We start from the raw sequence: 227,598 nt of genomic DNA on the forward strand, positions 1-227,598 counted from the left end.
GCATGAAATTGCTGATTGTTGAAGACGAGCACAAGGTGGTGGACTACCTGCGCTCCGGTTTGACAGAGCAGGGCTGGGTCGTCGACGTCGCGCTCGACGGCGAGGAAGGCATGCATCTGGCCACCGAATTCGATTACGACGTGATCGTTCTCGACGTGATGCTGCCCAAACGCGACGGCTTCAGCGTGCTGAAGGCGCTGCGTATGCGCAAGTCCACGCCGGTCATCATGCTCACCGCGCGCGATCACGTGAACGACCGCGTGCGTGGCCTGCGCGAAGGCGCGGACGACTATCTCACCAAACCCTTTTCGTTCCTCGAGCTGGTCGAGCGGCTGCATGCTCTCGCGCGCCGCACCCGCTCGCAGGAGTCGACGCTGATTTCCGTCGGCGATCTGTTCGTCGATCTGATCGGCCGGCGCGCGACCCGCGACGGCGTGCGGCTCGACCTGACCGCGAAAGAATTTCAGTTGCTCAGCGTGCTGGCGCGCCGGCAAGGCGACATTCTGTCGAAGACGGCCATTACCGAACTGGTCTGGGACGTCAATTTCGACAGCCATACCAACGTGGTCGAGACCGCGATCAAACGATTGCGCGCCAAGCTCGACGGCCCGTTCCCCTCCAAACTGCTGCACACCGTGCGCGGCATGGGTTACGTGCTCGAAGTGCGGGAAGAGGCGGAGCAATCATGAACCGCTCGATAGCCCGGCGCCTCGCGTTGATGTTCGCGTTCGTCGCGCTATTCGTGTTCACGCTGGTCGGCACGGGGCTCTTTCTCGTGCTGCGCACGCAGCTCGAACACCATCTGCGCGAGTCGCTCGACGACCGCACGCAGATCGCGCGCATCATCGTGTATCACGCCGTGACGCCGGAAAAATGGCGCATGGCGCGCGAAAAGCTCACCGACATGACGCCGCACGATGGCAGCACCGTGTATGCGGTGTCGAGTCCCGATCCGTATTTCCATTACGGCACACCGGTCGACGGTTCGGTGGTCACGAGCTGGGCGGGCGGCTATGCGCGCGTGACGCCGGCCGGCGGCGGCCAGGACATGCTGACCTCCACGGCCACGATTCCAGCCTATGGCGCGCGTCCGGCAGTGCAATTGCAGGTGGCCGCGAGCTATTCGCCCAATGTGCGCACCATGCGCGTGTTCGGCTTCGCGCTTGCCGCGCTGTCGGCGCTGGGCAGCCTCGGCGTCCTGTTGCTCAGCTATTCGGTCACGCGGCTCGGCCTCGCGCCGCTCACGCGCCTCACGCGCGACGCTTCCGCGGTGAGCCCGAACAACCGCTCGCAGCGTCTGAATACCGCCTCGTTGCCGCTTGAACTGAACGACTTGGCCAACTCCTTCAACGGTGCGTTGGAGCGGCTTGACGGCGCGTATGGCCGCCTCGAATCGTTCAATGCCGACGTGGCCCATGAACTGCGCACGCCGGTGACGATTCTGATCGGCCAGACGGAGGTGGCGTTGACACGCAATCGCTCGGTCGACGATCTGCGCCATACGTTGCAATCGAATCTCGAAGAATTCGAGCGCATGCGGGCGATCATCAACGACATGCTGTTCCTCGCCCGCGCGGATCAGGGCGAGCGCGCGACGGGCCTCATCGACGTGTCACTGGCTGCGGAAGTCGCGCATACGCTGGAGTTTCTGGAGATACCGCTCGAAGAAGCGCGGGTGCATGCGCAATTGCGCGGCGACGCCATGGCGCGGGTGAACCGCTCGCTGTTCGGCCGCGCCTGCACGAATCTGTTGATGAACGCCATCCAGCACTGCGAGCCGGGCGCCGAGATCAGCGTGACGATCGTGAGCGATCGGGATCAGGTGCGCGTCGCGGTGGCCAACCCCGGCGAGCCGATCGCGCCGGACGTGCTCGAACATCTGTTCGACCGCTTCTATCGCGCCGAGGTCTCGCGCACGAACAGCCGCGAAAACCACGGGCTGGGTCTGGCGATCGTGAAAGCGATTGCGGAGATGCATAGCGGCACCGTGTCGGCGCAAAGCGCGCACGGCATTAACATCTTTGCGTTCTCGGTTGCGGCGGTCTCGCCGCTCGAAGCCGGCGTGCCGGCGGCGCGCTCGAACACGAGCGCGGCGGCCGAGGGAACCGGTTATTCGTCGCTGGTGAAGGGCAAGTCGGCCTGAACCGGCAGACGCCGCGGCGGTGTCAGCGCGTTGGCCGGCGTCAACGCACTGACGCGCACGCCGAGGAGCCGCAGCTTGCGGTTCAATTCCACTCTGCGCAGGCATTCGGTCGCCGCGCGCCGGATCTCGGCGGCGTCGGCGGTCGGCACGTCCAGCGTCAGATCGCGCGTGACCGTGCGGAAATCGTCGTAACGCAATTTGATGCCCACGGTCCGTCCCACGTAGCCCTTGCGCACCAGATCTTCCGCCACCCGCACGCACAAGCCGGTAAATGAACTCGATAGCGCGGGCCGGTCGTGACGCGGATGCAGATCGCGCTCGAAAGTCGTCTCGCGGCTCATCGACTTGGGCTCCGATTCGACGACCACCGGCCGCTCGTCGTGGCCTTGCGCGACCTGCATGAGCCACGCCGAATAGCTGCGCCCGAAGTGGTCCTGCAAGAGCCCCGCGTCCGCCGCCGCCAGATCGCCGACGGTGGCGAGACCGAGCGCGGTCAGCTTCTCCGCGGCCTTAGGTCCGATGCCGTTGACCTTGCGCACCGGCAGCGGCCAGACGCGCAAGGGAATGTCAGCGGGCGTGAGGATGGTGAGGCCGTCGGGTTTGTCGAGTTCGGAGCCGATCTTCGCGAGCAGCTTGTTCGGCGCCACGCAAATGGAGCAGGTGAGGCCGGTGGCCTGATTGACCGCCTGCTTGATGCGCGCGGCGATCTCGCGCGGCTCGCCCGGCAGTTCGGTCAGATCGATATAGATTTCGTCGATGCCGCGATCTTCGATGCGCTCGGTGAACGTGGAGACCGCCGCCTTGAACAGGCGCGAATAGTGGCGATAGGAGTCGAAGTCGGTGGGCAGCAGGATCGCATCCGGCGCGAGCACGGCGGCCTTCATCATGCCCATGGCGGAGAACACGCCGAGCGCGCGCGCTTCGTAAGTGGAGGTGGTCACCACGCCGCGGCCCGCGTAATCGCGCAGCTTCGCGAAGCGGCGGGTGCCGTCTTCGAGCGTTTGCGGCACGCCGTTGCGGCCGCCGCCGATCACCACCGCCTGGCCTCGTAGTTCCGGATAGCGCAAAAGCTCGACGGACGCGTAGAACGCGTCCATGTCGAGGTGCGCGATGCGGCGGCTTGCAGAACTCATGGGATGGCAAAAAACGGCTGACGACGACGGTCAAACCGTAATAGTACCTTGCTCCGCCGCCGTCAGGACCGCTCAGAAGCGGTAGCTCACCCCGGACACGGCCGTTGAAACCGCCAATGCGTCGACGCTGGTTTCCGCTAACAGCACGAGCGTGGTGAAAGACGCGCCGACGCCCGGCATCACGGTGACATCGAATCGGCAGACGGGGACTTACACGGAAAGCGCGGACACGTTCGGCTCGCCGGTGAGCGGCTGAGCGAAGAAACGGGCTGGCGTGGAGAGTTGGGAGCGGGTTGCGGCAACGGAAGTCGAGGGACTGGTTGCCGCAACCGCCTGATGCAAACCCGGGAGTCCGGGCGGCAGGCAATTACTGCTTGATGCCTTCGGCCTGAATGTGCAGCGTGGTCTGCATCTTGAAGCCGTAGGTCTTGCCGAAGTCGACGCCGAAGTCGTCGCGATTGAACGTCGCGGTCGATTCCGTGCCGCACACTTCACGCTTGAGCATCGGGTTCATGATGCACTTGAACGATTCGATCTTCAGATTGACGGGCTTGGTGATGCCGTGCATCGTCAGCGTGCCGATCACTTCCACCGGCTTGTCGCCGTCGAAGCGGATCTGCGTGCCCTTGTAGGTCGCAGTCGGGTACTTCGCGGCGTCGAAGAACTTGTCCGTGACCAGTTCCGCGTCGAGCTTGTCGTTGCCGATATCCACCGAGCTCATGTCGATCGTCACGTCGACCGTGCCGGTCTTCGCCGCGCGATCCAGCACCACGGTGCCGCTGCTCTTCTTGAACTTGCCGCGCCAGATGGACAGGCCGCCGAAGTGATCGGTTTCGAAGCTCGGGTAGGTGTGCGTCGGGTCGAGCTGATACGTATCGGCTGCCATCGCGTTGAACGACAGTGCAGTGGCCAGCGCGCCTGCGGCGAGCAAAAGTTGTTTCTTCAAGTTGTTCTCCAGGTTTCAGAAAGTGCTGTGACGCTTCGTGTCGAGTTATTTCTTCGAAGCGACGATGTGAAATTTGATGACGACTTCATCGGCGACCACCGACGTGTCTTTCCATTCGCCAGTACCGACGTCGAATTGCGAGCGCTTGATCGGCAACGCGCCGTCGAAGGTTTGCGTGGCGCCCTGGCTGGCAATGGTGACGGGCACCACGACGGTTTGCGACTTGCCCTTGATGGTGAGCTTGCCGGTGATCTTGTACTGGTTGCCGCCGGCCGGCGCGATCGCGCTGGAGACGAAGGTTGCGGCCGGGAAGGTGGCGCTGTCGAACCATTCCTTGCCTTGGGCCTGCTTGTTGTAGTCGTCGGCGCCGAGGTCGTAGCTGCCGGTGTCGATCGACACATTGGCGCTGCCCGCGGTGGGCTTGGCCGGATCGAAATTCAGTTGCGCCGAGAATTTCCTGAACTTGCCGTCTACAGGCACGTTCATCTGTTTTGTGGTGGCAATTACGCTGCTCTTGCCCGTGTCGACATCGGCATGCGCGAGGCTTGCGCCCAGCAGCGAAAAGGCCGTGATGCCGGCGAGCGTCACGCGTTGAACGGAGTGGTAAAAGTTTGCTTTCATGGTGGTACGCATCCTATCGAACCCGCGTGCGTTGATTGCGCACCGCTGGGAATTAGATTGCCAACAAGCCGTAGCCAATCGCCGGCTGTCCGCCGCTGTCTGCTGCTGTGTGGCTATCGTCTGCCGTTACTTGAGGAACGGAATCATTCGGGCCAGCAATCCGTCGCGATCGACGAATTGATGCTTGAGCGCCGCCGCCACATGCATCGCCACCAGCGCGAGCAAGGTGTAATTGAGCAGCACGTGGACCGTGCGCAGACTTGCCTTGAGCGCCTGATCCGGGCCGATGAAGGTAGGCAGCGGCACGATGCCGAGATACACCACCTGAATGCCGGCGGCGGAACTATAGAAGTAGCCGGACAGCGGAATCGCCAGCATCAGCACGTACAGCACGCCGTGCACCAGATGCGCGGCGGCCTTCTGCCATGCGGGCGTGGCGCTGTCGAGCGCCGGCGCGCGGTGGGTGGCGCGCCACAGCACGCGGGCCACGGCGAGCACAAATACGGTTACGCCGATCCACTTGTGCCAGGAGAAATACTTCAGCTTGGTCGGCGTGAAGCCGGGGATATCGGTCATGATCCAGCCGATATAGAAGCCGCAGATGATCAACGCCGCGATCAGCCAGTGCAAGGCAATGGCGGCGCCGTGGTAGCGGTCTGAACGGACGGGGCTGGATTTCATTCTTTAACGTTCGTGGGTTGTCGGGTATTGCAAGTGAATGCGAATGGTAGGGATGCCAATGAAAACTGAATAGCCGGGGGGAAAGGAACAGATTGTTGTATCCGTGACGCTAATGTCGCTGGAATAAAGCGGCGCGGCGGCCGTAATGGGCCGGTAGGTCCTCCACTGTGTTAATTTGCCGGCTGAACCGCCAGGAGAGTCGAGACCGATGAACAGGATTGAAAACAACAACATTGCGCTAGGCGCGGATTTTCTGCGCCACGAGGTGGCACCCGCGGCGCCTGCCGCGGCCGGGGTGGAAGGCTACATGGAGCACGACGCGGCTGTCTACCGCACGTTGCTCGAATCGACCAAAGCGATTCCGTGGAAGATCGATTGGGCGACTATGGAGTTCGCCTATATCGGCCCGCAGATCGAAGCCCTGCTGGGCTGGGCGCCCTCGAGCTGGAAAACCGTGCAGGACTGGGCCGCGCGCATGCATCCCGAAGACCGCGAGAAGGTGGTCGAATTCTGCGTCGCCCAATCTCAGGCGGGCACCGATCACGAAGCGGACTATCGCGCGTTGACGAGCCGGGGCGAATACGTCTGGCTGCGCGACGTGGTGCATGTGGTGCGCGACGCGCGCGGCGAGGTGGAGTCGCTGGTCGGCTTCATGTTCGATATCAGCGAGCGCAAGAAGACCGAGGAGAAACTGGCCGCCCTGCAACGGGAACTCGAGGCGCTCTCGTTCGTGGACGGCCTGACGGGCGTCGGCAATCGCCGCGCGTTCGACGCGCGCCTGCAGCGCGAATGGAGCGCGGCGTTGCGTCATGCGGCGCCGCTCTCGTTGATCATGGTCGATATCGACTTCTTCAAGTCCTACAACGACTACTACGGACACGTGCAGGGCGACGAGTGCCTGAAGCGGGTCGCCGGCGTGTTGAGCAGCGCGGTGCGGCCGGGCGACTTTGTCGGCCGCTTCGGCGGGGAAGAGTTCGTGCTGATCCTGCCGAACACCGGCGCCGACGCCGCCCGCCAGGTGGCCGAGCGTTGCCGCGACCGTATTGCAACCGAAGAGATCGCGCACGAGCGCTCGCCGTTCCGCCAGACGGTGACCGCCAGCTTCGGCGTCGGCACCACGATTCCGGTCGAGGCGGCCGATCCGGTAGCCTTCGTCAATCTGGTGGATACACAGTTGTACTGCGCCAAAGATAACGGCCGCGATTGCATTGCGGCGGTGAACCGCGTGGGATGAAGCGAACGCAACGGCACGGCCATAGGCGCGCAACTTGCTATATCAGCGCCTGCGACCACCGCAACATGGGCGAGTTCGCCCGGCCATGCCGGACATCGCGCTCGCGCGTCATCAATCATCCTGGGCTCACTTCGTGAATTCCATTTTCCTGTCTTGGGGTATCGCCGCCGCCGCCACGGCGGGCGTCATCACGCGGCCGTTCAAATGGCCCGAAGCCGTGTGGGCCGTCGCCGGCGCGCTGCTGCTGGTCTCGCTCGGTCTGTTGCCGGTCCATCTGGCGCTCGAGGCGATCGGCAAGGGCACCGACGTCTATCTGTTCCTCTTCGGCATGATGCTGCTGTCGGAAGTGGGGCGCCGGGAAGGCCTGTTCGACTGGGTCGCCGTGCTCGCGGTCAACCATGCCCAAGGTTCGCCGCGCAAGCTCTTTCTGCTCGTCTACCTGGTCGGCGTGGTGATCACCGCGTTTCTCTCGAACGACGCCACCGCCGTCGTGCTCACGCCGGCCGTGTTCGCCGCAGCCAAAAAGGCGAAGACGCATCCGCTGCCCTTGCTGTTCGTCTGCGCGTTCATCGCCAATGCGGCGAGCTTCGTGCTGCCGATCTCGAATCCGGCCAACATCGTGCTGTACGGCAATCACACGCCCGCACTCGGCGCCTGGCTGATGCGCTTCACGCTGCCCTCGCTGCTATCGATCGTCGCGACCTACGTGATGTTGCGCTGGACCCAGCGTGACGCGCTCGCCGGCGCCTGCGAGGCGAATCTGGAGCCGGTCGAGCTCTCGTCGAGCGGCAAGGTGGCGCTCGCGGGCATCGCGGTGACGGCCGTCGCGCTGCTGACGGTCTCCGCATTCGATGTTCCGCTCGGCATGCCGACCGCGATACTCGGCGCGCTGACCGCGCTGGTCGTGCTGATTCTGGAGCGCAAGTCGCCGCTGCCGATGATCCGCGAAATCTCGTGGAGCGTGCTGCCGCTGGTGGCCGCGCTGTTCGTGCTCGTCGAAATGCTCGATCACACCGGCGTGATCACGGCGGCGGCTCAACTGACGCAGCGCGCCGCGCAACATCACGAACTGGCCACGGCGGGCTGGGCAGGCAGCGTCATCGCGATCGGCAGCAATCTGATGAACAACTTGCCGGCGGGTCTGATCGCCAGTTCGACCGTGATGCAGGCGCATAGCCCGGAGCGTGTGATCGACGCGCTGCTGATCGGCGTCGACCTCGGCCCGAACCTGTCCATCACCGGCTCACTCGCAACGATCCTGTGGCTCAACGCGATTCGCCGCGAGGGCGAAGACGTGAGCTTCATGAAGTTTTTGAAGGTGGGCGCGCTTGTTATGGTGCCGGCACTCGTGCTGGCGCTCGGCGCGCGGATCCTGACTGGTTGACGGCGTGAATCGAGCGTCGAGGGCGGCGGTGGCTTCCGGGCCGCCCGGTTACCACCGCGTACCGGTGGGACGCAGCGACGCTTCGTCCGCTTCGTTCAGCGAGCGCAGCGTCTCCTCGAGCCGCGCGATACGCTCGCGCTGTGTCGGCATCAACGTCGGCCTGGGCAAATTTCGCAGGCGATTGTGCCAATAGGACAACGGAATGCGATCGTTGCTGGAGATCATCCCGAACACACGTTCGAGGTGGGCGATCTCCTTGTCGAGTTCCTGGTAGTTCATCTGATGTTTCCCCAAAGGGTGGTGGCCCGGCCGACATATGTCCGCAAGCCACTCGCGAGTCCAATGGTTGGACAGCTATGTCCCACGAATGGACATGCGCCACGTGACAAGCGACATTTAGCCAACGATGTTCCGCACCCGCTGGAACGGAACCGCATCGCATTTGGCCTTCCTCTAGAACCGTGAAACCCACCGCTTTATTCCAAGGGTCCGTTCGGAGTTTTGCAACACGGACTCGCGCTCCGCATCGCGTCGCCGGACATGCTTCAGGACAACGGGAATTCGCCAGGCGTTCTCCCCAACAGCATGTCCTATGCTGGTTCAGCGGCTTTTGTTGTAACCAGCACATCGGCTGACAAGACGCTGAGCGCGCCTAACGCGGCATCATCATGACGGGCTGGGCGTAGGTCACCGCGGGGGCGGGCACGATCGCGTAGTTGGTTGGCGCGGGTACGACGACGGTGGTGTACAGGGGAACGGGCTTCGGCGCCGTCACCGTTGCCGCGACCGGAACGGCCACGGGAAGGGGAACCGGCGGGGGCGCCACCACATACACGGGATTGACCGGCACGGAGTAGTAGACCGGGCGCGGCGGCGGTGCGTAGATCACGGCGGCGGGCATATAGACGACCACGCGGGCGAACGCCGTCGACGAACAGGCGAGGCCGATGGCGGTGACAGTTGAGGCGCAAACGAGGCGAATAGTCAATTGGTACTCCTGATGCGTTGAGCGGTGCGATGCGTCTTCGGGTGAAGAGGCGGGCCGGCTGGCTCGGGTGACGTGAGAGATCAGCCGTTGCGACGAGGCGCTGATGGCGCCGGCAGACGAAAGATACGCAAAGCGCCGTGAAAACGGCATCGCAAACTCATTTCATTCCATGTCACGCCGAGGCGGTGTTGCGGCGTGCGTGTGTGTATGGAGCGCATGCTGCATTTGCGGTGGCGGCAAGCGTGGCGGCTTGTGACGCGGTCACGCAAGCCATGACATAAGTCGACATGATTCTGAAGTTGCCTTCAGGCGACGCTTCCCCAAGAATTCGGCCTGTCATCGAAACGGATCGCGGCAAAACAGCAGGCGACGCTCAATGGCTCAATCGAAGGAGTCAGTCATGAAGAAGTTGATCGCTATCGTGTTGCTGTGCTGCGCATCCACCGTCACGTTCGCTCAAGCCGCGCCTCAAGGCGGCGACTCGCAGCGCATGGAGCGCATGGTGCAGCAGTTGCAATCGCGCTTTGCGAATGCCAATGCCACGCACGACGGCAAGCTCACCAAGGACCAGGCCGCCGCGGGCATGCCGATGGTCGCCAAGCATTTCGATGAGATCGATACGCAGAAGGCGGGCTACATCACCCTGCCGCAGATCGAGGCATTCATGCAGCAACGCGGGGCAACGCACTGAAGCGCGCGGGCATCGGCGGGACCATGAGGCCGTGGCGCGGCGCGGTGTGCCGCCGGCGCGCGAGCCATCCTGCCGAACCATCAGCCGTCCTCTGAAACCAATAAAAACGCGCGATGAATCCTGCCACGTCCCGCCATCTGCACGTCGCCGGCGCATTGTTCAGCGTATCGATCAGTGCGGCGCTCAGCGGTTGCGCGAGCGTCGGCAAGCCGGCCGCGGGCATCGCCATTTATCAGTTACCCGAAGCGAATGCGCTCGAAGCCGGCATCGTGGTGGACGACGCGATCGTGACGTTCGAGCAGAAAGCCGCGCGCATTCTGCCCGCGGGTATCGGCTATGAATGGACCGCGAGGTCGTATCAGGAGAAGTGCCAGCGCGCACAGTTCGCTCGGGATTGCGGTATTTTCGGGGATGCTCGCTTCCACCTGCATCGCCGTGCCGTTCATTCCGTCGTTCTACGTGCTGTTGCAGCGCCTCTCCGAGCGGCATGCGGCGCGGAAAACGTCGCCCGACGCCTAGCCTGAACCGAGGAGCCTTCGCATGGATCGCCCCGCCAAAATCATCGTGCTCGACGACGAAGTCGAACTGCGCAACATGCTGCAGCGCTTTCTGCGCGGGCACGGCTTCGACGTGCGCGTCGCCGAGGACGGCAAGCGTCTGGACCGCTACCTGGAGCGCGAACCATTCGATCTGCTGGTGCTCGATCTGATGATCGGCGAAGAGGACGGTCTCGCCATCTGCGCCCGCTTGCGCGAGCAGGGGCAGACCTTGCCGATCCTGATGCTGACCGCGAAGGGCGATCCGCTCGACCGGGTGGTCGGCCTCGAAACCGGCGCCGACGACTATCTCGCCAAACCGTTCCTGCCGCGTGAACTGGTGGCGCGCATCAACGCGCTGCTGCGCCGCCAGAAGATCGCCTCGGGGGAAGTCACCGTGACGTCGCAAAGCGTGCGCTTCGGCGATTTTTCGCTCGATGTCGCCAAGCAGCAGCTCTCGCGCATGGGCGAGTTGCTGGATATTCACTCGGCGCAGATGCTGCTGCTGGTCGCACTCGCGTCGTCGCCGAACCGGCCGGTGAGCCGCGACAATCTGCTCGCGCGCGCGCGGGGCCGCGAGCACGATGCGCTCGATCGCAGCATCGACGTGCAGGTGCTGCGGCTGCGGCAGATCGTCGAGGACGATCCGTCCAAGCCGCGCTTCATCAAGACCGTGTGGGGCGTGGGCTACATGCTGGTCGCGGACGTCGACTCATGACGCGCCCGCTGCTGCACAGGTTGCTGCCGAGAACGCTGCTGGCGCGCAATATCGCGCTGCTGATCGCGCTCGTGATGCTGAGCCAGGTGTGTTCGCTCGCCGTGTTGCTGCACTATGTGCAGCGGCCGCGGGTCGAGCGCGCGGCGGCCGTGTTCGCCACTTATGTGACCACACTCGACAATCTGCTCGCGGCCACGCCGCCCAACACGCGTCGAGAATTGACGACGCGCCTCGACATGCGCGCACAGGTTCCAGACGAAGCCGTCGCCGAGCCGCCGCCGAGTTTCATGGGCGCGTATCGCGTCTATCAGCGCCGCATCTTTCTCCAGAGCCTGCGCGCGCACCTGCCCGCCGACATGCCGACGCGTTGGCAATTGGTGGGCGGCCAGCGCCTGTGGATCCGTATGCACGCGCCGGCCGACGCTCCGCAAACGCCGTACTGGATCGCCCTGCCGATTCCCGAAGACGCGCAGGGCAACGGACTCGACGCCGCGATCGTGCTCTCGCTCGGGCTTGGCGCGCTGGCGGCATTGACCGGTTATGTGATCCAGCGCCACCTCAACCGGCCGCTTCAGGAATTGACGCGGGCGGCGCGCCGCGTGAGCGCCGGCGAAACGCCCGCGCCGCTGCCGACAGACGGCCCCACGGAAATCGCCGCGGTGAGCGGCGCCTTCAATCAGATGACGCAGGCGTTGCAGCAAGCCGAGGCGACGCGCGCGCTGATGCTCGCCGGCATCTCGCATGACATCCGCACGCCGCTCACCAAGCTGCGCCTTTCGATGGCCATGGCGATGCCCAGCGGCAGCGACAGCAGCTTCGTGGTCGCCGCCGAATCGTATCTGGATCAGATCGAAACGATCTTGCAGCAGTTCATGGATTACGCGGGCAGCGGCGAGCGCGAGCAGCCGGAGCCCGGCGATCTGAACGCCTTGGTCGAACGGCTCGCGGGGGATTTCGCGGGGCTGGGTCACGAGTTCGATCTGTCGCTCGCGACTTTGCCCGCAGTGCCGTACCGGCCGATCAGCATGATGCGGCTGCTGATGAACCTGATGCAAAACGCGATCGTATACGGCGGAACCGGACTGGCGGTGCGAAGCTGGGCGGCGGGCGAGGCGGTGTATGTGGCGGTCGGCGATCGCGGCAAAGGTCTTTCAGCGCAGGAACTGGAGCAACTGAAGGCGCCGTTTCAGCGTGGCCGCAATGCGCGTTCGCATAGCGGCGGCACCGGCTTGGGACTGGCGATCGTCGAGCGGATCGCGCGGCTGCATGGCGGCAGTCTGGAGTTTCATGCGCGCGAGGGCGGCGGCCTGGAGGTGTGGGTGGTGTTGCCCCTTAGCGCCCCGACGCGCTAAAAGTGGCCGTTGCGAGGCGTCGTTGCGCTGCTGCGCGTTCTTCGCTCACTTCCGGTCGAACCATGCATCCAGCCCGACCCGGAACGCCACGCCCGCGATCACCGGCACGGTCAACATGAGGATGATGCCGAAGTTCGGAATCTCGTCGCCGTACGTAATCGGACCGTAAAGCACGACGGTCGCCACGATCGCGAAGACCACGATGCCGACGGCCACCATCAGAAGATTGCGCGCGGCGATGGGCATCACCTTGCGCGGAGCCTTGTCCGGCGTGGCGCTGGCAGCGGGGACTTTGTCGGGTTGGACGGGCATGATGGTTCTCGTGACGAAAGGAAGCTGCGTGAGGAGCACCGGTGAACCGAACTCCACGGAAGGCGCACGATGGGCATCATACCAGGGCGCCTGCGTGCCGCGCATTTCACGCCGCGCCGACCACCAATCCCGCGGCCACGATCACCAGCACGAGTGCGGCGATCGCGCTGAACCGGTAATCCCGTTGATGCAGGAACACGCCTAACATCAATATAAGCCGCATTACCGGCAGCAGGATAAAAAGCGCGATGCCGATAGTCACGACAGGCATCCCGGCCGATGCCGGATGACTGGCGCCGGGGGTCCGCATGGCGGCCAGGGCGATGGCGAGGCCGAGCGCGATCGTGCCCGTCGCGATCCACGTGCCGTAATGTAGCAGCGCCGCCAGCCAGTGTTCGAGCCGCGCGCCGGCCCGCGCGATGCGGCTCATGCCGACGCTCCGAACAGGTGAACGCCGAAGGCTTCGAGCAGCATCTGCACGGCAAGCGCCGCGAGCACCGCGACGAACAACGCGCGCAGCCGGTCGTTGGAGACGCGCATGAGCACGCGCGCGCCGAGCAGCGCGCCGGCCACCGAGCCCAAGGCCACCGGACCGGCGATCGCGGTCACGATCTCGCCCCTCAGGAAGTACGCGCCGGCGCTGGCCGCCGCCGTCACGCCGATCATGAAGTTGGAGGTCGCCGACGAGACCTTGATCGGCAGCCGCAGCGCGGTATCCATCGCGGGAATCTTGAGCACGCCGCTGCCGATGCCGAGCAGCGCCGAAATCAGACCCGCGCCGTACATCAGCGACAGGCCCAGCGGCACGCGCTGCACACGGTACGCGACGTCGCGTCCGAGCGCGCGGTCCGGATAGCTCGAATCCAGCCGCAACGAGGCGCCCCACGAGTTGGCGCGGGGCGTGCCGGCGGTTGCGGCGGCGCTTGCCGGATCGATACGCCGTGCGAGCATTTGCTGCGCCGACAACAGCAGGATCACGGCGAAAATGAAGTACAGCGCGGGCACGGGAATCAGCCCGCTCAGCAGCACGCCCGACAGCGCGCCGAGCGTGGTCGCCGTTTCCAGCACGAGCGCGAGCCGGACGTTGGTCAGGCGTTCGCGCAGGAAGGGCGCGGCGCCGCCGCACGAACAGGCGATCACCGAGACGATGCTGGCACCGATCGCGACGTGGATATCGACGTGGCCGAACATGGTCAGGACCGGCACGATGAAAACGCCGCTCGCCATGCCGAGCATGCCGCCCAGCGCGCTCGCGCCGAGCGACACCGCGAACAGCCATAACGTGTAGTGCAGATCCATCGCCGCCGCGCCCGTCATTGGCCGCGCGGCTTGCGCCGCGCGAGGCGGGTCACGAACTGGATCTGGTCGCCGCGGTAGTAGAGCTTTTCGTAGTCGACGGGACGGTTGCCGTCGCCATACGAGGTGCGCTCGATGAGAAAGATCGGGCTGCCGGGCGCGATGTCGAGCGCTCGAGCGACGGCTTTGTCGGCGGCGATCGCTTCGAGGCGGTACTCCGCCTCGATCAGCGGCATGCCGTACTTTTGCTCGAGCAGCGTAAAGATCGGCTCGGCCTCCAGATCGTCTTGCATGATCTTTTCGCCGATGTCTTGCGGCAGCCAGGTTTCGTCGAACGAGAGCGGGGTGCCGTCGGCGATGCGCACGCGCCGGATGTGCACGACCGGCGTGCCGGGTGCGAGCGACAGCTTGCCGGCCACCGCTTCGCTGGCCTTTTCGATCTGTTTGCCGACCAGCCGGGCGGTCGGATGACGGCCGTGCGCGCGCATGTCCTCGACGAAGCCGCTCAGTTCGGTGAGCGGCTGGGTCAGGCGCGGCTGCGTGACGAAAGTGCCTTTGCCACGGCGGATTTCGATCAGGCCGCGCGCGATCAGGTTCTGCACCGTCTTTTGCAGGGTGGTGCGGCTGATGTTGAAGCTGGTGAGCAGGCTGGCTTCGTTGGGTAGCTGGGTGCCCGGCGGATAGGTGCCGTCGGCGATGCGTGCGGCGAGGGTCGCTTCGACTTGCGCGTAGAGAGGGAGCTGGTTGCTGCGGTCCGTGGTCATGCAAGACATCATGACGTCATGATGTCTTGGTGTCAAGGGCCGGTTTTGAGCGGCGGCGTCAGTGCCTGGCGGCGATCGTCATGAGGTCAAGGCTGAAGGGATTCGATCGGGAAGATACTGACGCGCCTCGCGTGGGCGGCGAAACGATCATTGGAGTGTTCAGCGCGATTGCTACGGGAAATCATTTCCCAGAATCTCCATCAACGTCCGCGCATTCCGCTGCCCCTGATCCTCGAAGCAATTATTGAAAATGACATGCGTGCGTCCTGCCCGTCTCGCGATCGCGCGGATCGGGACGGCCAGTTCCGTCAGTTCCGCTTCGTTGTAGTCATAGTCGAAGCGATCCGCGGCGCTCGCGGCGCCTGTCGCGCTCCACGTCTGCGTGTTGCGCCCATGCAGACGCACCATCGCGAGTTCCGGATTCGTCGCCTCCCACACGGTATGCACGCGGTTGCTCACGTCCGGCGGCGCATCGACGATCACATGCACGATGCCGCGCTCGCGCAGAAACTCGAGCGACCAGGCCGCATGCTCGTCATCGAACCACGACTGATTGCGAAATTCCGCCGCCATCATGTAGCCCGCCATGCGCGCCCGGCATTCCTCGACCAGCGCGAGGCCATCCGGCGCGCGCGTGATCCACGGTGCAAACTGGAACAGCACGGCGCCGAGTCGTCCGCTCACGCGCAGCGGTTCGAGCGCTTCCAGATAGCGCCGCCACAGTTCATCGCGGATGTCGTCGGGCATGTCGCGGTAGTAGACGTTCTTCTTGCGCGGGCCGGTGATGCCTTCCGGCAGCGCCATTGCGATGTCTCTCGGCAGCGCGTCGGGCGAAGTCTGATGTCCGGTGAAGAGACGAAACGCCTTGAAGTTGAAGGTGAAGCCTTCGGGCGTGCGCTCAAACCACAATTGCGCATTGCTCGCCGATGGCATTGCGTAGTAAGCCGAATCGACTTCGACCAGCGGGAACTGCGATGCATAAAAACGCAGACGTGCTTCAGCGCTGCTGCTGCCGCGCGGATAAAAGCGCTTGCAGGCAATCAGCGTCTTGTCGGTCCAGCCCGCGGTGCCGCAGCGAATGTCCATCGGCGAAGTCGGTTGAATGCGTGGCGTGCGCCGGCTAGGACGCTTCTTCGGTGTGATCGATCCAGTCCGCGAGTTCGCGCCGCAGCTCCGCGATATCGAGCGGTTTGCCGAGCAGCCGCGCGCCGGGAATGGCGTCGCCGATCTGCGCGCTCTTGCCGTAGCCCGACACCAGCAGCACGCGGATACCCGGCTGCTGGCGCAGCATGGCGCGCGCGAGGCTGTCGCCGGACATGCCCGGCAACGTGAGATCAGTAAACAGGATGTCGAAGTGTTGCGCGGGCACGAGCGGCAGCGCTTCTTCGGCGCTCGCGACCGCGGTGCAATCGAGGCCCAGGGCGTTCAGCAGGTCACTGAATGCTTCGCGTGAATCCGCGTCGTCTTCGACCAGCAGCACGCGAGCCGGCGTGCCGGGCGAGCGCGCCGTCCCCCACGGGGCCTTCCTTTGGGATGCAGCCTCGGTAGCGCAATGCTGGCTTTCCTGCCTGGACTCTCTGCCTGGGTCGTACACGGCGGGCGGCACGCAGGCGGCGATCTGTCCATCGGCGACGGACACGGACAAGGACACGCCGGCAGGCGTGGCCGCGCCGGCACGCAACACGCCCCGCACCTTGCGGGCAAGATCGTCGCGCCGGTACGGCTTCGAGAGCAGCGTGATGCCGGCGTCGAGTTTGCCGTGGTGGACGATTTCATCGCGCGTGTAGCCGGAAGTGAAGAGCGTCGGCACCGCGGGCGAGCGCGCCGCGGCACGTTGCGCGAGCTCCACGCTTTTCACCTTGCCGGGCATGACCACGTCCGTGAACAGCAGATCGATCGGCACATCGCTGTCGATGAACTCGATCGCCGCGTCGCCGCTCGACGCGGTCAGCACTTTGTAGCCGAGCTGCGCGAGCATTTCGACGGCGGTCAGGCGCACGTCGGCATCGTCTTCGACGACCAGAACCGTTTCGCCGCCGCCGCTCGGCGCCGCGGTCTCGTCGACGGCTTCCGAGGTTTCGGCTTCGCAGCTGCGCGGGAAAAACAGCGAGACGGTGGTGCCGCGTCCTACTTCGCTGTCGATCAACGTGTGACCGCCGCTTTGCCTGACGAAGCCGAACACCATGCTCAGGCCGAGGCCGGTGCCGTGGCCGTCGGGCTTGGTGGTGAAGAACGGTTCGAACACGCGTTGCAGGATTTCGGGCGGCATGCCGGCGCCGGTGTCGGTGACGGAAAACACCACGTATTCGCCCGGAGAGAGTTCCGGTTTGCCTCGGCAGAACGCGGCATCCAGCACTCGGTTGGCCGCGCGCACGGTGAGCGTGCCGTCCGCCTGCATCGCGTCGCGCGCGTTGATCGCGAGATTGAGCAGCGCGTTTTCCAGTTGATTGCGATCCACCTGCACGTTCCACAGATCGTCGCTCAGGACCGTATCGATCCGGACCGTTTCGCCGAGCGCGCGATGCAGCATTTCGCTCATGCCGCGGAGCAGGCGGCGCGGGTTCAGCACGGTCGGCGAGAGCGGCTGGCGCCGTGCGAAGGCGAGCAGATGCGCAGCCAGTTTCGCGCCGCGTTTGACGGCGTCCGTCGCGGCGGACAGGCGGCGCAGCGTGGCCGGGTGCCCGCCGGCGTCGGCGGCAAGCATTTGCAGGTTGCCGTTGATCACCTGCAGCACGTTATTGAAGTCGTGCGCGACGCCGCCCGTGAGGCTGCCGATCGCTTCCATCTTCTGCGCCTGGCGCAATTGCTCCTCGGCCAGCGCGCGTGCCGCGACTGCGTCGGCGACGCGCTGTTCGAGGGTCTCGGTCAACTGGCGCAGCGACTGTTCGGCGATCTTGCGTTCGTGAATGTCGATCAGCACGCCGGGAAAGCGTGTCGGTTCGCCATGCTCGTCGAATTCGCACTGGCCGTTTGCCTGCACCCACATATAGTCGCCATCGGGCCGGCGGATTCGAAACTCGGCGCGAAACGGCTCGCCCGAGCGGATCGCCTCGGCGGTCAGTTGATCGTTGAGCGCCTGATCGTCCGGATGAAGCATCTGGATGGCTGCATCGCGCTCGACGCCCTTTGCGGCTTCTTCCTGCAGAAAGGAAAAGGTGCGCGCGAAACGTTCGTCGCCGCTGACCTTGCCCGTGTGCACATCCAGCACCCATGTACCGAGCACCGTGCCGGTATTGAGCGCGAGTTGCAGCCGTTCGTTGGTCTCGTGCAGTTCGGCCTCGGCGCGCTGCCGCCAGCGTTCGGTGAGCACGCGCGCGGTGGTTTCGACGACCACCGCCAGCACGCCGGCCGGCGCGCCGCTGTCGTCGGCGACCGGGCTGTAGTAGAGATCCATCCACACGTCTTCGGGTTTGCCGTCGCGCAGCAGCACCAGTTCCTTGTCGCGATACGACAGCGTGCCGCCCGCGAGACAGGTGGCCATGACATGCCGGTTGAAGTCGGCGACTTCCGGCCAGCCGTGTTCGACAGGACAGCCGAGCAGATAGGGATGGCGTCCGCCCGCGAAGATCGCGTAGGCGTCGTTGTAGATCATGTAGCCGGGCTTGCCCCACAGCAGCACCAGCGGCACCGGCGAGGCGAGCAGCAACTGGACCGTGGCGGTCAGACTGCGCGGCCAGTTTTCAATGGCGCCGAGGCCGGTGGCGGCCCAGTCGAATGCGCTGATGCGCTGCGCCATCTCCCCGCGCCAGCCGGGGCAGCCGTGGTCTTGTGCCGGAAATGGCATGCTGCGCTCCACAGAGGTCACGTCGATGAAAGTGTCCCCACTCTGCCGGCGCGCGTGACGCGCTTGCACTCTCAGCAGGAGGCGGGATGAATCTTCTGCTGTGCACCGCACGCCGGCGGATAGCTGACACGCGGTTGCGACAATTGTAGGCCACAACGCCGGGCCGGTGACCCGTCACGTATGGGTTATGGGGTTTAGCCGAAGCCTGTCCACAACCGGGTTCGCAAGAATTACCTGGACGAAGAACCGAGTGCCCCGGATAGCGGAAAGAAGCTCACAGGTAGGCATTTCATGCGGAAGATGCCGGCGTGATTCCGGTCGCTGCGTGCCGCTTACAGACTGCATTCATCACGCGGGCGCGAATCCTGCTGCCGCCATTTGTTCGCCTGCGCCGACCGGCGCACTGTGGGCCTGGACGCCACGCAGAATTTGAACGTCGATAAAAGCGGACCGCACAATGAGCAAGAAAAACATCACACGAAACAAGCTGCCTAAAGCGGATGCGCGCCAGGCGTTGTTGATCACGCGCCGCAACGCCAGAATGGCGCGCTCGGCACACGCTTATGTACGCGGCAACACCAGCAAGTTCTACGAATGGCTCGATGGCATCGAAGGCCATGCTTTGCCGGAGGGTCCCGCGATCTGGATTTGCGGCGATTGCCATACCGGTAATCTCGGACCCGTTGCCGACGCGCAAGGGCGCGTCGAAATCCAGATTCGCGATCTCGATCAAACGGTGATCGGCAATCCGGCCCACGACCTGATTCGCCTCGGCCTCTCATTGGCGACCGCCGCGCGCGGCTCGGACTTGCCGGGCGTGACGACGGTACGCATGATGGAAGCGATCGCGGATGGTTACGAGCGCGCCTTCGACGAAGCCGCGGGCGACGCCGACATCCACGCGGAAAAGCCCGAGGCGGTGCGAGTGGTGATGAGGGAAGCGGTGCGCCGTTCATGGCGTCATCTGGCGGAGGAGCGCATCGAGGATCTCGATCCGACCATTCCGCTCGGCCCGCGTTTCTGGCCGCTCGCCAAGAGCGAGCGGCGCGAGATCGGGACGTTGTTCGAGAAAGGCTCATTGGCGCGGCTCGCCACCGTGCTGCGCGGCACCGGCGACGAGGCCGACGTGGAAGTGCTCGACGCCGCCTACTGGGTGAAAGGCTGCAGTTCGCTCGGCAGGTTGCGCTATGCGGTGCTGCTCGACATCGACGGCGCGGCGGTGGAGGGCGACGACTTGTGCCTGATCGATATCAAGGAAGCGGCGCAAGCGGCCGCGCCGCGCTATCCCGGCGTGCGCATGCCGCGCGATAACGCGGAGCGGGTGGTGGAGGGCGCGCGGCATCTGTCTCCCTCGCTTGGCGAGCGGATGCGCTCGGCGCGTCTGGCGGAGCGCGCCGTCGTGATTCGTGAAGTGCTGCCGCAGGACATGAAGTTGACCATCGAGCAGTTCACCCGCGACGAAGCGATGAAGGTAGCGCGTTTTCTGGCGATGGTGGTCGGCAAGGCGCACGCACGGCAAATGGATAGCGCCGAGCGCAAGGGCTGGCTCACCGAGCTACGCAGAAACCGCTCGAAGACGCTCGATGCGCCGGGGTGGCTGTGGACGGGTATCGTCGAATTGGTGAGCAGCCATGCTGCCGGCTATCTGGAGCATTGCCGGCGATATGCGACCGGTCGCGATGACGGCTGATGCGGTGTGCTCGCGGCGGCGGCAGCCTGAAGCGGGCCGCGCCGTCGTGAGACACGCAAAGGTCAATTCGACAACGACAGATACGGCGAAACAAGCGGCGTAGGCGGGAACGGCTGCAACCCGGTCTGCTTGCTGAAGCTATACCGCACATAGACCGCCGCGAGATACTCGCGATATTCATAAGCATTGCCGAGCGAAGCCGTCGCCCCGAACGCCAGTTGCGGCGCGAGTTGATATTCGCCCACTGCGCTGAGCGAATACGACACGCCGGTCTTGCTTTGGCTCGGATACTGCGCGTTGCTCTGCACGCTCGTACCGAACTGCGCTGCGTTTTCTACCGCCGAACTCTGCCGGTTGGATCCGTCATTGAGCGGGAAATAATTCGACGCATCCTGGCGGTAGTGCTGCACTCCGATCGATCCCTTCACGTCGTACGTGAACGCGCCATTACGTCCTGTCCATTCGATCGGCAAGTTCAGAATGACGTATTCCTGCGGGCTGAAGTAGCCCCCCTGGCCATACGTGAAGTACGACAGATTCTTGTTGTAGCCCATCACCGTCGTATTCACGCCGATCGTAAAGGTCTGATCGGCATCTTTCAGCAGGCGCGTGTAGACGCCACCCCCTCCCTTGACGGCGACATTGCCCTGCACGTTATCGCCCTTGTAGTACTGAACCGCCCCGTTCACATACAGGCCGCTCGTGCCGTCGTCCCATGCGAGGCTGGCAAGGCCGCCGGTCGATGTGATGCCACCCCATTCGAGGCCGGAACCGGCATCGTGCGCACCGGCGTAAGACAGCAGGCTGTCGGTCACCGCGCGGCGCGCGACGGCCAGCGAATACGACACTTTGTCGGTAATGCCGCCGTTGTATTGCGCGCCGCCCACGATGTTGGTCTCGCGGAAGCCGATCGGCGTCACGCCGATATCGCCGCTGATGCTGCGGCCTTCGTAGCCGACCGACAGGCCCACGCCGCTCGCCGTCTGGTTGCCGTAGGTGTTGTTGCCGGCCTTGGCAGCCGCGGTGGACGTGTCGTTCGAGAGGCCGGCGCCGAATCGCGCGAGCGTCGAGACATTGCCGGCGGCCGTGCCGGCATCGAGGGTGACAGGCGTCGCCGTCACGACGACGTGGCCGTTGCCCGCCCGGATGCGCCCCTGGATCGGCGCTTCGATGTCGGTGAGGTTGGACAGGCCGTCCTCGCCGCTGCGGTTACGGAACACGATCCCGCCCGAGATGCTGCTCGACTGCTCGCGGTTGACCTGCGCCAACTCTTCGGCCACGCCGAGCGTTTGCGTGTTCGCCACGTTCGACGGTGCGTAAGTGTTGCCGTTGCCGTTCGCGCCGGGTTGTGCCGGGTAGTACGGCTGGGCGTAACCGGTGGGCGGTTGCGGAATGTACGGCTGCTGCTGCGCGTAAGCCTGCTGCGGCGGATACGGCTGGTAAGGCTGTTGCTGTTGCGCCGGATAGGGTTGATAGGGTTGCTGCGCGTAGCCCTGCTGCTGCGGATACGCCTGCTGCCCGTAATAAGGCTGCTGTTGCTGCGGATACCCTTGCTGTTGTCCATACGGCTGCTGCGCGTAAGCCGGCGCATTGCGGCTATTCTTCGACGCGCTTTGTTTCTTGCTGGTCGAGCGCTTCGAACTCGTGCTCGCGCCCGGTGCGCCATACGGTTGCGCTTGCATTGAACCGGCATTGGCCTGCGCTTCGCGCGCGGCCGGCGACATCGGCCAGGGCGTGGCCGCATAACCATCCTGCGCGCCGTATTGCGCTTGCTGCGGATAAGGCGCCTGCTGCGGATAAGGCGCCTGCTGCGGATAAGCCGGGTTGTACTGCGGAGCCTGCTGCATCGGCGGCATCTGCGCCTGCTGTTGCATCGGCGGCTGTCCTTGCCCCGGATAAGGCTGCAATGGCGCGCCCGACTGGCTCGACCCGTAAGTCTCCTGGCCGTAGCCACCCGAGTCGGCGCCACGGCGCGGCGCGTTGTACGGCAGGGCGGCGGGCGCCGGGCTCGGCGCATAAGGCTGCGCCGGCGCGTTATAAGGCGCGACGTAAGGCGCGGGTTGCGTAGGCGGCGGATAGTTCGGCACGGTCTGTGTCGGCAAGGAAGACTGCGAATACGGAAGCGCTGCGCGCGCGGCGTTATAGCCGCCGGCATTGTCGGCGTCGGTCGGCGTGACGGTGGCGGTTTTGCCTTCGAACGGATTGGTGCCCGGCAGCGGCGTCGCGCCGATCCGGCGCATCGCCACTTCCCAGCCGCGCGGCACGTTGCTCGCCGGGCTGCGCGGGACGTTGGCCATCAGCGGCGTGTTGGCGGCGACCAGCGAGCGTTGCAGATAAGTCGACGCGAGCGACAGCTTGCCTTCCGCGCGATACATGCGGCCGACCGTCGCCAGCAAGCCGGGATCGCCGGGCGCCGCGTTCAAGGCCTGCTTCGCGAGCGTTTCGGCATAACTGAACTGCTTCGCGCCGGCCGCGGCGGAGATCGTTGCCTGCAACAGGTTCAGATCGTCGGGCTTGCGTTGCAGCGCGACGCGATAGCTGGCTAGCGCGTTGCGATCGTCGCCGGCGCTCGAATAGAGGCGGCCGAGCGCGGCCTGCAGATCGGGATTGTCGGGCATCGCCGCGAGCCACGGCGCGATCACGTCGTAGGCGCTGGCGAGGTCGCCGCGCTGACGCACCGCATCGCACTGCTTGATGACGATGCCGAGGTTCAGGTTGCCGAAGTCGGTGCGTTGCTGCGGCGTCAATTGCATCGACGCGAGTCGGCGCATCACCATGCCGAGTTCGGTTTCCTGCTGCGTGGCGGACAGAATGCCCGCGTATTGCAGCAGCAGATCGGTGTTGCCGGGCGCCGCGTTCATGGCGGCGCGCACGAGTCCGAGCGCGCGGTTCGGGTCGCCGGCCTGGCTGTAAGCGGCGGCGATCACGCCGATCAGTTCGGGGCTGTTGCCCGCGACCGGCTCGGCGGCACGCAGCGTGGCGAGTGCCTGTTGCGTCTGCCCGTTGCGCGCCATGCGCGTGGCGAGATCGGCTTGCTGATGCACCCACAAGCGGTGCTGCAAGGTCGCCATCGCATCGGTGCGCTGCGCGACCGGAATGCGGTCGAGTTGCGCGAGACCCGCGGACCAGTCCTGCGTTTCCGCCGACAGCAACGCACTCGCGTACAGCGCGTCGGTCATGTCGGGATGCGCGGCGAGCAGGCCGTCCATCATGCTGCGCGCGTTGGCGACCGCGCCCTGGCGCACGTAGATGCGCGCGAGGTCGAGACGCAGCCACGGATCGTCGGGCGTGTTCAGCAGCGCGTCTTCGAAGAGACTGCGCGCGCTGCCGAGATCGCCGCGCGCTTCGGCCGCACGCGCTTGCGCGGCCTGCGCTTCGCCACGCAGACGGTTGATGCCGCCGGCCTTCGACTGCTGTTCGGTGTTGAGTTGATTGGCGAACTGCAGAGCCTCGTCGCCGCGCCCTTGCGCGGCAAGTGCGCCGACCAGCCCGCGCACCGCGTCGGGGTTGTCGGCCTGGCGGCGCAGCGCCATCCGGTAAGCCTGTTCGGCGCCGCTCGGGTCGCCGTTGGCGAGCAGCATTTCGCCGAGCAGCACCTGCGCGGTGACGTCGGACGGATTGAGCGCGATCGCGCGTTCGAACAGCGACTTCGCCTTCGCGAATTCGCCGTTGCTGCGCGCGCCGATCGCGTCGCTCGTGTAGGTCCAGTAGGTCGCGCTGTCGAGCGCGGTTTTCCAGCGCGCCGGATTGCCGTTGCGCGACGCGCGTTCCAGATAGTTGCGGGCTTCGGCGAAATGCTCCTGCTTCAATGCGGCGATGCCCATGCCGCCGAGCGCATCGGTGTCGTTCGGGTTAGCGGTCAGCACCGAGGAAAACTTCGCGCGCGCCGTCGCCACGTCGTTGCGATCGAGCGCGGCGAAACCGTCGGCGATCGTGCGGCCGCGCGCGTCGACGGCGGCGTTTTCCTGCGAGCGGGCGCGGGCCGTGCTGTCTTGCTGCACCATCGAATCGAAGCGTGCCTTGACGGCGGCGTCGTCGGTGGCGGTTTGCAGATAGGCCTGATAGAGCGGGGCGTCGGAGGGCCGCGCGTCGAGCCACAACAGCGCCTGACGCCAGCTCTTTTTCGCCGACGCGGCGACCGTGCTGTCGCCCGCCAGTTTCTGCAACCGCGCGATGCCGTCGCGGCGCGTCACGTCGCGATAGGTCAGATGCTGCGCGTAGGCGAGGGCGTAACGCGGATCGTCGGGGTTGTCGCGCGCGAGTTGTTCGAGACCGCGGCGCGCCTGATCCCAGCCTTGCGGCGTGGCCGAGAGCGCCTGGTAGTATTCGAGTTGCAATTCGGGGGTGGCCGGTTTGCCGCTCAGCGCGCGCTGGTATTCCTGCACCGCGCTCGCGCTTTGACCGCTTTGCGCGAGCCGCCGCGCGTCGTTCACGGTCTGGTCGCGCAGGCTCGATTCGCCGAGGCGCCGGCCGAGTTCATCCAGATTCGGATAGTTCGGCGCGACCGCTTTCAGGCGCGCCAGATATTGCTGCGCGCCGGCGCCGTCCTTGCGGTCGGCGAGCACCATGCCCATGCCGAACAGCGCGTCGGGCTGCTTGGGATCGATGCGCAGCACCTTCTGCCACGCCTGCTCGGCGAGGTCGCCGCGCTGATGCGATTGCCAGTACTTGCCCTGATCGATCAGCACGTTCAAAGGATCTTTCGACGCCTGCGCCAGCGCGTCCGGCGAAACCGTCGCCACGCAACAGACCGCCGTGAGGCTCAGCGCGAGGCGCAATGACAACGCGAGGGCGCTCAGTCGCATGCGTTTCTCCAACTCGGCACGAGACGTCCGGCTTCGTCGAAACGATAGCGGCCGTCGATGAAACCCGTGCCGAACAAGCCCAGCACACGATCGTAGTAAACCGGTTCGCGGCCCGGCACGCTGGTGTCGAGCGCGGCGAGATGCGTGCGCGCGAGGCCGAGGCCGCGCTCGTCGCCGAGCGCCTTGAAGTACGGCGCGAGCGCGCCCCAGTAGCTGAGCGGTCCTTCGCCGCTGGCCGTGCCGGTGGTCGATGAAACCTTCTCCGGCGGAAAGCCGGTTTGCGCGACGCGGGCGCGCATGCCGCCGAGCGCCGCGAGCCACGGCTTGGCGAGCGGATCGGCGGGCGAGGCGAGGCCAGCCCACAGATAGACGCGGATCGCGTCGTAGCTGCCGGTGTCGCCGTTCTTCGGATCGACCACGAACTGGCCGTTTTGCCAGGCTGCCCAGTCAGGCGCAAAGCCTTGCGGCGCGGTGGTTTTGATGAGCTTGTAGGCGCTGTCGGCGAGCTTGCCCCACGGGCCGTTCGGCATTTCGTGCGCAAGCGAGCGCAGCACGGGCAGCGGCAGATAGCTCGGATTCAGACGCGTCACTCCGCCGGTTTTGAAGCCTTGCGGTCCGGGCAGCAGCATCGGCCCGACGCCCGGCAAGGTGGTCATTTCCTGACGCGCTATCTGTGTGGCGAGTGCTTCGCCCAGCTGCGTGTAGCCGGTTTCATGCCACAGGCGGCCGGCTTGCAGCAGATCGTAGGCGATCCACAAGTCGGAGTCGGAAGCGGAATTCGGATCGAGCACGCCGTACGAGCCGTCCGCTTTTCTGCCCCATTGCCACGACGGCAGCCGCATGTTTTGCGCGTCGAACTGATTGCCCGCGAGGTTGGTACGGGTCCAGCCGAGCAGCCGGTCGAAAGTCGCGCGGTCGTTCGCGACCAGCGCGAAGAAGAGCGCGTACGACTGGCCTTCTGAGGTGGTTTGCTGCGTCGGCGTGGAATAGTCGATCACGCGGCCGTCGGCCTGCACGAAGCGCTCGACGAACGCGCGATAGCCGCTCCAGTCGCCGCAGGCGCCGGGTGCGGCGGTGGTCTGCGCCACCTTGACGAGATTGGCGAAACTCGCGGACGCCGCCAGCCCGAGCGTCAGCGCCACGCCGATTTTCTTGTTGATTCGAACCCGCATATCAGTCCTATTAGTCCTTCAGGCGGCGCGCGGCGATCGAGCGCAGCGTCCGGTAGAACAGGCCCGCGATGATCAGCGCGGCGAGCACGCCGCCCAGCATCAACAGCAGCGGATGCGACGACAGCGCCCAGCGCAGATACTCCTGCGGCGACAGATGGCCGACGTAATACGCCTCGCCATTCGAAGTGATGGTCACGGTGCGACCGTGGATCACGGCCATCGCGCCTTGAATCTGCGGCAGCACGTCCGAGTCGAGCAGCGCCGCGGACAGATCGGCGTCCGACTGGCCGGCCGCGCTCACCAGCGCGACGGCGCTGCGGTTCTTCTGCAGCGGCGATTCGAAGCCGGTCAGAAGCGCGTCGCCGTTCGAACTCACGAGAGTCAGATCGGCGCGTGCGGGCGTGCGCTCGACGCCGCGTTCGCCATGCCACCAGTCTTCGAGCTTGAAGACGATGTCGGTGAGCTGGAAGGTGCGCGAGTCGCCGTCGCTGGAGAACGGCATCGACTTCGCCCAGCGCTGCAACAACGGCTGCTTGCCCGGCGCGCCGAAGATCAGCAGGTCCTTGTTGGCGAACTTGTCGGCGTCGTCGGCGGTGCCGACCGTGACGCCCGTGACCGGATAACCGGTGGAGGTGCCCATGCGGCCCATGGTCAGCAGATACAGGCTGTAGTCGCTCGAATCGGCGTCGTTCGGCAGGATCACGGCGGTCTCGGAGAGGTCCGCCATGCGCGTGAACGGGAAGCCGCTATTGGCGAACGCGGCCAGATCGGGCAGCGCCATGTAGTGGGGGAACGACGAGAGGTCGATGGTCGAGTTCGGATCGATCGCGCCGACCACGTTGTCGAGCAGACGCCCGTGACATTCGCCGGTATTCGGAATGTCGTAGTAGAAGTGCAGGCGCACCTGCGCGCGCGGCGTCAGCAGCAGCGGCGGAATATGCAGGGTGCGGCGCGCTTCGGCGGTCTTGTCCGGCAGCACGGTGGCGAAGTAATGGCTCAGCTCGAACACGGAAGCGGACTCGGCCGGAATCGGCAGCGCCTGCACGAAGCCGTTGTTCACGCTCACGTTGAGCGACGAACGATCGCGCAGCGGGCGCACCGTGTAGCGGTAGCGCAGATCGATCGGCGCGCCCTTGGTGTGCCACATGAACAGATCGGGCGGCACGCGCAGATTCACACGCACGGCGTCGGCGTCGTAACCGGACACGGTCAGATCGCGCGGATCGGCGAGTTCGCCGAAGCGCACCGGACGGTTGGTGGGCAGCCAGTTCGGCGCGTCGTACGGCGCGCGCGGCGCGAGTTCGTTCAACTGCGTGATGGTCGCGCTTTGACCCGTCAAGGTGTTCTGGCCGATGCCGAGCGACTTGGCGGCAGTTTTCAGTTCGGCTTCGGTGCGCCCGAGCACGAGCAGCAGCTTGCCGCGCGCCGGCGCCTCGCGATCGACCACCGCGATGGTCGGGCCGGAGATCGCCGGAATGTTGATGCCGGCCGGACGTTGATCGGAAGTCGCGAAGACGACCGCATTGCCCGACAGCGGCGCGTTGTCCAGTTGCGCCGGAAACAGCGCGCCGCGATAACCGGCGAGCGCGCCGAACCACGAGGCCACGATGCCGGCCGCTTCGAGCGTGGCATTGCCCGGCTTTTGCGGGAACACGAACGGCAGCTCCAGCCGGCGCACGTCGCGGCGGTCGAAGAACGGTTGCGGCAGTGCGGCCAGATCAGGCTTGCTGGCGAGCGACGCATACGTGAGGTCGAGCGAGCTCGCATTGCTGACGGTGGCCCACAGCGAAGAGTTCGCCGGGTCTTCGCAACTGGTCGTGTAATGGCCGATCAACTGCACATTCAGATGGTTGAACTCGGTGATGAAGCGCGGATCGATCGAGACGTCGCGCGCCACCAGCATGCCGGCCTGTTCGTGCGGCACGGGCAGGGTGGCGGCGACTTCGCCGTTCACCAGCACCTTGAGCTGCGAGATGTTCGCGAGCAGCGCGGGCGAGTAGCTATACACCAGATGCAGGACCGCTCCGGTCACCACTTCGTCGCCGCGCACGGAAAACGCTACGCCGTTCTGGCCGTCGGTGCCGCGCAATTGCAGCGGATCGAGCGCGCCGAGATCAGCGAACGTCAGCGTTTGACGGCGGCCGCCCGGCACGAGGGTGCCCGGCTCGGCGGTGGTCGGCGTCCTGATGCCCAACGCTTTCACCGACGACGCGGCGAGCGCCGGCGTCGGCGTCGCCAGTTGCGGTTGCGCCATCGCGTTCGGATCGTAGGGCACGGCCGGACTCGGCGCGCTCACGCTGCCGACGCCGGTCGCGGCCGGAGCGGCAGGCGTGCTCTGAACGGCACCCGCCGCGCTTGAACCGCCGCCGGCCGCCGCCACGACTTCAGCCGCCGACGCCAGCGGCGCGGCTAGCGCCGTCTGCAAAGCGAGCCAGCACGCGAGGCCGCGCACCAGCCGTTGCGAGCCGGGGCGTGCCACGCGGCGCATCTGCAATCCGGTCCCGCTGCGCTCGTGATTCGAGCGTTCGATGTTGCCCTTCGCCATCCAGTTGCGCATAGATCAGTCTTTCGTTTTTAGCTTCTTGACGTCCATTGGACGGCTTTTCATCGAACTGCGAAGGTCGGCATAGAGATGCTCGAACAGCCCCGCGATGCCACGCGCGCCGACCGTCAGCACATGCGACAGGCCGCGCAGGGGCGTGTCCTGCTGCCGTCCTTCCGCCCAGCCGGTCCAGGCGTCGGCGCGTGCAAAGGTAGTCTTGACGAACTCGTACTCCTGCTCGCGCGTCATCGCCGAGAAGCGCAGGCCCACGCGGCCTGGCGCGGTGAAGCCGACGGTCGCGGGGAACGCGTATTCCTCGTCGCCGCGAAAGAGGGAGACGGTTACGCGTTCGTGCATCGGCACCTGGATCGCGGCGGGCAGCGCCACGCCGACGCCGCCTTCCGAGTAGTCGATGGTTTCGCAGGCGAGCGTGCGGCCGGTCGAGAACTTCAGCATCACGGGCATCTGCATCGCCACGCGGTGCACCGCGCGAATCTGCCGGCGCTCGCTCGCGGCGGCCACGCTCGCGCCGAGAATCAGCATGTTGTACGTGGTCCAGCCGAGGTTGAGGATCGTGGTCTGCACCACGCTGCGCACATGCCAGTTGAAGTAGATGTGCACGACGCCCACGCAGAAGCCGATCAGGTTCAGCAACAGCAGGAACAGATAGGGCCGCGAGATTGCCCAGTCGAAATAGTTCTTCTCGATCTGGCCGCCCTTGGCCGTCACGTTGAACTTGCCGAGCTTCGGGTTGATCAGCGCGAGCAGCGTCGGCGCGGTGATGTACGAGGCCAGCACCGATTCATACACTTCGGCCCAGAACGAATGGCGGAACGAACGCTGCATGCGCGAGTTGGTGATGCTCGCGTGCATCATGTGCGGCAGCGCGTAGATCGCGATCGTGCTGGCGGCGGCTTCGATCACGTGCGCGCCGAAGAACAGATACGACAGCGGCGCGGTCAGGAACACCAGACGCGGGATGCCGTAGAAGAAGTGCATCATCGCGTTCAGATAGCACAGGCGCTGGCCGATTTTCAGGCCCTTGCCGGTGAGCGGATTGTCGATCCGGAAAATCTGCGTCATGCCGCGTGCCCAGCGAATCCGCTGGCCGATGTGGCCGGAGAGACTTTCCGTGGCCAGCCCCGCGGCTTGCGGAATAGCCAGATACGCGGTGGTGTAGCCTAGACGGTGCAGCTTGAGCGCGGTGTGTGCGTCTTCGGTCACAGTCTCGACCGCGATGCCGCCGATCTCCTCGACCATGGTCCGGCGCAGCAACGCGCACGAGCCGCAGAAGAACGTGGCGTTCCACAGATCGTTGCCGTCCTGCACGAGGCCGTAGAACAGTTCGCCTTCGTTCGGCACCTTGCGGAAGGTGCCGAGATTGCGCTCGAATGGGTCCGCGGAAAAGAAATGGTGCGGCGTTTGCAGCATCGACAGCAGCTTGTCGCGCAGGAACCAGCCGAGGCCGATCTGCAGGAACGAGCGGGTCGGAATGTGATCGCAGTCGAAGATGGCGAGGTATTCGCCGCTGGTGATCTTCAGCGCTTCGTTGATGTTGCCGGCCTTGGCGTGGCGATTGTGCGTGCGGATCGTCCAGTTGACGCCGACCTCTTCGCAGAACGCCTTGAACTCGGGGCGGCGGCCGTCGTCGAGCACGTGGATCGAGATCTTCTCGGCCGGATAGTCGAGCGCGAGCGCGGCGTAGATGGTCGGCTTCACCACCGAGAGCGGCTCGTTGTAGGTCGGAATGAACACGTCGACGGTCGGCCATTGGTCGCGCGAGGCGGGCAGCGGCATCGGCGTGCGCTTGAGCGGCCAGGCGGTCTGGAAGTAGCCGAGCAGCAGCACGATGGTCGAATAGACTTCGGCGGCCACCAGCAGCAGGCCCCAGCCGGCGTCGAGCGGATGTTCCCAGTACGTGGTCGCGGTCAGCCGCCAGTACATATAGCGGCCCGAGGTCACCACCGACAGCATGATCATCACCATCGTCGCGTACCGGCCTTGCAGGCGGCGGAACATCAGCGCGGTCACGAAGCAGCAGGTCGCGAACGTCAACTGTTCGTAGAAGGCGAGCGGCACGGTGAACACGAAGTACAGCATCACCAGCGCGAACAGCGTGACGAGTCCGGTGACGATGCGGCTGTTCCAGAAACGCGCGTCGACGAAGCGTTCGAGCCGCGAAGGCTCGGCGGGCTCGAGACCCGGCGATGGAGTCGTGCTCATGCGACGTTCCTCGGCGAGACGGCGATCGCGTCGAGCGCCGCCAGCAGCCACGCGCCACATGATTTGAAATCGGCGGCCGCCTGGCTGAGTGGATCGTAGTGAATCAGCGTGGTGTCGCACGCGAGCGCTTCGCTCACGCCTTCGTCGAGATGGATCACGCCCGGGAACAGCTTCGCGCCGAGCATCTGGCGCAGCACCTTGAGGACGTCCTTGGTCAGTTGGCGCGACTGGTCGATCTGGTTGATCACATAGCCTTCGCCGCCGAACTCCGCGCGCGGCGCCGCGTAGGTTTCGATCAGCCGCTCCATCTGCGGAATCGCGGCGTACGACGCGGCGTCCGCGAGCACGACGTTCAGCGTGAAGGTGGCCGCGCACAAGGCGGTGCGGACATAGGCGGACGAACCCGGCGGCGTGTCGATGATCACGATGTCGGATGCATCGAGGCGCAGGTTCTGCAACGACTGCGCGAGCCAGCGCGGCTCCTGGTCGATATGCGCTTCGAAGCGGCGGCGGTCGTCTTCGAGCAACGCGCCGTACGGCAGCACGGTCACGCCGTCGACGCCGTCGAACATCACCGATTGCCACGGGTCGCCCGTCAGCGTGGCGCGCGACAAACCGTCGATGCTGTCGAGCGGCACGCCGAAGTGCAGACGCAGCGCGTTCTGCGGGTCGAGGTCGAGCGCGATCACGCGCCGGCCGCCGGCGGCCAGCACGGAAGCGAGATTGGCGGCGAGGGTGGTCTTGCCGACCCCGCCTTTGGCGGACACCACCGCGATGACTTTCATGAGCGACGAGGGCCGTTGATCAGCCACGAGTTGGAGGTGGCGGGCGTGGCGGCGCGCGCGGCGCCGGCCGGTGCTGCGGTGGGTTGAGCGGGTGTGCCGCGCAGGCGGTCGAAGACCGCTTGCAACGGCGCGGATTCACCACGGGTCGCGGCCGCTTGCGGCGGCGGAGGTGCGGATGCGGGTTCCGGCGCGAAGAGCTTGCCGAGGATCGAAGCGGGTTGCGTTGGCGCGGCGGGTGCGGTTGGTGCAATCGGCGCAGGCGTGGTCGTGGTGGTGTAAGCACGCGCCGGCGCCGGAGTTTGAGTCCAACTCGGCGCGGTGGACGAAACCGTTTGCATCACTGGCGGCCGTAAAGGAATGGCGGCGGCCTGGACGGCTTGAGGCGCGGAAGCGACCGGCGCAGTCTGAGCCGGAGCAACAGCCGGCGCGGCTTGTGCGGCCACCGGCGCGACGCCTTCCACTCGGGCGGCGCCGACTGCCGCTTGCGACGTAGCGTCATCTTTCGATTCGAGCTCGCCAAAGCGCGACGCGCCTTTCGGCGCGGTCGCCGGCGCGGCCACGGCAACCGGCGGAATGTCTCGCCGATGCGAACGGGTGAACAGCGGCGCTTTCGCGCGCGTCACGGAGGCCGCATCTTTTGGCGTGGTGTCCTGACGATCGACGGCGACCGGCGCCTCGACCGTGAGCGGCTGAGGCTTGGCCTCGCGACGCTGCCCGATTGCGGGAATCGTCGGCTGGGTCAGATCGAGCGTCACTAGTAGCGGCCAGCGGGTGCGCGCCGAACGCGCTTCGTTTTCGCGGCCGATTTCCTGGTACGCGCTGGCGTCACCGCCAAAATGATCGAAAAGTTTTTCGATGTCGCTCGATGAGCTCATAGTGCCGCCGTCTTGTTCATGCCTACCCTTGCCCCGATCCCGACTTGCGTTCGCGGCCCTGAAACGCTGGTCCTGCCTGTTCCGCTACTTCACTGCTACTTCACGCGCACCGGTCTGGCGCGTTTCTCTACGGCTCATTGCTACTGTGTCCATTCACAAACGCGGCCCACCAATCCAGGCCACATGTTCATCAACGTGCGGCATTCAAACAGGATGACGTCCCAGACGGAACTCGATTGCGGTGTCCTCGCTGTACCCACTCGTTTGCGCGACCGACAAGCCTTGCGCGCCCAACGCGCTCAACCAGGTCTGATACACGCCTTCGAGAAACGCCGGCGTCCATGCAAGCGCCGTGCCGCCGAATGCCTGCAACGGCGCGCAGTAGTGAACGATGCGCAGTGATTCGGGTTCGTCCGCCAATTCGACGTAGCCCCAATCCATCTCATGCCAATACAGGTTCAAGGTTCGCGCGAGTTCGGCGGTGGAGTCGCAGGCGGGCAGCGGATGCGCCGCCGCAAACCGGCTGCCGACGCGATGCATCAATTGGCGCAATTCGTCGCGGCCTATCTGCGCTTCGAATTCGGTGGCCAAGGCGGTCAGCATGCCGCGCCACTGCGGCGAGATTTGGCGTTCCAGCAGGTAATCGAGAATTGGGACCATGTTTTCCGGGGAATGGCCGTTGCTTCAGCCGCATAAAAAGTCGGAGGCCCACGGCCGGATGCAAGGAAAAAGTGTTGCGGGAAATCGCGTATTGCACGCGGCCTAGGTTAGTTTTACCGGGTTGTCTAGTCTGTCCACCACACTTCGAAGCAGTCTACTTAAGACATTAACTTTTAGCCACTTTCCATTCGTCTGTCTATACGCGCAATCGATTGCGATGGATGATTTTCGATTAAGTAATTTTTGCTGCTTGATTCGCCGGTTGGCTTATCCAGCGTGGATGTCCGGTAAGAATGCTTCGGTCGTGACTCTATTAACGGCGCGTTTCCGCAGTTGATTTAACGCCTTCGTTTCGTGATAAATGCAACGCTTGGCGATTGCACGCAAGCAACGGGATCACTGCCCGTCGGTAAGTCTTTCTAAATCTTTCGCGGTTCTTGCGTGCCCATTTTTTGCCCGAGCCGCTAAGCTTGCGAACTTGCAGCGGGTTGCACACAGAAAAAGCACGTGCGTACGTGGCGCATGTTCACGATGCCGTTTGATTCAATTCACTTCAATGCTCAATCCACTCAGTATTCTTCTGGTCACCGTGTTGTCGAGCGCCATGGCGATGGCCGTGCTCGGCTCGTTGTGGCGTGCGGCGATTCCCGGCGTCGGTTACTGGATCTCGGCCAACGCGATCGCGATCGTCGCGCTGCTCGCTTTCGCCTTGCAAGGCCATGCGTCGCGCTGGCTGACTTTTGTGGCGTCCAACGTGTTGCTGGCGGCTTCGCTGCTGCTGGTGGTCGAAGGTTGTTTGCGCTTTCTGGGGCGCCGCGCGCGACCGTGGCCGGCTTACGCCGGACTCGTCGTCGTCCTGTTCGGCATCTCGTACTGGACCTTCGCCGCGCCGAACTTCAACGCGCGCGTCGCACTGGTGTCGGCATTTCATGCGGGCCTCTACGCCGCGCTTGCCGTGATCATGCTGCGCGGCCGTCCTGCGAACCGGCCGCGCTACAGCTACTACTTCCTCGCGGTGGCAGGCGTCCTGCTATGTGCCGGGCATACTTCGCGCGGGCTCATGTACGGCTTCGGTTTGCTGACGCAGACCGGGCTCCTGCAAGTGTCGCCGTCCAACATCGTATTTCTTGCGCTCGGCATTCTTGCGCCGCCCTGTCTTTCGATCGGCGTGGTGATGCTGGCACACGACCGCCTCGCCGAACGGCTCGAACGGCTCGCCAATGTCGACGACCTGACCGGCGCACTGTCGCGCCGCGCGTTTCTCGCGATCGGCGACGCGCTGCTGAACGCGTCGCTGCGGACCCGCTCGCCGGTGGCACTGGCGATCATCGACATCGACTCGTTCAAGGCGGTCAACGACAACTTCGGCCACGCCGCCGGCGACCAGGTGCTGAACCACTTCGCCACGTTCGTCGCCCGCAACCTGCGGGTCGGCGATGTGTTCGGCCGGCTGGGCGGCGAGGAATTCGGCGTGCTATGCCCGGCCACCGGCACCGCCGAAGCGGTGAAACTGCTCGACCGCCTGCGGGCCCGGCTCGCCGGGGCCGCGCCGGACGAGTTGCCGCGTGGGCTGCGCTACACCTTCAGCGTCGGCGTGGACCAGTTGCGGCGCGATGAATCGCTCGCTCAACTGATGGCGCGCGCGGACGGCGCGCTGTATGCCGCCAAGGCGTCGGGTCGCAATCGCGTGATGGCGGCGTAGGGCGGAGGGGCCGGGAACGACAATCTTCGTTCTATTTGTGTGGAAGGCATAAATATTTATCAGACATTTGCCGATATCCATTGGCAGAGTGACCGGAACCAGCCTGATACCTATCAATATGCTTTCCAGCTCAACGCAGCACCCGTCCGACACCGGTTTGCGCGATCGCTTCCACCGGCGCTCGCTCGAACATCAGCGTCCGCTGTCCACCATGACCATGGCGTTCACCGTGGTCGCGTTCCTGTGCTTCATCGGGGCGCGCAATCTCGTCGACGGCCCGGCCGCGCCGCTCGCCTACCGGCTCGCGTGCGCGCTGCTGCTCGGCTTGCTCGTGCTGGCGATTCCGCGCACAAAGTCGACGTGGACCTTCGGCTTCATCGGCGTCGCTTACTCGCAGGTGCTGCTGGTGGGACTCGCGGTGAACATCGCCGGTGTCGCGCAGCCGCTGCTGTGGACGCTGCCCGCCATGGTCGTGATCCCGATCTGCGCCGCGCCACTGTGGCTCACGCCCGCCCACTTCATCACCGGCAGCGTGCTCTTCTATACGACGGCGTTCGCGCTGCTGTTCGGCGCGCCGCTGCCGCATGACGTCGATACCGTCGTGTGGATGTGGATCGCGGCGATCGGCGTGCCGACTTCCGCGGTGTTTCATTTCGGCTTCTACCGGTTTCGCCGCAACCACTTTCTGCTGGAGAGCCAGCTCGCGCAACTCGCCGCGACCGACCCGCTGACCGGCCTGCAAAACCGCCGTGCGTTCGTCAAGCAGGCCGAGCGCCGCCTCGACACCGTCACGCCGGATACGCGGATCAGCGCGATCTTTCTCGACATCGACAACTTCAAATCCTTGAACGACCGCTTCGGCCATGCGATTGGCGACCACGCGCTCTACCAGGTCGCCCAGGTGCTGATGGAAGAGATTTCGGCGGACGACAGCGTGAGCCGGATCGGCGGCGAGGAATTCGCGCTGCTGCTGCGCGACAGCCTCACGGGCGCGCTTCATGTGGCCGAACGGCTGCGCCATGCGATTGCCGCGATCGAGCGGCCGGACGGCCGTCTGACCGCGAGCTTCGGCGTGGCGGAGCACCGCAGCGGCGAAAACATCATGGTGTTGCTCGATCGCGCCGACGAGGCTTTGCTGCGCGCCAAGCACTCGGGCAGAAACCGGGTGTGCGCCGAGCGCGCGCTGCCGCGCGAAGCGCTGCAACTGCTGGCCGACGACGGATCCGACGAGAGCGGGGCGGCAGTGCGGCGGCATCGCTGGGAGGAGTACTACCTCACGTCGCATTTCCAGCCGCTCTACAGTTTGTCGCATCAGAAGCAGGTGGGCTTCGAGGCCTTGCTGCGCGGCGAACAGGACGACGGCACGCTGGTGCCGCCCGCGGTGCTGTTCGCGCCCAGGCCTTCGAGCGACGAAGGCGCGCTCGACCGCGCGAGTCACGTCGTGCATCTGGCCCACGCGCGCAAGTCGCTGCCGGACGACGCGTGGCTCTTCCTCAACATTCTGCCGGCCACGTTCATTGCCGAAGGCTACGCCGATCAACTGGCGAAGATCGTGCGGGCCGTGGGGCTCGAACCTGAACGCGTGATTCTGGAGATTCTCGAATCGCACGGCGGCAGCGTCGACGACATGTCGCGGGCGGCGGCGCTGTACCGCAAGCACGGCTTCCTGATCGCCGTCGACGATTTCGGCGCCGGCCAGTCGAATCTCGACCGCCTGTTCAGGATTCGCCCGGACCTCGTCAAGCTCGACGGCGAACTGATTCGCGCGACGGGCCACGGCACCGAGCAGCCGATTCTGCCCAAGCTCGTTTCGCTGCTGCACCTCGCGGGGATGCTGGTGGTCGTGGAAGGCGTGGAGACCACGGAGGAACTGATTCTCGCGGTGGAATCGAATGTGGATTTCGCGCAGGGCTATCTTCTCGGGCGGCCGGCTAAGGAGATCGCGCCGCCGGAGTCGGTGCATCGGCGTATCGACGAAGCTTTCGATGTGATCGCCCAAGGGCGGGCGCATCAGTACGCGTTGTTCGAAACCGAAGTGGAGCCTTACCGGGTCGCCTTGCGGCTCGCTGCCGATGCGTTGCTGGCCGGCGTGGCCATGGAAGAGGCGTTCGCTTCGCTGGCGAGGTTCGAGCGCTGCATCAGCTGTTTCATCCTCGACGACTCGGGCAGGCAGATCGGTCATGAGGTGCAGGGGCCGGCCTGGAGCACGGACGGGGCGTCGCTGCAACCCGTGGCGAATCCGCGCGACGCGCGCTGGGATCATCGGCCGTATTTCCGCAATGCGGTGTTGTTGCCGGGCGTGGCGGTGTCGAGTAATCCCTATCTGTCGCTGGCCAGCGGCAGGCCGTGTATCGCCGTGACGCTGGCGCTGCAGTTCGCCGCCGAGCGATCCGTGATCGGCGTGGAACTGGACTGGTCGGCGTCGGGCTTGCCGTGGCCCGCGGGGGAATAGGGCGTTTCCCGCGCCGCGGCCCCGCGTGTTTCCGCTGAACGGATTCCTTCAATACCCGCCCTTTGGCGACGCCGCCAGCGCTGCGGTCGTTTTATACGACCCCGCCAGATCCGCCGCCGCGCGGCTCAGCAAACCCGTGTCCGTGCCGACCGCCACGAAGGTCGCGCCCGCTTCGAGATAGTCGGCGGCAATCGCGGGATCGGGCGCGAGGACGCCCGCCGCTTTGCCCGCGCGCCGCACGGTCTGGATGCCGTTGCGAATCGCTTCGCGTACAGTGGGATGGCCGGGTTTGCCCAGCAGTCCCATCGACGCGCTCAGGTCCGACGGACCGAAAAACACGCCGTCGACGCCATCGACCGCCGCGATCGCCGGCAGATTTTCCATGCCCTGCACGGTCTCGACCTGCACCAGCACGCACAACTCGTTTGCCGCCGTGGTCAGGTAATCCGGTATCCGGCTCCAGCGCGACGCGCGCGCCAACGCACTGCCCACGCCGCGAATGCCTTGCGGCGGATAACGCGTGGCTGCAACCGCGTCGGCGGCCTGTTCGGCGGTGTCGATCATCGGCAGCAACAGGGTCTGTGCGCCGATGTCGAGCAATTGCTTGATCGACGCGCTGTCGCTGCGCACCGGACGCACCACCGGATGCGATGCATACGCGGCCACCGCCTGCAATTGGGCGAGCGTGCTGCGCACGTCGTTCGGCGCGTGCTCGTTGTCGATCAGCAGCCAGTCGAAACCGGCGGTGGCCAGCAGTTCAGTCACGTAGGCGTCGGCGAGCGCGGCCCACAGGCCGAATTGCGGTTTGCCTTCGGCGAGTGCGCGCTTGAATGTGTTTTGCGGTAGAGACATGTCGTGTCGACTCGAATGAGCTCAGATGAAATTCAAACCGATGCCGCCCAACGGACCGTAGTCGACGTGGAAGGTGTCGCCTGCGCGCGCGGGGATCGGACTGGTGAAGGAGCCGCTCAGGATCACGTCGTTCGCGTTGAGCGTTTCATCGTATTGGGCGATCTTGTTGGCGAGCCAGGCCACGCCCGTGGCCGGATGATTCAGCACCGCGGCCGCGAGGCCGCTTTCTTCGACCGCGCCGTTCTTGTAGAGCAACGCGCCGACCCAGCGCAAGTCGACATCCAGCGGACGCACGGGACGTCCGCCCAGCACGATGCCCGCATTCGCCGCGAAGTCCGAGATCGTGTCGTAGACCTTGCGCGGCGCCCTGGTTTCGCGGTCGAACTGTTCGATGCGCGCGTCGATGATTTCCACCGCCGGGCTCACGTAAGCGGTTGCGTCCAGCACGTCGAACAGCGTAACGCCGGAGCCCTTCAAGGGTTTGCTCAACACGAACGCCAGTTCGACTTCCACGCGCGGTGCAATGAAGCGGTCCGCGCGAATATCCTGGCCGTTTTCGATGAACATGCTGTCGAGCAGAGGCGCGTAGTCGGGTTCGTCGATCTGCGACGAACGCTGCATCGCGCGCGAGGTGAGGCCGATTTTGCGGCCCTTGATCACGTGGCCTTCGGCGAGCTTGAGCTTGACCCATTCGCGTTGAATCGCGTAGCCGTCCTGCACGGTCATCTGCGGATACGCGGCGGAGAAGTGGCGCAGTTGCGTGCGTGTTTTCTCCGCGTGGTCGAGTTGTGCCGCGAGGTCTCGGATAGTCTGTTCGTCTAGCATGATGGATTCTCTCAGTGCCGCTACTCAGCCTTCAGGCGCGCGTGCAAGTTGTTATGTTTCCAGGTACCGGCTTCGCTGAATTCATTGATCTCCAGCGACAACGCCAGGCCCTTCTGTGCGAATTCGGTGGCGAAGTGCTGCTTGATCAGCGCGAATAGCGCGTCGCCGGTGGCCTTTTTCGCGGCCTCGGAACGGCCTGCGCCGATCTTCAGATTCGCATGCAGGAACGCGGCGTCGGCGCGTCCGTCGGCGATGCAGTACTGTTCGCAGCGCAACGCGCGCACGCGGATGCCGCCGAGCGGATAGACGCGCTGTTCGTTCTCGCGTTGCGCGTCGAGGCACCGCGCGAGCGCGTGGCACAGTTGACCGATACTTTCTTTGCCGGCGAGATTGGCGCTGTATTCGAGTGTCAGATGCGGCACAGTGATCTCCTTCCTTGGAACTCAGGCGGGCAGGGGCGTAACGGGGAAGATCGCGTTGATCTGGCCAGTGCCCGAACTGCCGAAGTAGGGCGTGACGACTTCCACCTTGCCGTCGTAACGATCCCAGCCGAGCGCGCCGAGCAGCATCGCAGTGTCGTGCATGCCGCCTTCGCCCCAGCACTTTTCGTTATAGAGCGGCAGCATCTCGCAGAAGGTTTTCCAGTCGCCGGCTTCCCACATTTCGACCACCCTGCGGTCCATCTGCTCGAGAAACGGACTCCATACCTTGTGCATGAACTGCTCGGCCGTGCCGTTGTTGGCGAAGTGGTGGCTGAGCGACCCGCTTGCCAGAATCGCCACGGTGCCGTCGTAGCGCTCTTCAATGGCCTTGCGCACCGCGAGGCCGAAGCGCGCGCTGGTGTCGAGGTCGTGCCACATGCACCAGCCCGCGACCGAGACGGTTTTGAACTGCTGATCGCCATTCATGTAGCGCATCGGCACGAGCGTACCGTATTCGAGTTCGAGCGTGGTCTCGCTGTGCGCGCGGCTTTTCACGCCCATTTCGTTGGCGACTTCCGCGATCAGGTTGCCGAGGCCGACATTGCCCGGATACGCGTACGGCATGTTCTTGATGAAATGCGGCAGTTCGTTGCTCGTATAGACGCCTTCGAAATTCGGCGCGCAATTGATGTGGTATTCGCTGTTCACGAGCCAATGCACGTCGAACACAACGATCGTATCGACGCCCAGCTCGCGGCAACGCCGGCCGATTTCATGATGGCCGTCGATTGCCGGTTGTCGGCAGCCTTTATGCGGACCGTCGAGTTCGGACAGATATAACGACGGCACGTGTGTGACTTTTGCTGCCAATGCGAGTTTGCCCATCGCGGCCTCCAAGTCTGCTGCCGCGCGGCGCATGAGGCGCTCGCGCTGAAAACACACCGGCGCTTCATGCGCCGGCACCGATGGTTCAAACGCCCCAGCGCGGAATGTGATGTGAGCCTAGCGACACGCAAACATTCTTCGGTTCGAGGAACACTTCATAGCTCCATGTGCCGCCTTCACGGCCCACGCCCGATGCCTTGGTGCCACCGAACGGCTGGCGCAGATCGCGGACGTTCTGGCTGTTGACGAAACACATGCCGGCTTCGACGGCTGCGGCAACGCGCAATGCGCGGCCGCTGCTCTCGGTCCAGATGTAGCTCGACAGGCCGTAGGAGATATCGTTGGCGAGTTTGATCGCGTCGGCTTCATCGTCGAACGGAATCAGGCAGGCGACCGGGCCGAAGATCTCTTCCTGCGCGATGCGCATGCGGTTGTCGACATCGACGAACACGGTGGGCTGCACGAAGTTGCCTTTGCGCATGGCGTCGGGCAGCTCCGGCATGTCGAGCCCGCCGCACGCGAGCGTCGCGCCTTCTTTCGGGCCAAGTTCGATGTAGCTGCGCACCTTCGCCAGATGGCCCTGACTGATCATGGGGCCGACAATGGTGCTGTCGGACAGCGGATCGCCCACGCTCAACCGCTTTGCACGCTCGATGAAACGCTCGGCAAAGCGCGCGTAAATAGAGCGTTGCACGAGAATGCGCGAACCCGCCGTGCAGCGTTCGCCGTTGTTCGAGAAGATCATGAACACGGCGGCGTCGAGCGCGCGCTCGAAATCGGCGTCGTCGAAAATGACGAAGGGCGACTTGCCGCCGAGTTCCATCGAGAACTTCTTGAGCCCCGCGGTTTGCACGATGCGGTTGCCGGTCGCCGTCGATCCGGTGAACGACACGGCATGCACGTCCGGATGCGCGACCAGCGGTTCACCGGTGTCCTTGCCGAAGCCGTGCACCACGTTCAGCACGCCGGCCGGAATGCCCGCTTCGAGCGCGAGGTTGCCGAGCATCGCGGCCGTGAGCGGCGAGAGTTCGCTCATCTTCAGCACCGCGGTGTTGCCGAACGCGAGACAGGGCGCGACTTTCCAGGTGGCCGTCATGAACGGCACGTTCCACGGCGAGATCAGCGCGCACACGCCGACCGGATGGAACAGCGTGTAGTTCAGATGCGTATCGGTGGGATACGTATGGCCGTCGACGCGCGTGCACATCTCGGCGAAGTAGCTGAAGTTGTCGGCGGCGCGCGGTACGAGCTGCTTGCGTGTCTGCGAGATCGTCTGGCCGGTGTCCTTCGTTTCGGTCTCCGAGATCTCCGGCACGTTCTTCGCGATCAGTTCGCCGAGCTTGCGCACCAGCTTCGCGCGTTCCGCGGCGGGCTTGCCGGCCCAGGCGGGAAACGCGTCTTTGGCGGCGCGCACGGCGGCGTCGACTTCTTTCTCGCCGCCTCGCGCGACTTCGGCTAGCACTTCCTGGGTGGCCGGATTGACGGTTTCGAAGTAGTCTTTCGCCGCGCCAGCCTTGCCGTTGATCAGATGTTCGATTCGCATTGCCTTGTCCTTTCTCTTTTTCGATCCCATGACCGCAGTCGAGCCGGAGTTAGTGCTTCAGCACTTACTCCGGTCCCATGCACCGCACCCCGATCAGGCGCGCTTGAAGTCCGCGTCGGATGCAATCGTATTGACGAGACGGCCCAGGCCGTCGATTTCGCAGATCACTTCGTCTCCCGCGTTGACGTTGGCGACGCCTTCCGGCGTGCCGGTCAGGATCACGTCGCCGGGCGCGAGCGTCATGAAGCTGCTCAGGTATTCGATCAACGCCGGGATGTCCGTGACGAGGTCGCGCGTGTTGCCGTGTTGCTGACGCGTGCCGTTCACGAACGTGCGCAATTCGAGTTGCGTGACGTCTTCGATATCGGCGGCGTCGACGAACCAGGGGCCGAGCACCGTGCCGCCGTCGCGATTCTTCACGCGCAGGTTCGGACGGTAGTAGTTTTCGAGGTAGTCGCGGATCGCATAGTCGTTGGCGATCATGTAGCCCGCCACGTATTGCATGGCGTTTTCGCGCTTCACGTTTTTCGCGGTTTGGCCGATCACCACCGCCAATTCGCACTCGTAGTGCATGAAGGTGACGTCGGCGGGGCGGCGCGTCACGCCGCGATGACCGACCACCGTGCCCGGTCCCTTGAGCAACACGAGCGGCTCTTCCTGCTTGTTGAACTGCAATTCCTTTGCATGCTCAGCGTAGTTCAGGCCGAGTGCGAAGATCGTGCCGACTTCGATCGGCGCGAGCCACACCACTTCATCCTCGCGACGCACGCGGCCATCCGCGAGGCGCACGCCATCGGCGTCGGGATACGCTTCGTGAATCGCGCCGGCATACGCAACACGGCCGCGCATCATGGCTGTTCTCCTTCTTGTTCTTCGGCACCGACGAACGACACCGTGAGCGGCGGCATCGCGCCGATCGACAGCGTGGCCGTGTCGCCGATATGCGCAACAGGCGAACCGTGCGGTACGCCAAGCGTGATGACGTCGCCCGCGCTAAGCGTCATGAAATCGGTCACGTCCGCGAGCAGTTGCGCCACGTTGCGCACCGACGACGCGGTGCTCGCCGTGAACGCCTCCCGTGACCCGAGTTGAACCCGGATCGCCAGATTGTCCGGCGTCGCGACATGACGCGCCGCAACCACCGCCGGTCCGACGACGCAGAAACCGTCACGCGCCCGGAACCGCACCGATGGCCGGTACACGCTCGCATGCGGCACGCTGAGATCGGCGATCAGCGTATAGCCGGCGATGTAGTCGAACGCCTGCGCCACGCTAACCCGTGTTGCAGTGCGGCCGATCACGATGCCGAGCGACGCGCCGACTTCCACGCCCAACGCATCGTCCGGCACGACGACCCGGGAGCGATGCCCGGCGAGCGTATTGCGCGGCTTCAGATAGAGCACCGGCGCTTTCGGCGGCGCTTTATATGGCGCGGCGTGCACCGCGTCGCCCAGCGCTTCGAGCGCGGCGCGGTCGTTCAGCAAGGTTCCATAGACAGCGCCGCCAACCGGCGCGCGGCAGGCCGTGCCGCGTGCGAGCAGCGCGGCCGCGGTGCGCGCATCCACGTCGCGTGGCAACGCTTCGCCTTCGGGATGCAGCAGATGATCGGCTAGTGCAAACATAAATTAGCTGTCTCTCGGCAAAAACACTAACATGTTAGTAGTATTGCGCTTGATATCATCCATGGTCAATAGCCTGTCGGCTGATCGCGGGTTTTCCCTTAAGCTTCGACGGCTGCTTTTTAATCATCTTCCAACATGTCCGCCTCCGCCTCGACCCGAGTTTTGCACCGCAACCTGCCGATGTTGTTGCTGCGCGCCAGAGAAAAAATGATGGAGCGGTTTCGTCCGTTGATTACCGCACATGGATTGACCGAACAGCAGTGGCGCGTGATTCGCGCGCTCAACGAGCACGGTCCGATGGAGCCGCGCCACATTTCCGATATCTGCACGATTTCGAGCCCGAGCATGGCCGGCGTGCTCGCGCGCATGGAGAGCATGGAACTGGTGACCAAGGAGCGTTTCGCCGAAGATCAGCGCCGCGTGCTGGTGTCGCTGACCGATACGAGCGTGGAATTGGTGCGCGTGATTTCGAAGGATCTCGAAGCGCACTACCGCGAACTGGAGCGCAAGGTGGGACCGGAGATCGTCGAGCGCGTGTATCGCGCGGTCGACGATCTGCTGGCGGGTCTGGAGGAAGAGGACGAGTGATGTAGCGGTTCAGATGCTCGCTTCACCAGCCCTGAAAGCGCCGCCACTCCACACTGTTGCCGTCCGGCGCCACCGCGTGATACTCGGGAAACTGCGCGCCGGTGGCGCACGCGTGATTTGGCAGAATGCGCAGTTTCATGCCGATCGGGAAGCGCTGCGTGACATCGTCGGCGGCGTCCGCGTTTTCAACTATCGGCGACAGAATGCCGTGCTCCTGGTTGGCGCCGCTGACCACGTACCCGGGCAGCGGCGTGCCGTTCAGCAAACACGGCTGGCCGTAGCCGAAATCGTGCGACTGCTTCGACGTGCCGCGATCCCGGCTCATCGCCATCCAGCCCGCGTCGAGAATCGCCCAGCCCTTGTCCGCCTGATGACCGATCACGGTGGCGAGCACGCTGAGCGCGATGTCGTCGAGCGCGCACACGCCGATGTTGTGCATGACGAGGTCGAACAGCACGTAGACACCGGCGCGCACTTCCGTGACACCCTCTAACTGCGTGGCGGCGAGGGCAGTGGGCGTCGAGCCGACGCTGACCGCCGGGCATGCAATGCCGGCTTCGCGCAACCGCTGCGCCGCGCGCACGCAGCCCGCGCGTTCCTGCTCAGCGAGCGCGGCGAGCGCTTCCGGCGTATCGAGCTCGTAGCTCGAACCGGCATGGGTCATCACGCCGCCCACCTTGACGCCGTTCTCATGCAGAATCCGGCCCACTTCGAGCAGCGTGTCCTGTTCGGGTGTGATACCTGAGCGGTGCCCGTCCGTATCCACTTCGATCCACACTTCGAAGGTTTCGCCGTGCTGATCGCCGTATGCGGCGATGGCCGAGGCGGCGGTCGGATTGTCCACCACAATCTTCAGATTGCAGCCCTGGCGGCGCAGCGCGAGCGCTCTCGGCAGCTTCGACGGGGCCATGCTGACGGCGTAAAGAATGTCGTCGACACCGGCGGCGAAGAACGCCTCCGCTTCCTTCAACGTGGACACCGTGACGCCGCGCGCGCCGGCGGCGATCTGCGCGCGGACCACGTCGATGCACTTGGTGGTCTTCACGTGCGGACGAAACGCGACGCCGAGCGTGTTCATATGCCCTTGCATTCGCGCGATGTTCCTTTGCATCCGTGCGATGTCGATCAACGCGGCTGGGGTTTCAATCTGGTCGAGTTTCATGCTTTCACCGGGAAATGGAGTCATGCGGAGTCATGCTGGTTCGTGCCGAAGCGAGCGAGCCACGGAACGAGCGAATCGAGCGTCGGCGATTGGATCTCGGGCGGCTGTGCGCCGCTTACGAGCGGCAGGCCGACGCGGTTGTGCCAATACGTCCGCAAGCCGACGGCGGCGGTGCCGAACATGTCGTAGCTGGAGCCGGCCACGAACGCGGCTTCATGGGCACGGACGCCGAGTTTTTCGAGCGCGAGGCGGTACGGCAGCGGGTCCGGTTTATATACGCCGGCTTCTTCGGCGGTGACGATCGCGTCCCAGCGGACCGGCAAGAGCTGGGCCGCCTGTGTGCCGAGACGCGTGGAGCAGTTGGTCACGACCGCCAGCTTGCAATGCGGCGCGAGCGTTTGCAACGCGTCGACGGCGCCGCTCCACGGCGTGAGCGTCAGCCAGTCTGCTTCGAGCGCGAGCGCGGCGGATTCGGGCAGGCCGACTTGTGCGGCGGCTTCGCGCACCAGTTGTTCATACGCAATGTATGAGCCGCAGCCGTAGGTCAGCCGCAGATAGGCGGCGCGCCATGCACGGCCCGCCTGTTCGGAACCGGCCGCGCGATTCCATGAGGTCCACGAGTCGAGCAGGGCGGTCAGGAGGTCGAACAGGACCGCTTTGGGATAGGCGGCAGGCACAGAGGCACGAGTCATGATTGATTTGACCAGCAACGGACGGTGAGCTGATTATAAAGTTTCATCAGCGGCGCGGCGTTCAGATGGCTTAACTCTTAGATTCAGTCAGAATGAATGATCCAGCTTACGTCTTCCTGCAAGCGGATTTCGACACTTATCTCCGCCAGGGCGGCTGCGGCCTGAACCTGCTTTGCAGATACTGCATGAAATGACGGGTGCGCGCCGGCAGGCCCGCGCGTTGATGCGTGAGCGCCATGACGTCGGCATCGGGCGCTTTCCATCCCGAAAGCAAGCGCACGAGCTTGCCCTTCGCGAGATCGTCGGCCACGTCCCATTCGGAGCGCAGGATCACGCCGCGCCCTTCGCATGCCCACTGGCGGATCACATCGCCATCGTTGCAGCTCAAATGAGCAGACACGCGCACGCTGCGGCGCGTGCGGCCTTTGCTGAACTGCCATAGCGAGACATCTTCGTTGTTCTCGCGCAATACGATGCAGGGCAGCTTGCTCAATTCATCCGGAGAATCCGGCATGCCCACTCGCTTGATCAGCGCGGGCGCCGCGCAGACGAAACGCGCATTCGGTGCAATCGTGTAGCCGATCAGATTCGACACCGGCAACTCGCCGATATGCACGACGATATCGAAGCGGTCCATCGTCTCGGTCAGAGGCTTGTCGGAGAGCGTAAGCGCGACGTCGACATCCGGATTCCGCTGCTGGAAATCGGCAATCGCGGGCGCGAGGTGCCGCCGCCCGAACCCCAGCGGCGCATTGATTTTGAGCGTGCCGACGAGTCCGCCGCGACGCATCTGCAGGTCTTCGAACAGCGCGTCGAACTGCTGGACGAGGTCGGCGCCGCGTTCGCACAGCAGCGTGCCTTCTTCCGTGAATTGCAGGCGGCGCGCCGTGCGGTTCACCAGTTGCGCGCCCAGTTTCTTTTCCAGTTGCTGAAGTCGCTGCGTGACCGCCGAGGGCGACAAGCCCAGCTTTCGCGCCGCGGCGATCAGGCTGCCGCTTTCGCGCAGCGTCAACAGGAAGCGGATATCGGCCGAATCGTTCATGTGAGCGACGTTTGAGTTCGGAAGTCTGGCAGCTTAAAGCGTTTGGATGCGCGATTCCAGTTCAGTCTGGCACGCGCGCCGACGAATGCGGTGCGGCTTGCAAGGTAAAGTGATGCTTCTGTCATGCACGCGGCGGCGTGAGCCGCTAAAGTATGCGTTTGCGCCGCTTACCTGTTGCTTTCATTTGAAGAGAAGTCCACATGCCGTTGTCCATTGAGCCGTCGAATGGCCCGTCAACCGATGCCGTGCGGAACACCGCCTTGAAACAGGCGGTGTTTCTGCACACGGGCTGGCGTAGCGCGGGAACGTGGGTCTGGTCGCGTCTGCGCGAACTCGACAGCGTGACCGGCTTTTATGAGCCGCTCAGCAACGTGCTCGCGGACCTGAGCCTGGCCGATGTGTCGGCGTCGCGTCCCACGCTGACATCGGGCCATCCGCCGCTTGACGCGCCGTATTTCCACGAATATCGCCCGTTTCTGCGCGAGGGCGCTCGCGGTGTGGACGGATATCGCAGGGGTTTCAGTCTCGATCGTTTCGCCAGCGTGCCTGATGCGGAATTTCCGGCATTGCAGGCCTATCTACGCATCCTGTGCGAGCGCACCACCGAACAGGGCAGCGTGCCGGTCTTCAAGTTTTGCCGCTCGTCCGGCCGGCTGCCGTGGCTGAAGCAGGTTTTTCCGCAGGCCATGCATGTGGGCGTGTTGCGAAATCCGGCCTCGCAGTTCGCATCGGGGTGGCTGCTCAGTCAACAATGGAGCAATCCGTTTTTCGTGGCCGCGCCGTTTCGTGTGCTCGGGCTGAATCAATCGGACCCGCTAGTCAGGCAGGCCATCGAGATCTGCGGCGTGAGCTTGCCGCCCGCGGCGCCCACTTCGGACGACACTTATGCAATGGCGTGCGAGCACTATGCGCGCACCGCGGAAGGCAATAACGCGTATCGGGCATTCGTCGCGCTGTGGATTCTGTGCGCGTTGCGCATGGCGGACGGTGTCGATCTGCTGATCGATATGGACCGGATTGGAACCTCGCGCGACTACGCGGCGGATCTGCGCGCGGGGTTCGACGCGCAGAGCGGCTTGTCGCCCGATTTCAGCAGCGCGCGCGATCTGGTGGAGGAGACGCGTCGCGGCGCGGCGCGCATGAGCGGAATCGACGGACGGGCGATGCGCACCGTGCATTCCGCCGTGCTCAAATTCCTCAAGGCGCAGGGCGCCGCCGACGCCGCCTTTGTCGAAGTGATCCGCGAGAAGATGGTGCTGGCCAACGAGCTGACTGATGCATGGCGCTGATGGAGCATTCGCCGCGCACGGTGAACGACTCCGGGCGCGGCGACGCGAGATCACCGTTATTTAAGCGGCCGTCGCCGATACAGCCGCTCGCAGCCCCAGCAGATAACTCTCGACGCCAAAGCCGCAAATCTGCCCTTTGACGACTTCGGCAAACACGGAAACATGCCGGAACGCTTCGCGCGCGTGGATGTTCGACATGTGAATTTCCACCACCGGCACCGTCAAGATCGCCAGCGCATCGCGAATGCCGTAGCTGTAATGCGTCCATGCTCCGGCGTTGATCATGACGCCGTCGGCATTGTCCGTGAAAGCCTGGTGGATGCGTTCGCACATGGCGGCTTCGCTGTTGGTCTGAAAGCTCTCGACCTGCACGCCCAGTTCCTTGCCCAATGCCTGCAGGCTGCTGTCGATTTCGGCGAGCGTCACGGTGCCGTATTGCGCGGGGTCGCGCTTGCCGAACATATTGTGGTTGATGCCGTGAAGCATCACGAACGTTTTCATGGGGCGTTCCTGGAGTAATGGATTCAGTAAAGGCGATGCGATATCAATGCGCTGCTGCGACCGCGGGCGTCGTGCTGACCACGGAACCGGCATTGGCCGCTTCCACGATTGCCTCGGTGATGCGCAGATTCTGCAGGCCGTCGCGGGCGCTCACGAGCGGTTTCACCTCTTGTCGAATGACGCGCACGAAATGTTCGAGCTGAAGCTTGAGCGGATCGTCGCGAGTCATCTCGGCAACGCCGACCGCGAACGGCTTCCACCACGAACGGTCCTCGGCCTTGCCATAGGTTTTCAGGCGCATGGTGGGCACGGCGAGCGAACCGAAGGTGCCCGCGATGACATAGCAGTCTTCGTCCGGATACGACGGATAAGCCTTGTTTTCCTGCGACGTCTGCTCCCAGCTACGAGCACTCGCAGCCGTGTCCGACAGCATGAAGCTGCCGAGCGCGCCGCTCGCGAAGCGCAGGTTGATCGCCACCGTGTCTTCGACCGGAAAACCGCGTGTGGCGTGCGACGAAAACGCCTGCACGGCCACGATATCGCCGCACAGCATGCGCAGGTTGTGCACCTCGTGAATCATGTTCAGCAGGATCGGCCCGCCGCCCGGCTCGCGCCGCCAGGGGGCGTCGGCGTAGTACTCATCCGGTTTGAAAAAGACCGCGCTGCCCATCACCGCGACCAGTTTGCCGAGCCGGCCTTCGTCGATCAGCTGCTTCGCGCGGGCCATGATCGGACTGTGCGCGCGGTGATGCCCGATCAGCAACGGCACGCCGCAGCGCTCGGCTTCGGCGACCAGTGATTCCGCTTCATCGACCGTGGATGCGATCGGCTTTTCGAGCAGCGTCGGCACGCCGGCCGCGAGACAGGTCAGCGCGTGCTCCACATGCAACTGGTTCGGCGTCGCCAGAATCACCCCGTCCGGGCGGTCCCGTTCGAGCAGTTCGTCGAGCGTCCGGTAAAGCGGCACGCTGGTCTGGGTAGCGATCGCCTGTGCCGCCGGCGACGGGTCGACGATCGCCGACAACGAGCACGTGCCGCTCTGCCGCGCGACAGCCATGTGAGCGCGGCCGATGTAGCCCGCGCCGGCCACGGCGATCCGGGTCCTGTTCATGGATCGATTCCTTCGAAGTTCGAGCGAAATGGATTACGCGAGAGCTTTCTTCGTTTCAGCCATGCTCTCGGCCCGCATGCGCTCGTAGCTGACCTTGTCGATCGGCACGGCATTGGGTTCACCCAGATCGCTCAGCCTGATGCGGTAGTTCTCGCGTGCGCTCCATGCGGTCACCGCGGCAACGATGGTGATGGCGAACGTGATCGTGCCGATGATGAGTGGCACATTGGTCGATCCGGGCGGCGCGACATAGGCGAACAGCGCAGGCAGCAAAGCGGTGATCGTCGTGCCGATGTTCTGGCCGATGGCCATCGCGGAGACCCGTGAACGGGTCGGGAACAGTTCCGGATAGAAGCTCGGGAAAATCGCGTTATACCCTTGGTAGACGACGCCCCACATGAGGATCGACATCACCATGGCGAGCGGGACGTTGCGGATGCTGATCGCGTACAGGTAGCCGAACGAAAGCAGACCCGCGCCAAGCGCGCCGACGACGATGGGCAGGCGCCGGCCGATCCGGTCGGAAAGATTGCCCACATAGGGAATCACCAGCACGGCGACGATATTGCCGATTACCGGAATCCACAGATAGACGCTCTTGGAAAAGCCGATGCCGTATGACGCCTGCACCGCATAGGCCGCGCCGAAGATGGTGGCGACGACCGGGATCACGTTCATCAACGAGCAGAGAATCACGCGCACCATATCGGGCCAGTTGTAGCGGAAGGCTTCGACAATCGGCGACTTGGGCACGTTGCCGCTCGCGTCTTCCTTGGCGAACGCCGGTGTTTCGTGGACTTCGCGGCGAATGTAGTAGCCGGCGATCAGCACCACGGCACTCAACAGGAACGGGATGCGCCAGCCCCACGAATTGAATGAGCTCTCTTCCATGAAGTAGGCGAGTGGCAGGAACACGGCGGCGGCGAGAATCTGGCCCGCCTGCACCCCTTGCAGCGTGAAACTGGCGTAATAGCCGCGCCGCCCGAATGGCGCGTGTTCGAGAATCATCGAACTCGCGCCCGAGATTTCACCGGCCACGGCGAAACCCTGAATCAGGCGCAGCACCACCAGCAGGGCGGGCGCGAGCAGCCCGGCGCTGTGATAGGTAGGCAGAAAGGCGACTGCCATCGTCGAGAAGCCCATCAGGAACATGCAGACGAGTAGAACGTTCTTGCGGCCGTGGGTGTCGCCCCAATGCCCGAGCACCACCGCGCCGATAGGCCGCGCGACGTAACCCACGCCGTAGGTGGCGAGCGAAGCCACGATGGCGATCTTCGGATTGCCCGAGGGAAAGAACAACTGTGGAAAGATAAGGGCCGCTGCCTGAGCGTAGATAAAGAAGTCGTAGTACTCGAGTGCCGAGCCGATCCAGCCGCTGGCGGTTGCCTTGCGAGCCTGCGAGCGGCGTTCGTGGCCGCCTGCCGATGTATTCGTTTCCATGTTGTCTCCTGAACAGAAATGTTTGGATCAGCTTCTACGGCTGATTCATTGGCGTCCTGAAAGCAAAACTATGCAAGCCAGGACTTACCGGGACGCGGCCTGTTTCGGGATGCTCGATCGCTGCTGTGCAGCGCACCAATCGAACGGCGGTACAGGGTTAACCAGTGCCTGGGGTGTCCCGAGTATTTCATCCGACCGGCATGGCTTGCCCGATCGGCTCGTTAAGGCTAGGGTAATGTGGTTCTGCACGGACACAATGCGGCCAAATGGAAAATCAGAATGCGCTCACAGCCAGCAATGAGTCTTTCCTGCGCGATCTGCAGCTGTTCTGCAACATCGCGCGCCGGGGTAGCTTCGTGGCTGCATCGACGGAAATGGGCTTGTCACCCTCGCATGTCAGCAAGCGGGTTGCCATGCTGGAAGCCAGTCTCGGCGTGAAGCTCTTTCAGCGCACCACGCGCCGGGTCAGTGTGACGAGCGACGGCGAAGCCGCTTTGCAGTGGGCGCAGAAAATACTCGACGACGTGCAGGGCATGGCCGATGCGTTCGCCGATCGCCGCACCGAGTTGCGCGGCTTGCTGCGCATCAGCACGAGCCTGCGGCTCGGCCGCAAGCATGTATCGCCGATTCTGGCCTTGCTGCGCCAGCGTCATCCGAATCTCGAGATCTGGCTGGAATTGCTGGACCGGCGCGCCGATCTCGTCGGCGAGAACTTCGATATCGACATTCGCGTGGGCGAAGTGCATGAGCCGCACCTGATCGCGCACAAGATAGTGGAGAGCACGCGAATACTCTGCGCGTCGCCGGACTATCTGGAACGGCGGGGCACGCCGCTCGAACTGGCCGAACTGACCCAGCACGATTGCCTGCTGTTTCGCGGACGCGACGACCGCTTCGGCGTCTGGCGCCTGAGCGGTCCGAACGGCGAAAAGAGCGTGAAGGTGACGGGCACCGTTGCGTCCAATCTCAGCGATATCGTCGTGCAGTGGGCCAAGGACGGCTACGGCGTGGTGATGGTGTCGATCTGGGACGTGGCCGAGAGCCTGCGCGCCGGCGAACTGGTGCGCGTGCTGCCTGACTACATGCAGTCCGCCGACGTGTGGGCCGTGACGGCGGAGCGTTTGTCGTCGTCGGCGAAGATCCAGGTGTGCATCGAATTTCTCCGGGAACAGTTGACGAGCGGGCCGTACGCGCTCGTGACACGCGGCGTGGGCGGGTTTTGACCGAGCCACGCCGCGACGCGCGCCGACGCCTGAGCGGGGTTCGCGGTCCAATACAGTTGTCACGCAAAAAACAATACAGTGAGGCGCGGTTTTATTTCGCTGTATCGGGAATATGGCCGGCGCCGTCGATACAGTTGGCAAGTCTCGATGGAGCCTGCCGACGAGCGGATCGCCGCTCTGGCGCTGTGCGACGTAGCCCGATTTTTTGCCTATGGCCCGGTGGTGACGCGCCGCGGTTTATCCCGAACGCGAGGTAAGGACATGAATGCAGTGAACGAACAAGCGAAGCTGTCGGTGCAGCAGTTGGGCCACTACATTGGCGGCGCGCCGGCCGCGCCGACCAGCGGCCGCTTCAAGGACGTGTTCAATCCCGCCACCGGCAAGGTGACCGGCTCGGTGGCGCTGGCGTCGGTCGAGGAAGTGGACGCGGCGGTGCAGGCCGCCAAGGCCGCCTTTCCCGCCTGGAGCGAAACCGCGCCGATCAAGCGCGCGCGCATTCTGTTCAAGTTCAAGGAGCTACTGAACAAGCATCACGACGAACTTGCGATGCTGATCACGCGCGAACACGGCAAGGTGTTCACGGACGCGCAAGGCGAAGTGGTGCGCGGCATCGAAGTGGTTGAGTTCGCGTGCGGCATTCCGAACCTGCTGAAGACCGATTTCACCGACCAGATCGGCGGCGGCATCGACAACTGGAATCTGCGGCAGGCGCTGGGCGTGGTTGCGGGCATCACGCCGTTCAACTTCCCGGTCATGGTGCCGATGTGGATGTTCCCGGTCGCGCTCGCCTGCGGCAACACGTTCGTGCTGAAGCCGTCGGAGCGTGACCCGTCGGCGTCGCTGCGGATTGCCGAATTGCTGAAGGAAGCCGGACTGCCGGACGGCGTGTTCAACGTCGTCAACGGCGACAAGGTGGCCGTGGATGCGCTGATCGATCACCCGGATGTCGCGGCGCTGTCGTTCGTGGGCTCGACGCCGATCGCCGAATACATTCATACGGAAGCGTCGAAGCGCGGCAAGCGCGTGCAGGCGCTCGGCGGCGCGAAGAATCATCTGGTGGTGATGCCGGACGCCGATCTGGATCAGGCGGTCGACGCACTGATCGGCGCGGCCTACGGTTCGGCGGGCGAGCGCTGCATGGCGATCTCGGTCGCGGTGGCGGTCGGCAACGTGGCCGACAAGCTGATCGAGAAGCTGGTGCCGCGCGTCAAATCGCTCGTGATCAAGAACGGTGAACATCTCGACGCGGAAATGGGTCCGTTGGTTACCGCCGAACATAAGGCCAAGGTGGCCGGTTATATCGCGTCGGGCGAGGCCGAGGGCGCGAAGTTGGTCGTCGACGGCCGCGCGCATCCGGTGGCGGGCGAAGACGGCTTCTTTATCGGTGGCACGCTGTTCGACAATGTCGGCACGGACATGAAGATCTACAAGGAAGAGATCTTCGGCCCGGTGCTGGCGGTAGTGCGGGTGCCCGATTTCGCGAGCGCCGTGGCGCTGATCAACGCGCACGAGTTCGGTAACGGCGTGTCGCTCTTCACGTCGGACGGCGGTGTGGCGCGCGCGTTCGGCCGGCAGATTCAGGTGGGCATGGTTGGCATCAACGTGCCGATTCCGGTGCCGATGGCATGGCATTCGTTCGGCGGCTGGAAGCGCTCGCTGTTCGGCGACCATCACGCTTACGGCGAAGAGGGTGTGCGCTTCTACACGCGCTACAAGAGCATCATGCAGCGCTGGCCGGACAGCATCGGCAAGGGGGCTGAATTCACGATGCCGGTGGCGAAGTAAGTTATCGGCGGGTTGGTTGTCATTCAGAAAGCCGCGCCTGATTCAGGCGCGGCTTTTTTGCGTGAGGGAGCGGCAACGCCCCTTAAACGCCCGAAGACGAATCTTCCTCCGCTTCGCTCAAGACAGCGTTTTGCAAGGCAATAGCGGCGCTGACGTATGCGGGCCCCTGACGCGGATCGTCGACGCTATAGCGCAGACGTCTGCCGTCCATATACACGCGGAACTGGCGGTATTTCACCAGGTAGAGCAAGCCGACGACCGCCGCCGCGAATCCCGAAGCCGCGCCTACGCCGAGCGCCCAGCGCGGGCCGAAACGGTCCGCGACCCAACCGACGACCGGCGCGCCGAGCGGCGTGCCGCCCAACGCAATCGCCAGCAGAATCGCGATCACCCGGCCGCGCATGACGGGGTCGGTGGTGAGTTGAACGAGACTGTTGGTGGACGTCGTGAAGGTTTGCGTCGACACGCCGATTACCATGAGTGCAATGCCGAACAGCACGGAAGTCGGCATTAACGAAGCCACGGTGCAGCCCACGCCGAACACGCTCGCCGCGCCGAGCAACAGCGCCATGCGCGGTTTGGCCCGACGCGCGGCGAGCAGCGCGCCGGTCACGGAGCCGATCGCCATGGTCGAGCTCAACACGCCGTATTCGCTCGCACCCGCATGGAATGCGGTGACCGACATCGTCGAGATGAAGATCGGGAAGTTCAGGCCGAATGTGCCGATCAGGAACAGCATCAACAGCGCGGCCTTCAGGTCGGGCCGCGTCCACACATACTTGAAGCCTTCCATGAAACTGCCGCGTGAGCGCACCGCGCGGGGCTTCAGATGCAGTTCATTCAACCGCAGCATGCGCAGCGAACCAAGCACGGCGACAAAAGACAGCCCGTTGATGAGAAACACCCAGCCGGTGCCCACCGACGCGATCAGCAGTCCCGCGACCGCCGGCCCGATCATGCGCGCGGCGTTGAACGAGGTGGAATTCAGGCCGACCGCGTTCGACAGATCGTCCTCGCCGACCAGATCCGATACGAAGGTCTGGCGTGCCGGCGAGTCGAACGCGGTGACGCAGCCGAGCAGTCCCGCGAACACATAGACGTGCCACAACTGCACGAGCCCGGTGACGGTGAGAATGCCGAGGCCCAGTGCGCAAGTACCCATGGCTGCCTGCGTGGCGAACAGCAGTTTGCGACGGTCGAAGTGATCGGCCGCATAACCGGTGAGCGGCAACAGCAGCATTTGCGGGCCGAACTGGAGCGACATGACGATCCCCACGGAGGTCGCATTGTGACGCGTGAGTTCCGTGAGAACGAGCCAGTCCTGCGCCGTGCGCTGCATCCACGTACCGATGTTGGAGACGATCGCGCCGCTCGCCCAGACCCGGTAATTGAAATTGCGCAGCGAACGGAACGTGCCTTTCACCGGGCTGTTTCCATGTGCGGGGTTAGGCCGGCGCGCAGACTTCCAGCTGTGATCGAACCCGGCATCATGCGCGCGAGCGCTCGAGCAACTCGAGGACTTCCTGGGTCGTGCCGGTTTCGCCGAGACGCGGAAAGATGCGCGTGATGCTGTTGGTGTGAGCGTCCGCATTGAGATCGGTCATGGCGTCGACGACGAGCGTGACGTTAAAGCCGAGTTCGTTGGCGTAGCGCGCGGTGGATTCGACACCGATGCTGGTGGCCACGCCTACGAGCACCACTTGCGTAACGTCTTGCTCGCGCAGATAGGCTTCGAGATCGGTGTTCGTGAACGCGCCCCAGGTGCGCTTGGTGACCCGATGATCCGACGGCTGCGCGTTGAGTTCAGGCACGAGGTCCGCGAAACCGGCCGGAAAGTCGCCGGCATGGCGCGCCTGTTCCGCGCGGCCCGGCGCGCCGCCGGTCACGTTGACGAGCACCACGGGCAGGCCGTGGCGGCGAAACGCGTCGGCGATGGCGGCCGAGCGCTTGACGACGTCGCCAGTGGGATGCGCGGTGGGCAGCGCGACAATGCCTTGTTGCAAATCGACGACGATGAGTGCGGTCTTTGCGTCGAGCGTAGTGAATGCCATGAATTGCTCCTGAGAGTTACGAGTCGATGAGGCGTTTGAGTAAGTCGACGCCGGTAGCGAGTTGTCGTTGCTCGGCCGCCGAGAAGCGCGTCTGGATGGTGCGAAACAGCCAGTCTTCGCGCGCCGCGCGGCTTGCCTTGATCTTCTTGCGAAAGGCGGGTGTGAGGGAGAGGACCGTTTGCCGCCCGTCGTTCGGATCGGGCGCGCCGCTGACGAGGCCGGCGGCTTTCAGAACCGAAAGCGTTTCGCCCATGGATTGCGGACGCATGCCGTGAGCACGCGCGAGCGCGGTGACCGTTGCCGGACCTTCGCGCTCCAGCAAGCCGAGGACCTGCACCTGTGAAGGAGTGAAATCGCCCAGATGCGACTCTTCGCGCAAGCGGCGGCGCAGTTTGCCGACCAGCACGCGCAGGTCTTCCGCGATGGCGTGCAGGGTTTCGGTATCGGCCGGTAAATCGCTCTTGCTCATGCCATGACAGATGTGAAGGTTACCTGCGAAGGTTACCTTCGTATCTGGTTGAAGTCAAGGTGAGGGGGGCGTGGGGAGAATGAAAGGAGGGCGAGGCGTGCGCCGTCGGAGGCGGTATCAGGCTGCAAAGTCAGTTGTGCTCTTTGCGAAGACACGTTCGTATCTGGCGTCCGCATCGACCGAGTCATGTGCGAAGGGGCAGTGTTATGTATCTCGTCCTTGCTTTCTCGATTTGTTTAACTATAGTGTTAAATATCAACCGCCAGGTTTACAAAAGGAGACAATCATGAGCGAGCCGCTGCATCGTCCTTCGCTGGGATCCGCGGTGTACTACAAAGACCCGTTTGCAGCGCTCGACTGGCTCGAGCGGGCGTTCGGTTTCGAGCGCCAGATGGTCATCACGGACAACGACGGCCAGTTAGGCCACTCGGAAATGCGTTTCGGCGACAGCTACCTGATGGTCTGCCGCGAATGGTCGGAAAACGCGGCCAGTCCGGCGTCGATCGGCGGCAAGAACACGCAGTCGGTGCACGTGCAATTGCGTGACGGCATCGACGAGCATTGCGCCCGCGCGCGTGCCGCGGGCGCCGTGATTACGCGCGAACCGGAGGATCAGTTTTACGGCGACCGTGTCTACGCCGCCCGCGATCCGGAAGGGCACGTGTGGAGCTTCGGCCAGACGGTTCGCACCGTGTCGCGCGAGGAAGCCGAGCGCGTCAGCGGTCTGAAGATCGAAGGATGGGTGTAACGCATGGCCCTGCCTGCGAGCGCCTCGCTCGACCGCACGCTGGCCGCGCTAGCCGATCCGAACCGGCGGCAGGTGGTCGATCTGCTCAGCCGTCAGCCGATGCGCGCCGGCGAACTCGCGCAAGCCACCGGCCTGTCGCCTCAAGCGATGAGCCGGCACTTGCGTGTGCTGCGCTCGAGCCAGTTGATCGAAGAGTCGCATGACGGTGTCGATGCGCGCGTGCGCCTTTACGTGCTGCGCTCGACGCCGATGGCCGAGTTAAAGGCGTGGCTCGAACAGACCGAGGCCATGTGGGCCGGGCAATTGCTGTCGTTCAAAGCGCATCTGGAGGCACAGGGATGAGTTCGCGCGTGCAGGTGTCGTTGCGCGTGGCCGCCTCGCCGCAACGCGCGTTCGACGTTTTCACGCGCGAGATCGGCGCATGGTGGCGGCCCAATCAGCTCTTTCAGTTCACGCCGCAGAGCGCCGGCGTGTTGTCGTTCGAACCTGCTGAGCAAGCGGGCGGTCAGGGGCGCCTGATCGAGACGCAGGCGGACGGCAGCGTCTTCGAGATTGGCCGCATCACGGTCTGGGAGCCGGGCGAGCGCCTCGCGTTCGGCTGGCGTCAGGCCAGTTTCAGCGACGCGCAGCACACGCACGTCGAGGTTCGTTTCGAAGCGGTGGGCGCCGAAACACGAGTGACCGTTGAACATCGCGGCTGGGATACCGTGCCGCAAGAGCATGTGGCGCGCCATCACTTTCCCGATCGCGTGTTTCTGCTGCGGCACGGCGAATGGTGGCAAGCGTTACTGGCTTCACTGCGAACGGCTGTACAGGCGTCCGGACCGACTGGCTGAGCGCTCGGGCGTTCCAGCGACGCAAAGCCTCAGCGCGTGGCGATCGCGGCCGCGACGCCCGCCATCACCGTCGCGCTGGCGCGGTTGGCGATCTTCACGGCGCGCCGCGTGGTGAGCAGCTTGCGCGCTCGCGTGGCGAGCAGCGCCCAGCCGAAGTCGACGGCCATCAGCACGATCAGCATGGTGAGCGTGAGTTCGAACCACGCGACGGTGCCGATGCGCGACACGTCGATGATGGTCGGCAACAGCGCGAGGTAGAACATCATGATCTTCGGATTGCCGAGCGTGACGAGCAGACCCGCCACGAACATGCGCCACGGCGAGCGGGCGCTCGGCAATTCGCTGCCTTGCACATCGGCCGGCGCGCGCCACATCTTCCAGGCGAGAAACAGCAGATACGCCACGCCGATGAATTTGAGCACCACGAACACCATGCCGAAGCTGCGCGCAATCACTGCAAGTCCGGCCACCGCGCAGGTGAGCCAGAGCGCCTCGCCGATCCACATGGCGGCGAGAAAGGGCAGCACGTCGCGAAAGCCGTTGGTCAGCACGCGCGCGACCAACGCGGCGATACTCGGTCCCGGCGTGCCGGCCGCGACGATCAGCGCGAGGGCGAAAACGAGCAAGGCGGTTAGCGTCATGACGATCTCCACGAATTTCAGTGCGCGCGCAAGCGCCGGTTGACGAAGCGCCACACTCCGCTCACGAGCAGCGAGCCGACGCCGAGCGCGACGCCCAGCAGCACGATCGAACTCATATGATCGCGTACCAGCGGCACATTGCCGAACAGATAGCCGGCCGCCACCAGCGATACGATCCACAGCGCCGCGCCCGCCGTGACGAACGACACGAAACGCGCGAACGTCATGCGAGAAACGCCCGCGACGAACGGCGCGAAGGTACGCACCACCGCAATGAACGGTGACAGCAGGAAGGTCAGTCCGCCGCGTGCTTCGTAAAACGCATGCGCCTTGCGCAGCGCGTTCTTGTCGAGCCAGCGATAGTCGGCGGTATAGACTTTCTCGCCGATCGCGCGCCCGATCGCATAGTCGACGATGCTGCCCGCCACCGTCGCGGCGAACAGCACCGGAACCACGAGCCAGACGTTCAGCGCGCCGGTGGCCGCGAGACCGCCGCAAATGAAGATCAGCGGATCGCCGGGCAGGAAGAATAGCGGCAGGAAGCCAATTTCGACGAACACGACGAGAAACAGCATCGCGTAGACGGCGGTGCCGTATTGCACGATCAGGCCGCTCAGGTGCTGGTCGAAGTGCAGGGCGACCTGCAGCACATGCATCAGATCCATCTTGGGTCGAAGGGAAATTCAGATCTTCAGGAGTTTAGTCCCGCAGCGGCGCGCTGACTTGTCTATTTCTCGGAGGTGATGTCAATATCGGTGCGTGTCGTCGAGAATAACCACCACTACACACCTGCGAAAACGCCCATGCAACACGCCACCGCTGTCACCTTCCGCTTTGCCGGGCCGCACGATGCGAACGCCATCCGCACGATCGAATTCGAAGCGGGGCAGCGCTTCCTCAGCGTCGATATGGCGGGCATCGCGGATGCGCCGCCGATGGACCTGGAGCTCGTCGAGCGCAAGATCGCGGCGCGGGAGATCATCGTTGCCGTGGCTGCCGATGCGACGTGTGCCGGTTTCGTGATGTTCGAGCCGCAGCCCACGCGCATCTACGTGCAGGAACTCGATGTGCTCACCTCGCACACGGGGCAGCGCATCGGCGCGGCGCTGATCGAGCAGGTCGCGCAAATTGCGCGCGCGCAACGACTCACGCAACTGATTCTGTCGACGTTTCGCGAGGTGCCGTGGAATGCGCCGTATTATCGGCGGCTCGGGTTTCGCGATATCGAAGAAGCCGAACTCGACGCGGCATTGATCGCGCGGCGCGACGCGCATATCGCGCGAGGACTCGACGAATCGAAGAGGGTGTTCATGCGGCGTGATCTTGCGTGATATGCGTGTTTTTTTCAGCCATAAAAAACGCGGCGGGTGTGACCGGGACATATCGTTCATGTCACACCCGCCGCGCGGTTTTTAGCGTACTGCCGTGCATGTGCCGCTTTGACTCAGCGGCTTAACCTCCGTCGACCCCACGCATAGCTTCGCTTTTTTACAGCTTGCTGCAAGGCTTATTCCACGGTTTCCAGCGTCGGATAATCGATGTAGCCAGTTTCGCCGCGTGCATAGTACGTTGCCGGGTTCGGCTTGTTCAACGGCGCATTGGTGGCGAAGCGGCGCACCAGATCCGGATTCGCGATGAACAGTTGACCCCACGCCACCGCGTCCGCTTCACCCGCGTCGAGCACCTGTTGCGCGGTTTCCTTGGTGAACTTTTCGTTCGCGATGTACGGGCCGCCGAAGGCTTTCTTCAATTGCGGGCCGAGACGGTCGTCGCCGAGCGCTTCACGTGCGGCGATGAACGCGATCTTGCGCTTGCCGAGCTCGCGGGCCACATAGCCGAAGGTGCCCGCCGGATCGGAATCGCCCATGGCGTGCGCATCGCGACGCGGCGCGAGGTGCACGCCGACACGGTTCGCGCCCCACACGCCGATACAGGCGTCGGTGACTTCGAGCAGCAGACGCGCGCGGTTTTCGATCGGGCCGCCGTAGGCGTCGGTACGCTTGTTGGTGCTGTCCTGCAGAAACTGGTCGAGCAGATAGCCGTTCGCGCCGTGCACTTCAACGCCGTCGAAACCGGCTGCCTTCGCGTTTGCCGCGCCTTTGCGGAAGGCTTCCACCACGCCGGCGATTTCATCGAGTTCCAGGGCGCGCGGCGTCACGTAGGGACGCTCCGGACGCACCAGGCTCACGTGGCCTTGTGCCGCGATCGCGCTCGGCGCGACCGGCAGTTCGCCGTTCAGGAACAGCGGGTCTGAAATACGGCCGACGTGCCACAGTTGCAGAAAAATCTTGCCGCCGGCGGCGTGCACGGCGCTCGTGACGAGTTTCCATCCTTCGACCTGCTCCTGCGACCAGATGCCCGGCGTCTCGGCATAACCCACGCCCTGCGGCGTGACAGACGTCGCTTCGCTGATGATCAGGCCGGCGCTCGCGCGTTCAGCGTAGTACTTTGCCATCAGCGCATTCGGCACGCGGATTTCTTCGGCGCGTTGGCGCGTGAGCGGCGCCATGATGATGCGGTTCGGCAGCGTGATGTCACCAATTTGCAGCGGATCGAAAAGAGTCGGCATATGAGTTCACCTTTGGCCGAGGGCGCGCGGCCCGAGCCGAAAAAAAACTGCTTGATGAAAGAAGCGCGGCACTGCGAATAACAGCGCCTAGAACTGCGTGTTCATGTGCTCGAGGAACGCCTGGATGACGGCCTCGTTGCGTTTGAAAAACACCCATTGACCCACCCGCTTCGACGTGACGAGGCCCGCGCACTGCAAAGCCGCGAGGTGGGCCGACACGGTGGACTGCGACAAGCCGCAGTGTTCGTTGATCTTGCCCGCGCACACGCCGTAATCGAGCGGCAGTTCCTGGTCGCCGAAATGCGCGTATGGCTCGCGCAGCCAGCCAAGAATCTCCCGGCGAACAGGATTGGCAAGCGCTTTGTGAATCGCGTCGATGTCGAGCGTCATTGGGTGGGTTTCAGGGTCATCAACAACAGCCAGTTGGGGGCGCCGGTTGGCGCCCCCACGACTGCATCGCTACAGGACGAATCATATATCGGATTTCGACGATATGCACGAAGGCACTACTGGCGATGGGGGTGATAGGTGTGGACGCCCGACAAGGCCCTACTTTTCGACGTACCCCCGATCAGATGAGATGCCACATCGACCCACTATCGCAGACCGGTCGCGGGAAGCGCAACCCGCTTCAGCGCGGCCATCGGGCCGAGCCGCTCGATCACTTGCATCTGCGCCGCGTCGCGCACGAAGAGCGATCCGGCGAATCCCAATGCGTTGATTGATACGCCCTCGACACGCTCTTCCGACCTCGGTACGAGCAACATCCATCGGCGTGTAACGAGCAGGTTGTACGGCGCCGACTGACGAAGTTCACCGTCGGATTCGACCGGTCGGACGCCGGCGGCTTCGAGCAGTGCACGGTAGCAGGAGAGGACCGACTGCGCCGCAGCCACGGAGATCGCGGCGCCGGGTTCGAGGTGCGCGAACGCATGCCGGAATGGCAGCCCTGGTACGCATTGCGGCAGACCATCGGCAAGCGTGGTTGCGAGAACGGGCTCGATGGGGACCGGCGGTTCAGAGTCGCCGAGCGGCAGCGGCATGATTTGCAGATGCTTGTGCGCCTGACTCGCGCCCGCGGCAGCGCCTGCATTGTAGAAACCGATGCCGTCGAACTCCGCCATGCAGGCAATCAGCGACTCGAAGTCGGCCAGGTTGAGGAGCGCGTCCTGCGGTTCGAAATCACGGGTAACGATCAGCAGATGATTGTCGATGACATTGAAACTTGTTGAGCAAAGCCAGATGCGTGTCGGAGATATCTGCGACAAAGAGATCCGGCTCGTAGGGAAGGAATGGATTCCTGGATGGACGTTCTCCGCCATGAAGCTTTTGCGTTTCGCGGCGCTGCTGCTCCTTGCGGTTCAGGCTCGAGACCTGCCGCACGATAAAACGGATGCCGCCGCTTTCAATCACCGCCTGGAAGGTTTCGATCTGTTGCAGCGCGCCGCAGCGCAGCGCGTGCGCGGTCTGGCGCAGCATGGCAGGGCCACAGGGTTCCCGGTTGAAGGCGTCGATTTTCCATGGCTCGTTGGGAAGACACGTTCGTCATTGGGCACGCTCATCGATTGCCGCTAAAGCTTGTAACCGATCGTGCGCAACAGATCCTTGCGCCATTGCACGTCTTCCTCGCTTTCGACGCCGAGCGGCGAGAATCCATCAATCACGCCGACGATGCCACGGCCCTGGTCCGTTTCCGCGATCAACACCTCGACGGGATTCGCTGTCGCACAGAAGATCCGGCATACCTCGGGCACCGCCTTGATCGCGTTCAGCACGTTGACCGGAAAAAAACCGTCTCCGAGAAAAACAAAGAAGCTGTGGCCCGCGGCGACGCTCATCGCGTTTTTGCAAGCCATCTCGACCAGGCTTTCCTCGGTGCCGGAGCGGCGCACGAGGCGCTTGCCTGATGCCTCGCAGAACGCCAGGCCAAACTTGATGCCGGGCACGGTGCCAACCATTGCCTCGTGAATATCCTCGACGGATTTGATGAAATGGGTTTGCCCGAGGATGAAGTTAGTCGTTTCGGGCTTGACGATTGTGACGGCGGACAATTGCATATCGGACCTCGCTCCGTTGCGACAGCACACTGGTAAAGACGCGCAGACGACCGGCAATTGTGACTTCAGAGATTTGCGCCAGCCAGTCCACCGCTTTAGCCCATCTTCTAGGCTAGTACTAACCGCCCTTCAGCGGAAGCACAGTTCGCCGATGAGGTCTCGCCAGCCCGCTGTTTTCTCGTTACCAGCCGGCATTCATGTCTGGCGCGGTCCTTTGACAGCCTCTTTCAATCATTCGGGTACATGCGTTGACCTAGAGCCCGCCGTAACCTCATCGGTCAAGGGACAGTTCTGAACTTTGCGTGCCGACGGCAATATGTAATGGCGGAACTGCTCACGCAGCTTCAGCTTGTGCAACTTCCCGGTTGCGGTGTGGGGCAGCTCGTCGACGAAGACGACATCGTCGGGAATCCACCACTTGGCGACCTTGCCTTCGTAGAATCCACGCAGCTCGTCCTGGGTCACATCGCTATTGGGACGCTTGACGACCACCAGCAGCGGCCGCTCTGTCCATTTGGGATGCGTGCAGGCAATACACGCCGCTTCCGCCACCGCGGGATGCGCGACTGCCACGTTCTCGATGTCGATCGAAACTGATCCACTCGCAGCCGGACTTGATCAGGTCTTTGCTGCGATCGGTGATGCGCATGAAGCCGTCGCGATCGATCGTCGCGACGTCACCCGTCGCAAACCAGCCATCGACGAGCGGCGACGTATCGTGGCGGAAATAACGGTCGATCACCCACGGTCCGCGCACATGCAGATCGCCGAACGCGACGCCGTCCCACGGCAATTCGCGCCCGCCGTCACCGACGATCTTCATGTCGACGCCATAGATCACATGCCCTTGCTTCTCGAGCAGCCTGCGCTGCTCGTCGGGCGAGCGCTGCATCTGCTCCCAGTTGAGTCTTGCGAGCGTGCCGAGCGGCGACATCTCCGTCATGCCCCAGCCATGGATGGCCTCGACGCCATAGTCGTCCCTGAACATCCTGAGCATCGCGGGCGGGCACGCCGAGCCGCCGATTATCGTGCGCTCCAGCGACGAGAAGCGCACGCCCGCTTCGCGCACGTAGTTGAGCAGCCCGAGCCACACGGTCGGCACGCCCGCCGAACACGTGACGCGCTCGGCTTCCATCAGCTCGTAGAGCGACTTGCCGTCGAGGTCCTTGCCGGGGAACACGAGCTTCGCGCCGGTCAACGGCGCGCCGTGCGGAATGCCCCACGCGTTCACATGGAACATCGGTACGACAGGCAGCACGGAATCGCGCGCGGACAAGCCCATCGCGTCGGGAAGCGACGCGCCTAGCGCATGCAGCACCGTGGAACGATGCGAATACAGCGCGCCCTTCGGATTGCCTGTCGTGCCCGACGTGTAGCAAAGATTCGAGGCGCTTCGCTCGTCGACGAGCGGCCAGTCGAATTGACCGTCCATCTCGGTGAGCAACGCTTCGTAGCACGATGCGTCCGTCGACATGCGCGGCCTATGCGCCTCGTCCGTCATCGCAATCCAGCCGCGCACGTTCGGACATTGCGGCGCAAGCATATCGACGAGCGGCGCGAACGTGAGGTCGAATAGCACATAGCTGTCGTCGGCGTGATTGACGATATAGGCGATCTGCTCGGGAAAAAGCCGCGGATTGATCGTGTGGCAGACGGCGCCGAAGCCTGTCGTGCCGTAGTACGTTTCCAGATGCCGGTAGCCGTTCCATGCGAGCGTGCCGATTCGGTCACCTGCTTCGACGCCAAGCGCGATGAGCGCCTGCGCGAGTTGCTTTGCGCGCCGCTCGCAATCGCGATATGTATAGCGATGCACGTCGCCCTCGACGCGCTTCGACACGATCTCCGTTGTGCCGAAGTAGCGTGACGCATGCGCCAGCAACGAAGAAACCGTCAGCGGCACATCCATCATCTGTCCATGCAGCGGTGTCGTCATAGCCGCGTCTCCCTGCTGTTCTCAACGCTTCGCTTTGGCACTCGAAGGCTGACTCTTCGTGCTCGAATTGACCGGCTGATGCTTCTATTGGCCTCTGACTTAATCCACGCAGCAATCGCGTTCAGTGATTCAAGATAGGCTAGCCCTGGACCTGTTGCAAATGGCTAACGAGAATATTGCCAGCCTCGATGGCGCCTTCCGGGACGAAGTCCCTTATTCGGCTAATTAACGATACGGCCTTGGAGGGCGCTCTTGTCGCAACCGGGTCCTGCGCCTAATGTTTAGAAGCAGGCACGGGACAAGGGAAGGGATCGTATGCGCTGCACAAACTGCGGATTCGAGAATCCCGCTGGGGCCAGCTTCTGTGAAGCATGCCGTGCCATGCTGGCACGCACGTGTCCGCGCTGTGGACAAGAGGCGGGGTCTTCCGCGAAGTTCTGCAGCGAGTGCGGCGCGCCGCTGACTGATGGGCCCGCGGGGGCGTCCGCGCAGTCCCGGTCCGTTTCAGAGCCGTCCCCGGCGCCTGTCCATTACACGCCACACCACCTTGCCGAGCGCATCCGCGCCGAGCAGGCGGCCATGGAAGCCCGGGGCGAAATCGCTGGCGAGCGCAAGACCGTCACGGCGCTATTTGCCGACATGGCGGGGTCCACGGCGCTGGTTCACGACCTGGACCCGGAAGAAGCCCAGCGCCTGATCGAGCCCGTCGTCGCGCTGATGATGGACGCTGTTCACTACTACGAGGGCTATGTCGCCAAATCGCTGGGCGACGGCATCCTGGCGTTGTTCGGCGCGCCCATCGCCCACGAGGACCATCCGCAGCGCGCGCTGTATGCGGCGCTGCGGATGCAGCATGCGATGCGCCGCCACGGGGACCGGATTCGTCTGGAAAAAGGTATCCCGCTGCAAATTCGCGTCGGCATCCACACCGGTGAGGTCGTCGTGCGTTCGATCCGCACGGACGACCTGCACACCGATTACGATCCGGTCGGCCACACGATTCACATCGCGTCCCGGATGGAAGGGATCGCCGCCCCCTCGTCGATTCTGGTGAGCGAGAGCACATACAAACTCGCCACGGGCTATTTTGAATTCAAGGCGCTGGGGGCCACCCAGGTCAAAGGCGTCCCCGAGCCGCTCGTCGTGTATGAGGTATTGGGTCCCGGCGCGTTGCGCACGCGCCTGCAACTGTCGGCATATCGCGGCCTTGCCCGATTCGTGGGCCGGCAACTCGAACTGGACCACTTGCATGCGGCGCTGGAGGAGGTAAAAGGGGGGCGCGGACGGGTCGTCGCAGTGGCAGGCGAGGCCGGGGTCGGCAAGTCGCGCCTGTTCCATGAGTTCAAGGAGCGCTCTCAGGGCAACCGTGTGTTGCTGGAGACGTTTTCGGTTTCGCACGGCAAGGCCTTCGCCTATTTGCCGCTCATCGAGCTATTGAAGAACTATTTCCAGATCACCGCCCGCGACGACGAGCGGCAGTGTCGGGAAAAGATCATGGGCAAGGCGCTGACCCTCGAGCGAAGCTTCGAGGATCTCGTGCCCTACCTTCTCTACCTGCTAGGCATCGGCGAGCGAGGATCGGCGCTCGCGGAAATGGATCCGCAGATCCGGCGTGACCGGACCATTGACGCGATCATCGAGCTTCTCACGCGGGAGAGCCGCGACCAGCCGATCGAGTTGTTGTTCGAGGATCTGCAATGGCTGGACCGCGAGACCGAAGCATTTCTCTTGAGCCTCATCGACCGCGTGGCGAATTCACGGATCCTGCTGCTGGTGAACTACCGGCCAGAGTATCAGCCTGTCTGGGAGCGCGTGGGCCATTGCAGCCAGTTGCGACTCGAACCGCTTGGTCCGGCGGAGGCCCAGGGATTGCTCTCCGCGCTGCTTGGAGACGATCCCACCCTCGTAGCGCTCAAACAGCTGATCCTGGAGAAGACGGAGGGCAATCCCTTCTTCATGGAGGAAGTCGTCCAGACGCTGGTCGAAGAGAAAGCGCTGCTGGGCGAGCCCGGCCGTTTCCGGATCGAGCACACCCCGGCTGCGCTGCATATTCCGACCACCGTGCAAGGTGTGCTGGCCGCTCGCATCGACCGGCTCCCTGTCGCGGAGAAGGACTTGCTGCAGGCGCTTGCCGTCGTCGGCAAGGAGTTTTCATTCAGTCTGGTCCAGCGCATCTGCGAGGGGCCGGGCGCCCCGACCGATGACGCGTTGCGGGAGCTGCTGGCTCGGCTGGAGGCCGCGGAATTCATTTACGAGCGTCCCGCGTTTCCGGAGGTCGAGTATTCGTTCAAGCACGCGCTGACCCAGGAAGTCGCCGGCCGCTCGCTGCTGACTGAGCGCCGTAGCGCCCTGCATGAGCGTGCGGCGCAGGCCATCGAGGCGCTGTTCTCCACCCGTATCGCGGACTACTGGAGCGAATTGGCGCATCACTACAGGCTGAGCGGCAATGTCCCGAAGGCCGTGGAATACCTGCACCGCACCGGGCAACAGGCACTCGAGCATTCCGCCCATCTGGACGCGATGCGTCATCTCGGCGCGGCGCGGGAGTTACTCGAGCATTTGCCTGACACGGCCGAGCGCGCTCAGCAGGAACTGACGCTGCTGCTCTCGCTGGGGCCCGCCTTGGTGGCCGTCCGCGGCTATGGCGCGCCGGAGGTCGTGGCGGCGTACACGCGCGCGCTGACGTTGTGCGAACGGATCGGCGAGACATCGAAGATCTTCCCGGTGCAACTGGGACTGAGGACTTATTACCAGCTGCGCGCGGAGTACCGTACCGCGAACGAACTGGGAGAGCGGCTGCTGCGCATGGGACGGCAGATCGGGAAACCGGCCTTGCTGGTGGAGGCGCATCTGGCGCTCGGGTCAAGCCTGTTTTTCCAGGGCGATCTCGAAGCTGCCCGCGTCCACCAGGAACAAGCGCTGGTTTTCTATTTCCAGGAAAGGCACGAAGAGCAGGTCTACGACCACGTGATCGATCCGGGCGTGCGCGCCCTGAACTTTATGGCCTGGACCCTGTGGCATCAGGGATACCCCGATCAGTCGAGCAAACGGAGTCAGGAGGGGCTTGCACTGGCCCGGAAATATAGCGGCGGCTCGAGCCTCGCGCTGACATTGGCCTACACGGCGCAACTGCATCAGTTTCGCGGTGATGCGACGCTGACCCGCAAGTACGCGGAGGCCGTCGTGTCGCTCGCGGCCGAGCAGGGGATGTCGTTCTGGCTCGCGTGGGGAACGATTCTGCGCGGCAGGGTGCTGTGCCAGCAGGGAAGCCTCCAGGAGGGAATTGCGCAGATGCGCGAGGGAATGGCCGGCTACCGGGCGACCGGGGCCGAAATGGGGTACTCGTACTTTTTGGCGCTGCTCGCCGACAGCTACCGGCAAGCGGGCGAGCCGGATGCGGGCCTCGGGGCGATCGCCGAAGCGATGGCGATGGTGAGCCGTTCAGGCGAGCACTGCTACGAGGCGGAGTTGCATCGGATCAAGGGGCATCTGCTGCTCGGTGCGTCGGGCGCTCGCATCGGCGATGCCACCCGCGCGGAAGACGCCGAGGACTGCTTTCATCAGGCGATCGCAGTGGCCCGCCGTCAGGGCGCCAGGTCGTTCGAATTGCGGGCCGCATCGAGCCTCGCCCGTTTGTGGCAATGCCAGGGCAAAACGGCGGACGCGCGCCAGGCGTTGTCCGAGGTGTACGGCAACCTGGCAGAAGGCTTTGACACCGCCGACATGCGAGAGGCGAAAGCCTTGCTCGATGCGTTGGCGTTGTGCGAGGGGTGAACGATCGATGATACGTGGCGCCGACTGGCGTGTGATTGACCGGCGCACCGCGCCGGGCGAGTGCTACCGAATCCGCAGTGACCCAGGAGACGGGAAATGACGACGAAGAATACAAGACGTCGCGGCGATGACGAGCACAAGCCGGTCGCGCTGGCTTTGCAAGGTGGCGGGATGCACGGTGCGTTCACGTGGGGCGTGCTCGACCGGCTGCTCGAGGACGGCAGGCTCGCGATTGAAGGGGTGAGTGCGACCAGCGCCGGCTCGATGAATGCCGCGGTGCTCGCGTACGGGCTGCTGAAAGGGGGCGGGGACGGCGCACGGCAGGCGCTCCACGATTTCTGGTACGCCGTGGCGCAATCGGCCGAGCGTTACAACCCGTTGCGCTGGATGCCGTGGCTGAAAGGGACGCACAGCTTCGGGTTCGATCATTCGCCGTTATATGCGTTCGCCGATATGGCGCTGCGGATTTTCTCGCCCTACCAGTTCAATCCGAACAATCTCAATCCGCTGCGCGAGGTGCTCGACAGTCAGGTCGACTTCACCGCGTTGCGAAAACAATGTCCCATCCACCTGTATCTGTGCGCGACCAACGTCGAGACTGGGAAAATACGCCTCTTCACGGGCGAGGATATCTGCGCGGACGCCGTGCTTGCATCCGCGTGCGTGCCGACGCTGTTCCAGGCGATCGCCATCGATGGTGAACACTACTGGGACGGCGGCTACATGGGAAATCCAGCCATCTACCCGTTGATTTACCACTGCAATACGCGCGATGTCGTGATCGTCCACATCAACCCGCTCGTTCGCCGGGGCGTGCCGATTACGGCTGCCGACATTCTCAACCGCATCAGCGAAATCAGCTTCAATTCGTCGCTGATGCGTGAGATGCGCGCGATCGCCTTCGTCACAGATCTGATTCAGCATGGCAAAGTGGATGGTAACGAGATGAAGGAGATGCTGATCCATTCCATTCGATCCGACGAGGCAATGTGTGCGCTCAGCGTGTCCAGCAAGTACAACGCCGATTGGGATTTCCTTTGTGGACTGCGCGATAACGGGCGGCGCGAGGCCGATGCGTGGCTCACGCATCACTACCGGAACGTTGGGCAACGCTCGAGTATCGACATTCGCGAGGAGTTTCTTTGAGCATTGCGAGTCGATCGCCGCACAGCAACGAGGTCGCGATAGGCACGGCACCGGACGCTCACGCGTCGGCGCATGGTGCAAAGGGGCGGGAATGAGTCAGACGCAGGCGCGCTTCATCGCATTGTGGTCACGCAGCGGCGGCTTGCGCGGCGAGGCCGCCTATGCTGAGCTGGCGCAGCTATATGCCGAACCGGCGCGCTATTACCACACGCTGCGTCATATCCGCCGGTGCTTGCGCGATCTCGACCTGGCGCGTAGCGCGATTCCTCATCCCGATGTTGTGGAGCTTGCGCTGTGGTGTCACGACGTGATCTACGTTCCCGGCGCGCGGGACAACGAGCAACGCAGCGCGGACTGGTTCCGGCAATGGGCAGATGACCGTATCGCTGCGGGCGGGCGTATCTGCGAAATGATCCTGGCGACGAAGCATACGCGTGTGCCGGCCGGATTGGACGACCGCTTTGCCTGCGATATCGACCTCGCGGTGCTGGGTGCTCGACGCAATCGTTTTCGCGAGGACGGGGTGCGCCTGAGAGCGGAACGTCCCGACCTCGACGAGCGCGCCTACGACATGCACGAACGGACGATTCTGGGCAAGCTGCTGGCACGTCCGCGCATTTACTACACCGATTTTTTTCATGCCCGCTGCGAAACGAGCGCGCGGAGCAATCTGATATGGAGGCTTGGCCTGCCAGTGCCGCGATGACCGTGAGGTGGCGTCCGTCAACAGTCTTTGCGGTCAAAGCGCGGACGGTGTGTCTTTCATATCGCCTTCGGCCCACTCCCGAACTGCATTCGCAAATAATCGAAGTGCTGTTGGTGGGTGGCGATTCGCCGGGTAGTAAAGGCAGAGCCCAGGAAATGATGGGCTCCACTCAGTGAGCAACTGGACGAGGCGCCCCGACTGTACGTGCTCGGCTGCAATGTAATCCGGAATCCACGCAATACCTATCCCGTTGAGCGCTGCCTCGATCATGAGGTTGAGGTTGCCGAGCGTCATCGGACCATCGACATCGATGCTCGCGCTCTTTCCGCGACGTTCGAGATCCCATCGATACAGGGCGCCGCTCTCGAAACGAAAGCGGATGCATCGATGTTGCGCAAGATCATGGGGCGCCTGAGGCGCGGGATGTTGCCGTAAATAGTCCGGCGATGCCACGGCCGCGAACCGCATATCGTCTCCGAAGCGCACGGCGATCATGTCGCGTGGAACGTCTTGCAGCACGCGAATGCCCGCGTCGAATCCATCGGCAACGATATCGACCAACCGCGTATCAACGACGATTTCGATATGTATGTCCGGATATCGCGTCAGGAAGCCTGGCAAGACGCCGCGCACGAGCGGTTTTGCCGCGGATTCAGACGCGCTGATGCGGATCACGCCCGACGGACGGTCGCGCGTGGAAGCCGCTTCGCTCACAGCGCTTTGCAGATCGGCGAGGGCGGGACCTACGCGCCGCAGCAACCGCTCTCCTGCCTCGGTGAGCGCGACCGAACGCGTCGTCCGGTTGAACATTCGCACGCCCAGACGCGCTTCGAACGCACGCATGGCATGGCTGAGCGCCGACGGCGACACGCCCAGGTTACGCGCGGCCGCACTGAAGCTGCGCTGATGCGCGATCTCCACGAAGATCGTCAGATCCGAAAGACCAGCTTTCTGCATAGTTGAGAGATGTTCATAAGCCCATGCAATTGTAGGCCGATTGTTGAGTCCATCACAGCAGACTAAGCTTCATCTTTCACATTCCATTTGGCGATCCGAAGGAGATAGAGCAATGCAGAAGCGCAAGCTTGGTAACGGTGGACTCGAGGTGTCGGCGCTCGGTCTAGGTTGCATGGGTCTCAGCTTTGGTTACGGGCCGGCCGTCGGGAGAGCCGACGGCATCGCGCTCATCCGTTCGGCGTTTGAGGCGGGCGTGACCTTTTTCGATACGGCAGAGTGCTACGGCCCGTTCGTCAATGAGGAACTGGTGGGCGAAGCGGTTGCGCCGTTTCGTGACCAGATCGTGATCGCGACGAAGTTCGGGTTCCAGGACGGCGATTCGAAGAATCCGTCCGACTGCCGTCCCGAACGCATCCGCGCGGTCGCGGAGGCGTCGTTGAAGCGGCTCAAGACCGATCGTATCGATCTCTTCTACCAGCATCGCGTCGATCCAAACGTTCCGATCGAAGATGTCGCGGGAACCGTGAAGGACCTCATTCGGGAAGGCAAGGTCAAGCACTTTGGTTTGTCGGAGGCGGGCGCTCAGACGATCCGCCGTGCTCATGCCGTGCAACCGGTCGCCGCGCTGCAAAGCGAGTACTCGTTGTGGTGGCGCGAGCCGGAGCAGTCCGTGCTCCCAACGCTCGATGAGCTCGGTATCGGCTTCGTTCCTTTTAGCCCGCTCGGCAAGGGGTTCCTGACCGGCGCGATCAACCCGGGTACCGAGTTCGCCTCGAACGATTTTCGTAACGTCGTGCCGCGGTTTTCCGAAGCGAATCGCAAGGCGAATGCGGCGCTCGTCGACTTGCTCGGTGAGATAGCGGCCGGAAACGGCGTGACGCGCGCGCAAATTGCACTTGCCTGGCTGCTTGCACAAAAGCCAGGGATCGTGCCGATTCCGGGCACCACGAAGCTGCATCGGTTGAAAGAGAACGTGGGGGCCGCAGCTGTGGAGTTGTCGGCGGGCAATCTCGCGGCGATCGAATCAGCGTTACAGCATGTTCAAATTGCCGGAGAGCGCTATCCGGCGCATATGCAGCAACGTATTGATCGCTAACGCAAATCAATCGAACAGGTGACGAGGACCCGATATGCAGCAAGTGACTCTGAGCAATGGCGTTGACATGCCTATCCTTGGCTTCGGCGTCTATCGGATACGCGACCACGATGAATGCGAGCGTTGCGTGATCGACGCGATCAACGCGATCAGCGCGCTGCAGTCCGCGTCCGCACCATGCGGGCACCTATTGGCGCACAATGATCAACCCACGGGTGCCTGCACTGCAGGTGTGAAGGTTCGCATCACTCGCCAGCGTATGGTCGGAAGATCGCCCGACACAGTGACGCGGACATAGCAGCCGGAGTAACGTCCGGCCGCCCGTGGCCACCTCGTCGCTCGCGAGGATCGGCAGGAGCATGGCGACGACAGCCCGGAGCGCGTCCAGGTTTTGCTGACGGATGGACCGGCCGGGCTACATTTCGACTCGGTGCCGCTACGATCGAGATAAAAGACGCAGGCCTGGGGAGCGTGAATTCCGGTTGCAGAACGCCCGCTTCAAGGTCAACGTACCCGATGCGATGGCGGCCGCCTTGCACGAAGGCATGGGCATCGGTGCGCTGCCGACGTTGACGATAAGATCGGCGTTCAAGTCCGGCTCGTTGATTAGAGTGCTGCCCGACTATCATCTTCAGCTTCTGAATATTTACGCGGTCTATGCATCGCGCCAGTACCTCGACGCGAAGATCAGAACATGGATTGATTTCTTGCGGGAGTCGATCGCACAAGCGTTAAGCGCCGACGAGGCTGCATTCGGAACCACGCCCGTCAAGTTATCCTGAAGAACGGCGCCGTACGGGGCCGTCATTGAGGAGGGAAAGCGGAGAGTACGATCGAGCCGAGTTCATCGAGTATCTCGACATACGGACGCGGCGTAACCCGCGGGTTGAGCGCAACATGATTGACGCCCGCGTCGCGCGCCTGCTCGAGGAACTCTCTCAACGCACGGCTGCCTATGGCGAACCCACCGCGAATTCGTGTGAACGGATGATCGGGCTTCGGATGCAAATAAAGGAAACCACCAAAGGCGAGTGGTTTGAATGCAGTCGTGTTGGCGGTGGACTGTGTGAGGCTGCGCCATTCTTCTGCAAAGCTGCGCAACTCGGATGGATCCGGTACGAACCCGAGGTAACCATCCATGTTCTCGGCGATCCACTGCAACGTTTGCTGCGAGCGGCCGACGGCAATGGCGGGCGTGCGGCCATACGGCGGCTTGGGAAGCATATCCAGCGCACCCAGCGATCGTCCGAAGCGCGCCGACGCGAATTGCGGGAACGCGCTTTCGCTGACATTCCGATAAACACCGTAGGCGTCTCTGAACCGTTCGCCGCGCGTCTCGAAGTCGATGCCGAACGCGGGATACTCCGACGGCCGGTCACCACTCGACATGCCGATCACAACGCGTCCGCCCGTTAGTTGATCGAGCGAGTTGACCTGTTTCGCCAACAGCAGCGGCTCGCGCATCGGCAGCACGATGCCGGTCGTGCCGAGCGTGATATTGCGCGTTGCGGCGGCGAGGTGCGCGATATAGATCAGCGGCTCGAAAATCTGCCCGGTGTCGCCATAAGCGGGATCGAAGAACGGGATGTCGCGTGCCCATAACGCCGCGACGCCCAGGCTCTCCGCGCGTTGCGCCATCGAAATGTGGTCGCGCATCGTAGGATGCGGCATGCCGGGGTGCGTTTCCAACGGCAGAATCAGCCCGACAGTGAGTTCGCGCGGCTGGAATACGCGGCTGTATCCCGGATGCAATTCGAGTCGAATCGTGGTCGCGGTTGCGGTTGCGTCGGTGTGGGCAGGGGTGACGGACATATCCATGGCGGTTCCTCAGAGCGTGATGGGAGAGTACGCACTTTCTCGTCGGGGAAAAACGCAGCCATGCAAACAACACTTGATACACGGAGTCATCAACCGTGTTCATAAGACCTTTTCCATCTGGGCGATGAATGCGCGAATGACGACCTCGTTCGCACCGCGGCGTGAGAGACCGTGGCGTACGGAAAACAGCCGATACGTCTTCCCGGAAGCATTTATTCCATCGAGGCAAAACTGTTGTTCGGCGAGGGGTCGTGCCAAACAGCCACCGTGACTTCTATAGTTCGCTTGGACCGCATGCCGGATTTATCAGCCAACCTGTACCAAGGCTCTATGTGCGCACTACTGCCCTTTATCGATCTGTTCAAACGGTGCCATGGCGGCGCCGCACGGTGTAATCATGAAACGTTTTAGTCTGATCGCGTCACTCTGTGTTGCGTCGCTCATGTCGCCGGCAATTCAGGCGCAAGAACCGCCGCCGTCCGGCTACCACTACAGCTTGCCCCTCGACGTCGCTCTCGACGCGGCGAAAGAAGCGATACGCGTGTGTGAAACGAAGCATTACTGGGTGACCGCCACGGTGCTCGATATGGATGGCGTGCCGCAAGTGGTACTGCGCGGAGACAGGAGCACGGTACACACCGCTGAATCGAGCATGCGTAAAGCGTTCACCGTCGTGACCATAGGGCCGGAATTCGGCTTTGACCGGTCGAGTGGCTTTTTCGAATTGATGAAGACGAGTCCGTACGCACCGCAACTCGCGACCGTGCACAACGTCATGGCGTTGCCGGGTGCGGTAGCGTTCAAGGTGAACGGAGAGATAGTGGGCGCGCTCGGTATCGGCGGCGCACCCGGCGGCGACAAGGACGAAGTGTGCGCTGCGGCGGGCGTAGCGAAAGTCGCGGACCGCTTGCCGCACTGAGCCGTCGAGTCTCACTAAAAGTCCGCGATGCATGCCGGGTCGGCAAGAAGATCATCGGGCGAGATCTTGGTAACAGTACGCGCTCAGGCGGCCGCAACTCGTGGATCGAAGTCGAACTCGAGCCGAATTCCGCCCGGTTCGAAAATCATCGTGTGCCGCTTTGGGCCGGCACCCAAGGATTCGGGTGCAAATTGAACTTCGACACCAGGCCATTTGGACACCTTCGAGAACACGTCGTCGAGCGCTGCTTCACTGCCGACGCGCAGGGCCAGGTGGTGCAGGCCTACGTTCGTTTTGCGGTCGAATTCCACGCGGCCCGCTTGATTCTGCACTTCCCACAGCGTCAGCATCACGTGCCCGTCAGACACGAATGCAGCCGGATAGTCCGGCTTCTCGCCAATTTGCGTCCATCCCAAACAATTGATGAAAAAGTCGCGAGTGAGATTCAGATCACGAACGGTCAAGCCGATGTGATCGATGCCAAGCGTCAGCGGTTTCGCAGTCATTTCGAGCCTCCGGGTTGTGGTGATGATGCTACCGCAGAAAAGCAATGTCGATCGATGGCGCGCGGGGCGGCGCGATCAGATCGCAATGGATGTAGTCGGGACGCTCAGTCGTGCATGGCGAGCCAGTCGATGCGTGCATTCACGCGCACCCGGTAAACGATGTCTTGATTGATCTGGGGTTAACCCCGACAACGTTGAAGCATAGACTTCATTCACCGCTTCAAACAACTGATTCTGTCGCAGGCAGGTCCAACATTTATCGAGGTGTTTGTCATGAAATCATTTATCCGTGGAGTCCTTATTGCCGGCGCTCTTGTGATTCCCGCTGCGTCGTTCGCTCAATCGACGGAGCACACGACACGTGCGCAGGTCCGCGCAGAACTCGTGCAACTGGAGAGTGTGGGTTATCACGTCGGCGACGGTGATCCGACGCACTATCCTGATGCAATCCAGGCCGCCGAAGCGAAGGTGGCGGCGCGCAATGCATCGACGAGCAACTACGGTGGCGCATCGAGCAGCACATCCCAGTCGAGTGGTGGTGTGTCGGCTGCGGACTGGAATGCAATGTATAGCCGCTGAGCGGTGATGGTGTCTCTTCTGGTACCAGGACGCGGCCATGACGGCCACCCGTCCTGGTTTGCGCTGATGCCCATCCATAGAGTCCGACGCGGACTCAAACAACGAATACAAGAACTCTTGGCCGGCGGCAATAACTCGATTACTCTTTTCATTGCAATCGCGTAGGCGGTCATAGCGCCGCGTCATTGCCCTGCGCACCGGTGACTGTCGGGCAACCGATGGCGGCGCCCATCAGCATTGGAGGAGAAGCCGCGATGAGCAACGAGTCAGGGCCGGAAGGCGGTACGCCTTCCCCTCAGCCTTCCGCGGATGGAAGCCGTATCGACGACGCATTCGCCGATGACCCGGCCGTGCGCGATCACCCGCGTTACCAACAGATGTTTCCGGTGCTCACCGGTGCGGAAGTCGACAAGGTGCGCCGCTTCGGCAGCTTGTCCCGTTACGTCAAAGGCGAATTGCTCTACCGTGCGGGAAGTCTCTGCCCCGGAATGTTCGTCCTGCTGTCGGGCAAAGTTCGGATAGTCGGCCGCGATGGCCTCGGCCACGAACGGATCATTCACACCTATACGCAGCGCGGCGAGTTCACCTCGGATGTCACCCAGCTCTCGAGCAAGCCCGCGGTTGTCGACGCGCATGTCGTCGAAGATGTCGAAGCGGTGTTGTTGCGGCCCGACGAACTCAGCACCATGATGATCAGTGAAGCCGATCTTGGCGAAAAGATCATGCGCGCACTGATTCTGCGGCGTGTCCTCGTGATCGAGCGCGGACAGGGGGTGATTCTTGTCGGCTCATCCAATCATCCACAACTGCGCGCGCTGCAGAATTTCCTGCGCCGCAATGCTTTTCCGAATATGACGCTCGATGCCGAGCAGGATGCCGAAGCCATTGCGCTGCTCGAACGCCTGACGCCGCAGCCCGATGACTTTCCACTTGTGGTTTGTCCGGACGGTACTGTGCTGCGAAATCCCGACGAGGGGCAGCTCGCATCTTGCCTCGGACTGATCCCCGAGTTCGATCCGACGCACATCTACGATGTGGCGATTGTCGGCGCAGGCCCGGCTGGACTTGCGGCGGCCGTATACGCGGCATCCGAGGGACTGTCGGTCGCGGCGCTCGACTGTCGCGCACCCGGCGGCCAGGCCGGTACGAGTGCACGCATCGAGAACTATCTGGGCTTTCCCACCGGTATCACGGGTCAGGCTCTCGCGGGCCGCGCGTTTGTCCAGGCGCAGAAGTTCGGTGCACATATCGGCATTCCGTGCGAGGTCAAGGCGTTGTATTGCCATAAGCAACCGCTTGTCATAGAGCTTGCCGATGGCCGCCGCATTGCCACACGCACTGTGGTCATCGCCTGTGGTGCGGAGTATCGGCGACCTGATGTCGAGGATCTCCCGCGCTTCGAACGCTGTGGCGTTTATTACTGGGCTACGCCAATCGAGGCAAGGCTGTGCCGCAAGGAGCCGGTGTTGCTGGTCGGTGGCGGTAATTCAGCGGGGCAAGCGGCGGTGTTTCTGGCCTCACATGCCGAGCATGTGCATATGTTTATCCGCAGCGCGAGTCTCGAACACAGCATGTCGCACTATCTGGCCGAACGTGTCGCATCTCTGGCCAACGTGACGCTCCATACGCGTATCGAACTGACCGCGCTCGAAGGGGCAGCACGCCTCGAGCGCGTGCACTACCGCGGTGCCGGCGGCATTGAAGGAAGCATGACGGCACATCATCTGTTCGTATTCATCGGCGCGGAACCGAATACTGAATGGCTCAAGACATGCAGCGTGTCGCTCGACAGTAAGGGGTTCGTCTTGACGGGGACCGATCTCGAGGAAGCGGGCGTCCATTCCATGCCGTTGCAGACGAGCGTCGAGGGTGTCTTCGCGATCGGCGACGTTCGTTCAGGATCGACGAAGCGTGTCGCGTCGGCTGTGGGTGAGGGCGCGGCCGTAGTGGCGCAGATTCACGGATTCCTGACCGGTGCGCGGTGAGTCATTCGAACTAGCAACCTTCATATTCAGGCTGACGCCTTTCAGCAAATGCGGCGACCCCTTCGGTTGCATCATTGGTAAGCGACGTTTGACGAAACGATACGTGCAGCGAAGGCCAGGTTCGGCGGATCTGAAAAACGGCGTTGACTCGCTGATTTACCGCTAAAAGTATTGTCGCAGCCGAAAAGAACCTCGGACAGAACCTCGCAGCTCAATACGAAGTGCATACGAGTCTTAACGGCTGGCATCCTGAGGCACAGGCGGAATATACAGCCGGCTGGTCACGAGCATCACCGCTGCCAACACAACAATCCCGGTGAGAATGCCGGAAAGCCGCATAAGCGCGGGTAACGGATCGGCTGACCAATGATGATCCTGGACAAACACCATGATGAACGCGATGGTGAACTGCCGGCCCACGTAGCTTGCTCCTTCCCGTCCCGTTTGCACGTGACATCCTGCCCACACGCCGATGGACAGCGCGAGCATGCAGAGCATTGCTTGCCCCTGCATCAGAGGGAGTAGCGCCACACCGATCGCACCGGCCAGCAGACAGCCGGCCACGCGCTGCACCATCTTTTCCATGACCGGCTGCCGCGTTCTGTCTATTGCCAGCCCCGGCGGCACGATCAGCACGGCGATCGCCGTGACCATTGCCTGCGCGAAACCGGGCAGATGCAGCACGTAAGTCAGGGAGGCGAGGATTGTGATGGACAGCGCGGCCTGCAAGCACAGCAGCATGCGGGTCGAGCGCGCTGATTCCAATGGCGGCGTCAAAATCGCAGCGGAAGGCACGCCCGAATCGCCCGCAGCGCGAGCGACTGAAGCCGCCAATGATGTTCTGTTCTTTCGGTACCACTTCGGCCCGAAATGAAACACGCTCGCCACCAGCAGACAAGCAAGTGTTCCGACCGCGACCTCGGCGACTCGTAGCGCCGCGAATATTGCGGTCGCCCGCACGGTCGCGAACTTGTGCGCTTCGTACGTCACCATCAGGGCTGTCACGCCGCTCAGAATCCAGGCGTAGGCCGCTTTGGACCCGTTGGCTCGATACACCGTGACAGCGCCGATCACCCCTAACGCGGGCACGAACAGCCACGGGCGGTCACCAATCCAGGGCCCCGCCAGGGTTCCCAGCGCCGCGCCTATCACCGTGCCCATGATCCGGTGTGCGGCACGCTGCACGGAGCCGGCAAAACTCGTTTGCATGACTGCGAAGCCGCTGATTGCAGCCCACCACGTGTCCGATAGATGCAACGCGTTGGCAAGCGCGACAGAGAGTGCGACCGAGAGCATCGCTTCGGCCCCGAATGTCGCGCGCGCCCCGGAAGGCTTCCAGGCCGCCAGTTCTCGCCCGAGCCCGAATAGGGCCGTCCGGCAGATCTGAGCAAGCGTGCCGAAGAGCGTCATCTACGCCGCCGCAGTCTCGTAACGCGCCTGCGCGAGGGACATAGTGGAGCGGAATGGCCGCATCGCGATAAGTGAGTCTTCCGGGCAAAAGTGATCTGCCAGGCTTCGCGCACATGTGGCCCAAGCACTGCACCCGAATAAAGGAGTACAGGCACAACGTCAGAAAAGACATAGTGATCCATGGGGAACCGGCCTCCGTCGATCGCACGGGTTATGACACTTACCTCGAGTCGTCCTCGCAGCCATGCCGCAGATTATATGGCTGGCGATGCAAAAGGCCATGCATTATCCGGCGCATGGCCTGGCGGATCCGAATGGGCGGCTGATCCGGGCTTCCAGAAGGTCACGTCAGAAGGGGTGACGCGGAATGCCCCATCATCTTCCTGCTAATCCTTGCACGCTACGAAGCGGACGTGCCCGTTAGCGCATCTTGCCGGACAGGACGGGCCGGAAGTTGCCACGCGTCGCGCAACAGTCTCAGGAATTCGGCTTCGCGATCGCAATGGCCGCAGTCCGCCATGACGGCCTCGCTGCACAACTCCAGGATGTCGCGCCGGAGTCGCCGGTCCTGCACATCAGCCGCGAGCCAGGCGAGCGTCGTGGGATCGACGTGACATACGTCGCTCCAACTCAGGTATCCGGAGCGCGTCAGGTCTTCGTACAGCGTTTGCACGATCGAGAGCAGACGGTGTCGATTCAACAACAGGCGCTTTTCCATGCCACAACGATCGAGTGCCTCGAGTTCCGTGAGGCTGAGGTGTCCATCGGTTAGCAGGCATGCCGCCAGGATGCGGCCGGCTGCCTCAGGACTGTTGCATTGATAGTGACGCATTTGCTACTCCTCTCTATATCGGCAAGAACGGATCGGCGAAATGAATCCTGAGATGTTCCAGGTGAATCGCCGTGACAATTCAGTTCACCTCACGCGTTCGCTAAATGAGGAAAACAAAATGTTGGGTGCGTCATGCGGCCGGTTCGGGTTCATTGACGGCGGCATTCTGGCGGCCGCCCAGCCGCCGGTCAGCGGCGAGATTGCCGACCGATTGGAGCGCTGGTCGCCTTGCAGGATCATTTCGATTGCGGTGCGATCGGCTTTTCCCTGTTCAGTAAGCGGCACGCGATCCGCCACGACGATACGAATCCGCTTGGCGACCAAAGGGCCGAGCACGATGTCGAGCCTGCGCATGCATCGCGCAACGTCTGCTTGCCCAGCAACCCACGGTTCGATTAGCGCGTTCCATCCATATTTGTCGGCAGACTGGTCGGCGGCCAGCACTACGGCGTAGCGAACGTCGGGTAAGCGGCACAGGGCATCTTCGATATCGGTGGGGCCGATCGCCAGTCCATCGATTTCCGCCACATCGGTCGCGCGGCCGAGAATGTGCAGATTGGCAGCCTCGTCGATGAAGCCGGCGTCGCCGGTCAGGCACCAACCGTCCTGAAACTTTTGTGCTTCTTCGACCGGCTGATGGTAGTAACCTTCAGCCACAGCGTCCGACCTGACTTCAATGTTTCCGCACTGTCCCGCGCGCGCCAGCGTTCCATCGGCGCGACGCAAACGCACCTCGACGCCGGGTCGAATGCGGCCCGCGCAAGCCAGCAGATCCGGATTCGCCTCGTATGCGGATGGCGGCAGAATGCTGACGAGACCGGTTTCGCTGGCACCGTACATGTGCGTGAGCACAGGACCCAGACGCGCGATCGCGCGTTGCCGCAGTACCGCAGGCGCTGATCCGCCGATGTGCGCAATGGAGCGCAGCGACGACAGGTCGCGCCGGCCGACGTCCGGGTGGTCCATTGTTTCGAACAGCTGAGGCTCGACGAGAAGCACGTCGGTGATGCGATCCGATTCGATTGTCGCGAGCGTCTCCGCGGGGTCGTACCGACGCTTCAGCACGACCATACCGCCGCCGATCAGCGTGTTGTCGACGAGCACTTGCGACAGGTAGGCGAGCGGGCCATTGATAAGCTGACGCCGGTCCTTGTCGTCCGCTGCGCCGACCATCGTTGAATATGTCGCGGAGGACCGGCGGCTGCATTTCGGCACACCTGTCGTGCCGCCCGACGAAACGACGACCGCGAGGTCATCGGGCTTCAGCCGTCCGCGTAACGGCAGATCCGACTGCACTTGCGCGAGCTTGTCCAGGCGCGACGACGCGGGACCGACGCCGACGAAAACCACATGGCCCTCGACCGCAGCGGGAATGAGGTGAAGGGTTTCCGGGAAGGCTACGAGAAGCGTCGGTTGAACGCGGGCCAGCAAGGTTGCGCGCCGTTCGGCATTCGTAGACGCAGGCACGAACATCGTAGCCGAACCAAGGAGGTTTGCGGCGTAGCGAATCGCAAGCGCGTCTGGGCAATTGGGTGCGAGCAGTGCGACCAGCGAGCCCCGGCCGATGCCATGCACCGCAAGCGCCCGCGCATAGCGAAATATTGCGCTTCGCAGGGTTCCGCCTGTGACGTCATGATCGAGATAGCGCAATACCGCACGATCAGATTGGTTTTCCAGTTGATCGAGTAAGGCGTCAACATAGGGCCGAAAGGCTGTATTCCCGTCGTTTTGCATGATTGCTCCGCTCCAGTGATGCGTGATTCGATATGCGAATCAGGCTGTGCTGTGAAGCGTTGTGCGTTTGCAAAATGAGCGGAGAATTAGCCGGTGCGGAAGGGGCGCTACCTCTCGTCTTCCTTTGCGAGTCGATGAGGGGGCCGTCGTATCGTGAAAGCCGATGTAGATGTCGAATTGGGTCGAGGGTCCGCCTGGTTTGTCAACGGCCGCTCGCCCGGCCAGGTCGAAACTCTGAGGAGGCGTGACCCGGACAGCGCTGTTGAAGCGTTCGGAGCCACAGGGAAGATTCAGACATGTTGAATGCACGCGAGGAAACGGCTTTAACCCAGCGCCTGATGGTTGCCCTGGAGGTTGCCGCCAGCCAGCTGGTACAGGTTGTTGCCCGCCGGATCGGCGTTGTGCACGTACTGAAACGCTTCATCGATGACGCCGTTAGGGTGACGCTGCTTTGCGCATGGACTGCGCCGCTTGCGCTGAGCAGCGCAAGCGAAACCGTAGATAGAGCGATTCGTTTCATCGATTTCTCCACGCAGACGCTTAGTTTGTCATTGCGAAGCTGAGCGTACGCCCACACCCTGGGATACCGAAGCAAAACCAAATTTTCTGTCGAACCCCTGTTGGATTGCCGCAAACAGCGGCTCGAAAAAGCGTTCGATACATTCAGACATCGCCGCTTTTCAATTTCACCAAATACCTTCCTGGCGGAGATCAACTCCTGTTTATTTTCAGGTGGTTACGGTCGGTCAGCGGGTGGACGGATCGGACTTGGCATAACCCGTGCATTTGTAGCTGCGGGCACAACGACGACCGGTTTCGTGCTTTCGCCGCGGCGTCAGCAATATTGCTCACATTTAAAGGGAAATGCGTTGTTCGTTTGAGCCTCTTTGTCAGCGCGCGGCAAGCCCTTTGCCTCTTCGCATCAACGTTGAATAGCGCGCCGAAAATGGACCTGATCCGGGTGCATTCGAGTATTCAACAAACTTATTATTGGAGTCGTTATGAAGGTGAAACTTATCGTCGGTCTATTAGTCGCAAGCTCTGCCGTGTTGGCTGCTCCCGCGTTTGCGAGCGGTTACGGCCCTGCACCTTTCTATCGCCCCGACGTCGGCGAGCCTGCAATGCAACGCAGTCAAAGCGCTCAGACGATGGCTGCGGCAGTGAGTCCGGCAAGCATGGTAGACGAAAACAGCAGTGGCGTTGGCGGTAACGAATCGGTCAGATCGCAGTCTGGCGGGCCTGCCGCGGCTGATAGCGCCAGCGTGATGTATCGCGGCAATTGATAAGCCCGGTCGCGGGGCGCGAGTCAGCCAGCGCTCTGCGACCGAAGTGATGCCCGTTGCCGCGGGCTATTTCAGTTTGCACTCGCGTTTAGCAAAACCATCCCGTGTATGCCCGAAAGCGTCTGTTGCCAGGTGCTGCCGTTCTGTGCGGCCTGGTTATCGTCAAACAAAGGTTGCAGCAACGTAAGCAGATCTTTCGAAACCGATGTGTTCGTTGGCGTGGTGACGTCCGACACCAACACGCCTCTCACGTATTCGGATTGCCGTACAGACTGATTGGACGCCTGGTTCAACGTCGCCTGAAGTAGTTTGCCGCGTTTCGTCGCGATGTTGACTGTGCTGCTTGCGTCGTCGTTGAGCTGCACATAGTCGTAGTTCTGTGACGCTAACGATTTGCGGAGTTGTAGCGTGCCGCCGGCTAGCGCCTGGTGGTAGCTCGCTTGTAGATGCGATCGCTGCGTTTGCGAAATTTTGCCGTCCAGCAGATTGCCTCCGGTTCGCGTGCTCTGCGAGACCTGATAGGAAAAAGTATCCGTTTGATTCACCAGCATCGGATTCGAGGACACCGGGTTATCGGTCATCGAGCCGGTGAAATCGGCCAGACCGGTCAACATGGCGTGATCCGACTGCGCCAGCCACGGCGCATAGGCCGTACCGGGAAGCTGCTGCGACGACGTCCCATAGTCGCTGTTCAGTTGCGTGAACGCGTCTTTGAACATTGACATCAACGCGGTGTTCCCGTGCCCTTTCGCGTTGGCGTTGTCGAACTGCGTCAGATAGCTTGCGATGGCCTGGTCGCGTTGCGCGCCCGAGCCCCAGACTGCGGAATCGCTCGTATCGACCTTGAGATTGATCGTGCCGGCGGAGTCTGTGAGGCTCACGCTCCTCGCTGAACTGTCCAGTGAGATATTGGCTGACACGTTGTTTGGGCCGTCGCCTGTCACATCGAACTGCATATTCACGGACGACAATACCGATGTGTCGTACTGCGTCAGACCGCTCATGTCGAGCGTCGGTGGGACAGCGCTGAGGCCATCGATTGCTTTCTGAAATCCATCGGCCAGCTTGGCCAGGGCGCTGCGCTCGGTGCCGCTCAGCGTCCCGCTGCTCTTTACGCTGACCGCCAGCGTGCCGTCCCCGCTGTCCATTTCAATATCGACCTTGACGCCGCTCGCGGTCTGAACGCTCAGTTTGATATCGCCTTGCGGACTTTGCCCCGATAGTCCGATTGCACCAGCTCCGCCGGCTGCGCCCGCCGAAGCGACCGTGACCGACTGCGAGAAATTGCTACCCGTGGTCTTGAAGCGATCGAGCAGAGCGCTTCCCAGATTGTAGAACTGCCCGGACATCGTGCCGGCCATGTAATCGCCCGCCATCGCGAGAGAGACGGCGTCGGTGTTGCTGTGAGCCCAGGTGATGGTCGGTCCCGCGCTCGCCAGCGTTCCGTGCTGCGTGTACACGATGGGTGATTCGACGCCCGCGTAGGGGATCGTGACAACTGTCGACGCGGTCTCGGTGACGGCATCTTCCGCTACGACGCCGGCTGTCGAAGCAAGGCTGTTCGCCGTGCTCGATAACGGCGCCGCCGTTAGAGGAAAGCCTACATTCAATGACGATAAGGTGGTCATAGTGCCGTGCTTTGTTATTTTTTCGATGCAAGATTGTGGTCATCTGGGCGACGAGCGGCTTCAGTCGATATATCGACTGCAAATTGAAAATCTTTAAACTTAATACTTGGTTTTATGGAAACTCGGGGGCGAAAGAGGGGTTAATCCGCTGTTTCGCTCCGCATCCGCGTTGCTCGCTTATAGCCCCATGCCTTTGCCGGGCTGACCCTCGAACTGCGCCATTTCGTCATACGTTGGGCCACCGGGACGAGGTGTCCCAAATGCGGTCAACGGCCGCCGGCGCGTCCCAAATCCTCCTGTGTCGATGCCTTGGCAGTGCAGTCGCCGAAGCACGAGTCACCGCGAGTAAAATGATGCGACTGCAACGCCAACCAGTTAACACCATGAACCTCGGCCGGATCGACCTTAATCTCTTGCGAGTATTCGACGCAGTGTTCGAGGACCGCAATCTGGTCCTCGCCGGAAAGCGGTTGAATCTTAGCCAGTCCGCCGTGAGTCACGCGCTGGGGCGGTTGCGGGACGCACTGGAGGATGACCTGTTTGTCCGGACCTCGAAAGGGATGGAGCCGACCGCGCGCGCAGTCGCGATGGCAGCCCCGTTGCGCAGCGCCCTCCACCAGATTCAAGTGGCGCTGGGCGACGAGCCGTTCCGGCCGGATGTTGCCGAACGTGAGTTCGTCGTCGCGGCGAACGACTACATCACGATGCTTCTTCTCGGCCGTCTCAGTCAGAGACTTGCCGCCGAAGCTCCGATGGTGAACCTCGTGATACGACCGTCCACGCGGCTGGATCTCGCCGGACAGATCGACATCGGCCGGATCGACATCGCCATTGGAATCTTTGCGGAGGTGCCGCCGCGCTTTCAGTCGATGATGGTGTGGCAGCAGAGAGACGTGCTGGTGATGCGTCAGGATCATCCCATTGGCGAGCGCACAGTCACTCACGACGACCTGTTGAACTACCCACTTGTCGCCGTCTCGCTCGGTGGAGCGGAAGAGGGCGCCGTCGGCGGCTTCATCGTTGAACGGGGTTTGGCGCGGCAGTCTGAAATGTTCGACCGGCAGGCGTTGGAAGATGCCTTTCCAGAGGGATCGGCGCGACCGCGGCTGAGGGTCGCTGTGGCTCATTCGCTGGCGATCCCTGCATTGCTGCGTCACAGTGAGATGTTCGCCGTCGTACCTTCCCCATTGGGACGCGAGTTCGAGCGCTACGGCGAGCTGAAAACGCGGGCAACGCCGTACCCGCCTCCGGAGTCCGCGGTCAGAGCGGTGTGGCATGCGCGAAACGCCCACGACCCGGCGCTGCAGTGGCTGCGGGCCCAGATACTCGACATCGGCAGGCAGGTGCGAAGCTAGGCGGTCCCGTTTCCTTCAAGACCATCTTGCAGTCTTTTCACCGCGCTTGATGTTCTGGCTATGCCATCATGGGGGCACTATGCATATAGATATCCCTAACGCCGCGGAGACCGGTCATCAAATGCATTCGGACGCTCAAGTCGTCGATTCGGTTATCCGGTCACGGAAAGCCGTTCGCGTTTTCCGTTCCGATGCAGTCTCACAGAAAGACATCATAGACATTCTCGATGTCGCTCGCACAGCGCCAAGCAACTCGAACATGCAACCGTGGCGAGTTCACGTGCTGCGTGGGCGTAGCAAGGAGTCGCTGAGTGAGGCGCTTGTGCGCGCCCATGTCGCGGATTTGCATCCGCCGCTACAGCATGTTCCGGACCCCATGCCGGAGGCTTATCGCCCGATGCAGGAGGAGTTCGGCGCGCGATACTACGGTGCCCTTGGTATCGACAAGGCAGACGTCGCCGGTCGCGCCCGCGCCACAGGCCGAAACTTCGGTTTCTTTGGGGCACCGGTCGGCCTGATCTTCACCATCGATGCGAGACTGAAAAAGCACAGCTGGCTCGACTATGGTCTCTTTCTGCAGACGGTCATGATCGCAGCCCGTGCTCGGGGCCTTGATACGTGCCCGCAAGTGTCGTTTGCACGCTATCAGACCATCATCGCCGAGCATCTCTTACTCGAACCGGGCTTTGACGTGGTGTGCGGTATGTCGCTGGGTTACGCAGACCACGATTCAGTGGTCAACAGACTCGCAATTCCGCGCGAGACGGTCGAAAGATTTACTACGTTTGTCGGCTTCGACGAAGAGGCATAGCGCCGAAGGCCGTTGTTTTTGGACCGGCTAATCGGTCGCTCTCCATTTCAGAATTCGCGCGCGTTGCAGTTGCGGCGCGCGCAATCGCCTTGCCGAAGACCCGCGAGCCATGTGCACCGGGCAGGCGTCCCAACGTGTGTACGCGACATGATCGCGGATCATCTAACTCACGTTGAGGATCAGCCGGCAATTGTTCAATCAGTTCCCTTCAATCTCTTTTTTTGACTCCACTACTTTTCGAAATATGACAGTAAAGATCCTTGCCTTTTGTGGGAGTTCCCGCCGCGATTCCCTTAATCGAAAACTATTGGAAATAGCCGCGTCTGCTGCACGAACGGATGGCGCGGAGGTGACGTTTATCACACTCGCTGACTTTCCCTTGCCGATTTACGACGTTGATGTCGAAAGTGCGCACGGTGTTCCTGAGCGGGTTCGAGCGCTGCAGGAATTGTTCGCCAGACATGACGCGCTGTTAGTCGCTTCGCCTGAGCATAATGGCGGCTATACCGCTGTGCTCAAGAACATGCTGGACTGGGTAAGCAGGCCGACCGCGACGGGAAGTTCCGGCTTGACACTCTTCGCCGGTAAGGTCGCGGCGGTTGTTTCGGCATCACCGGGGCCGATGGGCGGGATTCGCGCAATGCTCGGAATGCGGGGCGTTCTCGAGAAGATGGGCGCGATACTGATTCCTCAAGTGTTCTCGCTGGGTTCCGCCCATCAGGCATTTGCCGAGAACGGCAGACTCGTCGATGAGAAAGCAGAAGCAGAAGTGCGACGTGTCGGTCTTGGCCTCGTTGGCGTGACGAAGCAACTGACCGCCCACTGAATGTCGGTGCCCGGGCGCAACTCAACGCGCCCGGCGTGATGCCGGTCTGGCGTTCCCGCCTCTAGATTGAAGAGGAACCGGTATCGATGCGGCACAAGAGCAGGACACGCCGGTATCGACGGTTCCTGCGCATGATCAGTTTGCGTCAGGCGCCTTGACGTTGTACGCAATGCGCCCTGCGGGCAGAAAAAACAAAGCGATAATTGCGCCGCCCTTTGCTTCCGGATAGTGATGACTGCCCGGCGCCGGCGCGGTCCATCCGCCATAACACCAGCCGTTCGGACCGGCGAGGGCCGCGCCTTCGTTTAGCGACACCACCATGTTGAATTCGCCATAGGGATGCGCGTGGTAATCGCCCCGGAAGCTTCCCTCCGGATTGTTCTGGTCGTTGCCGGTGCTATCCATATAGACCGCCGTAATGCTGAATCCAAAGGTCTCTTCTGACGGATCGACAAGACGTGCACGCCGATACCTGCGCCCGGAGATCTCGATGTTGGCCGCCCAGCCTTCTTCCACTACGCCAATCGTAATCAGGCGCTCGAGATCTTTATAGAACTCGCTCGATGTGCCGTATTTTTCGTTGAGCCACTGTTCGACCTCATTGCCCGTAGTCAGATCCTTGACCTCCTCGAGAAAGGGCAGGCATTTCGCTATGAGTTCATCTCTACTGCTTGAGTTATTGGCTTGTGACAAGTTGGTCCTCACTGGTCTGAGGGGCTGCGTGTGCAGCCCGGGTCGACGACGCCGCGTCGAAGATGGTGGGCTTTGCCCGTCGACGCATAACGACTGGGCGCTCACCGCTGCGGTCACGATGCCACATCGCTGCTGGAGGACGAAGGGGATAGTTTTCAATACCACATTGAATGATGTTCAAGTGCCGCACACCGCTGCGTTCAATAGGCAAATGAACACAATTCATCTCGATACTCGAGGCCTCCGGCGCTTCTCTCTCAAGCACGTTAGCGCATGAAAATCACCGCTGATCACGCCGTGAAAAGAAAAGTACATGCGTCTGTGTCCTTACAGGAGAATTTAAATTTTCCAAATGTCCGGCGAATACGCTTCGTATTTTCGTGGCCCCGTGTTTCACCGTGTTGTTGCTTTTTATTTGCAAACATAAGCTCCGCACCAATGATCCGTATCACATAAAGTACTTTGGATAACGAAGCGACTAGCCAATCATTGGGAGGAGTATGAAGCGTGGAAGGGTTGCAGCGTTCGGTCTCGGGATGTTGAGTGCATCGGCCTTCGCACAAAGCAGCGTCACACTGTATGGTTTGATCGATACCGGCATCGAGTACGTGTCTCATGCAAATTCCGCCGGCGACCACGTCGTTCGGATGCCGGCCATCAGTGGGGAATTGCCGTCCCGGTGGGGGATCCGCGGCACCGAGGACCTCGGGGGCGGCTGGAAGGCGATCTTTACCCTGGAGAATGGCTTCAATACGAGAGCCGGAGACATTGGGCAAGGAGGGCGGTTGTTTGGGCGCCAGGCGTGGGTCGGCATTGACGGGCCGTGGGGGGCGCTAACCTTCGGGCGCCAGTACAACATGGTTTTCTGGGCTTTGTCCGATGCGGACATGCTGGGCCCCGATGTCCACGGGATCGGCGCGCTGGACAATTACCTGCCCAATGCGCGAAGCGATAACAGTATCGTCTACAAGGGCACCTATAAAGGGGTGACAGTCGGCGCCTCGTATTCGTTCGGACGCGATGCGGCCGGCACCGGCAATTCGCCGGGACAGGGTACATGCGCCGGTCAGGTTCCAGGCCAGTTCAACCCATGTCATGAATGGAGCGCAATGCTCAAATACGACGCGGCAAGTTTTGGCGTTGCGACTGCATACGACGAACAGCGAGGCGGTGCGAACGCCGCGGCTAATTTCTTTGACGGCATCGGCACTTTTCCCATTGCGTCAGGCGCAGACAAGGACACGCGCATCGTGGCGAACGGCTACGTGAAGTTTGCCGGGTTGAAGGTCGGAGCGGGGTGGCTCGGAAGACACGTCGAGACGAACTCCGCCGCGGCGCCCGACGTACGGTCGAATCTTTACTTCGTAGGCGCCCAGTATTTCGTGACCCCGAGTTTTGTGATCGATGGCGAAGGCTTTCGGATCGTGGTCCGGGAGCAGGATGCGCGGGCAACGATGACAACGCTGCGCGCCACTTACTTCTTGTCGAAAGCCACTGCTGTCTATATCGGCGGTACGTATTTGTGGAACAGCGCCAAGGCGCGCTTTTCCGCGAGCGTGGGCGGCGGGGGCACGACGCCGGCGGCGGGCATGGGTCAGTTCGCTACGATGGCGGGAATTCGGCACTTGTTCTAACTGGGCGCGTGCGCGAAGCGCGAGTTGCCCGATAGAAGCGACGGGTATCGTGCTCCGTGAATCCGCAGGGCAATCATTAACCAAGGCAGGCGGACAGTGTTCTTGCGAACGCTCCGCCCGTTTGATCACGGAGTTTGCATGAGCACACGAGATATCGGCGAGCAGAACTTACTCAACGTGGAACAGTTCATTGACGAACGCAGGTTTTCACCCTATCAGTGGTTGATTCTGTTTTTCTGCTTTCTGATCGTCGCGCTGGACGGATTCGATACCAGCGCAATCGGCTTCGTTGCGCCGGCGATCGCGAAAGAGTGGGGAGTAACAAAAATCGCGCTTGGGCCCGTACTAAGTGCGGCGCTCGTGGGCCTCGCGATCGGTGCGCTGCTTGCTGGACCCGTTGCCGACAGGATCGGGCGTCGCAAGGTTCTGATCGGCTCAGTCTGTTTTTTCGGCGTGTGGACGATTGCCTGCGTATTCGCTACGGGTGTTTGGCAACTGTCGGTCTTTCGCTTTTTAACCGGCATTGGGCTTGGCGCGGCACTTCCCAACTCGACGACGTTATTGTCGGAATACGTGCCGGCGAGATGTCGATCCTTGCTGCTGAATGTCATGTTCTGCGGATTCACCTTAGGCGCGTCGGCCGGTGGCGTCGTGTCGGCCGCATTGATACCAGACTTCGGATGGCGCTCGATCTTCCTCGCGGGCGGCATTGCGCCCGTCCTGCTTGCATGTGCCCTTGTTGCGCTGCCCGAGTCCGTGCGATTCATGGTGATCAAAGGCTGGCCGGATGATCGGATTCGTCGAGTACTTCGAAGAATTGCCAATGGTGAGCTGGTGACTGCTTCAAAGTTCTCTGTATCTGATCGGGTAGGGGAGAAGGAAACCGCGCCACTTGCTCTCATCCTCTCTACGCGTTACAGGTTCGGCACGTTGATGCTGTGGCTAGCGTACTTCATGGGTCTGCTTGTCTATTACATGCTGACGAGCTGGATGCCGACGATGATCCATGACGCGGGCTTCACACTGCGCCAGGCGTCGTTGGTGTCGGCACTGTTTCCGGCAGGAGGCGTAATCGGCGCATTGGGTTGTGGCTGGTTGATGGACCGCTTCAATCCGTGGCGAGTGGTCGCGCTCGCATTTCTGTTGTTGGGCGCCGCTGTCTGCGCGATGGGACAGGGCACGGCCAATGTTCAGTCGCTTGCGATCGCGACCTTCGTGGCGGGTGTCTGCATGACGGGCGCGCAAATGTCGATGCTGGCCCTTGCGGCGCTGTTCTATCCCACGCACGGGCGCGCTTCCGGCGTGGCGTGGATGCTGGGTATCGGGCGTCTGGGAGGCATTCTCGGCGCGCTCGGCGGGGGAGCGCTTTCTGCTGCCGGCTACAGCATGATCGCCATTTTGACGTCGATGGCCGCGCCCGCATTCGTCGCAGCCATGGCATTGCTTGTCGCGGTATCGGTCAGTAATAAGCAGGGAAGCCTGCAGGCGGCGGTTGTCGAGCCGAGTCCATGAGAAGGCGCGCGCCATCGAATTCGCGATAGGATCTCGGTACAGACCGGATGGTGCTCGCCCCGGCAAGAGGAGACAGCATGGACCTATTCATGTCGATGGAAGCGTTCGTACGCGCCGCGGAAGCGCAGAGCTTCGCCGGCGCGGCGCGCCAGTTGGGCGTCGCCAAATCGGTGGTGACCTCGCGCGTCAAGCAGCTCGAAGACCATTTCGGTGTGCCGCTCTTTCATCGATCGACCCGGGCGGTGCGCCTGTCCGAACTCGGCGAGACCTACTACCGCGAGTGCGCCGAGCTGGTCACCAAGGTTCACGATCTGTCCGGCCGCTCGCGTGGCGATCCGCAGGCGCTCGCGGGCACGCTCAATATCCACGTCCTGCCGGGCTTCGCGCTCGGCCATTTTTCGCAGACGCTGATCGAATTCCGCGCCGCGTACCCGCGCGTGGAATTCGTCGTGACCGTCAACGACCGCGTCATCGATCCGGTTCAGGAAGGTTTCGACCTGGCGTTGCAAATCTATCCGCCGGCATCGAACCTGCTGGTCGAGCGGCGTCTCTTTCCGGTGCGCGGCGTGCTCTGTGCCGCGCCCGGCTATCTGAAGGAAGAGCCGCTGATCGAGACACCGCTCGATCTGCTGCGGCACGACTTCGCGCGCTATTCGTACTACCCTTGGGGCGACAAGTGGCCGCTGATGCGCGGCAACGAATGCTTCGAAATCGCGCTGAATCCGGTGCTCAAAACCAATAGCGTGCATCTGCTGCTGGAATTCGCGAGGGCCGGCGCGGGCGTCGTCTATCTTCCGACCATGGTCGCCGCCGCCGATCTGCTCGAACGCCGGCTGGAACGTGTGCTGCCGGAATACGCGGCGCCGCCGCTGTGGCTCTCGGCGGTGTATCCTGCCTCGCACCGCTCGACCACCAAGGTCAAGGCCTTCGTCGACTTCCTGCGCGCGCGCTATCTGCGCGAACCGCAGTGGGACCGGGCGCTCGGCATTGCGCCGCCGGACGACGAAACGAAAAGCGTCGGCGAGGAACTGTCCGATAGTTAAGGCCTACCCGAGGCCAATGAGGGTTCGCCACCAGGTAGTTTCCCTGGCGCGATTTTGGAGCACCCAAGGTTCGCGTTTCCCGACCCTCAGAACATTGCTGTAGCGCCTGTCGCCGCTTAATCTTCGATGCAAGCAACGCATTCGTGGATCAACTGGAGGCAGACATGCAACAAACCTGGTTCGGCAGCCTGGACAACTTTCGGAAAGGCTCCATCGAAATCATCAAGGGCAAACCGGAACATTACGCCATGTCGAATGTATTCGACGTCGCGAGCCGCGCTGAGCCCTACGAGAAAGTCGTCGTCGGCAAGAATCTCAAGTACGTGATCGAGACGCTGCGCGCGGAAGGTTCGTCGCCGTGGTTTGCTGCGTCGCACGATGAGTTCGCGGTCGTGCTCGACGGCGAAATCGACATCTATTTCATCAAGCCGTCGGACGGCCCGCTGGTCGACGCACAGACCGAAGGCAGCGTGCGCCTCGAAGGCCAGCCCTCGGGCCAGTCGATGGGCCATGTGCGGCTGCGCCGCGGTCATCAGGCGCTGCTGCCCGCCGGCGCCGCCTATCGCTTCGAAGCAAAGACAAAAGGCGTGCTGCTCGTGCAGACGATCCTCGGACGCTATTCGGTCGAGAAGTGGGCCGACATCTGCATCCACTGAATCCCTCTACACGATCCATCTTTTCGGAGCCCATCATGGACAAAGTCAGCACCCTGCAAAACGTCACCGCGAGCGAGGCCGACGCGGTGACCGGTTATCGCACGTTCTGTCTCGGCGACTTCGAATTCAGCCGCGACGCTTATTTCGCCACCGTCAGGTGGCCGGCCAAAGGCCAGATCCGCTCGCACCAGATGCACGCCGACGACTTCCTGCGCGCGATGATGCGCGACGTGGCGTGGGGCTTCTTCTACGGCTGGGTCAACTTCGACGAAGTGATCGGCACGCGCAATCACTACGGCAAGGTCGACATGTACGCCGGCGCGTATAACGCGAGCTTCAAGGAAGCGGGCGTCGACCATATGCAGCAGTTCGACACGCCGCTCATCATGGCGACCTTCAAGGCGATCCTGAAGGACTGGGTCAACGAAGGCTTCGACCCGTTCGCCGCGCCCGAAGAAACCGGCTCCGCGTTCGGCACGAAACATGGCGACAACATCGCCGCGATCGAGCGCACGCGGATTGCCACCAAGCGCATGCCGGGCCTCGAAGGCGATTCGCCGTTGCGCGACGATCTTCCCGTCAATCGCCAGTTTGCCGACGTCGGCCAGGACGAACCGGAGATTCACGCGGAGCCGGGTTTCGAAGGCGCTCTGCATGCGTTCAGCCTCTTCAAGTACCTGTCGCGCTCGGACGTGACGTGGAATCCGTCGGTTACGTCGGTGTGCCAGCAGAGCCTGTTCTGCCCGACCACCGAGGAATTCGTGCTGCCGGTGTTCCACGGCAACGACCGCGTCGAGTGGTTCCTGCAACTGTCCGACCAGATCATCTGGGACGTCGCCGACAAGGACAGCGGCGAGCCGCGCGCACGCATCACGATGAACGCGGGCGATATCGCCGCGATGCCGGCCGATATCCGCCACAAGGGCTATTCGCAGAAGCGTTCGATGCTGCTGGTGTGGGAGAACGCGACCCCCGATCTGCCCAAGCGCTACGAAAGCGGTGAACTGCCGCCGTATCCGATTCAGATGTAACTCCCCGGCATTCCCCCCGATCGTCGATCGAACGGCGCCAGACCGCTGGCGCCGCGGGGAAAGTCGCGTCCAGGTTTTACTTGCACAGGACTGACATGCAAACGCAACTCTTCATCGGCGGCCGCTTCGTGCCGGCTGCAAACGGCGAAACGCTCGCCTCCCTCAATCCCCACGACAACTCGGTGATCGCCGACGTCGCGATGGCGGGCCCGGCCGATGTCGATCGCGCCGTCGCGGCGGCGAAGGCGGCGTTTCCGAAGTGGAGCAATCTCGCCGCGATGGAGCGCGGGCGTCTGCTTCTGAAGCTGGCCGACGCGATCGAGGCGAATGCCGACAAGCTCGCGCGCCTCGAATCGCTCGATACCGGCCACCCGATCCGCGATACACGCAACCTCGACGTGCCGCGCACGGCGGCCACGTTCCGCTATTTCGGCGGCATGGCCGACAAGTTCGAAGGCTCGGTGATTCCGGTCGAGCAGGGCTTTCTGAATTACCTGACGCGTGAGCCGGTCGGCATTGTCGGGCAGGTGGTGCCGTGGAATTTCCCGCTCATGTTCACGAGCTGGAAGATGGCGCCGGCGCTCGCCGCGGGCAACTGCGTGATCATGAAGCCCGCCGAACTCACGCCGCTGTCGAGCCTGGCGATTGCCGAACTGATGGCCGAAGTGGGTTTCCCGGACGGCGTCGTCAATATTCTGCCGGGCCTGGGTCATGTGGCCGGGCAGTACATCGCCGAACATCCGGAGATCAGCAAGGTCGCCTTCACCGGTTCGACCGCGGTGGGCCGCAAGGTCGTGCAGGCGTCGAGCGGCAATCTAAAGAAGGTGCAACTCGAACTCGGCGGCAAGGGCGCGAACATCGTATTCGGCGACGCGAATATCGATGCGGTCGTGCAAGGCTCGGCGTTCGCGATCTTCCACAACCAGGGGCAGGCGTGCATCGCCGGCTCGCGGATGATCGTGCACGAATCGATCGCCGACGAAGTGCTCGAAAGGTTCGCCGCCTTGAGCCGCACGATCAAGATTGGCGATCCGCTCGATCCGTCGACCGAGATGGGCCCGCTCACCTCGCGTCAGCACCGCGACCGCGTGCTTTCATTCGTCGATGTCGCCCGCGAACAGGGTGGCCGCGTACTGGCAGGCGGCAAAGCACCGGACAATGCCGCGCTCGCCAACGGCTGCTATGTCGAGCCGACTATCGTCGAAGCGAAACCGGAGCATCGGGTGTCGCAGGAAGAGGTGTTCGGGCCGTTCATGACGGTCACGACATTTAGCACCGACGAGGAGGCGCTGGCGATTGCGAATGGCACCGAATACGGTCTCGGCGCGGGTCTCTGGACACGCGATCTCCAACGCGCGCATCTGGTGGCTCGCGAGATTCGCGCCGGCATGGTGTGGATCAACTGCTACAAGCGCGTGAGCCCCGCTTCGCCGTTCGGCGGCGTCGGCGCAAGCGGCTACGGCCGTGAAATGGGTTTCGAAGCGATGCGCGAATACACGCAGCCCAAGTCGGTCTGGGTCAACGTGGATGCGCAGATTCCGCCTTACTACCCGCGCTGAACCGCCATGGAACCGTTCATCTATAACGGCCTGCCGTCACGCGTGATTTTCGGCGCGGGCAGTCTCGACCAGCTCGATCGCGAGATCGGTTTGCTCGGCGCCACGCGGGCGATCGTGCTGTCCACGCCGCAACAGCGTGCGCAGGCCGAAGCGCTCGCGGCGAGTCTCGGCTCGCGCGCGGCAGGCGTCTACGCCGAAGCCGTGATGCATGTACCGGTCGAAACCGCTCGCGCGGCGCGCGAGTTCGCCGCAAGCGTCGGCGCCGATTGCGCGATCGCGATAGGCGGCGGTTCCACAACCGGTCTCGGCAAGGCAATCGCGCTCGAAACCTCGCTGCCGATCATCGCAATTCCGACCACGTATGCAGGCTCCGAGATGACGCCGATCTACGGCCTCACCGAGGGCGGCGTCAAAAAGACCGGCCGCGATCTGCGTGTGCTGCCGAAGACGGTGATCTACGACCCGGCATTGACCACGTCGCTGCCACCCGCGTTGTCGCTGACGAGTGGGATCAACGCCATCGCCCACGCGGCGGAAGGGCTCTACGCACAGGACGCGAATCCGATCATCAGCCTGATGGCGCAAGAGGGCATTCGCGCGCTCGGCCAGGGGCTGCCTCGCGTAATGCAACAACCAGAAGACCTCGCGGCGCGTGGTGACTGCCTGTATGGCGCGTGGCTATGCGGCGCCGTGCTCGGCAGTGTCGGCATGGCCTTGCATCACAAGCTGTGCCATACGCTCGGCGGCACTTTCAATCTGCCGCACGCTGAGACGCACACCATCGTGTTGCCGCATGTGCTCGCCTACAACCGTGCGGCTGCACCCGAGGCGATGAAGCGTATCGCCCACGCATTGCACGCCGACGACGCCGCGCAAGCCGTATTCGATCTCGCACACGATCACGGTGCGCCGACCGCGCTGAAAGACATCGGCCTGACAGCAGCCGATCTCGACATTGCACTCGATCTCGCGTTGAAGAACCCGTACTGGAATCCGCGGCCGGTCGAACAAATACCGCTGCGTGCATTGCTCGAAGCCGCCTTCGACGGGCGGCGCCCCGACTAGCACGCCCAATTTACCCATACAAAAAAATTCAGGAGACAACCATGGACTCACATACTTTCGATGCGAGACGCCGCCGCTTTGTCAGCCTCGCGGCAGGCGGTGCGCTCGCCGCCACGACCTCGGCGTTCTCGCCGCTCGTCTTCTCGGCCGGTCCGCGCACACTGAAAATCGGCTACGTATCGCCGCAAACCGGGCCGCTCGCGCCGTTCGGCGAAGCGGACCGTTTCACGATCCAGCAGATGCAGACGGCGCTGAAGAACGGCATCGTGATCGGCGGCAAATCATATCCGGTATCGATTGTCGTCAAGGACAGCCAGTCGAATCCGAATCGCGCCGGCGAAGTCGCCAACGACCTGATCCTCAAGGACAAGGTCGACATCATGCTGGTGTCCGGCACGCCGGAGACCGCCAATCCCGTGAGCGACGCGTGCGAGCTGAACGAGATGCCGTGCGTGTCGACGGTGGTGCCGTGGCAGCCGTGGTTCTTCGGCAGAAAAGGCGATCCGAAGAAGGGCTTCCGTTTCACCTATCACTTCTTCTGGGGACTGGAGGATGTGATCGCCGTCTACACCGGCATGTGGCAATCGGTGCAGACCAACCGCAGCGTGGGCGGCCTCTTTCCCAACGACGGCGACGGCAACGCCTGGGGCGATGCGAAGCTCGGCTTTCCACCGGTACTCGCGCAGAAGGGCTTCACGCTCAAAGACCCCGGCCGTTTCCAAAGCATGACGCAGGACTTCTCCGCGCAGATTTCCTCGTTCAAACAGTCGAATGCGCAGATCGTCACGGGCGTCGTGATACCGCCGGACGCCAAGAACTTTCTCGTTCAGGCGCGTCAGCAAGGCCTGAAGCCCAAAGTCATTTCGATCGGCAAGGCGTTGCTGTTTCCGACCTCGATCGAAGCGCTCGGCGATCTCGGCAACGGACTGTCCACCGAGGTGTGGTGGTCGCCTTCGCATCCGTTCAAGTCGTCGCTGACGGGGCAAACCGCACGGCAAGTCGCGGATGACTACGAGCGCGTCACCTCGAAGCAATGGACCCAACCGATCGGTTTCGCCCACGCGCTATTCGAAATCGCTGTCGATTCATTGAAGCGCGCGAAAGACGTCGACTCGAACGAAGCCGTCCGCGACGCAGTGGCATCGACCAAGCTCGATACGCTGGTCGGCCATGTCGCCTGGGGCGGCGGACCGGTGAAGAACGTCGCCAAGACGCCGCTTGTCGGCGGGCAATGGGTGAAAGGGCAGAAGCATCCGTTCGATCTCGCCATCGTCAACAACCAGCTCGCGCCAAGCGTGCCGCTGTCCGGCCCGCTCAAGTTGATTGCCTGAATTCAAAGCGGAGACCAGTGATGAACGCAGTGCTCAGACTCACCGGCGTGTCGAAGCGTTACGGCGCGCTGCAGGTGACCGACGACATCAGCTTCGCGGTGGAACGCGGCGAAACCTACGGCATCCTCGGCCCGAACGGCGCCGGCAAGACCACGCTGTTCAACCTCGTCAGCGGCGACGTGCGGCCCGATCAGGGCAGCGTCGAATTCGACGGGGCGGATGTGAACCACTTGCCGCCGCATCGCCGTTGCGTGGCGGGGATCGGCCGCTCGTATCAGGTGCCGCGGCCGTTCGGCGGAATGACGGTGTTCGAGAACCTGCTGGTCGGCGCCACCTTCGGCGGCGAACTGACCGGCCACGCGGCGTACGACGTCTGCGTCGACGTGCTCGAACGCACCGGCCTCAAAGCCCGCGCCAACCAGTTGGCCGGCACGCTGGGGCTGCTGGACCGCAAACGGCTCGAACTGGCTCGCGCGCTCGCGACGCAGCCGCAACTGCTGCTGCTCGACGAGATCGCCGGCGGTCTCACCGAACCCGAAACGCACGCGCTCGTCGACGAGATTCGCCGCGTCAAGGAGCGTGGCGTGACGATCGTGTGGATCGAACATGTCGTGCATGCGCTGCTCGCGGTGGCCGACCGTCTGCTGGTCATCAACTTCGGCAAGCGGCTCGCGGAGGGCTTGCCCGCCGCCGTTATGGACTACCCCGAAGTGCGGCGCGTGTATCTCGGACTGGAGGCCTGACCATGTCGGCACTATTGGAGACTCGCGCGCTGAGCGCGTTTTACGGCGACTTTCAGGCGCTATTCGGCATCGACGTGACGGTGGCGCCGGGCGAAGTGATCGCGCTGATCGGGTCGAACGGCGCGGGTAAATCGACCTTTCTGAAATCGGTGGCGGGCCTGCTGCGCCCACGCACCGCCGAGCAGATTCTGTATCGCGGGGAGCCAGTGGGCGGTGCGGCAGCAGCGAGCATCGTGGGCAAGGGCATTGCGCTGGTGCCGGAAGGGCGGCGTCTGTTCGCGAGCCTGACCGTCGAAGAGAATCTGCAACTCGGCGCCTTCAGCAAGCGGCCGGGGCGCTGGAACCTGCAAAGCGTCTATGCGCTGTTTCCCGCGTTACAGGCGCGCCGTCATCACGCGGCCACCGCGTTATCGGGCGGTCAGCAACAGATGGTGGCGATCGGCCGCGCGCTGATGAGCAACCCCGATCTGCTGATGTGCGACGAACTTTCGCTCGGCCTCGCGCCGGTGATCGTCCGCGAAATCTACGCGGCGTTGCCCGAGATCGTTTCGCATGGCATGAGCGCGATCGTCGTCGAGCAGGACGTGCAACTGGCGCGCCGCGTGTCGTCGCGTTTCTATTGCCTGCAGGAAGGGCGCGTGTCGTTGACGGGCGTGTCGGCAGAAGTGTCGGACGAGGCGATCACGCAGGCATATTTCGGAGTGTCGGCATGAACACGTTCATCAATATCGTCGTGCAGGGCGTGCTGTTGGGCGCGCTTTACGGCCTCTTCGCGATGGGCCAGTCGCTGGTGTTCGGCGTGATGCGGCTCACCAATACCGCGCACGGCGACTTCATCGTGCTGCTGGTGTTCGTGCTGTTCGCCTTGACGAGCTTCGCCCATCTGCCGCTCGCCGTCGCGCTCGTGCTGTTGCTCGTGATCGCGTTCGGTGCGGGGTATGCCGTGCAGTTCGCGCTTCTGAACCGCGTCAGCAGCCGCGATCCGCTGCCGTCGCTGATCGTCACGTTCGGCCTGTCGATCGTGATCCAGAACGTGCTGCAGCAGATGTTCTCCGCGGATCCGCGTTCCATCGCCACCGGCAGCTTCGAATCGCGGAGCATCACGCTCGCGGGCGGCATCACGCTCGGCTATCTGCCGCTCGTCACGCTGGTGGCGACGGTGGCGCTCGCCTTCGCGATGCAGTGGCTGTTCGGCCGAACGCCGCTCGGCCGCGCGTTTCGCGCCACCTCTGACGATCGCGAGATCGTGCAACTGATGGGTGTCTCGTACCGCCGTACCTATGCGCTCGCGATGGGCATCGCCTTCGTGCTGATCGCGGTAGCCGCGGCGCTTTACTCGATGCGCACGGCGGTGTCGCCGACCGACGGCCCGGCGCTGCTGCTGTATGCGTTCGAGGCGGTGATCATCGGCGGAATGGGGTCGTTCTGGGGCACCTTCGTCGGCGGCATGGCGCTCGGCATTGCGCAGCAGGTGGGCTTTTACTTCGACCCCGGCTGGGGCATCTGGCTCGGCCACGTGGTGTTTCTCGGCGTGCTGGTGGCGCGGCCGCAGGGCTTGCTGCCCAAAACCGCATAGAGGCTTCGACATGACCATGCAATTGAACCAGCCCGCAGCGGGCTTCGAAGTGCGGCGCGCGACGCGTGCGAGCCGCGTGGCGGTGATCGTGCTGCTGATCGTCGCGTTGGCGGTGGCGAGCGCGCCGTGGTGGGCAGGACGCGATGCCATGCGCGACTTCGTGCAACTGGCGTCCTACCTGGTATTCGCGTTGATGTGGAACCTGCTGGCGGGTTATGGCGGGATGGTGTCGATCGGCCAGCAGGCATTCTTCGGCATCGGCGGCTACGGCATGCTGATTCTCGCCAACTATTGCGGCATCTCGCCGTTCATCGCGGTGCCGATTGCGGCGGTGATTGCGACGGTCGTGGCGATTCCTGTGTCGATGGTGGCGTTCCGGCTCGAAGGCGGCTACTTCGCGATCGGCACCTGGGTGATCGCCGAAGTGTTCCGGTTGACGGTGGCGAACGTCTCGGTGCTCGGCGGCGGTTCCGGCACGAGCCTCACCGCATTGCAGGAGGTGCCGCGCGCGCTGCGCGAATCGCTGACGCTGTGGCTGGCGCTTGCCATCGTCGCGGCGGCGATCGGACTGCTGTATCTGTTTCTGCGCTCGAAAGCCGGTCTCGCGTTGACCGCGATGCGCGACAACGCGGTGGCGGCCAGCAGCCAGGGCGTCGACGTGAAGCGCGCGCGCCTGATCGTCTATCTGGTGTCGGCGTGCGGCACCGCGCTGGCGGGCGGCCTGTACTTCGTCGGCAACCTGCGCATTTCGCCCGACGCCGCGTTCTCCGTGAACTGGAGCGCGTTCGGTATTTTCATCGTGATGATCGGCGGCCTCGGCACGCTCGAAGGGCCGATTGTCGGCGCGCTGATCTTCTTCCTGTTGAACCAGTTCCTGTCCGATTTCGGCACCTGGTATCTGATCGGCCTGGGTGCGCTGGCGATCGTCGTGACGATGTTCTTTCCGCAAGGACTGTGGGGCTTCGTCTCGCACCGCTATGGCCTGCAACTGTTCCCCGTGGGCCGGCGCGTCGTATTCCGCGACGCCGGTCCGTCTCAACAACGCTCGCCGGACGGCGCGTCCGATTCGCTCGACGCGGGCTCGGCGGCACACCGTGCATGAGGCCAGGCATGAACGATAAAACCATCCACCCGTTGACACAGAACGTGCTCGATACGTTTGCCGATTGCACCGATCCGCGCCTCAAGGAGATCATGACCGCGCTGGTCACCCACCTGCATGCATTCGCCAGCGAAGTCGAACTGACCGGCGACGAATGGCGCTGTGGCATCGAATTCCTGACGGCCACCGGCAAGATGTGCAACGGCATCCGCCAGGAATTCATTCTGCTGTCGGACACGCTCGGCCTGTCGATCATGATCGATGCGATCAATCACGGACGCGGCGGCGTCACCACCGAGAGCAGCCTGCTCGGTCCGTTCTATCGCGAAGGCGCCAAGGAAGAAGAATTCGGCGCCAACATCGCCCGCACGGAAGGCGAGCCGACGTTGATTCATGGCCGCCTCGTCGACGAAGGCGGCGCGCCGGTGGCCGGTGCCTTGATCGAGGTGTGGGAAACGGCGAACAACGGCATGTATGAAGGCCAGGATCCCGATCAGCCCGAGAGCAACCTGCGCGGTAAATTCCGCTCGGGGCCGAACGGCGAATACGCATTCAGGACCATCAAACCGACCAGCTATCCCATTCCGACCGACGGCCCGGTCGGACAGATGCTGATGGTGACCGGCCGTCATCCGATGCGGCCTGCCCACATCCATTTCCTGATCGTCGCGCCCGGCTACGAGACGCTGACCACCGCGCTTTATTCCGAGGGCGATCCCTATGTTCACTCCGATGCGGTGTTCGGCTCGAAGCCGTCGCTCGTGATCGACTACGTGCCGAATCACGACGCTGCCGCTGCCAAAGAATGGGCGCTGCCGAGCCCGTTCTTCGAAGTGCAGCGCGATTTCGTGCTGTCCGCGCGGCAAGTATGAGGAGGCGAGGCGATGAACGCGGCGAATCCCGAACCTCATCAAGGCTTTCTCTGCGCGCTTGACGACATTCCCGATGGCGGCGCGCTTGAAATCCCCGCTGATCGTGCCGGCGCACCAGGCGTCGTGATTCTGCGCCGTGGCGATGACGCGTGGGCGTACCGCAATGTGTGCCCGCACTTCTCGATTCCCCTGAACTATGAACCGAACACGTTCTGGGCCTACGACGCCGAATTGCTGATGTGCGCGCATCACAGCGCGATGTTCCGCTTCGAAGACGGCGTGTGTGTCGATGGACCGTGCGAGGGCGCGTCGCTCACGCCGGTCGAGATCCGCATCGAACAACGACAGATATTCAACAACGACTGGAGGAGACAGCTATGAAAGGGACCAAGCCGAAGCGCCTGGCGATGGCAGGCTGCACGTTCGCATGCATCGCGCCGGGTATCGTGCCAAATATAGCCGTCGCGCAAAGCAGTGTGACGCTGCAAGGCGTGATCGATGCGGGCGTCACGTATGTGAACAACCAGCATGGCGGCGCCGCGACGCTGTTCGACAGCGGCGTGCTCTCGCCGGACCTGCTGACCTTCAAAGGCAGCGAAGATCTGGGCGGCGGCAACAAGGCGATTTTCGAACTCACGTCGCAGTTCGATCTGGGCAGCGGCGCGACGATTCCGGGCGCCGGGCAGATTTTCAACCGCACGGCGCTGGTCGGTCTCACCAATGACCGCTTCGGCTCGCTCACCTTCGGCACCCAGTACGACTTCATGTTCGAGACGCTCACGCTCGGACTGTATGACGGCGCGTTCCTGTTCGGCGGCATCTACGATTTTCGCCAGGGGCCGTTTACCGCGCTGGGCGTGCCGAACAATCCGACCGGTTCATTCGATTTCGACCGCATGGCGGGCGCGACACGCGTAGGGAACTCGGTCAAGTATCGCAGCCCGGATATCGCGGGGTTCACGGTCGGTGCGCTCTATGGATTCGGTGGCGTACCCGGCTCGTTCTCGTCGGACTCGACAATGAGCTTCGGCGCGAACTATGCGAACGGTCCGTTGGGCATCGGCGCGGCATATGTCGAGGTGAAGTATCCGCAATTGGGCGACGGTCACGACGGCATCCGCAATTTCGGTTTCGGCGCGCACTACAATTTCGGCAGCGTGCTGGGGATGTTGCTCTACACCAACACGAAAAATACGGAGAGTGGTGCGAAGATCGACGTCTACAAAGGCGGCGCGTCGTGGACGATCTCCGGCCCGTGGACACTCGGTCTCGACTACGCGTACATGAAGGGCAACGACGTGCTGCTGAACAACAAGGCGCAACAGGTCACCACCGCGTTGCAGTACAGCTTTTCGAAACGCACCACCGCGTATGTCGAAGCGATCTATCAGCGCGCGAGTGGCGACGCGGCAGTGACGCGGGCATGGATCAACGGTTTGCTACAACCGGACGGCGCGGCGAGCAACCGCTCGCAGACGCTTGCTCGCGTCGGTTTGCGTACCAGCTTCTGACGGTCTGGGCGTGCGCGGTCCAATCCAAAGATCGTCCGAATTTCGAAAGTGGTTGTCAGGCGTACCATCCGGGAAACGATACTCTTATCGAGGGTCTCACTGACCCGGTCGTTACGGCGTCGCTCGCACGGCGTGACGGTCGGTATTCCATTCATGCGTAGGCGTTGAAATGACGGCACAGTCTCTGGAAGGGAAGGTCTGCGTGATACTCGGCGGGTCCGGCGGTATCGGCAGCGCGACGGCGCGGCGCCTGGCGGCACTGGGCGCGCGCATCGTCGTGACCAGTCATGCGGATTTGCAGAAGGCGCAAGGAGTTGTCGACTCGCTGCCGGGGAGCGGCCATCTCGCCGCGGCGGTTTCGATCACCGACAGCAACGCGCTCAACGATCTGGCCGTGAAAGTGCAAACCGAGTACGGGCGCACGGATGTGCTGGTCAATACGGCCGGCATCACGCAGGCCGTGCCGCACGCGAATCTCGATGCACTCACGGACGAGCTGATCGACCAGATATTTGCCGTGAACTGGCGGGCGCAGTTTGCGGCGATCCGCGCTTTCCGTGCGCTACTCGAGTCAAGCGGCGACGGATTGGTGATCAACGTCTCGTCCATCTCGGGGACCACGGGGCAGGGCAGCAATATCGCCTATTGCGCCGCCAAAGCGGGGCTCGACGTGATGGCGGCTTCGTTGGGCCGCGCGCTGGCGCCGCGCATTCGGGTTTTGAACGTTTCTCCGGGAGCCGTCGATACGACGTTCGTGCCGGGGCGCGGCGCCGATTTCAATGACAAAGTCGCGGCGACGACACCGCTTCGCCGCATCGGCACGCCGGACGATGTGGCTTCGGCAATCGAGGCGTGCGCGACGCATCTGACGTTCAGCACGGGCGTGACCATAGTCGTCGACGGCGGGCGGCGTCTGAATTGAGCCGGCTGGTCCAGAGGAGCGTTGCGACAATCGCGCGGAAACTTCACATGGGTTCTATATATCGGCGCGCCTCGTCGCTCGACAATACGCCGCGGTCCACGCGATTCGCGGCGCTGGCCGCGTAGACGTTCTTGCGAGCGTGTGTGATGCCCAGCGGTTCGAAGCCGTTGGCCGGGTTGAATGCCATCTGGTTGATGTGCGCTTCGTCGTCGGTGGAGGGCAGTGTCGCGATCTCCAGCACGCCTATCGCAATCGGCGGCTCCGCCCATGCGACCGATGCGTCGTTGACCGGCGTGCTCTCCTCATCCACGAAGAACTGCACGCAGAGTTGCCATTTGAGCGGACCGGTTTTCAGGCGATTCAGCAGGTCTTCGCGCAGATAGTCGTCGCCGTGGCGATCGCCGTTTGTCCCTTGCACGGTTGTATCTTCGGGTTGAAGCGAGTACTTGATGGCCGCGACGCCCAGCTTGACCACCGAGCCCCAGAACCGCTCGGTCGTGAGACTCTCGACGGAGCGCAGAGTGGTCTCCTTTGCCAGGATCGCGACGATGCGGGCTGTCTCGACGGGGCCGAGTTTGCCGCTCAACACTTCCATCGACGCCTGCTCCAGTGCCCCAAGCGCGCCTCTAGCGATCTGGGCGACGAGGATATCGGCGAAGTCCATGAACTGCACCGCGTTTCTCGCATGCGAGCGGCCGCCCTCGTTGGTCATGAGGAGATCGGTTTCAATGTCCTGCGCGGTGAAGAACTTGATGGCGACACCGCGAACGTCGGCGGCCTGGTCGGAGAAAGGACAGGGCTGCCCATTAGAAAAGCGGCAGGCGACCCGATAGCAAAGCGACGGTCCCAGTTCGTCCTGTTTCGCAAAAGGGCCATGCTTGAGCGCAGTGGGTATCGTTTCGAAGATCCGCAGCGTGCCGAAGGCGCCGAGCGTTTGCTTCTGATGCTGACCGCGGTCGACGCGTCCGTCCAGATGAGTGTTGCTACTGGCTGCGATCGCCGCCTGCTGCGCCTTGATTTTCTCGACGAGAACGGCGATAACCTCTGCGTCTTCGGGCTGGTCGATCCAGCCTGTGCCGCGTTCTGCTTTGTCGGGGGAGTCGTTGGTCATGCTCGTCCTCCATCAAGGTTCGCCGCGATGGAAATGCGTCCAGGCCTGCGCTGAAGTGGCAATCGTGTTGCTGCGGGAGCGCATGGATCTGAACTACATCGTAGACTACCGCGCAATCGAACGCATGACCGCTTCAGCATCCGGCGCGCGAGATCGCGGTGACATCATGATCACCACGATCGAACGAGCGGCGGTTCCCCCGTTTAGTGCATGCCCGACGGGTTCGGCGGCGGCAATGCCGGATCGAGCTTGGCGGACTCTTTGACGAGCTGTTGCGTCATCGCGGCCGCGACGGCGTTCGAGCCACGATGCGGCTGATCGTCGTGCACAAACGGCGCAGGCTCAGGCGGCGGGAGCGCCGGATCCAGCTTGGCGGATTCCTTGACGAGTTCGTCCGTCGCCGCGGACGAGACCGAATTCGAATCGCGGCGGTGCAGACCGTCACGGCCGCGGCCGGGTTGCACAACGGTGGCTGCTTTTGAATCGGTGGCGGCCAGGACGGTGGCCACCGCGGGTGTTTGCACGGTTTGCGGGTGCGGTTGTGCCGGTTGCCGTGGCAATTGCGCGGCGTGCTCCGTTGACGGTTCGGGCGCGGGCGCGGACGTGATGTGTCCCTGCGCAGCTTGAGCGGGGATTTGCGCGGGGACGCGTGCGACGGTCTCCGTGCTTGCGGCGGGCGACGACGCGCTGAGAGCGTTGTCGGCGTTCACATGTAACGTGCCGGACTGAACCTTGTCCGAAGCCAGCGCCGCAGAGCCGTCCGTAACGGCCCCGGGATCGCGGGTCGACGGATCACTTTTTGGGGACAGTAGGTAAACGGCGAATGCGACCTCTGCGAGCACCAGACCGACCACCAATGCTTTTCCGATATTCCTCATAATTAGCCAACGGGTACTCAGAGCGATGCGATCGCACATGATAACCAACCGGCCGCTGGCGGTTTGTAACGAGAGGTATGCGGAAGTAACCGGAATACTCGGCGCGGAGCATGCTAGATTTGACTTATCGCGCCATCAACGGAGTTTCTTCCATGGACACTCATTCGATTCTGGGCATGATTCACGCCGAAGAGGCACTACTGGTCTCCATCGTGCGGTCGTTGCCACCCGACGTGCGACGCACAGTGGCTAACGATTTCCACGAGCAGGCTCAACTCGCTGAGACCTCGCATCTGAATCCCACCACCGATCGTGAGGCGAGCATCGCGTTCAAGGCTCACATCAGACGGCTGTCGAACATGCTAGCTTCGCTATCCTGAGGAGATATGGGGCGCTGCCGAGCGTGCATGTCCTACAACAAAATTTTAAACATGGAGCGACACAGCAGCATGCTCAGAATATTCACATCGATCCTCGTATCCACCGCGGTCTTGCCCGCATTCGCGCAACCCAACGACGCGAGCGCCCAGCCAGCCGCAACCTCGAAACCGGCAAGCGCATCGATGGCCGCCGTATTCGCGCCGAGCGGCACCTTGCGCGCGTCGATCAATCTCGGCAACCCCGTGCTGGCCGCGCTCGATCCGGCGACGGGCAAGCCGGTCGGCGTGTCCGTCGATCTCGCCAGCGAATTCGCCAAACGGCTCGGCGTGCCGCTGCAACTGGTCGCGGTCAAGTCGGCGGGCGCCTCGGTCGAGAACGTCAATCAGGACAAGGCCGACATCGGTTTCTTCGCGGTCGATCCGAAGCGTGGACAGGAAATCGCGTTCACGAAACCGTATGTGCTCATAGAAGGCTTTTATCTCGTGCGGGCGGCCTCGCCGATCACCACCAACGAGCAGGTCGATCAACCCGGCGTAACGGTCGCGGTCGGCAAAGGCAGCGCCTACGATCTGTTTCTGACGCGCGAACTACACCACGCGACAATCGTGCGGATTCCGACTTCGCCCGCGGTCGTGCAGGGCTTTCTCGATCAGCATCTGGACGTGGCCGCCGGCGTCAAGCAACAGCTCGAAAAGGACGCCGCCAAAACCGGCGGAGTGCGCATACTGGATCAGCGCTTCATGGTGATCCGTCAGGCGATGGGCGTACCCAAGGCAAAGGGCGACGACGCGGCCGCATACCTGTCGAAATTCGTCGAGGACATGAAAGCGTCCGGCTTCGTCACGGCGTCGCTGGCGCGGCATCAGATCACGGGCGCGGTGGTGGCGAAAGACAACGACTAGCACGGCTCAGGGCGACGCGTTCTGTTGCACCGGTTTGCGTGGATCAGTCAATTCGCTAGTGGACCAGCCGCCTCCCAGGTCGCCGAACAACGACGCCGCATCGAGCAACCGTGTTTGCTGCACGTTCAACGCGGTCTGCTGAAGATTCAACTGCGTTGCCTGCGCCGTTGCGACCGTCGTGAAGTCCACCGTCCCCGCCTGGTATTCATTGCGCGCGATCTCGGTGCCGCGCGTCGCATCGCGTACGGCACGCTCCAGCACCTCGGCTTGCTGCGCGAGGATGCGCAAGCCGGCGAGGTCGTTCTCCACACCCTGGAACGCCGTCAGGACGGTGCCGCGATAGTTGGCCACGGCCGCTTCGTAAGACGCTCTTGCCGCGTCGACCTGCGCGCTGCGCTGGCCGCCGTCGAAAAGCGTTTCGCTCGCCTGGCCGCCCAACGACCACACATAGTTGCTGATGTGCAGCAGGCCGGCCAACGGCGACTGCGTGAAGCCGTCCAGCGCGGATAGCGAAATCGTCGGGTAATACGCGGCGACGGCCACGCCGATCGCGGCATTCTGCGCCGCCATCTGACGCTCGGCGGCGGCAATGTCGGGCCGGCGCTCCAGCAGCGTGGACGGCACGCTGACGGGAATGGACGGCAGCGTCGGCAGCGTGGTGTTCGGGGGGATGTCCAGCTCTTCCGGATTCTTGCCGACCAGCACGGCGATCGCATGAACGTTTTGAGCCCGCGCGACGCCCAGCGCAATCAGACTCGATTGCGCCGACTCCAGTTGGGTCTGCGCGGTCACCAGATCGGAAGGCGGCACGGTGCCGGCCTTGTCCTGCTCGGCTACGACGCGCAACGATTGCTCGAACGCATCGACGGTGTGAGTGAGCAAGTCGATATTCGCATCCGTCACGCGTAGGTCGATGACCGCGTTCGCCAGCGCGATCTGTTCGGAGAGCGTGGCGTTCGCGAGCGTCGCCTGACTGGCCTGCGCAGTGGCGGCGCTTTCCTCGATGTTGCGCCGCACGAGGCCCCACAGGTCGGGCGCCCAGCTGGCGTTGGCTTCGAGCGAGCCGGCGTTGTTGATGCGCTGGAAGCTGCTCGCGCCCGCGCCGGCCAGTGTGCTGCTGTTGAAGTTGCCGGTCGACGAACGTGCGCGGGTCACCGATCCGGTCACGCCGATGGTCGGGAACAGCGCGCTGCGCGCAAGGCGCACTTCGGCGAGCGCCTCCTGGTAGTTCGCATAGTCCTGGCGCACGGTCTGATTCGATACCGACACGAGCGGCTCGAACTCGTTGATGAGCGGGTCGTTGAAGCCCGTCCACCAGTCGCCCTTCGGACGCTCGGCGGCGGGCTGCGCTTCGGTCCAGCCGGGCAGTTCTTTCCATGTGGCGGGCGTGGCGACGGGCGGGCGATGATAGTCGGGGCCGACCATGCAGCCGCCTGTCAACACAGTCGATAAGGCCAGCATCGCGCCGGCCAGTCGGGTGGGGGAGATCGTCTTCATCATGCGCTCGTATCGGGTGCTTCGCCGCGGCGATTCCACGGCAGGCGCGCTGACCATTTCGCGAGTCGCGCGCGCAGCCGGTCGAGGTACAGATAAATCACCGGCGTCGTGTACAACGTGAAAACCTGGCTCACGAGCAGCCCGCCCATGACCGTCACGCCGAGCGGCTGGCGCAGCGACGCGCCCTGGCCGATGCCGATCGCGAGCGGCACCGCGCCCAGCACGGCGGCCGCGGTCGTCATCATGATCGGGCGCAGCCGCACCACCGCGGCCTCGTGAATCGCATCGCGCGCGTTCATGCCGTCGTGGCGCTGCAACTGGATCGCGACATCGACCATCATGATGCCGTTTTTCTTGACGATGCCGATCAGCAGAATGATGCCGATCATCGCGATCACCGAAAAGGGCGTGCCGAAGATCAGCAAGGCGAGTGTCGCGCCGATGCCCGCCGACGGCAGCGTCGACAGAATCGTGAGCGGGTGCACCGTGTTCTCATACAGCACGCCGAGCACGAGATAGACCACCACCAGCGCGGCGAGAATCAGCAAGGGCACGGCGCCCATCGACTGCGCATACGCTTGCGCGGCGCCCGCGAACGCGCCGTGCACCGACGCGGGCATGCCGATGTCGCGCTCGGCCTGCGTGATGAGCTGGCCGGCCTCGCTGAGCGATCCGCCCGCCGGCAGATTGAACGAGATGGTGCCGGCCACGAGGCCGCTCTGGTGGTTCACCTGGGTCGCGGTGTGGCTGTTCGAGAAGGTCATCATCGCGGAGAGCGGGACCATGGTTTCGGCGGCGGTGCTGTCCGCGCTGCCGCTGGAATTGCCGCCCTTGCTGTTCGAGATGCTGTTGGTCTGCTGGTTCGCTTCGGCGTCGGCGTTCAGCGAGTTCGTATTTGCACTGGTGCTCGACGCGCTGCTGACCGCCGCCGCCTGTTGCACGGCGCTGACGGTGGCACGCGACATCTGCGTCTGCTGTGTGCCGTTCGCGTTGCCGGCGGCCGTGCTCAGGTAGATCTGATTGAGCGCTTGCGGATACTGCCAATAGGCCGGCGCGACTTCCATCACGACGAAGTACTGATTCAGCGGGTTGTAAATGGTCGACACGGTGCGCTGGCCGAAAGCGTCGTACAGCACGTTGTCGATCTGGTTCGGCTGGAATCCGTAACGCGTGGCGGTCGCGCGGCTGAAGTTCACGTAGGTCTGCAAGCCGTTTTGTTGCAGGTCCGAGTTCACGTCCTCCATCTTGCTACGGTATTTACCGAGCTCAGTCACGAGTTTCGGCACCCACGTGAAGAGCGCGTTGGCATCGTCGCTGGTGAGCGTGTACTGGTATTCGGCAGCGGCCTGGCGTCCGCCGATCTGTAGATCCTGCTGCGCCTGCAGGAAGAGTCGCGCGCCCGAGACGGCGTTGAGCTTCGGCCGCAAGCGGTTGACCACCTCCGTCGCCGACAGATGGCGTTGCGCGAGCGGTTTGAGTTCGATGAACACGTTAGCGGTGTTCAACGCGCGTCCGCCGGTGAAGCCCGCGACCGACGCCACCGCCGGGTCCTGCTTCACGATCGCCTGCAATTGCGCGAGCTTTTTTTCCATCGCGTTGAACGAGACGCTCTGGTCGGCGATGATCTGCCCGATCAGAATGCCGGTGTCCTGTTCCGGGAAGAACGTCGCGGACAGGAAGCGGGCCAGGAACACGTTGAGCACGAGCAGGCCGATTAGCAGCAGGACGACCACGAGCGCGTGGTCGAGCGCCGCCGAGAGCGAGCGGGAATATGCCTGTTTGAAGCGCTCGAACTGCGCCTCGACCCAGCGGGCCCAGCGCGACGGCGAATGCATTGCGCGCTCGCGGCTGAGCAGGTAGGCGCACATGACCGGCGTGATGGTCAGCGAGATGAGCAGCGACAGCAGGATCGCGATCGAGAGCGTGACGGCGAACTCATGAAACAGCAGCCCGACAATGCCGGGCATCAGCAGGATCGGCAGGAACACGGCGATCAGCGAGAGGCTCATCGAGATGACAGTGAAGCCGACCTCGGCGCTGCCGCGTAGCGCGGCTTCCTTCGGATCGAGACCGGCTTCGAGATGACGCACGATGTTCTCCAGCACCACCACGGCATCGTCGACCACGAAGCCGGTGCCGATCGTCAACGCCATCAGCGAGAGGTTGTCGATGCTGTAGCCGAGCAGATACATCGGACCGAAGGTGCCGACAATGGAAAGCGGCAGCGCGACCGCCGGAATCAGCGTGGCGCGCGGCGACAGCAGGAACACGAAGACCACACCCACCACCAGCAGCACCGCGATGAACAGCGTGCGCTCGGTATCGGCCACCGAGGAGCGCACCGATTCCGAGCGGTCGATAGCGACATTCACGTGAATCGTGCTCGGCAACGCGGCTTCAATGATCGGCAGGCGCGCGCGGATCTGCCCGACCGTCTGCACCACATTGCTGCCCGGCGTCGGATAGACGATCACGAGCACTGCCGACTTGCCGTTGTAGAGCCCGGCATTGCGGATATTCTCGTTCGAGTCGCGCACCTGGGCGACGTCGCGCAGCAACACGGGCGCGCCGTCGCGATAGGCGATCACCACGTCGCGATACGGCGCGGCCTTGCTGATCTGATCGTTCGACGTCACCACGTAGCGCTGCTCGCCCTGGTCGATATGCCCTTTCGCGCTGTTCGCGTTCGCCGCGCCGATCGCCGCGCGCACGTCTTCGAGGCCGATGCCGTAACTGTTCAGCTTGCCCGGCTCCAACTCGACGCGCACCGAGGGCAAGGCGCCGCCGCCGAGCGTGATCTGCCCGACGCCGTCGATCTGCGACAACTGCTGCTGGATCACCGAATCGGCGGAGTCGTAGAGCTGCGCCTTTGTCAGCGTGTCGGAGGTCAGCGCGAGCACCATGATCGGCGCGCCGGCCGGGTTGTACTGGCGATACGTCGGATTGCTGCGCAGCGTGGTCGGCAGATCGGCGCGCGCGGCCTGGATGGCGGCCTGCACGTCGCGCGCCGCGCCGTTGATATCGCGGTTCAGGCCAAACACGACGATGATCAGCGACGAGCCCACGTAACTGATCGAGGTCAGCTGGCTCACATCGGCGATGGTGGCGAGGCGCCGCTCCAGCGGCTCGGCGACCGTGGCGGCCATGATTTCCGGACTCGCGCCCGCCATGTTCGCCTGCAACGCGATCACCGGAAAGGCGATGTTCGGCAATGGCGCAACCGGCAGGCGGAAATACGCGAGCGCGCCCGAGATCAGGATCGCGACCGCCAGCAGCGCGGTCGCGACCGGGCGCCGGATGAAGAGCGCCGAGATGTTCACGGTGCGTTCTCCGGCGGCGCGGCGGTGCCGTCATTCGCGGCGCGGCGCCGGTTCTTCACGCGCTGCGCGGCGCGGTCGAAGAACAGATAGATTACCGGCGTGGTGAAGAGCGTCAGCACCTGGCTGAGCGTGAGTCCGCCGATGATCGCGAGACCGAGCGGCCGGCGCAGTTCCGAACCGGTGCCGGTGCCGAGCAGCATCGGCAGCGCGCCGAGCATGGCGGCGAGCGTGGTCATCAGGATCGGCCGGAAGCGCAGCAGCGACGCTTCGAAGATCGCTTCACGCGCAGGCTTGCCATGCACGCGCTCCGCCTCGAGCGCGAAGTCGACCATCATGATCGCGTTCTTCTTGACGATGCCGATCAGGAGCACGATGCCGATGATGCCGATCACGTCGAGATCGCTGCCCGCGATCATCAACGCCAGCAGCGCGCCGATGCCGGCCGACGGCAGCGTCGAGAGAATCGTCACCGGGTGGATGTAGCTTTCGTACAGCACGCCGAGCACGATATACACCGCGACCAGCGCGGCGATCAGCAGATACACCTCGCTGGAAAGCGAATCTTCGAACGCCTGGGCCGCGCCCTGGAACGATGTCGTGATCGACGGCGGCAGGTCCACCGCGTGCTCGGCGTCGCGGATCTGCGCGACGGCGGCGCTCAGCGACGCGTCCTGCGCGAGGTTGAACGAGATCGTGACCGCCGGGAACTGCGCGAGGTGGCTGATCAACAGCGGCGATTGCGTGATGCTGATCTTCGCGATGCCCGACAGTGGCACCTGGCCGGTGCTGCTGGTCTGGCTCGGCAAGTACAGATTGCCGATCGACTGCACGGTGGGTATCGTCTCCGGCTTCGCCACGAGAATCACGCGATATTGGTCGGACTGCTGGAAGATGGTCGAGACGATGCGCTGGCCGAGCGCGTCGTACAGCGCGTTGTCGATCGTGGCTGCCGTGATGCCGTAGCGCGCGGCAAGCTGCCGGTTCACTTCGACGTTCACGCTCAGGCCGTTGGTGTTCAGATCGCTCGTGACGTCCGTGATCGCGGGAATCTGCTTCATGCGCGCAATCAATGCGGGCACGTATTGATCGAAGGCCTGCTGGTTCGGCCCGCGCAGCACGAAGTTGTACTGGTTGCGCGAGATCGACGTGTCGAGCGTCAGATCCTGCTCGGGTTGCAGATAAAGGCGGATGCCGGGCACGTCGGCGACTTCCTGCTGGATGCGGCGGCCGATTTCTTCGGCCGTGAGCGAGCGGTCGTCGCGCGGGCGCAGATTGATCAGGAACCGGCCGTTGTTCAGCGTCGGATTGGTGCCGTCGATGCCGACGTACGAGGTCAGCGACACCACGTCGGGATCCTTCAGAATCGCGTCGGCCAGCGCGCTTTGACGCCGGACCATGGCAGTGTACGAAACCGAGTTGTCGGCCACGCTGATGCCCTGAATCACGCCGACGTCCTGCACCGGGAATAGTCCTTTCGGAATCACGATGTACAGGATCGCCGTGAGCGCGACGGTAATGAGCGCGACCACCAGCGTCAGCGTCTGGTGATCGAGCACCCAGCGCAGGCCGCGTTCATACGCGGCGAGCGTCTTGTCGAACAGGCCCTCGCTGAACCGCTCGAAGCGGCTCGGATGGCGTTGCGCCTGCGCGCGCAACAGACGCGCGCACATCATCGGCACGACGGTCAGCGAGACCACCGCCGAAATCACGATCGTCACCGCGAGCGTGATCGCGAATTCGCTGAAGAGCCGGCCGATCACGCCGCCCATGAACAGCAGCGGAATCAGCACGGCGATCAGCGAGACCGTCAGCGAGAGGATCGTGAAGCCGATCTGCCCGGCGCCTTCGAGTGCGGCTTCGAGCGGCGTCTTGCCTTCCTCCAGATAGCGCACGATGTTCTCGATCATCACGATCGAGTCGTCGACGACGAAACCCGTCGCGATGATCAGCGCCATCAGCGAGAGGTTGTCGATCGAATAGTTGAGCTGGTACATCACGGCGAGCGTGCCGATCAGCGAGACCGGCACGGAGATGCTCGGAATGATGGTGGCGGGCACGTTGCGCAGGAACACGAAAATCACCAGCACGACCAGCACGACGGCGAGCACGAGTTCGAACGCGGCGTCCGAGACCGATGAGCGGATCACGCCGGTGGTGTTCGCCACCACCGTGACCTGCAGGCCGGCGGGCAGCGTCGATTCGAGCGCCGGCAGCTGCTTCATGATCTGGTTGACGGTGGCGATCACGTTCGCGCCCGGCTGACGCTGCACGTTCAGCACGATGGCCGGCGTGCGGCCGTACCACGCGCCGCGTCCCACGTCCTGCGCGGCCTGGCTCACGCGCGCGACATCGCGCAGATACACGGGCGCGCCGTTCTGATACGCGATCACGGTGGCCAGATAGTCCTGCGGGTCGACGATCTGGTCGTTCGCGTTGATCGTGTAGTCGAGCTCTGGCCCGTCGAAGTTACCTTTCGGCTGGCTGACGTTGACGTTCGCAAGCAGGGTGCGCAGATCGTCGAGATTCAGACCGTAGGCCGCGAGCTTTTGCGGGTCCGCTTCGACGCGCACGGCCGGCACGTTGCCGCCTGCCGTCGTCACGAGACCGACGCCGGGGACCTCGGAAATCTTCGTGGCGAGGCGATTGTTGGCCGTGTCCTGCAACTGCGTCAGCGACATCGACTTCGAGGTGACCGCAAGCGTGAGGATCGGCTGATCGGCCGGGTTGACCTTCGCATAGGTCGGCGGCGCGGGCAGGCCGGTTGGCAGGAAGCTGTTGGCCGCGTTGATCGCCTGCTGCACGTTCTGTTCGGCGATGTCGAGGTTCAGCGAGAGATCGAATTGCAGCGTGATGACCGACGCGCCTTCCGAACTGTAAGACACCATCTGCTGCAAGCCCGGAATCTCGCCGAGCTGGACCTCGAGCGGCGCGGTGACGGTGGTCGCCATCACGTTCGGGCTCGCGCCCGGATAGAAGGTCTGAACCTGGATGGTTGGATAGTCGACGTCGGGCAGCGACGAGACCGGCAGGAAGCGCACCGCGACCAGGCCGACGAGCACGAGCGCGACCATCAGCAGCGACGTCGCTACGGGTCTCAGGATGAACAGGCGGGAGAAGTTCATCGGCGGGGCGGCGTGTTATGAGGCCGTGGACGCCGTGTCGGGCGCGGACGCCGGACGTGTGCGCCGCGCAGTGGACGCGGACCCCGGCGCCGCAGCCGAGGCGCCCGCAGCGCCCGCAGCGCCCGAAGCGCCCGAAGCGCCCGAAGCGCCCGAAGCGCCCGAAGCGCCCGCTGTACCCGAAGCCGGCCGCGTCGCGGACGCCTTGATCTTGACGCCGTCGCTCAAGCGGTCCATGCCGTCGGTGACGACCACGTTGCCCGCGGCGAGCCCCGACGTGATCACCGTATGCTGCCCGTCGCCCGGTCCGAGCGTGACCTTGCGCACCGATACCGTGTTGTCGGCGTTGACGAGATACACATAGTCGCCGGGCGCGCCGCTCTGCACGGCGGGCGTCGGCACCAGCACCGCGTTTTGCAGCGTATCGACCAGCAGCTTGACGTTGACGAACTCGTTGGGGAAGAGCGCCTCGTCGTCGTTGGGGACGGTTGCGCGCAGCGTGACGGTGCCGGTCGCGGTCGCCATCTGGTTGTTGATCGCGTACAGCGTGCCGGTGGCGATTTGCCGGGAATTGTCGCTGCTGAATACGGCGACGGGTAGCTGCGCGCCGGCGTTGATGCGTTGCAGCACCTTGTCGAGCGCGGTTTGCGGCACGGTGAATTCGACGGTTGTCGGCTTCATCGTCGTGATCACCGCAATGCCCGGTTGGCTCGACGCGGTCACGTAGTTGCCCGGGTCGACGAGGCGCAGTCCGACCCGCCCCGACACCGGCGCGGTGATATGGCAGTAGAGCAGGTCGAGAACGAATTGCGCGACGTTGGCTTCGTCGGCCTTGACCGCCGCTTCGTCCTGCTGGACGAGAAACTGTTGATCGGCGTAAGTCTGTTCGGCGATCGACTTGCGCTCGTTGAGTTGCGTAAAGCGCACGAGATCGGCGCGCGCCTGGGCGAGCGCCGCCTTGTCCTTGGCGAGTTGCGCCTCGGCTTGCCGCTTGCTGATTTCGTACTGGCGCGAGTCGATCTGCGCGAGAAATTGCCCTTTCTCGACGTCCTGACCTTCGCGATAGCCGACCGCGGTCAGGTAGCCGCTCAGTTGCGGCAGCACGGTCACGGTGGCGATCGGCGTCACGGTGCCCAGTTCGCTCAGCGTCTCCGGCATCGGTCCCGTGGTGGCGGCGGCGACCGTCACGACCTGGGGCGCCACGCCGGGCTTGGGCGCCTTCGAGCGCAACAGATGAAACACCACCAGCGCGATCAGCGCGAGCACCACGAGCGCCAGCACGATGCGGCCGCGCCGAGGACGCTTGACCGGGATTGACGACGCTTCGCTCATGACGGTCTCCCGCCGGATCCGTGGCACCCGGCGACCGCCGTCGAGGAACGGCCCGGCCAATTGCTGTTGAAGAGCGTCATACGAACTCCCAGGATGGGGCATCGCCGTCGCCGGCGACAGGAATCCAGACAATCACTTGCAGAGTCTATCCGACTGTGGAGCTAATTCTCACGACAGTACCTTGACGGGCGTTTCGATTTGTTACGGTCGGCGAGGCCGTGGCGCCTTGCCGTCTGTCCAGGCGCGAGCGCGAGCATACGGAAAAATGTAGCGGCGACGCGGGACGTCGTCGGGCACCAGCGAAGCACGCGCGCCGTGCCGACATGTAACCGCGTAACTTGAGGCAACAGAACCGTAGCCCGAATGTCGGGCTCGCGAACTAGCATGACGGCATTTCCTGTCTCAACCGACGAGGTAACCGATGCTGAGCCATCATGAACTCGCGACACTGCTGCGTCTCGCCGACACCGAGCGCCGTCCGGAGGCGATCGATCCCGACGTGCTCGCCCTGAGCCGATACGATCTGATCGAAATCGACCGGCGCGAGGAGGGCGTGATAGTGGGCGGCACGTCGACGCTGCGGCTGACGAGCCGGGGCCGTGAACTCGTGCGCCGGCTGTTCGGTGGTGGCGACCGCGACGGCGCGTGAACGGAGTCCCTTGCGCCGTCGCGTGCGTCCCGCATCACATGAGATCGGGGCGCGGTGCGGGCGTGCGTCTGATCTGCCGCGCCAGCGTGTCGCGATAGATGCCCGGCACGGCGGCCAGCTCGGCCGGCGTGCCTTGCTGAACGACCCGGCCGCGGTTGAGCACCACGATCCGGTCGAAGGACTGCAAGGTCGAGAGCCGGTGAGCGATCGCCACGACGGTGCGATGCTTCATGAGCCGTTCGAGCGCCGCCTGAATGGCGATCTCCGATGCGGTGTCGAGCGCCGACGTCGCTTCGTCGAGCAGCAGGATGGGCGAGTCTTTCAGGATGGCCCGGGCGATCGCGATGCGCTGGCGCTGTCCGCCGGAGAGTTTGGTGCCGCGGTCGCCCGCGACGGTGTTGAGCCCTTCGGGCATCGCGTTGATGAAATCGAGGCAATAGGCGTCCTCGCACGCGCGGCGCACGTCGGCCTCGCTCGCGTCGGGGCAGCCGTAGCGGATGTTGTCCAGCAGCGAGCGGTGAAACAGCGACACGTCCTGCGGCACGACCGAGATGGCGCCTTGCAAGCTTTGCAACGTGACATGCGCAATGTCCTGGCCCGAAATCCGCACGTACCCGGAGCCCGGCTCGTAGAAGTGCTGCAGGAGCGCGAGGATGGTCGATTTTCCCGCCCCCGAGGGGCCGACGAGACCGACGCGCTCGCCCGCGCCGATATGCAGGTTCAGACCGCTCAACACCGGGCGGCGCCCCGGATACGCGAACGTCACGTCTTCGAAGTCCACGGTGGCGCGCCGGACTTCGAGCGCCGCCGCCCTGGTCGGCTCGGGCATGGCGTGCGGGATCAGCAGTGTCTGCGACGCTTCGCCAAGCCGGGCGACATGCTGGGTCAGGTCGACGAACGCCACGGCAATATCGCGCGAGCCGTGCAGGATCGAGAAACCGAGTGAGCCGACCAGAACGACGTCGCCGGTGGTCGCACGGCCGACGCTCCACAGCCACACGGTCCACCCGAGCACGCAAGCCGACAGAATGCAGGTGGCGAACGCGTGCAACAGGCGCAGCTTCTCGAGGTAAAGCAGGCTGCGCTTGCGGGCGTCGCCTTCGGCGGCGAGCAGCGCGTCGAAGCGCCCCCGTTCCATCACCACGGTGCAGAAGGCGCGGACCAGCCCCATATTGCCGATGACGTCCACGAGTTCGCCATCCACCGAGGCAGCCTGCGCGGCGAACGCCTCGTGCCGGGCGGTGCCCTTGCGCGCCAGCAGGAACAGGCAGAAAGCCAGCCCGACCGAAATCGCGACCAGCGTGAGGCTCATGGGAATGCTGACCACGCCGACCATGACGATCGCCCCGACCACGGTCAGGCACGGCGGAAAGGCCGTCCACGCCACCGTGTTTTCGATCACGTACACCGCGTTGGCCGTCGCCGATATCCGGCTCGACAGGACGCCGGGTTGCTTGTCGGCGAAGAAGGTCGGGGCGTGCACGGTGAGATAGTCGAACATCTCGCGCCGGATGTCGCCCGTCACCGCCACGAACGTGCGCGCCGAGATCCATCCGGCAATGCGCCAGAAGAGATTGTCGGCGAGGATCAGCGCGACGAGCACGGCAAACGCGTGAATCACCTGTTGCGGATGGGCGCGGCCGCCCGGCAACGCGTCGATCAGATTGCGGATCCCATATTGCGATGCGAGTGCACAGCCGACCGCTGCCACGACGCTGGCCAGCACGATAGCGTGCGCCAGCTTGCGCCGGGCCACGTAACGCCAGATCAGCCGGATGGGCCGCCCGGCGTATCGCGACAGCACGCGGGACTGCCGCCGCCTGCGCACGCGCCCGGCCCGGCCGGTATCGCCATCGTTGGTCAATTCCATGACACCGCTTCCCCTTGGTGGAAGGAGTCGGGCGTCCATGCTGCGCCGCCCCGACGGGTAGCCGACAGTCGAGAAGTCCGGTTCCGGCAGCACGCAAGCGGCGTGCCTTCGCAAGCAGCGAGCCGGTCTGACCGGCGGCGATGCATATTGGGTAAGGGCGCGCGGTGTTTCCCCGGTTTTTGTCTGACGCGATACCCTATACTTCCAAACTCCAAATCGGTTCGGCGCTTGTCACCGGCAAGCCGTTTTTATCATCCGCAACGTGGGCTCCGTGCAATGTCGACCCGCCGCCATCCGCTGGGAATGCGATGAGTGACCCTATGCAGCCGCCGTTTTCCATTCTCTTCGTCGACGACGACGAGATGTCGCGCAACCACTTCGCGCGCGCGATGAGTGCCGATTACAAAGTGTATGTCGCCCAAAGCGCCGACGAGGCGATGACGGTGCTAGGCAAGCACGCTTCGGAGATTGCGGTACTGGTGACGGACTTCCGCATGCCGGGCCGCGACGGCGACGATCTGCTGCGCCAGGTGGCGCAGGAGTATCCGCAAATCGTGCGCATTCTCGTGACCGCCTATGCCGACAAGGACATGCTGCTGCAAACGGTCAATACGGGCGACGTGTTCCGTATTATCGAAAAGCCGCTGCGAACGGACATGGTGCGCGAGGTCCTGCAACTGGCAACCGCGCGCTATACGGAGCGGGAAACGCGTCAACAGCGGCTGCTGGCAATGGACGAGACGCTCGCTTTTCTCGCCCACGAGCTGAATACGCCGTTGGCGACGATCTCGCTGTTCGCGCGCTCCGTCGAGAACGACGTGGCCGAGCAATACGACCCGGAGCGTCAACGGGAGATCGGCCTCGCGGCAAAGTCGATGCTGAACAACGCCCAGTATTGCCTGACGCTGATCTCGTCTTTCTGGGCGACGGTGCACAAGAGCGGCGGCCAGAAGTCCGCCTCGGGCGGCGGCACGCGCGCGGTCAGAGCGACGCGGTTGATCGCCACGCTGCTCGACACCTATCCGTTTGTCGCGTCGCAGCGCGATTGGGTGAAGGTCGACGTGGAAGGGGACTTTGTCGTGCACGCCATGCCCAATTGCGTGGCGCTCGTGCTGTCTTCGCTGCTGTCCAACGCGCTGCGCGCGCTCGACGGCACCAGCGCGCCTTCGTTGCGCCTCGAAGTGGTGGCATTCCCTGAACCGGAGATCCGCATTCGCGACAATGGCCCGGGAATCGCGCCAGAGGTCAAAGCACGTTTGCTGCAGGATCCGGTCACCACTTACGCCGGCGCCGGCGGCCACGGCATGGGCATGATCTTCTGCAACCGCATCATGCAATCGTTCGGCGGCTGCCTGCGGATCGAATCCACGGTCGGTGCGGGGACCACCGTGACCATGGGCTTTCCCAGTTTCAATAGCCACATGCACACCGCTGACGACGAAGAACCGTCCGACAGTCAGGTGGCCTCGCGATGAAATCGAATGGCCCGGATGGCCGCTTGTGTCACCGCTTGCATCACCACTAGTCGCTCAGAAAATCCCGATGATCGCGGCGTGCCTTGGCCGTGGCGAAATACGTCTGCAACGCATCGGTTGAACGCTCGCTCAAGATGCAGATGCGCGCGAGCCAATCGGTTTCCACCGGCCATTCGCCTTCCACCACGCGCGGATAGATTTGCCGCGCGAACTGATGCAGCGCTCTTGCGCCGATATTGCCGCTGACGCCCAGCAGCAGGTGCAGCGCGCCGTGCGTCGATTCGAGGTCGACAGCCGCCACACTGGCCGCCAGCCGGGCCACGAGCTGGCGAATCTGCTCGATGCCTTTGAGGAACGATTCGTCGAGCAGATCGAGCGACGCCAGTTCTTCGAGGTGTTTCTCGTCGAGCAGTTCGCTTTCGCTCACTATCGGCAGCTTGCCCGCCGGCATGGCCGGCGGCGTCGGCGGTAGACCGGCTTCCGTCGGCGCGTTCGAGCCACGTTGCCGTGCAAACTGTCTCGCAAGGCACGCATAGAGAGAACTGGCTTGCACGGGTTTGATCATGACTTCGTTCATGCCTACTGCCAGACAGGTCTGGACCGCCTTGATATCGGACTGGCTGGTCAAGGCGATGATCGGCAGGGCGGCGTACGAATCGGCACGGGCGCGAATCGATGCCGTCGTTTCCAGGCCGCCCATTCCCGGCATGTTCATATCCATGACGATCGCGTCGATCACGCCGTCCGCCTGCAGATGCGCGAGCACGGCTTGGCCATGCTCGGCCTCGACGACGCTCGCGCCGCATCGCTCCAGATAGGCTTTGGCCACCAGCCGGCTATAGGTGTCGTCGTCCGCGACCAGGATCGATTTGCCGGAGAACGCGTCGGATTTCTGGCTCAAGTGGTGCCGGTTGCCGTTTTCGAAAAGCGCCTGGAGCGTCGTGATCAATTCGAGCACGCTGCAGGATTTGCTGATGATTTCGTCCATGCCGGCTCGGCGGGCGAGCACGCGCACCACCGTGCCGGGCTCGGCCGTATAGGCGGCGATCAGGACATTCCAGCTCGGATAATCGTGACCGGCGCGAATTCTCTCGGCGGTCGCGTAGCCATCCAGAACCGGCATGTTGATGTCCATCAGCACGAGGTCGTAAGGAGCCGATTCCCGGAGCACGCTCAATGCGATCGCGCCGTTTTCCGCTTCGCTCAGGTATGCGCCCACTTTCGACAGCGCACGGCAGGCTCGCGCGCGCTGACCCGCGTCGTCGTCCACGATGAGAATGCGCTTGTCTTTGAAGACAGGCGTGGCGCGTTCGAAAATCTGCCGCTCGTGGTCCACGATTTCGCTCTTCGGGACGACGGGAAACTGCAGCGTGAATTCCGTGAATTTGCCGACTTCCGAACGGCAACTGATGCTGCCGCCGAAGGCGCGCATCGCGCGCTGGCAATAGGCGAGTCCGAGTCCTGTGCCGTCCGAATTGCCGGCTGTACGGAAGGGCTCGAACAGATGCGACAGCATGTCGGGCGCAATGCCGGGACCGGTGTCGCGAACCATGACCGACTGCTGCTCGATCGTCAGCGTGAGCGTGGCCGCCGGGTGCGTGGCGATGTGATGCAGCGCGTTCTTGATCAGGTTGAACAGGGTGAACAGATAGACGGTTTCGTCGACCTTGAAGGTGAAGTCTTCGCGCACCACGAGCCTGACCTTGTCGCGCTCCTTTTCATCGCCGAAGCCGTATTCTTCCAGCGCCTTGCGCGTGGTACCCGTCGCACTCAGATACGTGAGGTAATCCGGGCGGATGGGTTTGGCGCTGACTTCGTCGAGCGTCATGGCGATGATGCGCAGGCCACGCTCGATCGACAACTGCCCTTGGGCGAGATGACGATAAAGCCCCGCGGCGCTCTCGGCCCTGTCGTGGCTATCGTGCCTGTCGTGTGTGAGTGCCAGCGGCCGGTTGGAGCCCATTGTCGCGGGCAGGGCTTCTTCCACGCGATCCAGCACATAGCGCAACTGGCTGAGAGGGTTGCGCATTTCATGAGCGATCGAACCGGCAAGAGCCTGCAGCGCACGGTTCTTTTCGACGAAGATGCGCCCTTTGCTGATCGCATGGCTGAAGGCCATGCTGCACAGAACGACGACCGGCAGCAAGGCGAGATTCGATTGATCGGCGGCGGTCACGACAATCGGAACCGGCGAACTAATCACCGCGGCGAGCGCCCCGGAGAATACGCCGATGCCGATGCAGCCCATCAGCAAAAGCGGATTGTCGATGCACAGCGCCATGATGAAGATCATCATGACCTCGGTCATCATCCACATGGTGGAGAATGAATTTCTGATCGCGAGAAAAGTGCAAACGAATGGCAGTACGTAGATCAGGCAGCAATGCCAATAGATCAGCAGGTAATGGTTGAACCGCTTCGGCCAATGCGCCTGGAAAATCAACGGAATGCAGACGAGCGCCGCACTCAATCGAAGGGAGAGGTTGTCGTAAGGTTGCGGCAGGACATAGGTCCAGACTACGTAGTAAATGGGGTGGCACAGGAGGCCCAGTGCGCCGCCCCATCGTATTGCAAACCGGCTTCGTTCCAGCACGTCCCGCATGCTCTCGCGCGGTATTACCATCAGGCCTCCAATGACGTTTACGAGCCCATCAATTCTCGCTTGCCGCGAAGTTGTGCATCCAGTTCGATCGGTGAGCCGTTTTTCCCATGAAAAGGGCCGACCGCAAAAGCCGTACTTCTTCAGCAGGCTGTGCGTGTAGGAGACGGACCACACGGGCGGGCTGCCGATGATGAAGTCGGACGCAATGCCTTCCTGCCAGGCGGAGTAGCCTTCGGCGAAACAGGTATAGCAATCCCGCGTGGTCGGCAGCCGGAACGGGAAGGTGGTGTTGAGTCCGGCCGGGCCACGGGCGAAGCACTCAATATATAGCGTATGACCGCGTGACGCGAGTTCAGCCTCGACGCTCGCCGCCCGGGGGTGCGAGTCGTCGATCCAGAACTGCGCGCGCTTGAGATCGGCTGCGGTGAGGTAGGGCACGCTGGTGCTGCTCGCCAGAATGGCGCCGTCGAAGTCCGGCAAGGGGGTGTTCGGACTGAAGGTGTGCACGGAAACCCGCGTTTTGCCGAGCAGGTCCGACGCCATCAACTCCTTGGCTTGCTCCGTGAGCAGGTTCACCTTGTCCGGCAGATCGATCAGAACAAGCTCGCGCGGTGCATCTTTGTAGAGCGCGTATTTGGCCACCGTCGTGCCGAGCCGGCCGGCCGCGCCGAATAGAGCAAGCTTGGTCTTGCCGAACTCGAGGTCAAGTTCATTGCAGCAGTGCATGGCCCAGTCTTTAAGCATCGCCGCGGTGGCGGCGTGACCCGTGGTGATATGCGGCGGCTTGGTATCGCGCGGCAGTGCGCCGTAGTTGCAGGCGTACGGCGTGGAGGCGCCCATTGCCACCATGTTCAGGCCCGCTTGTCTTGCGAGCTCCAGTGCCGGAAAAAATTGCGTCTCGCGGAATCGCTTGATGCCGCGCGGGCTGCCGAGCCAAAGCTCGAGCGGAACCGGACAGGCAATATTGGCCCCGATGATCTGGGAGCCCGAATAGATCGGTGAGGCAATGAAAGGCTTGGTGTTCCAAAGCTCTTCTTCGAAAGACGCGTTTCTGTGCTTCACATTGTGAAATGAAAACGAAAGTGTCTCCCAGTCGGTAGCGTGAAATAAAAACCCGACACCGCCTTGGCCGGCGGGCAGGTTGTCCCGGATCTCGTCCGGGCTGATGGTGTGTTTAAGTGCCAAGGGGGCGCCCGTTTGAAGTTGACGAACCCCGGTTTGCTCTTCGGAATAGGCCATTACTTCGTGGTGAACAGAAGTTCTCATTTGATTTTCCCTTTGATTGAATCTCACGCTGAACAGTTAGCGCGACAAAGCCGACCGGCGTGTTGGATGGTCGACCCTTTAACTCTAGAGAAAACTGATGCGATGTGCCCGTCTGTTGGTTCGCATTGCCGAGAATGGGGGGCGTCGCGCGATCAGGTCGAACACGGTTGCGTGTGCATTCGAGTTCTTGACGGGTCGGCCGGGCGCCGCTGCCGGCAAGCCAGGCAAGCACCCGGCCGTGTCTTGCATGGCAGCGCTTCGATCTGGCAGATGTTTCTAGTGAGAAGACGGGTTGACCAGACGGGTCGCTGAAATCAAAATCTTTCCATTGGGAAAATTTGAGCGGGCGTGTGAATGAACGTTTGAAAACGAATGGCTACCGCGCCAACCCGGCGCCGATCGATTTCGAAGTCGACTGCGGCCCGCTGCCTGTGCGCGGCGAGTTGCCCTCCAGGCTGGCGGGCGTGCTGGTCCGCAACGGCCCGAATCCGCTTCATCCCGATCCGGTGCGGCACTGGTTTGCGGGGCATGGGATGGTCCATTGCTTCGAGTTCGCGAACGGCGGCGTGACGTACCGGAACTGCTGGGTACGCACGCAGCGCTGGCTTGCCGAACGGGCGAGTGTGGTCGACGTCGGCGCCGTCGACGTCGGCGCCTTCGGCGCGCGGCCGGAGCAACGGTGGAAATTCCGCACCGCGTGCCGAACGGTTTTCACGGCAGGGTGACGGCGCGCAAATAGCCCGCGTGAACGGCGCATTACGCCGGAGCACGCGAGCTAGTCGATCCACCCGCATTGGCAACGTTTGCACGAGCCACGCATTCCAGCGTGGGCGGGAACACGCGCTTCAAATCCTCCATTCGTGCGGCGTGCTGGACGAATACCAGCGCGCCGGATCCGCATGCGTTTCCACGACGTTGATGCGGTGTTCCAGATCGACCAGATCGACCGACGACGCCAGATAGGACTCGCGTTCGTGGTCCTCGGTGGTGATCAGCAAGGCGCTCAGTTTCCTGGCAAGTTCGGCAAACATGATTTTCTCCAGTCCGTGTTGCAACAGGCCGTTTCGGTCCGGCTGTGGGAGCCGGCGTTGCCCGTCGATGGAATGAAGCTTAGGCGCGAAGAATGAGCCGGAAATGAGCGCTCGAAACCGGCGATTAACGCCTTGGCAATGCGCGAATTTCGAACTGACACCCGGCTAATTTCCCCCTCATTCTGCGTGTCCACAATGCAGTCATTCGATGCAGCCAACCGACTCGCACCGATGGACAAGGGGAACAGAAAATGAAAGTCATTCGCCATCTGGTAGTCGCTGCGGCGCTCGGTGTCGGCCTGGTGAGTTGTGCCGAAGCGCATGTGTTCGTCGGCGTGGGCGTAGCTGTAGGCGCGCCGGCGTTTCCGATGGTGCCGGTAGTGCCGGTAGTGCCGGCTTACGTGCCGCCGCCGGTCTACTACGCAGCGCCGCCACCTCCGCCGCCGGTGTACACGGCGCCTGTCGTAATTGGGTACTACGGGCATCCGCAGTATCCGCGCTATTACGGCGGGTGGGGTTACGGCTATGGCTACTGGCGCCGTTAAGACGCGTGCCTGAACCGGCAGTACCACGAACCAACAATCAACGATCAAGAGGAATATCAGTCATGAAGCAACGTCAATGGGCTTTTGTCGCCGCTACCGCGCTGGCGCTTTCACTCGTATCCGGCTGTGCGGTCGCCGACGATGGTTACGGTTACGGCTACTACATGAGCCGTCATCCGAACATCGAAGCCGCGGATTTCAACGCGCAGCAGGCGATCGAGCGGATGCGCGCCGCACAGCGCGCCAACGGCTACGACATGGGCGGCCATGCAGGCAGGGCGATTGCCTTGATGCAGCAGGCTCGCGCCGAGATGCAGGTCTCCGCCGAAATGGCGACGCGTTGAGCGCGTCGACTACCTGGACAAGCGGGGCACATGCACGTCGAATCCGCGATGAATTCACGATGAACAGCCCCGCTCGCATCGCGCGAGCCGCGCTGACCACGGCGTCCGTCGGCCGTTTCTTTCCCATCAGATCATCATGAACGTTCAGCAATCCCAAACCACCTCGACCGATGGCGTGCCGCTCGACACGCTTACGCGACCGCGTGCCGAAAGCTGGCAGGCCGCCTGGGTGCGACGCGCGATTCCGCTGGTGATGGCGCTGCACTTCAGTTCGAGCCGCCGCCCGGCGCCCGACGTGCAGGCGCTGCGATTGCGCGCGCATCGCTACACCTTGCCTGGCCGGCTCGCCGCGGCATGCCTTTATCCGCGAGTGCGCCGTCACGCCGATGCCGAACTGAAGGGCGAATGGATTCGTCCGCCAGGCGCTTCACAGGAATCGGAAGAAACAGTGGTGCTATACCTGCACGGCGGCGCGTACTACTTCGGCTCCCCCGCGACGCATCGTGCGTTGACCGTCGAACTGGCCCACTCGACGCAATCGGCGGTGTTCGCGCTGGACTACAGCCTCGCGCCCGAACATCCGTTTCCCGCCGCGCTTGAGGACACCTTGCGCGCCTATCGGGCGCTGCTGGCGCGCCGCATCGCGTCGAGTTCGATCGTGTTCGCCGGCGACTCGGCGGGCGCCGGGCTCGCGCTCGCCGCGCTGGTGGCGCTGCGCGACGCGGGCGAGCCGCTGCCCGCCGGGGCCGTGCTGTTCTCGCCTTGGGCGGACCTGACGACGATCTGGCGCGCGAGCCATAACGCGTTGTCGATGAACCGCACCGCGATGGAAGCGGCCGCCGACATGTATCTGCGCAACGTCAGGCGCTTCGAGCCACTGGCGTCGCCCGCGCGCGCGAAGTTGCATGGCTTGCCGCCCATTCACGTGCAGACCAGTGACGCCGAGGCGTTGAGTACCGACGCGCGCGAGCTCGCGGCGAGACTGCAACGCGCAGGCAATGCCGTGGAGTTCGCACAATGGCATGCAATGCCGCACGCGTGGCAGTGCTTCGCGCCGTTCGTGCCGGAAGCGCGCGCGGCGCTAGGCGAGGCTTCGCGATTTATTTGCCGCTGCTGGGCGGGCGCGACCTTGCGATGAACGCGTTGATCGCGGCGGCGAGCGCCTGCGGGTATTGATACATCATCGCGTGGCCCGCCGAACGCACGACGAGCAGTTGCGCATGCGGAATCTGCTCGGCGAGCGCTTCCGAGTTCTGCTTCGGCAAGACCTGATCGTCGGCGCCGGTGAGGACCAGGGTAGCGAGGCGCACGTTTTTCAGCGCTGCCGCGGCGGCCTCGTCGCCGGCCCAGTCATGCAGCAGTGCGGACTGGCCTTCGGTCACCGTCGCCGAAATGGCGGGCGGCTGGTAGCCGGCCGGCTGGAACATATTCTTACGGAAGCACCGTTGCGCTGCGTCCACCGCAGTGGGCGGAAACAGGACCCGCATGACGTCCATGAAGCTGGTGCCCGGTTTGCCGGACAGGGTGGCTTCGACGTCGGGCGTCACCGGCACGCCGAGCGACCCCGGCGCGGGCGCGCTCATGAGGACGATGCGCCGCACGGCGAGCGGCGGGTCGAACGCGAGTTGCTGGGCAATGGCGCCGCCCATCGACCAGCCGACGAAGGTGACGTCGGAGAGGTGCAGCGTGTCGATCAGCGCGGCGGCGTCGAGTGTCATGTCCCGTGCGGAAAAGCTGGATGCCGCCGGTTCGGAGCGGCCGATGCCGCGGTTGTCGAAGACGATCACTTCGTGCCGCCTGGCGAGATCGGTCAGAAAGGCGGCGTCCCATTCGGCCATCGTCGCGCGAAAGCCGGTTTGCAGCACGATCGGCGTGCCACGGCCGAAGCGGTAGTACGCAATGTCGCCGTTCACCGTATGCGCGATCTGCTCACGAATCGATGGCTTGTGATCCGGGCGATCGGCAACGACCGGGCAGGCCTTTTCGTTCGCATAGTGGACGGTTTTCGCTTCGACGAGCGCGGCCTGCGTGGCGCCGAATAGCGCCAGCAGCGAAGTCGCCGCGATGAGACTGCGCAGGCGTGTCATGAAGCCGGTCCTTTGCCGGCTTCGCCGAGCATGACGGTCCAGCCGAGACCTCGCACGTTGCGAATCACGGTGAGCCCGAACTTCTTGCGCACCGAATGGATCAGCACATCCACCGCGTTGCTTTCGACCTCTTTGCCCCAGCCGTACAAGCGGTCTTCGAGTTGTTCGCGCGACAGGATCGTGCCGGGACGTTCGAGAAACGCGAGCATTAGCGCGAACTCGCGTGCGGAGAGCACGGTGGTGGTGCCGTTGCAGGTCAGCGTGCGTTTGTCGAGATCGAGGCTGAGCGACTCGTCGCCGAGACGCGACGACGCGTAGCCGGCCTTGCGGCGGATCATTGCACGGATGCGGGCGAGCAGTTCGGGGACGTCGAAAGGCTTGAGCAGGTAATCGTCGGCGCCGACATCGAGACCCTGTACGCGCGAATCGAGATCGTCGCGGGCGGTCAGGATCAACACCGGGACCGCGTTGCCGGCCGCGCGCGACGACTTCAGCAGCTCGATGCCGCTCATGCCGGGCAAGCCCAGATCGAGCAGCACGACAGTGTATTCGGCGTTGGCCATGGCGTCGCGCCCGGCGATGCCGTCCCTGACCCAGTCGACGCTATAGTCGGCGTCCTTGAGTGCACGCAGCAGACTTTGGCCAATCTGCAAATCGTCTTCAACGAGAAGAATTCTCATGATCGTCCTGTCGGCAGCAGTCAGGTTGTGCCTGACTCGCAGCTCGCGGGGTGCGTGGCAGTGCCACGACAGGCGAGCGATTGAATGATAACCGACGCACGCGCGGCGGCATGATCCGCAGTGCCGATCTGGTCGAACGAGTGAGGGGGTTTGTGCGTGCCGACGCAAGCGTGGACGCAGGGCGATTCGAAGACTTTGCTGCGTGCGCAACGATGAGAGGCCGGGACTCGTGGCGTGCCGAAATCCTGCTGGCGCAGGTGGCGGATCGAGACGCCACATAACGCGGTGTGGCGGCTCGCTGTGTCGTCGTCAATAAGCGCCGGCCATGGCGAGCAGATAGAACGGCAGCAGATCTTCGTTCGATGGCGGCGGCTCCAGCGCTGCGCCGGCTGCGTCAGCGGTTGCGTTGGCGGTGTCGTCGGACTGGGTGGAAAGGGCGGTTTGCGTGTCCATGATGCTAATCCTCGTGATGATCGAACCGCATCTGCGGAGAGCCGAAGGGGTCTTTCCGTGCGGGATAGAGTCATCGTGAGCCTCGTGAATTAGCGTGAAATTAGTCGATGTTCCGAGCCCTGCGATGGTGAAGCGCAGGGCCGCCAAACGCCATTGCTAGCGCGATGCCTGCCCGGCCGCGTGCTGTTCCGGATACCACGACGTAAACTTGACCGCGGCGACCAGCGCGGCCACGGTCGCCATCACGCCCACCGAATGGGGCAGCGCCGGCGCATAAACCATCGCGATGTCCGCGAGCACCAGCATGCCGAACGCGAGCCCCCAGGCGGCGCTGATCACATAGTTGACGTGGATGAAACGCTCGCTGTTCCACTGCTCGCGATCGACGGTCTCGCGTGCGTATTGCAGCGTGAATGGCCGCCGCAATGCGATCGACGCCAGCACGATCAGCGCAAGCCCTGCATCGACACGTAGCCGTACTGCGGCGATTGACCAGTGCACGTCACTGGTCAGCGCATAGATGGCCAGTGCCCCAAATAGCAGGACGGTGCAGGCTTCCAGCAGCTTGATGTGGCGAGCCGGGCTTACGAGATCGCGCACCAGCAGCGCGGCGGCGACGAGCGCACCGGCAAGCAGTCCCGCCTGCGCGCCGGCAAGGCGTTCGATCACCGCAAAGGCTAGAAACGGGGCAAAGCTCAGCAAGAGATTCATCGTGGACTCCAGAGTTGGGGGAGGTTCGCGTGATGGCAGCCGGCCGTGCGTTTCGCGTAACGCGGACTACGCATGACGGCCATGCGAAGCCAAATACCGATATGTTTACAGTGGAAAGATATTGCCTAAATTTTCAGCGCGAGTCAAGTGGAGATGATTGGGAGCCAATGTCATTCGTTCGCCGGGCCAATCACCTCGACGTCGATGCCGATCGACCCGCGGACGAGCGTCGTCCGAGTGCTCACTTTCACCTAACTCTTGAAGCCGATCATGCGTCCTGCAGCACACGAAAACGACGCTTATCAAAAACAACCAGGGTGAAGGAGAATCATCATGTCAACACTTCGTTCGGCATTGGCCGTCGCCGTCATGGCCGCGTCCGCTCTTGTGGTGAATACCGCTCACGCGGCCCAGGGCTGCGGTCCGAACGGCTGGCGCGGTACCTGGGGCCATTGCCATTACGCGCCGCCGGTCTATGTCGCGCCGCGTCCGGTGATCTATGCAGCGCCGCCGGTCTCGACCTACGCTTGCCCTCCCGGCTACTGGCTGGGCCCGTGGGGCCATTGCCGCGACACGCCATATCACGGCCGCCTGCCGAACGGCGGATGGCAATGAGCGGGCGCAAGCCTGATCCGTCGCCGGCGATGGGTCCGACGGCGGATCGTCCAGGTCCGCCGCGTGCGCAGACCTTATCCACAGAAAATGTTCGCAACCCTGTGGACAAGTCCTGGCCAAGCGAGATAACTGATTGAGTGCAGAAGGATTTCTTCGCGGGAGCAGCGAACGCGCTCACTCCATCGGCGAGGCGAGCAAGGACACCGGCACGCCATGGCAACTGACCCGGGCGACGAGCGCCGCGCCCAGGCCCGCACTCGACTTCTCGTGCGCATCGAACGAGGTCATCTCCCTGTCGACCCGCAGAATGTTGATGGGCCAAGACGGCCGGGACAGCCGTTCGTGCGCGAAAGCGCCGACCCATAGCGGCGTGATGGACGTGCCGTTGCCCACCGCGTAACCGCTGGGCCAGAAACGCAGCACATCGCGTTCGTCGCGCGAGTCGCCCGGACGCATGAAGACCACCGAGGACGGCACGCCGTTGTTGAGTTTCGGCAAGACCGGCAGCGACACCGCGGCCACGTTGGGCGAGGCCAGCGAGAGCAGGCTGTGCGCCGAGACGTCCGTGCCCTCGACCCACCCTTGAGCGCGCAACTGTCCGCGGATCGAATCGAGGTTCGAGACCCACTGCAGCGTGAGCGGCTCCTTGCGGTCGCCGCCCATATCCGAGCGGTAGCACGGCAGGCGCTTCCACAGGGACAGTGTCCATTCCGATTGCGTAACCAGCACGGGCGACGGACGCAGCGCGCTATCCGGCGGCGGGGTGGGCATGTTGAAGCCGATCTGCACGCCCACGCTGACCAGCACGACCGCCAGCACCACGACGGGCATGAACGCGCGTTCAGGGGGTGCTTCCGGGTGCCGCCACATCGCTGTCAACGCAACGATCGCCACCCAGATGTACGCGAGCGCGGCACCGCCGATCGCATCGGACACCCAGTACCTGCCGAAGTACAGTCCCGCGAGCGCGACCACGATCACCACGATCGCACTCGCGGCCGCCACCAGCACGCCCTCAAGCCGGCCGACCCGGCGCGCCAGCAGAAACGCGAGAAAGCCGTACACGATGACGGTCGCGGCGACGTGATTGCTCGGAAACACATAGGAGCCGGCCATCAGCTCATTGGGCGGCGCGCGGCGCATCGCGAACTGCAGCGCGAAGATCAGCAATTGGGAAAACACCACAGCCGCCAGCCAGTAGCCGATGGTGCGCCAGCGCCGCTCGAGCAGCATCCACATCGCGACCGTCACCACCAGCGCCGCGAGCGTGAAGCTGCTGCCGAGCGTCGAGAGTCCCGCAAGCACGGTGTCGCTCCAGGGCGTGCGTACCGATTGCAGGAAGTGATAGACGGAGAGATCCACTTGCGTCAGCGGATCGCCGCTGATGACGTCGTCGAGCACGCCGAAAAAAAGCGCGCCCGACACGAGCACGACCAGCGACGTCAGCAGGATGCTGCTGGCGTCGGGTGTGCTGGGGTCGAGCATCCTGCGCGCGAAACGGCCGAACGGCCCCGGATGCCGGCACGCCCAACTCCCGAGCTGGCGGCCCGCCGCGCCCGACCATGCATTGGCATGCGAGAGCAGAAAACGCGCGGCGCGAAAGCTCAGCCAGACGATCCCCACCAGCAGCGCGATGATCACGACGAGCCGGAACGACACCGCGCCGGCCAGCAGCACCGAGGCGCCGAATATCATGCCCGGCAGGATATGGGCGGGCGCCCAGATCAGCGCGGACAGCACGTTCATCGCGTAGAAGCGCAGCGGCGACATGCCCAGCATGCCCGCCACCACCGGCACGATTGCCCGCAAGGGGCCGATGAAGCGCGCCAGCACGACGCTCTTCGCGCCATGTTTGCGGAAGAAGCGGTGACCTGCCTCGAGCAGTTCGGGATGTTTGCGGAACGGCCAGAACTGGACGATCCGGTGCTTGTAGCGGCTGCCGATCCAGAAGCTCATGCCGTCGCCGGCGATGGCGCCCGCGATCGCCCACACCAGTGCCCAGCCCAGGCTCAGCGAGCCGGTGCCGACCAGCGCGCCGGCGAGGAACATCGCGGTGCTGCCCGGAACGAAAGTGCCGATGACGGCGAGAGACTCCAGAAAGGCCGCCAGGAAGACGACCGTCAGCGTCCAGCCGGGATGACCGGCTAATAGATGCAGGAGGTGGATGTAGGCGTGCTCCATCGTGCGCGATCAGCCGTTCTGGCGTAACGATTGATCATAACGCGCGAGGGAGCCGTCTTATTCCTTTTTGGGGACCGCTCGCATGTTCACGAAGCGCTAAGCGAATCGCCGGAGACGTGAACGCGTTCGCCGATCTGCACGGCCGGTTGCGTCGGGTAGCTGAAGTTGCGATAGCTGCCGTCCTGCATGCGGACCTGGACTTCGTAAGTGGTCTGCTTGCGCACCGCGTGCTCGATGCCGTTACCGGCGAGTCCGCCGCCGACCGCGCCCGCAATCGTCGTGAGAATCTTGCCGCGGCCGCCGCCGATCTGATTGCCGACCAGCCCGCCCGCCACCGCTCCGCCCAGCGCGCCGAGCCCCGTGGTCGGCTCGGGCGCCTGCACCGTATTGATGGCGACGACTTCGCCCGCGTACGGATCGGCGGCGACCGGCCGCGGTGTCGCGGCGTCATAAGGTGCCTGGTAGCCCTGATTGTTTGCGTAGTTCGGCGCGGCCACCGGGTTTGCGCGGCGCGGGTGATGAACCGGCGGCCGGGCAGGGGCGGCTTGCTGCGCGGTCTGCTGAACCGGAGCCGGTTGCGGCGCCGCGATCGGCGCGCTGGCGATCTGCGGCGCCGCCGCCGTGACCGGCAGCGCCGGTTCGGTGACGGCGTGCGAAGTCGGCAGCAGGCCGGTCATCGCGGCGATGCCGGTTGCGCTCGCCAGGATGACGGCGACAGCCGCGCCGGCAACCAGCGGATGAATACGGCTGCGTTGCGCTTGGCTGGTAGTGAGGTTCGTGTTCATGGCGGACTCCGCGGGTAGGTGCTTGCAATAACGCCGCGAAAGCGCGCCCGGTGGACACGGGTCGCGTGCTCCTTTGTAAGGATTTGTACAACTTCGCCCGTCCGGTTACACGTTCAGATTTCGTCGCTGAATTCGTCGAGGAAACGTTGCAGGCGGTCATGGCGCAGGCTCGCCAGACGCGCGCCGGTCGTCGTTTGAAAACCCGCCGAGAGTTTCAGCAGCTTGGTGTGGAAATGGTCGAGCGTGTAGCGCGTGTCATCCAATGGACGCCGCGTTGCGTGCGGATCAGCCGGATCGTACAAGGCGCGCCCCATCCGCCCTGCGACGTAGAAGCAGCGCGCCACGCCCAGCATGCCGAGCGCGTCGAGCCGGTCGGCGTCCTGCAGCGTTTTCGCTTCGAGCGTGGTCGGCGTGACGGCGGCTGAAAAACTGTGCGCCTCGATCGCGTGCGCCGTGGCCTCGACTTGCGCTCGCGGCCAGCCGAGCGAGGCCAGCACGCGTGCCGCTTTTTCCGCCGACAGGCGCGACGCCTGCGCGCGCAGCGGCGAGTTTTTTTCGACTGCGACGCAATCGTGCAGCAACGTGGCGGCGAACAGCACCTGCGCATCGCCGCCTTCTTCCGCCTGAATGGCCGCGGCGTTTTTCCAGACGCGTTGCAGATGCGAGGTGTCGTGCGAACCGTCGCCGTTGTCGTCGTAAGCGTGCGGCAGGAGAGTTCGGGCCAGATCCTGAAAGGGGGCGAAGGCGGGTTGTGTCATCGGTGCAGTCTGTGAAGAAAGCCGTCGATTATCGCGCATCGTTCGCCGAGTTCTGATCTGGCGGCGGTGAACGAAGCGGGTCGGGCGTCGTCATACTATTTGAGCGGCCGGCAATGCGGACACCGCGGCCGCGCAATTCGACGATGTAACGGAGTGGGCTATGAAGATCGTAAAGGGCAGTATCGTGGCGTCGGCACTCGTGATGGGTGTCGCCGCGGCGGCATATGGGCAGTCGGTCGGCCTGCCGGGCAATGCCGGCGCGGGTGGCATGAATGGCGTGCAGTCCAGCGGGATCAATAACATGGGTGCCGCGGCGGGTGCGGGGCTGGGGACGGGAGCCGGCACGAGTCCGACACCGGGCGTCGGCACGATGGGCGGCGCGGGGGCCGGTCCCGCGCTCAACACCATGCGGGCAAACGGCACGAGCCTGAACATGAATCCGGACCCACGCGTGCCGAATCTCGCCGGCAAGGGCATGCCGGCGCGGAATTAGTCAGCAAGCTGCGCGCGTCCATCGCGTGATGGCCGCGTATAAAATGCACGCCTCGGCAAGCGGATCCGGTTCGACGGCAAGGAGATGGGCATGGCGTACGGCGAGCACAAATACAAGGTCTCGGTGCAGTGGACCGGCAATCGCGGAAGCGGCACTTCCGGTTATCGCGACTACGGGCGCGAGCATGTGATTGCCGCGGGCAACAAGCCCGAGATTCCAGGCTCATCGGATGCGGCCTTTCTCGGCGACGCCGGGCGCTGGAATCCGGAAGATCTGCTGGTCGCCTCGGCCAGCGCCTGCCACAAACTCTGGTATCTGCATCTATGCGCGGATGCCGGCATCGCAGTGACCGCGTATCGCGACAACGCCGAAGGCACCATGCTCGACGATCCGAAGCAAGGCCGTTTTTCCCAGATCGTTCTGCGTCCGCATGTCGTGATTCGCGCGGGCGGCGATGTCGAACTCGCCGCGCACCTGCATCACGTGGCGCACGAGAAGTGCTATATCGCGAACTCGGTCAACTTTCCGATTCTCTGCGAGCCGGTCATCGAAACGGATACGCATTGAACGAGGCGTTCTGGCCGCCGCTCGCGGGAGCGCGCTGCGGCTGGGCGCTATCGATTCAATGCAGCAGTGTCATCTGCACGACCTTCACGATCACCAGCGCGACCGCCACGATCAGATAGCCGCGCAACACGCCCATCCAGACACGCTTGGACATCGTCAATTGCGGCGCCGGCAGTTCGTCCAGAGGTGGCATGCGCCAGTTTGCGCGTGTTTCCTTCGACAACCTGAACTCGCTTTCGTGAGCCGCGGAGTTTTCTGATTCCCGCCGCAGCTTGCGGACCACGACGGTGGCCGCATAGCCTGCCACGGCCATCAATGTGCCGCCTGAGAGCACTTCAAGAATCGCTTCGCCCGTGATGTCCGGATACATCACCGATGCCGTGAGAATGATGGATAGCATGACGAGCACCCAGACCACTGCGCCTGTAAAGACGTTGAGCTTCTTCGAGTTGACCCACGGTCCGAGGACCGCGCGGTCGTTGCACAACAGCAGCAGAAACACGGTCGCGCTCGGCAGCAGCACGCCGGCGAGCGTTTGCACTGCTTCCGTCAGAAGGCCGAGCGGGCTGCCCGGAATCAGCACGAGCGTCGCCGCGGCCGCCACGATGCCGAAATAGACGAGGTAGAAGCCCTTCGCGTCCGACACGCCGCGATGCAGCGAGTGGCGAATCTTGAAGACGTCGCCGATCGCGTAGGCGGTGGACAGCGACACCGCCGCCGCGCCGATGATGCATGCGTCGAGCAGCGCCACGGCGAAGAGTACGGCGGGCGTACGGCCGGCATATCTTTCGAGGTCGGCGATCACGCCGCCGGCGTCGGTGAAATTGCCGGACTCCGGTTTGCCCGCGTAGAGCGCCGCGCAGAACGAGATCATGGCCACGGCGCCGATCATCACGAAGACGATACCGATCCACAGGTCGGCTTTTTCGTACTTCATGAAGCGCGGCGTGATGCGCTTGTCGACGATGTAGCTCTGCTGGAAAAACAACTGCCACGGCGCGACGGTGGTGCCGACAATGCCGATCACGAGCAGCATCACGTCGCTTAGTTTCGAGTGGGCGGGCCAGCCCGGAATCAGAAAGTCGTGCGCCATCTGGCCGGCCGGCGGATGAATCGACACCAGCACGGGCACCAGCAACAGGCTCATCAGACACAGCACCACGGCGAAGCGTTCGAAGCGCCGGAAGTTGCCCGTGCTGACCGCGGCCATCGTTACCGCCGCCGCGATGCAAACGCCGGCCACTTTCGAAATGCCGAAGAACTGAAGCACGAACGTAATGCCGATGAACTCGGTCACGATCGTGAGCGCGTTCAGGATGAACAGATCCACGACGCTGAAGGCGCCCCAGAACTTGCCGAAGCGCTCGAAGATCAGCCGTGCGTGACCGACGCCGGTCACGGCGCCCAGACGCAGCACCATTTCCTGATTGACGAACAGCACGGGCACGAGCAGCAGCATGGTCCACAACAGGGTCGTGCCGTAGTTCTGTCCCGCTTGCGTGTAGGTGCCGAAGGCGCCGGCATCGTTATCGCCGACCATCACGATGAGGCCGGGCCCGAGAATCGCAAGCAGCGTGCGCACGCGGGCCCACCAGCTGTTGCGCGCACCCGTGTCGTGATGGGCGATGGTGCCGAGCGCGCCTTTGATGTCGCCGAGGTGCGCGTCGTCGAGAACGGCGCTGCGCGGTGGTGAGACGTTGATTGGAGTGGACATGCTGGCCGCCTGAGTAGGTTTGATTGGATTGAGCGGGGCGCCTTCGGGATTCGCGGGGTGTGCGCGGTCGGACGACGGCGGCGCGGGCGGATCGCGAAGGCGCGCTGAGCTGGGCGTGCGTAGTTACGAAGCGGTGTGCGAAACGGGATGTGGAGCGGGTTGCGGAGCGCGGCGCGACGCGAGCGCCTTGAGGCGTTCCCAGGATGCGGCGAGCCAGTGCGGCTTGATGCCGTGCAGTGCGAGAGCGGCGTCGCTGTGGGTGTGGGTTTGCTGCAGGGTCGGTACGAGGATAGCGAAGTACATGTTATTTCTCCGGGCGTATGGCTTGACGCGGATTGCGGAAAGCCAGCAGACACGGAGCGCGGCGCATCGGGCGCACGGCGAAAGGACGTCTACTCGCTTTCCTTAGGCAAATAAAGCTTTGCGTGCCTGCCCGGTCGTGACTGAGCGGCACCTAAGCGGCATATGGGATAACTGTCACTGTCCATGGCGGCTCCTTATCGGCGTTCAGTACGCACGTGTTTGTCCACGCGCCCGGCCGCGCCGTTTCGAGCGAATCGAAACGGCGCGAGCGAACGCTGTTGCGAGCCGAGGCTCGCAACGCGATGCCATTCGGTAAGACGCACGTGCGCAAGCACGGCGCGGCCGGATGGCGCTAATCAAGGTGCACGGAGAGAGTTACTGCGGCGCGCACCGTCTGCCTGCTGGCAAGACGGCGGCTAAGAAAAGAGAGCGCGGGCGTCGGGCCGGTCAGGCAGTGAAGCTGTTCGAAAGTCGACTACTGCTGATGTCCAAGGCATGGGCCCCGTTTGTGAAGACGGCGAATTTTAGGCACTCCGGCAAGCGGAAGTCAACATGCTTCGTTAAACGAAGCAAATATTCTTTTGTGGGGCGTGGGCTAGGCCACGTTGTAGTTGCTGGAGGCGTCTTGTCTTTCAGTTTCGACAGAAAAGAAAGGCAAATGAATGGTGTGTTTTTCGTCGCTGGCGCGGAGCGGTTGCGGCTGATATCGCGGGCCGGGTTCCATGTGCAACTCGGTCTGATCCGGCGACTGCGCTTGCAAAAGCAGGATGCGGTTGCAGCGCGTGTTCGTGACTCGCTGGTACAAGCGAGCGTGCCCAGCGTATGGAGCCGAACTTCGGGCGCGCTTCGCCGTCGCTACACGGGCAGAGCGCGCTTCGAGGCGTCTTAACGATTGCCGTCGAGCAGATCGCCAAGCAGTTCGTCGAACGCGGCTTGCGCGTCTTCGAGTTCCTGCAGCGCGGCGTCGAATGTTTGCAGCGCGAACTGCGAAGGCTTGCCGCTGCCGGCCGGCGGGAATTGCGATTGCAGCGACGCGAACGCCGACTGCACCCGCTGCGTCGCGGTCAATACGCGCTGCATCGCCGCGGTTTCTTCGGCTCGCGCCTGTTCGTGATCCATGAGAACTCCGTATTCGTCTGGTCGGCTCGCGCCGTTTTCAAAGGCGTGACTATGCCATGTTCGCGTTCAGGACAGCGGCAGGCCGCCATTAGCCTTAATTTCGCGCAACGATAGCGCCGATTCCACCGATGTCACGCCAGGCAGGCTGCGCATCTCGTCGCGCATGAACGTGCCGTAGTCGTCGAGGTCGCGTGCCACCACCTGCAGGATGTAATCGGCACTGCCCGACACGTTGTGACACGCGAGGATTCGCGCAATGGCCTGCACCTCGCGCTCGAAGCGCGTCGCCACCGCGCGGTCGTGCACGGCAAACCGCACGTAGACAAACGCCACCACGCCGAAGCCGAGCGCGGAGCGTGACAGCATCGCGCGGTACTGGTCGATATAGCCGTCGTTTTCGAGACGCTTGAGGCGGCGCGCGCAGGGCGTTTCGCTCAGGCCGACCGTTTCGGCCAGCCGCGCGTTCGACATGCGGCCATCTTTCTGCAGCGCGGCGAGGATCGCGCGGTCTGTTTTATCGAGGTCGGTTGTCATAGCTCAGGTGCTGATGGCGGATTGGAGGAAAGCATGGTCTTAAGCCGTAATGTTAGCGCATTCCTCCAAACATGAAGTCACGAGGCCGGTAATTCGCCAGCAAACCCTCCGCCGGCGATAGCAAGATAGAGCCTTGAAAACAGGAGAATTTCATGATTTCCGCACACTTGCTGGCCGTGTATATCGCAGCGCTTTTCGTCGTCTATGCCGTGCCCGGACCGGATATGGCGCTGGTGCTGCAAACCAGTATCGGACGCGGCGTGCGCAGTGGTTTCGCGGCCGCCGGCGGCCTCGGTCTCGCGCGCGCGACGCACGTCACGCTCTCGGCATGCGGGGTGGCCGCGCTGTTGCGCAGCGCGCCCTGGCTGTACGACGTGGTGCGCTACGGCGGCGCGGTTTATCTCGCATGGGTGGGCATTCAGATTTTTCGTTCGCCGGTGTTTGCGCTGCCTGACGGCACGACAGCGGCGACCCCTGCGGGTGCTGCGGCGAGCATCGAGTCACGCCCGCTGCGGGCCGCCTTTGTCAAAGGCCTGCTGACCAACCTGCTGAACCCGAAAGCGTTGCTGTTCTGCTCGGTGTTGCTGCCGCAATTCGTGCGCCCGGAGGCGGGGCCGGTAGCCTTGCAGATGGTCGAACTCGGTCTGGTGCTGCTCGCTATCGGCGCCTGTTTCGACGTGATGTACGCGATCGGCGCCGCGCGGATTGCCGTCTGGATGCGGGCCCATCCGCTCGCGCAAGCGCTGCAGCGCTGGACCTTCTCGGCGGCGCTGATCGGCTTCGCGCTGCGGCTCTCGCTGGACTGACTCTGGCTGGGTATTACGTGGCGCGTTATCGGACCGCCACGCGCCCAACCGCACAAGAGGGGCCGCCTACTTGCTCAGCTTGTGCTCACGCCGCGAGCGGTCCTCGATGATTTTCTTGCGGTGCTTGTCTTTCATCTTCTTCCAGCTTTTGCATTCGTCGCGCGTGCGCAGGCAGCCGATGCAGAAGCCGGTTTTGCTGTCGAACTTGCAGATGTCGATGCAGGGTGACGCGATGCTCATGGCGAATGGCAATTAAAGTAAATGCTAGGACTCTCGCATGCGCCATGCCCGCACGCAAAGTGATTGTGTTAATAAAGCCAATAGAGAGCCACAGCTTAGTCGTGGCATCGCAATCACTCGCTTTCACTCTCAATGAAAACTTTTCTGCTTTATGCCGTGACCGCCATTGCTGAAATCGTCGGTTGCTATTTGCCGTGGCGGTGGTTGAAAGAGGGCGGTTCGATCTGGCTGCTGGTGCCGGGCGCGCTCAGCCTCGCGCTGTTCGCCTGGCTCCTGACCTTGCACGGCACCGCCGCAGGCCGCGTATATGCGGCTTACGGCGGTGTGTATGTGGCGGTGGCGATTGCCTGGCTATGGTGCGTCGACAAGGTGCGGCCCACGCTGTGGGACGCCGCCGGCGTGGCCTTTACGCTGGCCGGCATGGCGATCATCGCATTCCAGCCGCGCGTTTGAGCTGGCCGGGGCGTGGGTCTTTGCGCACCCCAGCATGCATCTTTCTGTGAGCGCTCATTGCCTTATCTGCGCAACCGTCAAAGCCACGCAGGCACGCCCTTTACTTGATGCCGCCGAGATAGTCGAGCTTGCCGAGTTCGACGCCGTTGTGACGCAGAATGTCGTACGCCGTCGTGACGTGAAAATAGAAGTTCGGCAGCACGAAACCGAGCAGATACGACTGGCCCGTGAACTCGACCGGGCCCGTGCGCATCTTCAGCGTGATCGCGCGTTCTTCCGAGCCGTCGATCTGCTTCGCATTGAATTCCTTCAGATACTCGATCGTCTTTTTAAGGCGGCCAATCAATTCTTCAAAAGTCTGTTCGACATCTTCGTACTTCGGCGCTTCGACGCCGGCCAGACGCGCGGCGCAGCCCTTCGCGGTGTCGCTGGCGATATAGACCTGGCGCGTCAGCGGCAGCATGTCCGGCGCGAGCCTGCCGGTGGTGAACACCGACGGCTCGATCTGCTTCGCGGCGGCGTGCGCCTCGGCTTTGCCCAGAATGACCTGCAGGTTCGTCAGGCCGCGGATCAACACGGGCAGTGATGCTTGATACATCGAAATTGACATGGGGCTTCCTCTGATTCTTTTGATCGTGCGCGCGGATGGCGCGCGAGGCAACGTAGCGGCTGGATTGCCGCTGCAGCATCATAGCGCGAGCGATGCAGGATGCGCATCGACGCGACACGACGTTAGCCATTCGGACAACTGCCGCGCGCGCCGGAACTGTGTTTGAATGGATTGGTCGGACGGTTTGACGTCCTTGATCAGCAAACTTGCCGCCGGCCTTAGGCAATGAGGTTGTGCAGGCGCGTGGCGTGCCGCGTCCACCCCGTGGAGCGCGCTGCCACGCTAACCGGAGAATCGACACCATGGTCAATAAGCACCCGCTGCCTGGCAGCGAACGCACAGTGGAACAGGGTTCGAAAGTCGTAGGGCAATGCGATCCGGCGGAGCGCATCGAAGTATTCGTCATGTTGCGCCGTCAGCAGCAGGCGCAGTTCGACGCGCTGATGAGCAAGATCGAAGCCGGCGACCCCAGCGTCAAGCCGCTGTCGCGCGAGACGCTCGCCAAAGATTACGGCGCCGCGCCCGACGACATCGCCAAGGTCAAGGCCTTCGCCACCGCACACGGCCTGACAGTGGTGCGTGAAGATCCGGCCGCGCGCACGGTGCTGCTGAGCGGCACGATTGCCCAGTTCCAGGACGCGTTCGCCGTCAAGCTGGAACACTACGAACATCACTCGACCGGCCAGTTCCGCGGCCGCACCGGCACGATCAGCGTGCCCGACGATCTGCACGGCGTAGTGCAAGCCGTGCTCGGCCTCGACGACCGCCCGCAGGCGCGTCCGCACTTTCGCATCCGGCCGCCGTTCCAGCCGGCCCGCGGTCATCAGGTTTCGTTCACGCCGCCGCAACTTGCATCGCTCTACCACTTTCCGCAAGGTGACGGGGGCGGTCAGTGCGTCGGCATCATCGAACTGGGCGGCGGCTATAACACCAGCGATCTCAAATCCTACTTCGCGAGCCTCGGCGTCGCATCGCCCAAGGTGAAATCGGTCGGCGTCGACCAGGGCAGCAACCAGCCGACGGGCGACCCGAACGGGCCGGACGGCGAAGTCACGCTCGACATCGAAATCGTCGGCGCGATCGCGCCCGGCGCGACGATCGCGGTGTATTTCACGCAGAACAGCGACGCCGGTTTCATCGACGCGGTGAGCCGCGCGGTGCACGACACGACCAACAAGCCGTCGGTGATTTCGATCAGTTGGGGCGGCCCGGAGTCGAACTGGACCAGCCAGTCGTTGCAAGCCTTCAACAGCGTGCTGCAGTCGGCGGCGACCCTTGGCGTGACGGTCTGCGCTGCGTCGGGCGACAGCGGCTCGAGCGACGGCGCGGGCAGCGGCGACCAGGTCGACTTCCCGGCATCGAGCCCGTATGTGCTGGCCTGCGGCGGCACGAGCCTCACTGCGTCGGGCACTTCGATCTCGCACGAGGCGGTGTGGAACGACGGCGCGCAGGGTGGTGCGACCGGCGGCGGCGTGAGCCAGGCCTTCCCGGTGCCCGTGTGGCAGAAGGGCCTGTCCGCCACCTCGACGAGCGGCGGCAAGAAGGCGCTCGGCGGGCGCGGGCGTGCCGGACGTGGCGGGCGACGCATCGCCCGTGACCGGCTACAGTGTATTGATCGACGGTACGCAGACTGTGGTCGGCGGCACCAGCGCGGTCGCGCCGCTGTGGGCCGCGCTGATCGCGCGCATCAATGCGGCGAAGGGGCAGCCGGCCGGCTTCATCAACCCCAAGCTGTACAAGGCGAGCGGCGCGTGCAACGACATCACGCAAGGCAACAACGGCAGTTTCGCGGCATCCGCGGGATGGGATGCCTGCACGGGGCTCGGCAGTCCCAATGGTCAGAAGGTGGCGGCCGCACTATAGTCTGCAGGACACGCCCCGAAGGAAGTCCTTTGGGGCGACATAAAGACGTGAACGAAGACGTGAACGAACCCATGGAGCGATCATGACGAATACCGAGTCAGCTTCTGTTAGTCCGCAGCCGTCGCACAATTCCCATGCTTCTGGCGCACCAGCGGGCACGCCCGCGCCCGCCAGCGCGCCGCACAAAGCCGGCGACCAGCCGTTCTTCGATCCGGTCGCCTACGGCAATGGGCCGGACGATTCCGTTACGGCAACCGATGAAAGTGCCGCGATCACGCATCACTCGGTCACCATCGGCGGACACAAGATCAACTACACGGCGACGGCGGGCCACCTCGTCATCGTCGACCCGAGCAGTTCACAGCCGGAAGCCCGGATGTTCTACGTGGCGTTCACGCAGGACAACCAGAAGGAAGAAGCGCGGCCGGTGACTTTCTTCTATAACGGCGGCCCTGGGTCGTCGTCGGTGTTCGTGCTGCTGGGCTCGTTCGCGCCGCGTCGCATCAAGACGTCGATGCCGAGCTTCACGCCGCCCGCGCCGTATTCGATGGAAGACAATCCGGACAGCCTGCTCGACAAGAGCGACCTCGTCTTCATCAACCCGGTCGGCACCGGCTACTCGGCGGCGATCGCGCCGAAGAAGAACCGCGACTTCTGGGGCGTCGACCAGGACGCGGATTCGATCAAGCAGTTCATCAAGCGCTTCCTGACCAGGAACAACCGCTGGAATTCGCCGAAGTACCTGTTCGGCGAGTCGTATGGCACGGCGCGCAGTTGCGTGCTGGCGTACCGCTTGCACGAAGACGGTGTGGATTTGAACGGCATTACGCTGCAATCGTCGATTCTCGATTACACGCAGGCCGGCAATCCGGTCGGCGCACTGCCCACGGCGGCCGCGGACGCGTGGTATCACAAGAAGCTCGGCATCGCGCCGCGGCCCACCGATCTCGGCACGTTCGCCGAAGAAGTGGCGCAGTTCGCGCGCACCGACTATCTGGCCGCGCTGCGTAAATTCCCGACCACCGACACGGCAACGGTCGAAAAGCTCAGCGAATACACCGGCATCGACAAGACGACCTTGCTTGCGTGGAGTCTGGATATCGCGTCGTACGACAGCCGGGGCAATTCGCTCTTCCTGACCACGCTGCTGAAATCCAAAGGTCTCGCGCTCGGCGAGTACGACGGCCGCGTTACGGCGATCGGCACGGGCATTGCCGGCAAGATCGACCCGAATTCCGGCGGCAACGACCCGACCATGACGGCGGTCACCGGCGTCTACACGACGATGTGGAACGTCTATCTGAACGAGCAGTTGAAGTACACGTCGAACTCGTCGTTCACGGATCTGAACGACCAGGCCTTCAAGTACTGGGACTTCAGTCACATCGATCCGACCGGCGCGCAGAAGGGCGTCGATTCGAAGGGCAACGTCATTCTGTACACAGCCGGCGACCTGGCCGCCGTGATGGCGCTCAATCCCGATCTGAAGGTGCTGTCGGCGAACGGCTTCTTCGATTTCGTGACGCCGTTTTATCAGACCGTGCTCGATCTGCAGCAGATGCCGCTGCTCAGTCAGCAGGTCCGGCAGAACCTGTCGGCGCGCTTTTATCCGTCGGGGCATATGGTCTATCTCGACGGCGGGTCGCGCACCGCGCTGAAGGCCGATCTCGCGAAGATGTACGACACGACGGTGTCCAACACGCAGGCGCTGCTCCGTATCCGCGCTCTGCAGGCTCGTGTGCCGAAGTAACGGCGCATTGACGCGTCGCGTTGCAGCCGTGACGCGTGTGGAATGCCTGGCGTCGCGGGGTCAGTGGACAGTGGGCGCCAGCGGGGATTGGGATCGGCGACGCGCGAGTGGTGGCGTCGCCGGTTCCCGCAGCCTGTGAAATCCGCCGAATGCGGCCTATGCGCGCGGCGCGCATAGGCAGGCTTTTTTACTTAAGCATATTGAATGTGTTTTAATTGGTCTGCGAATTGAACTATTGCGTGCCGCTCCCGGCGCGCCGAAGAATGAACGCAGGCATTGCAGACAGGCGTCGCGCCGACCATTCCAGCGACCCGACCAGCAGTACGTATGACACGACTCCGCCAGCGCTCGCGCGCCGGTGCGGCGTTGCGCGTCCCGTCGGCAATAGGCGCTTTGCGCTCGCGCTCGGCTTTACGGCGCTGCTCGCGTTGCGCATGGGCGACGCCCGCGCGCAAGACGTCGGCATGCTCGACGAACGTGTGACGCAGCAATCGGTGGGGGACACGATTTGCCGCCCTGGTTACGCGGATACGGTTGCGCCGCCGTTCGACGCACTGATGGCGCACAAAGACCGCATGCTCGCCGCGCGCGGCATCGACGCGGACAGCGGCGCTGCCTTCGCGCTCGACCGGCGTGTGCCCATCGTGCTCGGCGGTTCGCCGGACGCTCCCGCCAATCTCGATCTTCTGCCGTGGGCGGGCCACCAGGGCGAGCGCCGCAAGGCCCGCGCGGCGGTCATGCTCAAGCGCTGCGTGTGCGAAGGCAAGCTGAGTCTCGCCGAAGCGCAAGCCGCGATCGTCGGCAACTGGTCGGTGGTTTATTCGGGCTTCGGTCAAACGTCTTGCAACATAAGCCGGCTCGACGTGGCCACCGGTGGCGACAACGGCCACGGAGCCGGACGCGACAACCCGCCATGAAGCCGGCTGCCTCGTCTGTGGCCTGCTTCGTTCATTCGCATCTATTCAGTCGCGCGGCTTGCAACTCGCAGGCCGTGGCCCCAACTAGTTTTCGGAGAATCATCATGATCCATTCACGTTTTGCCGCCATGGCGCTTTCCATCGGCTGCCTGTTCGGCAGCACCGCCGTGTTCGCCGCGGAGCCTGTACGCTGCGGCCAGGCCGACACGCTGAAGATCCGCGGCGATGTGCCCGCGGCCATCAGCTTCGACGTGTACCGCCAACTGCGGCCGTTGAGTGCGCAACGTGTTGCGCTGTTTCAGTCGGCCGGCGAGGTGAAGCGTCTGCCCGACGGTCTTGCGGTATGCGAAGTCGCCGACGATGGCGTCGACGATCCGTCCGCGGTGCTGGTTCAGCTGCCGCAGGGCAAGAACGCATGGTGGGTGAGTTCGGCCAACGTGCAAACGGCAGACTGATCGCGACGACCAGTCCGCCTTTTGCGCAGGTCCCCGCAGGATGCCGTGGCGATGCATGTCGCGGCCCGGTTTTCGCGTTCAGCGTCCGCGTTCGACGCGTTTGCCGGGCCTGTAGCGGGAAATGAACAGCTGTTTTGCTATTTTTGACGCCGCTTATTCAGGTACAGTGCATTAACGGAGATATTTAAGTCCGTTTTTTGACGACACTGTGTTGCGTCGCTTTTATTGTCGATTGTGGCTATCCTGAGTACAGGACGAAATTCGCAGGGGAGAATTAAATGATCGCCTTCTATTTGTCATTAGCCGCTTTGGGCGCCGCTGGCGCTGCATTGATCCGCCAGCTCGCTGCCGCGCAGGCGAAACAGCGTGCCGCATTGCGCCCCGTGCGCGTGCAGTCCGCGGATCGCGGCACAGGCCGCAACGCGCGCAGAGGGTAGGCCGCATGAACCTGATCGTGCGCAATATCGCGGAATCGTGCAGCGAGCAGGAAGTGCGGGAATTTCTCAAGCACGAACTTGGGCATTACGCGAAAAACATCGAGGTGGTCGACGCCGGCAAGCCCAGCGCGTACGCCACGGTCGAGCTGGACGCCGAGGTGCCCTATGTGGGCGAAGTGATCGCGCGGCAAATTCACGGCAAGCAGTTGGGCGGCCAGACGCTGGAGGCCAGCGCCGATCTCTTCACCGACGAACCGCCGGCGGCTCAGTAACCTGACGCTGTTGTCGATTCACCCTGGATGCGGCGCGTGACAAGAGCGCGCCTAAGCTGGCGCATCGCCGACGCGCCGACCTTGGCGCATCATTTGCGCACCCATCTCTTCGTCAATCTCCGCTTGCCTGCACCGGCCAATCGAACGGCGTGTACGGCAACGCCCGCTTGTGACGCGTGACTTCGTAAAAACGCAAGATGGTCGCGCGTGCGGCATCGCTCACGGGTTTGCGCTCCAGAAAATCATCGATGGCATCGTAGGGAATGCCGTAGGCATCCTCATCGGGCCGTTGCGGACGCAACATTTCGAGGTCCGCGGTCGGCACCTTGTGCGCTAATGCTTCCGGTGCGCCCAGCGCTTTGGCCACGGCGCGCACGCGACGCTTGTTGAGCCCGGCGAGCGGCAGCACATCGGCGCCACCGTCGCCGAACTTCGTGAAGAAGCCCATTACCGACTCCGCCGCATGATCCGTACCGATGACCACGCCGGCCCGCGCACCGGCCACCGCGTATTGCGCGATCATGCGCTGCCGCGCCTTGATATTGCCGTGCACGAAGTCCTGTTGCGATTCGTCCTTGTATAGCACGCCGCTATGGTCCAGCGCGGCGAGCATGGCATCGGCCGCGGGCTTGATATCGATGGCGAGATTTTCGTCCGCGCGAATAAAGCGCAAGGCCTGTTGCGCGTCGGCTTCGTCTTTCTGTTCACCGTAAGGCAGACGTATTGCAACGAAGTGCGCGTCGTAATGTTCGGCGCGCAACCGTTCGACCGCGAGTTGCGCAAGCCGGCCGGTAGTCGTCGAATCGACGCCGCCGCTGATCCCGAGCACATACGTTTTCAGGCCGCTGCTGCGTAGATAGTTCGCGAGAAAAGCGACCCGGCGCTCGATTTCATGTGCAGCGTCGAACTCGGCGCTGATGTGCATTTCTTCAGAGATGCTTGCCTGGCGTACGACTGGATCCTGTTGCGTCATGATTCCTCTTTGCTCCTTGCGCGCTCGCGCAAATGTCGAACCGTTACCGGCGTGGGTTCAATTTACCTTGGCGCCGCTTTTCATTTGCCGCGTTGATCGGCAAAGGTGCCCGGTTGTTGAGGCGATATCAATGAATCGTCCAATGTTCATCGACAGATCGCAATGTGCTTAGTAACATCCTCGTTCCGAGAGCGCCGCATGAGCCGGCGAGCAGTCAATAATAATCAGGTTTGCTCAAACACGCGATGAACCACCGCAACCGGCCTGGCCAGCCTGTACTGGACCGTCTCACTTTCGCGCCGGTCAATCGTCCGCGCGACGTGTCGTGTATGTCGTATCGACTTTCCGTGCGGAGCATCGCGCGCACTATGTCTTCCTTGCGCCGTTTGACGGGTGCGTTGAGTGCCGCTTTTTGCATGTTGTCATGCGGTGCGGCGATCGCGGCCTCAGCACCCGTTGCTGCATCGGCGCCAAAGCCAGCGAACCGTCCAGCGCCCGCCGTCAATGCGTCGGCTGTCGCGATGCCCGATGCCGCCGGCGTGGTCGATCCGCGTCGCGCGTTCGTGCTGCGGGACGTGTTCGCGCAGAACGTCACGCGCAAGCTGAAAGTGCCTGCGGCGGATCAGCGAGCCTATGCCAATCGGCTGCAAGCCGCGCTCGGCGCGCACATGCTCGGCGATCTGTCGGGCGAGTACGTCGTGCTGGTCGATCGCAACGCCAACGTGCAGGCGCTCTTCATCTATTTTCGCGCCGCGCCGGCCGACACCTGGCAGATGATCGGCGCATCGCCAGTTTCGACGGGGCGGCCGGGCGAGTACGACCATTTCATCACGCCGCTCGGCGTGTTCGAACATACGCCGGCCAATATGGATTTCCGTTCGGAAGGCACGCAGAACGAAAACCATATCCGCGGCTACGGCAAGCGTGACATGCGGATCTACGACCTCGGCTGGGCCCAGGGCGAGCGCGGCTGGGGCAAGGGCGGCATGTCGCAGATGCGCTTCCAGATGCACGCCACCGACCCCGACCGCCTGGAATCACTGCTCGGCATTCGTCATTCGAAGGGTTGCGTGCGCATTCCCGCGTCGCTCAATTCGTTTATCGATCACTACGGCATTCTCGATGCCGAATATGAGGCGCTCGTCGAGTCGGGTAAATCGCTGTGGGTGTTGAAAAGCGATCGACAGGTGACGCCGTGGGCCGGGCGTTATATCGCCGTGGTGGATTCGGCGCGCAAGAGCCGCCCGGCGTGGGCGTCCGCGCCCGGCGGCAAAGCGCGCGCCAAAGTACCGGCCGGAGCGGACACGGCGGATTGATTCGCGTCGGCGCGGTTCGCCGCGAGCGGGTTGCTTGGCGCGAGCGCGCCGTTTATCGCGAGCGCGTCGTTAATCTAATTTGCGTGGTTCGTCGCGAGCGCGCCGCTCACAAGACCGGGCGGCTGCTCGCGAGCGCGCCGCTCATCAAGCCGTGCGGGTCACCACGAGCGCGCCACCCATCACGAGCGCGCCAGCAACACCCCCAGCAACGCAACGACAAACCCGGCGATCTGCAACGGCACCAGCGTCTCACCGAACCCCACATACCCCTGAAGCGCGGCAAGCGGCGGAGCGAGAAACATCAGCGCGGTCGCGCGCGCCGCGTCGCCGCGCCTGACCATCCACACCAGCAATGTGACGCTGACGCCGGAGAGCATCACGATCCCCCACGCGAGCGATCCCCACAACGCGGGCGACGCAATCCAGCGATGTTCACCGAGCGCCAGCGCAAGCACGCCCGCAACTAGCGCGGCGCCGAAGTTCTGCACCGCGCTCGCGCTGCGAATATCGGCCTTGGCCAGCGAAGTCTTCTGAAACAACGTGCCCGCTGTAATCGCGCCGATCGCGGCGATCGAGATCAGCACGACCAGCCACGCGGGCGCGCTGCCGTGCGGCGTCGACGCGGTGGCCGCGGTCAGCTTCGGTTCGAGCACCAGCACGACGCCGGCGAGGCCGAGTGCCATGCCGGTCCAGCCGCGCCGCGAGAGCCGCTCGCCGAACAGCGGCGCCGCGACCGCGGCCGTCGCAAGCGGTTGCAGCGCGCCGAGCAAAGCCATTACACCGGCGCTCAGGCCCTGGGCAACGGCCCAGTAACCGGCGCCAAGATAGACGCCTTGCAGCAGCGCGCCCGCCACCAGATGTTTGCCCAAATCGCGGCCACTCGGCCACGTGGCACGTGCAATCAGCGCCGCCAGCGCGAATATCAACGCCGTGCCGCCGAAGCGCGCCAGCAGGAAGAGGTTGGGATCCGCGTAGGGCGTGATCGCGCGGGCGACCACGAAACCGGTCGACCACAACACGACGAAAACAGCGGCGATGAGAGAAGCGAGCATCGGAGAGAGTTGCGTGAAAAAACGCTATCTTGTCGGGATACGCGACGCGCGTCTTGTTCGAAGCTGCAATCGGTGGGGCGCGTCGAAGCGGTGCGGTTTGCACGGCGCGCCGACGCCATCACCACATCAGCAGCACCGTTCCTGCGCCGAGCACGCCGCCACACACGGCACACGCCCACAGCAGCACGCGCGTGCGCCGGTATTCGCGGCCAATCTCCGCCATCAGTTGCGCATTCTGCTGCGGCGTGCGCGCGCGATCATGCTCGTGTTGCAGATAGCGAACCGCCAGTTGCGGCACACGCGGCAGCATATGCGCGAGATGCGGCAGTTCGCGCCCGATCCGTTTGATCCAGCCGCGGTGATCGACGTCGCGCCGCGCGATATCCGCCAGCACGCCGCGGGTGATACTCCATGTGTCGACGCCCGGATGCAGCGCGCGCGCCAGCATTTCGGCTTGATGAAACGAGCGCTGCGCGGTCGCGAGCCGTCCGGGCACCGCGCCCTCGAACGGATGCACCGCGTGCAGCAGATGATGAAGCAGCGAGCCCGCCGAACGGTCTTCCGGCTCGGCCGCGAAATGCGCTTCGGCGCGCGTGCGCAGTTCGGCTTCGAGCACCTCGGCGCGCGTGTCGTGCGGCACGTGCCCGGCATCGCGATGCATTTCGGCGAGCCGCCCGTAGTCCTGGTCGAACAGCGCGGTCGCGCCGTGCACGAAGAACTCGCGCTCGTCGGTCGAGAGACTCGACATGATCGAGAATTCCGCCAGCACGAGGCGCCCCAGCGTGTCCGGTTCGATACTCACGCGCACGCGGCGGGCGTCGAGCGTGGCGTGAAAGAAGCCGTGCTCGAACGCCTGCTCGGTGACGACTTCGACGATATGCGCGGCAAGCGGCGCGAGCTTGATGTGATGCGCGTGGAGGCCTGGCAAGTCGCTCGCCGGCAAGGTGCTGACGCGCTGCATCGTCAGCGTGTAGGGGTTGCACAGGTCCCAGATCACGTCCGGCACGACGATGCGCTTGTCGCCGTCGAAATGATGGCCGGTCTGGCTGAGATTGGCGGCTTCGGCGCGCAGGTCGAAGCGGCGCAGGATGTCGTCGGTGAAGGTTTGCGCCAGCGTGCGCAGTTGCAGGCGGCGCGCGGTGCCGGAGAACTTCTCCAGCCAGCGCGCGACCCAGCGCAACAGCGCGAGTTCGTCGCCAATCTGTTGCAGCTGGTCGGCGCGCACCAGCTTGATCGCTACCTCGTAATGGCCGTTCACCGGCGCGAGCAGCCGCGCCAAATGCGTCTGTTCGGCGAAGCCGCCGCGCACCGGCACCAGATCCACGGCGCTGAAGAGCGTGGCGAGCGGCTTGCCGAAAGCGCGCGCGAGTGCCTGTTCGGACTCGTGCGGCGGCAGCGGGGCTTCCATGTGATCGATCGCGTCGATGGCGTCGTGCAAGGTGCCGGTCGCGAGCTCAGGCCGTTCGACGAGCGTTTCCGCGAATCGACCCGCGAGTGGCCCGAGCGCCGGCAGCACGTCGCTCAGGCTCTTGCCGCTACGTTCGGCCGTATGCAAACGACCGACCATCTCGATCATCCAGTGCAGTTTGTGGTCTGCGGGCGCGGCAAGCCAGATCAGGCGCGCGCCGTAGCGCAGCGCGTGGAACAGCAACAGTAGACGGCGAAACAGTGGCGGCATCGGCAGTTCGGTTGACGGGCCATGCGACGTCCACAACTATCGGAGGACTTTCGCGCACGGCCAGGGCGTTCAGATTAGCAGGTAAGCGCGCCAGGAGGAGCATCGCCGCGCCATGCGTAATACAATACGCCGGCCTTCTCCAACCGTGGCGAAACCCAAGCGTGCCGGTTTCCGGCCTTTCATCGATGCTCGCAGAACAACGTCACCAATACATCCTGGCGCAAGTCGCCAAAACCGGCGCGCTCTCGGTCGCGGAGCTGGTGCGCGAACTGAACGTGTCGCGCGAGACCATTCGTCGTGACCTGAACGCGCTGGCCGGGCGCGGCCTGCTGGTCACGACTCACGGCGGTGCGCTGTCGAGCGACCGGCGCGAGCCCGACCTCGATACCCGCGAAGCCGCGAATGCCGGCGCGAAGCGCGCCATCGGCGAACGCGCGGCCGAGTTCGTGCCGGACGGCGCGTCTCTGATCATCGACTCGGGCAGCACCACGCAAGCGGTGGCGCGGGCCTTGCTCGACCGGCATCGTCTGTCGGTGTACACGAACGACTGGCGGATCGCGCTGCTGCTCGGCCGCCGCAACGACAACCGCATCACGCTGCTGGGCGGCGAGCTGTCCGATATCGAAGACGCCACCTTCGGGCTCGATACCGTCCATCAGCTGACGCAGTACCACGCGGACTTCGCCTTCATCGGCGCGGGTGGGATTTCGCCGGACGGCTATCTGACCGACTACAGCCGCATGGCCGCCGAGGTGCGCAGTCGCATGATCGCCGCGGCGGACATGGTGGTGGTGGTCGCCGATCATTCGAAGTTCGGCCGCGTGACGCCGGTGCGCATCAACGGGATCGAGTCGGCGCGTTATCTGGTGACCGAGCTGGCTCCCGAGCGCGCGCTCGGCAAGGCGATCACGGCGCACGGTCCGGAAATCCTGATCGCCTGAGCGCGCCCCGGCTTGCCGAACTATTTCACCCGGATGCCCAGCCGCTCGAGCGTGCGTCCGATCGCGGCCACCGCGTTGTGAAGTTCGTTCGCATCGATCGCGCCGATGCAACCCACGCGAAACGTTTCCACTTGCGTCAGCTTGCCCGGATACAGCACGTAGCCGGCTTCGCGCACGGCGGCATAGAACGCCGCGAATTGCCACGCCGGATCGCGCGGCGCGTGGAAGGTGACGATCACCGGCGCCTGCACCTCGGGCTTCAGAAACGGCTCGAAGCCAAGCGCTTTCATTCCGCTGACCAATGCCACGCAGTTGCGCGTATAACGCGCGCCGCGCGCGGGCTGGCCGCCTTCGGCGTTGAACTGGTCGAGTGCCTGGCGCAATGCGGCCACCACATGGGTCGGCGGCGTGAAGCGCCACTGCGTCGTCTTCTGCATATAGACGTATTGATCGTGCAGATCCAGCGCGAGCGAGGGCGAACGGCCTTCGCTATCCTCCAGCACGCTGCGCCGCACAATCACGAAACCCATGCCGGGTACGCCTTCGAGGCACTTGCCGCTCGCCGAGATCAGCGCGTCGATGCCGCCACGGCGCAGGTCGATCGGCAACGCGCCGAACGAACTCATGGCGTCGACGATCAGGCTCTTGCCGTGCCGCTGACATACCGCGGCGATATCGTCGAGCGGATTGAGCAGGCCGGCGCTCGTTTCCAGATGCACTTGCGCGACGTGGCTGATGCGCGAATCGAGATTGAAGGCGTCTTCGATGGCGGCGGCGCCGACCGGCTCGTCCTCGCGCAACGCCAATTCGATGTAAGCGATGCCCATTCGCTGCAATATTTTGATCAGCCGGGCACAATACGCGCCGTTGTTCGGAACCAGCACACAGCCTTGGCGCGGCACCAGCGTGCCGAGGGCCGCTTCCACAGCGAACGTTCCACTGCCTTGAAGCGGTACGCATACATAGTCATTTTCACCATGTACGATCTTCAGGAGGTCGGCGCACACGCTGTGGGTCATGCGGTTGAACGCGGCGTCCCACGAACCCCAGTCGCGCAGCATCGCTTCGCGCGTCCGGGGGGAGGTGGTGAGCGGCCCCGGGGTCAACAGGATTGGGTCGTTTCCAAGGATCACATCAGGGATCACACCAGGGGTCACACCAGCCTCCGTCATCATCTGAACGAACGCCGCCCAGGCCGGGCGACGAAAAGATTGATTTGGATATTATTGGCGAATTGTGTCATTTTTTGGAACTCTGCAGAATCGTCATGGCGTTGTCATGGAAACCTGTGATCCTTGCCGTGCCCATTCAGGCATGGTCGGCAGCGCGGGTGTCGTAGCTGGGCTGTGAGTCAGGCTGGAAAGAGGCGACAAGAGGGCAGCAAAGTTGTTGGCAATCTGCAATCCGCATGAAGCTGCACGACAGCTTGATGCGGGCAACACGCAAGCGGCGCGGCGCTACCGCCGTTCAATCACAACAGGTATCGGGATCTCCCGACCGTCTGGTTTTTTGCCTTTCGGAGAAAGCGACATGACAAAGACGAATTCCCTTCACGCCACGGCCGGCCTCGTACGCAAACTGCTGCCGGCGCTGGTCGCCGCGGCGGCATTCGGCGGCACGGCCATGCAGGCGCACGCGGCCGACGCAGTGGTGTTGTACACCGCCGACGGCCTCGAGAACCTCTATAAGGATGTGCTGCCGGCCTTCGAAAAGAAGGAAGGCGTGAAGGTCAACATCGTCACGGCGGGTAGCGGCGAAGTGGTGAACCGCGCCACCATCGAAAAGGATCAGCCTAAGGCCGACGTGCTCGTCACGCTGCCGCCGTTCATCCAGCAAGCCGACCAGAGCGGCCTGCTGCAGGCTTATCAGAGCGCCAACTACAAGAACGTGCCGGCGATCGCCAAGGCGTCGAATGGCGCGTGGGCGACCTTCGTGAACAACTACTTCTCGTTCGCGATCAACCCGGAAGTCACCAAGACCCAGCCGAAGACCTTCGCCGACCTGCTGCACCCGGACTTCAGCGGCAAGGTCGCCTACTCGAACCCGGCCACGGCGGGCGACGGCATGGCCGTGATCATCCTGACCTCGTCGCTGATGGGTGAAGACAAGGCGTTCGACTATCTGAAGAAGCTCGAAAACAGTGCCAAGTTCCACACCAAGGGTACGGGCTACCTCGACGTGCTGCTCTCGCGCAACGAAATCGCGGTCGCCAACGGCGACCTGCAAATGGACCTGGACGACGCGGCCAACGGCGGCCTGTCGCTCAAGCCGATTTTCCTCGCACACGAAGGCGGCCAGCCGACCACGTTCCAGCTGCCGTACGCGATCGGCCTGATCAAGAATGGCCCGAACCAGGCTGAAGGCAAGAAGCTGATCGACTACCTGATGTCGAAGGAAGTGCAGGCGAAGGTGCCGGACATCTTCGGTATTCCGGGCCGCACCGACGTGCCGCTCACCGGCAAGAACGGCGAAGCGGTCAAGCAGGCTATCGCGGGCGTGAAGCTGATTCCGGTGGACTGGAATCAGGTGATGGCGAAGAAAGCCGACTGGACGGCGCGCTGGAAGAACGACGTGATCGGTTCGTCGGGCAAGCAGCTCGAAGTGGTCAAGCCGAAGTAAGCCGTCGTTCGTAGCATCATCGACGTCACTCAGTCATATAGCCGGGTGATGTTGCAGAATCAGGCGGCGCCTGCGGGACTCCGCAAGGCGCCGCGTCAGCATTAATTCCGTTGGAGGATGAACCCGGTGAATACCGCCAGTCTTGCTCAACCAGGCGCGCTCGGCGCCTCACCGGACGCGCTCGATGCCGCGCATTCGACTACGCCGGGCGGCGTGCAGATCGATCATCTGACGGTGCGCTTCGGTTCGCGCACGGTGCTCGACGATCTGTCGCTGACCATCCAGCGCGGCGAATTGCTCACCGTGCTCGGCCGCAGCGGCTGCGGCAAGACGACGTTGTTGCGTTTCATCGCCGGGTTTATCGAAGCGGACGGACTGGCCGGCACGTTGACCGTGGCCGGTCACGATCTCACGCACGTGCCGCCGCACAAGCGCAATCTTGGTCTGCTGTTCCAGAGCTATGCGCTGTTTCCCCATCTGTCGGTGTTCGAGAACGTGGCCTTCGGGTTGCGCGCGCGCCGCACGCCGTCCAAAGATGTCGCGCGACGCGTCGCCGACGCGTTGAAGCTGGTGCAACTCGGCGACGCCGGCCACGTGATGCCCGCGCAATTGTCGGGCGGCATGCAGCAGCGGGTGGCGCTTGCGCGCGCGCTCGTGATCGAGCCCGATGTGCTGCTGCTCGACGAACCGCTTTCCGCACTCGACGCCAATCTGCGCGCGTCGGTGCGTTCCGAACTCAAGTCGCTGCATGAGCGCCTGCCGAATCTGACGATCGTCTGCGTGACGCACGATCAGGACGACGCGCTGGTGCTGTCCGACCGCACGCTGCTGATGCGCGAAGGCCGCATCGCGCAACTCGGCACGCCGCAACAGTTGTACGACACGCCGGCCGACGGCTTTGTCGCGCGTTATCTGGGCGCGGCCAATCTGCTGCCGCCGCAAGTCGCCTTCAGCATGGGCGACGCACGCCACAACGAGCGCGATCGCGTGGCCTGTCTGCGTCCGGAGGCATTGCGGATCGTGCCGCTCGGCGAAGGGCAGTTGCACGGCGCGATCGCTTCGGTCGAATGGTATGGCGCGGTGTTGTCGGTGTCCGTCGTATTGGACGCGATGCCGAACGAGCCGGTGCTCGTCACCATGCAGCGCGGCCACGGCATGATGCCGGAGAAGGGCGCGCGTATTTCCCTGCGTTACGAGGCTGACGATGTCGTCCTTATCAACCCCTGATACGCCCAATCCGCTCGGCTCGGCCGCCGCCGCCGACGCCCGCCGCAGCGCCAGTGCCGCCTCGCATGCGGCCGCGGTGAAGCGCCGCGAACGCGCCGCGCAATGGCATCTGCTGTTCATCGCCGTGGTGGTGCTCGGGCCGCTGGTCATCTATCCGCTCGTGCGCCTCGTGCTGCTGAGTCTGACCGGACCGCACGGCTTGAGCCTGCATGCGTACTCGGCGTTCTTCGGCAATCCGGAAACGAGCGGCGTGATCGGCACGACGCTGTGGATCCTGTTTGCCAGCGCCGGTCTCGCGTCGCTACTCGGCGTCGCGCTGGCGTCGATCCTGTTCTTCAAGCCGTTTCCCGGCGCGCGAATGATCACGCGGTTTCTCGAACTGTTCGTCGCGTTCCCGTCGTTTCTGGTCGCCTTCACGCTGATCTTTCTGTACGGCTCGCAAGGCTCGGTCAGCATCGGCTTGCAGCGGCTCTTTCATCTGCAGAACCCGCCGCTCGATTTCCTGTTCGGCGTGGGCGGTGTGATTCTCGCGGAAGTGGTGTTCTACGCGCCGTTCGTCGTGCGTCCCACGCTGGCTTCGTTCGCCACGCTCGACATGCGTCTGATCGAAGCCGCCCGCAGTCTCGGCGCGAGCGGCTGGATGGTCGCGTTCAAGGTGATCCTGCCGCTCGCGTGGCCGGGCATCGCCGCGGGCACGATCCTGTGCTTTCTGCTGACGCTCAACGAGTTCGGCATTCTGCTCGTGCTCGGCAGCGCGCATCTGATCACGCTGCCGGTGGCGATCTACAGTTCCGCCACCGTCGATCTCGATCTGCCGACCGCCGCCGCCGGCGCGGTCGTGATGCTGATCATGTCTTTGTCGCTGTACGCGTTGTACCGCCAGGTCAACCGTCGCAAGGTGAAAGGAGCGGGCCATGGCCGTTGAACTCGACCCGACCGTTTTGCCGGTCATGCACAAGAAAGCGCGGCCGGTGCGCCGCAGTCTGGTGGTGCGCATCCTCGGCGGCGCGTTTCTCGGTTTTTCCGCCTTGCTGTGTTTCTGGCTGTTCGTGTTGCCCGTGGTGGTCGTCGCACTGTCGAGCGTGGCCGCGCACTGGTCCGGCACGATCCTGCCCGACGGCTTCAGCACGCGCTGGTTCGAGCGTCTCGGTTCGAGCGACTTCGATGCCATCACCACGAGCCTCGAAATCGGCATGGGCGTCGCGGTGCTCGGCACGATCCTCGGCCTGTGGCTCGCGCTGGCGCTCGAAGGGCGCGACCGCCGCGGGCTCGGCGCCATCGTCGACACCATCGCGATGATGCCTAACGGCGTGCCGAGCGTGGTGCTCGGGCTCGCGGTGCTGATCGCGTATCACAAGCGGCCGTTCGATCTGTCGAGCTCGGCGGCGATCGTCGTGTTCGTGCAACTGGCGCTGGTGCTGCCGTTCTGCTACCGCTGCGCGGCCGCCGCGTTACGCCCGGAGCTGACGATTCTGCGCGAAGCGGCCGCAAGCCTCGGTGCGCCGCCTTCGATGGTGTTGCGCCGCGTCGTGCTGCCCCAACTGGTGCCGGCGATCCGCGCGAGTCTCGCGCTGGGCTTCGCGCTCTCGCTCGGCGAACTCGGCGCCACGCTGACCGTGTATCCGCCGGGATTCGCGACGGTGCCGATCGTGGTCGTCGGTCAGGTGGAACGCGGCTATTACCTGCCGGCCTCCGCGCTGTCGCTGATTCTTCTGCTGGTCTCGCTTGCTGCGCTGCTGCTGATCGCGGCGCGCGTCCCGCGCCGCCGGACGGACTGACGAGCAACTTCTGATGCGTGTGCGAGCATGCCGTGGCGGCGCGCCTGCACATATCGATGTGGCAAAATTTGTCAAAATGACCGAATATATGCAAACTGCTTCTGTCGATCCGATTGAGGTTGTGCGCAGGCATTCGCTGACGACGCTGGTTCGCGACGAAATCGAACGGCACATCATCGAGGGGGCGCTCGCGCCCGGCGACAAGCTGAACGAAGCCGACTGGGCGACGCGCCTGCAGGTGTCGCGCGGGCCGGTGCGCGAGGCGTTTCGCGCGCTGGAGCAGGCCGGCCTGGTGCGGACCGAGAAGAACCGCGGCGTGTTCGTGCGGACGGTGTCGCTGGCGGAAGCGGATGAGATTTACGCGGTGCGCGCGGTGCTCGAAGAGGCGGCGTGCCGGATGCTGGCGGTCAGTATCGATGCCCGCAAGCTGGCGGGATTGCGCGATTGGCTCGACGCGATGCGCGCGGCGCTCGACGCCCAGGATCACGATGGCTATGCGCGCGCGAATGTGGCGTTTCACGACGCGCTGGTGGCGGCATCGGGCAATTCGAAGCTGTATGAGACGTACCGCAGACTCGTTTGCGAATTGAGCCTGTTTCGACGTGCCGCGCTGGTGGTGCATGCCGATGCGATGGAGCGCTCGCTGGCCGAACATCGCGCGATCCTGACGGCGGTGGCCTCGCGCGACGCCGAGCATGCCGCGGCGCTGATGCATGCACACGTGAACGGCGGCATGCAGCGCGCTCACGCGGCGTGCGAACCGGCGGGGCCGTTGAGCGTGGTGCGGATGCCGACGGCGTCGAACGATTGAGATGGTTGCAACGAACTGACTACAACGCGCGTGCCCGGCACGCATGGAAGGGAACGATGGCGAATACAGACACGAGTACCAGCGAACGCACGATCGAAGTCAACGGTCGCAGCTACCGGCTACCCTCGCAACCGACGGTGGTGGTGTGCGTCGACGGCTGCGAATTCGATTATCTGGAAGCCGCGGTCGCGGCGGGCGTGGCGCCGTTCATCGGCAAGATGCTCAAGGGCGGTGGAGCCTTCAAGGGTGACTGCGTGATCCCGTCGTTCACCAACCCGAACAATCTGTCGATCGTGTGCGGCGTGCCGCCTTCGGTGCACGGCATCTGCGGCAATTACTTCTGGGATCCGGACGCGAACGGCGGCGAGGGCGCGGAAGTGATGATGAACGACCCCGCGTATCTGCGCGCGGGCACCTTGCTCGCCGCTGCCGCCGAAGCCGGCGCGGCGGTCGCCGTGGTCACCGCGAAAGACAAGTTGCGCCGGCTGCTCGGCTGGCAATTGAAAGGCATCTGTTTTTCGGCGGAGAAAGCCGACAAGGTGACGCTCGAGGAAAACGGTATCGGCGAAGTACTCGATCTGGTCGGCTTGCCGGTGCCCGATGTGTATAGCGCCGGGCTGTCCGAATTCGTGTTCGCCGCCGGCGTGCGGCTCGCGCAAACGCGTCAACTCGACCTCATGTATCTGTCGACGACCGACTACATCCAGCACAAATGGGCGCCGGGTACCGAGGGCGCGAACGCTTTCTACGCAATGATGGACGGCTACCTCGCGAAGCTCGACGCGCTCGGCTGGGTGATCGGCCTGACCGCCGACCACGGCATGAACGCCAAGCACGATCCGCAGACCGGCGAGCCGAACGTGATCTATCTGCAGGATGTGCTCGACGACTGGCTCGGCGCCGGCCGTGCGCGCGTCATTCTGCCGATCACGGATCCGTATGTGGTGCATCACGGCGCGCTCGGCTCGTTCGCAACCATCTATCTGCCGCGCGATGTCAGCGTCGCGCAGGTGATCGAGCGGATCGGCGGCTTGCAGGGGATCGATACCGTGCTCGACAACCAGGCGGCGTGCGAGCGCTTCGAGCTGCCGAACGACCGCGTCGGCGATATCGTCGTGGTCAGCACGAAGCATGTCGTGCTCGGCACGCGGCGCGCTGAACATGATCTGTCCGGGCTGACCGTGCCGTTGCGCTCGCATGGCGGGATTTCCGAACAGGAAGTGCCGCTGCTGTTCAACCGGCGTGTCGAAGCATTGCCGTCCAGCGGCGGCGATGGTGGCAAGAGGCTGCGCAACTTCGATATCTTCGACATCGCTTTGAATCGCGTGTCGTCATCATGAACGCCGTGCTGCGGGACCATCCGGCTTTCCGGGCGGAAGCGCTGCGGCTCAAAGGCGAGCGCGTGACACGCTCGCGCACGCTCGATGTGTTCGATCCTTATACGGGAACGCGCGTGGGCACGGTCCCGCTGGCGAGCGTCGATGACGTGCGCGCTGCGTTCGAATACGCGGCGGCCTATCAGGCGCAACTCACGCGTTACGAACGCTCGCAGATTCTCGAGCGCGCGGCGGCGCTCATGCGCGAGCGGACCGAAGAGGCGTCGGACCTGATTTCGCTCGAGTCGGGTTTGTCGAAGCAGGACTCGCGCTATGAGATCGGCCGCGTGGCCGATGTGTTCAAGTTTGCGTCGATCGAAGCGTTGCGTGACGACGGGCAGAGCTTCTCCTGCGATCTGACGCCGCACGGCAAGAAGCGGCGCGTGTTCTCGCAGCGCGAGCCGCTGGCGGGCGTGATCGTCGCGATTACGCCGTTCAACCATCCGATGAACCAGGTCGCGCACAAGATCGCGCCGGCCATCGCGACGAACAATCGGGTGGTGCTGAAGCCATCGGAGAAGGTGCCGCTGTCGGCGCTGTATCTCGCCGACGTTCTGTACGAAGCCGGCTTGCCCGCGCCGATGCTGCAGGTGCTGACCGGCGATCCGCGCGAAATCGCCGATGAGCTGATCACGCATCCGTTGGCGGAACTTGTCACGTTCACGGGCGGCGTGGCGATCGGCAAATACATCGCGGGCAAGGCGGCGTACCGGCGCGTGGTGCTGGAACTGGGTGGCAACGATCCGCTGATCGTGCTCGACGACGCCGATCTGGACCGCGCGGCGACACTTGCCGTACAGGGCTCGTATAAAAACTCCGGGCAGCGCTGCACCGCGGTCAAGCGGATGCTCGTGCAAAAGAGCGTGGCCGCGGATTTCACCGATCTGGTGGTCGCTAAGACGCGGGCCTGGTCTTTCGGCGATCCGTTCGATGCATCGAATCAGATGGGCACCGTGATCGACGTCGCCGCGGCGCAGCTTTTCGAGGCGCGCGTGAATGAGGCGGTGGCGAGCGGGGCGCGTCTGCTTGTGGGCAATCAGCGCAAGGGCGCACTGTATGCGCCGACGGTGCTGGACGGCGTCGATCCGTCGATGACGCTGGTGCGCGAGGAAACCTTCGGGCCGGTGTCGCCGATCATCACCTTCGACACGCTCGACGACGCCATCCGTATCAGCAACGGCACGCCGTTCGGGTTGTCGTCGGGCGTCTGCACGAACCGGCAGGATGCGATCACGCGCTTCATCAATGAACTGCGCGTGGGCACGGTCAACGTGTGGGAAGTGCCGGGCTACCGGATCGAGTTGACGCCGTTCGGCGGCATCAAGGACTCCGGGCTTGGCTATAAGGAAGGCGTCCAGGAAGCCATGAAGAGCTTCACCAATCTGAAGACCTTTTCATTACCGTGGGAGTAATAGCGTGGCATTGAATGTGAAGGACATCCGTTCGCTGTTCGAGCAATACGGCAAGCTGGCTTATAGCGGCGAGCCGGTGACGCAGCTTGAACATGCTTTGCAGAGCGGCTTATTGGCGGAAGAGGCTGGTGCCGATGAGGAACTGGTTGCCGCGGCGTTTCTGCATGACCTCGGCCATTTGCTCAATCTGCAAGGCGAGACGCCGACGGAGCGGGGCATCGACGATCTGCATCAGTATTTCGCGCTGCCGTTTCTGCGGCCGGTGTTATCGAACGCGGTGTTGGAGCCGATTCGTTTGCATGTCGACGCCAAGCGCTGCCTATGCGCCATCGACGACACGTATTTCGGCCAGCTTTCCGCCGATTCGGTGCGGAGTCTGGAATTACAGGGCGGCATTTTCAGCAAGGAGGCGGCTGAAGCGTTTCTGCAAAAGCCCTATGCGGAAGACGCATTGCGCCTGCGCAGGTGGGACGATCTCGCCAAGGAAGAGAATCGCGCGACGCCGGATCTTGATCACTATTTAGGTGTTGTCGAACGGGTGATGCTGAAGCACGCGGCTGTCTGAGGGCTGTTCAATGTTGCGCGGTTTTCGGTGCTTCTCGCGCTTGCTGGTCTGCCGATTTTGTCGTCGGCCTGACGCCGTTTCTGGCGCAATTCATGCCTATCAAAATAACGCTTGCAAGGCGGAGTCGGGCTCGCTAGAATCTCGCTCTTTCGTGCTCCGGACAGCGGGGCACGGGAGGCGGGAGAGCCAGCAGTGGCAAGGCTTTCAGCGAAGTGGGCAGGTTCAGGAAGTTGGAAAAAACCTGTTGACGACGTAGCGAAAGTTCTTCATAATCTCGTTTCTCTGCTGCTGATGCAGCGACGCAGAACGAAGCGGTGCCGGGTGGTTGTGAGGTTGACGACGCGCGGTGCCGGTCCGGTAGTGAATGCGTAACCGATCTTTAAAAATTAACAGCCGATAAGTGTGGGCGCTTGATGCGCGACGCGAGGTGGATCCTTCGGGATCTGCCGACCAAGCGAAAGTATCAAGTCTCACACAGTATTAGAGGAAGGTTTGAGCAATCAAATCATCGTCAGTACGTTGAGTGAGCGACCGGTTCTTAACTGAACCGAAAACAGTAACAGGTTTGAACTGAAGAGTTTGATCCTGGCTCAGATTGAACGCTGGCGGCATGCCTTACACATGCAAGTCGAACGGCAGCACGGGAGCAATCCTGGTGGCGAGTGGCGAACGGGTGAGTAATACATCGGAACGTGTCCTGTAGTGGGGGATAGCCCGGCGAAAGCCGGATTAATACCGCATACGATCTGTGGATGAAAGCGGGGGATCTTCGGACCTCGCGCTACAGGGGCGGCCGATGGCAGATTAGCTAGTTGGTGGGGTAAAGGCCTACCAAGGCGACGATCTGTAGCTGGTCTGAGAGGACGACCAGCCACACTGGGACTGAGACACGGCCCAGACTCCTACGGGAGGCAGCAGTGGGGAATTTTGGACAATGGGCGAAAGCCTGATCCAGCAATGCCGCGTGTGTGAAGAAGGCCTTCGGGTTGTAAAGCACTTTTGTCCGGAAAGAAAACCTCGTGGTTAATACCCGTGGGGGATGACGGTACCGGAAGAATAAGCACCGGCTAACTACGTGCCAGCAGCCGCGGTAATACGTAGGGTGCAAGCGTTAATCGGAATTACTGGGCGTAAAGCGTGCGCAGGCGGTTCGCTAAGACAGATGTGAAATCCCCGGGCTTAACCTGGGAACTGCATTTGTGACTGGCGGGCTAGAGTATGGCAGAGGGGGGTAGAATTCCACGTGTAGCAGTGAAATGCGTAGAGATGTGGAGGAATACCGATGGCGAAGGCAGCCCCCTGGGCCAATACTGACGCTCATGCACGAAAGCGTGGGGAGCAAACAGGATTAGATACCCTGGTAGTCCACGCCCTAAACGATGTCAACTAGTTGTTGGGGATTCATTTCCTTAGTAACGTAGCTAACGCGTGAAGTTGACCGCCTGGGGAGTACGGTCGCAAGATTAAAACTCAAAGGAATTGACGGGGACCCGCACAAGCGGTGGATGATGTGGATTAATTCGATGCAACGCGAAAAACCTTACCTACCCTTGACATGTATGGAACCTGGCTGAGAGGCCGGGTGCCCGAAAGGGAGCCATAACACAGGTGCTGCATGGCTGTCGTCAGCTCGTGTCGTGAGATGTTGGGTTAAGTCCCGCAACGAGCGCAACCCTTGTCCCTAGTTGCTACGCAAGAGCACTCTAGGGAGACTGCCGGTGACAAACCGGAGGAAGGTGGGGATGACGTCAAGTCCTCATGGCCCTTATGGGTAGGGCTTCACACGTCATACAATGGTCGGAACAGAGGGTCGCCAACCCGCGAGGGGGAGCCAATCCCAGAAAACCGATCGTAGTCCGGATCGCACTCTGCAACTCGAGTGCGTGAAGCTGGAATCGCTAGTAATCGCGGATCAGCATGCCGCGGTGAATACGTTCCCGGGTCTTGTACACACCGCCCGTCACACCATGGGAGTGGGTTTTACCAGAAGTGGCTAGTCTAACCGCAAGGAGGACGGTCACCACGGTAGGATTCATGACTGGGGTGAAGTCGTAACAAGGTAGCCGTATCGGAAGGTGCGGCTGGATCACCTCCTTTCTCGAGCTGACGTGTCAACCGCGTTGAGCGCTCACGCTTATCGGCTGTGAAATCAGGACAGACTCAGGGGTCTGTAGCTCAGTCGGTTAGAGCACCGTCTTGATAAGGCGGGGGTCGATGGTTCGAATCCATCCAGACCCACCAAAGTCTTGTCTGGTGTGCTGATCGATGATCCCGGGGTATGCCGTGCGCATAGAGAGTTTATCTGTGTATGACTGGGGGATTAGCTCAGCTGGGAGAGCACCTGCTTTGCAAGCAGGGGGTCGTCGGTTCGATCCCGTCATCCTCCACCAATCCTCAATGCCGGTTTTACTGCGGCGGACCCTGAAAGGGGTTTGCGGTGTAGTGAAACAGGCATTGGCGATTGAGCCAGTCAGAGTGATACGCGGTTATAGCAACTGCGATATCGGCTGTCGTTCTTTAACAATCAGGAAGAAGTAGTAAAGAGATTCACGAAAGCATACTTAGAGATGGGTGTGTGAGTAGGTGAATCAGGGTTGTGATTGTATCAATGTATTTTAAAGGTGATCGAAAGATTGCTTTGGAATACGGCGCAACACGAATACTCAACCTGTAGCGATTGTGGCGAGCACATGATTCCCCGTGGATCATGCACGAGACACACCCGTTATAGGGTCAAGCGAACAAGTGCATGTGGTGGATGCCTTGGCGATCACAGGCGATGAAGGACGCGGTAGCCTGCGAAAAGCGGTGGGGAGCTGGCAAACGAGCTTTGATCCACCGATATCCGAATGGGGAAACCCGGCCCGTATGGGTCATCCATGACTGAATACATAGGTCATGTGAAGCGAACGCGGTGAACTGAAACATCTAAGTAACCGCAGGAAAAGAAATCAACCGAGATTCCCAGAGTAGTGGCGAGCGAAATGGGACCAGCCTGTACTCTTTATCCGTACTGTTAGTCGAATGCTCTGGAAAGTGCAGCCATAGCAGGTGATAGCCCTGTAGACGAAAACAGAATGGAAGAACTGGGTGTACGACAAGTAGGGCGGGACACGTGAAATCCTGTCTGAAGATGGGGGGACCATCCTCCAAGGCTAAATACTCGTGATCGACCGATAGTGAACCAGTACCGTGAGGGAAAGGCGAAAAGAACCCCGGGAGGGGAGTGAAATAGATCCTGAAACCGCATGCATACAAACAGTCGGAGCCTTCGCAAGGGGGTGACGGCGTACCTTTTGTATAATGGGTCAGCGACTTACATTCAGTGGCAAGCTTAACCGATTAGGGCAGGCGTAGCGAAAGCGAGTCCGAACAGGGCGTTCAGTCGCTGGGTGTAGACCCGAAACCAGGTGATCTATCCATGGCCAGGATGAAGGTGCGGTAACACGTACTGGAGGTCCGAACCCACTAACGTTGAAAAGTTAGGGGATGAGCTGTGGATAGGGGTGAAAGGCTAAACAAACCTGGAAATAGCTGGTTCTCTCCGAAAACTATTTAGGTAGTGCCTCGTGTATCACCTTCGGGGGTAGAGCACTGTCATGGTTGTGGGGTCCATTGCGGATTACTACGCCATAGCAAACTCCGAATACCGAAGAGTGCAATCACGGGAGACAGACATCGGGTGCTAACGTCCGGTGTCAAGAGGGAAACAACCCAGACCGCCAGCTAAGGTCCCCAAATATTGCTAAGTGGGAAACGAAGTGGGAAGGCTAAAACAGTCAGGAGGTTGGCTTAGAAGCAGCCATCCTTTAAAGAAAGCGTAATAGCTCACTGATCGAGTCGTCCTGCGCGGAAGATGTAACGGGGCTAAGCAATATACCGAAGCTGCGGATGCATATTTATATGCATGGTAGGAGAGCGTTCCGTAAGCCTGCGAAGGTGCATTGAAAAGTGCGCTGGAGGTATCGGAAGTGCGAATGCTGACATGAGTAGCGATAAAGGGGGTGAAAGGCCCCCTCGCCGTAAGCCCAAGGTTTCCTACGCAACGTTCATCGGCGTAGGGTGAGTCGGCCCCTAAGGCGAGGCAGAAATGCGTAGCTGATGGGAAGCAGGTTAATATTCCTGCACCATTGTTAAATGCGATGGGGGGACGGATCGCGGAAGGTTGTCCGGGTGTTGGAAGTCCCGGTCGCTGCGTTGGAGAAGGCACTCAGGCAAATCCGGGTGCGCAATTCAAGGGCGTGGCGCCATTCACTTCGGTGAAGAAGCAACTGGAAGTGGTTCCAAGAAAAGCCTCTAAGCTTCAGTTTAACAAGACCGTACCGCAAACCGACACAGGTGGGCGAGATGAGTATTCTAAGGCGCTTGAGAGAACTCGGGAGAAGGAACTCGGCAAATTGGTACCGTAACTTCGGGATAAGGTACGCCCCTGTAGCTTGACTGGCCTGCGCCAGAAGGGTGAAGGGGTTGCAATAAACTGGTGGCTGCGACTGTTTAATAAAAACACAGCACTCTGCAAACACGAAAGTGGACGTATAGGGTGTGACGCCTGCCCGGTGCCGGAAGATTAAATGATGGGGTGCAAGCTCTTGATTGAAGTCCCGGTAAACGGCGGCCGTAACTATAACGGTCCTAAGGTAGCGAAATTCCTTGTCGGGTAAGTTCCGACCTGCACGAATGGCGTAACGATGGCCACACTGTCTCCTCCCGAGACTCAGCGAAGTTGAAGTGTTTGTGATGATGCAATCTCCCCGCGGCTAGACGGAAAGACCCCATGAACCTTTACTGTAGCTTTGCATTGGACTTTGAACCGATCTGTGTAGGATAGGTGGGAGGCTTTGAAGCGTGGACGCCAGTCTGCGTGGAGCCGACCTTGAAATACCACCCTGGTTTGTTTGAGGTTCTAACCTTGGTCCGTTATCCGGACTGGGGACAGTGCATGGTAGGCAGTTTGACTGGGGCGGTCTCCTCCCAAAGTGTAACGGAGGAGTACGAAGGTACGCTAGGTACGGTCGGAAATCGTGCTGATAGTGCAATGGCATAAGCGTGCTTAACTGCGAGACCGACAAGTCGAGCAGGTGCGAAAGCAGGTCATAGTGATCCGGTGGTTCTGTATGGAAGGGCCATCGCTCAACGGATAAAAGGTACTCTGGGGATAACAGGCTGATACCGCCCAAGAGTTCATATCGACGGCGGTGTTTGGCACCTCGATGTCGGCTCATCTCATCCTGGGGCTGTAGCCGGTCCCAAGGGTATGGCTGTTCGCCATTTAAAGAGGTACGTGAGCTGGGTTTAAAACGTCGTGAGACAGTTTGGTCCCTATCTGCCGTGGGCGCTGGATATTTGAAGGGGGCTGCTCCTAGTACGAGAGGACCGGAGTGGACGAACCTCTGGTGTACCGGTTGTCACGCCAGTGGCATCGCCGGGTAGCTATGTTCGGAAGAGATAACCGCTGAAAGCATCTAAGCGGGAAACTCGCCTTAAGATGAGATATCCCCGGGGCTTCGAGCCCCTTGAAGGGTCGTTCAAGACCAGGACGTTGATAGGTCAGGTGTGGAAGCGCAGTAATGCGTTAAGCTAACTGATACTAATTGCCCGTAAGGCTTGATCCTATAACCGGTGTGTTTTGCGATGACCGTCAGTGCTTCAGCACTTGCGCGCATCCCACCCCCGAAGGGGGGCGCACACAGGTTGAGATCGATGTTGTGCCAGAAACAGCACAGCCCAACGCTTTACCCCTGGTGAGCATCACCAGAAACTACTTCTTCCAGATTGGCTGTACTGCCCCACGGGCAGTGCGGCAACCAGTCATGCCTGATGACCATAGCGAGTCGGTCCCACCCCTTCCCATCCCGAACAGGACCGTGAAACGACTCCACGCCGATGATAGTGCGGATTACCCGTGTGAAAGTAGGTAATCGTCAGGCTCCCCCGCAGCAAACAGAAACCCCACCCCGAAAAGGTGGGGTTTCTGCGTTTACACAGCCGGAAAAACAGGCGAAAAAATGGGGCGAACAAAGACTCCGGTTTGCGATCCGCACTGAGCAATCGTGTGCAACACACTCCGCAAACGGTCCTTTCCACTTTGCAGGCACCCGCACAGGAGAGCACAGCGCCGCCGCCGCACCCACCCGCAGCCAGCGGCCCCTAACAACTCCAACTATGCCGCCTACCGCGTCGCGACATCCCCACCGCCGCTCGCGCCCGCAGGCACCACGCCATCGCCGATCTGGGCGTCGCCGACTTCTGCAAGCAGGGCCTCATCGCGTGCAATGACTTTCGGCAGATGTGTACGCAGGAACTCGACCCAGGTCCGCGTCTTCGCGTCGATGAACTTACGCGACGGATACAGCGCGTAAATATTCATCTTCTGCGCCGTATACTCCGGCAACACGCGCACTAACGTCCCATCACGCAATCCGGAAATCGCCGCGTACAGCGGCAACATGCCAATGCCCATCCCTTCGCGAATCGCGACAATCATCGATTCGGCGATGTTCACGTGCACCGGCCCATTCACTTCCATCATTTCGCTGCCATTCGGCCCATCGAGCACCCAATCGTGCGGCGGAAACGCCGGCGTGTGCAGGATCAAACACTCATGGTGCGCCAGATCGGCCGGCTGCTGCGGCGCGCCGTGCGCGCGCACATACGCCGGCGACGCGCACAGAATGCTAAAGGTCGTCCCCAGCGGGAGCGATACGAGTTCCGAATTAGGCAAACTGGAAGCACCGATCACCGCAACGTCCGCGCTGCCTTCGAAAAGATCAGGCATGCGCTGCGACAGCGTCAGCTCGACCGTCACCTCCGGATACAGCGCGCGATAGCGCGAGATGGCCGGCAGCACGTAATGCTGGCCGATGCTGGCAAAACTGTGCATCCGCAACGCGCCGCTCGGGCGCTCGTGCGCACAGCTGGCTTCTTCTTCCGCCGTGTCGACATCTGCAAGTATCTGCTGACATCGTTTCAGATAGCGCTCGCCCGCAGTGGTGAGCGCGAGCCGCCGCGTTGAACGGTTGAGCAACCGCGTTCGCAGATGAGCTTCGAGTTCCGAGACCGCACGGGACATCGCGCCGGTCGTCGAATTGAGCGACTGCGCGGCGGCGGTAAAACTACCGGCTTCGACCACGCGCACGAACACTCGCATATTTTGTAACGTATCCATCGATCCTTCTATTTCACGGCTGAAGCCGTATTGTCCGCCTGTCTCGGATGCGCATTGTTGTTCGTTCTGGAAGGGACGTTCCGCGGCCGTCCTCTTAATGCGCGCGCAGCATGCCCCTACAATCGGCGCCTTGCGTGGCCGGTGCGAGCGGTCTTCTTCACCGGCGCGTTTTCCTGCGACCAACCGGGGCGCCTTGCTTCCAGATGAAACGCGAACATGCGATCGAACCGACGGCGGATTCCCGCCGAAAGTGGGGCGTCATGTTGCAAACGCTCAGTCCGGCTGTTCGGGACTGGGCGACCAGCGACGGTCTGGTTTGGCTGCATCTGTTCAAAACGGTCACCGCGGGGCTGTTGGCGCTCGGCATTGCGATGCTGCTGGATCTGCCTCAGCCGCGCATAGCGATGACCACGGTGTTCGTGCTGATGCAGCCGTTCAGCGGCATGGTGCTCGCCAAGAGTTTCTATCGGATTCTCGGGACCGCGGTGGGCACGGTCGCTGCGCTGGTGCTCGGCGCGCTGTTCGTCCAGCAGCCCGAGTTGTACATGCTCGGCATGATCGGCTGGGTGAGCGCCTGCATTGCGGCAGCGGTCCGGTATCGGCATTTCAGATGGTACGGCTTTGTGCTTGCGGGTTACACCGCTGCGCTGATCGGCATCCCGAATGTGACGGTGCCTCACGACCTGTTTCTGGCGGCGCTCACGCGCGCGGCGGAAGTGGCGGTCGGCATCGTGTCCTCGAGCGCGGTGAGCGCGCTGATCGTGCCGCAGCGGTCCAGCCTTGCACTGCGGCGTGCGCTACAGATTCGGTACGGAAATTTTACTGCGTTCGCTGCCGATGTGTTGGCTCGCAGCATCAAGCGGGGCCAATTCGAGCGGCGCTTTGCGGATCTCGTCGACGAGATCGTCGGTTTCGAGGCGACGCGCACTTTCGCCGCCTTCGAAGATCCGGCCATGCGTTCACGCAGTCAGCATCTCGGCCGTTTGAACGGCGAGTTCATGGATGCCTGCGCGCGACTGCATGCACTACATCAACTGCTCAAGCGTCTGCGCATGAATGGCTCGGCGCCGGTCGTCGCGGCGATCGAACCGTATTTTCATGAGCTGGCCGCGCTTATGTCGCCACCGCTCGAAGTCACAGGGGACCCATCGCGTACGGCCGCCCGTTTGCGACACTTTCAGGCGAGCTTGCCACGGCGTGTGCGTGAAACGAGACGGCCGCTGGAAGCCACGCCCGCCGAATCGCTGGCGGACTTCGATACGGCGGCGGAATTGCTGTACCGGTTCATCGACGAATGGATCCGTTACTCGCAGACCTACGTGACGCTCACGCAGCGCAAGCCGGGCAACCAGCCGCGGACCACCAGCCGCTACGTCAGCAAAACCAACACCTTTGTCGTCGCGTTGACTTTTATGCGCTCGGCTGTGGTCATGGCAATCGCCGGCTGGTTCTGGATCACGACGGACTGGCCGAGCGGCGGCCTTGCGGTGATCGGCGCGGCGCTGGCGTGCGCGCTGACGTCGACTGCGCCGAATCCGTCGAAGATGGCCGTGCAGATGGCCGTCGGCGCCGTACTGGCGACCATGACCGGCTATCTGTTCACCTGCTATGTGTATCCCAACATCGACGGCTTTCCGCTGCTGTGCATGATGCTGGCGCCAGTGCTCGCACTCGGAGCATTCATCGCCACGCGCAAGCTTGCGGCGGGATATGGGATCGGTTTCTCAGTGTTCTTCTGTTTGCTCGCCGGGCCTGACAACGTCGTCACTTACGCACCGGATCTGCTGATCAACAACGGCATTGCGCTCACCGCGTCGATGCTCTTGGCAGCGCTTGTCTTCGCGGTCGTTTTCCCGACCGACATGCCTTGGCTCATCGGGAAAATCATGGGCGATCTGCGGGCACAGGTCGTGTCCGCGTGCAAGGACGAATTGCCAGGTCTCAATCAACGCTTTCAGTCGAGTACGCACGATCTGACTTCCCAGTTGCGCATGCTGTTGACGCGACGCTCCCGGCGCCGCCGCGATGCATTGCGCTGGACGCTCGCGACGCTCGAAGTGGGTCACGCCGTGATCGATCTACGCAACGAAGCGGCGCGCGCCGACTACGCGCACGCACTTCATCCGCGCTGGACCAGCGCCATAGAGCACATGCGTGACGACCTCGCGCGGCTCTTCGAGCGACCTGACTCGCGTGGTCTGGAGCGCGCGCTGGTGTCCGTGCGCGCGGTCACGTGGATTGCGCAGGACGTGCTGCAAACGGTTCATGCCGATCGCGAAAAGCGTCACGACCTGCAGCGCATCCTGAGCTGCCTGCACTTCATCCGCACGGCGTTGCTCGACAAGGACGCGCCGTTCAATGCGCGTTGACCGATGCACGCGACGATCGACTATGTGCATCGATCCTTCTACAGAATGGAAGGATTACTTCCGGACCGCCCCATTTATCCGCGGGAACGGCAGCCATATAGTTTCATCACTGCCACGCAGTCCCCCAACGGGGCTTCCTACGGGGCAGCACCGTAAGTCATGGAGAACGAAATGAATGTGTTGAAGATTGCTCTGATTGCCTGCGCTTTGTCCGCTGTTGTCGCTCACGCACAAACGGCGCCGGCCGCCCCGGAACAACAGGTCGCTCAAGCGAATGCACAGCGTGCGAAGAACGCCGAAAGCCAAAGCCGCATCACCACACCGGCGATCAAAGCTGAAGAGTGCGTTGGGCCCGTGAGCTTCTGCAACATCTACTTCGGCAGCTAAACAGCGCCACGCGTCATATCTGAAATACGTGTAGGACCTGTCGCGAACGTTCAACGCGACGCAGCACCTGGCCGCGACGCCGTCCTTTGTCACGCCGCGGCGGGTGCGACAATCCGGCTGCTGAGCGAAGCACACCATAGACGTGCGCACCAGTAGACTGGACTGGTGACTATGGAGAGACTCAGTTTCATGTACCAAGACCGGATTCGCTGCGCTGAGTTGCGCGCAAAAATCACTTCAGCCGCCGAGGCGGCGCTTCTGATTCAGGATGGCATGTGTGTCGGCGCCAGCGGCTTCACGCGCGCGGGCGATGCCAAAGCCGTCCCCGTTGCGCTTGCCGAGCGCGCGCGCCAGGAAGGCAAGCCGCTGCGCATTACGTTGATGACCGGCGCATCGCTCGGTCACGATGTGGACCGCACGCTCACCGAGGCGCACGTGCTGGCTCGCCGCTTGCCGTTTCAAGTGGACAAGACGCTTCGCGACGCCATCAACCGCGGCGAAGTCATGTTCGTCGATCAGCATCTGTCTGAAACGGTCGAGATGCTGCGCGCGAACCAGCTCGGCAAACTCGACATCGCCATTATCGAAGCCACCGCGATCACCGAGACCGGCGGCATCGTGCCGACCACGTCGGTCGGCAATTCGGCGAGCTTCGCAATTCTCGCCGACAAGGTCATCGTCGAAATCAATCTCGCTCAGCCGCTCGCGCTCGAAGGGCTGCACGACATCTGGATTCCGGGCCGCAGGCCGAACCGCGAGCCGCTGCCGATCGTCCGTCCGCAAGACCGGGTCGGTGCGCCTGCCATCGAGATTCCGCTCGAAAAAATCGCGGCGATCGTCATCACTGATATGGCGGACAGTTCATCCACGGTGCTGCCGGCGGATGCCGAGACCGAATCGATTGCAGGTCATCTGATTGAGTTTTTCCAGCACGAAGTATCGCGCGGACGCATGCCGAAGCGCTTGCCGCCATTGCAAGCCGGCATCGGCACGATTGCCAATGCCGTGCTGGCCGGTTTCGTGGATTCGCCTTTCGACGCCTTCGAAATTTATTCAGAAGTGCTGCAGGATTCGACCTTCGATCTGCTGGATGCCGGCAAGGTGACGTTCGCCTCCGGTGCGTCGATTACGTTGTCGGCCGCGCGCCAGGCGCAGGTGTTCGGCGAACTCGAACGCTATCGCGATCGTCTCGTGCTGCGTCCGCAAGAAGTCAGCAACTATCCAGAAGTGATTCGCCGGCTCGGTCTGATCGCGTTGAATACCGCGCTCGAATTCGACATCTACGGCAACGTGAATTCGACTCACGTGGGCGGCACGCACATGATGAACGGCATCGGCGGTTCGGGCGACTTCGCGCGCAACGCGTCGTGCGCGATCTTCGCGACCAAGTCGATGGCAAAGGGCGGCCGCATTTCGAGCATCGTGCCGATGGTGCCGCATTGCGATCACAACGAACACGACGTGGACGTGGTCGTGACGGAGCAGGGGCTCGCCGATTTGCGCGGCCTCGCGCCGCGGGAACGCGCCACGCTGATCATCGAGAATTGCGTGCATCCGCTGTATCGCGATCTGTTGCGCGACTACTACGGGCAAGCATTGAAGGGAGGCGGGCAAACGCCGCATCAGTTGGATCAGGCTTTCGCCTGGCATACGCGGCTGCGTGATACCGGCTCGATGTTGCCGGCGGTGGAGACGAAGCTTTAAACGCGGGTAGTCAGCTCAAGCCGGCGTCAGGTGGCGTTCGCCCCTGACGCCGTAAGACATCAGATGCTACGCTCAGGCGCCTCGTCGGACGAGCCGGATAAGAAACAATAGAATGACCGCGCCGATCACCGCCGTGATGATCGAGCCGATCCAGCCGCCGCCCAGCGAAATATGCAGCACGCCGGCGAGCCAGCCGCCGATGAACGCGCCGACAATCCCGACGATGATGTCGACGATCAGGCCGAAGCCGCCGCCCTTGACGAGCACGCCTGCCAGCCAGCCAGCGATCGCGCCGATGATGAGCCATGCAATGATGCCGTGTTCCATAATCGAGACTCCCTAGTTGAGTGTGAAAAATTCACGGTGACAGAGCTTAGTCGATGGTTATGGGACAGTCCATATTCAGGACGCGGAATTAACATTGTCTGAATCTATTGCAGATCAAGTGTAGACGATGCGCGCGCAGATGGGGGACTTACGCGTGACGCTTACTCGGGCGTCGGCTCCGCTTCTCTGGCCGTCCAACTGACGCTGGAGACGCTCTTTTCCATGCTGATGCGGCTGGCCATCTGTTCGAGCTTCGACTGATCCTTGGGATGCATCTTCAACGTTGCAGTAACGCGAATGCGTCCTGGGTCGTTTTCAACGTCCTCGCTCGTCAGGCTTTGAAACGACAGCGGCGTCGAATACATGGAGTTGGAAACGGCGGTACGAATGTGAATCTCGTCGGCTTCCCGGCAGACGATTGTCAACACGTATTCGCGGACGAGGTCGGCGTTCGATACCGGCGTCGCGTTGATCGTACGGCTGACTTCGCGCAGCACGGTATTGGTCAACAGCACGACCAGGGTGCCGGCTAGCGCCGGGCCGTAATGGCCCGCGCCGCACAAAACGCCCACCGCGGCCGAGCACCACAAGGTCGCCGCGGTGTTGATCCCCTGAATGGAACCCTTGTCGCGCATGATTACCCCGCCGCCGAGAAAGCCGACGCCGGAGACCACATACGCGGCGATCTGGGTGATGCCCGCCGTGCCGTTGCCGGTCAGTACGCCGAGCGTGACGAACAGGCACGCGCCGCTCGCGACCAGCGTGATGGTGCGCAGGCCTGCATTGCGCTGACGTATCTGTCGTTCGAGGCCGATCGCGACGCCACAGGCGAAGGCGGCGAGAAGCCGCCAGACGAATTCAATTGTCATCGGTAAGCAAGGTTGAGGCGCGAAATCGCACAGTGTGAACCGTACGCGTGACAGCGAAACGTCCGCCTCGATGGGACGCGGGCGCGTTCAGGCACGGCGCAACGCAGCGCGAACGAAGACTCGCAGCGCTGAAAGGCGAGCAACGTCGGCACGGCATCAGGCCATGCGGCGCCTCACTGCGACTTCACTGGCAATTTCGCTGGTAGAAAGCGGGTATCAACGACGTGCACCGCCGGCCCGAAGGCAAGACGGCGACAGATAAAGACTGGCGCGGAAATCTTGCTGATCAGGCGTTCGGGCGAATCGAAGCTCGACAGGTACTGCAGCTACTGTCCAAGATCGTGATTCCGGGTAGATGAACTGGGCGGATTTTAGGCGCCTCTGCAAAGTTAAGTCAAGCCGTGATCAGGCGCGGCGGCGAATCAGTTGCACGCTTTCTTTGGGGAAGTTTCTGAGCTGATAGGGGAGCTATTCCCACATAAATACGGACTCCGAATATTGACGATGTTCATCCCGGAAAACACACTGTCTGCATCACTCGGAACACCTCGCACGGCCTTGGCGCTCAATTCCGCGTTTTTTGCTCTCGCATCCTTCAGACGGCGCGCGATCCGCACGACGTCGTTGTTTCCGCCGCCCATCCGAACTGAGGAATATATGAAAGGTAAAGCTCTTGGCTTCATCGCCGGCGCGTTGATCGCTGCCGCTCCACTCGTATCGTCGGCCGCAGGTCTGCCGGCACCGTTTGAAGGCAGCAGCACGCTGCAGGCGGACGGCGTCGTGAAATCAGTCGATCAGGCCAACCATTCGGTCACTGTGCTCGACGCACAAGGTGGCGAAGCGTCGTTCAACATCACCGACACGCGCAATCTTGCGCAGATCAAGCAAGGGGGCAAAGTTCACATCCGCATGATGCGCAATGCCGTGATCAGCGTCACGCAGGGTGTGGACGGTCAAGCGGCGGCGGCTCACGTCGCGCAGTCGAACACGGCTCAGAGCGTGACCGCTCACGTCGAGGCCATCGACCATGCTTCCGGCATCATGGCGCTCAAAGGCCCGAATGGGTCCGTGTTCCATATCCAGGGCCGCGATCCGGCGAAGATCACCGGCGTGACGCCGGGTATGCAAGTGGTGGTGGCGTTCGCGCCGCAAGTCAGCGTGGCCGTGGCGCCCGCGCAGTAACGGGCGCCTTCGTCGGAGCTTAATCGGGCTCGCCGGGTACGAGGCGCAAGCGCGTGATTTCGGACGGCGCGCCCAGACGCTTCGGCGGTCCCCAGTAGCCGGTGCCGCGGCTCGTGTACACCCAGAGTCCGTTCAGCCGCGCGAGACCGGCGGTGAACGGCTGCTGAAAGCGCACGAAGAAATTCCACGGGAAGAACTGGCCGCCATGCGTGTGGCCGGATAGCTGCAGCGTGAAACCGGCTGCTGCTGCGGCTTCCGCTGAGCGCGGCTGGTGGGCGAGTAGCACCTTGATCAGCACGTCGCCAGGCGCGCCGGCCAGCGCGGCGACCGGATCGCTGCGGTGCGCCGGGTCGTGATGGCCCGCTGAATAATCGGTGACGCCGGCAATCACGGCGCGTGCGCCGTCGTGATCCACGATCACGTGCTCGTTCAGCAGGACGTTCAGTCCCAGGCGTCGGAATTCGTCGATCCAGGCGTTGGCGCCGGCGTAATACTCGTGATTGCCTGTAACGAGAAAAGCGCCATGGCGCGCGCTCAACCGTGACAGCGGCTGCGTATGTTTGGTCAGTTGCGGCACGCTGCCATCGACGATATCGCCGGTGACAGCGATCAGATCCGGCTTGAGGCGATTCACCGCGTCGACGATTGCGTCGACATAGCGGCGTTTGATGGTCGGGCCGACGTGAATATCGCTGATCTGCACGATCGTGAAGCCGTCGAGCGCGGCGGGCAAATCGTCGATCGGCACTTCGATCGTCACCACCTTGGCGCGGCGGCGAGCGTTGAACAGGCCGACGAGCGTGGAGAGCAGGGCGAGCAACGGCACAGCCGCCGCTGAGCCGGTTCGCCAGTGTGCGATGGCGACGGTGTTCGGCCAGATTGCGTCGACGGTCAGAAGCGACGCGAGCACGAGGTCGCGCGCGAAAGTCAGGACCAGCAGCGAGGAGAAGAACCCCATCGCCAGCAGGCCGACCCATGCGAGTCGGTCGCCGAGCGGTTGTTGTTTGATCGTGCGCGCGAGCATGCCGAGCGGAATCAGAAAGATCGACAGCACGAGCCACAACGCGCACAGCCAGCGGCCGGTGGTATCGATCGGCATGTCGGGAATCAGACGCAAGCCCACGTAAATGTGCAGGAGGATGCCAATCAGGATGATGCGAACAAGAAACGATGAGCGGCGCATAGAGAAGATCAAGGCGGGAAGGGGCCGGCACAAGCGGAGGAGCGGCGGCGGCTCGTCGGCCGCGGCAATGCCATGGCCGACGAGCCGATCCATTCTACCGAGATGTGCAAGCGCGTGCCGGCGGCGCCAAATTCGATGTCGGCACGCCAGACCGCTTACCTCTGAAGGTGTTCGCACGTTACTGCATTGCAGCAATCCACGCTGTTGTATGCAGGCCGTCCAGCCGGCTGATACGGTCGAATTAAATGGGCTTTGAATTGTGTCCGAGCGTGGACTATTCTCAAATAGAACCGGCTTGTATTAAAGCCAGGGCGAGGGCCACAATGAAGCCGTCGCAGTCCGCTTAGCGGTTCGTTTTGTCGCCGCCGGAAGGCGAAGCAGGAGGCGCACATGAAGCTGCTCAGATCAGGCAACCCGTTCCGCCACGCGCACCATGCGCATCACGTCGGACACGAGGGCAGCCATGTCATGCTGCCGCTCGTCGTCATTTCGGTGATGGCGATCGGCGTGTACTTCGGCGTGCGCAACATCGATTTTTCCGAGTTGGGCAAAAGCGCGCTGTTCTATGTCGTGATGCTCAGTGTCGCTCTGGGTATCGCGGGATTGTTCGGCGTCGTCGGGGCCTGGGTTCGGTCCAACGGCGACGACGCCGAAGAGGGCTTCTGCTTCATTGGCGCGTTGATCGGCGCCGTGGTGTTCTACGTGGCGATCTTGAGTTGACCGCTCTCAACAGCAGATCGGGCGCCGTGGATCAGACGATCCGCGCGGCCTCGTCGAAAGCGAAGCGCGGGCTGCGCGGGAACAGTTTCGAGGGGTCGCCGTAGCCCAGATTGATCAGGAAGTTCGACTTTACGGTCGTGCCGGCAAAGAACGCTTCGTCGACCTTGGCGGCGTCGAAACCCGACATCGCACCCGTGTCCAGGCCGAGCGCGCGGGCGGCGAGAATCAGGTAGCCGCCTTGCAGCGTCGAATTGCGAAATGCCGTGTCGGCGATCGCCTTGTCGTTACCGGCAAACCAGCTGCGCGCATCGGCGTGCGGAAACAGCTTCGGCAGGTGCTCGTAAAACTCCATGTCCATCCCGACGATCGCCGTGACCGGCGCTGCCATCGTCTTCTCCAGATTGCCTGGCGACAAAGCCGGGCGCAGCTTCTCCTTGCCCTCCTGCGTTTTGACGAAGACAAAGCGGCCCGGGCTGGAATTGGCCGAGGTGGGGCCGAGCAGCACGAGTTCGATGAGTTGTTTGAGCACGGCGTCGTCGACAGGTTTTTGCTGCCAGCCGTTATGCGTGCGCGCTTCGCGGAAAAGCTGATCGAGCGCCTGGTCGGAAAGAATCATTTGATTGTTCCTTGAAGGTGGTGTGTGAATTGGAAAGGACGGCGCCGGATCAAACCGCAAGCCGTGCGTAGGAGCGTCGCCGTCGTTGCCGCCATAATAGCCAAGGTTCTTTCCGGTCGCGCATTGAGCGCGCGATCGTACTCAGGCAATCTCATGACGGATCTCTTTGCGGATTTTTCCGATGCTCTGCCGGCGCCCGACGTCGACTGGTATCCCGACTGGCTGCCGCCTGAAAGGGCGGCACGGGCCTTGACGCAACTCATCGACGAAGTCGAATGGCGTCAGGACATGATGGGCACGCCGGCCGGCCGCGTGCCGCTGCCGCGGCTGACCGCCTGGCAAGGCGAGCCTGACGCCGTCTATGTCTACTCGGGTATTCGCAACGTGCCACAAGCGTGGACGCCGACCGTCGCCGAGCTGAAGTCCGCCGTGGAGTCTATTTGCAACGCGCATTTTAATAGCGTGCTGATCAACCGCTACCGCAGCGGCACCGACAGCATGGGTTGGCATGCGGACCGCGAGCCCGAACTCGGCGCACAGCCGCTGATCGCCTCGGTGAGCCTGGGTGTCGCACGCACGTTCGATCTGCGGCATAACAAGACCGGCGTCGTGCAGTCTTTTTCGCTGAAGGGTGGCAGCTTGCTGGTGATGAAGGGCAACACGCAAGCGGATTGGCGGCATCGGGTGCCGAAGGAGCCGCGCGTGGCGGGCGAGCGGATCAATCTGACGTTTCGATGGGTGACGCCGCGCGCGAGTGTCCGCTGATGGGTCGCGTGTTGGGCGGCGGCGCCGCGTCGCCGAGCAAGCCGAACAAGCCGAACAAGCCGCCGAGCACGTAAGCGCATAAAAAAGCGCCAGGCGCATCGCCGAGCCAACCAACGCACCCCACCCACGCCAACACCTCATCCCACGTCCACGCCACAACCGCCACCGCCCGCTATACCAAAATTGATATCGCCGACGCGAATCATATGATTGGACGGTTAACGCCCTACACACTACGCTACATCACGATCCACGCACCGTGAGGGCCGCAACGGCTGGGCGGATTCGATGGGTCGCCTACACAACAACGATCAGGAGACAGTCATGGCGAATACACGACGCGCCGCATGTCGTGCGTTGGGCGCGCTCGCACTCTGCGCGGGCTTTGGTGCGCTGACGCTGACCACGCCGGGCGCTTACGCGCAGGACAAACAGATCACGCTGGGCTTCGCGCAAGTCGGCGCGGAAAGCGCATGGCGAACCGCCAACACCGAATCGGTCAAGTCCGCTGCGGCCGAGGCGAAGATCAAGCTCAAATTCTCCGACGCGCAGCAGAAGCAGGAAAACCAGATCAAGGCGATCCGTTCCTACATCGCGCAGAAAGTCGACGTGATTGCGTTTTCGCCGGTCGTCGAGTCGGGCTGGGAACCGGTGCTACGCGAGGCTAAAGCCGCGAAGATTCCGGTAATTCTCACCGATCGCAACATCGACGTGAAAGACACCTCGCTCTACGTGACGATGATCGGCTCGGACTTCATGGAAGAAGGGCGGCGCGGTGGTCATTGGCTCGCGGATCACTATAAAAACGACCAAGGCCCCGTCAACATCGCTGAACTTCAGGGAACGGTCGGATCCGCGCCTGCCAACGACCGGCACTCGGGTCTTCTCGAGGTGATCAAGAACGATCCCAAATTCAAGATCATTGCCTCGCAAAGTGGTGACTTCACGCTGGCCGGCGGCAAGCAGGTCATGGAAGCGTTTATAAAGACATATGGAAATAAAATAAATGTAGTTTATGCGCATAACGACGATATGGCGCTCGGCGCCATCCAGGCGATGGAAGAGGCCGGCATGCATCCGGGCAAGGACGTCATCGTCGTTTCGTTCGATGCGACCAAGGGCGGCTTCCAGGCGATGGCCGCGGGCAAGATGAACGTCGATGTGGAGTGCAGTCCGCTGCTCGGGCCGCAATTGATGTCGGCCGTGAAGGATGTGGTGGCCGGCAAGCCGCTGCCCAAACGTATCCTGACGGAAGAGACGGTCTTTCCGATGAGCGTCGCCGCGCAGACACTGCCGACGCGCAAGTATTGACGGCAATTGATAAGGCTTCCTGACTGTAATAAGCGGACATAGACGCACGGAACAGCGTGCGACAGGGAAGCGCAGTACCGACACACGAAAAAAGGTTTCTCCAGTGGTGCCTGGCCGTCCGTCTGCTTGGGTAGCGGGCGGCCTCTTTTCCGCGCAATGCCGGCTGGAGGCTGCTGGAGACCGCCGAACCACGCACCGCCGATCGAGCGAGGCCTATGACGCATCCCGCTTCCGAACCGAATCCGCCGGCTGGCGGCACCGGCAACGCCCAAGCCGCCACCGGAATCACCGGCGCCGCGGCAACCCATGCCGACGGCACCACGAACACTGTCGAACCGATTCTCGCCACCGCCGGCGTCAGCAAGACGTTCCCGGGTGTGAAGGCGCTGCAGCGGGTCGATTTCCGCCTGTTCCCCGGCGAGATTCATACGCTGATGGGGCAGAACGGCGCGGGCAAATCCACTTTGATCAACGTGCTCACCGGCGTCGTCGCGCCGGACGCCGGCACGATTCGCCTCGGTGGCGAGGTCGTGGCGTTCGCCTCGCCGCAGGAAGCGGAAGCGGCCGGCGTGCGCACGCTGTATCAGGAAGTGAACCTGTGCCCGAATCTCTCGGTAGCGGAGAACATTTTCGCGGGCCGGCAACCGAGACGCTTCGGCGCAATCGACTGGCCCGACATCAAGCGACGGGCTCAAGCCGCGCTGGCGCGCCTCGACGTGACGCTCGACGTCACCCGTTCGCTCGATGCCTATCCGATCGCCGTGCAGCAGATGGTGGCCATCGCGAGGGCGCTTTCCGTCGACGCGCGTGTGCTGATTCTCGACGAGCCGACCTCGAGCCTCGACGACGGCGAAGTCAGCCAGCTTTTCAAAATACTTCGACATCTTAAGCAATCGGGCATTGCGATTCTGTTCGTCACACATTTCATCGAGCAGACGTATGCCATCTCCGATCGCATTACGGTGATGCGCAACGGCGAGCGCGAAGGCGAGTATCTCGCGCGCGATCTGCCGGCCGATCAACTGGTATCGAAGATGGTCGGCCACGAGCGCATGAGCGCACGTTTGCGTGAAGCCGCCCACGAAGGACACGACACGCATGAAAAACAAGTCGCGCAGACCGTCCAGCCATTCATCGAACTGCGCGGCGTCGGACGGCGCGGCACGATGCAGCCGATCGACCTCGACGTGCAGCCGGGTCAGATCCTCGGCCTTGCCGGTTTGCTCGGCTCGGGCCGCACGGAAACCGCGCGGCTGTTGTTCGGAGCCGACCGCGCCGACAGCGGCACCATTCTGGTGGAAGGCCGCCCCGTGCGGCTGCGTTCGCCGCGCGATGCGGTGCGCCACGGCATAGGCTATTGCGCGGAAGACCGCAAGAAAGAAGGCATCGTCGCCGAACTGTCGATCCGCGAGAACATCCTGCTGGCGTTGCAGGCGCGGCGTGGCTGGTGGCGCAAGATTAACCGGCAACGCGCGCGCGAACTGGCTGATCTATGGATCGAGCGGCTCGGCATCAAGGCCGCGGATGCGGAACAGCCGATCGGCCTGCTGTCCGGCGGCAATCAGCAGAAAGCGCTGCTGGCGCGCTGGCTCGCCACCGATCCCAAGCTGCTGATTCTCGACGAGCCGACACGCGGCATCGACGTCGCGGCCAAGTTCGACATCATGGATCGTCTGCTGGCGCTGTGCGCGAGCGGCTTGAGCATCCTGTTCATTTCGTCGGAAATCAGCGAGGTGCTGCGCGTGAGCCATCGCGTGGCGGTGTTGCGCGACCGTCGCAAGATCGCCGAAGTGGCCGGTAAAGCGTCGAACGAGGACAACATCTATCGACTCATCGCGGGGAGCGGCGAATGAAGCTATCGAACTGGTTCGTGCGCGACGGCGCCGAGCGGCCGTTGATCTGGCCTTGCGTCACGTTGGTGTTGTTGTGCGGGTTGAACTTGTGGGTCAATCCGCATTTTCTGTCGCTGCGCATGCTCGACGGCCATCTGTTCGGCGCGCCGATCGATGTGCTGAATCGCGCTGCACCGCTGGTGCTTGTCGCCACCGGCATGACACTCGTGATCGCGACGCGCGGCATCGACATTTCGGTGGGCGCCGTGGTGGCGATCGCGGGCGCGGCCGCCGCCACGATACTGGCAACGCAGCCAGAAGCATCGAGCGGCCTGATCGCACAGGCGCTGATCGCGGCGTTGATCGTCGGCGTGCTGAGCGGCATGTGGAACGGTTTGCTGGTGTCCTTCGTCGGCATGCAACCGATCATCGCCACCTTGATCCTGATGGTGGCCGGCCGGGGCATCGCGCAATTGCTGACGGCAGGGCAGATCATTCCGATCGGCGCGCCGGGCTATCTGTTCGTGGGCGGCGGCTACTGGCTCGGCGTGCCGTGCTCGGTGTGGATCGCCACGGTGGCGGTGCTGGCGACCGCCGCGCTCGTCGAAGGCACGGCGCTCGGGCTGTTCATTCGCGCGATCGGCGTCAATCCGGTCGCCACGCGTCTGGTCGGCTTGCGATCCAAAGCGCTCGTCTTCGCGGTGTACGGCTTCTCGGGACTGACCGCGGCGATGGCGGGCATTCTCATCAGCTCGAACGTGCGCAGCGCCGACGGCAACAACGCCGGCCTGCTGCTCGAACTCGACGCGATCCTCGCGGTGACACTTGGCGGCACGTCGCTGCTCGGCGGCCGCTTCAGTCTCGCGGGCACGGTGCTGGGCGCGCTGATCATTCAGACGCTGACCTACACCACGTATTCGATCGGCGTGCCGCCGGAAGCCACGCTCGTCGTCAAGGCGGCCGTGGTGCTTGCGGTGAGCGTGATCCAGTCGCCGTCGGCGCGTGCGCTCGGTCTATCGCTTGTCACGCAACGGAGGGTGGCGCGATGAGACGCATCCTCGAAGCCTGGGCTCATATCGTCGATCCGCGCACCTTGCCGATTGCCGTTACGATCCTGCTGTTCTGCGCGCTGTTCGGATTCGGCTCGGTGATGTACACCGGGTTCTTCTCGTGGCAAGTGCTCCTCGATCTGCTGGTCGATAACGCGTTCCTGCTGATCGTGGCGATCGGCATGACGTTCGTGATCGTGTCCGGCGGCATCGACCTGTCGGTGGGGTCGGTCGTCGCGCTGACGACCATCGTCGAAGCGGTGCTGTCCGAACATCTGCATTGGCCGGTCTGGGTGATCCTGCCGATCGTGCTGCTGATGGGCACCGTGTTCGGCGCGGTGCAGGGCGCGTTGATTCACTTCTTCCGCTTGCAGGCGTTTATCGTCACGCTGGCCGGCATGTTCTTCGCGCGCGGCTTGTGCTTTCTGATCACGACGCAGTCGATCACCATCACCGATCCGACGTTCCAGAAGATTTCGGCGTTTCGTCTCGACATCGGCGTCGGCTCGGTGACGGCGAATGTGCTGATCGCGTTCGTCACGCTGCTGGCGGCGATCTATGTGGCGCACTTCACGCGGTTCGGGCGCAACGTTTACGCGATCGGCGGCAACGCGCGCTCGGCTTTGCTGATGGGCTTGCCGGTCGCGCACACACGCATCGGCGTGTATGCACTGAGCGGCTTCTGCTCGGCGCTCGGCGGCGCGGTCTTCACGTTCTATGTGTTGTCAGGCTACGGTTTGCAAGGGCAGGGCATGGAGCTCGATGCGATCGCCGCGACCGTGATCGGCGGCACGCTGCTGACGGGCGGCGTCGGCTATGTGATCGGCTCGCTGTTCGGCGTCGGTATTCTCGGCACGATCCAGGCGCTGATCACGTTCGACGGCACGCTCAGTTCGTGGTGGACCCGCATTGTGATCGGTGCCTTGCTGTGCGCGTTCTGCCTGTTGCAACGGCTGATCGAGCGTCACGCCAAATCGGTGGGGCGTCCGGGTGGCACCGGCGCGGTCGTGACCGCGGGACGGGAACGCGGGCACGCGGACGGATCGGCGGCGTCGGATTCGCATGTGATCGGGCGCGCGCCTGAGCAGGCTTGAACACGCGCGCAGCGGCGGCTCACGCGCTGAGTTGCCGTCCTCTGGTTTCAGGCAACGTCAGCGCGGCGAGGATCACGACACCATACGCCGCCGCTGCGAACACGCCGATCGCGTGGCCGAGCGTCATCGTCTGCGAGACGTAGCCGATCAGGAACGGAAACGTCGCGCCGACCGCCCGCCCGAAGTTGTAGCAGAAGCCCTGACCGGAGCCGCGAATCCGCGTGGGGAACAGTTCGGTGAGGAACGCGCCCATGCCCGAGAAAATGCCGGACGCGCAGAAGCCGAGGGGGAAACCGAGCACGAGCATCGAGAGATTGTCGAGCGGCAGTTGCGTGTAGATCAGCGCAATCGCGCACGACGCCAGTGCGAACGCGATGAAGGCGCGCTTGCGGCCGATTCTGTCGCTGACATAAGCGCCCGTCAGGTAGCCGCAATACGAACCGATGATCACCACGCCCAGATAGCTGCCGGTGCCGATCACGCTCAGATGCCGTTCGGTCTTCAGATACGTCGGCAGCCAGGTGGTCACCGCGTAGTAGCCGCCTTGCACGCCGGTTGCCAGCACGGACGCGCGCAGCGTCGTCCACAGAATCTCGCCACGGAAAATATCGAGCAGCGAGGTGCGCGTTTGCGTGGCGGCCTGCGCCGCTTTCTGCTGCCGATGCACTTCGGGTTCGTCGACGAAGCGGCGGATCCAGATCACGAATGGCGCCGGCGCAATGCCGATCGCGAACAGCACGCGCCACGCGTAATCGGCCGGCACCAGCGAGAACACGGCCATGAAGAGCAGCGTCGAGATACCCCAGCCGATCGCCCAGCCCGCCTGCACGAGTCCCACCGCCTTGCCGCGATCGCGCGCACGGATGACTTCGCCGATCAGCACCGCTCCGGCCGTCCACTCGCCGCCGAAGCCGAGGCCCATCAGCCCGCGCGCCCACAGCAGTTGCGAGAAATTCTGCGCCAGCGCGCAAGCCAGCGTGAAGACCGCGAACCAGAGAATCGTGATCTGCAGTGTCTTGACCCGGCCGATGCGATCCGACAACACGCCGGCAGCCCAGCCGCCGAGCGCAGAACTCAGCAGCGTGACCGTGCCGATCAGACCGGCGTCGCCGCGCGTGATGCCCCACGTCGCGATCAGCGTCGGAATCACGAAGCTCAGGAACTGCGTGTCCATGGCATCGAGCACGTAGCCGATCTTGCAACTCCAGAAGGCGCGCTTCTCACTGGCGGAGATCTGCCGATACCACGCGAACGGGCCTTTTCCTGATCCGGCCGCGTCGGAATGCCCGGCATCGGCGGTCAACTGCGCTTCGGTTTCCATGCTTGCACTCCGGTCGTCGTTGGCCGCGTCTCGTCGCGCGGCTGGTGATGGGGGCAAACGCCGCGGCTACAGCACCGCCAGCGTGGTGTTGGGAATGTCGGTGACGAGCATGTGCCCCGGCTTGTGCGCAATCGCGAACGGCAGACGCGCGCTTTCGATGGCGGCTTGCGGTGTGACGCCGCAAGCCCAGAACACGGGCAACTCGTCGCTGCGCACTTCGACGGCGTCGCCGAAATCGGGACGCGCCAGATCGCGAATGCCGATCAGCGACGGATCGCCGATATGAACCGGCGCACCGTGCACGGCGGGAAAGCGGCTGGTGATCTGGATCGCGCGGATGGCGTCGGCGGCTTTCATCGGCCGCATCGAGACGACGCGGTTGCCGCCGAATACGCCGGCCGCCACATTGCGCTCGTGTGTGCGATACATCGGCACATTGACCTGCTGTTCGATATGCCGCAGCGCGATGCCTTCTCGCCGCAGCATTTCTTCGAAGGAAAACGAGCAACCGATCGCGAACACCACCAGATCGTCGCGCCACAATTCGTCGAGACTGCGCACTTCCTCGGCGCGCTCGCCATGCCGGTACACATAAAACGCCGGCACGTCGTTGCGGATGTCGAGATCGGCGCCGAGCGCGGGCACGCGCCACTCGCCCGGTTCGCCGATGCCCAGCAGCGGACAGGCTTTCGGATTGAGCGTGCAGAAGCGCAGGAAATCGTCGGCGTGTTGTTTGGGCAGGATGGCGAGGTTGGCTTGCGCATAGTCGCCGCAATAGCCCGCAGTGGGGCCGGACAGGCGGCGGCTGCGTATCTGCTGACGAAACTCGGACGGCGTGTAGGACATGGACTGCTCGACTCCAGGTAGATCGCGTTGGCTGAAAAGCTCTGTGATGCAACCCAGATTAGTAACGTCAAAAATATCCATCCAGCGAGTTTTTATTGCGTTTCGTTAAATTAAACTTAACAGCGCCGCAGCCGGTTTGCGGCGATGATCGCGTCCATCCCGCCGCTGTTGAGAGAACCTGCAATGAATACCCGCTTCGTCGAAACGTTTCTGACGCTTGCCCGTCTGGGCAGTTTTCGCGCGACCGCCACCGCCATGCACGCGACGCCCGCGGCGATTTCGCTGCGCATCAAAACGCTCGAAGCGGAGTTGGGCGTCGAGTTGATCGAGCGCGATGCCGCGGAATTTCAGCTCACCGCGAATGGCGAGCGTCTGCTCGCGCATGCGCGCTCGGTGGTGCAGGCCACGCGCTCGCTGCAACTGGCCGCGCAGGACGAGACGCAAGTGGCGACGCGCTTGCGCCTCGGCGTGATCGAGACGGTGGTGCATAGCTGGCTGCCGGACTACATCCGCATGTTGAACCGCGAGTACAACCGCATCGTCGTGGATCTCACCGTCGATTCGAGCGCGATACTCGGGCCGCGTTTGCGCGCGGGCGAACTGGATCTGGTGATTCAGGTGGAAGAAACCGGGGAGCATGAGGCGTCGATCGTGTCGACCTTATTGGCGAGCTATCCCGTGCGCTGGATCGCGCGCAGCGATCTGATTCCCGCCAGCCGCGCGAAACATGTGCAAACGATGTTGAGCAAACCCGTGCTGACCTTCGGCCGTGGCACCGCGCCGCAAGTCGCCGTCGATGCGATCGTGCGGGCGCTCGCAAAACGCGCCGGTGTGCCGCTCGCGCAGACTCAGGTGACCTGCATGCCGTCGGTCGCGGTGATCGTGAAACTGCTGCGCGACGGCTATGGGATTGCGGCGGTGCCCGCGCTATTCGTCGAGCCTTATCTAAGCAACGGCGAACTGGGGCAATTGCAGGTGCGTCCGCTGCCGCCGCCGATCGATGTCGCGATGTATTACCGTGACGACGCCGATGTCGGCGTGCTGGCGGCATCGCGCGTCGCGCGTAACGCGTGCGATCAGTATGCGAAGGCGATGGGGCGGCAGTTGATCGAGAAACGCTGAGGCATGCTGACAAACACCGCGCGGCGTGTTTAGCCGGCGTCCAGACGCCGTCGCGCGGTGGCCACGAGTCGATCGAACGAGAAGGTGCTGGCTGCGAGCGCGGCGGTTTCAGGAAAGTACTCGTGCGCGATGTCGGTCAAGACCTGGCCCGGTGGCGCTTCAATCAGCACATGTGCGCCCATTTCCTGCATGACCGTAAGCGCGTCGAACCAGCGCACGGTGTGGCGGATATTGGTCGCGAGGTCGTTGCGGATCGCGTCAGCCGTATACAACGGACGGCCACCGCGATTGCCGACATAGATGCTTTGCGGCGCGTGAAAGGGCACGTCCTTCGCGTAGGCGACCAGTTCGTCCGTGGCTTGTGCGAGCAATTCGCAATGCGACGGCACACTCACCGCGAGGCGAGTGGCCTTGCGCGCGCCCGCTGCGAGCGCGCGTTTGATGAAGGCGTCCAGTGCGTCATTCGGGCCCGCTATGACAATCTGGCGCGGCGCGTTCACATTGCCGATATGGACATGCTGCTGTTCTTCTTCGGCATGCCGCGCAGCGAGGGTTTCCACCTGATACTCGGTCAAACCCGATATCGCGGCGAGACCGTAGCCGGATGGGTACGCAGTCTCCATCAATTCGGCCCGGCGGCGAACCATTTTCAGCGCGTCTTCGAAGTGAATCGCGCCACAGCTCACTGCCGCCGGATACGCGCCGACCGATAAGCCCGCGCTGATCTCCGGCACGAACCGTTCGGCAGCCAGCGCGCGCGTGAGCGCCACGCCCGCGACCGTCAAGCCGATCTGCACCGCGACGGTCGAGCGCAAGGCGTCGGGCGTGTCCAGTGTGAGCATATCGACGCCGAGCACCTGCGACGCTTCCTCGAGCGTGTCGCGCACCGCATGATGCTCCGGCAGACGATGCAGGAAGCCATCCGTCTGCGCGCCCTGGCCGGGGAAAAGCAGCGCGAGCATCAGGCGTCGCCCCCGTGAAACGTGGCGGCCCAGGGGTTTTCGATCAGTTGCGGGCCACGCTCGTGGCGTGCCAGCACGCGCGGTTTGCCCGCTGCCCACTCGGCTAGCGCCACGCCGCCGGCGGGCGTATCGAGCTGCGCGTCCACGCGCACGCCGATGCGTTCCGCCAGCGCTTGCAGATGCCGCAGCAATTCAACGGCTCGAACTTGCGCGAGCGGTTTGTCGTGGGTGCGGATGAGCAGGTCGAGATCGCTCGATGCCGTCACCGTCGGTACGTGTGTCGCAAGTTCGAAACCGGCACTACCAGTCGGTCCCCAGACGAATGCACTCAACGGACCCGTCGCGTCCTCCTGCAACGCGGCGAGCGCGGCGAAAGCGGCGAAAGCGGGCAGTGCGTTGCGCCCGGCGAGTGGCGTGCATGAAAAAGCGAGCGCTTCCGGCGACACGGCGCTCACCACATCCGCCGACGCTGCCCACGTGCCATAGCGCTCCGACCGCCCGGCACCGCGCATACCGATCGCGACGAAGCCGTTGGCCGCCAGCGCGCGTCGTACGACCGCATACGGCGCGCGCTGGAAAGCCCCGCGCACCCACGCCGGTTCACCATCGAATGCTTGCAAGCGTTGCAGACGCAGCAAATCATGCGGCCGCCATCGCGCGTCGCACGACAATGCGTGTTCGATTGCAAACGGCGGCGCGGCACACACTTGCATCACACGGCATCCCATTGTTCGGCGAGACGCCGGCGCACTTCGATCGACGCCGCGCGATTCTTCTGCGCCGCCGCCGATTCCAGCCGATGCGCGAGATTGCGGCGGCCATCGTCGCGCACGCTGCGTATCTGCTCGCTCAACACCTGGCGCACACGCTCGATCTGCGCGGCGTCCGGTGCATCGGCATCGACGCCGTCGATCAACTGGTCGAGCAGGCCGAGTTTGGCGAAAGACGTCATCGAGTAAGACATCGGCACGATGGTTTCGCCGAGCGCGTCGAGCGCTTCGACCGTGCGGCGCGTGACGCGCGCGGCGGCTTCCTTGCCCATCGCGTGAACCATGGTGCCGGGCGCGTCGAGCGCGACGATGCGGTTGCCCTGGTAGCCGTGCGCGAGGAAGGCGCCCGACATGGCCGGTCCGACGATCAGCGCGATCACCGGATGGCCCGCGTCGCGCGCGGCGGCGTAGGCGTCGACGGCCGCGGCGCAGGCGAGGTGAATACCGAGCATCTCCTCGCGATAGCCGTACGCCTGGCTTTTCACGTCGACGATCGCGACGATCGGGCGGCGCGTGCCGCTCGCTTCATCCCGCGCAACGGCATCGCGCACGGCGCGCGCGAGCCGCCAGCCCTGTTCGAGGCCGACCACGTTATCGGTCGCGCGCGGAAAGCGGTTGGCGGGATCGGGCACGACTGAGAAGAAATGCGCGGTCTCGCCGCCGAGCGGCGCGTCGCCGCTCAACACAGGCGCCTGGCTGATCGATTCGCCTGCCAGCGCCTGGAACCAGCGCGCGCCGCGGCTAGGTTGTGCGTCGCTCATGCTTGCTCCTTGCGTGATTCGGTTTGCCCGTGACGGTTGAACACGTCACGCATGGATTCCGGTGTGACGCTAGCGGGATCGATCTGCGCGAGCCGGTTCAGGAAAACGTCGACCTGTTCGCTGCGATGCGCGGCGGGCACGCCTTGCTCGAAGGCGGAACGCACGGCGGTGCGCACCGCGTCGGCGTCGTCGTCGACCAGTTGATCGGCGAGCGCGGTCGCCGCCCGCTGTTCGCCGCCGATCAGTTGCCACACGCGGCGGCGATCGCTTGCATCGAGCTCGTCGATGCCGGCTTCCTGTTCGATCACTTCGGGGCCGTTCATGCCGAGCCGCCCTTGCTTCGTAACGACCAGGTACGAGCACAACGCAGCCGCCAGCGACATGCCGCCGAAGCAGCCGACCATACCCGCGATCACGCCGACCACTGGCACATGCCGCCGCAATGCGACGATCGCGGCCTGAATCTCCGCGATCACCGCGAGGCCGAGATTGGCTTCCTGAAGCCGCACGCCGCCGGTTTCGAAGAGCACGACCGGCCGCACGATCTTGCCGCGTTCGCAGTCGCGCAAGGCCAGTTCGAGCGCCGCGGCGATCTTGCTGCCCGACACTTCGCCGATGCTGCCGCCCTGGAACGCAGACTCGATCGCGGCGACCACGGCGGGCTCGCCGTCGATGGTGCCGCGCGCGATCACGCAGCCGTCATCCGCCTGGCAGACGACGCCTTGCAACGGCAGCCACGGCGATTCGATCTTGTCGAACGGGCCGAGCAGTTCGCGGAAAGTGCCCGCATCCAGCAGCGAGCGGGCGCGCTCGCGCGCCGGCAGTTCGATGAAACTCTCGCGCAGCATCGGCGCGGGATGAGCGGTCGCAGCCGTATTCATGCGTCGTCTCCCTGTTCGGCGGCTTCGACGGCCTCCGCGAGCCGCAACGCCACCACGCCGGGCGTCGCGCCGAAGTCGTTGATTTCGATTTGCGCGGCGCCGTCGTAGCGGGTGAAAAAGCGGTCGAACACGCTCTTCCAGATGTGGCTGTAGCCGTCGACGCTGGTGCGCACGACGACGTGCGCCGTCAGTGCGCTAGCCGGATCGGCGGGCGAGAGCAGCACTTCCAGATCGCCCGAGCCCACCACGCCGACATGCGCGCGGGTCGTGACGGCGCGTTTCGCCGGATAGTCGAAGGTCAGATTTTCCATGAGTCGGAGCTCCTGTCGGCGTCGTGATGCGCCAGCATGTCGAGAAAGAGGGTGGCGGCGAGCAGATCGGCTGCGCCGCCGGGCGATGCATTGAGCGATAGCAAGTTGTGTTCGAGCGCGGCGAGCGCTTCAAGGCCCGCGGGCGTCGAACTGCCGCCCGCGTCCAGCACGCGTTGCGCGCCGTGTTGCCCGGCGTGCAAACCGGGCAAGCCCGCGCGATGCAGCAGGCAGGTGTCGTCCAGCTTTGCCATGATCGAGAGCAGGGCGTCGACGCGCGCGGCGTTTTCGTCGATGCCTCGCTCGCGCGCGGCGAGCAACGCGGGCAGGCCCACATCGACGACATGCGGGAAGCCGTCTTGCGCTTCGCGGCGCGCTCCGCCGACCTGGTAGCGTTGACGCGCGCGTTCACCGTGACTGTCGGACGGCGCGGCGAAGCGATCCGGGAAGCAGGCGATCTGCGCGGCAAGCGTGCTGATCTGCGACGCGTTCGGACGCATGGCGCCGATGGGCAGCGACGCGCCCGCGACCAGCAGGCCGACGATCCAGATCGCGCCGCGATGCGCGTTGCTGCCGCTTGTTGCTTGCAACATGTCCTGTTCGCCGGCGCGGCCGATCTGCGCGAGTTCGGCGCGCAGCAACGCGGACGGTTCGCCGCGGCGGCGCGCCGCGCGGGCAAGCATCGCGAAGGTCGGCTCGAGCGCGTGCGCCGAGCGCAGCATGGTGTCGAGATCGAGGTCGCGATGCGCGCCGCTGCCGCGCCGGTCGACCAGCGCGGGCTTGGGCGTGAGTTGGGCTTCGGCGATCAGCGCGGTGATGGCATAACGTGCCAACTGTGTGTCGGAAAGCGTGGGCGCGAGATGGGCGGCGCGGGCCGTGGCGTGTGAGCCGTCGGCAACGTCGACGCGCGAATCGGCCGGCGTCGCGCGCACGGCGCGGCCACACGGCGCTTGCGCTTGCGCACGCGCCAGCAAAGCAGCGGGCGCCATGCTCACCAGCTCCTGAAGCGTGCCGGCGGTTCGTACAGGCCGCCCGACCACGTCACCAGATCGTCGATGCTGCGTGCCGCCAGCAGCGAGCGCTTGGCCTCGCCGCGCCGGATGCCGAGATCCTCGGGATACGCGACGATGCCGCGCCGCCGCAACTCCGCTGTTTTCTCCGGCTTGGCGCGCAGCCCGATCGGCGTCACGCCGGCCACGGCGGCGATCGCCGCGCGCCGCTCGTCGATGCCTTCGGCCTTGTGCAGATGCGCGATGCCTTCTTCGGTGACCACGTGGCTGACGTCGTCGCCGTAGATCATCACGGGTGCGACCGGCATGCCGCTTTTCGCGCCGACCGCGACGGCGTCGAGTTCATCGACGAAGGTCGGCTCGCCGCCTTTCTTGTAGGTCTCGGCCATCTGCACGACCAGCTTGTGGCCACGCGACACCGGACCCTCATCGCGCAGCAGCTTGAGCCACGCTTCGCTCGAATGACGCCGGCCGCGCGGATCGTGGCCCATGTTCGGCGCACCGCCGAAACCGGCGAGACGCCCGCGGGTGACAGTCGACGAATTCGCGTCCGCATCGATCTGCAAGGTCGAGCCGATGAACAGATCGACGCCGTATTGCCCGGCCAGCTGGCACAGCACGCGGTTCGAGCGCAGGCTGCCGTCGTTGCCGGTGAAGAACACGTCGGGACGGGCCTCGATATACGCCTCCATGCCGACTTCGCTGCCGAAACAATGAATGCTGTCGACCCAGCCTGATTCGATCGCCGGAATCATGGTGGGATGCGGGTTGAGCGTCCAGTTGCGGCAGATCTTGCCCTTCAGACCGAGCGATTCGCCGTACGTGGGCAGCAGCAATTCGATCGCGGCCGTATCGAAACCAATGCCGTGATTCAGCGAGCTCACGCCGTACGGCTCGTAGATGCCGCGAATCACCATCATGGCGGTGAGCACCTGCAGGTCGCCGATATGGCGCGGATCGCGCGTGAACAGCGGCTCGACGGCGAACGGCCGGTCCGCCTGCACGACCACGTCGACCCATGAACCCGGAATATCGACGCGCGGCAGTTCGTCGACGATCTCGTTGACCTGCACGATCACGATGCCATGACGGAAGGCGGCGGCCTCGGCGATGGTGGGTGTGTCTTCGGTATTCGCGCCGGTGTAGAGATTGCCGTGACGGTCGGCCTTTTCGGCGCACAGCAGCGCGACGTGCGGCGTCAGATCGACGAACATGCGCGCGTACAACTCGACGTACGTGTAGATCGCACCGATTTCCAGCTGGCCGTCTTCGAGCAATTGCGCGACCCGCAGGCTCTGCGGCCCGGCAAACGAAAAGTCGACCTTGTGCGCGATGCCGCGCTCGAACAGCGTCAGATGCTCAGGGCGGCCAATGCTCGAAATCAGCAGATGCACGTCGTGAATCTTCTGCGGATCGACCTTGGCGAACGAACGCGACAGGAAGTCGGCCTGCTTCTGGTTGTCGCCTTCGAGAGCGACGCGGTCGCCCGGCTGAATCAGCGTTTCGAGCGCATCGACGATGCGCTCCGGCGGCAGCACACCGTCTTCGAGCCAGGGTGCAATGGCGGCAAGGCGGCGGTTCTTTTCGTCGCGACGCGTGGTCCACGAACGGGCGGTAGGTGTTGAAACTGCGGACGCAGCGGCTTCGGCGGGTTGGTTCATCGGCTTCTCTCAGCTCCCGGTGGTGGCACGCGGGCGTCTGCCGCGCGGCTTGGGTTGATTCGCGAGCGCGGCCTCGGCCTGCGCGCGTTCGGTCAGGAAACGATAAAGCAGGTCGCCCGTGCCAAGCAGATGCGCGACGACCAGCTTTTGCGCGGCGGGAATGTCGCGGCGTCGCACGGCGTCGAGCAGGGCGGCGTGTTCATTGTCGGACTCGCCCTTGTACGACGGCAAGCCGAACTTCAAGCGCAGATATCTTTCACCACGCCGGTGCAGCGTGCCGATCATGTCCTCGAGTTGCGGACGGCCGGCGGGCGCATACAGGCTCATATGAAACGCGGCATTGCGCGCGACGTACAGCGACGGGTTCGCCTCGAGCTCGGCGGCGCGGCACAGGGCGACGGATTCCTGCAAGGTGGCGGCCGTGTGATTAGGAATCGCCAGCCCGATGGCGAGACTCTCCAGCGCCGAGCGGATCTCGTAGATTTCGCGCGCTTCTTCCGCCGACAAAGGCGCGACGGTCGCGCCCTTGTGCACGGCGGCCTTGGCCCAGCCCTCGCTCTCCAACTGGCGCAAGGCCTCGCGCACGGGAATTGCGCTGACTGAAAAATGCCGCGCGATCGCGTCCTGCCGCAGCGGCGCGCCGGGGGCCAGCGTTCCGTCGACAATCGCCGCACGCAGCGCCTCCGCGATCACGCGGGACGTGCTCTCACGCGGCGCCGCCGCGGGTAAAAGCGGCATGCGCGCCGGGGCGTCCAGGGGAAAACCATTTGTTGCGTCGCTCATAATATCAAATATTATATATAAAAAGACGCGAATTACAGGCGGGCAAACCCGGAAATTTTTTTGCCCTCTGTCCGTGGCGTCCTCTGACTGGTCGTGCGAGGACACCTCGGTTCATCACAAACGCGCCATCTCGTCGTTCGCGTTAAGTACGTCAACCTTAAGTACGCCAACCGTTGGGCCGGAGGAGCATGATGAATTCACTAACCGACCGCACGTCGGTCTCGCGGCGCCGCACGCCGCTCAATCGTTCGCAGATCGCAGGTTTTTGGGGGGCGTGGGCAGGCTGGACGCTCGACGGGATGGACTCGTTCATCTACGCGCTCGTGTTGACGCCGGCTTTGACCGAACTGCTGCCGCGCTCGGGTTATGCGGCGACGCCGGCGAACGTCGGCCTGGCCGGGTCGATCCTGTTCGCGCTGTTCCTGGTCGGGTGGGGGCTGTCGTTCATATGGGGGCCGCTTGCCGACCGCTTCGGCCGCACCAAGGTGCTGGCCGGCACCATCTTTACGTTCGCCATTTTCACGGGACTCGCGGCGACTTCGCACAACGTGTGGGAGCTCGGTATTTATCGCTTCATTGCAGGGGTCGGCATCGGCGGCGAGTGGGCGCTGGCCGGGACCTATGTGGCGGAGGCGTGGCCGGAGGATCGCCGCAAGATGGGCGCCGGTTATCTGCAAACGGGCTACTACGCCGGGTTCTTCCTTGCGGCGGCGCTGAATTACACGGTCGGCGTGCATTACGGCTGGCGCGCGATGTTCCTGACCGGTGCGGTGCCGGTGGTGGTCGCGATTCTGATCCTGCTGCGGGTGAAAGAGTCGGAGAAGTGGGAGAAGGCCGAGGCGCGCACCGTGCGCACCAAGCCCTTGCGCGAGATCATGGGACCGGCTTATCGACGCCGCACCTGGGTCGCGTGCATTCTGCTGACCATCGCCATCATCGGGCTGTGGGCGGGCGCGGTGTACGAGCCGTCCGCCGTGATTCAACTGGCGACCAAGGCCGGCATGGCCAGGAACGATGCGATCAGAACGGCGTCGCTGGCCACGGGGCTCTTGTCCATCGCGACGATCCTCGGCTGTCTCGCGTTACCGCCGCTCGCTGAGCGGATCGGCCGCAAGAAGACGCTGGCGATCTACTTCGTCGGCATGGCGGTGGCGATCGTCGGCAGCTTCGGCTGGGCGTTTTACTTGCCCAATGGGCTCGCGCCGTTCATCGCGTGGCTCTTCGTGCTGGGTTTCTTCGGCGGCAATTTCGCACTGTTCAGCTTGTGGCTGCCGGAGCAGTTCGAAACGCGCGTGCGGGCGACGGCGTTCGCGTTCTGCACGTCGTTCGGGCGGTTCGTCGGCGCGGGCGTCAACTTTCTGCTCGGCGCGGCGGTGCTGCATATGCATACGCTCGGCGTGCCGGTGGCGTTGACGGCGCTCGCGTTTATCGTCGGCCTGTTCGTGATTCCGTTCGCGCCGGAGACGAAGGGCGAGATTTTACCGCAGTGAGTTTGGCCGTTTGGCTGAGTGGCGGGTGGAGTTGCCCCTGCGCATTGTTGCGTGGGGTCAACGTCCGCGAGTAGGGGCGATAGCCGAACACTTCTGGTTTTGACGAGACCCGCGTCGTTTTCGTGAAAGCAGCGAGCGAAAGTCGCAGCACTGGACTGGAGACGACGTTGTATCTGTTGAGCTCCACAAAAAACGCGCTGAGACTGGCGAGATCAATCGCACAGTTACAGGCGCGTGGCGTATTGTCTCGTGAGCCAGTGGATGATGGTCCAACGGAAAATACGAAACCGGGCCGTGGGGTCTTTCCGACCGGGCACGGCGTTTCTGGCCTTGACAGCGGCGACGCATGAATAAGGCGTGACACGAACTTCATGAGTGGCCGACTTTTAGCGCTGCTTCCATCTCAATCCACCTGGCGCCGCACGCGCCCGCCAGGGCGCAGCACCGAAAGCAGCGGCCACCCGAGATTCACCCCCAGACTCGCGACCACGATCAGCACCATGCCCGCCAGTTGCGGCATCGACAGCGCCCGTCCATACACGACGGCATCGACCACGATCGCCGTCAGCGGATACACGAACAGCAACACGGCGATGATCGGCGTGCTCAGCTTGGGCAACGCGCCGTAAATCAGCACATACGACAGCCCCGTATGCAGCACGCCCATGCCGACCAGCCAGAACCACTGCATCGGGCCGATATGCACGGCAGTGAGCGGCGCGATGAACGGCAGGCAGACCACACCGACCGCGCACTGCGCGAGCGTCAGCAGATGCGGCCGCAAATTGCCGAGCCCTTTGGCGATCAACGTGACGCTCGCATACAGCACCGAACCCACCAGTGCTTCGCCGATGCCGATCAGGTAGCTCGTATGGCCCTGTAGATTCTCCGTGGCCGCGACGCCCGACGCGAGCACGAGTCCCACGAAAGCGGTCGCGATCCAGCCGAGCCGGTCCACGCCGAGCCGCTCGTTGAACAACGCCGCGCCGATCAGCACGACCCAGAACGGCTGCACGTGAAACACCACGGTTGCAACCGCGATGCTGGTGCGATGAATCGCGTCGAAGAAACCGACCCACTGCGTGACCATCAGCACGCCCGTAATCAGCGCCAGCGTGACGGTGCGTCGAGTGAAATGCGCGCGCGTAAAGAAGCCTTTCCACGCGCAATACGCGGCGAGCGAGAGAAAGCCGAACAGGCAGCGAAAGAATACGAGCGTGAGCGCGCCGAGCCGCGCTTCCTCGACGAAGACCCCGAGCGTGCCCATCAAAAGCCCGCCGCTGGCCAGCGTGATGGCGCCTTGTTGACGTTGGGTGAGGGACATGCGCAACGGCTCCGCGAATTGATGTGATGAGGTGATGCCCCGAGTATGGCGCGGCTTGCACGGCACCGACAAACGAATTAAATTGAGCAATTCCATAAGCTGGATTGATAAATCATGCACCCCGAATTCGACGTCGATCTGCTGCGCACCTTCGTCGCGGTGGTGGAAACGGGCAGCTTCACGAAGGCGTCGACGACCGTGCATCGCTCGCAGGCGGCCGTCAGCATGCAGATCAAGCGGCTCGAAACCATGCTCGGCACCACGCTGTTTGCCCGCAACACGCGCAATCTGTCGCTCACGCGGCCGGGCAATACACTGCTCGAATACGCGCGGCGCGTGCTCGCGTTGCATGAGGAGGCGTGGTCGGCGATCGTGCGGCCCGAGGTGACCGGGCGCGTGGTGCTCGGCGCGCCGGACGATTACGTGTCCTCGCTGCTGTCGCCCGTGTTGCGGCGCTTCTCGAATCTGTATCCGCACGTGGAGATCGAAATCGTCTGCGCGCAGAGCACGTCGCTCGCGCCGATGCTGGCCGACAACAAGATCGATCTCGCTTTCGTCACGCGTGACCGCAAGATGCGCGGGGAATTCGTGCGCAGCGAGCCGATGGTGTGGGTGGGGGCGTCGGTGGATACGCCGGTGCTGGCGGTGTCGCCGCTACCGGTGGGGCTCTATGAGCCGGGCTGCGTGGCGCGCCAGCATACGCTGGCCGCGCTCGACGGCGCGCGGATTCGCTACCGCGCGGCATTCAGCAGCGCGAGCCTGATGGGACTGGTGGCGACCGTGGATGCGGGGTTGTCGGTGATTGCGCTCACGCGTTGCAGCGTGCCGCCACGGCTTACGATTCTCGGTGAAGCGCAAGGCTTGCCGAAAATCGCGCCGCTGGAAATCGTGGTGGCGCGCAGCGCCAAATCGGATCGACCGACCTGCGATTATCTGGCCGCGCAGATGATGCAGGACCTCTCGCTGCGGCCTCAGGCTCAACCGCGAGCGTAAGCCGTCACCTCGCCATCCACTGCGAGCCGCACCTGCTCGCCCGGCCGCGGGCAAAGATAACCCGGCACGCGCGCGCGCACCATCGTCCGCATGTCGGAATGCAATTGCAGCGCGACGCCCGCGTCCTGCCCCTGAAAGATCACTTCCGTGACGACTGCGTCATAGGCCGCCGCGCCGTTGGGCATCGTTTCTTCGGCGCGCAACAGACGGATCTGCTCGGGCCGCACCATCACATCGACAGCACCCTGGCCCATCGGTCCGGACAACGCCAGTTCGCCCAGTTCACAACTCACGCGATCCTGCCTGACCATGCCCGGCAACAACACCGCCTCGCCGACGAACGATGCCAGTTCACGCGTCACGGGCCGCCGGTAGAGCGTCTCCGGCGTCGCGGTCTGGATCAGCCGGCCGTTCCACAATACCGCCACTTCATGCCCGAGCGACAACGCCTCGGATTGATCGTGCGTGACCAGCACGGCTGTCGCGCCGGTCGCGGCCAGCGCGCTGGCAACCGCTTGCCGGGTTTCGAGCCGCAACGCGGCGTCGAGCGATGAGAAGGGTTCGTCGAGCATCACCAGCGTGGGCGACGGCGCGAGCGCGCGCGCCAGCGCGACGCGTTGCTGCTGGCCGCCCGACAACTGCTGCGGCGCGCGTTCGCCGAAGTTCGCCGGCAAGCCGACCAGTTCCAGCAACTCGGCCACACGATGCCGCGCGCGCCGCTGTGCGCGCGGCAAGCCGAACACGATGTTGTCCGCCACCGATAGATGCGGAAATAGCGCGCCTTCCTGCGGCACATAGCCGATGCGGCGCTGTTCGGATGGCACATGCAGGTCGTCGCCGACCACGCGGCGGCCGTCGATGTCCACACTGCCGCCATCCGCGCGTTCGAAGCCGCACAGCAGGCGCAGCAGGGTGGTCTTGCCGCTGCCCGACGGGCCGAGCAGCGCCAGCAGCGTGCCGCGTTCGACGGACAGATCGATGCCGTGCAGCACTGGCGTGCCGTCGAATGATTTTTGCAGCCCGCGGATACGAAGTTCGCTCATGAAAATCCGATGGTAAAAGCGCGGCGCGTCAGCCGCGTTCGCCGAGTAGCGCCGATTTGCCGAGCAGCGCGAACAGCAGGCCCGAGGCGAACAGCGAAATGCCAGTGAGTAACGCTGCGTAGGGCGCCGCCGCGGCGAACGCCATCGTCGAGGTGTCGGCCCAGACCTGGGTGGCGAGTGTTTGCGTGTCGAGCGGGGAGAGCAGCAGCGTCGCGTTCAGTTCGGTGACGACCGAGATGAACACCATCGCCGCGGCCGCGCCGAGTCCAGGTCCCGCCAGCGGCAACACCACACGAAACAGCGTCTGCGACCAGCTCAGGCCGAGCGCGCGCGCGGTCTCCTCCAGACGCGGCTGGGCCTGCATGAAGGCGGCGCGCACACTGACCAGCGCCAGCGGCATGAACAGCATGGAGTAGGCGATGACCAGCAGCGTCGCGCTCTGATAAAGCGGCTGCAGCGCGTGCACCGCGAGCGACACGATCGCCAGTGCGATCACCAGACCCGGCACGCCTTGCGCGAGAAACACGGTGCGTTCGAACAACGTCGCGAAACGGGTCGGATAGCGCACCAGCAGGAACGCGAGCGGCACGACCAGCAAGGTGGTCAGCAGTGCGGCGGCAAGCCCGAAACCGAGCGACGAGAGCGTGGCGTTGAACAGCAGTTCGGGCGACACATCCGCCGGTGTGACGGCCGCCGCGCCCGGTTGCGTGAGCCAGTAGCCGATCATGCCGAGCGGCACGCCGAGCGTGGTGATCGACAGCAGCGCAAAGCCGGCGACGACGATCCAGCGCCACGCGCCGAGTTCATAGCGCAACACCGCGCGACGTGTGCCGCGATCGACGCGTTCATAACGCGCCGCGCCGCGCACGCGAAACTCGAATGCCAGCACGATCAGGCAGATCACGATCAGCAGGCACGCGAGCAGCGAAGCGCCGCCGCCATCGAAACTGGTGCGGAATTCCGCGTAAATCTGCGTGGTGAACGTGTGAAAACGCAGCAGCGTAAACGCGCCGAACTCGGACAGCACGCCGAGCGCGACCAACAGCATGCCGCCGAGCAGCGCCGGACGCAGTTGCGGCAGCACCACGCGAATGAAAGTGGTCCAACGGTTGCAACCAAGTGCGCGCGCGCTTTCTTCGAGCGCCGGATCCATGCCGCGCAACGCGGCGGCGACCGGCAGATAGACGAGGGGAAAATACGCACAGCTCAGCACGAGCAGCGCGCCCGCGAAGTCCTGCAAATCCAGGCTCAGCGACACCCACGCATAGCTCGAGATGAAGGCGGGCATGGCGAGCGGCGCGGCGCTCAACACAGCCCATGCGCGGCGTCCCGGCAAGTGCGTGCGTTCGACGAACCACGCGGCGGCCGTGCCGATCACGGCGGCGACCAGCGTGGTCGAGACGGTGATCATCAACGTGTTGACCAGCAGTTCTCCGACGAGCGGCCGGAAGATCAAGTCGATCGCCTCGCCGACGCCGAAGCTCGCGGCGCGCCAGAACGTAAACGCAATCGGCAGCAACACCAGCAAAGCGCTGAGTGCCGCTGCCGCGAACAGTCCGCGAGGCGCGCGCGAACGGGCGCGCGCCGGGACCGTGGGGACAGCCGGTGGTCCGGCTGACAAAGCTTCGCTCATTACAGCAGGCCTGCCTGGCGCAGCAGCTTGCCGGCCTGGCTGTCGTCGCCGAGTTGCTGGATCGTCAGCGGCGGCGGGCTGAGTTCGGCGAACGGCTTGAGGATCGGATCCGGTGCGACGCCCGCGTGCAGCGGATATTCGAACATCACGTGGCTATTCGCCATCAACTGTTGCGCGCGGTCGCTGACCAGGTACGCGAGAAACTTCTGTGCGCCGTCCGTGTTGTGCGCGGATTTCAGCACCGCGGCGCCCGATACGTTCACGGCCGCGCCGGCGTCGCCGTTGCCGAAGTGATAGATCGCACTGCGAGTTTTGCCGTCGCCGAGTTCGGCATGCAGGCGCGCCCAGTAATAGTTGTTGATCAAACCGGTCGCGACACCGCCGCGGTTCACGGGGGCGACCACGCCTTCGTCGTCGTCGAAAATCTGCGCGTTGGCTTTCAGGCCCTTGAGCCATTGCACCGTTTGCGCTTCGCCCTTCAGCGCGAGCACCGCGGAGACGAGCGGCAGGAAGTCGCCGTCGCTCGGGGCAATGCCGATCTTGCCTTTCCATTCCGGCTTGGCGAGATCGAACAGCGATTGCGGCAGTTGTGAAGCCTGAACCTTGGCGGTGTTGTAGGCGAGCACGTTTTCACGCGCGGTCACCGCGACCCATGCGCCGGTCGGCGAGCTGAAGCGCGCCGGCACGGTGGCGAGCGTCGAGCTGTCCACTTTGTTCAGCAGGCCTTTCTCTTCGAGCAGCATCAGCTCCGGCGAGTTTTCCGTGAAGTACACGTCGGCGGGCGTGGCCGCGCCTTCAGCGACGATCTGCGCGGCCATCGCCGGGCCTTCGCCGTTGCGGATCTTCACCGAGATGCCCGATTGCTTTTCGAAGTCCTTGGCGAGCAGATTGACGACCTGCTCGTGCTGCGCGTTATACAGCGTGATCGACGCGGCCTCGGCCGCCGACGGCACCGTCGCCAAAGCGGCCAGCGTGAGGGCGGCCGCGCTGCCCAGCGTATTGGCCAGCGTATTGGCCAGGACAAGCAGACGAGTGCCAAACAAGTTGTAAGCCATGATCCAGAAGTCCGTTGTGATGTTGTAGTTGATCCGTGTTGTGTCGACTGCGTCTGCTTTACGTCTCGAACAATCCCGCGCCGATATACGAACCCGGCTTCGCGCCCGGCGGCACGGCGAAAATCGCGCTGCCGACGTGCGTCGTGAACTGGTTCATCATGTCGAACTTCGCGAGCCTGTCGTTGATCGGAATGAAGCCGCTGCGCGGGTCGCTCTGATGCGCGATGAAAATGAGGCCCGCGTCGTACTCCGTTTCCTGGCGCCACGGCGGCCAGCGCTCGATGTAGAAGTTCGTGCCGTCGTTATACGAGTACGAACGCCGCAAAATCTGCGCGCCGTTGTTGCTCGCCTGATTCGACAGACGCACGTGCGAGTTCTCCGGAATCACCGGATTGCCGTCCTTGTCCTCTTCCTTCAGGTCCACGGCGTCGAACTCGTTCTTCTTGCCGATCGGCGCGCCGCTGTACTTGTGACGTCCGAACACCTGTTCCTGGAAGTCCAGTTCGGTGTTGTCCCAGTGCTCCAGCGTGATGCGGATGCGCCGCACGACCGTGTAGGTGCCGCCTTCCATCCACGGCGCGTCGGCGCTCGCGCCGGCCCACACGAACTGGTTCATCAACGGCGGCTTGGCGGTGGACGGATTGTTGGTGCCGTCCTTGAAGCCCATCAGATTGCGCGGCGTCTGACCGCGCGGACCCGACAGGAAACCGGACTGGCCCCAGCGCATCGCCGCCGTGCCGTACGCGAGGCGCGACAACTGGCGAACCGCGTGAAACGCGACCTGCTGATCGTTCGCGCAGGCCTGGATATACAGATCGCCGCCGGTTTTTTCCTTGATCAACTGGTCGCCGTTAAAGCGCGGCAAATCGACGAGCGCGGCGGGGCGGCGCGCGGCGAGGCCGTAGCGATCCTTGCCCTCATGCGTGAAGAGACCGGGGCCGAAGCCGAAGGTGATGGTCAGCCCGCAGGGGCCGAGGCCGAGCACATCGCCGGAATCGGGCGCGGCTTTGTTGTCCGCGGCATCGCCGGTCGGCAGCGGCGCGGCCGTGCCGCCTTGCGTGAGACGCGCGGCGGCGTCGGTCCAGGCGCGCAGCAGCGCGATCACGTCCTCGCGCTTCTCGGTGGTGAGATCGAGCGCGGCGACGTAGGTGTGACTTTGCTGCGGCGTGACGATGCCGCCTTGATGCGTGCCGTAGAACGGCTCGACGGCGAGTTGCGGATCGGCGAGAGCATGCGGCTGCGTTTTGCCTAGCGCGTTCTGCGATGTCGCGAGACCCGCGCCGAGGCTCGCGCCCGCCGCGACCGCGGCGCCGCCCGCCTTGAGAAACCCGCGCCGTTTGGGGCGCGGGGGTTGATCGTTTGCCATGGTTACTTCACCTTCGTTCGGCTTTGGAATGTGCAACTTACTTTGCGAGCACCAGCGTGTTCACGTCGTCCTGCACGTAGTAGAAACCGTCGCCTTCAGGCGTCATCGCGAGACCGAACAGGTCGCCGTTGCCCGGGGGCGATTGCGCCTTGTCGGTGTCGATCCAGCGCGCGTAGATCTGCTTGCCGCTGGCCGGATCGATTTCGACGATCTGGCCGTTCAGCGCGTTGGTGACGAGCAGGTGGCCGTTGGGGGCGGTCACCATCGCGAGTGGCCGGTGCAGCAGGCCGTCGGCGGTCAGTTGACGGCCGACGCCCGCGCTGGTGTCGCGCGTCATCGGTTCGTCGATTTCGGTGATGCGATTGCCGATCGCGTCGGACACGTACAGCAGTTTCTGATCGGGCGAGAGCGCGAGTCCGGTCGGGCCGACGAGGAACACGCCCTTGTCCGCCTGCGCGCCGAAGCCGCTGCCCACCACTGTTTCTTGCTTCACGACCGGCGGCTTGCCGGCCGGCACGTCGAGATCCAGACGCAGCACGGTGGCCTGCTTGAACACCGGCGGGTTACCGTCCGCACCGCCCACGCCGAAGCCGGCGTTGCTGACGAACAGCGTGGCGCTGCTGCCGTTGTCGACGACCGCCATGTTGCCCCACGGATCGTTGATGTTCGGGCTGCTGATGGTCGAGGCGACCTTGCCTTGCGGATCGATCACGATCAGGCAGCCGGCGCCCTTGGTGCCCCGGTGGTGCCGTCGTTGCTCGGCGTGCTGCCGACGATCACATAGCCGGACTTGAGCATCGTCATCGCGGTCGACAGGCCGATGCCGCCAGGGCATTCCTTCAGATCGCGCGGCACCGTCGCGAACACCGTCATCTCCTTGGTGTCCGGGTGATAGTTGATGATCGTGCTGCCGGTGCCTTGCAGATTGGTCGAGTTGTTGAAGTTGCCGACTAGCACGTCACCTTGTTTGACCGTGCCGACCGTGACCGGCGCGACCACCACCGCGTACGGATTCTGGTCGCCGTTGCCAGGCACGGTGTTGATCAGCGTGGTGTGGTGCTTGACGGTTTCAAGGAAACCTTGCGGATCGGCGTGCGCGCTGCCGGCGGTCGCGAATGCGGCCGCGCTGACAGCGGCGGCGATCAGGGCCCGCGCGGCGCGCGGCGAAAACTGGCGCGTGGGAGTGTTCACGATTGAGCCTCCGTGCCTGCGCACAAAGCGGTGGTTGCGGTCATGAATGGGATTCGATTGGGTCGGTAGCGTGTGAATGGGGCGCGGACGTCATCAGAAGTTGATGTTGGTCCGCACGCCGATGACGAACGTGTTGCGCAGCGGCTGCGTCGGATCGTTCGGATTCTGGCCGGCGCCGGCGTTGAACGTGTATTGCGCGTCCGCTTGCAGTTGCCACCACGGATTGACCTGGTACTGGTACGTCGCCTCGAGCGTGGTTTCGCTGGTGCGTATGCCGTACGGGCTGTTGCTGAATGCCCGCGCATCCGTATCGAGGCCGTTCACGTGATTGCCAACCTTGATGTAGGTGAGCGCGAGGCCGACGCTGTCGTTGTCGCGGCCGGCGAACGGCGCTTTCATCACGACGCCGAGGTTGGCAGCGAGACTCACCAGGTTGCGGTCGCCGGGCGCGCCCATCACGCGGGCAAAAACGCCGATGCTGCGCGGCTCGTCCGGGTCCGGACGCCAGATCATCTGGTCCGCCACGGCGTAGAAGCTGTAGTCGCCGTGATGATTCTGGGCGATGCCGCTGCTGGCCGGATTGGCGAGCGACAAGCCGGTATTGTCGTAGCGCTGATCCGCGAAGCTGCCGTTGTTGTACCAGACACCGAGCTTGTAGGTGCCGGGCAAACCGCCGCCGCCCGCGCCGACCATTTCGCCGTCGGCCGGCTGGTTGATCGCGTACTGCAACTCGCCGATGAACAGCGTACTGTTGTGCAGGTTGAAGTTAGTGCCGCTCTTGTTGTCCGGGTTGTTGCCGAGCGGGTCGCCGTCGTATACGCCGGCCAACGCCGTCAACGCAGGCGTGATCTGGCCGCGCACGCGCACGCCGAGGTCCGACAGCGGATACGCCGGGCCGCCGGACGGCATGTCGTACGAGGGCAGGGCCGGCCAGCCGAACATCGTGTTGACGAACAGCGCCGAGTACTGACTCGTGATGAACTCCTGGTCGATACTTTGCTGACCGATCTTCACGTCGATACGCTTGTTCAGGAACGACTGCTGATACCACAATTCCCATAGACGGGTTGCGTCGTCGGCTTCGATGCCGCTCGCCGTATTCAGCGTGCCGAGCTTGTTGGCGCTGAGGTTGGCGCCATGGATCTGCAAGGCGCTGACGTTGAACAGGCCACCCGGCAAACCGAACGCTTTTTGCGTGTCCAATTGCACGGTGCCCGTGGTCAGGCCGTCGTAGTCGGCGCCGCGCGCGAGACCGCCGCGCAGGTTGGCGAGCACTTCGCTGGTTTCGGTGAGCGTGAAGGTCACGCCGTATTTGCCGAGCCACGGGCGCAGGCCGCCTATGTCGCCGAGCATCTGCTGTCGATTCCAGAAGCCGGTCCACTGGTTCGTCTGGGTCGCCTGAATCTTCAGGTCGGCCTCGGGCGCTTCCGGCGCCGCGTCGGGATTGGCTTCGGCCATGGCGGCGCCAGCTGTCAGCGACGCCCACGCGAACGCCGTGCAAAGCGCGGCACGCCGCATGGAGGGCAAACGCGAACGGCGCGTGGTGTTGGCGCGCGGCACGGAATCGCGAAACGGACGGGCTGCTACGCCGGGTCCGCTGAAATGGGCGAACTTCATCGAAATCCTTATTGGTGTTGTATCGACTGATTTGAACCATCGCGGCGCATCGCCGCATGCCCGCGATTTGCTGCATTGGTTCGCGACGCCAACTGCAGCAGATTGCGAGATCGTACGCATGCGGATTTGGTGCGTCAACACAAATGAGAACGATTCGCATCAATATTACTGACATATAACTTTGCTCTTTACGTACTGCTACTAAACGGCATTTGCACGTAATTTGCAGAGAATGAGAACGTAATGAATCTGTATGGTGGTGGTCGTATGAACGCGTTCCGGGGTGGGGTGTCGAACTCGCACGAGTACCCGAAACGCCAATACAGGAGGTGGATATGAACAAACGCAGAATGTTGATTTCGTTGCTGGCGAGCGGCGGTATGCTGGTGAGTGGCGTCTCGAATGCGCAACTGAATCTCAAACAGTTCGGCATAGGCGGCGGCGACAGTTCCGCGGGCGCTGGGGCGACGGCGTCGTCCGGCGGCGTGTCGCAACTGTTGCAGACCTACGTGGGCGCGAACCAGCAGGTGCTCAGCGGTCAGTCGAGTCTGGCCTCGGCGATGGGGATGAGCAGCGCGGCGGGGCAGGCGCAGCAGGCGGCGGGATTGTTGAGCGGCGGCACGCCGTCGGTGAGTCAATTGACGCAGATGGGCAGCACGCAGCAGTCGCTCTCGCAGACGCTGACCCAGGCCTTCGCTAGCCGCGCGAGCGGTGGTGCGTCGGCTACGCCGATCAACAAGGAGGCTTTCACGGACGGCCTGTCGTCGCTCGGTAAAGGCGTGAGCCAGTATTCGAGCCTGCAGTCGGGGCTCGGCAGCATCGGGCAGATGAATCCGTCGTCGCTGTTGCAGGCCGGCATGAATCCGCAGACGGCGCAGAGCGCGTCATACATCGCGCAATCGGCGCCGGGGCAGTTGCAATCGTTGATGTCGACGCTGAGCTCGGCCGTGCAGTTCGCGTCGAGCCACGGCATCAGCGTGCCGTCGATTGCGACCTCGGCGCTAAAGGGCGGTCAATAAGAAACCGGTTCGGAAATGAACGCCGCCCTCGTTCGGGCGGCGTCGACCGGCGGCTACGAAAACAGGTAAAGGCCGCCACAGCGAGCGGACCACAAAAGCGGCTATGATCGATTTCCAAAACCGCACGGCGGCGCATCACCGATAAACGTCCTGTGTCCAAAACCATACCGGAACCCTGCCGATGTCTCACACAGTGAATCTGGACCACTACTTCGCCCGCATTGGCTATGAAGGCCCGCGCGCTGCAACGCTGGAAGTCCTTCAGGCGCTTCACCGGTTGCACCCGCGCGCGATTCCGTTCGAGAACCTGAACCCGCTCACGCGGCGTCCGGTGCAACTGGATCTCGAATCGGTCGAGCGCAAACTCGTCACCGAACACCGCGGCGGCTACTGTTTCGAACAGAACGCGCTATTCGCCAACGTGCTGATGCAGTTGGGCTTCGAGGTCACGCCCTTGCTCGGGCGCGTACTGTGGGGGCGCGAATCAGATGCGCCGCCGCCGCGCACGCACATGGTGTTGCGCCTCGACATCGAGAACGAAGCCTGGATCGCCGACGTGGGTTTCGGCAGCGTGACGCTGACCGCGCCGCTGCGGCTGACCGCGGGCCTCGCGCAGCCCACCGAACTCGGCACGTTCCGTCTCGCCGACGCATCGCGCGACGCGCTTTTTCTCGAAGTGCAGGCGCGCGACGAAAGCTGGGCGCGGGTCTACCGCTTCGATCTGCAACCGGTCGAGTGGATCGATTACGAAACCTCGAACTGGTACACGTCGACCTCGCCGGAAGCGATTTTCGCGAGCACGCTGATCGTGTGCCGCGTGCTTCCCGAAGCGCGGCTCGCGCTGCTCAACGATCAACTGAGCGAACGCGCAGCCGATGGCCGGCTCATCAGCGAGCGGCAACTCAGGAGCGCCGGCGAACTCGCGGCGTGCCTGCGCGATCAGTTCGGCTTGAACACTGGTGAGATCGACATCGCCGAAATTTTCGACCGCGTGCGCATGCCCGCGAAAACCGCGTAGCAACGAACCGTCATGGTCGCGCGCCTCGTCTTTCAAACGGTGGTCTGGCTGGTGGGCATGGGCGCGCTGCTGTTCGGCGCGGCGGGCACCTTGGCATGGCCGGCCGGGTGGTGGTATGTGATCGAGTTGGGCGTGCTGAGCCTGTGGATCGGTTTGTGGCTGGCGCGCCATGATCCGGGCCTGCTCGCTGAGCGACTGTCGCCATTCGTGCAGGAGCAGCAAAGCCGCTGGGACCGCGTTTTCATGGTGAGCGTCTCCGTGGCGTGGTGCGGCTGGCTCGTCCTGATGGCGTTCGACTCAATGCGCTTTCACTGGACCGCGCCGTTGCCGGTGGCGCTGGTCAGCCTCGGCTCGCTCTGCGTGTTCCTCTGTCTCTTCATGTGCCGCTTCGTGTTCCAGGCCAATAGCTATGCCGCGCCGGTCGTGAAGATCCAGGCGAGCCGCGGACATAAAGTGATCGACACCGGTCTTTACGCGCATATCCGTCATCCCATGTATTCCGCCGCGCTGCTGCTGTTCGTCGGAACGCCCTTGCTGCTCGGATCGTGGTGGGGACTCGCCTTCGTGCCGGTCATGGTGATCGGCATCGGCTGGCGCGCGGTGCGCGAAGAGCGCGTGCTGGCCGCGCAACTCGACGGTTACACGGACTACATGGCGCGCGTGCGTTATCGCTTCGTGCCGTTCATCTGGTAGGGCGTATCGAACCGCCGTCTCCGCGCGCGTTTGCTCAGCTTGCATCAACCTGTCTAGACAAAACGAATTGCGCTTGCCGGTGTTGCGAAGCACGCCGTGCATCTTCCGCGCACTAGGAACTCCCCGAAAAGCCACGCCACGCTGCGTCTTCTAGGGGCTTACCCGATGATTCCGCCAATTTCTCGCAAATTCTCTTGCGACAGCTTTTTGACTCATGCAGACTTGTCTATACAAATTAAGCGGCGGTTAAACATCCGGCTCGACGGTTTCCTCAATCAAAGGAGTTTCGACGTGAAAGTGAAGCGCACGACGGCAGCAAAAGCATTGATCGGCGCCGTTTTCGGCGCCGCGGCGATTTTCGCGGCACCGGTGCAGGCCAAAGACTGGAAGACGGTGACGATCGCGCTCGAAGGCGGCTACGCGCCGTGGAATCTGACCTTGCCGGGCGGCAAGCTGGGCGGCTTCGAACCCGAACTGGTCGCCAACCTGTGCGAGCGCATCAAGCTGCAATGCAATCTCGTGGCGCAAGACTGGGACGGCATGATTCCCGGTCTGCAGGCGGGCAAGTTCGACGTCCTGATGGATGCGATCTCGATCACGCCGGAGCGTGAAAAGATCATCGCCTTCTCGAAGCCGTACGCCGCCACGCCTGCCACGTTCGCCGTGGCCGATGCGAAGGTGTTGCCCAAAGCCGCGCCGGGCTCGGCCGTCGTCAAGCTGTCGGGCGACCCGAAAGCCGACCAGCCGACCGTCGACGCCTTGCGCAAGCAGTTGAAGGGCAAGACCATCGGCATCCAGTCGGGCACGGTCTACACCAAGTTCATCAATGACGGCTTCAAGGACATTGCTACGATCCGCGTCTACAAGACCTCGCCCGAACGCGATCTGGATCTGGCCAATGGCCGCATCGACGCCTCGTTCGACGACGTGACGTACTACGCCGCCAACATCGACAAGAAAGAAACCGCGTCGATCGTGATGGCCGGCCCGAAGATCGGCGGCCCGATCTGGGGCCCGGGCGAAGGCCTCGCGTTCCGCAAGCAGGACGCCGACCTGAAAGCGAAGTTCGACACCGCGATCAGCGCCGCGCTCGCCGACGGCACCGTCAAGAAGCTCTCCGACAAGTGGTTCAAGACCGACGTCACGCCTTGATTCGCCTTCACGTTAAGAGGCAACGGCAGGCGCGTGGCGAAAACCAGCGCATGCCGGCCGGTTCGATCCGCCGCATTGGATGAAGATGAGAGGTAGGAAATGGCTCTGATACAGATGCTCGGCTTCGGGCCGGAAGGCTGGGGCGGCGTATTGCTGCTCGCGGCGTTGATGACGGTGGCGCTCACGCTCGCGGCGCTCGCGGTCGGCGCCGTGTTCGGCGCGCTGGTGGCGGCCGCCAAGCTGTCGCGTTTTCGTACGCTGCGCGTGGTCGGCGATATCTACACCACCGTGTTTCGCGGCGTGCCTGAACTGCTCGTCATCTACCTGTTCTATTTCGGCGGCTCGACGCTCGTCACGACCGTCGGCCAGTGGTTCGGCGCGGAGGGTTTCGTCGGCGTGCCGCCGTTCGTGGTCGGCGCACTGGCCGTGGGCATGATTTCAGGCGCGTATCAGGCCGAGGTGTACCGCTCGGCGGTACTGGCGGTGTCGCGCGGCGAACTCGAAGCGGCGCGCTCGATCGGCATGCCGACGCTGACCATGGCGCGGCGCATCCTGATTCCGCAAGTGCTGCGTTTCGCGTTGCCCGGCATCGGCAACGTCTGGCAATTGAGCCTGAAGGATTCGGCGCTGATCTCCGTGACGGGCCTCGCCGAATTGCTGCGCACGAGCCAGGTGGCGGCGGGTTCCACGCATCAGTACTTCACGTTCTTCGTAGTGGGCGGTGCGCTCTATCTGCTCATGACCAGCATCTCGAACCGGGTCTTCAACCGTGCCGAAGCGCACGTGGGCCGGTCCTTCAAGCGCAACTTCGCGCGTAACTGACGAGGGCGGCCATCATGCATTTCGACTTCGACTTTCTGTTCGACACGATCAAGCAACTGCTCGGGGCCGTGCCGACCACGCTCGGCCTGTTCTTCTGCTCGCTGATTCTCGGCGGCCTGCTCTCGCTCGTGATCGTCACGATGCGCGTGTCGCCGCACTGGCTGCCGAATCGCTTCGCACGCGCTTATATCCTCGTGTTCCGCGGCTCGCCGCTGCTGATCCAGATGTTCCTCGTGTACTACGGCATGGGCCAGTTCGGGGTGATACGCGAGAGCTTCCTGTGGCCGGTGCTGCGCGAGCCCTACATGTGCGCGGTGTTGTCGCTCGCGCTATGCACGGCCGGCTATACCGCCGAGATCATTCGCGGCGGCTTGATGGCCGTGCCGGTCGGTCAGATCGAGGCAGGTTATTCGATTGGCCTGTCGGGCTTCGCGTTGCTGCGCCGCGTGATCGGCCCGATCGCCTTGCGCCAGTGTCTGCCGGCGTATTCGACTGAAGCGGTGCTGCTCGTCAAATCGACGGCGCTGGCGAGTCTCGTCACCGTGTGGGAAGTCACCGGCGTTGCGCAACAGATCATTCAGCAAACCTATCGCACGACGGAAGTCTTCATCTGCGCCGCGCTGATCTATCTGTTCCTGAATTTCGTCATCGTGCGGCTGCTCGGCATGCTCGAAACGCGTCTGTCGCGCCATCTGCGCGCGGCGCGTCCGCAGGCCGCGGCGAACCGCCCGGTTTCCGCCACCACCGAAGCACGCCGCGCCGCGCCCTGAACGGCCGCCCATCCTGGATGAATCTGGAGAATCCCATGAACGCTACGGCACCCGTTGCACTGTCGGTCAAGAACATTCACAAATCGTTCGGCGACCATCACGTGCTCAAAGGCATTTCGCTCGACGCCCATCAAGGCGACGTGATCTCGATTCTCGGCGCGAGCGGCTCGGGCAAGAGCACCTTCCTGCGCTGCCTGAATCTGCTCGAAACGCCCGACGACGGCTCGGTTTCGCTCGCCGGCGAAGAGTTGAAAATGAAGCGCCGCGGCGACGGCAAACTGCAACCGAGCGACCGCCGCCAGGTGGACCGGGTGCGCTCGCAACTCGGCATGGTGTTCCAGAACTTCAATCTCTGGTCGCATATGACGGTGCTGGAAAATCTGATCGAAGGGCCGATGCGCGTGCAAAAACGCAGCCGCGCCGAGTCGGTGGAAGAGGCGGAAGCGCTGCTCGCGAAAGTCGGTCTTGCGGAAAAACGCGGCCACTATCCGGCGCATCTTTCAGGCGGTCAGCAGCAACGCGTGGCGATTGCGCGCGCATTGGCGATGCATCCGAAAGTGATGCTGTTCGACGAACCGACGTCGGCGCTCGATCCCGAACTGGTGGGCGAAGTGTTGCGCGTGATGCGCTCGCTGGCCGAAGAGGGCCGCACCATGCTGGTCGTCACGCACGAAATGGGTTTCGCGCGCCATGTATCGAATCGCGTGATGTTCCTGCACCAGGGGCAAGTGGAAGCCGACGGCACGCCCGACGAAGTGTTTGTCGAATGCAAGTCGGATCGGTTCCGGCAATTCGTTTCGAGCCATCAGGACCGCACCACCAACTGATCAGCATCACCAGATAACCTACCAAGCAGAGCACTGACATGGCCGTGATCCGTTCCGATCGTCCTCTCGACTGGGCTCAGGTGGCAGCGGTTGCCGCCGGCGAGCCGCTCGAACTTTCCGCCGGCGCCCGCGCGCGCATCGCGGCGGCGCGTGTGCTCGTCGAACAGATCGTCGAGCGCGGTATTCGCGCGTATGGCGTGAATACCGGCGTAGGCGCGCTGTGCGACGTGATCGTCTCGCCCTCCGAACAGCGCACGTTGTCGCGCAACATTCTGATGAGCCACGCGGTCGGCGTCGGCGCGCCGCTCGGTGTCGCCGAAACGCGCGCGATCATGGCCGCGGCCGTCAATAACTTCGCGCACGGCCACTCGGGTATTCGCCTCGAAGTCGCGGACCAACTGGTGGCGCTGCTCAACGCGGATTGCCTGCCGGAAGTGCCGGCGTTCGGCTCGGTCGGTTATCTGAGCCACATGGCGCATATTGCGCTCGTCTGCATCGGCGAGGGCTACGTGCGCTTTCGCGGCGAGCGGCTCAAAGGACGCGACGCGCTGCAACGCCTCGGGCTCGAGCCGCTCGTGCTCGAAGCCAAGGAAGGGCTGAGTCTGGTCAACGGCACGCCGTGCGTCACCGGCCTCGCCGCGTTGGCGCTCGCGCGCGCCGAACGCCTGCTCGATTGGACCGATATGGTCGCCTCGATGAGCTTCGAGAATCTGCGCGGCCAGCTCGCGGCTTTCGACGAAGACTCGCTGGCCTTGCGCATCTCGCCGGGGCTGAACCTGGTCGGCGGGCGGATGCGCGCCGCGCTGGCCGACAGCGGCATTCTCGCGGCGGTGGTCGGTCAGCGTACGCAAGACCCGCTGAGCATGCGGACCATTCCGCACGTGCACGGCGCCGCGCGCGACGTGCTCGCCGCGACCGCCGACGTGGTGAATCGCGAGCTCGCCTCGATTACCGATAACCCGATCGTAGCCGGCACGCCGGAAGAGCCACGCGTGTATTCGCAGGCGCACGCGGTGGGCGCCTCGATCGCGCTGGCAATGGATAGTCTCGCCACCGCGATCGCACAAGTCGCCGCGATGGCCGAGCGGCGCCTCGACCGTCTCGTCAATCCGCTGGTGAGCGGCCTGCCGGCGTTTCTCGCCGAGCCGGGCGGTACCTGTTCCGGCTTCATGATCGCGCAGTACACTGCGGCGTCGCTGGTCGCGCAGAACCGGCGGCTCGCGCTGCCCGCGAGTCTCGACGGCGGCATCACTTCGGCTTTGCAGGAAGATCACCTGTGTCATGCCACGCCCGCCGCGCTGAAGGCGCTGGAAATTATCGACAACGCCGGGCGCATCGTCGCGATCGAATTGCTGGCGGCGGCGCAAGCCTACGACCTGCAAAGTATCGACGCGCCACGCGCACCGCACACCGGAGCGTTGTGGCAGCGCGTGCGCCGCGCCGTGCCGACCTATCGCGACGACCGTCCGCTCGCGGACGACATGAGCGTCGCCTTTCGCATGATCGCCGACGAAGCGCCGCCGCCGTTGCCGAACCCTGGTAACATTGGCCCTCGGCCGGTCAGGTCCGTCGACGGCGCGGAGATGATGGCGCCGGCAACGCTTACGAATCTGGCGGCCGCGGGCCACGTCCGCGCGGCCGCGAGCATCGCCGTCAACGACGGGCAGGCCGCCGCGCACATGGCATGACTCGGACGATGCCGGTGAGCGGGCTTACCCGCCGGCGAGCCGGCCAAGGTGTACCAACCAAGTACAACCCGCGTACCACCCACGAGGTCGGAGTGAACACAACTACAAACGCGCGAATCGCGGAGACGCAGGACCGCCCTGATCGCGGCCAGGAGACACCCGCGAAAGCCATGCCTGCCTATGAGCAGATCAAACGCTACGTGATCAGGCGCATCAGCGAAGGGGACTGGAAGCCCGGCGGGTTGATCCCGTCCGAAACGGAACTGGTGAAGGAATTTGGCGTCGCGCGCATGACGGTGTCGCGCGCGCTGCGCGAATTGACCACCGAACGCGTGCTCACGCGCGTGCAAGGCTCCGGCACATTCGTCGCGCCACAGCGCTACGAATCGACGGTGCTGGAAATCCGCAACATCGCCGACGAAATCGCCGCGCGCGGTCACCGCCATTCGGCGCGTGTGCTGACGCTCGAACCGAGCGACGACCCGCAGGCGCTCGAAGCGCTCGGTCTCGCCAGCGGACCGGCGTTTCATTCGTGCATCGTGCACAGCGAGGAGGGCGAGCCGATCCAGTACGAGGACCGCTACGTCAATCCGAAGGTGTTCCCCGATTATCTGGAGCAGGACTTCACGATCGAGACGCCGAATCACTACATGGTGCGGCTCGCGCCGATTCAGCGCGCCGAGTTTCGCATCTATGCGCAGAAGCCCGACGCCTATGTGCGCCGGCATCTGTTGATGGATATCGGCGAGCCGTGCCTGCAACTATGGCGCCGCACGTGGGTGGGCGACGACGTGGCGACGTCGGTGCAGTTGTGGCACCCGGCGTCGCGTTTTCATCTTGCGGGCAACGTCTAACGTAGTACGACGCGTGCCGCGTTTTCAACCCTGGCGTTGCGACAGATCCGGCGAGAAGCGGCAGCCTAGCCGATAACGCGATCCAGGGTGCACGAAACGCGCGAACGTGACCGCCACGCCGCTCGTCCACGTGCGGCGCATCAGCGTGAGGCACGGTTCCTCCGCACGGATTTCGAGCAGTTCGGCTTCGGCGCGCGTGGGCAGGCCGGCGTCGACCACGTGTTCGACGTCGTGCGCCGGCACGATGTCGAACAGATATTCCGACGGCCTCACCGCCGAAAAATCCTGCAGCAGAAAATCCGGCGCGACGGCCGGATTCACAAACCTATCCTCGAGTTGCACCGGCAAGCCGTTCTCGCGATGCACGCAGATCACATGAAATACCGAAGCACCCAGCGCGAGCCCTAACGCGTTCGATACCATCACGGACGCCGTTTCGCGTTGCGACAGGACCGTGTCGCAGCGGTATTCATGGCCCCGCGAGCGGATCTCGTCGCCGATATGGGCGATCATCAGCAGCGTCGATTGCGGCTTGCTTTGCGCGACGAAGGTGCCGACACCTGAGACTCGCGTTACCAGTCCTTCTTCGGCGAGTTCACGCAGCGCGCGGTTGACGGTCATGCGCGACACGCCGAGCGTCGCCACCAGATCGAGTTCCGACGGCAGACGGTCGCCCGCGCGGCGCTCGCCCGATTCGATGATGTGACGGATATGGCTCTTGACCTGTTCGTAGCGCGCGGCCGGCGCGTCGGCCGCGGCGCGTGCGGCTTTCATGGCCGACGCGGGAAGCGGCTTGTCGTGGGTGCGGCTGCGAACGGTGGAGGACATCGGCGGCCCTTGTGTCAGCGTCCGCGTGAAGCAGGCAGAAACCGGCGCGTGTTCATAGCGGTTGCGCTTCGTCGGGGCCGCGCGTCCAGAACGCGTTGCGGTCGAAGTAGTTTTGCAGGAACTGCCGCAAGCGCGGCTGCCCTGCATCGTGAAAGACATCGCGCGGTTTGCCTTGCACGGCGATCCGGCCTTGATCGATGAACATGACTTTGTCCGCGACCTGCGCGGCAAAGCCCATTTCATGCGTGACCACCGCCATCGTCATGCCGTCGCGCGCGAGCTGCTTCATCACTTGCAGCACTTCGCCAACCAGTTCCGGATCGAGCGCCGAGGTCGGCTCGTCGAACAGCATGATGTGCGGCTCCATGGCGAGCGCGCGCGCAATCGCCACACGTTGTTGCTGGCCGCCCGAAAGCTTGGCCGGATACGCGTCGCCCTTGTGTCCGAGGCCGACCGTTTCGAGCATCGCGTTGGCGCGGCGGCGCGCTTCATCGCGTGATAGATGCCGTACACGCAGCAACGATTCCATCACGTTGCCGAGCGCCGTCATATGCGGCCACAGATTGAACTGCTGAAACACCATGCCGACGTTGCGCCGCACGCGGTTGATTTCGCTTTGCGACGCGCGCACGCGTTTGCCGTTGCGCTCGCTATAGCCGAGCAGTTCGCCTTCGATGCGCACGTCGCCCTGATCGTAGGTTTCGAGCGCGGCGAGGCAGCGCAGCAGCGTGCTTTTGCCCGAGCCCGACGGCCCGATGATGCACACCACTTCGGAGCGCGCGATCTCGAGATCGACACCGCGCAGCACTTCGACTTCACCGAAGCGTTTGCGCAAATCGCGCACTTCGATCAGCGGCTCGCCGGACGATGGTCCGACGGTAGCGGTGGATGCGGAAGAGGGCATGTCGGCGATGGCGTTCATAAGAGGCTCCCGTTTCCGTTCATGCCATGAAGCGCGCGATGCGGGCCTCGGCCCACATGCCCGCGCGCGAAGTCAGTTCGACCAGCGCGAGATAGCACACACACAGCACCAGCAGCGTTTCGACGAAAGCAAAGGTGGCCGAGCCGATGCCGGTCAGCACGAACGTGAGTTCGGGCACGGTGACGATGGACAGCACGGCCGTCTCCTTGCTCAGCACGATAATCAGATTGGTCAGCGCGGGCACGATCAGCACGAGCATTTGCGGCACCTGAATGCGCACGACCGCCTGCCAGCGCGTGAGGCCAAGACACGACGCTGCTTCCAGATGACCCGGCGGCACGGATTGAAAGCCGGAGCGAAAGGCTTCGGCGAAATACGCGCTGCCGTAAAGGCCCAGACCGAGCACGCCGGCGGTCATCGGTTCGAGCGTGAGCCCGAAGGACGGGCCGCCGTAATACAGCAAAAAGAGTTGCACGAGAAACGGCGTGCCGCGAAACAGTTCGATATAGAAGCGCAATATGCCGCGCACCCAGCGTCCGCAAAAGAGTTGCAGCACGGCAATCAGAAAGCCGATCAGGATGCCGATCGCGACGCCCGCGGCCCAGGTGCCGAGGGTCGTGGCGAGGCCCGCGGCGATCGGCTGCAGGTTGTGCGTGATGACGGTGGGATCGAGCTTTTGCATGGCGTGGTGTCGATGTCGAGCTCAGGCGTGCTGCAAGCGGTATTCGGCGGCGTGCGCGACGAGCGCGAGCGCACCGCAGATCACGAAGTAGATCAGCCCGGCCGCGACGTACGCTTCGAGCGGCCGGTAGGTGCTGGCCGCAATGTTCTGCGCAGTGCGTGTCAACTCGGCCACGCCCACCACCGAGATCAGCGACGAAGCCTTGATCAGAAGCACCATTTCATTGACGAGCGAGGGCAGCGTCAAACGAAACGCTTGCGGCACGAGAATGCGGCGCAGCATGTCGAACGGCAACAGCCCGAGCATGCGCGCGGCTTCGAGATGGCCCGGCGGAACGCTGAGAAAACCGCCGCGCAATATTTCGGCGATATACGACGCGGAGCACAACGACACCGCGCTGAGCGCCGCCACGATCGGCGACACGTTGATGCCCGCGAACGGCAACAGGTAATACACGAGCAGCAACTGCACCAGCATCGGCACGCCGCGAAAGAAGAACACATAAGCGCCGCCGAACATGCGCGCCGCGCGGTTCGGCGAGAGCCGCGCCGCGCACACGCCGATCGCGACGAAGAAACCGATCAGGAGACCCGTCAGCGAAATGCCGATGGTGGCGAGCGCCGCATGCAGCAGCAGCGGCAAACCCTGGAGAAAGACGGTCGTGCTGAACATAAGCGTCGCACTCGCTGGAACGGGGAGGGCGATGCGGCTCGTGGCAAAGGCCGCATCGCGTGCATCAAGACACGTGCAACATCAGTCGATCAATAGTTCGGCGCGGGCATGGTCGTCGGCGCGTCCATTGCGACACCGAACCATTTCTTCTGCAACGCGGCGAGGCGTCCGTCGCTATGCATTTTCACGAGCGCGGCGTTGAAGGCATCGGCGAGCGGTTTGCTGTCCGCGTCTTTACGCAGGCAGTAAGCGAAGTACACCTTTGCGCCGAACGGCGGCTGCACCACGGCGAACGTCTCCGGGCGCTGCTTGGCCACGTACGCGATGTTGGTCATGGAGTTCGCGACCGCCGCGATGCGACCGGCGGCGAGATCGGCGTAAGCCTGATTGTTGTCGACGTATTCGCGGATTTCAGGCGGCTTCGGCAACGTGGCGACATAGGCCTTCAACTGGTCGAGCTGCGCCGAGCCTTTGCCCGCGCCGACCGTCTTGCCCGCGATATCCGACGATTGCTTGACTGACGTATCGTTCGCGCGTTTGAGCAGCGCGTCGGTGGCGTCCGCGATCGGCAGCGTGTACGTGTAGCGCTCCATGCGCGCCTTGGTGACGGTGAGCGGGCCGCCGACCATGTCGAACTTGCCGGCTTCCAGACCCGGCAGCACGCTTGGCCACGGCAAGTCGATAAAGCGCACCTTCACGCCCATTTCCTTGCCGACCTCGGCGAACAGATCCTTGTTGAAACCCGCTTGCTGACCGTTTTCGAGGAAGTCGAAGGGCGCGAACTGCATCTCGGTGCCGACCACCAGTTCGCCGGCTTTCTTCACTTTGGCGAGCTGGTCTTCCGCGTGGGCGGTGACGCTTGCCGCGCACAACGCCAGCATGACCAAACGACATTTCCAGCCTGCAAGGATGCTCATGGGATTCTCCGGTTGGCAAAGCGGTGCCGCGCGCAAGGGGTGCCCGAATCGAGTCCGGTCGGATTCGGCGCGAGTCATGCGAGGCAGTATATACCGCAGTTTTCGCGCGAAATAAATAAACGCGCGAGTAGAGAAAAGCCCTTATACGAAGCGCTGCAAAGCAACTTGCGGGTACGCTTTTGGCGGTATATACAACTGCAATGCATGAGGCGGGAACGCGTCTTCCCGCAGACGATTCAAGCGCCACCTTTCATCTGCCGATTCAGCCGGACTTTCAGGAGCAGCGCGATGCCCGTGACCCGTATTCCGATCATCGATCTCGCTGGCGTACGCGCGGGCGACCCGCAGGCTTTGCCGCGCGTGGCGCGGGAAATCCGTGAAGCGTGCACGACGATCGGCTTCTTCTACATCATCAATCACGGCGTGCCGCAGGCGTCGATCGATGCCGCCGCGCAGGCCGCCCGCAACTTCTTCGCGTTTCCGGTGGAGACCAAGCGGCGCGCGGCGGTCAATCAGCGGCACCGCGGCTTCAACGCGCTTGGCGACGCGACCATGTACCAGGCCAAGCGTCCCGACTACAAGGAGTTTTTCAGCATCGGCCTCGAGTTGCCGGAGGACGACCCCGACGTGCTGGCCGGCCAGGCGTTGCGCGGACCGAACAATTGGCCGGACTTCATGCCGGAGTTGCGTCCTGCGCTGTATGGCTACTACGAGGCGGTCGCCGCATGCGGCGCCGATCTGCTGCGCGCGGTGGCGGTGAGCCTCGGCGTCGATGAGCAATTCTTCGCGCCGCGTTATACGAAACGGATGCAGCGCACGCAGATGGTCTACTATCCGCCGCAGCCGCCCCAATCGGACGAAGATCAGTTCGGCGTCGCGCCGCATACTGATTACGGCTGCATCACGCTGCTGTGGCAGGATCAGGTGGGCGGCCTGCAGGTGCGCGAAATCGCCAACGATACGTGGGTGGATGCACCGCCGGTCGACGGCAGCTTCGTGGTCAACGTCGGCGATCTGCTGGCGCGCTGGACCAATGACCGCTTCCGCTCCACCTTGCACCGTGTGATCAACACATCGGGACGCGAGCGTTATTCGATCGCGACGTTTTATGATCCGACGTACGGCGCGCTGGTCGATCCGCGCGATCTCGGCACGAGTAACGCCGATCTCAAGTATCAGCCGGTCGCCGCGGGCGACTATATTCTCGGGCGTATCAACGACTCGATGGGCTATCGGAAGAAACACGCCGTTGAAGGCGCGCAAGGAACCACTGCATGACAGACAACAGAATGGCGAATCACGCAGCGCCGCTTGCCGCGACACTCGACGCGCTGCGCGCCGCGCTCGGTGAAGACAGCGTACGCGTGGGCGAGCAGATCGGCGAACGCGCCATGACCGACTGGACGCGTCACGAACCGACGCGACCCGCCGCCTTGCTGCTGCCGCGCACCACGGAGCAGGTGTCGCGGGCGCTCGCCATTTGCCATGCGGCTCATCAGCCGGTGGTGCCGCAGGGCGGCATGACCGGCCTCGCGGGCGGCGCGATTGCGCGCGCCACGGATATTGCGTTGTCACTCGAACGGCTGGACGGTGTCGAAGAAGTGGATGCCGCGTCGGCCACGCTGACCGTGCGCGCCGGCACCACGTTGCAAGCCGCGCAGGAAGCCGCCGCTGAAGCCGGCTTCGAACTCGCGCTCGATCTCGGCGCGCGCGGTTCCTGCCAGATCGGCGGCAATCTCGCGACCAACGCGGGCGGCAACCGGGTGATCCAGTCGGGCACCGCGCGCGACCAGGTGCTCGGTCTCGAGGTCGTGCTGGCCAATGGCGACGTGCTCACGTCGCTCGGCAAGATGGTCAAGAACAATACCGGCTATGACCTGAAGCACTGGTTCATCGGCTCGGAGGGCACGCTCGGCGTGATCACGCGCGCGGTATTGCGACTGCATCCGCAGCGTGCCGCGCGCCATACGGCGCTGGTCGCGCTCGACGGCTACGACGCCGCCGTGAATCTGCTGCGCCGTTTGTCGACGCGCTTCGGCAACGATATCGGCGCATTTGAAATCATGTGGCCGGACTTCTACGACTTCGGCGTGAAGCTGACCGGCACGCGCTCGCCATTCGACAACGCGCATCCGCTCTATGCGCTGATCGAACACGCCAGCTTCGATTCGGCCGACGACGGCGAGCGTTTCTCCGCCGCGCTGACCGAAGCGCTCGACGCGAGTGCGATCCGCGACGCGGTGATCGCGCAGTCGGTGGCCGACGTGCGCGCGCTATGGGCGATTCGCGAATGCACCGCGGAGTTTCCGGTGCGGCTCGACGCGATCAATTTCGACGTGAGCCTGCCGATCGGCGAGATCGGCGTCTTCGTGGAGCGCTGTCGCGCAGCGCTCGACCAGCGCTGGCCGGGCAACGCGTCGTATTTCTTCGGGCATATCGGCGACTCGAATCTGCATGTCACGGTGGACGGCCATTCGATCCCCGGCGTCGATCATCACGCGGTGTACGCGTTCGTCTACGACATGCTCGGGCCGTTACATGGTTCGGTGTCGGCGGAACACGGCATTGGGTTGCTCAAGCGCGAGTTCTTGCCGATCTCGCGCTCGCTGGCGGAGCTGGCGGCAATGGCGGCGATCAAACATGCGCTCGACCCGCACGGCATTCTGAATCCAGGCAAGCTGTTTTGACCGCGCTACGCCGCCACCAGCTTCAATGCGTGGCGACGGAATCCAGCCCGGTCGATCTGACAGCAGCTTGAGCGTCGGGAGAGGCGAGGTAGTCGAGCAGCGCTTTCGCTTCTTTCGGATGCTGTGCACCGACCGGAATCCCCGCGGCGTAGCGCGTGACCGATTGCACCGACTCCGGAATCTTCCCGACGAAGCTGGCGCCCGCGACTGGCAGCAATTCGCTGACCTGCTGGAATCCCACTTCGTAATCACCGTTGGCAACGACCGACGCAACCGGAATTTTCGGCACCATCTTCGCCTTGGCCTTCACCTGATCTTCGATGCCGAGCCGCTTGAAAAGCTCGCGCTCGATATAGACGCCGCTGGCGCTGTCCGAGTAAGCGATGGATTTCGCATGCAGCAAGGTCTCTTTCAGCGCATCGACCGAACCGATGTCCGGCTTCGGCGCACCGTCGCGCACGGCCATGCCGATGCGCGAGTCCGCCAGTTCGACGCGCGAGCCGGGCATCACTTTGCCTTGCTTGATCAGATCGTCGAGCGCGTAGCCGACCATGATGACCACGTCCGCGTGTTCGCCGTGTTCGAGGCGGTTCGGAATGGCTTCCGGCGATTGGCCCATCGACGGCCCGAGTATCGTGTCGAGCGTATTGCCCGTCGACGCCGAGAACTTGGGACCGAGCAGTTTATAGGCGGCGGTGAAGCCGCCCGAACTCATGACATGAAGCTCCGCCGCCTGCACCTGCGAGGCGGCAACCGCGTTGCCCAGCAAGCCGGCAGTCAATACGGACAGAAGGAATGTTTTCATTGGCGTAAGCATGAAGGTCTAAGGTGCACGATAGCGTTGCAGGGTATAGACCATACATGAACGGCAGCCAAACGAGAACCCGCCGGATGCTGTTGAAACCCGGCGTGTGAGCGAGACGTAAGGAAGGCGCGCTTGGCTCGCGCGCGCCTTTCAGATACCGCCTACGCGCTACCTCAATGCGCGTCCAGATACTTCACGATCACCGGATAGACATCCACCGCGGCATTCTTCCCGAAGATGCAGTCGATGTGTCCATAGCCGGGAATAATGGTCCGCTCGTAAGGCTGCTCGGGGAAATGCTTGACCAGCATGTCATACGTGAGCTGCGTGCTGACCGGCAGATAGGTTTCGTTTTTATCGCCGTGGATGAACCCGATCGGCAGGCGCATGCCCTCCAGTCCTTTCATGCCATCGGTGCCTGTGAGATAGACGTCCTTGCCTTCGGCATCGACCACCTTGTGTGCTCTCACCATCGCGGCCAGATGCTTGAATACGCCGACGTCGTGCACGCCGAGTATTTCCTGCAGATTCGCATGCAGCGTCTGGTTCAACTGCTCGTGTTCGTAGAGCAGGCCGTACAGGAAGGTCGCTCGGTGGCAGATCGGATTGCCGCAACCCTCTTTGTGATTGAGCGGGTAGAACTTGAGCGCTTCATCGAGCAGGTTCTGCGGCCATGACTTGTGTTCCGTATAGGCGGTCACGTCGAGTACGCCGAGATGTTGCATGATGTCGGGAATATGCAGGCCGGCCTTGATCTTCTCCAGCGTGCCGGGCACCGGATGCGCCGACACCTGCGAGATGACCACCGAGCGCACGCCTTCGAGTCCGTACAGCAGCGACATGCTCAGCGCCACGCCACCCATGCAGTGGCCGAGCACCTGAAGCTCCGGCACGCCGGTCAATTCGCGGATCTTGGCGACCGCCGACGGAATGTCCTCGCGCGCCACCTTGTCGACGTTGGTCGGCACGAACACGCTCGGCATTTCGATGCTGACGCGCAGATCCACGAGCCACACGTCGTAGCCGGCGGCGAAAAGATACTCGACCATGTTGGTCGCGATCAGGTCGGTGGAGTAGATGCGGCTCGATACGCCCGAGCCGTGAATCAGCAGCACCGGACGCGCCGCTTTGCGCGCGGGGTCGTGATAGCGCGTGAGCCTGAGCTTCGTGCCATCGGGCGTATCGAAGAAAACGATTTGCGGCGCCGGCGCACGCAACGCGCGCTTCAGACGCGGCTCCGCTTTCGGGTCGAAATACTGCAAGGGTGCG

203 protein-coding genes, 2 tRNA genes, 3 rRNA genes and 6 pseudogenes (1 of these 214 only partly in view) are annotated in these 227,598 nt (G+C 63.4%); 107 read left to right on the forward strand and 107 right to left on the reverse strand.

Translation table 11 applies throughout. The features are described from left to right. Nucleotides 1-2: 2 nt before the first annotated feature. Together B0G74_RS39480 and B0G74_RS39485 are read left to right on the forward strand one after the other, a co-directional pair. Nucleotides 3-689 (forward strand): heavy metal response regulator transcription factor, encoded by a 687-nt coding sequence (locus B0G74_RS39480; protein WP_007176723.1) that lies wholly within the window; start codon nt 3-5, stop codon nt 687-689. Further along, entirely contained in the window at nt 686-2,143 is a 1,458-nt protein-coding gene (locus tag B0G74_RS39485) for a heavy metal sensor histidine kinase (RefSeq protein WP_132382468.1), read from the forward strand. Before B0G74_RS39480 ends, B0G74_RS39485 begins: the two co-directional genes overlap by 4 nt. On the opposite strand, the gene dinB is transcribed toward B0G74_RS39485, so the two are convergent. The 4 genes from dinB to B0G74_RS39505 form a co-directional block, all read right to left on the reverse strand. Beyond that, a complete protein-coding gene (gene dinB / locus B0G74_RS39490) occupies nt 2,110-3,276 on the reverse strand; it encodes a DNA polymerase IV (RefSeq protein ID WP_132382470.1) in 1,167 nt (388 codons plus the stop codon). The two genes, B0G74_RS39485 and dinB, sit on opposite strands and share 34 nt — an antisense overlap. A 367-nt stretch (nt 3,277-3,643) precedes the next feature. Next, the gene (locus B0G74_RS39495) at nt 3,644-4,222 is read right to left on the reverse strand and encodes a YceI family protein (RefSeq protein ID WP_132382471.1); all 579 of its coding nucleotides are present in this window, start codon (nt 4,220-4,222) and stop codon (nt 3,644-3,646) included. A gap of 45 nt (nt 4,223-4,267) precedes the next feature. Further along, entirely contained in the window at nt 4,268-4,843 is a 576-nt protein-coding gene (locus B0G74_RS39500) for a YceI family protein (protein ID WP_132382473.1), read from the reverse strand. A 126-nt stretch (nt 4,844-4,969) separates the two neighbouring features. Next, on the reverse strand, nt 4,970-5,524 hold the full coding sequence (locus B0G74_RS39505; RefSeq protein WP_132382474.1) for a cytochrome b: 555 nt from the start codon (nt 5,522-5,524) through the stop codon (nt 4,970-4,972). A 208-nt stretch (nt 5,525-5,732) separates the two neighbouring features. On the opposite strand from B0G74_RS39505, the gene B0G74_RS39510 reads away from it, so the two are divergent. Together B0G74_RS39510 and B0G74_RS39515 are read left to right on the forward strand one after the other, a co-directional pair. After that, a complete protein-coding gene (locus tag B0G74_RS39510; RefSeq protein ID WP_132382476.1) occupies nt 5,733-6,758 on the forward strand; it encodes a sensor domain-containing diguanylate cyclase in 1,026 nt (341 codons plus the stop codon). Nucleotides 6,759-6,891: 133 nt separating this feature from the next. Continuing rightward, nucleotides 6,892-8,142, forward strand: coding sequence for an arsenic transporter (locus B0G74_RS39515; protein WP_132382477.1), 1,251 nt, complete (start codon nt 6,892-6,894; stop codon nt 8,140-8,142). A 48-nt stretch (nt 8,143-8,190) separates the two neighbouring features. Here B0G74_RS39515 and B0G74_RS39520 read toward each other — a convergent pair whose 3' ends face one another. Next, nucleotides 8,191-8,421: a hypothetical protein gene (locus B0G74_RS39520; protein ID WP_132382479.1), complete on the reverse strand. Its 231-nt coding sequence runs from the start codon at nt 8,419-8,421 to the stop codon at nt 8,191-8,193. A 373-nt stretch (nt 8,422-8,794) separates the two neighbouring features. Next, on the reverse strand, nt 8,795-9,130 hold the full coding sequence (locus B0G74_RS39525; protein WP_132383280.1) for a hypothetical protein: 336 nt from the start codon (nt 9,128-9,130) through the stop codon (nt 8,795-8,797). Between the two features lie 400 nt (nt 9,131-9,530). Here B0G74_RS39525 and B0G74_RS39530 point away from each other — a divergent pair, with 400 nt between their 5' ends. The 4 genes from B0G74_RS39530 (at nt 9,531) to B0G74_RS39545 (ending at nt 12,427) form a co-directional block, all read left to right on the forward strand. Beyond that, nucleotides 9,531-9,821, forward strand: coding sequence for an EF-hand domain-containing protein (locus B0G74_RS39530; protein WP_132382480.1), 291 nt, complete (start codon nt 9,531-9,533; stop codon nt 9,819-9,821). A 113-nt stretch (nt 9,822-9,934) separates the two neighbouring features. After that, entirely contained in the window at nt 9,935-10,345 is a 411-nt protein-coding gene (locus tag B0G74_RS47205; protein ID WP_243658536.1) for a hypothetical protein, read from the forward strand. Nucleotides 10,346-10,361: 16 nt separating this feature from the next. Next, a complete protein-coding gene (locus B0G74_RS39540) occupies nt 10,362-11,075 on the forward strand; it encodes a response regulator (protein ID WP_132382482.1) in 714 nt (237 codons plus the stop codon). Next, complete coding sequence (locus tag B0G74_RS39545) at nt 11,072-12,427, forward strand: ATP-binding protein (RefSeq protein ID WP_132382483.1); 1,356 nt, start codon at nt 11,072-11,074, stop codon at nt 12,425-12,427. The genes B0G74_RS39540 and B0G74_RS39545 overlap by 4 nt, the downstream gene beginning before the upstream one ends. Before the next feature lie 45 nt (nt 12,428-12,472). Here the strand turns inward: B0G74_RS39545 and B0G74_RS39550 are convergent, their stop codons facing one another. From B0G74_RS39550 to B0G74_RS39575, 6 genes are all read right to left on the reverse strand, one after another. Then, entirely contained in the window at nt 12,473-12,739 is a 267-nt protein-coding gene (locus tag B0G74_RS39550) for a hypothetical protein (protein ID WP_132382485.1), read from the reverse strand. Between the two features lie 106 nt (nt 12,740-12,845). Further along, nucleotides 12,846-13,169: a DUF1634 domain-containing protein gene (locus tag B0G74_RS39555; protein WP_132382487.1), complete on the reverse strand. Its 324-nt coding sequence runs from the start codon at nt 13,167-13,169 to the stop codon at nt 12,846-12,848. Continuing rightward, complete coding sequence (locus tag B0G74_RS39560; protein ID WP_243658537.1) at nt 13,166-14,056, reverse strand: sulfite exporter TauE/SafE family protein; 891 nt, start codon at nt 14,054-14,056, stop codon at nt 13,166-13,168. The genes B0G74_RS39555 and B0G74_RS39560 overlap by 4 nt, the downstream gene beginning before the upstream one ends. After that, the gene (locus B0G74_RS39565) at nt 14,053-14,799 is read right to left on the reverse strand and encodes a GntR family transcriptional regulator (protein ID WP_132382488.1); all 747 of its coding nucleotides are present in this window, start codon (nt 14,797-14,799) and stop codon (nt 14,053-14,055) included. Before B0G74_RS39565 ends, B0G74_RS39560 begins: the two co-directional genes overlap by 4 nt. A gap of 171 nt (nt 14,800-14,970) precedes the next feature. Then, complete coding sequence (locus B0G74_RS39570; protein WP_132382490.1) at nt 14,971-15,885, reverse strand: DUF72 domain-containing protein; 915 nt, start codon at nt 15,883-15,885, stop codon at nt 14,971-14,973. 34 nt (nt 15,886-15,919) lie between these two features. Further along, a complete protein-coding gene (locus B0G74_RS39575) occupies nt 15,920-18,583 on the reverse strand; it encodes a response regulator (RefSeq protein WP_132382491.1) in 2,664 nt (887 codons plus the stop codon). A gap of 457 nt (nt 18,584-19,040) precedes the next feature. Between B0G74_RS39575 and B0G74_RS39580 the strand changes: the two genes are divergently transcribed. Next, entirely contained in the window at nt 19,041-20,273 is a 1,233-nt protein-coding gene (locus tag B0G74_RS39580; RefSeq protein ID WP_132382493.1) for a DUF2252 domain-containing protein, read from the forward strand. Nucleotides 20,274-20,335: 62 nt separating this feature from the next. Here B0G74_RS39580 and B0G74_RS39585 read toward each other — a convergent pair whose 3' ends face one another. The 7 genes from B0G74_RS39585 to bcsD all read right to left on the reverse strand — a co-directional run bounded on the left by B0G74_RS39585 (nt 20,336) and on the right by bcsD (nt 33,335). After that, a complete protein-coding gene (locus B0G74_RS39585; RefSeq protein WP_132382494.1) occupies nt 20,336-25,078 on the reverse strand; it encodes a cellulose synthase subunit BcsC-related outer membrane protein in 4,743 nt (1,580 codons plus the stop codon). Further along, nucleotides 25,069-26,250, reverse strand: coding sequence for a cellulose synthase complex periplasmic endoglucanase BcsZ (gene bcsZ / locus B0G74_RS39590; RefSeq protein ID WP_132382496.1), 1,182 nt, complete (start codon nt 26,248-26,250; stop codon nt 25,069-25,071). Before bcsZ ends, B0G74_RS39585 begins: the two co-directional genes overlap by 10 nt. A 10-nt stretch (nt 26,251-26,260) precedes the next feature. Then, a complete protein-coding gene (gene bcsB, locus B0G74_RS39595; RefSeq protein ID WP_132382498.1) occupies nt 26,261-28,807 on the reverse strand; it encodes a cellulose biosynthesis cyclic di-GMP-binding regulatory protein BcsB in 2,547 nt (848 codons plus the stop codon). Nucleotides 28,808-28,810: 3 nt separating this feature from the next. Beyond that, nucleotides 28,811-31,015 carry a UDP-forming cellulose synthase catalytic subunit gene (bcsA, locus tag B0G74_RS39600; protein ID WP_132382499.1) on the reverse strand — a complete coding sequence of 735 codons (2,205 nt, stop codon included), beginning with the start codon at nt 31,013-31,015 and terminating at the stop codon, nt 28,811-28,813. After that, nucleotides 31,012-31,800: a cellulose biosynthesis protein BcsQ gene (gene bcsQ / locus B0G74_RS39605; protein WP_132382501.1), complete on the reverse strand. Its 789-nt coding sequence runs from the start codon at nt 31,798-31,800 to the stop codon at nt 31,012-31,014. The genes bcsA and bcsQ overlap by 4 nt, the downstream gene beginning before the upstream one ends. After that, the gene (gene bcsP / locus B0G74_RS39610) at nt 31,797-32,675 is read right to left on the reverse strand and encodes a cellulose biosynthesis protein BcsP (RefSeq protein WP_132382502.1); all 879 of its coding nucleotides are present in this window, start codon (nt 32,673-32,675) and stop codon (nt 31,797-31,799) included. Before bcsP ends, bcsQ begins: the two co-directional genes overlap by 4 nt. Nucleotides 32,676-32,879: 204 nt before the next feature. Beyond that, complete coding sequence (gene bcsD / locus B0G74_RS39615) at nt 32,880-33,335, reverse strand: cellulose biosynthesis protein BcsD (RefSeq protein ID WP_132382504.1); 456 nt, start codon at nt 33,333-33,335, stop codon at nt 32,880-32,882. Nucleotides 33,336-33,891: 556 nt separating this feature from the next. On the opposite strand from bcsD, the gene B0G74_RS39620 reads away from it, so the two are divergent. Beyond that, the gene (locus tag B0G74_RS39620; protein WP_132383283.1) at nt 33,892-35,037 is read left to right on the forward strand and encodes a GGDEF domain-containing protein; all 1,146 of its coding nucleotides are present in this window, start codon (nt 33,892-33,894) and stop codon (nt 35,035-35,037) included. Nucleotides 35,038-35,155: 118 nt separating this feature from the next. Next, a complete protein-coding gene (locus B0G74_RS39625; RefSeq protein ID WP_132382505.1) occupies nt 35,156-37,489 on the forward strand; it encodes a bifunctional diguanylate cyclase/phosphodiesterase in 2,334 nt (777 codons plus the stop codon). 48 nt (nt 37,490-37,537) lie between these two features. Here the strand turns inward: B0G74_RS39625 and hpaI are convergent, their stop codons facing one another. The 7 genes from hpaI to B0G74_RS39660 all read right to left on the reverse strand — a co-directional run bounded on the left by hpaI (nt 37,538) and on the right by B0G74_RS39660 (nt 43,638). Then, nucleotides 37,538-38,341, reverse strand: coding sequence for a 4-hydroxy-2-oxoheptanedioate aldolase (gene hpaI, locus B0G74_RS39630; RefSeq protein WP_132382507.1), 804 nt, complete (start codon nt 38,339-38,341; stop codon nt 37,538-37,540). Between the two features lie 21 nt (nt 38,342-38,362). Further along, nucleotides 38,363-39,166, reverse strand: coding sequence for a 2-oxo-hept-4-ene-1,7-dioate hydratase (hpaH, locus tag B0G74_RS39635; RefSeq protein ID WP_132382509.1), 804 nt, complete (start codon nt 39,164-39,166; stop codon nt 38,363-38,365). Between the two features lie 20 nt (nt 39,167-39,186). Then, nucleotides 39,187-39,588, reverse strand: coding sequence for a 5-carboxymethyl-2-hydroxymuconate Delta-isomerase (locus B0G74_RS39640; RefSeq protein ID WP_132382511.1), 402 nt, complete (start codon nt 39,586-39,588; stop codon nt 39,187-39,189). A gap of 21 nt (nt 39,589-39,609) precedes the next feature. Next, nucleotides 39,610-40,473 carry a 3,4-dihydroxyphenylacetate 2,3-dioxygenase gene (hpaD, locus tag B0G74_RS39645; protein WP_132382513.1) on the reverse strand — a complete coding sequence of 288 codons (864 nt, stop codon included), beginning with the start codon at nt 40,471-40,473 and terminating at the stop codon, nt 39,610-39,612. A gap of 85 nt (nt 40,474-40,558) precedes the next feature. Further along, nucleotides 40,559-42,016, reverse strand: coding sequence for a 5-carboxymethyl-2-hydroxymuconate semialdehyde dehydrogenase (gene hpaE / locus B0G74_RS39650; RefSeq protein ID WP_132382515.1), 1,458 nt, complete (start codon nt 42,014-42,016; stop codon nt 40,559-40,561). A gap of 93 nt (nt 42,017-42,109) precedes the next feature. Continuing rightward, nucleotides 42,110-42,868 carry a fumarylacetoacetate hydrolase family protein gene (locus B0G74_RS39655; RefSeq protein WP_132382517.1) on the reverse strand — a complete coding sequence of 253 codons (759 nt, stop codon included), beginning with the start codon at nt 42,866-42,868 and terminating at the stop codon, nt 42,110-42,112. Continuing rightward, a complete protein-coding gene (locus B0G74_RS39660) occupies nt 42,865-43,638 on the reverse strand; it encodes a fumarylacetoacetate hydrolase family protein (RefSeq protein WP_132382519.1) in 774 nt (257 codons plus the stop codon). Before B0G74_RS39660 ends, B0G74_RS39655 begins: the two co-directional genes overlap by 4 nt. 135 nt (nt 43,639-43,773) lie before the next feature. On the opposite strand from B0G74_RS39660, the gene hpaR reads away from it, so the two are divergent. Continuing rightward, entirely contained in the window at nt 43,774-44,226 is a 453-nt protein-coding gene (gene hpaR / locus B0G74_RS39665; RefSeq protein ID WP_243658538.1) for a homoprotocatechuate degradation operon regulator HpaR, read from the forward strand. Between the two features lie 22 nt (nt 44,227-44,248). On the opposite strand, the gene B0G74_RS39670 is transcribed toward hpaR, so the two are convergent. The 3 genes from B0G74_RS39670 to B0G74_RS39680 form a co-directional block, all read right to left on the reverse strand. After that, a complete protein-coding gene (locus B0G74_RS39670) occupies nt 44,249-45,388 on the reverse strand; it encodes a DSD1 family PLP-dependent enzyme (protein WP_132382521.1) in 1,140 nt (379 codons plus the stop codon). A gap of 20 nt (nt 45,389-45,408) precedes the next feature. Continuing rightward, the gene (locus B0G74_RS39675) at nt 45,409-46,080 is read right to left on the reverse strand and encodes an HAD-IA family hydrolase (protein ID WP_132382523.1); all 672 of its coding nucleotides are present in this window, start codon (nt 46,078-46,080) and stop codon (nt 45,409-45,411) included. A 136-nt stretch (nt 46,081-46,216) separates the two neighbouring features. Then, nucleotides 46,217-47,122, reverse strand: coding sequence for a LysR family transcriptional regulator (locus tag B0G74_RS39680; RefSeq protein ID WP_132382525.1), 906 nt, complete (start codon nt 47,120-47,122; stop codon nt 46,217-46,219). 200 nt (nt 47,123-47,322) lie between these two features. Here B0G74_RS39680 and B0G74_RS39685 point away from each other — a divergent pair, with 200 nt between their 5' ends. Next, nucleotides 47,323-48,411 (forward strand): hypothetical protein, encoded by a 1,089-nt coding sequence (locus B0G74_RS39685; protein WP_132382527.1) that lies wholly within the window; start codon nt 47,323-47,325, stop codon nt 48,409-48,411. A gap of 60 nt (nt 48,412-48,471) precedes the next feature. Here B0G74_RS39685 and aroQ read toward each other — a convergent pair whose 3' ends face one another. From aroQ to B0G74_RS39700, 3 genes are read right to left on the reverse strand one after another with little or no spacing between them, the layout of a single operon-like run. Further along, the gene (gene aroQ / locus B0G74_RS39690) at nt 48,472-48,912 is read right to left on the reverse strand and encodes a type II 3-dehydroquinate dehydratase (RefSeq protein WP_132382529.1); all 441 of its coding nucleotides are present in this window, start codon (nt 48,910-48,912) and stop codon (nt 48,472-48,474) included. A gap of 43 nt (nt 48,913-48,955) precedes the next feature. After that, a complete protein-coding gene (locus B0G74_RS39695; RefSeq protein ID WP_132382531.1) occupies nt 48,956-50,023 on the reverse strand; it encodes a Gfo/Idh/MocA family oxidoreductase in 1,068 nt (355 codons plus the stop codon). Between the two features lie 33 nt (nt 50,024-50,056). Continuing rightward, nucleotides 50,057-51,463: an MFS transporter gene (locus B0G74_RS39700; protein WP_132382533.1), complete on the reverse strand. Its 1,407-nt coding sequence runs from the start codon at nt 51,461-51,463 to the stop codon at nt 50,057-50,059. A 266-nt stretch (nt 51,464-51,729) separates the two neighbouring features. Between B0G74_RS39700 and B0G74_RS39705 the strand changes: the two genes are divergently transcribed. Both B0G74_RS39705 and B0G74_RS39710 read left to right on the forward strand, forming a co-directional pair. Further along, nucleotides 51,730-52,686: a LysR family transcriptional regulator gene (locus tag B0G74_RS39705; protein ID WP_132382535.1), complete on the forward strand. Its 957-nt coding sequence runs from the start codon at nt 51,730-51,732 to the stop codon at nt 52,684-52,686. 261 nt (nt 52,687-52,947) lie between these two features. Beyond that, complete coding sequence (locus B0G74_RS39710) at nt 52,948-54,471, forward strand: CoA-acylating methylmalonate-semialdehyde dehydrogenase (RefSeq protein ID WP_132382537.1); 1,524 nt, start codon at nt 52,948-52,950, stop codon at nt 54,469-54,471. Nucleotides 54,472-54,553: 82 nt separating this feature from the next. Here the strand turns inward: B0G74_RS39710 and B0G74_RS39715 are convergent, their stop codons facing one another. The 3 genes from B0G74_RS39715 to B0G74_RS39725 all read right to left on the reverse strand — a co-directional run bounded on the left by B0G74_RS39715 (nt 54,554) and on the right by B0G74_RS39725 (nt 56,991). Beyond that, the gene (locus tag B0G74_RS39715; protein WP_132382539.1) at nt 54,554-55,894 is read right to left on the reverse strand and encodes an MFS transporter; all 1,341 of its coding nucleotides are present in this window, start codon (nt 55,892-55,894) and stop codon (nt 54,554-54,556) included. A 64-nt stretch (nt 55,895-55,958) separates the two neighbouring features. Further along, the gene (locus B0G74_RS39720; protein WP_132382541.1) at nt 55,959-56,522 is read right to left on the reverse strand and encodes an isochorismatase family protein; all 564 of its coding nucleotides are present in this window, start codon (nt 56,520-56,522) and stop codon (nt 55,959-55,961) included. Nucleotides 56,523-56,538: 16 nt separating this feature from the next. Continuing rightward, nucleotides 56,539-56,991 carry a MarR family transcriptional regulator gene (locus tag B0G74_RS39725; protein WP_132382543.1) on the reverse strand — a complete coding sequence of 151 codons (453 nt, stop codon included), beginning with the start codon at nt 56,989-56,991 and terminating at the stop codon, nt 56,539-56,541. 286 nt (nt 56,992-57,277) lie between these two features. On the opposite strand from B0G74_RS39725, the gene B0G74_RS39730 reads away from it, so the two are divergent. The 3 genes from B0G74_RS39730 to B0G74_RS39740 are packed head-to-tail and all read left to right on the forward strand — an operon-like array spanning nt 57,278 to nt 58,575. Beyond that, nucleotides 57,278-57,739, forward strand: coding sequence for a VOC family protein (locus B0G74_RS39730; RefSeq protein ID WP_132382545.1), 462 nt, complete (start codon nt 57,278-57,280; stop codon nt 57,737-57,739). Between the two features lie 3 nt (nt 57,740-57,742). After that, nucleotides 57,743-58,081, forward strand: a complete 339-nt coding sequence (locus B0G74_RS39735) for a metalloregulator ArsR/SmtB family transcription factor (protein ID WP_132382547.1) — start codon at nt 57,743-57,745, stop codon at nt 58,079-58,081. After that, on the forward strand, nt 58,078-58,575 hold the full coding sequence (locus B0G74_RS39740; protein ID WP_132382549.1) for an SRPBCC family protein: 498 nt from the start codon (nt 58,078-58,080) through the stop codon (nt 58,573-58,575). The genes B0G74_RS39735 and B0G74_RS39740 overlap by 4 nt, the downstream gene beginning before the upstream one ends. Before the next feature lie 29 nt (nt 58,576-58,604). Here the strand turns inward: B0G74_RS39740 and B0G74_RS39745 are convergent, their stop codons facing one another. After that, on the reverse strand, nt 58,605-59,216 hold the full coding sequence (locus B0G74_RS39745; protein WP_132382551.1) for a LysE family translocator: 612 nt from the start codon (nt 59,214-59,216) through the stop codon (nt 58,605-58,607). Between the two features lie 17 nt (nt 59,217-59,233). Further along, nucleotides 59,234-59,881 carry a VTT domain-containing protein gene (locus tag B0G74_RS39750; protein WP_132382553.1) on the reverse strand — a complete coding sequence of 216 codons (648 nt, stop codon included), beginning with the start codon at nt 59,879-59,881 and terminating at the stop codon, nt 59,234-59,236. Nucleotides 59,882-60,019: 138 nt separating this feature from the next. Between B0G74_RS39750 and B0G74_RS39755 the strand changes: the two genes are divergently transcribed. Next, nucleotides 60,020-60,547: a GNAT family N-acetyltransferase gene (locus B0G74_RS39755; protein WP_132382555.1), complete on the forward strand. Its 528-nt coding sequence runs from the start codon at nt 60,020-60,022 to the stop codon at nt 60,545-60,547. 176 nt (nt 60,548-60,723) lie between these two features. On the opposite strand, the gene B0G74_RS39760 is transcribed toward B0G74_RS39755, so the two are convergent. The 5 genes and pseudogenes from B0G74_RS39760 to B0G74_RS39780 all read right to left on the reverse strand — a co-directional run bounded on the left by B0G74_RS39760 (nt 60,724) and on the right by B0G74_RS39780 (nt 65,775). Beyond that, on the reverse strand, nt 60,724-61,785 hold the full coding sequence (locus tag B0G74_RS39760) for an alkene reductase (protein WP_132382557.1): 1,062 nt from the start codon (nt 61,783-61,785) through the stop codon (nt 60,724-60,726). Between the two features lie 87 nt (nt 61,786-61,872). Next, the gene (locus tag B0G74_RS39765) at nt 61,873-62,175 is read right to left on the reverse strand and encodes a helix-turn-helix transcriptional regulator (RefSeq protein ID WP_132382559.1); all 303 of its coding nucleotides are present in this window, start codon (nt 62,173-62,175) and stop codon (nt 61,873-61,875) included. A gap of 206 nt (nt 62,176-62,381) precedes the next feature. Then, nucleotides 62,382-63,307: pseudogene (locus B0G74_RS39770) on the reverse strand (phosphorylase). 49 nt (nt 63,308-63,356) lie between these two features. Beyond that, a complete protein-coding gene (locus B0G74_RS39775; protein ID WP_132382561.1) occupies nt 63,357-63,842 on the reverse strand; it encodes an adenosine-specific kinase in 486 nt (161 codons plus the stop codon). A gap of 231 nt (nt 63,843-64,073) precedes the next feature. After that, a pseudogene (locus B0G74_RS39780) lies at nt 64,074-65,775 on the reverse strand (3-(methylthio)propionyl-CoA ligase). 315 nt (nt 65,776-66,090) lie between these two features. Here B0G74_RS39780 and B0G74_RS39785 point away from each other — a divergent pair. From B0G74_RS39785 to B0G74_RS39795, 3 genes are all read left to right on the forward strand, one after another. Continuing rightward, entirely contained in the window at nt 66,091-69,549 is a 3,459-nt protein-coding gene (locus tag B0G74_RS39785; RefSeq protein ID WP_132382563.1) for an adenylate/guanylate cyclase domain-containing protein, read from the forward strand. Between the two features lie 96 nt (nt 69,550-69,645). Further along, nucleotides 69,646-70,695: a patatin-like phospholipase family protein gene (locus B0G74_RS39790; protein WP_132382565.1), complete on the forward strand. Its 1,050-nt coding sequence runs from the start codon at nt 69,646-69,648 to the stop codon at nt 70,693-70,695. Nucleotides 70,696-70,786: 91 nt separating this feature from the next. Beyond that, nucleotides 70,787-71,401, forward strand: coding sequence for a hypothetical protein (locus B0G74_RS39795; protein ID WP_132382567.1), 615 nt, complete (start codon nt 70,787-70,789; stop codon nt 71,399-71,401). Between the two features lie 33 nt (nt 71,402-71,434). Here B0G74_RS39795 and B0G74_RS39800 read toward each other — a convergent pair whose 3' ends face one another. After that, complete coding sequence (locus B0G74_RS39800; RefSeq protein ID WP_132382569.1) at nt 71,435-72,358, reverse strand: LysR family transcriptional regulator; 924 nt, start codon at nt 72,356-72,358, stop codon at nt 71,435-71,437. A 112-nt stretch (nt 72,359-72,470) separates the two neighbouring features. On the opposite strand from B0G74_RS39800, the gene B0G74_RS39805 reads away from it, so the two are divergent. After that, on the forward strand, nt 72,471-73,454 hold the full coding sequence (locus B0G74_RS39805; protein ID WP_132382571.1) for an aldo/keto reductase: 984 nt from the start codon (nt 72,471-72,473) through the stop codon (nt 73,452-73,454). 401 nt (nt 73,455-73,855) lie between these two features. After that, complete coding sequence (locus B0G74_RS39815) at nt 73,856-74,236, forward strand: LysR substrate-binding domain-containing protein (RefSeq protein ID WP_132382573.1); 381 nt, start codon at nt 73,856-73,858, stop codon at nt 74,234-74,236. Nucleotides 74,237-74,258: 22 nt separating this feature from the next. Here B0G74_RS39815 and B0G74_RS39820 read toward each other — a convergent pair whose 3' ends face one another. After that, nucleotides 74,259-75,272 (reverse strand): TIGR03571 family LLM class oxidoreductase, encoded by a 1,014-nt coding sequence (locus B0G74_RS39820; RefSeq protein WP_132382575.1) that lies wholly within the window; start codon nt 75,270-75,272, stop codon nt 74,259-74,261. 397 nt (nt 75,273-75,669) lie between these two features. On the opposite strand from B0G74_RS39820, the gene B0G74_RS39825 reads away from it, so the two are divergent. Beyond that, on the forward strand, nt 75,670-76,191 hold the full coding sequence (locus B0G74_RS39825; protein WP_132382577.1) for a heme-binding protein: 522 nt from the start codon (nt 75,670-75,672) through the stop codon (nt 76,189-76,191). A gap of 83 nt (nt 76,192-76,274) precedes the next feature. Here the strand turns inward: B0G74_RS39825 and B0G74_RS39830 are convergent, their stop codons facing one another. Further along, the gene (locus B0G74_RS39830) at nt 76,275-76,697 is read right to left on the reverse strand and encodes a VOC family protein (protein ID WP_132383285.1); all 423 of its coding nucleotides are present in this window, start codon (nt 76,695-76,697) and stop codon (nt 76,275-76,277) included. A 273-nt stretch (nt 76,698-76,970) separates the two neighbouring features. Here B0G74_RS39830 and B0G74_RS39835 point away from each other — a divergent pair, with 273 nt between their 5' ends. Both B0G74_RS39835 and B0G74_RS39840 read left to right on the forward strand, forming a co-directional pair. Further along, nucleotides 76,971-77,276 (forward strand): DUF4148 domain-containing protein, encoded by a 306-nt coding sequence (locus B0G74_RS39835; protein WP_132382579.1) that lies wholly within the window; start codon nt 76,971-76,973, stop codon nt 77,274-77,276. Between the two features lie 254 nt (nt 77,277-77,530). Next, nucleotides 77,531-79,261, forward strand: a complete 1,731-nt coding sequence (locus B0G74_RS39840) for an FAD-dependent oxidoreductase (RefSeq protein ID WP_132382581.1) — start codon at nt 77,531-77,533, stop codon at nt 79,259-79,261. 234 nt (nt 79,262-79,495) lie between these two features. Here B0G74_RS39840 and B0G74_RS39845 read toward each other — a convergent pair whose 3' ends face one another. The 4 genes and pseudogenes from B0G74_RS39845 to B0G74_RS47210 form a co-directional block, all read right to left on the reverse strand. Next, nucleotides 79,496-80,671 (reverse strand): FUSC family protein, encoded by a 1,176-nt coding sequence (locus B0G74_RS39845; protein WP_132382583.1) that lies wholly within the window; start codon nt 80,669-80,671, stop codon nt 79,496-79,498. Nucleotides 80,672-81,071: 400 nt separating this feature from the next. Further along, entirely contained in the window at nt 81,072-81,503 is a 432-nt protein-coding gene (locus B0G74_RS39850) for a TerB family tellurite resistance protein (protein ID WP_132382585.1), read from the reverse strand. A gap of 84 nt (nt 81,504-81,587) precedes the next feature. Beyond that, entirely contained in the window at nt 81,588-83,237 is a 1,650-nt protein-coding gene (locus B0G74_RS39855) for a class I adenylate-forming enzyme family protein (protein WP_132382587.1), read from the reverse strand. Nucleotides 83,238-83,578: 341 nt separating this feature from the next. Further along, nucleotides 83,579-83,757 (reverse strand): annotated as a pseudogene (locus B0G74_RS47210) (porin); the annotation flags it as partial. 481 nt (nt 83,758-84,238) lie between these two features. Here B0G74_RS47210 and B0G74_RS39865 point away from each other — a divergent pair. Next, nucleotides 84,239-84,520, forward strand: a complete 282-nt coding sequence (locus tag B0G74_RS39865) for a hypothetical protein (protein WP_132382589.1) — start codon at nt 84,239-84,241, stop codon at nt 84,518-84,520. A 71-nt stretch (nt 84,521-84,591) separates the two neighbouring features. Here B0G74_RS39865 and B0G74_RS39870 read toward each other — a convergent pair whose 3' ends face one another. Then, nucleotides 84,592-86,148 carry a hypothetical protein gene (locus tag B0G74_RS39870; protein WP_132382591.1) on the reverse strand — a complete coding sequence of 519 codons (1,557 nt, stop codon included), beginning with the start codon at nt 86,146-86,148 and terminating at the stop codon, nt 84,592-84,594. Nucleotides 86,149-86,531: 383 nt separating this feature from the next. Between B0G74_RS39870 and B0G74_RS39875 the strand changes: the two genes are divergently transcribed. The 3 genes from B0G74_RS39875 (at nt 86,532) to B0G74_RS39885 (ending at nt 89,140) form a co-directional block, all read left to right on the forward strand. Then, entirely contained in the window at nt 86,532-87,503 is a 972-nt protein-coding gene (locus B0G74_RS39875; RefSeq protein ID WP_132383286.1) for a LysR family transcriptional regulator, read from the forward strand. 121 nt (nt 87,504-87,624) lie between these two features. Continuing rightward, a complete protein-coding gene (locus tag B0G74_RS39880) occupies nt 87,625-88,314 on the forward strand; it encodes a nitroreductase (protein WP_132382593.1) in 690 nt (229 codons plus the stop codon). Nucleotides 88,315-88,504: 190 nt separating this feature from the next. Further along, entirely contained in the window at nt 88,505-89,140 is a 636-nt protein-coding gene (locus B0G74_RS39885; protein ID WP_243658539.1) for an NAD(P)H-dependent oxidoreductase, read from the forward strand. A 135-nt stretch (nt 89,141-89,275) separates the two neighbouring features. Here B0G74_RS39885 and B0G74_RS39890 read toward each other — a convergent pair whose 3' ends face one another. Further along, nucleotides 89,276-89,833, reverse strand: coding sequence for a DUF4863 family protein (locus tag B0G74_RS39890; RefSeq protein WP_132382595.1), 558 nt, complete (start codon nt 89,831-89,833; stop codon nt 89,276-89,278). A 500-nt stretch (nt 89,834-90,333) separates the two neighbouring features. Between B0G74_RS39890 and B0G74_RS39895 the strand changes: the two genes are divergently transcribed. From B0G74_RS39895 to B0G74_RS39970, 16 genes are all read left to right on the forward strand, one after another. Then, a complete protein-coding gene (locus B0G74_RS39895; RefSeq protein ID WP_132382597.1) occupies nt 90,334-91,467 on the forward strand; it encodes a porin in 1,134 nt (377 codons plus the stop codon). A gap of 138 nt (nt 91,468-91,605) precedes the next feature. Beyond that, complete coding sequence (locus B0G74_RS39900; protein WP_132383290.1) at nt 91,606-92,979, forward strand: MFS transporter; 1,374 nt, start codon at nt 91,606-91,608, stop codon at nt 92,977-92,979. A gap of 77 nt (nt 92,980-93,056) precedes the next feature. Beyond that, the gene (locus tag B0G74_RS39905) at nt 93,057-94,022 is read left to right on the forward strand and encodes a LysR family transcriptional regulator (protein WP_132382599.1); all 966 of its coding nucleotides are present in this window, start codon (nt 93,057-93,059) and stop codon (nt 94,020-94,022) included. Between the two features lie 164 nt (nt 94,023-94,186). Further along, nucleotides 94,187-94,678, forward strand: a complete 492-nt coding sequence (locus B0G74_RS39910) for a hydroxyquinol 1,2-dioxygenase (RefSeq protein ID WP_106301548.1) — start codon at nt 94,187-94,189, stop codon at nt 94,676-94,678. 35 nt (nt 94,679-94,713) lie between these two features. Then, complete coding sequence (locus B0G74_RS39915) at nt 94,714-95,709, forward strand: hydroxyquinol 1,2-dioxygenase (protein ID WP_132382601.1); 996 nt, start codon at nt 94,714-94,716, stop codon at nt 95,707-95,709. Between the two features lie 95 nt (nt 95,710-95,804). Further along, a complete protein-coding gene (locus B0G74_RS39920) occupies nt 95,805-97,268 on the forward strand; it encodes an aldehyde dehydrogenase family protein (RefSeq protein ID WP_132382603.1) in 1,464 nt (487 codons plus the stop codon). Nucleotides 97,269-97,274: 6 nt separating this feature from the next. After that, the gene (locus tag B0G74_RS39925; protein ID WP_132382605.1) at nt 97,275-98,333 is read left to right on the forward strand and encodes a maleylacetate reductase; all 1,059 of its coding nucleotides are present in this window, start codon (nt 97,275-97,277) and stop codon (nt 98,331-98,333) included. Between the two features lie 41 nt (nt 98,334-98,374). Next, nucleotides 98,375-99,664: an ABC transporter substrate-binding protein gene (locus B0G74_RS39930; protein ID WP_132382607.1), complete on the forward strand. Its 1,290-nt coding sequence runs from the start codon at nt 98,375-98,377 to the stop codon at nt 99,662-99,664. Nucleotides 99,665-99,684: 20 nt separating this feature from the next. Beyond that, entirely contained in the window at nt 99,685-100,407 is a 723-nt protein-coding gene (locus tag B0G74_RS39935) for an ABC transporter ATP-binding protein (RefSeq protein WP_132382609.1), read from the forward strand. Nucleotides 100,408-100,409: 2 nt separating this feature from the next. Further along, nucleotides 100,410-101,120 carry an ABC transporter ATP-binding protein gene (locus B0G74_RS39940; RefSeq protein ID WP_132382611.1) on the forward strand — a complete coding sequence of 237 codons (711 nt, stop codon included), beginning with the start codon at nt 100,410-100,412 and terminating at the stop codon, nt 101,118-101,120. Continuing rightward, a complete protein-coding gene (locus B0G74_RS39945; RefSeq protein ID WP_132382613.1) occupies nt 101,117-101,983 on the forward strand; it encodes a branched-chain amino acid ABC transporter permease in 867 nt (288 codons plus the stop codon). Before B0G74_RS39940 ends, B0G74_RS39945 begins: the two co-directional genes overlap by 4 nt. A gap of 10 nt (nt 101,984-101,993) precedes the next feature. Continuing rightward, the gene (locus B0G74_RS39950; protein WP_243658541.1) at nt 101,994-103,085 is read left to right on the forward strand and encodes a branched-chain amino acid ABC transporter permease; all 1,092 of its coding nucleotides are present in this window, start codon (nt 101,994-101,996) and stop codon (nt 103,083-103,085) included. An 8-nt stretch (nt 103,086-103,093) separates the two neighbouring features. Then, nucleotides 103,094-103,957 carry an intradiol ring-cleavage dioxygenase gene (locus B0G74_RS39955; RefSeq protein ID WP_243658542.1) on the forward strand — a complete coding sequence of 288 codons (864 nt, stop codon included), beginning with the start codon at nt 103,094-103,096 and terminating at the stop codon, nt 103,955-103,957. Nucleotides 103,958-103,969: 12 nt separating this feature from the next. Next, a complete protein-coding gene (locus tag B0G74_RS39960; protein WP_132382617.1) occupies nt 103,970-104,338 on the forward strand; it encodes a Rieske 2Fe-2S domain-containing protein in 369 nt (122 codons plus the stop codon). Further along, complete coding sequence (locus B0G74_RS39965; protein ID WP_132382619.1) at nt 104,335-105,468, forward strand: porin; 1,134 nt, start codon at nt 104,335-104,337, stop codon at nt 105,466-105,468. Before B0G74_RS39960 ends, B0G74_RS39965 begins: the two co-directional genes overlap by 4 nt. Before the next feature lie 169 nt (nt 105,469-105,637). Continuing rightward, nucleotides 105,638-106,390 carry an SDR family oxidoreductase gene (locus B0G74_RS39970; protein ID WP_132382621.1) on the forward strand — a complete coding sequence of 251 codons (753 nt, stop codon included), beginning with the start codon at nt 105,638-105,640 and terminating at the stop codon, nt 106,388-106,390. Nucleotides 106,391-106,433: 43 nt separating this feature from the next. Here B0G74_RS39970 and B0G74_RS39975 read toward each other — a convergent pair whose 3' ends face one another. Together B0G74_RS39975 and B0G74_RS39980 are read right to left on the reverse strand one after the other, a co-directional pair. Further along, nucleotides 106,434-107,501 (reverse strand): catalase, encoded by a 1,068-nt coding sequence (locus B0G74_RS39975; protein ID WP_132382623.1) that lies wholly within the window; start codon nt 107,499-107,501, stop codon nt 106,434-106,436. Nucleotides 107,502-107,704: 203 nt separating this feature from the next. Continuing rightward, on the reverse strand, nt 107,705-108,211 hold the full coding sequence (locus tag B0G74_RS39980; protein ID WP_165924023.1) for a hypothetical protein: 507 nt from the start codon (nt 108,209-108,211) through the stop codon (nt 107,705-107,707). 320 nt (nt 108,212-108,531) lie between these two features. On the opposite strand from B0G74_RS39980, the gene B0G74_RS39985 reads away from it, so the two are divergent. Continuing rightward, nucleotides 108,532-108,759 (forward strand): hypothetical protein, encoded by a 228-nt coding sequence (locus B0G74_RS39985; RefSeq protein WP_132382627.1) that lies wholly within the window; start codon nt 108,532-108,534, stop codon nt 108,757-108,759. Nucleotides 108,760-108,942: 183 nt separating this feature from the next. Continuing rightward, nucleotides 108,943-109,662, forward strand: coding sequence for an ABC transporter substrate-binding protein (locus B0G74_RS39990; RefSeq protein WP_243658563.1), 720 nt, complete (start codon nt 108,943-108,945; stop codon nt 109,660-109,662). Nucleotides 109,663-109,668: 6 nt separating this feature from the next. Here the strand turns inward: B0G74_RS39990 and B0G74_RS39995 are convergent, their stop codons facing one another. The 4 genes from B0G74_RS39995 to B0G74_RS40010 are packed head-to-tail and all read right to left on the reverse strand — an operon-like array spanning nt 109,669 to nt 118,930. Further along, on the reverse strand, nt 109,669-111,162 hold the full coding sequence (locus B0G74_RS39995) for an efflux transporter outer membrane subunit (RefSeq protein WP_132382631.1): 1,494 nt from the start codon (nt 111,160-111,162) through the stop codon (nt 109,669-109,671). Further along, the gene (locus B0G74_RS40000; RefSeq protein WP_132382633.1) at nt 111,159-114,479 is read right to left on the reverse strand and encodes an efflux RND transporter permease subunit; all 3,321 of its coding nucleotides are present in this window, start codon (nt 114,477-114,479) and stop codon (nt 111,159-111,161) included. The genes B0G74_RS39995 and B0G74_RS40000 overlap by 4 nt, the downstream gene beginning before the upstream one ends. Next, complete coding sequence (locus B0G74_RS40005; protein WP_132382635.1) at nt 114,476-117,601, reverse strand: efflux RND transporter permease subunit; 3,126 nt, start codon at nt 117,599-117,601, stop codon at nt 114,476-114,478. The genes B0G74_RS40000 and B0G74_RS40005 overlap by 4 nt, the downstream gene beginning before the upstream one ends. Nucleotides 117,602-117,616: 15 nt before the next feature. Next, entirely contained in the window at nt 117,617-118,930 is a 1,314-nt protein-coding gene (locus B0G74_RS40010; protein ID WP_132382637.1) for an efflux RND transporter periplasmic adaptor subunit, read from the reverse strand. A gap of 421 nt (nt 118,931-119,351) precedes the next feature. Here B0G74_RS40010 and B0G74_RS40015 point away from each other — a divergent pair, with 421 nt between their 5' ends. Further along, complete coding sequence (locus tag B0G74_RS40015) at nt 119,352-119,579, forward strand: hypothetical protein (RefSeq protein ID WP_132382639.1); 228 nt, start codon at nt 119,352-119,354, stop codon at nt 119,577-119,579. Between the two features lie 34 nt (nt 119,580-119,613). On the opposite strand, the gene B0G74_RS40020 is transcribed toward B0G74_RS40015, so the two are convergent. Continuing rightward, nucleotides 119,614-121,449, reverse strand: a complete 1,836-nt coding sequence (locus tag B0G74_RS40020; protein WP_132382641.1) for an ABC transporter ATP-binding protein — start codon at nt 121,447-121,449, stop codon at nt 119,614-119,616. Nucleotides 121,450-121,757: 308 nt separating this feature from the next. On the opposite strand from B0G74_RS40020, the gene B0G74_RS40025 reads away from it, so the two are divergent. Further along, the gene (locus B0G74_RS40025) at nt 121,758-122,924 is read left to right on the forward strand and encodes a hybrid sensor histidine kinase/response regulator (RefSeq protein ID WP_132382643.1); all 1,167 of its coding nucleotides are present in this window, start codon (nt 121,758-121,760) and stop codon (nt 122,922-122,924) included. A 46-nt stretch (nt 122,925-122,970) separates the two neighbouring features. Here the strand turns inward: B0G74_RS40025 and B0G74_RS40030 are convergent, their stop codons facing one another. Both B0G74_RS40030 and B0G74_RS40035 read right to left on the reverse strand, forming a co-directional pair. After that, nucleotides 122,971-125,547 (reverse strand): response regulator, encoded by a 2,577-nt coding sequence (locus B0G74_RS40030; protein ID WP_132382645.1) that lies wholly within the window; start codon nt 125,545-125,547, stop codon nt 122,971-122,973. Nucleotides 125,548-125,564: 17 nt separating this feature from the next. Continuing rightward, nucleotides 125,565-126,792: pseudogene (locus B0G74_RS40035) on the reverse strand (hypothetical protein). Between the two features lie 350 nt (nt 126,793-127,142). On the opposite strand from B0G74_RS40035, the gene B0G74_RS40040 reads away from it, so the two are divergent. Next, nucleotides 127,143-127,517 (forward strand): carotenoid oxygenase family protein, encoded by a 375-nt coding sequence (locus B0G74_RS40040; RefSeq protein WP_132382647.1) that lies wholly within the window; start codon nt 127,143-127,145, stop codon nt 127,515-127,517. A 120-nt stretch (nt 127,518-127,637) separates the two neighbouring features. Here B0G74_RS40040 and B0G74_RS40045 read toward each other — a convergent pair whose 3' ends face one another. Next, entirely contained in the window at nt 127,638-127,823 is a 186-nt protein-coding gene (locus B0G74_RS40045; protein WP_132382649.1) for a DUF3563 family protein, read from the reverse strand. Between the two features lie 251 nt (nt 127,824-128,074). On the opposite strand from B0G74_RS40045, the gene B0G74_RS40050 reads away from it, so the two are divergent. From B0G74_RS40050 to B0G74_RS40060, 3 genes are all read left to right on the forward strand, one after another. Beyond that, a complete protein-coding gene (locus B0G74_RS40050) occupies nt 128,075-128,368 on the forward strand; it encodes a hypothetical protein (RefSeq protein ID WP_132382651.1) in 294 nt (97 codons plus the stop codon). Nucleotides 128,369-128,430: 62 nt separating this feature from the next. Continuing rightward, nucleotides 128,431-128,712 carry a hypothetical protein gene (locus B0G74_RS40055; RefSeq protein WP_132382653.1) on the forward strand — a complete coding sequence of 94 codons (282 nt, stop codon included), beginning with the start codon at nt 128,431-128,433 and terminating at the stop codon, nt 128,710-128,712. A 136-nt stretch (nt 128,713-128,848) separates the two neighbouring features. Beyond that, the gene (locus B0G74_RS40060; RefSeq protein WP_132382655.1) at nt 128,849-129,850 is read left to right on the forward strand and encodes an alpha/beta hydrolase; all 1,002 of its coding nucleotides are present in this window, start codon (nt 128,849-128,851) and stop codon (nt 129,848-129,850) included. Here the strand turns inward: B0G74_RS40060 and B0G74_RS40065 are convergent. The 4 genes from B0G74_RS40065 to B0G74_RS40075 all read right to left on the reverse strand — a co-directional run bounded on the left by B0G74_RS40065 (nt 129,813) and on the right by B0G74_RS40075 (nt 132,643). Further along, entirely contained in the window at nt 129,813-130,799 is a 987-nt protein-coding gene (locus B0G74_RS40065) for an alpha/beta hydrolase (protein ID WP_132382657.1), read from the reverse strand. The two genes, B0G74_RS40060 and B0G74_RS40065, sit on opposite strands and share 38 nt — an antisense overlap. Then, the gene (locus B0G74_RS40070) at nt 130,796-131,479 is read right to left on the reverse strand and encodes a response regulator transcription factor (protein ID WP_132382659.1); all 684 of its coding nucleotides are present in this window, start codon (nt 131,477-131,479) and stop codon (nt 130,796-130,798) included. Before B0G74_RS40070 ends, B0G74_RS40065 begins: the two co-directional genes overlap by 4 nt. Before the next feature lie 309 nt (nt 131,480-131,788). Further along, nucleotides 131,789-131,932: a hypothetical protein gene (locus B0G74_RS46070; RefSeq protein ID WP_165924024.1), complete on the reverse strand. Its 144-nt coding sequence runs from the start codon at nt 131,930-131,932 to the stop codon at nt 131,789-131,791. Nucleotides 131,933-132,088: 156 nt separating this feature from the next. After that, nucleotides 132,089-132,643, reverse strand: a complete 555-nt coding sequence (locus tag B0G74_RS40075; protein WP_132382661.1) for a hypothetical protein — start codon at nt 132,641-132,643, stop codon at nt 132,089-132,091. 333 nt (nt 132,644-132,976) lie between these two features. Here B0G74_RS40075 and B0G74_RS40080 point away from each other — a divergent pair, with 333 nt between their 5' ends. Next, complete coding sequence (locus tag B0G74_RS40080) at nt 132,977-133,258, forward strand: hypothetical protein (RefSeq protein WP_207915791.1); 282 nt, start codon at nt 132,977-132,979, stop codon at nt 133,256-133,258. A gap of 174 nt (nt 133,259-133,432) precedes the next feature. Here the strand turns inward: B0G74_RS40080 and B0G74_RS40085 are convergent, their stop codons facing one another. The 3 genes from B0G74_RS40085 to B0G74_RS40095 all read right to left on the reverse strand — a co-directional run bounded on the left by B0G74_RS40085 (nt 133,433) and on the right by B0G74_RS40095 (nt 136,982). After that, nucleotides 133,433-135,439 (reverse strand): bifunctional DedA family/phosphatase PAP2 family protein, encoded by a 2,007-nt coding sequence (locus tag B0G74_RS40085; RefSeq protein WP_132382663.1) that lies wholly within the window; start codon nt 135,437-135,439, stop codon nt 133,433-133,435. An 86-nt stretch (nt 135,440-135,525) separates the two neighbouring features. Continuing rightward, nucleotides 135,526-136,224, reverse strand: a complete 699-nt coding sequence (locus tag B0G74_RS40090; protein ID WP_132382665.1) for a glycine zipper 2TM domain-containing protein — start codon at nt 136,222-136,224, stop codon at nt 135,526-135,528. Between the two features lie 113 nt (nt 136,225-136,337). Beyond that, on the reverse strand, nt 136,338-136,982 hold the full coding sequence (locus tag B0G74_RS40095; RefSeq protein WP_132382667.1) for an HD domain-containing protein: 645 nt from the start codon (nt 136,980-136,982) through the stop codon (nt 136,338-136,340). 160 nt (nt 136,983-137,142) lie between these two features. Here B0G74_RS40095 and B0G74_RS40100 point away from each other — a divergent pair, with 160 nt between their 5' ends. Then, nucleotides 137,143-137,475 (forward strand): hypothetical protein, encoded by a 333-nt coding sequence (locus B0G74_RS40100; RefSeq protein ID WP_132382669.1) that lies wholly within the window; start codon nt 137,143-137,145, stop codon nt 137,473-137,475. Nucleotides 137,476-137,565: 90 nt separating this feature from the next. Beyond that, on the forward strand, nt 137,566-138,042 hold the full coding sequence (locus B0G74_RS40105; protein WP_132382671.1) for an OsmC family protein: 477 nt from the start codon (nt 137,566-137,568) through the stop codon (nt 138,040-138,042). Nucleotides 138,043-138,097: 55 nt separating this feature from the next. Here the strand turns inward: B0G74_RS40105 and B0G74_RS40110 are convergent, their stop codons facing one another. Both B0G74_RS40110 and B0G74_RS40115 read right to left on the reverse strand, forming a co-directional pair. Next, nucleotides 138,098-139,756 carry an NRAMP family divalent metal transporter gene (locus B0G74_RS40110; protein ID WP_132382673.1) on the reverse strand — a complete coding sequence of 553 codons (1,659 nt, stop codon included), beginning with the start codon at nt 139,754-139,756 and terminating at the stop codon, nt 138,098-138,100. 123 nt (nt 139,757-139,879) lie between these two features. Further along, the gene (locus B0G74_RS40115) at nt 139,880-140,059 is read right to left on the reverse strand and encodes a hypothetical protein (protein WP_132382675.1); all 180 of its coding nucleotides are present in this window, start codon (nt 140,057-140,059) and stop codon (nt 139,880-139,882) included. 346 nt (nt 140,060-140,405) lie between these two features. Between B0G74_RS40115 and B0G74_RS40120 the strand changes: the two genes are divergently transcribed. Continuing rightward, nucleotides 140,406-140,948: a hypothetical protein gene (locus tag B0G74_RS40120; RefSeq protein WP_132382677.1), complete on the forward strand. Its 543-nt coding sequence runs from the start codon at nt 140,406-140,408 to the stop codon at nt 140,946-140,948. Here the strand turns inward: B0G74_RS40120 and B0G74_RS40125 are convergent. Further along, nucleotides 140,945-141,178, reverse strand: coding sequence for a hypothetical protein (locus B0G74_RS40125; protein ID WP_012426650.1), 234 nt, complete (start codon nt 141,176-141,178; stop codon nt 140,945-140,947). The genes B0G74_RS40120 and B0G74_RS40125 overlap by 4 nt on opposite strands. A gap of 66 nt (nt 141,179-141,244) precedes the next feature. Then, nucleotides 141,245-141,712, reverse strand: coding sequence for an Lrp/AsnC family transcriptional regulator (locus tag B0G74_RS40130; protein WP_132382679.1), 468 nt, complete (start codon nt 141,710-141,712; stop codon nt 141,245-141,247). A gap of 152 nt (nt 141,713-141,864) precedes the next feature. Here B0G74_RS40130 and B0G74_RS40135 point away from each other — a divergent pair, with 152 nt between their 5' ends. After that, complete coding sequence (locus B0G74_RS40135) at nt 141,865-142,518, forward strand: LysE family translocator (protein ID WP_132382681.1); 654 nt, start codon at nt 141,865-141,867, stop codon at nt 142,516-142,518. A gap of 66 nt (nt 142,519-142,584) precedes the next feature. Here B0G74_RS40135 and B0G74_RS40140 read toward each other — a convergent pair whose 3' ends face one another. Then, complete coding sequence (locus B0G74_RS40140) at nt 142,585-142,758, reverse strand: DUF1289 domain-containing protein (RefSeq protein ID WP_132382683.1); 174 nt, start codon at nt 142,756-142,758, stop codon at nt 142,585-142,587. A gap of 132 nt (nt 142,759-142,890) precedes the next feature. Between B0G74_RS40140 and B0G74_RS40145 the strand changes: the two genes are divergently transcribed. Next, entirely contained in the window at nt 142,891-143,211 is a 321-nt protein-coding gene (locus B0G74_RS40145; RefSeq protein WP_116121219.1) for a YnfA family protein, read from the forward strand. 100 nt (nt 143,212-143,311) lie between these two features. Here the strand turns inward: B0G74_RS40145 and B0G74_RS40150 are convergent, their stop codons facing one another. Continuing rightward, a complete protein-coding gene (locus tag B0G74_RS40150) occupies nt 143,312-143,821 on the reverse strand; it encodes a DUF1993 domain-containing protein (RefSeq protein WP_132382685.1) in 510 nt (169 codons plus the stop codon). Between the two features lie 302 nt (nt 143,822-144,123). Here B0G74_RS40150 and B0G74_RS40155 point away from each other — a divergent pair. The 6 genes and pseudogenes from B0G74_RS40155 (at nt 144,124) to B0G74_RS40175 (ending at nt 149,515) form a co-directional block, all read left to right on the forward strand. After that, nucleotides 144,124-145,684 (forward strand): annotated as a pseudogene (locus B0G74_RS40155) (S53 family peptidase). Between the two features lie 82 nt (nt 145,685-145,766). Next, nucleotides 145,767-147,434: a peptidase S1 gene (locus B0G74_RS40160; RefSeq protein WP_132382687.1), complete on the forward strand. Its 1,668-nt coding sequence runs from the start codon at nt 145,767-145,769 to the stop codon at nt 147,432-147,434. A 263-nt stretch (nt 147,435-147,697) separates the two neighbouring features. Continuing rightward, nucleotides 147,698-148,351 carry a hypothetical protein gene (locus B0G74_RS40165; protein ID WP_132382689.1) on the forward strand — a complete coding sequence of 218 codons (654 nt, stop codon included), beginning with the start codon at nt 147,698-147,700 and terminating at the stop codon, nt 148,349-148,351. A 104-nt stretch (nt 148,352-148,455) separates the two neighbouring features. Further along, nucleotides 148,456-148,806: a hypothetical protein gene (locus tag B0G74_RS40170; protein WP_132382691.1), complete on the forward strand. Its 351-nt coding sequence runs from the start codon at nt 148,456-148,458 to the stop codon at nt 148,804-148,806. Between the two features lie 278 nt (nt 148,807-149,084). Further along, the gene (locus B0G74_RS46075; RefSeq protein ID WP_165924025.1) at nt 149,085-149,243 is read left to right on the forward strand and encodes a hypothetical protein; all 159 of its coding nucleotides are present in this window, start codon (nt 149,085-149,087) and stop codon (nt 149,241-149,243) included. Nucleotides 149,244-149,248: 5 nt separating this feature from the next. Further along, nucleotides 149,249-149,515: an RNA-binding protein gene (locus B0G74_RS40175; protein ID WP_106286333.1), complete on the forward strand. Its 267-nt coding sequence runs from the start codon at nt 149,249-149,251 to the stop codon at nt 149,513-149,515. A 112-nt stretch (nt 149,516-149,627) separates the two neighbouring features. On the opposite strand, the gene nadE is transcribed toward B0G74_RS40175, so the two are convergent. After that, a complete protein-coding gene (gene nadE / locus B0G74_RS40180) occupies nt 149,628-150,488 on the reverse strand; it encodes an ammonia-dependent NAD(+) synthetase (RefSeq protein ID WP_132382693.1) in 861 nt (286 codons plus the stop codon). A 245-nt stretch (nt 150,489-150,733) separates the two neighbouring features. Between nadE and B0G74_RS40185 the strand changes: the two genes are divergently transcribed. Further along, the gene (locus B0G74_RS40185; RefSeq protein ID WP_132382695.1) at nt 150,734-151,804 is read left to right on the forward strand and encodes a L,D-transpeptidase; all 1,071 of its coding nucleotides are present in this window, start codon (nt 150,734-150,736) and stop codon (nt 151,802-151,804) included. A 179-nt stretch (nt 151,805-151,983) separates the two neighbouring features. Here the strand turns inward: B0G74_RS40185 and B0G74_RS40190 are convergent, their stop codons facing one another. Continuing rightward, nucleotides 151,984-152,856, reverse strand: a complete 873-nt coding sequence (locus tag B0G74_RS40190; RefSeq protein ID WP_132382697.1) for a DMT family transporter — start codon at nt 152,854-152,856, stop codon at nt 151,984-151,986. 118 nt (nt 152,857-152,974) lie between these two features. After that, a complete protein-coding gene (locus B0G74_RS40195; protein ID WP_132382699.1) occupies nt 152,975-154,534 on the reverse strand; it encodes an AarF/UbiB family protein in 1,560 nt (519 codons plus the stop codon). A gap of 185 nt (nt 154,535-154,719) precedes the next feature. Here B0G74_RS40195 and B0G74_RS40200 point away from each other — a divergent pair, with 185 nt between their 5' ends. Then, nucleotides 154,720-155,475 (forward strand): DeoR/GlpR family DNA-binding transcription regulator, encoded by a 756-nt coding sequence (locus B0G74_RS40200; protein WP_132382701.1) that lies wholly within the window; start codon nt 154,720-154,722, stop codon nt 155,473-155,475. A gap of 20 nt (nt 155,476-155,495) precedes the next feature. Here the strand turns inward: B0G74_RS40200 and B0G74_RS40205 are convergent, their stop codons facing one another. Beyond that, nucleotides 155,496-156,605, reverse strand: a complete 1,110-nt coding sequence (locus B0G74_RS40205; protein WP_165924040.1) for a 2-aminoethylphosphonate--pyruvate transaminase — start codon at nt 156,603-156,605, stop codon at nt 155,496-155,498. A 400-nt stretch (nt 156,606-157,005) separates the two neighbouring features. Here B0G74_RS40205 and phnS point away from each other — a divergent pair, with 400 nt between their 5' ends. The 13 genes from phnS to rrf all read left to right on the forward strand — a co-directional run bounded on the left by phnS (nt 157,006) and on the right by rrf (nt 171,190). Continuing rightward, entirely contained in the window at nt 157,006-158,094 is a 1,089-nt protein-coding gene (gene phnS, locus B0G74_RS40210; RefSeq protein ID WP_132382705.1) for a 2-aminoethylphosphonate ABC transporter substrate-binding protein, read from the forward strand. 126 nt (nt 158,095-158,220) lie between these two features. Next, complete coding sequence (phnT, locus tag B0G74_RS40215; protein WP_132382707.1) at nt 158,221-159,321, forward strand: 2-aminoethylphosphonate ABC transport system ATP-binding subunit PhnT; 1,101 nt, start codon at nt 158,221-158,223, stop codon at nt 159,319-159,321. Next, nucleotides 159,299-160,246: a 2-aminoethylphosphonate ABC transporter permease subunit gene (locus B0G74_RS40220; RefSeq protein ID WP_132382709.1), complete on the forward strand. Its 948-nt coding sequence runs from the start codon at nt 159,299-159,301 to the stop codon at nt 160,244-160,246. Before phnT ends, B0G74_RS40220 begins: the two co-directional genes overlap by 23 nt. Next, entirely contained in the window at nt 160,236-161,099 is an 864-nt protein-coding gene (gene phnV, locus B0G74_RS40225) for a 2-aminoethylphosphonate ABC transport system, membrane component PhnV (protein ID WP_132382711.1), read from the forward strand. Before B0G74_RS40220 ends, phnV begins: the two co-directional genes overlap by 11 nt. A 76-nt stretch (nt 161,100-161,175) precedes the next feature. Beyond that, nucleotides 161,176-161,910, forward strand: coding sequence for a phosphonate utilization associated transcriptional regulator (locus tag B0G74_RS40230; protein WP_132382713.1), 735 nt, complete (start codon nt 161,176-161,178; stop codon nt 161,908-161,910). 56 nt (nt 161,911-161,966) lie between these two features. After that, entirely contained in the window at nt 161,967-163,250 is a 1,284-nt protein-coding gene (gene phnA, locus B0G74_RS40235) for a phosphonoacetate hydrolase (RefSeq protein WP_132382715.1), read from the forward strand. Then, the gene (phnY, locus tag B0G74_RS40240) at nt 163,247-164,698 is read left to right on the forward strand and encodes a phosphonoacetaldehyde dehydrogenase (protein WP_132382717.1); all 1,452 of its coding nucleotides are present in this window, start codon (nt 163,247-163,249) and stop codon (nt 164,696-164,698) included. Before phnA ends, phnY begins: the two co-directional genes overlap by 4 nt. A 4-nt stretch (nt 164,699-164,702) precedes the next feature. Continuing rightward, the gene (locus tag B0G74_RS40245) at nt 164,703-165,263 is read left to right on the forward strand and encodes a phosphonate degradation HD-domain oxygenase (protein ID WP_132382719.1); all 561 of its coding nucleotides are present in this window, start codon (nt 164,703-164,705) and stop codon (nt 165,261-165,263) included. 567 nt (nt 165,264-165,830) lie between these two features. Next, nucleotides 165,831-167,360 (forward strand): 16S ribosomal RNA (locus tag B0G74_RS40250). 67 nt (nt 167,361-167,427) lie between these two features. Further along, nucleotides 167,428-167,504, forward strand: a tRNA-Ile gene (locus B0G74_RS40255). Nucleotides 167,505-167,577: 73 nt separating this feature from the next. After that, nucleotides 167,578-167,653, forward strand: a tRNA-Ala gene (locus B0G74_RS40260). Nucleotides 167,654-167,994: 341 nt separating this feature from the next. After that, nucleotides 167,995-170,875, forward strand: a 23S ribosomal RNA gene (locus B0G74_RS40265). 201 nt (nt 170,876-171,076) lie between these two features. Further along, nucleotides 171,077-171,190, forward strand: a 5S ribosomal RNA gene (rrf, locus tag B0G74_RS40270). The 16S, 23S and 5S rRNA genes sit together here with 2 tRNA genes alongside, the layout of an rRNA operon. A 242-nt stretch (nt 171,191-171,432) precedes the next feature. On the opposite strand, the gene B0G74_RS40275 is transcribed toward rrf, so the two are convergent. Continuing rightward, a complete protein-coding gene (locus B0G74_RS40275; protein WP_132382721.1) occupies nt 171,433-172,428 on the reverse strand; it encodes a LysR family transcriptional regulator in 996 nt (331 codons plus the stop codon). A 203-nt stretch (nt 172,429-172,631) separates the two neighbouring features. Between B0G74_RS40275 and B0G74_RS40280 the strand changes: the two genes are divergently transcribed. The 3 genes from B0G74_RS40280 to B0G74_RS40290 all read left to right on the forward strand — a co-directional run bounded on the left by B0G74_RS40280 (nt 172,632) and on the right by B0G74_RS40290 (nt 176,888). Continuing rightward, nucleotides 172,632-174,797 (forward strand): FUSC family protein, encoded by a 2,166-nt coding sequence (locus B0G74_RS40280; RefSeq protein ID WP_132382723.1) that lies wholly within the window; start codon nt 172,632-172,634, stop codon nt 174,795-174,797. 171 nt (nt 174,798-174,968) lie between these two features. After that, a complete protein-coding gene (locus B0G74_RS40285; protein ID WP_132382725.1) occupies nt 174,969-175,184 on the forward strand; it encodes a hypothetical protein in 216 nt (71 codons plus the stop codon). Between the two features lie 189 nt (nt 175,185-175,373). Continuing rightward, nucleotides 175,374-176,888, forward strand: coding sequence for an acetyl-CoA hydrolase/transferase family protein (locus B0G74_RS40290; protein ID WP_132382727.1), 1,515 nt, complete (start codon nt 175,374-175,376; stop codon nt 176,886-176,888). Between the two features lie 72 nt (nt 176,889-176,960). Here the strand turns inward: B0G74_RS40290 and B0G74_RS40295 are convergent, their stop codons facing one another. Beyond that, nucleotides 176,961-177,215 (reverse strand): GlsB/YeaQ/YmgE family stress response membrane protein, encoded by a 255-nt coding sequence (locus tag B0G74_RS40295; RefSeq protein WP_105509570.1) that lies wholly within the window; start codon nt 177,213-177,215, stop codon nt 176,961-176,963. A gap of 161 nt (nt 177,216-177,376) precedes the next feature. Beyond that, the gene (locus tag B0G74_RS40300; RefSeq protein WP_106311959.1) at nt 177,377-178,084 is read right to left on the reverse strand and encodes an MgtC/SapB family protein; all 708 of its coding nucleotides are present in this window, start codon (nt 178,082-178,084) and stop codon (nt 177,377-177,379) included. Nucleotides 178,085-178,741: 657 nt separating this feature from the next. On the opposite strand from B0G74_RS40300, the gene B0G74_RS40305 reads away from it, so the two are divergent. Then, on the forward strand, nt 178,742-179,266 hold the full coding sequence (locus B0G74_RS40305) for a hypothetical protein (protein WP_132382729.1): 525 nt from the start codon (nt 178,742-178,744) through the stop codon (nt 179,264-179,266). Between the two features lie 19 nt (nt 179,267-179,285). Here the strand turns inward: B0G74_RS40305 and B0G74_RS40310 are convergent, their stop codons facing one another. Continuing rightward, the gene (locus B0G74_RS40310) at nt 179,286-180,449 is read right to left on the reverse strand and encodes a metallophosphoesterase (protein WP_132382731.1); all 1,164 of its coding nucleotides are present in this window, start codon (nt 180,447-180,449) and stop codon (nt 179,286-179,288) included. Nucleotides 180,450-180,839: 390 nt separating this feature from the next. Here B0G74_RS40310 and B0G74_RS40315 point away from each other — a divergent pair, with 390 nt between their 5' ends. After that, entirely contained in the window at nt 180,840-181,169 is a 330-nt protein-coding gene (locus B0G74_RS40315) for a hypothetical protein (RefSeq protein ID WP_132382733.1), read from the forward strand. A gap of 31 nt (nt 181,170-181,200) precedes the next feature. Here the strand turns inward: B0G74_RS40315 and B0G74_RS40320 are convergent, their stop codons facing one another. Continuing rightward, on the reverse strand, nt 181,201-181,785 hold the full coding sequence (locus tag B0G74_RS40320; RefSeq protein WP_132382735.1) for a malonic semialdehyde reductase: 585 nt from the start codon (nt 181,783-181,785) through the stop codon (nt 181,201-181,203). Nucleotides 181,786-181,938: 153 nt separating this feature from the next. Between B0G74_RS40320 and B0G74_RS40325 the strand changes: the two genes are divergently transcribed. From B0G74_RS40325 to yjfF, 5 genes are all read left to right on the forward strand, one after another. Next, nucleotides 181,939-182,550 carry an alpha-ketoglutarate-dependent dioxygenase AlkB gene (locus B0G74_RS40325; protein WP_132382737.1) on the forward strand — a complete coding sequence of 204 codons (612 nt, stop codon included), beginning with the start codon at nt 181,939-181,941 and terminating at the stop codon, nt 182,548-182,550. Between the two features lie 324 nt (nt 182,551-182,874). Next, the gene (locus B0G74_RS40330; protein WP_132382739.1) at nt 182,875-183,861 is read left to right on the forward strand and encodes an ABC transporter substrate-binding protein; all 987 of its coding nucleotides are present in this window, start codon (nt 182,875-182,877) and stop codon (nt 183,859-183,861) included. A 215-nt stretch (nt 183,862-184,076) separates the two neighbouring features. Then, nucleotides 184,077-185,714, forward strand: coding sequence for a sugar ABC transporter ATP-binding protein (locus B0G74_RS40335; RefSeq protein WP_132382741.1), 1,638 nt, complete (start codon nt 184,077-184,079; stop codon nt 185,712-185,714). Then, on the forward strand, nt 185,711-186,742 hold the full coding sequence (locus tag B0G74_RS40340; RefSeq protein WP_132382743.1) for an ABC transporter permease: 1,032 nt from the start codon (nt 185,711-185,713) through the stop codon (nt 186,740-186,742). The genes B0G74_RS40335 and B0G74_RS40340 overlap by 4 nt, the downstream gene beginning before the upstream one ends. Further along, nucleotides 186,739-187,836 (forward strand): galactofuranose ABC transporter, permease protein YjfF, encoded by a 1,098-nt coding sequence (gene yjfF / locus B0G74_RS40345; protein ID WP_132382745.1) that lies wholly within the window; start codon nt 186,739-186,741, stop codon nt 187,834-187,836. Before B0G74_RS40340 ends, yjfF begins: the two co-directional genes overlap by 4 nt. Before the next feature lie 19 nt (nt 187,837-187,855). On the opposite strand, the gene B0G74_RS40350 is transcribed toward yjfF, so the two are convergent. Both B0G74_RS40350 and B0G74_RS40355 read right to left on the reverse strand, forming a co-directional pair. Next, complete coding sequence (locus tag B0G74_RS40350; RefSeq protein ID WP_132382747.1) at nt 187,856-189,157, reverse strand: MFS transporter; 1,302 nt, start codon at nt 189,155-189,157, stop codon at nt 187,856-187,858. Between the two features lie 66 nt (nt 189,158-189,223). Beyond that, entirely contained in the window at nt 189,224-190,003 is a 780-nt protein-coding gene (locus B0G74_RS40355) for a putative hydro-lyase (RefSeq protein WP_132382749.1), read from the reverse strand. Between the two features lie 183 nt (nt 190,004-190,186). On the opposite strand from B0G74_RS40355, the gene B0G74_RS40360 reads away from it, so the two are divergent. Then, a complete protein-coding gene (locus tag B0G74_RS40360; RefSeq protein ID WP_132382751.1) occupies nt 190,187-191,125 on the forward strand; it encodes a LysR family transcriptional regulator in 939 nt (312 codons plus the stop codon). A gap of 29 nt (nt 191,126-191,154) precedes the next feature. Here B0G74_RS40360 and mdcH read toward each other — a convergent pair whose 3' ends face one another. From mdcH to B0G74_RS40400, 8 genes are read right to left on the reverse strand one after another with little or no spacing between them, the layout of a single operon-like run. Further along, on the reverse strand, nt 191,155-192,087 hold the full coding sequence (gene mdcH / locus B0G74_RS40365) for a malonate decarboxylase subunit epsilon (RefSeq protein ID WP_132382753.1): 933 nt from the start codon (nt 192,085-192,087) through the stop codon (nt 191,155-191,157). Further along, nucleotides 192,087-192,800 carry a malonate decarboxylase holo-ACP synthase gene (locus B0G74_RS40370; RefSeq protein ID WP_132382755.1) on the reverse strand — a complete coding sequence of 238 codons (714 nt, stop codon included), beginning with the start codon at nt 192,798-192,800 and terminating at the stop codon, nt 192,087-192,089. Before B0G74_RS40370 ends, mdcH begins: the two co-directional genes overlap by 1 nt. Beyond that, the gene (gene mdcE / locus B0G74_RS40375) at nt 192,800-193,618 is read right to left on the reverse strand and encodes a biotin-independent malonate decarboxylase subunit gamma (RefSeq protein WP_132382757.1); all 819 of its coding nucleotides are present in this window, start codon (nt 193,616-193,618) and stop codon (nt 192,800-192,802) included. The genes B0G74_RS40370 and mdcE overlap by 1 nt, the downstream gene beginning before the upstream one ends. Then, nucleotides 193,615-194,499, reverse strand: coding sequence for a biotin-independent malonate decarboxylase subunit beta (locus B0G74_RS40380; RefSeq protein ID WP_132382759.1), 885 nt, complete (start codon nt 194,497-194,499; stop codon nt 193,615-193,617). The genes mdcE and B0G74_RS40380 overlap by 4 nt, the downstream gene beginning before the upstream one ends. Next, complete coding sequence (locus B0G74_RS40385; RefSeq protein ID WP_132382761.1) at nt 194,496-194,810, reverse strand: malonate decarboxylase subunit delta; 315 nt, start codon at nt 194,808-194,810, stop codon at nt 194,496-194,498. Before B0G74_RS40385 ends, B0G74_RS40380 begins: the two co-directional genes overlap by 4 nt. Further along, complete coding sequence (locus B0G74_RS40390) at nt 194,798-195,796, reverse strand: triphosphoribosyl-dephospho-CoA synthase (RefSeq protein ID WP_132382763.1); 999 nt, start codon at nt 195,794-195,796, stop codon at nt 194,798-194,800. Before B0G74_RS40390 ends, B0G74_RS40385 begins: the two co-directional genes overlap by 13 nt. Before the next feature lie 2 nt (nt 195,797-195,798). Further along, complete coding sequence (gene mdcA / locus B0G74_RS40395; RefSeq protein ID WP_132382765.1) at nt 195,799-197,478, reverse strand: malonate decarboxylase subunit alpha; 1,680 nt, start codon at nt 197,476-197,478, stop codon at nt 195,799-195,801. A 9-nt stretch (nt 197,479-197,487) separates the two neighbouring features. Continuing rightward, nucleotides 197,488-198,261 (reverse strand): GntR family transcriptional regulator, encoded by a 774-nt coding sequence (locus B0G74_RS40400; protein ID WP_132383295.1) that lies wholly within the window; start codon nt 198,259-198,261, stop codon nt 197,488-197,490. A gap of 191 nt (nt 198,262-198,452) precedes the next feature. Between B0G74_RS40400 and B0G74_RS40405 the strand changes: the two genes are divergently transcribed. Then, on the forward strand, nt 198,453-199,751 hold the full coding sequence (locus B0G74_RS40405) for an MFS transporter (protein WP_207915793.1): 1,299 nt from the start codon (nt 198,453-198,455) through the stop codon (nt 199,749-199,751). 403 nt (nt 199,752-200,154) lie between these two features. Here the strand turns inward: B0G74_RS40405 and B0G74_RS40410 are convergent, their stop codons facing one another. Further along, nucleotides 200,155-201,075: a DMT family transporter gene (locus B0G74_RS40410; RefSeq protein ID WP_132382769.1), complete on the reverse strand. Its 921-nt coding sequence runs from the start codon at nt 201,073-201,075 to the stop codon at nt 200,155-200,157. A 114-nt stretch (nt 201,076-201,189) separates the two neighbouring features. Between B0G74_RS40410 and B0G74_RS40415 the strand changes: the two genes are divergently transcribed. Continuing rightward, the gene (locus tag B0G74_RS40415) at nt 201,190-202,068 is read left to right on the forward strand and encodes a LysR family transcriptional regulator (protein WP_132382771.1); all 879 of its coding nucleotides are present in this window, start codon (nt 201,190-201,192) and stop codon (nt 202,066-202,068) included. Here the strand turns inward: B0G74_RS40415 and B0G74_RS40420 are convergent. The 6 genes and pseudogenes from B0G74_RS40420 to B0G74_RS40445 form a co-directional block, all read right to left on the reverse strand. After that, a complete protein-coding gene (locus B0G74_RS40420; RefSeq protein WP_132382773.1) occupies nt 202,053-203,111 on the reverse strand; it encodes an ABC transporter ATP-binding protein in 1,059 nt (352 codons plus the stop codon). The genes B0G74_RS40415 and B0G74_RS40420 overlap by 16 nt on opposite strands. Before the next feature lie 28 nt (nt 203,112-203,139). Then, nucleotides 203,140-204,744 carry an iron ABC transporter permease gene (locus tag B0G74_RS40425; RefSeq protein ID WP_132382775.1) on the reverse strand — a complete coding sequence of 535 codons (1,605 nt, stop codon included), beginning with the start codon at nt 204,742-204,744 and terminating at the stop codon, nt 203,140-203,142. Beyond that, nucleotides 204,744-205,799 (reverse strand): iron ABC transporter substrate-binding protein, encoded by a 1,056-nt coding sequence (locus B0G74_RS40430; protein ID WP_132382777.1) that lies wholly within the window; start codon nt 205,797-205,799, stop codon nt 204,744-204,746. Before B0G74_RS40430 ends, B0G74_RS40425 begins: the two co-directional genes overlap by 1 nt. 58 nt (nt 205,800-205,857) lie before the next feature. After that, nucleotides 205,858-207,165, reverse strand: coding sequence for an iron uptake transporter deferrochelatase/peroxidase subunit (efeB, locus tag B0G74_RS40435; RefSeq protein WP_132382779.1), 1,308 nt, complete (start codon nt 207,163-207,165; stop codon nt 205,858-205,860). Between the two features lie 37 nt (nt 207,166-207,202). Beyond that, nucleotides 207,203-208,356: pseudogene (locus tag B0G74_RS40440) on the reverse strand (hypothetical protein). A 93-nt stretch (nt 208,357-208,449) separates the two neighbouring features. Further along, the gene (locus tag B0G74_RS40445; protein WP_243658564.1) at nt 208,450-209,874 is read right to left on the reverse strand and encodes a carbohydrate porin; all 1,425 of its coding nucleotides are present in this window, start codon (nt 209,872-209,874) and stop codon (nt 208,450-208,452) included. Here B0G74_RS40445 and B0G74_RS47215 point away from each other — a divergent pair. The 10 genes from B0G74_RS47215 to hutC (B0G74_RS40490) all read left to right on the forward strand — a co-directional run bounded on the left by B0G74_RS47215 (nt 209,813) and on the right by hutC (B0G74_RS40490) (nt 218,816). Then, nucleotides 209,813-210,145, forward strand: a complete 333-nt coding sequence (locus tag B0G74_RS47215; RefSeq protein ID WP_243658570.1) for a hypothetical protein — start codon at nt 209,813-209,815, stop codon at nt 210,143-210,145. The genes B0G74_RS40445 and B0G74_RS47215 overlap by 62 nt on opposite strands. Nucleotides 210,146-210,308: 163 nt before the next feature. After that, entirely contained in the window at nt 210,309-210,992 is a 684-nt protein-coding gene (locus B0G74_RS40450) for a hypothetical protein (RefSeq protein ID WP_132382783.1), read from the forward strand. A gap of 181 nt (nt 210,993-211,173) precedes the next feature. After that, entirely contained in the window at nt 211,174-212,010 is an 837-nt protein-coding gene (locus B0G74_RS40455) for an arylamine N-acetyltransferase (RefSeq protein WP_132382785.1), read from the forward strand. Between the two features lie 12 nt (nt 212,011-212,022). Next, nucleotides 212,023-212,703, forward strand: a complete 681-nt coding sequence (locus tag B0G74_RS40460; protein ID WP_132382787.1) for an isoprenylcysteine carboxylmethyltransferase family protein — start codon at nt 212,023-212,025, stop codon at nt 212,701-212,703. Between the two features lie 291 nt (nt 212,704-212,994). Continuing rightward, nucleotides 212,995-213,855, forward strand: a complete 861-nt coding sequence (locus tag B0G74_RS40465) for a transporter substrate-binding domain-containing protein (RefSeq protein WP_132382789.1) — start codon at nt 212,995-212,997, stop codon at nt 213,853-213,855. Between the two features lie 99 nt (nt 213,856-213,954). After that, nucleotides 213,955-214,677: an ABC transporter permease subunit gene (locus B0G74_RS40470; protein WP_132382791.1), complete on the forward strand. Its 723-nt coding sequence runs from the start codon at nt 213,955-213,957 to the stop codon at nt 214,675-214,677. A gap of 14 nt (nt 214,678-214,691) precedes the next feature. Continuing rightward, on the forward strand, nt 214,692-215,447 hold the full coding sequence (locus B0G74_RS40475; protein ID WP_106280534.1) for an ABC transporter permease subunit: 756 nt from the start codon (nt 214,692-214,694) through the stop codon (nt 215,445-215,447). Between the two features lie 35 nt (nt 215,448-215,482). Beyond that, nucleotides 215,483-216,274, forward strand: a complete 792-nt coding sequence (locus B0G74_RS40480) for an ATP-binding cassette domain-containing protein (RefSeq protein WP_012426714.1) — start codon at nt 215,483-215,485, stop codon at nt 216,272-216,274. Nucleotides 216,275-216,312: 38 nt separating this feature from the next. Next, entirely contained in the window at nt 216,313-217,962 is a 1,650-nt protein-coding gene (gene hutH / locus B0G74_RS40485; protein ID WP_132382793.1) for a histidine ammonia-lyase, read from the forward strand. A gap of 92 nt (nt 217,963-218,054) precedes the next feature. After that, nucleotides 218,055-218,816, forward strand: coding sequence for a histidine utilization repressor (gene hutC, locus B0G74_RS40490; protein ID WP_132382795.1), 762 nt, complete (start codon nt 218,055-218,057; stop codon nt 218,814-218,816). A gap of 24 nt (nt 218,817-218,840) precedes the next feature. On the opposite strand, the gene hutC (B0G74_RS40495) is transcribed toward hutC (B0G74_RS40490), so the two are convergent. The 5 genes from hutC (B0G74_RS40495) to B0G74_RS40515 form a co-directional block, all read right to left on the reverse strand. Continuing rightward, nucleotides 218,841-219,644 (reverse strand): histidine utilization repressor, encoded by an 804-nt coding sequence (hutC, locus tag B0G74_RS40495; protein ID WP_132382797.1) that lies wholly within the window; start codon nt 219,642-219,644, stop codon nt 218,841-218,843. 52 nt (nt 219,645-219,696) lie between these two features. Then, on the reverse strand, nt 219,697-220,566 hold the full coding sequence (locus B0G74_RS40500; protein ID WP_132382799.1) for an amino acid ABC transporter ATP-binding protein: 870 nt from the start codon (nt 220,564-220,566) through the stop codon (nt 219,697-219,699). A gap of 19 nt (nt 220,567-220,585) precedes the next feature. Further along, nucleotides 220,586-221,248, reverse strand: a complete 663-nt coding sequence (locus B0G74_RS40505; protein WP_132382801.1) for an amino acid ABC transporter permease — start codon at nt 221,246-221,248, stop codon at nt 220,586-220,588. Nucleotides 221,249-221,269: 21 nt separating this feature from the next. Then, complete coding sequence (locus B0G74_RS40510) at nt 221,270-221,920, reverse strand: amino acid ABC transporter permease (RefSeq protein WP_132382803.1); 651 nt, start codon at nt 221,918-221,920, stop codon at nt 221,270-221,272. 89 nt (nt 221,921-222,009) lie between these two features. Then, nucleotides 222,010-222,837 carry a transporter substrate-binding domain-containing protein gene (locus tag B0G74_RS40515; RefSeq protein ID WP_132382805.1) on the reverse strand — a complete coding sequence of 276 codons (828 nt, stop codon included), beginning with the start codon at nt 222,835-222,837 and terminating at the stop codon, nt 222,010-222,012. 288 nt (nt 222,838-223,125) lie between these two features. Between B0G74_RS40515 and B0G74_RS40520 the strand changes: the two genes are divergently transcribed. Both B0G74_RS40520 and B0G74_RS40525 read left to right on the forward strand, forming a co-directional pair. Further along, nucleotides 223,126-224,115: a 2-oxoglutarate and iron-dependent oxygenase domain-containing protein gene (locus B0G74_RS40520; protein WP_132382807.1), complete on the forward strand. Its 990-nt coding sequence runs from the start codon at nt 223,126-223,128 to the stop codon at nt 224,113-224,115. Beyond that, nucleotides 224,112-225,524, forward strand: a complete 1,413-nt coding sequence (locus tag B0G74_RS40525) for an FAD-binding oxidoreductase (protein ID WP_132382809.1) — start codon at nt 224,112-224,114, stop codon at nt 225,522-225,524. Before B0G74_RS40520 ends, B0G74_RS40525 begins: the two co-directional genes overlap by 4 nt. Before the next feature lie 22 nt (nt 225,525-225,546). Here B0G74_RS40525 and B0G74_RS40530 read toward each other — a convergent pair whose 3' ends face one another. Together B0G74_RS40530 and B0G74_RS40535 are read right to left on the reverse strand one after the other, a co-directional pair. Then, complete coding sequence (locus B0G74_RS40530; protein ID WP_132382811.1) at nt 225,547-226,329, reverse strand: substrate-binding domain-containing protein; 783 nt, start codon at nt 226,327-226,329, stop codon at nt 225,547-225,549. Nucleotides 226,330-226,502: 173 nt separating this feature from the next. Continuing rightward, nucleotides 226,503-227,598: the final stretch of an alpha/beta fold hydrolase gene (locus B0G74_RS40535; protein WP_132382813.1), read on the reverse strand. The gene runs 2,363 nt beyond the window's last position; the window shows 1,096 of its 3,459 coding nt (coding positions 2,364-3,459); the start codon falls outside the window, past its right edge; the stop codon is at nt 226,503-226,505.

Origin of the sequence: Paraburkholderia sp. BL9I2N2 (genome assembly GCF_004339745.1) — a bacterium.
GTDB lineage: Bacteria > Pseudomonadota > Gammaproteobacteria > Burkholderiales > Burkholderiaceae > Paraburkholderia.

Excerpts from the sequence above, each read along its gene's own strand:
- B0G74_RS40080 (WP_207915791.1), top strand. The coding sequence starts at position 132,977 with ATGTCAACACTTCGTTCGGCATTGGCCGTCGCCGTCATGGCCGCGTCC.
- B0G74_RS39985 (WP_132382627.1), top strand. The coding sequence starts at position 108,532 with ATGGACACTCATTCGATTCTGGGCATGATTCACGCCGAAGAGGCACTA.
- B0G74_RS39835 (WP_132382579.1), top strand. The coding sequence starts at position 76,971 with ATGAAATCATTTATCCGTGGAGTCCTTATTGCCGGCGCTCTTGTGATT.
- mdcH (WP_132382753.1), bottom strand. The coding sequence starts at position 192,087 with ATGCTCGCGCTGCTTTTCCCCGGCCAGGGCGCGCAGACGGATGGCTTC.
- B0G74_RS40170 (WP_132382691.1), top strand. The coding sequence starts at position 148,456 with ATGATCCATTCACGTTTTGCCGCCATGGCGCTTTCCATCGGCTGCCTG.
- B0G74_RS40415 (WP_132382771.1), top strand. The coding sequence starts at position 201,190 with ATGCACCCCGAATTCGACGTCGATCTGCTGCGCACCTTCGTCGCGGTG.
- B0G74_RS39845 (WP_132382583.1), bottom strand. The coding sequence starts at position 80,671 with ATGACGCTCTTCGGCACGCTTGCTCAGATCTGCCGGACGGCCCTATTC.
- B0G74_RS40105 (WP_132382671.1), top strand. The coding sequence starts at position 137,566 with ATGGCGTACGGCGAGCACAAATACAAGGTCTCGGTGCAGTGGACCGGC.
- B0G74_RS40055 (WP_132382653.1), top strand. The coding sequence starts at position 128,431 with ATGAAGCAACGTCAATGGGCTTTTGTCGCCGCTACCGCGCTGGCGCTT.
- B0G74_RS39480 (WP_007176723.1), top strand. The coding sequence starts at position 3 with ATGAAATTGCTGATTGTTGAAGACGAGCACAAGGTGGTGGACTACCTG.
- B0G74_RS39850 (WP_132382585.1), bottom strand. The coding sequence starts at position 81,503 with ATGCGTCACTATCAATGCAACAGTCCTGAGGCAGCCGGCCGCATCCTG.
- B0G74_RS39745 (WP_132382551.1), bottom strand. The coding sequence starts at position 59,216 with ATGACGCTAACCGCCTTGCTCGTTTTCGCCCTCGCGCTGATCGTCGCG.
- B0G74_RS40150 (WP_132382685.1), bottom strand. The coding sequence starts at position 143,821 with ATGTCAATTTCGATGTATCAAGCATCACTGCCCGTGTTGATCCGCGGC.
- B0G74_RS39865 (WP_132382589.1), top strand. The coding sequence starts at position 84,239 with ATGAAGGTGAAACTTATCGTCGGTCTATTAGTCGCAAGCTCTGCCGTG.
- B0G74_RS40525 (WP_132382809.1), top strand. The coding sequence starts at position 224,112 with ATGACAGACAACAGAATGGCGAATCACGCAGCGCCGCTTGCCGCGACA.
- hutH (WP_132382793.1), top strand. The coding sequence starts at position 216,313 with ATGGCCGTGATCCGTTCCGATCGTCCTCTCGACTGGGCTCAGGTGGCA.
- B0G74_RS39905 (WP_132382599.1), top strand. The coding sequence starts at position 93,057 with ATGGACCTATTCATGTCGATGGAAGCGTTCGTACGCGCCGCGGAAGCG.
- B0G74_RS40350 (WP_132382747.1), bottom strand. The coding sequence starts at position 189,157 with ATGGAAACCGAAGCGCAGTTGACCGCCGATGCCGGGCATTCCGACGCG.
- B0G74_RS40500 (WP_132382799.1), bottom strand. The coding sequence starts at position 220,566 with ATGAACGCCATCGCCGACATGCCCTCTTCCGCATCCACCGCTACCGTC.
- B0G74_RS39950 (WP_243658541.1), top strand. The coding sequence starts at position 101,994 with ATGACCATGCAATTGAACCAGCCCGCAGCGGGCTTCGAAGTGCGGCGC.
- B0G74_RS39955 (WP_243658542.1), top strand. The coding sequence starts at position 103,094 with ATGAACGATAAAACCATCCACCCGTTGACACAGAACGTGCTCGATACG.
- B0G74_RS40120 (WP_132382677.1), top strand. The coding sequence starts at position 140,406 with ATGGCGCTAATCAAGGTGCACGGAGAGAGTTACTGCGGCGCGCACCGT.
- B0G74_RS39825 (WP_132382577.1), top strand. The coding sequence starts at position 75,670 with ATGAAACGTTTTAGTCTGATCGCGTCACTCTGTGTTGCGTCGCTCATG.
- B0G74_RS39680 (WP_132382525.1), bottom strand. The coding sequence starts at position 47,122 with ATGAACGATTCGGCCGATATCCGCTTCCTGTTGACGCTGCGCGAAAGC.
- B0G74_RS39540 (WP_132382482.1), top strand. The coding sequence starts at position 10,362 with ATGGATCGCCCCGCCAAAATCATCGTGCTCGACGACGAAGTCGAACTG.
- B0G74_RS39910 (WP_106301548.1), top strand. The coding sequence starts at position 94,187 with ATGCAACAAACCTGGTTCGGCAGCCTGGACAACTTTCGGAAAGGCTCC.
- hpaD (WP_132382513.1), bottom strand. The coding sequence starts at position 40,473 with ATGGGCAAACTCGCATTGGCAGCAAAAGTCACACACGTGCCGTCGTTA.
- B0G74_RS40220 (WP_132382709.1), top strand. The coding sequence starts at position 159,299 with ATGTCGTCCTTATCAACCCCTGATACGCCCAATCCGCTCGGCTCGGCC.
- B0G74_RS39975 (WP_132382623.1), bottom strand. The coding sequence starts at position 107,501 with ATGACCAACGACTCCCCCGACAAAGCAGAACGCGGCACAGGCTGGATC.
- B0G74_RS39940 (WP_132382611.1), top strand. The coding sequence starts at position 100,410 with ATGTCGGCACTATTGGAGACTCGCGCGCTGAGCGCGTTTTACGGCGAC.
- bcsZ (WP_132382496.1), bottom strand. The coding sequence starts at position 26,250 with ATGCGGGTTCGAATCAACAAGAAAATCGGCGTGGCGCTGACGCTCGGG.
- B0G74_RS40520 (WP_132382807.1), top strand. The coding sequence starts at position 223,126 with ATGCCCGTGACCCGTATTCCGATCATCGATCTCGCTGGCGTACGCGCG.
- B0G74_RS40300 (WP_106311959.1), bottom strand. The coding sequence starts at position 178,084 with ATGACAATTGAATTCGTCTGGCGGCTTCTCGCCGCCTTCGCCTGTGGC.
- mdcE (WP_132382757.1), bottom strand. The coding sequence starts at position 193,618 with ATGAGCGACGCACAACCTAGCCGCGGCGCGCGCTGGTTCCAGGCGCTG.
- B0G74_RS47215 (WP_243658570.1), top strand. The coding sequence starts at position 209,813 with ATGGCGGCGCCAGCTGTCAGCGACGCCCACGCGAACGCCGTGCAAAGC.
- efeB (WP_132382779.1), bottom strand. The coding sequence starts at position 207,165 with ATGGCAAACGATCAACCCCCGCGCCCCAAACGGCGCGGGTTTCTCAAG.
- B0G74_RS39750 (WP_132382553.1), bottom strand. The coding sequence starts at position 59,881 with ATGGATCTGATGCATGTGCTGCAGGTCGCCCTGCACTTCGACCAGCAC.
- B0G74_RS39790 (WP_132382565.1), top strand. The coding sequence starts at position 69,646 with ATGACGACGAAGAATACAAGACGTCGCGGCGATGACGAGCACAAGCCG.
- B0G74_RS40475 (WP_106280534.1), top strand. The coding sequence starts at position 214,692 with ATGCATTTCGACTTCGACTTTCTGTTCGACACGATCAAGCAACTGCTC.
- bcsD (WP_132382504.1), bottom strand. The coding sequence starts at position 33,335 with ATGGTCCCAATTCTCGATTACCTGCTGGAACGCCAAATCTCGCCGCAG.
- B0G74_RS39740 (WP_132382549.1), top strand. The coding sequence starts at position 58,078 with ATGAGTTCGCGCGTGCAGGTGTCGTTGCGCGTGGCCGCCTCGCCGCAA.
- B0G74_RS39870 (WP_132382591.1), bottom strand. The coding sequence starts at position 86,148 with ATGACCACCTTATCGTCATTGAATGTAGGCTTTCCTCTAACGGCGGCG.
- B0G74_RS40285 (WP_132382725.1), top strand. The coding sequence starts at position 174,969 with ATGAATGTGTTGAAGATTGCTCTGATTGCCTGCGCTTTGTCCGCTGTT.
- B0G74_RS40530 (WP_132382811.1), bottom strand. The coding sequence starts at position 226,329 with ATGAAAACATTCCTTCTGTCCGTATTGACTGCCGGCTTGCTGGGCAAC.
- B0G74_RS40095 (WP_132382667.1), bottom strand. The coding sequence starts at position 136,982 with ATGACACAACCCGCCTTCGCCCCCTTTCAGGATCTGGCCCGAACTCTC.
- B0G74_RS39695 (WP_132382531.1), bottom strand. The coding sequence starts at position 50,023 with ATGAACAGGACCCGGATCGCCGTGGCCGGCGCGGGCTACATCGGCCGC.
- B0G74_RS39965 (WP_132382619.1), top strand. The coding sequence starts at position 104,335 with ATGAAAGGGACCAAGCCGAAGCGCCTGGCGATGGCAGGCTGCACGTTC.
- B0G74_RS40050 (WP_132382651.1), top strand. The coding sequence starts at position 128,075 with ATGAAAGTCATTCGCCATCTGGTAGTCGCTGCGGCGCTCGGTGTCGGC.
- B0G74_RS39655 (WP_132382517.1), bottom strand. The coding sequence starts at position 42,868 with ATGATGCGCGGCCGTGTTGCGTATGCCGGCGCGATTCACGAAGCGTAT.
- B0G74_RS39725 (WP_132382543.1), bottom strand. The coding sequence starts at position 56,991 with ATGAGCAAGAGCGATTTACCGGCCGATACCGAAACCCTGCACGCCATC.
- B0G74_RS39960 (WP_132382617.1), top strand. The coding sequence starts at position 103,970 with ATGAACGCGGCGAATCCCGAACCTCATCAAGGCTTTCTCTGCGCGCTT.
- B0G74_RS40370 (WP_132382755.1), bottom strand. The coding sequence starts at position 192,800 with ATGCAAGTGTGTGCCGCGCCGCCGTTTGCAATCGAACACGCATTGTCG.
- B0G74_RS39925 (WP_132382605.1), top strand. The coding sequence starts at position 97,275 with ATGGAACCGTTCATCTATAACGGCCTGCCGTCACGCGTGATTTTCGGC.
- B0G74_RS39510 (WP_132382476.1), top strand. The coding sequence starts at position 5,733 with ATGAACAGGATTGAAAACAACAACATTGCGCTAGGCGCGGATTTTCTG.
- B0G74_RS40175 (WP_106286333.1), top strand. The coding sequence starts at position 149,249 with ATGAACCTGATCGTGCGCAATATCGCGGAATCGTGCAGCGAGCAGGAA.
- B0G74_RS40515 (WP_132382805.1), bottom strand. The coding sequence starts at position 222,837 with ATGAGCATCCTTGCAGGCTGGAAATGTCGTTTGGTCATGCTGGCGTTG.
- hpaI (WP_132382507.1), bottom strand. The coding sequence starts at position 38,341 with ATGTCTCTACCGCAAAACACATTCAAGCGCGCACTCGCCGAAGGCAAA.
- B0G74_RS40445 (WP_243658564.1), bottom strand. The coding sequence starts at position 209,874 with ATGCGGCGTGCCGCGCTTTGCACGGCGTTCGCGTGGGCGTCGCTGACA.
- phnA (WP_132382715.1), top strand. The coding sequence starts at position 161,967 with ATGGCGAATACAGACACGAGTACCAGCGAACGCACGATCGAAGTCAAC.
- B0G74_RS40130 (WP_132382679.1), bottom strand. The coding sequence starts at position 141,712 with ATGACAACCGACCTCGATAAAACAGACCGCGCGATCCTCGCCGCGCTG.
- B0G74_RS39550 (WP_132382485.1), bottom strand. The coding sequence starts at position 12,739 with ATGCCCGTCCAACCCGACAAAGTCCCCGCTGCCAGCGCCACGCCGGAC.
- B0G74_RS40430 (WP_132382777.1), bottom strand. The coding sequence starts at position 205,799 with ATGGCTTACAACTTGTTTGGCACTCGTCTGCTTGTCCTGGCCAATACG.
- B0G74_RS39570 (WP_132382490.1), bottom strand. The coding sequence starts at position 15,885 with ATGGACATTCGCTGCGGCACCGCGGGCTGGACCGACAAGACGCTGATT.
- B0G74_RS40455 (WP_132382785.1), top strand. The coding sequence starts at position 211,174 with ATGTCTCACACAGTGAATCTGGACCACTACTTCGCCCGCATTGGCTAT.
- B0G74_RS39795 (WP_132382567.1), top strand. The coding sequence starts at position 70,787 with ATGAGTCAGACGCAGGCGCGCTTCATCGCATTGTGGTCACGCAGCGGC.
- mdcA (WP_132382765.1), bottom strand. The coding sequence starts at position 197,478 with ATGAACCAACCCGCCGAAGCCGCTGCGTCCGCAGTTTCAACACCTACC.
- B0G74_RS40230 (WP_132382713.1), top strand. The coding sequence starts at position 161,176 with ATGACCGAATATATGCAAACTGCTTCTGTCGATCCGATTGAGGTTGTG.
- B0G74_RS40505 (WP_132382801.1), bottom strand. The coding sequence starts at position 221,248 with ATGCAAAAGCTCGATCCCACCGTCATCACGCACAACCTGCAGCCGATC.
- B0G74_RS39685 (WP_132382527.1), top strand. The coding sequence starts at position 47,323 with ATGCCGTTGTCCATTGAGCCGTCGAATGGCCCGTCAACCGATGCCGTG.
- B0G74_RS40110 (WP_132382673.1), bottom strand. The coding sequence starts at position 139,756 with ATGTCCACTCCAATCAACGTCTCACCACCGCGCAGCGCCGTTCTCGAC.
- B0G74_RS46075 (WP_165924025.1), top strand. The coding sequence starts at position 149,085 with ATGATCGCCTTCTATTTGTCATTAGCCGCTTTGGGCGCCGCTGGCGCT.
- B0G74_RS40340 (WP_132382743.1), top strand. The coding sequence starts at position 185,711 with ATGAAGCTATCGAACTGGTTCGTGCGCGACGGCGCCGAGCGGCCGTTG.
- B0G74_RS39520 (WP_132382479.1), bottom strand. The coding sequence starts at position 8,421 with ATGAACTACCAGGAACTCGACAAGGAGATCGCCCACCTCGAACGTGTG.
- B0G74_RS40195 (WP_132382699.1), bottom strand. The coding sequence starts at position 154,534 with ATGCCGCCACTGTTTCGCCGTCTACTGTTGCTGTTCCACGCGCTGCGC.
- B0G74_RS40160 (WP_132382687.1), top strand. The coding sequence starts at position 145,767 with ATGACGAATACCGAGTCAGCTTCTGTTAGTCCGCAGCCGTCGCACAAT.
- B0G74_RS47205 (WP_243658536.1), top strand. The coding sequence starts at position 9,935 with ATGAATCCTGCCACGTCCCGCCATCTGCACGTCGCCGGCGCATTGTTC.
- B0G74_RS39915 (WP_132382601.1), top strand. The coding sequence starts at position 94,714 with ATGGACAAAGTCAGCACCCTGCAAAACGTCACCGCGAGCGAGGCCGAC.
- B0G74_RS40145 (WP_116121219.1), top strand. The coding sequence starts at position 142,891 with ATGAAAACTTTTCTGCTTTATGCCGTGACCGCCATTGCTGAAATCGTC.
- B0G74_RS39945 (WP_132382613.1), top strand. The coding sequence starts at position 101,117 with ATGAACACGTTCATCAATATCGTCGTGCAGGGCGTGCTGTTGGGCGCG.
- B0G74_RS40070 (WP_132382659.1), bottom strand. The coding sequence starts at position 131,479 with ATGAGAATTCTTCTCGTTGAAGACGATTTGCAGATTGGCCAAAGTCTG.
- B0G74_RS40100 (WP_132382669.1), top strand. The coding sequence starts at position 137,143 with ATGAAGATCGTAAAGGGCAGTATCGTGGCGTCGGCACTCGTGATGGGT.
- B0G74_RS40075 (WP_132382661.1), bottom strand. The coding sequence starts at position 132,643 with ATGAATCTCTTGCTGAGCTTTGCCCCGTTTCTAGCCTTTGCGGTGATC.
- B0G74_RS40090 (WP_132382665.1), bottom strand. The coding sequence starts at position 136,224 with ATGAACACGAACCTCACTACCAGCCAAGCGCAACGCAGCCGTATTCAT.
- B0G74_RS40400 (WP_132383295.1), bottom strand. The coding sequence starts at position 198,261 with ATGAGCGACGCAACAAATGGTTTTCCCCTGGACGCCCCGGCGCGCATG.
- B0G74_RS39565 (WP_132382488.1), bottom strand. The coding sequence starts at position 14,799 with ATGACCACGGACCGCAGCAACCAGCTCCCTCTCTACGCGCAAGTCGAA.
- B0G74_RS40200 (WP_132382701.1), top strand. The coding sequence starts at position 154,720 with ATGCTCGCAGAACAACGTCACCAATACATCCTGGCGCAAGTCGCCAAA.
- hpaR (WP_243658538.1), top strand. The coding sequence starts at position 43,774 with ATGTCCGCCTCCGCCTCGACCCGAGTTTTGCACCGCAACCTGCCGATG.
- B0G74_RS46070 (WP_165924024.1), bottom strand. The coding sequence starts at position 131,932 with ATGGACACGCAAACCGCCCTTTCCACCCAGTCCGACGACACCGCCAAC.
- B0G74_RS39735 (WP_132382547.1), top strand. The coding sequence starts at position 57,743 with ATGGCCCTGCCTGCGAGCGCCTCGCTCGACCGCACGCTGGCCGCGCTA.
- B0G74_RS39620 (WP_132383283.1), top strand. The coding sequence starts at position 33,892 with ATGCTCAATCCACTCAGTATTCTTCTGGTCACCGTGTTGTCGAGCGCC.
- B0G74_RS40190 (WP_132382697.1), bottom strand. The coding sequence starts at position 152,856 with ATGCTCGCTTCTCTCATCGCCGCTGTTTTCGTCGTGTTGTGGTCGACC.
- B0G74_RS40025 (WP_132382643.1), top strand. The coding sequence starts at position 121,758 with ATGAGTGACCCTATGCAGCCGCCGTTTTCCATTCTCTTCGTCGACGAC.
- B0G74_RS39555 (WP_132382487.1), bottom strand. The coding sequence starts at position 13,169 with ATGAGCCGCATCGCGCGGGCCGGCGCGCGGCTCGAACACTGGCTGGCG.
- B0G74_RS40355 (WP_132382749.1), bottom strand. The coding sequence starts at position 190,003 with ATGTCCTACACGCCGTCCGAGTTTCGTCAGCAGATACGCAGCCGCCGC.
- B0G74_RS40125 (WP_012426650.1), bottom strand. The coding sequence starts at position 141,178 with ATGGATCACGAACAGGCGCGAGCCGAAGAAACCGCGGCGATGCAGCGC.
- B0G74_RS39920 (WP_132382603.1), top strand. The coding sequence starts at position 95,805 with ATGCAAACGCAACTCTTCATCGGCGGCCGCTTCGTGCCGGCTGCAAAC.
- B0G74_RS39660 (WP_132382519.1), bottom strand. The coding sequence starts at position 43,638 with ATGTTTGCACTAGCCGATCATCTGCTGCATCCCGAAGGCGAAGCGTTG.
- B0G74_RS39575 (WP_132382491.1), bottom strand. The coding sequence starts at position 18,583 with ATGCCATTTCCGGCACAAGACCACGGCTGCCCCGGCTGGCGCGGGGAG.
- B0G74_RS39900 (WP_132383290.1), top strand. The coding sequence starts at position 91,606 with ATGAGCACACGAGATATCGGCGAGCAGAACTTACTCAACGTGGAACAG.
- hpaE (WP_132382515.1), bottom strand. The coding sequence starts at position 42,016 with ATGCGAATCGAACATCTGATCAACGGCAAGGCTGGCGCGGCGAAAGAC.
- B0G74_RS39560 (WP_243658537.1), bottom strand. The coding sequence starts at position 14,056 with ATGACGGGCGCGGCGGCGATGGATCTGCACTACACGTTATGGCTGTTC.
- B0G74_RS40045 (WP_132382649.1), bottom strand. The coding sequence starts at position 127,823 with ATGTTTGCCGAACTTGCCAGGAAACTGAGCGCCTTGCTGATCACCACC.
- B0G74_RS39880 (WP_132382593.1), top strand. The coding sequence starts at position 87,625 with ATGCATTCGGACGCTCAAGTCGTCGATTCGGTTATCCGGTCACGGAAA.
- B0G74_RS40275 (WP_132382721.1), bottom strand. The coding sequence starts at position 172,428 with ATGGATACGTTACAAAATATGCGAGTGTTCGTGCGCGTGGTCGAAGCC.
- B0G74_RS39775 (WP_132382561.1), bottom strand. The coding sequence starts at position 63,842 with ATGCAATTGTCCGCCGTCACAATCGTCAAGCCCGAAACGACTAACTTC.
- B0G74_RS39505 (WP_132382474.1), bottom strand. The coding sequence starts at position 5,524 with ATGAAATCCAGCCCCGTCCGTTCAGACCGCTACCACGGCGCCGCCATT.
- B0G74_RS40330 (WP_132382739.1), top strand. The coding sequence starts at position 182,875 with ATGGCGAATACACGACGCGCCGCATGTCGTGCGTTGGGCGCGCTCGCA.
- B0G74_RS40335 (WP_132382741.1), top strand. The coding sequence starts at position 184,077 with ATGACGCATCCCGCTTCCGAACCGAATCCGCCGGCTGGCGGCACCGGC.
- B0G74_RS39800 (WP_132382569.1), bottom strand. The coding sequence starts at position 72,358 with ATGCAGAAAGCTGGTCTTTCGGATCTGACGATCTTCGTGGAGATCGCG.
- B0G74_RS39995 (WP_132382631.1), bottom strand. The coding sequence starts at position 111,162 with ATGATGAAGACGATCTCCCCCACCCGACTGGCCGGCGCGATGCTGGCC.
- phnY (WP_132382717.1), top strand. The coding sequence starts at position 163,247 with ATGAACGCCGTGCTGCGGGACCATCCGGCTTTCCGGGCGGAAGCGCTG.
- B0G74_RS39530 (WP_132382480.1), top strand. The coding sequence starts at position 9,531 with ATGAAGAAGTTGATCGCTATCGTGTTGCTGTGCTGCGCATCCACCGTC.
- B0G74_RS40030 (WP_132382645.1), bottom strand. The coding sequence starts at position 125,547 with ATGGTAATACCGCGCGAGAGCATGCGGGACGTGCTGGAACGAAGCCGG.
- bcsB (WP_132382498.1), bottom strand. The coding sequence starts at position 28,807 with ATGCGCAACTGGATGGCGAAGGGCAACATCGAACGCTCGAATCACGAG.
- aroQ (WP_132382529.1), bottom strand. The coding sequence starts at position 48,912 with ATGAAAACGTTCGTGATGCTTCACGGCATCAACCACAATATGTTCGGC.
- B0G74_RS39970 (WP_132382621.1), top strand. The coding sequence starts at position 105,638 with ATGACGGCACAGTCTCTGGAAGGGAAGGTCTGCGTGATACTCGGCGGG.
- B0G74_RS39730 (WP_132382545.1), top strand. The coding sequence starts at position 57,278 with ATGAGCGAGCCGCTGCATCGTCCTTCGCTGGGATCCGCGGTGTACTAC.
- bcsP (WP_132382502.1), bottom strand. The coding sequence starts at position 32,675 with ATGAGCTCATCGAGCGACATCGAAAAACTTTTCGATCATTTTGGCGGT.
- B0G74_RS40085 (WP_132382663.1), bottom strand. The coding sequence starts at position 135,439 with ATGGAGCACGCCTACATCCACCTCCTGCATCTATTAGCCGGTCATCCC.
- bcsA (WP_132382499.1), bottom strand. The coding sequence starts at position 31,015 with ATGAGCACGACTCCATCGCCGGGTCTCGAGCCCGCCGAGCCTTCGCGG.
- B0G74_RS39820 (WP_132382575.1), bottom strand. The coding sequence starts at position 75,272 with ATGGATATGTCCGTCACCCCTGCCCACACCGACGCAACCGCAACCGCG.
- B0G74_RS39500 (WP_132382473.1), bottom strand. The coding sequence starts at position 4,843 with ATGAAAGCAAACTTTTACCACTCCGTTCAACGCGTGACGCTCGCCGGC.
- B0G74_RS39720 (WP_132382541.1), bottom strand. The coding sequence starts at position 56,522 with ATGGCATTCACTACGCTCGACGCAAAGACCGCACTCATCGTCGTCGAT.
- phnS (WP_132382705.1), top strand. The coding sequence starts at position 157,006 with ATGACAAAGACGAATTCCCTTCACGCCACGGCCGGCCTCGTACGCAAA.
- B0G74_RS40450 (WP_132382783.1), top strand. The coding sequence starts at position 210,309 with ATGAACAAACGCAGAATGTTGATTTCGTTGCTGGCGAGCGGCGGTATG.
- B0G74_RS40380 (WP_132382759.1), bottom strand. The coding sequence starts at position 194,499 with ATGAATACGGCTGCGACCGCTCATCCCGCGCCGATGCTGCGCGAGAGT.
- dinB (WP_132382470.1), bottom strand. The coding sequence starts at position 3,276 with ATGAGTTCTGCAAGCCGCCGCATCGCGCACCTCGACATGGACGCGTTC.
- B0G74_RS40470 (WP_132382791.1), top strand. The coding sequence starts at position 213,955 with ATGGCTCTGATACAGATGCTCGGCTTCGGGCCGGAAGGCTGGGGCGGC.
- B0G74_RS40360 (WP_132382751.1), top strand. The coding sequence starts at position 190,187 with ATGAATACCCGCTTCGTCGAAACGTTTCTGACGCTTGCCCGTCTGGGC.
- B0G74_RS40010 (WP_132382637.1), bottom strand. The coding sequence starts at position 118,930 with ATGAGCGAAGCGTCGTCAATCCCGGTCAAGCGTCCTCGGCGCGGCCGC.
- B0G74_RS39785 (WP_132382563.1), top strand. The coding sequence starts at position 66,091 with ATGCGCTGCACAAACTGCGGATTCGAGAATCCCGCTGGGGCCAGCTTC.
- hutC (WP_132382797.1), bottom strand. The coding sequence starts at position 219,644 with ATGTCCTCCACCGTTCGCAGCCGCACCCACGACAAGCCGCTTCCCGCG.
- B0G74_RS39485 (WP_132382468.1), top strand. The coding sequence starts at position 686 with ATGAACCGCTCGATAGCCCGGCGCCTCGCGTTGATGTTCGCGTTCGTC.
- B0G74_RS40115 (WP_132382675.1), bottom strand. The coding sequence starts at position 140,059 with ATGTACTTCGCTATCCTCGTACCGACCCTGCAGCAAACCCACACCCAC.
- B0G74_RS40140 (WP_132382683.1), bottom strand. The coding sequence starts at position 142,758 with ATGAGCATCGCGTCACCCTGCATCGACATCTGCAAGTTCGACAGCAAA.
- B0G74_RS40425 (WP_132382775.1), bottom strand. The coding sequence starts at position 204,744 with ATGAGCGAAGCTTTGTCAGCCGGACCACCGGCTGTCCCCACGGTCCCG.
- B0G74_RS39895 (WP_132382597.1), top strand. The coding sequence starts at position 90,334 with ATGAAGCGTGGAAGGGTTGCAGCGTTCGGTCTCGGGATGTTGAGTGCA.
- B0G74_RS40020 (WP_132382641.1), bottom strand. The coding sequence starts at position 121,449 with ATGGAATTGACCAACGATGGCGATACCGGCCGGGCCGGGCGCGTGCGC.
- B0G74_RS40280 (WP_132382723.1), top strand. The coding sequence starts at position 172,632 with ATGAAACGCGAACATGCGATCGAACCGACGGCGGATTCCCGCCGAAAG.
- B0G74_RS40510 (WP_132382803.1), bottom strand. The coding sequence starts at position 221,920 with ATGTTCAGCACGACCGTCTTTCTCCAGGGTTTGCCGCTGCTGCTGCAT.
- B0G74_RS40315 (WP_132382733.1), top strand. The coding sequence starts at position 180,840 with ATGAAGCTGCTCAGATCAGGCAACCCGTTCCGCCACGCGCACCATGCG.
- B0G74_RS40290 (WP_132382727.1), top strand. The coding sequence starts at position 175,374 with ATGTACCAAGACCGGATTCGCTGCGCTGAGTTGCGCGCAAAAATCACT.
- B0G74_RS40015 (WP_132382639.1), top strand. The coding sequence starts at position 119,352 with ATGCTGAGCCATCATGAACTCGCGACACTGCTGCGTCTCGCCGACACC.
- B0G74_RS40405 (WP_207915793.1), top strand. The coding sequence starts at position 198,453 with ATGAATTCACTAACCGACCGCACGTCGGTCTCGCGGCGCCGCACGCCG.
- B0G74_RS40385 (WP_132382761.1), bottom strand. The coding sequence starts at position 194,810 with ATGGAAAATCTGACCTTCGACTATCCGGCGAAACGCGCCGTCACGACC.
- B0G74_RS39755 (WP_132382555.1), top strand. The coding sequence starts at position 60,020 with ATGCAACACGCCACCGCTGTCACCTTCCGCTTTGCCGGGCCGCACGAT.
- yjfF (WP_132382745.1), top strand. The coding sequence starts at position 186,739 with ATGAGACGCATCCTCGAAGCCTGGGCTCATATCGTCGATCCGCGCACC.
- B0G74_RS39580 (WP_132382493.1), top strand. The coding sequence starts at position 19,041 with ATGAGCAAGAAAAACATCACACGAAACAAGCTGCCTAAAGCGGATGCG.
- B0G74_RS39855 (WP_132382587.1), bottom strand. The coding sequence starts at position 83,237 with ATGCAAAACGACGGGAATACAGCCTTTCGGCCCTATGTTGACGCCTTA.
- B0G74_RS39875 (WP_132383286.1), top strand. The coding sequence starts at position 86,532 with ATGAACCTCGGCCGGATCGACCTTAATCTCTTGCGAGTATTCGACGCA.
- B0G74_RS40420 (WP_132382773.1), bottom strand. The coding sequence starts at position 203,111 with ATGAGCGAACTTCGTATCCGCGGGCTGCAAAAATCATTCGACGGCACG.
- B0G74_RS40005 (WP_132382635.1), bottom strand. The coding sequence starts at position 117,601 with ATGAACTTCTCCCGCCTGTTCATCCTGAGACCCGTAGCGACGTCGCTG.
- B0G74_RS40310 (WP_132382731.1), bottom strand. The coding sequence starts at position 180,449 with ATGCGCCGCTCATCGTTTCTTGTTCGCATCATCCTGATTGGCATCCTC.
- B0G74_RS39760 (WP_132382557.1), bottom strand. The coding sequence starts at position 61,785 with ATGCCGACTCTTTTCGATCCGCTGCAAATTGGTGACATCACGCTGCCG.
- B0G74_RS40480 (WP_012426714.1), top strand. The coding sequence starts at position 215,483 with ATGAACGCTACGGCACCCGTTGCACTGTCGGTCAAGAACATTCACAAA.
- hpaH (WP_132382509.1), bottom strand. The coding sequence starts at position 39,166 with ATGCTAGACGAACAGACTATCCGAGACCTCGCGGCACAACTCGACCAC.
- B0G74_RS39670 (WP_132382521.1), bottom strand. The coding sequence starts at position 45,388 with ATGAAACTCGACCAGATTGAAACCCCAGCCGCGTTGATCGACATCGCA.
- B0G74_RS39700 (WP_132382533.1), bottom strand. The coding sequence starts at position 51,463 with ATGGAAACGAATACATCGGCAGGCGGCCACGAACGCCGCTCGCAGGCT.
- B0G74_RS40185 (WP_132382695.1), top strand. The coding sequence starts at position 150,734 with ATGAACCACCGCAACCGGCCTGGCCAGCCTGTACTGGACCGTCTCACT.
- B0G74_RS39705 (WP_132382535.1), top strand. The coding sequence starts at position 51,730 with ATGGAAAATCAGAATGCGCTCACAGCCAGCAATGAGTCTTTCCTGCGC.
- B0G74_RS39675 (WP_132382523.1), bottom strand. The coding sequence starts at position 46,080 with ATGACTCGTGCCTCTGTGCCTGCCGCCTATCCCAAAGCGGTCCTGTTC.
- B0G74_RS39805 (WP_132382571.1), top strand. The coding sequence starts at position 72,471 with ATGCAGAAGCGCAAGCTTGGTAACGGTGGACTCGAGGTGTCGGCGCTC.
- B0G74_RS40325 (WP_132382737.1), top strand. The coding sequence starts at position 181,939 with ATGACGGATCTCTTTGCGGATTTTTCCGATGCTCTGCCGGCGCCCGAC.
- B0G74_RS39625 (WP_132382505.1), top strand. The coding sequence starts at position 35,156 with ATGCTTTCCAGCTCAACGCAGCACCCGTCCGACACCGGTTTGCGCGAT.
- B0G74_RS40410 (WP_132382769.1), bottom strand. The coding sequence starts at position 201,075 with ATGTCCCTCACCCAACGTCAACAAGGCGCCATCACGCTGGCCAGCGGC.
- B0G74_RS40060 (WP_132382655.1), top strand. The coding sequence starts at position 128,849 with ATGAACGTTCAGCAATCCCAAACCACCTCGACCGATGGCGTGCCGCTC.
- B0G74_RS39815 (WP_132382573.1), top strand. The coding sequence starts at position 73,856 with ATGGACCGGCCGGGCTACATTTCGACTCGGTGCCGCTACGATCGAGAT.
- B0G74_RS39840 (WP_132382581.1), top strand. The coding sequence starts at position 77,531 with ATGAGCAACGAGTCAGGGCCGGAAGGCGGTACGCCTTCCCCTCAGCCT.
- B0G74_RS40320 (WP_132382735.1), bottom strand. The coding sequence starts at position 181,785 with ATGATTCTTTCCGACCAGGCGCTCGATCAGCTTTTCCGCGAAGCGCGC.
- B0G74_RS40305 (WP_132382729.1), top strand. The coding sequence starts at position 178,742 with ATGAAAGGTAAAGCTCTTGGCTTCATCGCCGGCGCGTTGATCGCTGCC.
- B0G74_RS40165 (WP_132382689.1), top strand. The coding sequence starts at position 147,698 with ATGAACGCAGGCATTGCAGACAGGCGTCGCGCCGACCATTCCAGCGAC.
- phnV (WP_132382711.1), top strand. The coding sequence starts at position 160,236 with ATGGCCGTTGAACTCGACCCGACCGTTTTGCCGGTCATGCACAAGAAA.
- nadE (WP_132382693.1), bottom strand. The coding sequence starts at position 150,488 with ATGACGCAACAGGATCCAGTCGTACGCCAGGCAAGCATCTCTGAAGAA.
- B0G74_RS39935 (WP_132382609.1), top strand. The coding sequence starts at position 99,685 with ATGAACGCAGTGCTCAGACTCACCGGCGTGTCGAAGCGTTACGGCGCG.
- B0G74_RS40460 (WP_132382787.1), top strand. The coding sequence starts at position 212,023 with ATGGTCGCGCGCCTCGTCTTTCAAACGGTGGTCTGGCTGGTGGGCATG.
- B0G74_RS39930 (WP_132382607.1), top strand. The coding sequence starts at position 98,375 with ATGGACTCACATACTTTCGATGCGAGACGCCGCCGCTTTGTCAGCCTC.
- B0G74_RS39545 (WP_132382483.1), top strand. The coding sequence starts at position 11,072 with ATGACGCGCCCGCTGCTGCACAGGTTGCTGCCGAGAACGCTGCTGGCG.
- B0G74_RS40135 (WP_132382681.1), top strand. The coding sequence starts at position 141,865 with ATGATTTCCGCACACTTGCTGGCCGTGTATATCGCAGCGCTTTTCGTC.
- B0G74_RS40390 (WP_132382763.1), bottom strand. The coding sequence starts at position 195,796 with ATGGCGCCCGCTGCTTTGCTGGCGCGTGCGCAAGCGCAAGCGCCGTGT.
- B0G74_RS39765 (WP_132382559.1), bottom strand. The coding sequence starts at position 62,175 with ATGACGCTCGACATCGACGCGATTCACAAAGCGCTTGCCAATCCTGTT.
- B0G74_RS39990 (WP_243658563.1), top strand. The coding sequence starts at position 108,943 with ATGGCCGCCGTATTCGCGCCGAGCGGCACCTTGCGCGCGTCGATCAAT.
- B0G74_RS39710 (WP_132382537.1), top strand. The coding sequence starts at position 52,948 with ATGAATGCAGTGAACGAACAAGCGAAGCTGTCGGTGCAGCAGTTGGGC.
- B0G74_RS39830 (WP_132383285.1), bottom strand. The coding sequence starts at position 76,697 with ATGACTGCGAAACCGCTGACGCTTGGCATCGATCACATCGGCTTGACC.
- bcsQ (WP_132382501.1), bottom strand. The coding sequence starts at position 31,800 with ATGAAAGTCATCGCGGTGGTGTCCGCCAAAGGCGGGGTCGGCAAGACC.
- B0G74_RS39585 (WP_132382494.1), bottom strand. The coding sequence starts at position 25,078 with ATGCGACTGAGCGCCCTCGCGTTGTCATTGCGCCTCGCGCTGAGCCTC.
- B0G74_RS40295 (WP_105509570.1), bottom strand. The coding sequence starts at position 177,215 with ATGGAACACGGCATCATTGCATGGCTCATCATCGGCGCGATCGCTGGC.
- B0G74_RS40065 (WP_132382657.1), bottom strand. The coding sequence starts at position 130,799 with ATGACACGCCTGCGCAGTCTCATCGCGGCGACTTCGCTGCTGGCGCTA.